This window comes from Pseudomonas donghuensis (genome assembly GCF_000696345.2).
GTDB lineage: Bacteria > Pseudomonadota > Gammaproteobacteria > Pseudomonadales > Pseudomonadaceae > Aquipseudomonas > Aquipseudomonas donghuensis.
Genome location: NZ_CP071706.1, coordinates 3,502,257 through 3,725,842, shown reverse-complemented (window position 1 = coordinate 3,725,842; position 223,586 = coordinate 3,502,257). Strand labels below are relative to the sequence as shown.

At 62.8% G+C, this 223,586-nt stretch carries 221 protein-coding genes, 3 tRNA genes and 10 pseudogenes (2 of these 234 cut by a window edge); 109 read left to right on the top strand and 125 right to left on the bottom strand.

Annotation, left to right across the window (positions count from 1 at the left end):
- Positions 1-572, bottom strand: partial view of a hypothetical protein gene (locus tag BV82_RS17350; RefSeq protein WP_200874280.1) — the 5' end (the start) only. It extends 769 nt beyond the left edge of the window; 572 of the gene's 1,341 nt are visible here — the first part of the coding sequence; its start codon is at positions 570-572; its stop codon lies off the left edge, out of view.
- A 112-nt stretch (positions 573-684) separates the two neighbouring features.
- On the opposite strand from BV82_RS17350, the gene BV82_RS17345 reads away from it, so the two are divergent.
- From BV82_RS17345 to BV82_RS17330, 4 genes are all read left to right on the top strand, one after another.
- Positions 685-1,950 (top strand): phospholipase D-like domain-containing protein, encoded by a 1,266-nt coding sequence (locus BV82_RS17345; RefSeq protein WP_036996246.1) that lies wholly within the window; start codon positions 685-687, stop codon positions 1,948-1,950.
- A gap of 187 nt (positions 1,951-2,137) precedes the next feature.
- Complete coding sequence (locus BV82_RS17340) at positions 2,138-3,046, top strand: hypothetical protein (protein ID WP_010222393.1); 909 nt, start codon at positions 2,138-2,140, stop codon at positions 3,044-3,046.
- On the top strand, positions 3,043-3,465 hold the full coding sequence (locus BV82_RS17335; RefSeq protein ID WP_010222392.1) for a hypothetical protein: 423 nt from the start codon (positions 3,043-3,045) through the stop codon (positions 3,463-3,465). Before BV82_RS17340 ends, BV82_RS17335 begins: the two co-directional genes overlap by 4 nt.
- Before the next feature lie 52 nt (positions 3,466-3,517).
- Positions 3,518-3,961, top strand: a complete 444-nt coding sequence (locus BV82_RS17330) for a hypothetical protein (protein WP_145997609.1) — start codon at positions 3,518-3,520, stop codon at positions 3,959-3,961.
- A 206-nt stretch (positions 3,962-4,167) separates the two neighbouring features.
- Here the strand turns inward: BV82_RS17330 and BV82_RS17325 are convergent, their stop codons facing one another.
- On the bottom strand, positions 4,168-5,505 hold the full coding sequence (locus tag BV82_RS17325; protein WP_010222389.1) for a ferredoxin reductase family protein: 1,338 nt from the start codon (positions 5,503-5,505) through the stop codon (positions 4,168-4,170).
- A 242-nt stretch (positions 5,506-5,747) separates the two neighbouring features.
- Here BV82_RS17325 and BV82_RS17320 point away from each other — a divergent pair, with 242 nt between their 5' ends.
- The gene (locus BV82_RS17320; protein ID WP_162835464.1) at positions 5,748-6,080 is read left to right on the top strand and encodes a YdcA family protein; all 333 of its coding nucleotides are present in this window, start codon (positions 5,748-5,750) and stop codon (positions 6,078-6,080) included.
- A 498-nt stretch (positions 6,081-6,578) separates the two neighbouring features.
- Here the strand turns inward: BV82_RS17320 and BV82_RS17315 are convergent, their stop codons facing one another.
- Positions 6,579-8,000, bottom strand: a complete 1,422-nt coding sequence (locus tag BV82_RS17315; protein ID WP_036996245.1) for an aminotransferase-like domain-containing protein — start codon at positions 7,998-8,000, stop codon at positions 6,579-6,581.
- Positions 8,001-8,446: 446 nt separating this feature from the next.
- Between BV82_RS17315 and BV82_RS17310 the strand changes: the two genes are divergently transcribed.
- Complete coding sequence (locus tag BV82_RS17310; protein ID WP_026001269.1) at positions 8,447-9,865, top strand: amino acid permease; 1,419 nt, start codon at positions 8,447-8,449, stop codon at positions 9,863-9,865.
- A gap of 137 nt (positions 9,866-10,002) precedes the next feature.
- On the opposite strand, the gene BV82_RS17305 is transcribed toward BV82_RS17310, so the two are convergent.
- The 4 genes from BV82_RS17305 to BV82_RS17290 all read right to left on the bottom strand — a co-directional run bounded on the left by BV82_RS17305 (position 10,003) and on the right by BV82_RS17290 (position 15,156).
- Positions 10,003-10,617 carry an START domain-containing protein gene (locus tag BV82_RS17305; protein WP_036996244.1) on the bottom strand — a complete coding sequence of 205 codons (615 nt, stop codon included), beginning with the start codon at positions 10,615-10,617 and terminating at the stop codon, positions 10,003-10,005.
- A gap of 48 nt (positions 10,618-10,665) precedes the next feature.
- Complete coding sequence (locus tag BV82_RS17300) at positions 10,666-12,027, bottom strand: LLM class flavin-dependent oxidoreductase (RefSeq protein ID WP_036996242.1); 1,362 nt, start codon at positions 12,025-12,027, stop codon at positions 10,666-10,668.
- Between the two features lie 9 nt (positions 12,028-12,036).
- Positions 12,037-13,017 carry an aliphatic sulfonate ABC transporter substrate-binding protein gene (locus BV82_RS17295; protein WP_036996241.1) on the bottom strand — a complete coding sequence of 327 codons (981 nt, stop codon included), beginning with the start codon at positions 13,015-13,017 and terminating at the stop codon, positions 12,037-12,039.
- A gap of 195 nt (positions 13,018-13,212) precedes the next feature.
- Positions 13,213-15,156 carry an autotransporter outer membrane beta-barrel domain-containing protein gene (locus tag BV82_RS17290; protein ID WP_036996240.1) on the bottom strand — a complete coding sequence of 648 codons (1,944 nt, stop codon included), beginning with the start codon at positions 15,154-15,156 and terminating at the stop codon, positions 13,213-13,215.
- A 105-nt stretch (positions 15,157-15,261) separates the two neighbouring features.
- Between BV82_RS17290 and BV82_RS17285 the strand changes: the two genes are divergently transcribed.
- The 4 genes from BV82_RS17285 to BV82_RS17270 all read left to right on the top strand — a co-directional run bounded on the left by BV82_RS17285 (position 15,262) and on the right by BV82_RS17270 (position 19,286).
- A complete protein-coding gene (locus tag BV82_RS17285) occupies positions 15,262-15,705 on the top strand; it encodes a GNAT family N-acetyltransferase (protein WP_036996239.1) in 444 nt (147 codons plus the stop codon).
- Between the two features lie 219 nt (positions 15,706-15,924).
- Positions 15,925-16,536 carry an SCO family protein gene (locus BV82_RS17280; RefSeq protein WP_036996237.1) on the top strand — a complete coding sequence of 204 codons (612 nt, stop codon included), beginning with the start codon at positions 15,925-15,927 and terminating at the stop codon, positions 16,534-16,536.
- The gene (locus BV82_RS17275) at positions 16,536-17,009 is read left to right on the top strand and encodes a copper chaperone PCu(A)C (protein WP_036996236.1); all 474 of its coding nucleotides are present in this window, start codon (positions 16,536-16,538) and stop codon (positions 17,007-17,009) included. The genes BV82_RS17280 and BV82_RS17275 overlap by 1 nt, the downstream gene beginning before the upstream one ends.
- 162 nt (positions 17,010-17,171) lie before the next feature.
- Entirely contained in the window at positions 17,172-19,286 is a 2,115-nt protein-coding gene (locus tag BV82_RS17270) for a TonB-dependent receptor (protein WP_036996235.1), read from the top strand.
- A 43-nt stretch (positions 19,287-19,329) separates the two neighbouring features.
- Here the strand turns inward: BV82_RS17270 and BV82_RS17265 are convergent, their stop codons facing one another.
- The 7 genes from BV82_RS17265 to BV82_RS17235 all read right to left on the bottom strand — a co-directional run bounded on the left by BV82_RS17265 (position 19,330) and on the right by BV82_RS17235 (position 24,945).
- Positions 19,330-19,857 carry a cytochrome b/b6 domain-containing protein gene (locus tag BV82_RS17265; RefSeq protein WP_036996234.1) on the bottom strand — a complete coding sequence of 176 codons (528 nt, stop codon included), beginning with the start codon at positions 19,855-19,857 and terminating at the stop codon, positions 19,330-19,332.
- A 1-nt stretch (position 19,858) separates the two neighbouring features.
- Positions 19,859-20,122, bottom strand: a complete 264-nt coding sequence (locus BV82_RS17260; RefSeq protein WP_036996232.1) for a PepSY domain-containing protein — start codon at positions 20,120-20,122, stop codon at positions 19,859-19,861.
- Positions 20,123-20,163: 41 nt separating this feature from the next.
- A complete protein-coding gene (glcF, locus tag BV82_RS17255; protein ID WP_036996231.1) occupies positions 20,164-21,399 on the bottom strand; it encodes a glycolate oxidase subunit GlcF in 1,236 nt (411 codons plus the stop codon).
- 3 nt (positions 21,400-21,402) lie between these two features.
- On the bottom strand, positions 21,403-22,458 hold the full coding sequence (glcE, locus tag BV82_RS17250) for a glycolate oxidase subunit GlcE (RefSeq protein ID WP_036996230.1): 1,056 nt from the start codon (positions 22,456-22,458) through the stop codon (positions 21,403-21,405).
- Entirely contained in the window at positions 22,458-23,957 is a 1,500-nt protein-coding gene (glcD, locus tag BV82_RS17245) for a glycolate oxidase subunit GlcD (RefSeq protein WP_036996229.1), read from the bottom strand. Before glcD ends, glcE begins: the two co-directional genes overlap by 1 nt.
- 125 nt (positions 23,958-24,082) lie before the next feature.
- The gene (locus BV82_RS17240) at positions 24,083-24,307 is read right to left on the bottom strand and encodes a hypothetical protein (RefSeq protein WP_010222367.1); all 225 of its coding nucleotides are present in this window, start codon (positions 24,305-24,307) and stop codon (positions 24,083-24,085) included.
- 62 nt (positions 24,308-24,369) lie between these two features.
- Positions 24,370-24,945: an NADAR family protein gene (locus BV82_RS17235; RefSeq protein ID WP_036996228.1), complete on the bottom strand. Its 576-nt coding sequence runs from the start codon at positions 24,943-24,945 to the stop codon at positions 24,370-24,372.
- 223 nt (positions 24,946-25,168) lie between these two features.
- Between BV82_RS17235 and BV82_RS17230 the strand changes: the two genes are divergently transcribed.
- Positions 25,169-26,350: a sugar transporter gene (locus BV82_RS17230; protein WP_036996227.1), complete on the top strand. Its 1,182-nt coding sequence runs from the start codon at positions 25,169-25,171 to the stop codon at positions 26,348-26,350.
- Between the two features lie 142 nt (positions 26,351-26,492).
- On the opposite strand, the gene BV82_RS17225 is transcribed toward BV82_RS17230, so the two are convergent.
- The 4 genes from BV82_RS17225 to BV82_RS17210 all read right to left on the bottom strand — a co-directional run bounded on the left by BV82_RS17225 (position 26,493) and on the right by BV82_RS17210 (position 29,317).
- A complete protein-coding gene (locus BV82_RS17225; protein ID WP_010222364.1) occupies positions 26,493-26,828 on the bottom strand; it encodes a hypothetical protein in 336 nt (111 codons plus the stop codon).
- A 1-nt stretch (position 26,829) separates the two neighbouring features.
- A complete protein-coding gene (locus BV82_RS17220; RefSeq protein WP_010222363.1) occupies positions 26,830-27,090 on the bottom strand; it encodes a YceK/YidQ family lipoprotein in 261 nt (86 codons plus the stop codon).
- A gap of 76 nt (positions 27,091-27,166) precedes the next feature.
- Positions 27,167-28,690 (bottom strand): FAD-dependent oxidoreductase, encoded by a 1,524-nt coding sequence (locus tag BV82_RS17215; protein ID WP_036996221.1) that lies wholly within the window; start codon positions 28,688-28,690, stop codon positions 27,167-27,169.
- 12 nt (positions 28,691-28,702) lie between these two features.
- Positions 28,703-29,317, bottom strand: coding sequence for a LysE family translocator (locus BV82_RS17210; protein ID WP_036996220.1), 615 nt, complete (start codon positions 29,315-29,317; stop codon positions 28,703-28,705).
- 180 nt (positions 29,318-29,497) lie between these two features.
- Here BV82_RS17210 and BV82_RS17205 point away from each other — a divergent pair, with 180 nt between their 5' ends.
- Both BV82_RS17205 and BV82_RS17200 read left to right on the top strand, forming a co-directional pair.
- Positions 29,498-30,166 carry a hypothetical protein gene (locus BV82_RS17205; protein WP_010222360.1) on the top strand — a complete coding sequence of 223 codons (669 nt, stop codon included), beginning with the start codon at positions 29,498-29,500 and terminating at the stop codon, positions 30,164-30,166.
- Positions 30,159-30,809, top strand: coding sequence for an RES family NAD+ phosphorylase (locus BV82_RS17200; RefSeq protein ID WP_010222359.1), 651 nt, complete (start codon positions 30,159-30,161; stop codon positions 30,807-30,809). The genes BV82_RS17205 and BV82_RS17200 overlap by 8 nt, the downstream gene beginning before the upstream one ends.
- Here BV82_RS17200 and BV82_RS17195 read toward each other — a convergent pair whose 3' ends face one another.
- From BV82_RS17195 to fdnG, 5 genes are all read right to left on the bottom strand, one after another.
- Positions 30,810-31,037, bottom strand: a complete 228-nt coding sequence (locus tag BV82_RS17195) for a hypothetical protein (protein WP_010222358.1) — start codon at positions 31,035-31,037, stop codon at positions 30,810-30,812. It lies immediately after the preceding gene.
- A gap of 121 nt (positions 31,038-31,158) precedes the next feature.
- Positions 31,159-32,070 carry a formate dehydrogenase accessory protein FdhE gene (gene fdhE / locus BV82_RS17190; RefSeq protein WP_010222357.1) on the bottom strand — a complete coding sequence of 304 codons (912 nt, stop codon included), beginning with the start codon at positions 32,068-32,070 and terminating at the stop codon, positions 31,159-31,161.
- Positions 32,067-32,714 (bottom strand): formate dehydrogenase subunit gamma, encoded by a 648-nt coding sequence (locus BV82_RS17185; RefSeq protein ID WP_010222356.1) that lies wholly within the window; start codon positions 32,712-32,714, stop codon positions 32,067-32,069. The genes fdhE and BV82_RS17185 overlap by 4 nt, the downstream gene beginning before the upstream one ends.
- Positions 32,711-33,601 (bottom strand): formate dehydrogenase subunit beta, encoded by an 891-nt coding sequence (gene fdxH, locus BV82_RS17180; protein WP_269467564.1) that lies wholly within the window; start codon positions 33,599-33,601, stop codon positions 32,711-32,713. Before fdxH ends, BV82_RS17185 begins: the two co-directional genes overlap by 4 nt.
- 17 nt (positions 33,602-33,618) lie before the next feature.
- Positions 33,619-36,669, bottom strand: a complete 3,051-nt coding sequence (gene fdnG, locus BV82_RS17175; protein ID WP_081839691.1) for a formate dehydrogenase-N subunit alpha — start codon at positions 36,667-36,669, stop codon at positions 33,619-33,621.
- A gap of 497 nt (positions 36,670-37,166) precedes the next feature.
- Here fdnG and BV82_RS17170 point away from each other — a divergent pair, with 497 nt between their 5' ends.
- Genes BV82_RS17170 through BV82_RS17130 form a run of 9 tightly spaced genes read left to right on the top strand, consistent with a single transcriptional unit; the run spans position 37,167 to position 49,868 of the window.
- Positions 37,167-39,254 (top strand): TonB-dependent receptor family protein, encoded by a 2,088-nt coding sequence (locus BV82_RS17170; RefSeq protein WP_036996224.1) that lies wholly within the window; start codon positions 37,167-37,169, stop codon positions 39,252-39,254.
- A gap of 44 nt (positions 39,255-39,298) precedes the next feature.
- A complete protein-coding gene (locus BV82_RS17165) occupies positions 39,299-41,014 on the top strand; it encodes an ABC transporter substrate-binding protein (protein ID WP_036996218.1) in 1,716 nt (571 codons plus the stop codon).
- Positions 41,011-41,943, top strand: coding sequence for an ABC transporter permease (locus BV82_RS17160; RefSeq protein ID WP_010222351.1), 933 nt, complete (start codon positions 41,011-41,013; stop codon positions 41,941-41,943). Before BV82_RS17165 ends, BV82_RS17160 begins: the two co-directional genes overlap by 4 nt.
- 22 nt (positions 41,944-41,965) lie before the next feature.
- Complete coding sequence (locus BV82_RS17155) at positions 41,966-43,249, top strand: acyl-CoA dehydrogenase family protein (protein ID WP_036996217.1); 1,284 nt, start codon at positions 41,966-41,968, stop codon at positions 43,247-43,249.
- Positions 43,250-43,269: 20 nt separating this feature from the next.
- Positions 43,270-44,613 (top strand): LLM class flavin-dependent oxidoreductase, encoded by a 1,344-nt coding sequence (locus BV82_RS17150; RefSeq protein ID WP_036996216.1) that lies wholly within the window; start codon positions 43,270-43,272, stop codon positions 44,611-44,613.
- Positions 44,614-44,673: 60 nt separating this feature from the next.
- Entirely contained in the window at positions 44,674-45,564 is an 891-nt protein-coding gene (locus BV82_RS17145) for an ABC transporter permease (RefSeq protein WP_103143299.1), read from the top strand.
- Positions 45,561-47,222, top strand: a complete 1,662-nt coding sequence (locus tag BV82_RS17140) for a dipeptide ABC transporter ATP-binding protein (RefSeq protein ID WP_036996214.1) — start codon at positions 45,561-45,563, stop codon at positions 47,220-47,222. The genes BV82_RS17145 and BV82_RS17140 overlap by 4 nt, the downstream gene beginning before the upstream one ends.
- 26 nt (positions 47,223-47,248) lie before the next feature.
- Positions 47,249-48,457, top strand: coding sequence for an acyl-CoA dehydrogenase family protein (locus tag BV82_RS17135; protein WP_010222346.1), 1,209 nt, complete (start codon positions 47,249-47,251; stop codon positions 48,455-48,457).
- 1 nt (position 48,458) lies between these two features.
- Entirely contained in the window at positions 48,459-49,868 is a 1,410-nt protein-coding gene (locus BV82_RS17130; protein ID WP_051636793.1) for an MFS transporter, read from the top strand.
- A gap of 370 nt (positions 49,869-50,238) precedes the next feature.
- Here the strand turns inward: BV82_RS17130 and BV82_RS17125 are convergent, their stop codons facing one another.
- Positions 50,239-51,339 (bottom strand): sigma-54 interaction domain-containing protein, encoded by a 1,101-nt coding sequence (locus BV82_RS17125; protein WP_010227094.1) that lies wholly within the window; start codon positions 51,337-51,339, stop codon positions 50,239-50,241.
- A gap of 10 nt (positions 51,340-51,349) precedes the next feature.
- The gene (locus tag BV82_RS17120; RefSeq protein ID WP_010227093.1) at positions 51,350-52,525 is read right to left on the bottom strand and encodes an acyl-CoA dehydrogenase family protein; all 1,176 of its coding nucleotides are present in this window, start codon (positions 52,523-52,525) and stop codon (positions 51,350-51,352) included.
- A gap of 214 nt (positions 52,526-52,739) precedes the next feature.
- Here BV82_RS17120 and BV82_RS17115 point away from each other — a divergent pair, with 214 nt between their 5' ends.
- Complete coding sequence (locus tag BV82_RS17115; protein ID WP_010227092.1) at positions 52,740-52,955, top strand: TOBE domain-containing protein; 216 nt, start codon at positions 52,740-52,742, stop codon at positions 52,953-52,955.
- Here the strand turns inward: BV82_RS17115 and BV82_RS17110 are convergent.
- The 3 genes and pseudogenes from BV82_RS17110 to BV82_RS17105 form a co-directional block, all read right to left on the bottom strand.
- Positions 52,950-53,171, bottom strand: a pseudogene (locus BV82_RS17110) (helix-turn-helix transcriptional regulator); the annotation flags it as partial. The gene BV82_RS17115 and the pseudogene BV82_RS17110 sit on opposite strands and share 6 nt — an antisense overlap.
- A 100-nt stretch (positions 53,172-53,271) precedes the next feature.
- Positions 53,272-53,491 (bottom strand): annotated as a pseudogene (locus tag BV82_RS26755) (hypothetical protein); the annotation flags it as partial.
- A 37-nt stretch (positions 53,492-53,528) separates the two neighbouring features.
- Complete coding sequence (locus BV82_RS17105; RefSeq protein ID WP_010227090.1) at positions 53,529-54,950, bottom strand: purine-cytosine permease family protein; 1,422 nt, start codon at positions 54,948-54,950, stop codon at positions 53,529-53,531.
- 212 nt (positions 54,951-55,162) lie between these two features.
- Here BV82_RS17105 and BV82_RS17100 point away from each other — a divergent pair, with 212 nt between their 5' ends.
- From BV82_RS17100 to BV82_RS17080, 5 genes are all read left to right on the top strand, one after another.
- Entirely contained in the window at positions 55,163-56,050 is an 888-nt protein-coding gene (locus tag BV82_RS17100; protein WP_036996208.1) for an EamA family transporter, read from the top strand.
- A 134-nt stretch (positions 56,051-56,184) separates the two neighbouring features.
- Positions 56,185-56,670 carry a DUF2165 family protein gene (locus BV82_RS17095; protein ID WP_036996206.1) on the top strand — a complete coding sequence of 162 codons (486 nt, stop codon included), beginning with the start codon at positions 56,185-56,187 and terminating at the stop codon, positions 56,668-56,670.
- A gap of 24 nt (positions 56,671-56,694) precedes the next feature.
- A complete protein-coding gene (locus BV82_RS17090; RefSeq protein ID WP_036996204.1) occupies positions 56,695-57,792 on the top strand; it encodes an efflux RND transporter periplasmic adaptor subunit in 1,098 nt (365 codons plus the stop codon).
- A gap of 22 nt (positions 57,793-57,814) precedes the next feature.
- Positions 57,815-60,898, top strand: coding sequence for a MexW/MexI family multidrug efflux RND transporter permease subunit (locus BV82_RS17085; protein WP_036996202.1), 3,084 nt, complete (start codon positions 57,815-57,817; stop codon positions 60,896-60,898).
- Positions 60,895-62,304, top strand: a complete 1,410-nt coding sequence (locus BV82_RS17080; protein WP_010227081.1) for an efflux transporter outer membrane subunit — start codon at positions 60,895-60,897, stop codon at positions 62,302-62,304. The genes BV82_RS17085 and BV82_RS17080 overlap by 4 nt, the downstream gene beginning before the upstream one ends.
- Before the next feature lie 830 nt (positions 62,305-63,134).
- Here the strand turns inward: BV82_RS17080 and BV82_RS17075 are convergent.
- Positions 63,135-63,872 carry a nitroreductase family protein gene (locus tag BV82_RS17075; protein ID WP_010226769.1) on the bottom strand — a complete coding sequence of 246 codons (738 nt, stop codon included), beginning with the start codon at positions 63,870-63,872 and terminating at the stop codon, positions 63,135-63,137.
- Positions 63,873-63,902: 30 nt separating this feature from the next.
- Entirely contained in the window at positions 63,903-64,562 is a 660-nt protein-coding gene (locus tag BV82_RS17070; protein ID WP_036996200.1) for a helix-turn-helix transcriptional regulator, read from the bottom strand.
- Positions 64,563-64,871: 309 nt separating this feature from the next.
- Here BV82_RS17070 and BV82_RS17065 point away from each other — a divergent pair, with 309 nt between their 5' ends.
- The 6 genes from BV82_RS17065 to BV82_RS17040 all read left to right on the top strand — a co-directional run bounded on the left by BV82_RS17065 (position 64,872) and on the right by BV82_RS17040 (position 70,922).
- Positions 64,872-65,915 carry a methyltransferase gene (locus BV82_RS17065; RefSeq protein WP_010226773.1) on the top strand — a complete coding sequence of 348 codons (1,044 nt, stop codon included), beginning with the start codon at positions 64,872-64,874 and terminating at the stop codon, positions 65,913-65,915.
- Positions 65,915-66,805 (top strand): VOC family protein, encoded by an 891-nt coding sequence (locus BV82_RS17060; protein WP_010226775.1) that lies wholly within the window; start codon positions 65,915-65,917, stop codon positions 66,803-66,805. The genes BV82_RS17065 and BV82_RS17060 overlap by 1 nt, the downstream gene beginning before the upstream one ends.
- Before the next feature lie 81 nt (positions 66,806-66,886).
- Positions 66,887-67,897 carry a formylglycine-generating enzyme family protein gene (locus BV82_RS17055; RefSeq protein ID WP_051636792.1) on the top strand — a complete coding sequence of 337 codons (1,011 nt, stop codon included), beginning with the start codon at positions 66,887-66,889 and terminating at the stop codon, positions 67,895-67,897.
- A gap of 29 nt (positions 67,898-67,926) precedes the next feature.
- On the top strand, positions 67,927-68,523 hold the full coding sequence (gene ribA, locus BV82_RS17050) for a GTP cyclohydrolase II RibA (RefSeq protein WP_010226778.1): 597 nt from the start codon (positions 67,927-67,929) through the stop codon (positions 68,521-68,523).
- 29 nt (positions 68,524-68,552) lie between these two features.
- Entirely contained in the window at positions 68,553-70,244 is a 1,692-nt protein-coding gene (locus BV82_RS17045) for a WD40 repeat domain-containing protein (protein WP_036996197.1), read from the top strand.
- Positions 70,245-70,262: 18 nt separating this feature from the next.
- Positions 70,263-70,922 (top strand): SAM-dependent methyltransferase, encoded by a 660-nt coding sequence (locus BV82_RS17040; protein WP_010226782.1) that lies wholly within the window; start codon positions 70,263-70,265, stop codon positions 70,920-70,922.
- Positions 70,923-70,970: 48 nt separating this feature from the next.
- On the opposite strand, the gene BV82_RS17035 is transcribed toward BV82_RS17040, so the two are convergent.
- Together BV82_RS17035 and BV82_RS17030 are read right to left on the bottom strand one after the other, a co-directional pair.
- The gene (locus tag BV82_RS17035; protein WP_036996196.1) at positions 70,971-71,699 is read right to left on the bottom strand and encodes a class I SAM-dependent methyltransferase; all 729 of its coding nucleotides are present in this window, start codon (positions 71,697-71,699) and stop codon (positions 70,971-70,973) included.
- Positions 71,700-71,733: 34 nt separating this feature from the next.
- On the bottom strand, positions 71,734-73,161 hold the full coding sequence (locus tag BV82_RS17030; protein WP_036996194.1) for an MFS transporter: 1,428 nt from the start codon (positions 73,159-73,161) through the stop codon (positions 71,734-71,736).
- A gap of 186 nt (positions 73,162-73,347) precedes the next feature.
- Here BV82_RS17030 and BV82_RS17025 point away from each other — a divergent pair, with 186 nt between their 5' ends.
- From BV82_RS17025 to BV82_RS17015, 3 genes are all read left to right on the top strand, one after another.
- Positions 73,348-73,668 (top strand): YbjQ family protein, encoded by a 321-nt coding sequence (locus tag BV82_RS17025; RefSeq protein WP_010226788.1) that lies wholly within the window; start codon positions 73,348-73,350, stop codon positions 73,666-73,668.
- Between the two features lie 175 nt (positions 73,669-73,843).
- Positions 73,844-74,029 (top strand): hypothetical protein, encoded by a 186-nt coding sequence (locus BV82_RS17020; protein ID WP_010226790.1) that lies wholly within the window; start codon positions 73,844-73,846, stop codon positions 74,027-74,029.
- Between the two features lie 138 nt (positions 74,030-74,167).
- Positions 74,168-74,470, top strand: a complete 303-nt coding sequence (locus BV82_RS17015) for a hypothetical protein (RefSeq protein WP_010226792.1) — start codon at positions 74,168-74,170, stop codon at positions 74,468-74,470.
- On the opposite strand, the gene BV82_RS17010 is transcribed toward BV82_RS17015, so the two are convergent.
- Positions 74,461-74,883: a group II truncated hemoglobin gene (locus BV82_RS17010; RefSeq protein WP_036996192.1), complete on the bottom strand. Its 423-nt coding sequence runs from the start codon at positions 74,881-74,883 to the stop codon at positions 74,461-74,463. The genes BV82_RS17015 and BV82_RS17010 overlap by 10 nt on opposite strands.
- Positions 74,884-75,318: 435 nt before the next feature.
- On the opposite strand from BV82_RS17010, the gene BV82_RS17005 reads away from it, so the two are divergent.
- Positions 75,319-75,468 (top strand): hypothetical protein, encoded by a 150-nt coding sequence (locus BV82_RS17005; RefSeq protein ID WP_158491194.1) that lies wholly within the window; start codon positions 75,319-75,321, stop codon positions 75,466-75,468.
- Positions 75,469-75,839: 371 nt separating this feature from the next.
- Here the strand turns inward: BV82_RS17005 and BV82_RS17000 are convergent, their stop codons facing one another.
- Positions 75,840-76,172, bottom strand: a complete 333-nt coding sequence (locus BV82_RS17000; RefSeq protein WP_010226796.1) for a hypothetical protein — start codon at positions 76,170-76,172, stop codon at positions 75,840-75,842.
- A gap of 362 nt (positions 76,173-76,534) precedes the next feature.
- On the opposite strand from BV82_RS17000, the gene BV82_RS16995 reads away from it, so the two are divergent.
- The gene (locus BV82_RS16995) at positions 76,535-78,025 is read left to right on the top strand and encodes a DASS family sodium-coupled anion symporter (RefSeq protein ID WP_026001537.1); all 1,491 of its coding nucleotides are present in this window, start codon (positions 76,535-76,537) and stop codon (positions 78,023-78,025) included.
- A 122-nt stretch (positions 78,026-78,147) separates the two neighbouring features.
- Here the strand turns inward: BV82_RS16995 and BV82_RS16990 are convergent, their stop codons facing one another.
- The 8 genes from BV82_RS16990 to BV82_RS16955 all read right to left on the bottom strand — a co-directional run bounded on the left by BV82_RS16990 (position 78,148) and on the right by BV82_RS16955 (position 87,191).
- Complete coding sequence (locus BV82_RS16990) at positions 78,148-78,693, bottom strand: cupin domain-containing protein (protein WP_010226800.1); 546 nt, start codon at positions 78,691-78,693, stop codon at positions 78,148-78,150.
- 72 nt (positions 78,694-78,765) lie between these two features.
- A complete protein-coding gene (locus BV82_RS16985; RefSeq protein WP_051636791.1) occupies positions 78,766-79,974 on the bottom strand; it encodes an MFS transporter in 1,209 nt (402 codons plus the stop codon).
- A gap of 94 nt (positions 79,975-80,068) precedes the next feature.
- The gene (locus BV82_RS16980; RefSeq protein WP_051636790.1) at positions 80,069-82,570 is read right to left on the bottom strand and encodes a TonB-dependent siderophore receptor; all 2,502 of its coding nucleotides are present in this window, start codon (positions 82,568-82,570) and stop codon (positions 80,069-80,071) included.
- Between the two features lie 85 nt (positions 82,571-82,655).
- Entirely contained in the window at positions 82,656-83,609 is a 954-nt protein-coding gene (locus BV82_RS16975) for a FecR domain-containing protein (RefSeq protein WP_036996183.1), read from the bottom strand.
- Positions 83,606-84,136: a sigma-70 family RNA polymerase sigma factor gene (locus BV82_RS16970; protein ID WP_010226805.1), complete on the bottom strand. Its 531-nt coding sequence runs from the start codon at positions 84,134-84,136 to the stop codon at positions 83,606-83,608. Before BV82_RS16970 ends, BV82_RS16975 begins: the two co-directional genes overlap by 4 nt.
- Positions 84,137-84,224: 88 nt before the next feature.
- Entirely contained in the window at positions 84,225-85,478 is a 1,254-nt protein-coding gene (locus tag BV82_RS16965; protein WP_010226806.1) for an OprD family porin, read from the bottom strand.
- 133 nt (positions 85,479-85,611) lie between these two features.
- Positions 85,612-86,142, bottom strand: coding sequence for a cytochrome b (locus BV82_RS16960; protein ID WP_010226807.1), 531 nt, complete (start codon positions 86,140-86,142; stop codon positions 85,612-85,614).
- Positions 86,139-87,191 carry a catalase family peroxidase gene (locus BV82_RS16955; protein ID WP_026001541.1) on the bottom strand — a complete coding sequence of 351 codons (1,053 nt, stop codon included), beginning with the start codon at positions 87,189-87,191 and terminating at the stop codon, positions 86,139-86,141. Before BV82_RS16955 ends, BV82_RS16960 begins: the two co-directional genes overlap by 4 nt.
- 125 nt (positions 87,192-87,316) lie before the next feature.
- Here BV82_RS16955 and BV82_RS16950 point away from each other — a divergent pair, with 125 nt between their 5' ends.
- From BV82_RS16950 to BV82_RS16925, 6 genes are all read left to right on the top strand, one after another.
- Positions 87,317-87,826: a sigma-70 family RNA polymerase sigma factor gene (locus tag BV82_RS16950; protein ID WP_036996182.1), complete on the top strand. Its 510-nt coding sequence runs from the start codon at positions 87,317-87,319 to the stop codon at positions 87,824-87,826.
- Entirely contained in the window at positions 87,823-88,572 is a 750-nt protein-coding gene (locus BV82_RS16945) for an anti-sigma factor family protein (RefSeq protein WP_010226811.1), read from the top strand. Before BV82_RS16950 ends, BV82_RS16945 begins: the two co-directional genes overlap by 4 nt.
- 75 nt (positions 88,573-88,647) lie before the next feature.
- Positions 88,648-88,983, top strand: a complete 336-nt coding sequence (locus BV82_RS16940) for a DUF2790 domain-containing protein (RefSeq protein ID WP_036996181.1) — start codon at positions 88,648-88,650, stop codon at positions 88,981-88,983.
- Between the two features lie 238 nt (positions 88,984-89,221).
- On the top strand, positions 89,222-89,731 hold the full coding sequence (locus BV82_RS16935) for a sigma-70 family RNA polymerase sigma factor (RefSeq protein ID WP_010226815.1): 510 nt from the start codon (positions 89,222-89,224) through the stop codon (positions 89,729-89,731).
- Positions 89,728-90,675 carry a FecR domain-containing protein gene (locus BV82_RS16930; RefSeq protein ID WP_036996180.1) on the top strand — a complete coding sequence of 316 codons (948 nt, stop codon included), beginning with the start codon at positions 89,728-89,730 and terminating at the stop codon, positions 90,673-90,675. Before BV82_RS16935 ends, BV82_RS16930 begins: the two co-directional genes overlap by 4 nt.
- Before the next feature lie 81 nt (positions 90,676-90,756).
- Positions 90,757-91,008: a hypothetical protein gene (locus BV82_RS16925; RefSeq protein WP_010226819.1), complete on the top strand. Its 252-nt coding sequence runs from the start codon at positions 90,757-90,759 to the stop codon at positions 91,006-91,008.
- Positions 91,009-91,028: 20 nt separating this feature from the next.
- On the opposite strand, the gene BV82_RS16920 is transcribed toward BV82_RS16925, so the two are convergent.
- Entirely contained in the window at positions 91,029-92,318 is a 1,290-nt protein-coding gene (locus BV82_RS16920) for an ATP-binding protein (protein WP_036996185.1), read from the bottom strand.
- Positions 92,319-92,332: 14 nt separating this feature from the next.
- Positions 92,333-93,067, bottom strand: coding sequence for a response regulator (locus BV82_RS16915; protein WP_010226824.1), 735 nt, complete (start codon positions 93,065-93,067; stop codon positions 92,333-92,335).
- Between the two features lie 216 nt (positions 93,068-93,283).
- Between BV82_RS16915 and BV82_RS16910 the strand changes: the two genes are divergently transcribed.
- The gene (locus BV82_RS16910; protein ID WP_010226826.1) at positions 93,284-93,547 is read left to right on the top strand and encodes a DUF2790 domain-containing protein; all 264 of its coding nucleotides are present in this window, start codon (positions 93,284-93,286) and stop codon (positions 93,545-93,547) included.
- 153 nt (positions 93,548-93,700) lie between these two features.
- Positions 93,701-94,165: pseudogene (locus tag BV82_RS16905) on the top strand (thioredoxin family protein); the annotation flags it as partial.
- 112 nt (positions 94,166-94,277) lie between these two features.
- On the opposite strand, the gene pdxR reads toward BV82_RS16905, so the two are convergent.
- Positions 94,278-95,786: a MocR-like pyridoxine biosynthesis transcription factor PdxR gene (gene pdxR, locus BV82_RS16900; RefSeq protein WP_036996179.1), complete on the bottom strand. Its 1,509-nt coding sequence runs from the start codon at positions 95,784-95,786 to the stop codon at positions 94,278-94,280.
- 99 nt (positions 95,787-95,885) lie between these two features.
- Here pdxR and BV82_RS16895 point away from each other — a divergent pair, with 99 nt between their 5' ends.
- Together BV82_RS16895 and BV82_RS16890 are read left to right on the top strand one after the other, a co-directional pair.
- Complete coding sequence (locus BV82_RS16895) at positions 95,886-97,091, top strand: benzoate/H(+) symporter BenE family transporter (protein WP_036996177.1); 1,206 nt, start codon at positions 95,886-95,888, stop codon at positions 97,089-97,091.
- A gap of 52 nt (positions 97,092-97,143) precedes the next feature.
- Positions 97,144-97,614 (top strand): hypothetical protein, encoded by a 471-nt coding sequence (locus tag BV82_RS16890; RefSeq protein ID WP_036996175.1) that lies wholly within the window; start codon positions 97,144-97,146, stop codon positions 97,612-97,614.
- A 121-nt stretch (positions 97,615-97,735) separates the two neighbouring features.
- On the opposite strand, the gene BV82_RS16885 is transcribed toward BV82_RS16890, so the two are convergent.
- Positions 97,736-98,191: an Lrp/AsnC family transcriptional regulator gene (locus BV82_RS16885; RefSeq protein ID WP_036996173.1), complete on the bottom strand. Its 456-nt coding sequence runs from the start codon at positions 98,189-98,191 to the stop codon at positions 97,736-97,738.
- Positions 98,192-98,289: 98 nt separating this feature from the next.
- On the opposite strand from BV82_RS16885, the gene rarD reads away from it, so the two are divergent.
- Positions 98,290-99,219: an EamA family transporter RarD gene (gene rarD / locus BV82_RS16880; RefSeq protein ID WP_036996172.1), complete on the top strand. Its 930-nt coding sequence runs from the start codon at positions 98,290-98,292 to the stop codon at positions 99,217-99,219.
- Here the strand turns inward: rarD and BV82_RS16875 are convergent.
- Positions 99,183-100,190 (bottom strand): GlxA family transcriptional regulator, encoded by a 1,008-nt coding sequence (locus BV82_RS16875; protein ID WP_036996171.1) that lies wholly within the window; start codon positions 100,188-100,190, stop codon positions 99,183-99,185. The two genes, rarD and BV82_RS16875, sit on opposite strands and share 37 nt — an antisense overlap.
- An 81-nt stretch (positions 100,191-100,271) precedes the next feature.
- Positions 100,272-101,321 (bottom strand): MBL fold metallo-hydrolase, encoded by a 1,050-nt coding sequence (locus BV82_RS16870; RefSeq protein ID WP_036996170.1) that lies wholly within the window; start codon positions 101,319-101,321, stop codon positions 100,272-100,274.
- A 225-nt stretch (positions 101,322-101,546) separates the two neighbouring features.
- Between BV82_RS16870 and BV82_RS16865 the strand changes: the two genes are divergently transcribed.
- The 5 genes and pseudogenes from BV82_RS16865 to BV82_RS16845 form a co-directional block, all read left to right on the top strand.
- The gene (locus tag BV82_RS16865; protein ID WP_010226842.1) at positions 101,547-101,807 is read left to right on the top strand and encodes a GNAT family N-acetyltransferase; all 261 of its coding nucleotides are present in this window, start codon (positions 101,547-101,549) and stop codon (positions 101,805-101,807) included.
- Positions 101,804-102,364 carry a hypothetical protein gene (locus tag BV82_RS16860; RefSeq protein ID WP_036996167.1) on the top strand — a complete coding sequence of 187 codons (561 nt, stop codon included), beginning with the start codon at positions 101,804-101,806 and terminating at the stop codon, positions 102,362-102,364. The genes BV82_RS16865 and BV82_RS16860 overlap by 4 nt, the downstream gene beginning before the upstream one ends.
- A 1,165-nt stretch (positions 102,365-103,529) precedes the next feature.
- Positions 103,530-104,189, top strand: coding sequence for an HD domain-containing protein (locus BV82_RS16855; protein WP_036996166.1), 660 nt, complete (start codon positions 103,530-103,532; stop codon positions 104,187-104,189).
- A 60-nt stretch (positions 104,190-104,249) separates the two neighbouring features.
- Entirely contained in the window at positions 104,250-104,561 is a 312-nt protein-coding gene (locus tag BV82_RS16850; protein ID WP_010224063.1) for an NIPSNAP family protein, read from the top strand.
- Positions 104,561-105,457 (top strand): annotated as a pseudogene (locus tag BV82_RS16845) (LysR family transcriptional regulator); the annotation flags it as partial. The gene BV82_RS16850 and the pseudogene BV82_RS16845, both read left to right, overlap by 1 nt.
- Here BV82_RS16845 and BV82_RS26750 read toward each other — a convergent pair.
- Both BV82_RS26750 and BV82_RS16840 read right to left on the bottom strand, forming a co-directional pair.
- Positions 105,408-105,521, bottom strand: a pseudogene (locus BV82_RS26750) (hypothetical protein); the annotation flags it as partial. The pseudogenes BV82_RS16845 and BV82_RS26750 overlap by 50 nt on opposite strands.
- A gap of 62 nt (positions 105,522-105,583) precedes the next feature.
- Positions 105,584-106,036, bottom strand: a complete 453-nt coding sequence (locus BV82_RS16840; RefSeq protein WP_010224061.1) for an Lrp/AsnC family transcriptional regulator — start codon at positions 106,034-106,036, stop codon at positions 105,584-105,586.
- A 154-nt stretch (positions 106,037-106,190) separates the two neighbouring features.
- Between BV82_RS16840 and BV82_RS16835 the strand changes: the two genes are divergently transcribed.
- The 5 genes from BV82_RS16835 (at position 106,191) to BV82_RS16815 (ending at position 110,435) form a co-directional block, all read left to right on the top strand.
- A complete protein-coding gene (locus BV82_RS16835; protein ID WP_036996163.1) occupies positions 106,191-106,823 on the top strand; it encodes a LysE family translocator in 633 nt (210 codons plus the stop codon).
- Positions 106,824-106,928: 105 nt separating this feature from the next.
- Positions 106,929-108,026 carry a carboxynorspermidine decarboxylase gene (gene nspC / locus BV82_RS16830; RefSeq protein WP_010224056.1) on the top strand — a complete coding sequence of 366 codons (1,098 nt, stop codon included), beginning with the start codon at positions 106,929-106,931 and terminating at the stop codon, positions 108,024-108,026.
- Between the two features lie 27 nt (positions 108,027-108,053).
- Positions 108,054-109,289, top strand: coding sequence for a saccharopine dehydrogenase family protein (locus BV82_RS16825; protein ID WP_036996162.1), 1,236 nt, complete (start codon positions 108,054-108,056; stop codon positions 109,287-109,289).
- A 271-nt stretch (positions 109,290-109,560) separates the two neighbouring features.
- Positions 109,561-109,635, top strand: a tRNA-Gln gene (locus tag BV82_RS16820).
- A 167-nt stretch (positions 109,636-109,802) separates the two neighbouring features.
- Complete coding sequence (locus BV82_RS16815; RefSeq protein ID WP_036996159.1) at positions 109,803-110,435, top strand: LysE family translocator; 633 nt, start codon at positions 109,803-109,805, stop codon at positions 110,433-110,435.
- A 9-nt stretch (positions 110,436-110,444) separates the two neighbouring features.
- On the opposite strand, the gene BV82_RS16810 is transcribed toward BV82_RS16815, so the two are convergent.
- The 10 genes and pseudogenes from BV82_RS16810 to BV82_RS16765 all read right to left on the bottom strand — a co-directional run bounded on the left by BV82_RS16810 (position 110,445) and on the right by BV82_RS16765 (position 118,919).
- Complete coding sequence (locus BV82_RS16810; RefSeq protein WP_036996157.1) at positions 110,445-110,876, bottom strand: MAPEG family protein; 432 nt, start codon at positions 110,874-110,876, stop codon at positions 110,445-110,447.
- Positions 110,877-110,987: 111 nt separating this feature from the next.
- On the bottom strand, positions 110,988-113,405 hold the full coding sequence (locus BV82_RS16805) for a glucose/quinate/shikimate family membrane-bound PQQ-dependent dehydrogenase (protein ID WP_036996156.1): 2,418 nt from the start codon (positions 113,403-113,405) through the stop codon (positions 110,988-110,990).
- Between the two features lie 149 nt (positions 113,406-113,554).
- Positions 113,555-114,187, bottom strand: a pseudogene (locus BV82_RS16800) (MFS transporter); the annotation flags it as partial.
- A gap of 70 nt (positions 114,188-114,257) precedes the next feature.
- On the bottom strand, positions 114,258-114,590 hold the full coding sequence (locus BV82_RS16795) for a hypothetical protein (RefSeq protein ID WP_010224044.1): 333 nt from the start codon (positions 114,588-114,590) through the stop codon (positions 114,258-114,260).
- A 356-nt stretch (positions 114,591-114,946) separates the two neighbouring features.
- Complete coding sequence (locus BV82_RS16790; protein ID WP_010224043.1) at positions 114,947-115,345, bottom strand: hypothetical protein; 399 nt, start codon at positions 115,343-115,345, stop codon at positions 114,947-114,949.
- Positions 115,342-116,391 carry a hypothetical protein gene (locus tag BV82_RS16785; protein WP_010224042.1) on the bottom strand — a complete coding sequence of 350 codons (1,050 nt, stop codon included), beginning with the start codon at positions 116,389-116,391 and terminating at the stop codon, positions 115,342-115,344. Before BV82_RS16785 ends, BV82_RS16790 begins: the two co-directional genes overlap by 4 nt.
- Before the next feature lie 141 nt (positions 116,392-116,532).
- Positions 116,533-116,820, bottom strand: a complete 288-nt coding sequence (locus BV82_RS16780) for a barstar family protein (protein WP_010224041.1) — start codon at positions 116,818-116,820, stop codon at positions 116,533-116,535.
- On the bottom strand, positions 116,817-117,230 hold the full coding sequence (locus BV82_RS16775) for a hypothetical protein (protein ID WP_036996155.1): 414 nt from the start codon (positions 117,228-117,230) through the stop codon (positions 116,817-116,819). Before BV82_RS16775 ends, BV82_RS16780 begins: the two co-directional genes overlap by 4 nt.
- 274 nt (positions 117,231-117,504) lie before the next feature.
- Positions 117,505-117,903 (bottom strand): hypothetical protein, encoded by a 399-nt coding sequence (locus tag BV82_RS16770; protein WP_010224038.1) that lies wholly within the window; start codon positions 117,901-117,903, stop codon positions 117,505-117,507.
- Between the two features lie 2 nt (positions 117,904-117,905).
- Complete coding sequence (locus BV82_RS16765) at positions 117,906-118,919, bottom strand: hypothetical protein (RefSeq protein WP_244993523.1); 1,014 nt, start codon at positions 118,917-118,919, stop codon at positions 117,906-117,908.
- A gap of 597 nt (positions 118,920-119,516) precedes the next feature.
- On the opposite strand from BV82_RS16765, the gene BV82_RS16760 reads away from it, so the two are divergent.
- From BV82_RS16760 to BV82_RS16740, 5 genes are all read left to right on the top strand, one after another.
- Positions 119,517-120,116, top strand: a complete 600-nt coding sequence (locus BV82_RS16760) for a DUF1842 domain-containing protein (protein WP_036996153.1) — start codon at positions 119,517-119,519, stop codon at positions 120,114-120,116.
- Between the two features lie 19 nt (positions 120,117-120,135).
- Positions 120,136-120,615: a DUF1842 domain-containing protein gene (locus BV82_RS16755; RefSeq protein WP_010224032.1), complete on the top strand. Its 480-nt coding sequence runs from the start codon at positions 120,136-120,138 to the stop codon at positions 120,613-120,615.
- 114 nt (positions 120,616-120,729) lie between these two features.
- A complete protein-coding gene (gene dapF, locus BV82_RS16750; protein WP_010224030.1) occupies positions 120,730-121,560 on the top strand; it encodes a diaminopimelate epimerase in 831 nt (276 codons plus the stop codon).
- Between the two features lie 121 nt (positions 121,561-121,681).
- The gene (locus BV82_RS16745; RefSeq protein WP_036996152.1) at positions 121,682-123,886 is read left to right on the top strand and encodes an OsmC domain/YcaO domain-containing protein; all 2,205 of its coding nucleotides are present in this window, start codon (positions 121,682-121,684) and stop codon (positions 123,884-123,886) included.
- Between the two features lie 167 nt (positions 123,887-124,053).
- Entirely contained in the window at positions 124,054-124,866 is an 813-nt protein-coding gene (locus tag BV82_RS16740; protein ID WP_010224026.1) for a class I SAM-dependent methyltransferase, read from the top strand.
- A gap of 230 nt (positions 124,867-125,096) precedes the next feature.
- Here BV82_RS16740 and BV82_RS16735 read toward each other — a convergent pair whose 3' ends face one another.
- Positions 125,097-126,035, bottom strand: coding sequence for a WD40 repeat domain-containing protein (locus BV82_RS16735; RefSeq protein ID WP_036996151.1), 939 nt, complete (start codon positions 126,033-126,035; stop codon positions 125,097-125,099).
- Between the two features lie 296 nt (positions 126,036-126,331).
- On the opposite strand from BV82_RS16735, the gene BV82_RS16730 reads away from it, so the two are divergent.
- On the top strand, positions 126,332-127,027 hold the full coding sequence (locus BV82_RS16730; protein WP_036996147.1) for a tRNA (adenine(22)-N(1))-methyltransferase: 696 nt from the start codon (positions 126,332-126,334) through the stop codon (positions 127,025-127,027).
- Here BV82_RS16730 and BV82_RS16725 read toward each other — a convergent pair.
- The 4 genes from BV82_RS16725 to BV82_RS16710 all read right to left on the bottom strand — a co-directional run bounded on the left by BV82_RS16725 (position 127,008) and on the right by BV82_RS16710 (position 130,355).
- A complete protein-coding gene (locus BV82_RS16725) occupies positions 127,008-128,597 on the bottom strand; it encodes a hypothetical protein (protein ID WP_036996128.1) in 1,590 nt (529 codons plus the stop codon). The two genes, BV82_RS16730 and BV82_RS16725, sit on opposite strands and share 20 nt — an antisense overlap.
- A gap of 163 nt (positions 128,598-128,760) precedes the next feature.
- The gene (locus BV82_RS16720) at positions 128,761-128,919 is read right to left on the bottom strand and encodes a DUF2986 domain-containing protein (protein WP_081492815.1); all 159 of its coding nucleotides are present in this window, start codon (positions 128,917-128,919) and stop codon (positions 128,761-128,763) included.
- 4 nt (positions 128,920-128,923) lie between these two features.
- The gene (locus tag BV82_RS16715; protein WP_036996126.1) at positions 128,924-129,814 is read right to left on the bottom strand and encodes a GGDEF domain-containing protein; all 891 of its coding nucleotides are present in this window, start codon (positions 129,812-129,814) and stop codon (positions 128,924-128,926) included.
- Between the two features lie 142 nt (positions 129,815-129,956).
- Entirely contained in the window at positions 129,957-130,355 is a 399-nt protein-coding gene (locus BV82_RS16710) for a hypothetical protein (protein ID WP_081839685.1), read from the bottom strand.
- A gap of 187 nt (positions 130,356-130,542) precedes the next feature.
- Between BV82_RS16710 and BV82_RS16705 the strand changes: the two genes are divergently transcribed.
- The 4 genes from BV82_RS16705 (at position 130,543) to BV82_RS16690 (ending at position 132,699) form a co-directional block, all read left to right on the top strand.
- Positions 130,543-130,980 carry an NUDIX hydrolase gene (locus BV82_RS16705; protein WP_010224017.1) on the top strand — a complete coding sequence of 146 codons (438 nt, stop codon included), beginning with the start codon at positions 130,543-130,545 and terminating at the stop codon, positions 130,978-130,980.
- A 57-nt stretch (positions 130,981-131,037) separates the two neighbouring features.
- On the top strand, positions 131,038-131,517 hold the full coding sequence (locus BV82_RS16700) for an isochorismatase family protein (protein ID WP_010224015.1): 480 nt from the start codon (positions 131,038-131,040) through the stop codon (positions 131,515-131,517).
- A gap of 187 nt (positions 131,518-131,704) precedes the next feature.
- Positions 131,705-132,118, top strand: a complete 414-nt coding sequence (locus BV82_RS16695; protein ID WP_051636787.1) for a hypothetical protein — start codon at positions 131,705-131,707, stop codon at positions 132,116-132,118.
- An 80-nt stretch (positions 132,119-132,198) separates the two neighbouring features.
- Positions 132,199-132,699 (top strand): DUF3916 domain-containing protein, encoded by a 501-nt coding sequence (locus BV82_RS16690; RefSeq protein ID WP_081839684.1) that lies wholly within the window; start codon positions 132,199-132,201, stop codon positions 132,697-132,699.
- Positions 132,700-132,954: 255 nt separating this feature from the next.
- On the opposite strand, the gene BV82_RS26455 is transcribed toward BV82_RS16690, so the two are convergent.
- Positions 132,955-133,197 carry a cupin domain-containing protein gene (locus BV82_RS26455; protein ID WP_420831645.1) on the bottom strand — a complete coding sequence of 81 codons (243 nt, stop codon included), beginning with the start codon at positions 133,195-133,197 and terminating at the stop codon, positions 132,955-132,957.
- Between the two features lie 211 nt (positions 133,198-133,408).
- On the opposite strand from BV82_RS26455, the gene BV82_RS16685 reads away from it, so the two are divergent.
- The gene (locus tag BV82_RS16685) at positions 133,409-133,699 is read left to right on the top strand and encodes a hypothetical protein (protein WP_036996122.1); all 291 of its coding nucleotides are present in this window, start codon (positions 133,409-133,411) and stop codon (positions 133,697-133,699) included.
- Positions 133,700-133,758: 59 nt separating this feature from the next.
- Here the strand turns inward: BV82_RS16685 and BV82_RS16680 are convergent, their stop codons facing one another.
- The 3 genes from BV82_RS16680 to BV82_RS16670 form a co-directional block, all read right to left on the bottom strand.
- Positions 133,759-134,085 carry a low molecular weight protein tyrosine phosphatase family protein gene (locus BV82_RS16680; RefSeq protein ID WP_010224011.1) on the bottom strand — a complete coding sequence of 109 codons (327 nt, stop codon included), beginning with the start codon at positions 134,083-134,085 and terminating at the stop codon, positions 133,759-133,761.
- Positions 134,082-134,276: a hypothetical protein gene (locus BV82_RS16675; protein ID WP_010224009.1), complete on the bottom strand. Its 195-nt coding sequence runs from the start codon at positions 134,274-134,276 to the stop codon at positions 134,082-134,084. Before BV82_RS16675 ends, BV82_RS16680 begins: the two co-directional genes overlap by 4 nt.
- Positions 134,277-134,773: 497 nt before the next feature.
- Entirely contained in the window at positions 134,774-135,643 is an 870-nt protein-coding gene (locus BV82_RS16670; RefSeq protein WP_036994743.1) for an AraC family transcriptional regulator, read from the bottom strand.
- Positions 135,644-136,102: 459 nt separating this feature from the next.
- On the opposite strand from BV82_RS16670, the gene BV82_RS16665 reads away from it, so the two are divergent.
- The gene (locus BV82_RS16665; protein ID WP_036994745.1) at positions 136,103-138,322 is read left to right on the top strand and encodes a TonB-dependent receptor; all 2,220 of its coding nucleotides are present in this window, start codon (positions 136,103-136,105) and stop codon (positions 138,320-138,322) included.
- A 148-nt stretch (positions 138,323-138,470) separates the two neighbouring features.
- Here BV82_RS16665 and BV82_RS16660 read toward each other — a convergent pair whose 3' ends face one another.
- Positions 138,471-139,958, bottom strand: coding sequence for an aldehyde dehydrogenase family protein (locus tag BV82_RS16660; protein WP_036994746.1), 1,488 nt, complete (start codon positions 139,956-139,958; stop codon positions 138,471-138,473).
- A gap of 159 nt (positions 139,959-140,117) precedes the next feature.
- On the opposite strand from BV82_RS16660, the gene BV82_RS16655 reads away from it, so the two are divergent.
- The 5 genes from BV82_RS16655 to BV82_RS16635 all read left to right on the top strand — a co-directional run bounded on the left by BV82_RS16655 (position 140,118) and on the right by BV82_RS16635 (position 147,177).
- Complete coding sequence (locus tag BV82_RS16655) at positions 140,118-141,062, top strand: LysR family transcriptional regulator (protein WP_036994747.1); 945 nt, start codon at positions 140,118-140,120, stop codon at positions 141,060-141,062.
- 84 nt (positions 141,063-141,146) lie between these two features.
- On the top strand, positions 141,147-142,559 hold the full coding sequence (locus BV82_RS16650) for a DOPA decarboxylase (protein WP_036994749.1): 1,413 nt from the start codon (positions 141,147-141,149) through the stop codon (positions 142,557-142,559).
- Positions 142,560-142,802: 243 nt separating this feature from the next.
- Entirely contained in the window at positions 142,803-143,972 is a 1,170-nt protein-coding gene (locus tag BV82_RS16645) for a p-hydroxyphenylacetate 3-hydroxylase oxygenase component (protein ID WP_010224001.1), read from the top strand.
- Between the two features lie 58 nt (positions 143,973-144,030).
- On the top strand, positions 144,031-144,978 hold the full coding sequence (locus tag BV82_RS16640) for a p-hydroxyphenylacetate 3-hydroxylase reductase component (protein WP_010223999.1): 948 nt from the start codon (positions 144,031-144,033) through the stop codon (positions 144,976-144,978).
- 105 nt (positions 144,979-145,083) lie between these two features.
- On the top strand, positions 145,084-147,177 hold the full coding sequence (locus BV82_RS16635; RefSeq protein ID WP_010223997.1) for a TonB-dependent siderophore receptor: 2,094 nt from the start codon (positions 145,084-145,086) through the stop codon (positions 147,175-147,177).
- A gap of 12 nt (positions 147,178-147,189) precedes the next feature.
- Here the strand turns inward: BV82_RS16635 and BV82_RS16630 are convergent, their stop codons facing one another.
- Entirely contained in the window at positions 147,190-147,567 is a 378-nt protein-coding gene (locus tag BV82_RS16630; RefSeq protein ID WP_036994751.1) for a GFA family protein, read from the bottom strand.
- A gap of 13 nt (positions 147,568-147,580) precedes the next feature.
- On the bottom strand, positions 147,581-147,973 hold the full coding sequence (locus tag BV82_RS16625; RefSeq protein ID WP_036994752.1) for a VOC family protein: 393 nt from the start codon (positions 147,971-147,973) through the stop codon (positions 147,581-147,583).
- A 98-nt stretch (positions 147,974-148,071) separates the two neighbouring features.
- Between BV82_RS16625 and BV82_RS16620 the strand changes: the two genes are divergently transcribed.
- A complete protein-coding gene (locus BV82_RS16620) occupies positions 148,072-148,896 on the top strand; it encodes a class I SAM-dependent methyltransferase (RefSeq protein WP_036994753.1) in 825 nt (274 codons plus the stop codon).
- A 156-nt stretch (positions 148,897-149,052) separates the two neighbouring features.
- On the opposite strand, the gene BV82_RS16615 is transcribed toward BV82_RS16620, so the two are convergent.
- A complete protein-coding gene (locus BV82_RS16615; RefSeq protein WP_036994754.1) occupies positions 149,053-150,993 on the bottom strand; it encodes a DNA topoisomerase III in 1,941 nt (646 codons plus the stop codon).
- Between the two features lie 250 nt (positions 150,994-151,243).
- On the opposite strand from BV82_RS16615, the gene BV82_RS16610 reads away from it, so the two are divergent.
- Positions 151,244-153,094: a polyurethane esterase gene (locus tag BV82_RS16610; RefSeq protein ID WP_036994755.1), complete on the top strand. Its 1,851-nt coding sequence runs from the start codon at positions 151,244-151,246 to the stop codon at positions 153,092-153,094.
- Between the two features lie 25 nt (positions 153,095-153,119).
- Here the strand turns inward: BV82_RS16610 and BV82_RS16605 are convergent, their stop codons facing one another.
- The 3 genes from BV82_RS16605 to alkB all read right to left on the bottom strand — a co-directional run bounded on the left by BV82_RS16605 (position 153,120) and on the right by alkB (position 155,738).
- Positions 153,120-153,701, bottom strand: a complete 582-nt coding sequence (locus tag BV82_RS16605) for a class I SAM-dependent methyltransferase (protein ID WP_036994757.1) — start codon at positions 153,699-153,701, stop codon at positions 153,120-153,122.
- Positions 153,698-154,975, bottom strand: a complete 1,278-nt coding sequence (locus BV82_RS16600; RefSeq protein ID WP_036994758.1) for a bifunctional O-acetylhomoserine aminocarboxypropyltransferase/cysteine synthase — start codon at positions 154,973-154,975, stop codon at positions 153,698-153,700. Before BV82_RS16600 ends, BV82_RS16605 begins: the two co-directional genes overlap by 4 nt.
- Before the next feature lie 106 nt (positions 154,976-155,081).
- Entirely contained in the window at positions 155,082-155,738 is a 657-nt protein-coding gene (gene alkB / locus BV82_RS16595) for a DNA oxidative demethylase AlkB (RefSeq protein WP_010223981.1), read from the bottom strand.
- 308 nt (positions 155,739-156,046) lie between these two features.
- On the opposite strand from alkB, the gene BV82_RS16590 reads away from it, so the two are divergent.
- From BV82_RS16590 to BV82_RS26450, 3 genes and pseudogenes are all read left to right on the top strand, one after another.
- Positions 156,047-156,120, top strand: a tRNA-Cys gene (locus BV82_RS16590).
- Between the two features lie 611 nt (positions 156,121-156,731).
- Positions 156,732-157,580 carry a tail fiber protein gene (locus BV82_RS16585; protein WP_051636744.1) on the top strand — a complete coding sequence of 283 codons (849 nt, stop codon included), beginning with the start codon at positions 156,732-156,734 and terminating at the stop codon, positions 157,578-157,580.
- A gap of 266 nt (positions 157,581-157,846) precedes the next feature.
- Positions 157,847-157,996: pseudogene (locus BV82_RS26450) on the top strand (lysis protein); the annotation flags it as partial.
- 66 nt (positions 157,997-158,062) lie between these two features.
- Here the strand turns inward: BV82_RS26450 and BV82_RS16580 are convergent.
- From BV82_RS16580 to BV82_RS16555, 6 genes and pseudogenes are all read right to left on the bottom strand, one after another.
- Positions 158,063-160,513, bottom strand: a complete 2,451-nt coding sequence (locus tag BV82_RS16580) for a PEP-utilizing enzyme (protein WP_036994760.1) — start codon at positions 160,511-160,513, stop codon at positions 158,063-158,065.
- Positions 160,514-160,522: 9 nt separating this feature from the next.
- Positions 160,523-161,965 (bottom strand): TIGR01777 family oxidoreductase, encoded by a 1,443-nt coding sequence (locus BV82_RS16575; RefSeq protein ID WP_036994761.1) that lies wholly within the window; start codon positions 161,963-161,965, stop codon positions 160,523-160,525.
- Positions 161,958-162,443, bottom strand: a complete 486-nt coding sequence (locus BV82_RS16570) for a hypothetical protein (protein ID WP_036994763.1) — start codon at positions 162,441-162,443, stop codon at positions 161,958-161,960. Before BV82_RS16570 ends, BV82_RS16575 begins: the two co-directional genes overlap by 8 nt.
- Positions 162,444-162,621: 178 nt before the next feature.
- Positions 162,622-162,825: pseudogene (locus BV82_RS16565) on the bottom strand (GNAT family N-acetyltransferase); the annotation flags it as partial.
- Positions 162,826-163,132: 307 nt separating this feature from the next.
- On the bottom strand, positions 163,133-164,173 hold the full coding sequence (locus BV82_RS16560; protein ID WP_081839642.1) for a fimbrial protein: 1,041 nt from the start codon (positions 164,171-164,173) through the stop codon (positions 163,133-163,135).
- Between the two features lie 160 nt (positions 164,174-164,333).
- A complete protein-coding gene (locus BV82_RS16555) occupies positions 164,334-164,471 on the bottom strand; it encodes a hypothetical protein (protein WP_215444968.1) in 138 nt (45 codons plus the stop codon).
- A 455-nt stretch (positions 164,472-164,926) separates the two neighbouring features.
- On the opposite strand from BV82_RS16555, the gene BV82_RS16550 reads away from it, so the two are divergent.
- Entirely contained in the window at positions 164,927-165,583 is a 657-nt protein-coding gene (locus tag BV82_RS16550; RefSeq protein ID WP_010223969.1) for a Bax inhibitor-1 family protein, read from the top strand.
- 178 nt (positions 165,584-165,761) lie between these two features.
- Positions 165,762-166,208, top strand: a pseudogene (locus tag BV82_RS16545) (IS5 family transposase); the annotation flags it as partial.
- Positions 166,209-166,232: 24 nt separating this feature from the next.
- On the opposite strand, the gene BV82_RS16540 reads toward BV82_RS16545, so the two are convergent.
- From BV82_RS16540 to rimI, 3 genes are all read right to left on the bottom strand, one after another.
- Positions 166,233-166,658: a hypothetical protein gene (locus BV82_RS16540; protein WP_145959316.1), complete on the bottom strand. Its 426-nt coding sequence runs from the start codon at positions 166,656-166,658 to the stop codon at positions 166,233-166,235.
- A 356-nt stretch (positions 166,659-167,014) separates the two neighbouring features.
- Complete coding sequence (locus BV82_RS16535) at positions 167,015-167,374, bottom strand: DUF2388 domain-containing protein (RefSeq protein ID WP_010223966.1); 360 nt, start codon at positions 167,372-167,374, stop codon at positions 167,015-167,017.
- 231 nt (positions 167,375-167,605) lie between these two features.
- Positions 167,606-168,715, bottom strand: a complete 1,110-nt coding sequence (rimI, locus tag BV82_RS16530) for a ribosomal protein S18-alanine N-acetyltransferase (protein WP_036994767.1) — start codon at positions 168,713-168,715, stop codon at positions 167,606-167,608.
- 92 nt (positions 168,716-168,807) lie between these two features.
- Between rimI and BV82_RS16525 the strand changes: the two genes are divergently transcribed.
- From BV82_RS16525 to BV82_RS16515, 3 genes are all read left to right on the top strand, one after another.
- A complete protein-coding gene (locus BV82_RS16525; protein WP_010223964.1) occupies positions 168,808-170,394 on the top strand; it encodes a RimK family protein in 1,587 nt (528 codons plus the stop codon).
- Between the two features lie 29 nt (positions 170,395-170,423).
- Positions 170,424-171,434, top strand: a complete 1,011-nt coding sequence (locus BV82_RS16520) for a magnesium transporter CorA family protein (protein ID WP_036994769.1) — start codon at positions 170,424-170,426, stop codon at positions 171,432-171,434.
- Positions 171,435-171,775: 341 nt separating this feature from the next.
- Positions 171,776-172,246 carry a GNAT family N-acetyltransferase gene (locus tag BV82_RS16515; RefSeq protein ID WP_036994771.1) on the top strand — a complete coding sequence of 157 codons (471 nt, stop codon included), beginning with the start codon at positions 171,776-171,778 and terminating at the stop codon, positions 172,244-172,246.
- A gap of 205 nt (positions 172,247-172,451) precedes the next feature.
- On the opposite strand, the gene BV82_RS16510 is transcribed toward BV82_RS16515, so the two are convergent.
- Positions 172,452-173,270 (bottom strand): helix-turn-helix domain-containing protein, encoded by an 819-nt coding sequence (locus BV82_RS16510; protein ID WP_036994804.1) that lies wholly within the window; start codon positions 173,268-173,270, stop codon positions 172,452-172,454.
- A gap of 108 nt (positions 173,271-173,378) precedes the next feature.
- Here BV82_RS16510 and BV82_RS16505 point away from each other — a divergent pair, with 108 nt between their 5' ends.
- Positions 173,379-173,690, top strand: coding sequence for a hypothetical protein (locus BV82_RS16505; protein WP_010223958.1), 312 nt, complete (start codon positions 173,379-173,381; stop codon positions 173,688-173,690).
- 56 nt (positions 173,691-173,746) lie between these two features.
- Here BV82_RS16505 and BV82_RS16500 read toward each other — a convergent pair whose 3' ends face one another.
- Positions 173,747-174,067 carry a YceK/YidQ family lipoprotein gene (locus BV82_RS16500; RefSeq protein WP_010223956.1) on the bottom strand — a complete coding sequence of 107 codons (321 nt, stop codon included), beginning with the start codon at positions 174,065-174,067 and terminating at the stop codon, positions 173,747-173,749.
- A gap of 415 nt (positions 174,068-174,482) precedes the next feature.
- Between BV82_RS16500 and BV82_RS16495 the strand changes: the two genes are divergently transcribed.
- From BV82_RS16495 to BV82_RS16470, 6 genes are all read left to right on the top strand, one after another.
- Positions 174,483-174,887 (top strand): hypothetical protein, encoded by a 405-nt coding sequence (locus BV82_RS16495; RefSeq protein ID WP_010223954.1) that lies wholly within the window; start codon positions 174,483-174,485, stop codon positions 174,885-174,887.
- Positions 174,888-175,046: 159 nt separating this feature from the next.
- A complete protein-coding gene (locus tag BV82_RS16490) occupies positions 175,047-175,241 on the top strand; it encodes a hypothetical protein (RefSeq protein ID WP_036994773.1) in 195 nt (64 codons plus the stop codon).
- 35 nt (positions 175,242-175,276) lie between these two features.
- Positions 175,277-175,717 carry a GNAT family N-acetyltransferase gene (locus BV82_RS16485; protein WP_036994775.1) on the top strand — a complete coding sequence of 147 codons (441 nt, stop codon included), beginning with the start codon at positions 175,277-175,279 and terminating at the stop codon, positions 175,715-175,717.
- Between the two features lie 56 nt (positions 175,718-175,773).
- The gene (locus BV82_RS16480; protein ID WP_010223950.1) at positions 175,774-176,130 is read left to right on the top strand and encodes an I78 family peptidase inhibitor; all 357 of its coding nucleotides are present in this window, start codon (positions 175,774-175,776) and stop codon (positions 176,128-176,130) included.
- Between the two features lie 214 nt (positions 176,131-176,344).
- Positions 176,345-177,925: a sensor domain-containing diguanylate cyclase gene (locus tag BV82_RS16475; protein WP_036994777.1), complete on the top strand. Its 1,581-nt coding sequence runs from the start codon at positions 176,345-176,347 to the stop codon at positions 177,923-177,925.
- Between the two features lie 125 nt (positions 177,926-178,050).
- Positions 178,051-178,335, top strand: a complete 285-nt coding sequence (locus tag BV82_RS16470; protein ID WP_010223948.1) for a hypothetical protein — start codon at positions 178,051-178,053, stop codon at positions 178,333-178,335.
- Positions 178,336-178,407: 72 nt separating this feature from the next.
- Here the strand turns inward: BV82_RS16470 and BV82_RS16465 are convergent, their stop codons facing one another.
- Positions 178,408-179,073 (bottom strand): SOS response-associated peptidase family protein, encoded by a 666-nt coding sequence (locus tag BV82_RS16465; protein WP_036994779.1) that lies wholly within the window; start codon positions 179,071-179,073, stop codon positions 178,408-178,410.
- A gap of 273 nt (positions 179,074-179,346) precedes the next feature.
- Between BV82_RS16465 and BV82_RS16460 the strand changes: the two genes are divergently transcribed.
- The gene (locus BV82_RS16460; protein WP_010223945.1) at positions 179,347-179,802 is read left to right on the top strand and encodes an anti-virulence regulator CigR family protein; all 456 of its coding nucleotides are present in this window, start codon (positions 179,347-179,349) and stop codon (positions 179,800-179,802) included.
- A gap of 70 nt (positions 179,803-179,872) precedes the next feature.
- On the top strand, positions 179,873-180,082 hold the full coding sequence (locus tag BV82_RS16455; protein WP_010223944.1) for a hypothetical protein: 210 nt from the start codon (positions 179,873-179,875) through the stop codon (positions 180,080-180,082).
- Between the two features lie 38 nt (positions 180,083-180,120).
- Here the strand turns inward: BV82_RS16455 and BV82_RS16450 are convergent, their stop codons facing one another.
- From BV82_RS16450 to BV82_RS16440, 3 genes are all read right to left on the bottom strand, one after another.
- Positions 180,121-180,534, bottom strand: a complete 414-nt coding sequence (locus BV82_RS16450) for a DoxX family protein (RefSeq protein ID WP_010223942.1) — start codon at positions 180,532-180,534, stop codon at positions 180,121-180,123.
- 144 nt (positions 180,535-180,678) lie between these two features.
- A tRNA-Leu gene (locus tag BV82_RS16445) sits at positions 180,679-180,763 on the bottom strand.
- Between the two features lie 205 nt (positions 180,764-180,968).
- A complete protein-coding gene (locus BV82_RS16440; protein ID WP_036994782.1) occupies positions 180,969-181,163 on the bottom strand; it encodes a hypothetical protein in 195 nt (64 codons plus the stop codon).
- A 331-nt stretch (positions 181,164-181,494) separates the two neighbouring features.
- Here BV82_RS16440 and BV82_RS16435 point away from each other — a divergent pair, with 331 nt between their 5' ends.
- From BV82_RS16435 to BV82_RS16425, 3 genes are read left to right on the top strand one after another with little or no spacing between them, the layout of a single operon-like run.
- A complete protein-coding gene (locus BV82_RS16435; protein WP_010223939.1) occupies positions 181,495-182,658 on the top strand; it encodes a two-component system sensor histidine kinase NtrB in 1,164 nt (387 codons plus the stop codon).
- Position 182,659: 1 nt separating this feature from the next.
- Entirely contained in the window at positions 182,660-184,105 is a 1,446-nt protein-coding gene (locus tag BV82_RS16430; RefSeq protein WP_036994806.1) for an ATPase domain-containing protein, read from the top strand.
- Positions 184,106-184,124: 19 nt separating this feature from the next.
- Positions 184,125-184,496 carry a response regulator gene (locus tag BV82_RS16425; RefSeq protein ID WP_010223937.1) on the top strand — a complete coding sequence of 124 codons (372 nt, stop codon included), beginning with the start codon at positions 184,125-184,127 and terminating at the stop codon, positions 184,494-184,496.
- Positions 184,497-184,572: 76 nt separating this feature from the next.
- Here the strand turns inward: BV82_RS16425 and csrA are convergent, their stop codons facing one another.
- The 7 genes from csrA to BV82_RS16390 form a co-directional block, all read right to left on the bottom strand.
- Positions 184,573-184,770 (bottom strand): carbon storage regulator CsrA, encoded by a 198-nt coding sequence (gene csrA, locus BV82_RS16420; RefSeq protein WP_010223936.1) that lies wholly within the window; start codon positions 184,768-184,770, stop codon positions 184,573-184,575.
- Positions 184,771-185,137: 367 nt separating this feature from the next.
- Positions 185,138-186,226, bottom strand: coding sequence for a molybdenum ABC transporter ATP-binding protein (modC, locus tag BV82_RS16415; protein WP_036994784.1), 1,089 nt, complete (start codon positions 186,224-186,226; stop codon positions 185,138-185,140).
- A 2-nt stretch (positions 186,227-186,228) separates the two neighbouring features.
- Complete coding sequence (gene modB, locus BV82_RS16410; RefSeq protein ID WP_010223932.1) at positions 186,229-186,909, bottom strand: molybdate ABC transporter permease subunit; 681 nt, start codon at positions 186,907-186,909, stop codon at positions 186,229-186,231.
- On the bottom strand, positions 186,909-187,667 hold the full coding sequence (gene modA / locus BV82_RS16405) for a molybdate ABC transporter substrate-binding protein (RefSeq protein ID WP_010223930.1): 759 nt from the start codon (positions 187,665-187,667) through the stop codon (positions 186,909-186,911). The genes modB and modA overlap by 1 nt, the downstream gene beginning before the upstream one ends.
- A gap of 81 nt (positions 187,668-187,748) precedes the next feature.
- On the bottom strand, positions 187,749-188,822 hold the full coding sequence (locus BV82_RS16400; protein WP_010223928.1) for an NAD(P)H-dependent flavin oxidoreductase: 1,074 nt from the start codon (positions 188,820-188,822) through the stop codon (positions 187,749-187,751).
- Between the two features lie 28 nt (positions 188,823-188,850).
- Positions 188,851-189,021, bottom strand: a complete 171-nt coding sequence (locus BV82_RS16395) for a hypothetical protein (RefSeq protein ID WP_010223926.1) — start codon at positions 189,019-189,021, stop codon at positions 188,851-188,853.
- Between the two features lie 4 nt (positions 189,022-189,025).
- Entirely contained in the window at positions 189,026-189,328 is a 303-nt protein-coding gene (locus BV82_RS16390; RefSeq protein WP_028941873.1) for a DUF1883 domain-containing protein, read from the bottom strand.
- 159 nt (positions 189,329-189,487) lie between these two features.
- On the opposite strand from BV82_RS16390, the gene BV82_RS16385 reads away from it, so the two are divergent.
- From BV82_RS16385 to ahpF, 7 genes are all read left to right on the top strand, one after another.
- Positions 189,488-189,838, top strand: a complete 351-nt coding sequence (locus tag BV82_RS16385) for a hypothetical protein (RefSeq protein WP_010223918.1) — start codon at positions 189,488-189,490, stop codon at positions 189,836-189,838.
- A gap of 133 nt (positions 189,839-189,971) precedes the next feature.
- Complete coding sequence (locus BV82_RS16380) at positions 189,972-190,622, top strand: c-type cytochrome (protein WP_010223916.1); 651 nt, start codon at positions 189,972-189,974, stop codon at positions 190,620-190,622.
- Positions 190,619-191,521, top strand: a complete 903-nt coding sequence (locus tag BV82_RS16375; RefSeq protein ID WP_036994785.1) for a c-type cytochrome — start codon at positions 190,619-190,621, stop codon at positions 191,519-191,521. The genes BV82_RS16380 and BV82_RS16375 overlap by 4 nt, the downstream gene beginning before the upstream one ends.
- A gap of 189 nt (positions 191,522-191,710) precedes the next feature.
- A complete protein-coding gene (gene galU / locus BV82_RS16370; protein ID WP_010223914.1) occupies positions 191,711-192,550 on the top strand; it encodes a UTP--glucose-1-phosphate uridylyltransferase GalU in 840 nt (279 codons plus the stop codon).
- An 89-nt stretch (positions 192,551-192,639) separates the two neighbouring features.
- Positions 192,640-193,995: a glutathione-disulfide reductase gene (gene gorA, locus BV82_RS16365; RefSeq protein WP_036994786.1), complete on the top strand. Its 1,356-nt coding sequence runs from the start codon at positions 192,640-192,642 to the stop codon at positions 193,993-193,995.
- 239 nt (positions 193,996-194,234) lie between these two features.
- Positions 194,235-194,798 carry an alkyl hydroperoxide reductase subunit C gene (gene ahpC / locus BV82_RS16360; protein ID WP_010223911.1) on the top strand — a complete coding sequence of 188 codons (564 nt, stop codon included), beginning with the start codon at positions 194,235-194,237 and terminating at the stop codon, positions 194,796-194,798.
- 121 nt (positions 194,799-194,919) lie between these two features.
- Positions 194,920-196,482 carry an alkyl hydroperoxide reductase subunit F gene (ahpF, locus tag BV82_RS16355; protein WP_036994787.1) on the top strand — a complete coding sequence of 521 codons (1,563 nt, stop codon included), beginning with the start codon at positions 194,920-194,922 and terminating at the stop codon, positions 196,480-196,482.
- A gap of 102 nt (positions 196,483-196,584) precedes the next feature.
- Here ahpF and BV82_RS16350 read toward each other — a convergent pair whose 3' ends face one another.
- Genes BV82_RS16350 through BV82_RS16335 form a run of 4 tightly spaced genes read right to left on the bottom strand, consistent with a single transcriptional unit; the run spans position 196,585 to position 200,511 of the window.
- The gene (locus tag BV82_RS16350) at positions 196,585-197,733 is read right to left on the bottom strand and encodes an ABC transporter ATP-binding protein (RefSeq protein ID WP_036994789.1); all 1,149 of its coding nucleotides are present in this window, start codon (positions 197,731-197,733) and stop codon (positions 196,585-196,587) included.
- A 19-nt stretch (positions 197,734-197,752) separates the two neighbouring features.
- Positions 197,753-198,562 (bottom strand): ABC transporter permease, encoded by an 810-nt coding sequence (locus BV82_RS16345; RefSeq protein ID WP_010223904.1) that lies wholly within the window; start codon positions 198,560-198,562, stop codon positions 197,753-197,755.
- 6 nt (positions 198,563-198,568) lie between these two features.
- Complete coding sequence (locus BV82_RS16340) at positions 198,569-199,489, bottom strand: ABC transporter permease (protein ID WP_036994790.1); 921 nt, start codon at positions 199,487-199,489, stop codon at positions 198,569-198,571.
- Positions 199,486-200,511, bottom strand: coding sequence for an ABC transporter substrate-binding protein (locus BV82_RS16335; protein ID WP_010223900.1), 1,026 nt, complete (start codon positions 200,509-200,511; stop codon positions 199,486-199,488). Before BV82_RS16335 ends, BV82_RS16340 begins: the two co-directional genes overlap by 4 nt.
- A gap of 239 nt (positions 200,512-200,750) precedes the next feature.
- On the opposite strand from BV82_RS16335, the gene BV82_RS16330 reads away from it, so the two are divergent.
- Positions 200,751-200,939 (top strand): hypothetical protein, encoded by a 189-nt coding sequence (locus tag BV82_RS16330; RefSeq protein WP_010223898.1) that lies wholly within the window; start codon positions 200,751-200,753, stop codon positions 200,937-200,939.
- Positions 200,940-201,076: 137 nt separating this feature from the next.
- Here BV82_RS16330 and ribB read toward each other — a convergent pair.
- Positions 201,077-201,909 (bottom strand): annotated as a pseudogene (gene ribB, locus BV82_RS16325) (3,4-dihydroxy-2-butanone-4-phosphate synthase).
- Positions 201,910-201,983: 74 nt separating this feature from the next.
- Between ribB and BV82_RS16320 the strand changes: the two are divergent.
- Both BV82_RS16320 and BV82_RS16315 read left to right on the top strand, forming a co-directional pair.
- A complete protein-coding gene (locus BV82_RS16320) occupies positions 201,984-202,271 on the top strand; it encodes a DUF1330 domain-containing protein (protein ID WP_010223892.1) in 288 nt (95 codons plus the stop codon).
- A gap of 145 nt (positions 202,272-202,416) precedes the next feature.
- On the top strand, positions 202,417-203,424 hold the full coding sequence (locus BV82_RS16315) for an Ldh family oxidoreductase (protein WP_010223890.1): 1,008 nt from the start codon (positions 202,417-202,419) through the stop codon (positions 203,422-203,424).
- Positions 203,425-203,453: 29 nt separating this feature from the next.
- On the opposite strand, the gene BV82_RS16310 is transcribed toward BV82_RS16315, so the two are convergent.
- The 22 genes from BV82_RS16310 to BV82_RS16205 form a co-directional block, all read right to left on the bottom strand.
- Complete coding sequence (locus tag BV82_RS16310; RefSeq protein WP_036994792.1) at positions 203,454-205,034, bottom strand: aldehyde dehydrogenase (NADP(+)); 1,581 nt, start codon at positions 205,032-205,034, stop codon at positions 203,454-203,456.
- A 25-nt stretch (positions 205,035-205,059) separates the two neighbouring features.
- Positions 205,060-206,442 carry a fosfomycin efflux MFS transporter AbaF gene (gene abaF, locus BV82_RS16305; protein WP_036994793.1) on the bottom strand — a complete coding sequence of 461 codons (1,383 nt, stop codon included), beginning with the start codon at positions 206,440-206,442 and terminating at the stop codon, positions 205,060-205,062.
- A 69-nt stretch (positions 206,443-206,511) separates the two neighbouring features.
- Positions 206,512-207,429 carry a dihydrodipicolinate synthase family protein gene (locus BV82_RS16300; protein WP_036994794.1) on the bottom strand — a complete coding sequence of 306 codons (918 nt, stop codon included), beginning with the start codon at positions 207,427-207,429 and terminating at the stop codon, positions 206,512-206,514.
- Between the two features lie 124 nt (positions 207,430-207,553).
- A complete protein-coding gene (locus BV82_RS16295) occupies positions 207,554-208,582 on the bottom strand; it encodes a trans-3-hydroxy-L-proline dehydratase (RefSeq protein ID WP_010223886.1) in 1,029 nt (342 codons plus the stop codon).
- Between the two features lie 96 nt (positions 208,583-208,678).
- Entirely contained in the window at positions 208,679-209,401 is a 723-nt protein-coding gene (locus tag BV82_RS16290; protein WP_010223885.1) for an amino acid ABC transporter ATP-binding protein, read from the bottom strand.
- Positions 209,394-210,044, bottom strand: coding sequence for an amino acid ABC transporter permease (locus BV82_RS16285; RefSeq protein WP_010223884.1), 651 nt, complete (start codon positions 210,042-210,044; stop codon positions 209,394-209,396). Before BV82_RS16285 ends, BV82_RS16290 begins: the two co-directional genes overlap by 8 nt.
- A 10-nt stretch (positions 210,045-210,054) precedes the next feature.
- Positions 210,055-210,720, bottom strand: coding sequence for an amino acid ABC transporter permease (locus tag BV82_RS16280; protein WP_010223883.1), 666 nt, complete (start codon positions 210,718-210,720; stop codon positions 210,055-210,057).
- Positions 210,713-212,494 (bottom strand): cis-3-hydroxy-L-proline dehydratase, encoded by a 1,782-nt coding sequence (gene lhpI, locus BV82_RS16275; protein WP_036994795.1) that lies wholly within the window; start codon positions 212,492-212,494, stop codon positions 210,713-210,715. Before lhpI ends, BV82_RS16280 begins: the two co-directional genes overlap by 8 nt.
- Before the next feature lie 10 nt (positions 212,495-212,504).
- A complete protein-coding gene (locus BV82_RS16270) occupies positions 212,505-213,323 on the bottom strand; it encodes an ABC transporter substrate-binding protein (RefSeq protein WP_010223880.1) in 819 nt (272 codons plus the stop codon).
- Positions 213,324-213,565: 242 nt separating this feature from the next.
- Positions 213,566-214,315 carry an AraC family transcriptional regulator gene (locus BV82_RS16265; RefSeq protein ID WP_036994797.1) on the bottom strand — a complete coding sequence of 250 codons (750 nt, stop codon included), beginning with the start codon at positions 214,313-214,315 and terminating at the stop codon, positions 213,566-213,568.
- A 56-nt stretch (positions 214,316-214,371) separates the two neighbouring features.
- Positions 214,372-215,628, bottom strand: a complete 1,257-nt coding sequence (locus BV82_RS16260; RefSeq protein ID WP_215444967.1) for an NAD(P)/FAD-dependent oxidoreductase — start codon at positions 215,626-215,628, stop codon at positions 214,372-214,374.
- Positions 215,625-215,861 carry a (2Fe-2S)-binding protein gene (locus BV82_RS16255; protein WP_010223875.1) on the bottom strand — a complete coding sequence of 79 codons (237 nt, stop codon included), beginning with the start codon at positions 215,859-215,861 and terminating at the stop codon, positions 215,625-215,627. Before BV82_RS16255 ends, BV82_RS16260 begins: the two co-directional genes overlap by 4 nt.
- The gene (locus BV82_RS16250) at positions 215,854-216,969 is read right to left on the bottom strand and encodes an NAD(P)/FAD-dependent oxidoreductase (RefSeq protein ID WP_036994808.1); all 1,116 of its coding nucleotides are present in this window, start codon (positions 216,967-216,969) and stop codon (positions 215,854-215,856) included. The genes BV82_RS16255 and BV82_RS16250 overlap by 8 nt, the downstream gene beginning before the upstream one ends.
- Positions 216,966-217,898: a 4-hydroxyproline epimerase gene (locus tag BV82_RS16245; protein WP_010223871.1), complete on the bottom strand. Its 933-nt coding sequence runs from the start codon at positions 217,896-217,898 to the stop codon at positions 216,966-216,968. Before BV82_RS16245 ends, BV82_RS16250 begins: the two co-directional genes overlap by 4 nt.
- Positions 217,899-218,144: 246 nt before the next feature.
- On the bottom strand, positions 218,145-218,816 hold the full coding sequence (locus BV82_RS16240; protein WP_010223870.1) for a GntR family transcriptional regulator: 672 nt from the start codon (positions 218,814-218,816) through the stop codon (positions 218,145-218,147).
- Between the two features lie 93 nt (positions 218,817-218,909).
- Positions 218,910-219,473 (bottom strand): NUDIX hydrolase, encoded by a 564-nt coding sequence (locus tag BV82_RS16235; RefSeq protein WP_010223868.1) that lies wholly within the window; start codon positions 219,471-219,473, stop codon positions 218,910-218,912.
- A gap of 2 nt (positions 219,474-219,475) precedes the next feature.
- Positions 219,476-220,228: a GntR family transcriptional regulator gene (locus BV82_RS16230; RefSeq protein ID WP_036994810.1), complete on the bottom strand. Its 753-nt coding sequence runs from the start codon at positions 220,226-220,228 to the stop codon at positions 219,476-219,478.
- A gap of 44 nt (positions 220,229-220,272) precedes the next feature.
- The gene (locus BV82_RS16225; RefSeq protein WP_036994812.1) at positions 220,273-220,662 is read right to left on the bottom strand and encodes a carboxymuconolactone decarboxylase family protein; all 390 of its coding nucleotides are present in this window, start codon (positions 220,660-220,662) and stop codon (positions 220,273-220,275) included.
- 18 nt (positions 220,663-220,680) lie between these two features.
- Positions 220,681-221,166 carry a flavin reductase family protein gene (locus BV82_RS16220; protein WP_036994813.1) on the bottom strand — a complete coding sequence of 162 codons (486 nt, stop codon included), beginning with the start codon at positions 221,164-221,166 and terminating at the stop codon, positions 220,681-220,683.
- A gap of 12 nt (positions 221,167-221,178) precedes the next feature.
- A complete protein-coding gene (locus tag BV82_RS16215) occupies positions 221,179-222,660 on the bottom strand; it encodes an aldehyde dehydrogenase (protein ID WP_036994814.1) in 1,482 nt (493 codons plus the stop codon).
- Complete coding sequence (locus BV82_RS16210) at positions 222,657-223,490, bottom strand: alpha/beta fold hydrolase (protein ID WP_036994816.1); 834 nt, start codon at positions 223,488-223,490, stop codon at positions 222,657-222,659. Before BV82_RS16210 ends, BV82_RS16215 begins: the two co-directional genes overlap by 4 nt.
- Positions 223,491-223,516: 26 nt before the next feature.
- A protein-coding gene (locus tag BV82_RS16205) for an amino acid synthesis family protein (RefSeq protein ID WP_010223857.1) crosses the window boundary here: on the bottom strand, positions 223,517-223,586 show its final stretch. The gene runs 521 nt beyond the window's last position; only the last 70 of its 591 coding nucleotides appear in the window; the start codon falls outside the window, past its right edge; it ends in the stop codon at positions 223,517-223,519.

Below are 223,586 nucleotides of genomic sequence, written 5' to 3'. Positions count from 1 at the left end.
TGGGTAAGTTTGGGGTTCGCCTGCTGGCAGAACTTCACCACTGCCCAACCCAGCGCGGCTGCAACGCGGCTGTCGTAGATCACCAGTTGCTTGCAGATCAGCGAGTAGACCTTGGTCATGCCGGCATTGAAGCGCAGCTCGGGGTCAACCAGTACCGAGTGATTCAATTCACCGCTGTCGATCGCGTCGCGGGTGCTGATCAGTAGGTTGGCCAGGCCGTCGCAGTTGTTGGTCAGCCAGCTGACGTTACCGTTCTGTACGCCACCCCAGATCATCACATCGATGGCTGCGCGGCTGGCGGCCTGGTCTTCGGGCGCGGGCGCGAGGGCGCGTTGCAGTTGCTGCTGGAGCGCCGCCAGCGCGCGGGTGTTGCTGGTGATGTTGCTGCCCTTGTCGACGTCCAGGTGCTCTATTGCCGGGTGCGGCCAGTGGTATTTTTCATACGCATTGAACAGGCTGCTGCAGTGCCAGGGCTTGTCACTCATGCGGTTCTGGTACTGATGGGCGAAGGTGGCGCTGTCCAGGTTGGCGCTCATCCATGCAATGAAGGCATTGAGCAGGGGCTGGGCCATGGCGGTTTCCTTGTAGGGCGGCTTGGGCGTGCTGGGGGCGGGATTTTGGGCTAATCGTCAAGTAGTGGCAATGTAGTACTATCGGCAAAGGTTCGAACAAGGATGCCGACGATTGAAGTTCACTAGCAATATCGTGCCGCTGATAAAAACGCAGCTGCAAAACGACAAGGTAGATCTGAAGATTTTCTCGCCCTATCTGACCGGTTCGGCAGCGCTGGAGATTGCCCAACTGGGTAAAAGTGCCAAGGTCTATACGCTGGTCAATGTGCAGGTGCTTGCGTCGGGTGCCTCCAGTTACAGTGCCATCAAAGCCCTCCTGAAGAAAAAGATCCCGGTTTACTACCTGCCCAATCTTCACGCGAAGATGGTCGTCGCCAAGGACCGCTTTGTGACCTTGGGCAGCCAGAATTTTACCGAGCGGGGTGCGAGTGCGAATTTTGAAGCCAACGTTCGCGTTCGCGGGGTCAGCAAGGGCGTTGAGGCGCTGGTGGCGAAGATGGAGCGTAAGGCCACCTTGTTGACACCGGGCTTTCTGGAGTCGGTTAACAATGCTGCGCAGGCGCTGGCTGGCAAATATGATGCGTTGCGCAAGCAGGCCGAAGAACTGGATCGCGACTTGATTGCTGCCGAGAAATCGCGCGCAAGTGCGCAACGCGGCGAGCGGGCAATCGATGCCGAGGTTCGCTCGGAGTTGGCCAAGCGGCCGCAGTCCAATCCCAGAAAGTGCACCATCGTTTCTCGCTACGATGAAAAAAACGCCAAGCTTCAACATTCGTTAAAAGGCGAAGAGCTGTTGACCTGGTCCGTCGGCAAGGCACCCCACGAGTTCAAGCCTCAGCACCGCTATTTGTGCATATCCGGTGCCGGGAAGCTCGGCTGGGTCAGGGTGAACAGAACGGTGTACTCGTTCATCGAAAACCAGATCGATATGGAACGAGGCGAAATCAGAGGCCAGGTGCACTGGGAGGTTGGCGTTGATGCAACCGAGCAGGCGTGCAAGGCGAGGAGGGGCGGGTACAACTTGCGCGTGGCGGTTGCTGACCACCAGGGTAAGGAGCTGTGCCATGTGTTCATGCGCTACAACACCGAAGACCTTGATATCGATCCTGCCGTCTTGCTCAGAAGCACAGGCACGCCCAAAGCGCCGATTGCCGAGCGACGCAAGGCAGCCGAATGGATCAACGCCAATACCGAGAGCTTCAAGGAAGATATCAAGCGGATTATCACGACACCGTTCAAGTTCCAGGAAAAACTGACCGGCGATCGAGCGGACAAGTTCTTCGGCGGTGATGGAACTTCGCACCTGCTCTGCCTGGTCGAACTGAGCTCAAACGTAGCGTTGCGGGTGATTGACCCGGTGGAAACAACGGCGGGGTAATACGTCTACAAGAGCCTCAATGGTTTCTTCCTACAAGGCATTGTTTTTATTCTTGTTTTGAGTGTGTAGGACGACATACCCGGCAAAAATACGCTTCTGAAACGTTGATTTTTAGCTGCTAAAACTAGGCCGCTCAAGCGCCTGCAACCTTCGGGTTTGCGGGCGCTTTCACGTTTCAGGAGACCCCATGAACGACTCAAGGATGAGCGGGCTTGGCGCGAGCCCGTCGCAGTACTTTGCGCGCCAGCGGATTGAAAGCCTGGTCAATGTGCCGAGGTTGTTCGCAGCGATTGACGCCGACCCCGGGATTGTCGGGGCAGGGGTGGTGTACATCGATGCGGACTACAACGTGGTGACGTTGCGGGCGTTTCGGCCGATTTGTAGTGTGTTGACTAAGCGGGTGGTGCTGCGGGAGGTGAAAAGGTATTTAGCTCCTGCGCAGTACTTGGAGCAGATCAGCAGCGATCCACGAGAGTCTCAAGTTTTCGAGAGGCTATTGGGTACTGCCGCAACCTGCGTGAGTACATACATCGGTTGGCGGGTGCTGTACAACGGTTCCATTGCTGTTGCTTTCGGAGGGCCGGTTGGCGTGGCGATTTCGGTTGTGAGCACAGCGGCCGCTTTGGCAGGAATTGGGCTATGTGTTATTGGGGGGATTAGAACCACCATTGAAGCTGCCAAGCCTGAGCTGAATGATTTCCTAGACGATATGGTCGCCATGCGTTTAATTGAGTCGTCGCTTGAAACCATTTCGTTAATGGGGTTGGCAACTTCTTCTATGAGCATTTTTCGGCTTTTGCAGGTTCGTAAGATGGCTACGGGTAGAGGTTGGTTCGATCTGTTCAGAGAACTGAGTCGTCAACAGCGAAAGAGTTTGACGGCAGAATTGCTATCGATAAAACACCCTTCGTTAACTGCTAAGCAGATCAGGTTGCAGCAGCGATTAGGCAATCTACCTAAGCGATATACACCGACACAGATCAAGCATTCCACCACCACTTTGATTAAGGATGCATTGGGTGTGGCATTGGGGATCGGTAGCAGCGCTAACGTCCAGACAATTGTCTTGGGGCTTTATGAGGAAGTAGACGAATGATGCTCGTTCCTGCAGTCGTCGAACGGATGAAGCGATATTTTTCGTGCTTTGCAAACGGATTCTTTCTTGCACTGTTTTCGATGATTTTTGCGTCGGTGCATGTTCTAGGTGTTTATCTGCATGACGTTGAACAGGTAATGCTGGCGGTACTTGGGGCTTCGTTTGTATTGTTCCTAGCGCACATCTTGTTACTGAGAGGTTTTGTCAACGCTGTCTGGACCACAGTTGCGCTTGTCGTGACTAGCCTTCTGGCAACGTTTGCTACATACGGGGCATCGACTAACCGTGTGTTTTTCGCAGTGTCGTTGATCACCGCATTGTTTGCCCTGCTCACGATCAACAGCCGCCGTTACCGGATGATGTGCAAACGTCTGGTGGTGATACGTAAGCAACGTAAAAAGTGGAGAGTCCGAAGATGAAGGTTCTACTCGCTTCATCGGTTTCGGCTCGTATACTCCAAGGGCATGTTAAATGAATCCCTTCTTCCGCGTTCGTACCTTTACACGACGCTATTTCCCGCGACTGATAGCCGTAATCTTGCTGACCACCGCTTCCTTTTCGTTTGCCACTTTGAGTGTAATGTATAGTTTTTTCCATAATCACCCCTATGAAAATGAATACGCTGTCGGCTCGGTAGTGACTGCCGCATTTTTGCTTTCCTTTGGCAGCTACATCCTTATCCGGGGGCGGGTATGGGGAGTCTGGGTGATCGTCGGGCTTCTATTGGCTTGTCTTCTCGCCGTGATTTCAACTGTCGAGAGAACGCCTCATAAGCTGTTTTCCGTCTTTTCTCTATTGGTTCCGCTGTCGGCGCTGCTCGTGATCAACAGCCGAAGATTTCGCCAGATGTGCAAACGTGTGGTGGTCATACGCAAGATGCGGAATCGATGTGTGGCGGGCGGTGGTAACGAATGAATGACGCGGCAAGTTTTGCTGGCCGCATCGCGGGGCAAGCCCGCTCCCACACGGTTCGGCGATGCTGCTGCCGACGCTGACCGGTACGCGGGTGTACATCGGTATCAGCGAGGTGACCTTCCGCCGGGTGGTGTTGACCCTGTCCGGGGTGGCGATGCTGGTGGCGGCAGCAGCCCGGGCTGCTGGCGCGCCACTTGCTCTGATCGTCAGCGCATCTGGAACAGCTCTTGATGGAAGTCGTTCGGCTTCAGCCCATGGGCCACCAGGTCTTCGCGCAGGGACTGCCCCAGGTCCGCTGGCCCGCAGTACCAGATACTCGCTTCCTGCCAATCGGCAATTTCCTTGCGCAGGCGTTCGCCGCTCAGCCGGCCATCCTGGCCAGACACCAATAGATGCAAGCGCACGCCCGCAGCCGCCACGTCGGCCCGCAAGTTATCAATGACGTCGGGCGAATACACGCTGCAGGGATGGAACAGGTCAATACGGTGTTGCCGGTCAGGCTCCAGCGCCAGCTGCTTTAACCGGGCCACAAAGGGCGTGATGCCAATGCCGGCACCGATCCAGATCTGCCGCGGCTTTTGGTCTTCGAAGGTGAAGCAACCGTAAGGGCCTTCTATCGTCACTCGGTCGCCTTCTTTCAGGCGCGTTGGCAGTCGGCGGGTGTGATCGCCCAGCCCTTTGGTGATAAAGCGCAGCTGCGCGGCCTGCGGTTCCCAGGCAGAGGCGATGGTGTAAGGGTGCGGCCCCTCGGACTCCGATGAGGTCACGAAGGCGAACTGTCCGGCCTGGTGCCCGGGCCAGCCCCCTTGCAGGGCGATATGGGTTTCCAGCAGGTTCGCCTCTGGGTAGTGGATCAGGGTCCGGATTTGGCCCTGGACCTTGCGCTGCTTGCCGATGCGCTTGAACAACGCCTGCAACGCCGCCAGCGTGCCGCCGATCAGCAGCAGGGCGGTAACGATGCCGATAGGTTGCAGCCAGTACTCGAACTTGAGCAGCACCACGGTGTGGAACACCAGCACCAGATAGAGTGCCGCCAGAACAGTGTGGGTCTTGGCAAACCAGTGGTACGGGAAACGCTTGATCAGGGCCAGTATGATCAGCACCCCGATGACGTAGAACGTCCATTCCCCAAGGGTTTCGGCCAGGCCGCGCTGGCTGCGCAGCGCCTGCTCGATTGCGCCCAGTTCTGGCGCCACACCGCCGCCCTTGGCCGGCTTGGTCAGCCAGCCCCAGCCGACGGCCCACTTGGTGCCCTTGGCCCAGACCCAGTGCACGCTACCGAACACCAGGGCGCTGATGCCGAGCCATTTGTGCAGGCGATACATCTTGTCCAGCCCGCCAAGCAGGGGCTCCGGACGGCGCGGGCGCACGGCGAGCATTATTGCCACGCTCATGGCCGCTATCGCGATCACGCCGGTGTATTGCACCAGTACAGTACGCAGCGAGAAATAGCTCAGTGGGGTCGGCAGGAAGGTATCTGCCAGCGCCCATAGCACGGTTAACCCTATGAACAACGACCACAACGCTATCTTGATGCGCTTCAACTTGGCTCTCCACTGTGAATCCTGGAGACATTCTCAGCCTTCAGCGGGCAGGGTAGGGATGAACGTTCTGGTTAACCGGTTAAATGTTGATGCAGATCAACTGGTTGGGGAGTTAACGACAGGCTTGGTCAAGAACGTTACTCATTACGCCCTCGGCGAAGGTGCAGGGCACCCGTCGCCGGTGCTTTGCTGCGCCAAGGCAAGACTGATAGCATTCGGCCACTTTCTGCGGAGGCGGTGCTGTGGCGCGTTCTATTTCCGGGCGGTTGGGATTGGCCCTGGTACTGGTGTTGGCGGCGTCCACAGCGTTGGCGGCCAATACGCCGTGCTCCGGGCGCAAGGGTGGGATTGCCGGCTGTGATGGCGACCTGTTTTTGTGCAATGACGGGTCGATCAGTGGTTCGAAGAAGAGCTGTACCGCGTACATGGGCGGCAGCGCCGCGCGGCCTTCGCTGCAGCCGCTGCGCGGGGCGAGCGAGGGCTGTGGTTGTGGCTCCGGGTTGTTTTGTACCGGGCCGCGGGGTGGGGTTTATTGCCTGACGCCCAGTGGCAAAAAGAGTTATCGGCGGCGGTGAGGGTGGTTGCATAGGTCGGGATTTTGGCTGGCTGTACCGGCCTCATCGCGGGTCAAGCCCGCTCCCACAGGTCGTATGCCAATCTTGGAAGTTGTGGGAGCGGGATTCAGGCAACGCTGAATGCGCTGGCTGTACTGGCCTCATCGCTGGCAAGCCAGCTCCCACAGGTCATGCATCAACCGAGAGGGCGCCGTCGTACTTGTGGGAGCTGGACTTGCCAGCGATCGAGCGCGCAGCGGTCGTAATTCAGGCGGCGCCGAATGTGCTGGCTGAACTGGCCCAGCTCCCACAGGTCATTCGTCAACCGTGAGGGCGCCGTCGTACTTGTGGGAGCTGGACTTGCCAGCGATCGAGCGCGCAGCGGTCGTAACTCAGGCGGCGCCGAATGTGCTGGCTGTACTGGCCCAGCTCCCACAGGTCATTCGTCAACCGTGAGGGCGCTGGCGTACTGGTGGGAGCTGGACTTGCCAGCGATCGAGCGCAAAGCGGTCGCAGGCGCTATTGCCCCCGCCGCCCATGCTTGACCAGCAACTTCTCCAGCTTCTCCCACAACGCCGCCTCGGTACTGAACGCGACGTTGAAGCGCATCCACCCGGTCGCCTGTGAGTCGACCATGAACAACTGCCCTGGGCCGAGCATGATGCCTTGCGCCAGCGCGTCATCGACCAGCGCCGCGCTGTCGGCGATGGCCGGGTGGCGGGTCCACAGGTACATGCCTTCGTCGCCTTCGATAAAACGCTCGAAACCCAGCCGGGTGAGGTGTTCGCTGACCTGCTGCTGCGCCTCGGCCAGGCGCTGGCGCAGGCGCTTGAGGTGCTTGCGCCAGCGTCCGTCGGTGATGGCGGCGTACACCACCCGTTCCATCACCTGCGAGGTGGTCAGGCCGGAGCGCATTTTCAGTTGCAGCAGTTGCTGCATCAATGCCGGGTTGGCCAGCATGAAGCCGACCCGCACGTTCGGCGAGATGCTCTTCGAGTAGCTGCCGACGTACACCACCTGCTGCAAATGATCGAGGCTGGTCAGGCACGGCAGCGGCTCGTTGATCATGTCGGCGTAGAGGTTGTTCTCCACCAGGCGAAAGCCGTGGCGCGCCGCCAGTTGCAGCAGGCGGTGCAGTTGCGCCAGCGGCGTGCGCGAGGCGGTCGGGCTGTGCAGGTGCGGCTGGGTGAAGAACACCGTCGGGCGGTGGTGTTCGAGCAGGCGCTCCAGGTGGTCGAGGTCGTAGCCATTCGGGGTGCGCGGCACGCCCAGCAAGGTGGCGCCCTGAAAGCGCAGGATGCTCATCAGGTTGGGGTAGCCGGGGTCGTCCACCAGCACCACGTCGCCGGGGCGCACCAGGGTACGCACGGCCAGGTCCAGGGCCTGGCTGGCGCCGTGGGTGAGCATCAGCTGGTTGGGGTTGGCGACGATGCGCAGGTCCTGCTGCAGGTTCTGCGCGGTCAGGGTGCGCAGCTCCAGCAGGCCCATGGGGTCGCCGTAACCGCTCAGTTCCAGCACGCTGCTGGCGACCTGGCGCATGCCCCGGCGCAGGCCGTCTTCGAACATCCAGTCGTTGGGCAACCAGCCGCAACCGGGCTTGAACTCAAGCTGACGGCTTTCGAAGATCTGCTGCAGGTACCACTCGGAGTTGAATTCCGGCTTGCCCGGCGCCGGTTCCTTGGTCTGGTTTTCGATCAGCCCCACGGCCGCACGGTTGACAAAGAACCCGGCATTGCCACGGCTGACCAGCAAACCCTGGGCGACCAGGCGGTCGTAGGCCTCGACCACGGTGAAGGTGCTGACCGAGTAGGTGGCGGCGAAGGCGCGGATCGACGGTACCTTGGCGCCGGGTTTGAGGGTCTGGTTCTCGATCAACTCACGCAGCCCGTTGATGATCTGGTTGACCAGCGGGGGCGATGCGTCGGCTCGTAATTCAAGCATGGGGAAGCTGTGCCTTCAGGTGTGCGTAACGCCGGGCGCCTGCAGGAAATCGCGGTGTACTGCATCGGCGGCCTGTACAGTGCAGTGGATTTTTCATCGCGCTGTGCATGGCTCTATGTGTCGGACATTTTTACATTAGGGGTCTGTTATCGCTAGCTAAAGCACGTTGAAGCAGTATGAATAATCACAATGACACTGATGCTTTCACCCTTGGGCGCCGCCCAACCGCTCCTTGCGCACAGATGGCACTGATCCGCCATCGCGCCATTGCACCGTTCAATCCGACCAGAGGCACTCCGCTGGCCCCGTGAGCACCGTCGCCGACCCGGTCAACTGGGCCGGGCGATGTCGGCTGCCCGCACTTTCACACGTTTGAATGGGTGAGACCGCTGTAGCAGGCGGTCCCACGAGTTTCCTTGCATAAAAAGAACACGAGGTAGCTACTGATGGACGCAACATCCACTTCCACTTCCACTGCGAAGGTGGAGCACGAGAGCAAGCTCAGCGCTTCGCTCAAGTCTCGCCACCTGACCATGATGTCGATCGCCGGGGTCATCGGCGGCGCATTGTTCGTCGGCTCCGGCAGTGTGATTCACAGCGCCGGCCCCGCGGCCATTCTGGCCTACCTGGCTGGCGGCATCCTAGTGGTGCTGATCATGCGCATGCTCGGTGAAATGGCGACTTCGTCGCCCGACACCGGCTCGTTCTCCACCTATGCCGAGCGCGCCATCGGCCGCTGGGCGGGTTTCACCATCGGCTGGTTGTACTGGTGGTTCTGGGTCATTTTGATGGCCTGGGAAGCCTACGTCGCCGGCAAGATCCTGCACGGCTGGTTCCCCTCGGTCAGCGTCAACGTCTTCGTCCTGGCCACCACCCTGGTGCTGATCAGCGTCAACTTCTTCAACGTCAAGCACTACGGCGAGTTCGAGTTCTGGTTCGCCTTGATAAAGGTCGTGGCGATCATCTGTTTCCTTGTGGTGTGCGGGTTGGCGGTGGTCAACCTCTGGCCCACAGGCGAGGTCCATGGCCTGAGCAACCTCACCGCGCAAGGTTTCATGCCCAATGGCATTGAGACGGTGGTCGTCGCCATGCTCGGGGTGATGTTCGCCTTCCTCGGCGCGGAAATCGTCACCATCGCTGCCGCCGAGTCGAAGAACCCGTCCGAGCAGATCGTCAAGGCGACCAACTCGGTGGTCTGGCGGGTGTGCCTGTTTTACGTCGGCTCGATCTTCCTGATCGTCGCCCTGGTGCCGTGGAATGACCCGCTGATGGGCACCTCGGGCTATGGCTCGTACCGCCGGACCCTGGAGCTGCTGGGCATCCCGGGTGCCGAGTTGGTGATGAACTTCGTGGTCCTGACCTCGGTGAGCAGCTGCCTGATCTCCGCGCACTACACCGCGTCGCGCATGCTGTTCTCGCTGTCGACCCGTGGCGATGCGCCGTCGTTCTTCAAGATCACCCGTGCCGGTACCGGCGTGCCGGTGTTCTCGATCATCGGTTCCTGCTCGGTGGCGGTGTTCGTGGCGCTGATCAACTTCAGCGAAACCCTGCGCCCGAAAGACGTGCTCGATGTGCTGATGAACACCACCGGCATGATTGCCTTGCTGGTGTACCTGGTGATCGCCTTCTCGCAACTGAAGATGCGCCGCAAGCTGGAAGCCGAAGGCAAGCCGATCCGCCTGAAAATGTGGCTGTTCCCGTGGCTGACCTACCTGGTGATCGTGTTCATCATCGGCTGCCTGGTGACCATGGCGTTTGTGCCGGACTACCAGGTGCTGGTGTTCTCCACCGGTGCGGCGGCGATTGTCGTGGCCTTGATGGGCGCGGTGTTGCACGTGCGGGCGGCGAAAAAAGCCCTGTCCTGAAGCATCTGATCACAGGTCAAGCCCGCTCCTACAAAACCTGTGGGAGCAGGCTTGACCCGCGATGAGGCCCGCAAACAACCCGCAAAATCTCCCCGGTCCTGTCCGCGCAGGGCCTGGTGCGCCCCCTGCAGGCCTGCTCAGGGCGTTGCGCCGCCCTGGCGCTCGGCCACTGCACGCAAGGTGCGCAAGGTGATGGTCGGCGCATCGAGGACGAACTGGTTGGCCAGCCACGAGGGGATGTCCCCGGCCGGATCGGCCTGCAGTTCATAGGTCACTTCGGTGAGGTGTTCGCCTTTGGGCACCAGGGTCCAGAGCCCCTTGAGCTGGCGCACGCGGATCTGCCCCGGCACATGCTTGACCATGCCGGGCACCGCCTTGAGGTGACGCACCAGGCTACCGTCGTCGCGGCGCTCGCTGTGCACCAGGATCACCATGTCGCGGGTGCTGGCCGGCCAGGGCAGGGCGGTGGTCAGGTAGACCCAGGTGCGGTCGCCCTCGACCTTGAGCAGGCGCATGTCAGCGCAGCCATACAGCCATTTGCAGGCGACCCGCAGGTTTTCCTGCAAGTCGCTCAGGGTGCGCACGCTGGCTTTGATCAGGGCAACGCCGCGAAACTGCTGGTATTGCGAACCTGGCACCTCGCTGAGGTAGACCTTGATACCGTCTTCGTCCTGGGCCAGATGCCAGCGTTCAGCGGCACCGGCCCAGGTGCTGAGGGTCAGCAGCAGGCACAGAACAAGGCGACGGCTCATGAACAGGCTCCAGCGGCTGGGCGACTGTTCAGAGCATAGTGCCTGGCATCAAATCCGGACGAGCCGGCCTTTGTGCTCAGGCGCCAAGCGGTCACCGCGGCCAAACAGCTTGTGGCGCAAGGTGCCGTCCTCATACGCGGTGCGGTAGCGGCCACGGCGCTGCAGCTCGGGCACCACCTGCTCGACCACCGCTTGCAGGTCGTCCGGTACCACTGCATAGGTGAGGTTGAAACCGTCGATACCGGTGCTGTCGAGCCAGTCTTCCAACTGGTCGGCAATGTGCGCGGGCGAGCCGAGCAAGACCGGGCCGCGGCCGCCGAGGCTGACGAACTCGGCGGCTTCGCGCACGGTCCAGCGCCGCTTCGGGTCGGCCTTGGTGAACACCGCCAGGGCGGTGCGGCCGGCGTCGTTGTCGATGTACTCGATCAACGAATCGGGGTCGACGCCTGCGAAATCGATGCCGGTCCAGCCCGACAGCAGGGTCAGCGCCGCCTCGACGTCCACGTACTGGCGGTACTCCTGCAGTTTGGCTTCGGCAGCCTGGCGATCTTCGCCAACAATCAACAGGGCCTGGGCGTAGATCAGCACGTCCTGTTCAGGCCGCCCGGCTTCACGGCTGGCCTTGCGAATCGCCTCGACGTAGCCGCGCAGCGCCGTTTGCGTGGGGGCGCTGATGAATACGCATTCGGCATGATCGGCGGCAAAGCGCAGGCCCCGTGGCGAAGCGCCGGCCTGGAACAGTACCGGCGTGCGCTGCGGCGAGGGCTGGCTGAGGTGAATGCCGGGCACCTGGAAGTGCTCGCCCTGGTGGTTGATCGGGTGCACCCGGGCCGGGTCGAGGAACTGGCCGCTGGCGCGATCCTGCACCAGCGCATCGTCGTCCCAGCTTTTTTCCCAGAGCTTGTACAGCACCTGCAGGTATTCTTCGGCCAGCTCATAGCGCTCGTCGTGGCCCAGTTGCCGGGCCAGGCCGAGGTTGCGCGCGGCGCTGTCGAGGTAGCCGGTGACGATGTTCCAGCCCACCCGGCCGGCGCTCAGGTGATCGAGCGTGGACATGCGCCGGGCGAAGGGATAGGGGTGCTCGTAGCTCAGTGAAAAGGTCACGCCAAAACCCAGGTGCTCGGTGACCCCGGCCATGGCCGGGACGATCAGCAGCGGGTCGTTGACCGGCACCTGCACGCCGCCGCGCAGGGCACCGTCGGCGCTGCCCTGGTACACGTCATAGATGCCCAGCACATCGGCGATGAACAGCGCATCGAACAGCCCGCGTTCGAGCAGGCGGGCAAGGTCGGTCCAGTAGTCCAGGCGATTGAAATCGACGCTGGTGTTGCGCGGATGGCGCCACAGCCCGGGGGACTGGTGGGTGGCGGCGTTCATGCTGAAGGCGTTGAAGCGGATGGTCTTGGACATGGGCTGTACTCAGGGCAGGACCGACACCGGGTAGACCGCGTCGGCCACCTTCAGCGGCTTGGGGATCAGGCCCAGGCCCTGGAAGGTGTCGGCAAGCTTCTGCTGCTCGGCGGTGATCTGCGCGTCGATGGCCACGGCGTTGTAGTTGCGCCGCTCGCTGGCCACCTGCAGCACGTCGGCGCCGATACCCAGTTGCGGCGCCAGCAGGGCGGCGACTTCGTCGGGCTGCTGGTTGGCCCAGCTGCTGACCTTGGCCAGCTCGCTGAAGAAGGTTTTCAGCAGTGCGCGGTTGTTGTCGGCAAAGGCCGCCGACGACAGGTAGAAGGTGCGGTTGTTGGACAGCCCGCTGCCGTCACGCAGGTTCTTCAGGCCCGGTTGTTTTTCCGCGGCGGCGAGGAAGGGGTCCCACAGGGTCACGGCCTGGACGCTACCCGACTGCAGTGCGGCCACGGCGTCGGCGGCGTTGTTGACGTAGGCCGGGGTGATGTCCTTGTAGCTCAGGCCGGCGTCCTGCAGGGCCACGGCCAGCAGGTACTGGGCGTTCCAGCCGCGGCCGGTGGCCACGCGCTGGCCCTTGAGGGCGGCGACGCTGGCGATCTTGTCCTGCTCGCGCACCACCAGGCCGATGCCTTTGGGGTAGGGCTGTTCGGCGGCCAGGTAGACCACCGGTTTGCCGGCGGCCTGGGCGAACACCGAGGGCGCGTCGGCGGCGTGGCCAAGGTCGATGGCGCCGGTGCTCAAGGCTTCGAGCAGTTGTGGGCCGGCGGCAAATTCGTACCAGCTGACGCTCACCCCTTGCGGTGCCAGGGCTTTTTCCAGGGCGCCGCTGCCTTTGAGAATGTTGATGCTGTTGAACTTCTGGTAGCCGATGCGCAGGGTCTTGCTCGGTTCGGCATGGGCCAGCGAGCCGGGCAGTAGCAGCGCGGCAAAGGTGGCAAACAGGCCGCCGGCGAGCAGGCGGCGCAGGGGGGAATGGGGCGTGTGCGACATGGGCGGACTCCTGGGATTCAAGGGCAAGGCATGCCCGAAAATATAAGGAGCCCGCGCAGGCCCTTCAATTTGTTTATTCCAAATTGTTAGATTGTTTTGTTATTTTTATATCCTTTTGTTGTGGAGGCGGGCTTGCCCCGCGGTTGCGATGTGACTGACAGACCGCTACCGCGGGGCAAGCCCGCTCCTAAAGGGTTAAAACTGCCATTGCACGCCCAGCGAGTAGCCGGCCTGATTACCCTCGCTATGGGCAAAGCGGCTGTTCACTTCGGCAAACACGCCCAACTGCTCGGTGAACATCAACTGCGCACCCAATTGCGCACGGCCAAAGTCCTTGTCGACGCTGCCCATGTCGGCCACCCGCACGCGGCCGTCGGCATGGCTGGTCAGGTCGATTTCATCCAGGCGGCCATCGGCCAGTTCGCGCACCCAGCGCACGCTGGCGTAGGGTTGCAGGGCCATGTTCGCGCCCAGGCCGACGCTGCCATGCAGGCGCCAGCCGAGGCTGGCTTCGAGGGCGTCGTAGTTCTGCTGCTCGTAGCCCAGGGCGGTGCGCAGGTTGTCGTCTTCGCTGAAGTCGTCGATGCGGTAATGCATGTAGTCCAGGCCGGCGACCGGGCCGGTTTTCAAGGCGCCGAAGCTGAAGTCGTAGCCGCCGTCCAGCCGTGCGCCCCAGAACCACGCCGAGGTGTCGCCGCTCAGGCGCTGGTCGAGCAACACCGGGCCATTGTTGGCCTGGATGTACACCGAACGCTTGCTATCGAAGCGGGTGTGCCCGGCGCTCAGCTCGCCGGCCAGCCATTGCGGGCCGCCGTCGTTGAGCAGGGCGAACAGCCCGGCTTGCCAGGCATCGCCTTCGATGCGTCCGCCATGCTCGAGCGAATCGCGGCTGCGCTGAAAGCTCAGGCTGGCACCGACGGTCAGGGCTTCGTTGAGGCGGTAGTCAGCGACGCCATAGACCCCCGCCCGTTTCGACTCCGGGTTGCCCGGCGCATCGAAGCCGCTGTCGGGCGAGACTTCGCCTTCGACACCCACTTCACCGTCAACACTGCCGACCGCCCGTGACGCATCCAGCAGGCTCAGCCATCGGCGGTCATGCAGGCGGGTCAGGGCCTGGTGCTGGCGTTGCAGCTGGTCTTCCATCTGCCGCGCCATGGCCCCGCCGGAAGCCGTGGAGGCGAGCAGGTCGGCGTTGGTCAGTTCCAGCACCAGGCGGGTCAGCAGCCGCGAGAAGTCGCGCAGGCGCTGGTCAATGCGCTCCTGGCCGAAAGCATGGGTCAGCACCTGCTGGTTGTCCTCGGCCGGGTCGTGCCAGGTCGAGCCGCCGGGGATCGCCGGGTTGCCGGTCTGCTCGTAGCCGTCCAGCTCACCCAGCTCCCAGTTGGTCGCCTCGATGAACAGCACCGGTACGTTGAGGCCCTTGAAGCTTTCGCCGTCGCTGCAGCAGCCGGTGCCGGCCGGGTACTCGGGGTTGAGGCCAGGGTTGGTGAACAGCGGGATGTTCATCTCCTGGGCGATGCGCAGCAACTGGTCGCGGTAGGCACCCAGGGCCGGGTTGGCGACGCTGTTGCTGGCGGCGTGGGCGTACATCTTGTCGCCGGTGATCAGGCTGTCGAGGTTGATCATGCCCAGCAGGTTGGCGCGCTGGCTGTCGCTCAATGACGCGACATAGGCACGCGAACCGCGCAGGCCTTCTTCCTCGGCACCAAAACCGACCACTTCCAGGCCGTTCTCCAGGGCCACGCCGCCGAGGTTGCGGGCGATTTCGGTGAGCACCGCGGCGCCCGAGGCATTGTCGTCCAGGCCTTGCAGGGTGGGGCGGCCGAAATAGGTGTCGTAGTGGGCGCCGAGCACCACGTAAGTGCTGTTCTGGCCCGGGGCCGAAGCGATGACGTTCTGCGAGCTGCGGTTGCCGGCCCAGGTGAAGTCCTGGCGGCGGGTCTGGTAGCCGAAGCCCAGTTGCGATTGCATCAGTGCGGTAGCACCTTCGAAACTGGCGGTACCACGGTAACGCCCGGGGTAGTCGTTGATCAGACGGTCCAGGGTCTGCCCGGCAAACTCCCCATACTCATAGGCGCTGGCGCCTGACGACAACATTGCGCAACCCAGGCTTACAGCGACTGCTAACGGTTTGAACACGGCACTTTTCCTTATGTGTCGTTACGAAAGGCGCATCATAGGATGCGTCGCCTCGCAGTAAGCAGGATGTGTACCGTTTTGTGACTGATGTAGGAAATTAGCAGCATGAAGGTTCAGATAAAGCCCGCACTTGAGAGTGAAAAAGCCCACTTTGAGGCGATGCTTCCGGGGTATTTGCGCGAACTCGGAGTTGAAGGGGAATACCCTTATTTACCGCTCTACTGGCAGGAGCCACGGCGTTTTGCCTACCTGCTGCTGGTTGAGGGCGACATCGCAGGGTTCGCCCTGGTTCGCCAGCAGCAAGAGCTCACGGAGTACGAATTGGCCGAGTTCTATGTCGCCAGTGACTATCGCTTGGCGGGGGTTGGCCATGCCGCCGCGCAGGCGTTGTTCGCGTTGCACAGCGGCCGATGGGAGCTATCGGTCTTGGCGGATAACCTCGCCGGCCTGCGCTTCTGGCCAAAGGTTCTGCCGGCGGGGGCACAGGTGCAAACCATTGAAACGCCCGAAGGGGTGCGATACCTCCAGTTCGAGTTTGTCAGTGTCTAGCTGCCCAGCGTTGCCAGTAACACGGCGATCGCCACCTGGCAGGCGTTGCCGAGTGTTCTTGCCACTGCCTGCGACAACAGGCCGCACCCCGTAAATACTGGGATACAGACGTACGGGGCGCTGCGCGCTGGAACCTGCGTCCACCGCCATGACAAAATGCGAAGGTTTCTCGACATGCCCTCTATCCAGGGGCTGGCACCTTCCCAAAAGGATGGTTACATGACTGATTTACTGACCCGGCGCCAGGTTGTTGCCGGGATCAGCCTGCTGGGCCTCGGCGCCCTTGCAGGTTGCGACCCCCGTTCCGGTGGCGCGCTGGACTTCAAATACGGCAAGGACATGAGCAACAAGATCCTCGGCCGTTCGTTCAAGCTCAAGGATACCCAAGGCAACGTCCGTACCCTGTCGAGTTTCTGGGGTTCGATGCCGATGGTGTTCTTCGGGTTCACCCAGTGCCCGGCGGTGTGCCCGACCACCCTGGCGCGCGCAGCGCAGATCAAGAAGCTGATGGGCCGTGACGCAGGCTTCTTGCAGGTGGTGTTCATCAGCCTCGACCCCGAGCGCGATACCCCCGAAGTGCTCGACGCCTACGTCAAGGCCTTCGATCCGTCGTTCGTGGCGCTGTCCGGCACCCTCGAAGAAACCGCGGCGGCAGCCCGGGAGTTCGGTGTGTTCTATGAGAAGGTGCCAGCCGGCGATACCTATACCATCTCGCACACCTCGACCAGCTACGTCTTCGATTCCCGTGGCCAGTTGCGCCTGGGGCTGTCCCATTCGCTCAATGCAAAAGAGTGCGCAGAAGACCTGCTCACTGTCATGGAGGTGTGTTAATGCTTCGCAACCCTGTCAAACGTTCCCTGGCCGCGTTGGCCCTGATTGGCCTGGCCTTGCCGGCCGTGGCGCAAACCACCGTCAGCGACGCCTGGGCACGCGCCACCGTGGCGCACCAGCAGTCCAGCGGTGCCTTCATGACCCTCACCGCCAGCACCGACAGCAAGCTGATCAGCGTGGCCTCGCCGGTGGCCAAGATCGTGCAGGTGCACCAGATGACCATGGACAACGACGTGATGAAGATGGGCGAGGTCGACAGCGTCGCGCTGCCGGCCGGCAAGGCGGTGACCCTGGACCCCAACGGCTATCACGTGATGCTCATGCAACTGAACCAGCAGCTCAAGGAAGGCGAGCAGGTACCGCTGACCCTGGTGGTCGAGGATGCCAAGGGCGTCAAGCAGACCATTGAAGTCAAGGCGCCGGTGCGGGCGCTGAATGCTGAAGCCATGTCGGGCCACCAGCACATGCATTGATCGCCGCCACGCGGTCGACAACAAGCCAGGCTGCAGTCAAGGACGGCAGCCTGGCTTTTTTGTGCGTGGCGTCAAAATATTTAAAACGTAATAGTATTTAGTTCTCAATTACAAATCGTTACCATTTGCGCTTCTTTACAATCCTTACAAAAAAAGGAACGCATGGTGGCTCTTTCGCGCATTCACCCGGCCTCTCTCTCCGTGCTCAGCGTGCTGGTCGCTCCAGCGCTGCACGCCGAACCCCTAGCTATTCCGGCAACCTCGGTCAACAGCAACTATGAAGAACAGAGCTACAAGGCCAGCGAAAGCCGGAGTGCTCTGAAAATCGACGCGCCGCTGCGTGACATCCCGCAAACCGTCAACGTCGTGCCAGCGAGCGTGATCAAGGATCAGGGCGCGCAATCGATGGAGGACGTGCTCAAGAACGTGCCGGGGATTGGCTTGTCCAACGGCGACGGCCAGCGCGACCAGGTGACGATTCGCGGTTTCAGTGCCATTGGCGACATGTATGTCGATGGCATGCGTGACGACGCCCTGTATTACCGCGATCTGTCCAATGTCGAGCGGGTCGAGGTGGTCAAGGGCCCGGCGGCCGTGCTCTATGGCCGCGGCTCCTCCGGCGGCCTGATCAACAGCGTGAGCAAGAAACCCACCTTCAGCCCGGTGCAGGAAGTGGGCGTCAGCTTCGACAGCGAGGGCAAGCGCCGTACCCAGTTCGATACCGGCTGGGCCGACCAGCAGCAGGGTGATAAGGCCTTTCGTCTGACCGGCGCCCTGGAAGACAGCGACACCTTCCGTGACGATGGCTACATCGACCGCAAGGCCCTGGCACCCTCGGCCTATTTCAAGCTGTCCGATGACCTGGAACTGAACCTGGGCGCGACCTACCTGTACGACAAGCGCCTGATCGACTTCGGCATTCCGGCCTTGGGCAACCGCCCGGTCGATGTCGACCGCGACAAGCGCTTCGGCGCCGCCGACCCGGATGACGATTACGCCCGCAGCGAGGTGTTTTCCTTCAGCGCCGGTGTCGACTACCGGATCAATGACAACTTCACCTTGAGCAATACCAGCCGTTACTACCACTACGACCTGGACCGCAACAACACCTTGGCGGACTCCAGTCCGACCCGCTTCGTCACCGCCGCCAATGGTGAACTGCTGGTCAAGCTCAACCGCGGCAACGTGCAACGCAGCGAAGACGGCTGGTTCAACCAGACCGAGCTCAAGCAGCAGGCGCTGCTGGCCGGCATGAACCACAACCTGTTGTACGGTGTGGAGCTCGGCCGGCAGGTCAAGGACCAGAGCGTGTTCAGCCAGAATAACGTGGCCCAGGTGCCGGTGTTCCGTGACGGCCTGGTCGATGTGCCGTTCCAGGCCAACCGCCAGACCGCCAAGGGCACCACCACCCAGGACATCGCAGGTTTCTACGTACAGGACCTGATTGAGCTGGCGCCGCAGTGGAAGGCCCTGCTCGGGGTGCGTTACGACGTGTTTGACCAGGAGTACGCCGACGACCTGAGCGGCACCGAGCTGTCGCGCACCGACACCACCTGGAGCCCGCGCATCGGCCTGGTCTACCAGCCGGACGCGATCCAGTCCTACTACGTGTCGGTCAGCCGCTCCTACCAGCCGTCGTCGGAGGTCTTCGCCCTCAGTGCCGGCAACCAGGGCCTGGAACCGGAAGAGACCACCAACTACGAAATCGGCGCCAAGTGGGACTTGCTCGACAGCCGCCTGGCGGTGACCGCGGCCTTGTTCCGCCTGGAACGTACCAACATGAAAACCACCAACCCGGCCAACCCGGCGCAGTTGGTGCTGGCCGGTGAGCAGCGTACCGACGGTTTCGAAGCGACCGTGAGCGGGCAACTGACGGACAAGTGGCAAGTCTATGGCGGCTTTGCCTTCCTCGATGCCGAAATCATCAAGTCCACCAACCGCACCAATGGCGTGGCCAACGAAGGCCAGACCCCGACCCTGACCCCGCGCACCAGCGCCAACCTGTGGCTGGTTCGCTCGTTGACCGAGCACTGGCGTGTGGGCATGGGCGCCAACTATGTGGATGAGCGTTACACCGCGCTGGACAACGTCGTGGTGATGCCGTCCTACACCACCGTGGACGCTGCACTGCTGTACAACCAGCCGAAGTGGGACATGGCCTTGCGCCTGCGTAACGTTTTTGACCGCGACTACTACGCCTCGGCCCACGGCTCGGTGGACCTGATCACCCCAGGGGCGCCTCGGACCCTGGAGCTGAGCACCAACTACCGCTTCTGATACCCGTGCCGGGGCAACGCAGCAGCGGCTGCGTTGCCCCGTTTCAACGCTGGCGCCGCCGGCCGGTGAGCATCGACAGCGGCAGGTTCTCCTTCAGCCGCCAGCTCTCGAACAGCGCCGCGGCAATGTGCAGGCACACCAGCGCCAGCAGGGTGTCGGCCATCAACTCATGGATATCCCGCAGGCCGTCTTCACCCCAGAAGTAATAGATCTCTTCCATCATGAAGCCGCTGACTCCAAGGCCGGCCATCAGCAGCAACATCAGTACCATCACCAGGGCGCCCAACGGCGAATGCCCGAGGCGGTGGTAGTTTGCGCCGCGGTACAACGCCTGCAGATGCCACTTCAATCGCGTTGGCGTCGGCCAGAAGTCCGCCCAGCGCGCCGCCGGGCTGCCGACAAAGCCCCATACGCTACGCAGCAGCACGATCGCCAGGCCGTAATAGCCCAGCCAGCGGTGCCAGCCATCGCCTTCTTCGGTGAAAAAATAACCGCCGATAAACACCAGCACCAACGACCAGTGGCACACGCGCACCACCGGGTCCCAAAGGCGCAGGTTATCGCCGCTCACCTCAGTCGATCTCTTCTTTCACTTTTTTGCCGGTCACCGGATCGAAGTAGATCTCGACCTTCTTGCCTTCTTTGTTCTTGCCATAGATCTCGTAGCAGTTGCCGTCGGTGACCTTGAATTTCTTGATCTCATAGCCCTGTTTTTTCAGTTCTTCCTGGAAGTTGTTCTGGTCCTGCCATTGCACCTTGTCGGCGGTGCTGCATTCGGTCTTGGCCAGAACGGCGGGGCTTACGACGAGCAATGAGACCAGTAGAAGCTGACGCATGACGAGTCCTCGGGTTGTCGAAAGGGGCTGCCCGATTGAGCTTATGCCAGGGTTGGCGACTTCGCTAGCGCCTCGTCCAGCAGCTCGATCCAGTGCCGCACCGGCGTGCGTCCGGCGCCGTCGAGGTGGGTCTGGCAGCCGATATTGGCGGTGACGATCAGGTCCGGCTGGCCGCTTTCCAGGGCATCGAGCCTGTTGTCGCGCAGTTGCCTGGCCAACGCCGGCTGGGTCAGCGAATAGGTGCCGGCCGAGCCGCAGCACAGGTGGCCGTCGGGCACGTTGCTGAGGGTAAAGCCCAGGCGTGAGAGCAGGGCCTCGACGCTGCCGCCAAGCTTCTGCGCATGCTGCAAGGTGCACGGGCAGTGCACCGCCAGCACCAGACCGCTGTGGCAGGCCAACGGCTCCAGGGGTTCGGCGCCGATGACCTCGACCAGGTCCCTGGCCAGTTCGCTGACCCGCCGGGCTTTGCCGGCGTACTGCGCATCGCCCTGCAACAGCGTGGCGTACTCCTTGACGAAGGCCCCGCAGCCGCTGGCCGTCTGCACGATGGCTTCGGCACCGGCCTCGATCGCCGGCCACCAGGCATCGATGTTGCGGCGGGCGCGCTCAAGGCCGCTGGCTTGTGCATCCAGGTGATAGTCGACAGCACCGCAGCAGCCGGCTAGCGGCGCCGGGGTGACGCTGATGCCCAGGCGATCGAGCACCCGTGCGGTGGCGGCGTTGGTGTTGGGCGACAGGCTCGGCTGCACGCAGCCTTCGAGCAGCAGTACGCGCCGGGCATGGCGGGGCTGTGGACGGAGTTGCGCGGGGGGCACCGAGCGCGGCAGCTTGGCCTTGAGCGGCGCCGGCAGCAGGCTCTCGATGCTGCGCCCCAGCTGCACCAGGCGCTTGAAGGCCTGCGGGTGGCTGGCCAAGCTGCGCAGCCCGCGGCGCAAGGCGCGTTGCAGGGGCGGGCGAGGCACGGCCTGATCGACCACGGCGCGGCCGATATCCAGCAGGTTGTGGTAATCGACCCCGGACGGGCAGGTGGTTTCGCAGTTGCGGCACGACAGGCAACGGTCCAGGTGCAGTTGGGTCTTGGCGCTGGCGGGGTGGCCTTCCAGCACCTGCTTGATCAGGTAGATCCGCCCGCGCGGGCCATCGAGCTCGTCGCCCAGCAATTGATAGGTCGGGCAGGTGGCATTGCAGAAGCCGCAGTGCACGCAGGTGCGCAGGATGCTCTCGGCTTCTTCGGCACGGGCCAGGCGTTTGGCGGCATCGCTCAAAGTGGTTTGCATGGTTCAGACCTGTGCGTACATCCGCCCGGGGTTGAAGATCCCTTGCGGGTCGAGGCGCTGTTTGAGTTGCTGGTGGTAGCGCAGCAAGGCGCCAGGCAGTGGCTGGAACGGGCTGTCGCTGGCGCTGTAGCAAGTGGCATGGCCGCCCAGGCGGCTGACAGCGGCGCGAATGGTCTCGGCCCGGGCCTCGGATTTGAGCCAGCGCTGGGCACCGGCCCAGTCCAGCAGTTGCGCGCCAGGCAGCTCCAGCGCCGGGCTGTTGTTGGGTAGCGACAAACGCCACAGCGGGCGCGGGTCGGCGAAAAAAGCCAGGCGGCGGTTGTTCAGGTCCTGCCACCAGCTGGCCTGGAAGTGCTCGCCGCCAAGCCGCTCGCGGGCGGCCTTGACCGAGCCTTCGCCGCCCTCGAGGCGCAGGCGCAACACCGTGCCGTCATGGCAGGCGGCGCTGATCGGGATCGGTTGCTGGCCCCATTGTGCCAGTTTCAGCAGGGCCTGTTGCGGGTCGAGGTGCAGGGCGATGTGCGCTTCGCAGCGCGGTTTGGGCAGCACTTTCAGCGACACTTCGGTGATCAGCCCCAGGCAGCCGAAACTGCCGGCCATCAAGCGCGACAGGTCGTAACCGGCGACGTTCTTCATCACCTCGCCGCCAAAGCGCAGGTGCACGCCCAGGCCGCTGATCACCCGGGTACCGAGCACATAATCGCGCACCGAGCCCGCCCACGGCCGGCGTGGCCCGGACAACCCGGCGGCGACCATGCCGCCGAGGGTGGCACCGTCGTCGCTGTGCGGCGGCTCGCATGCCAGCATCTGCCCGGCGGCTTCCAGCGCCGCCGACAGCTCACCCAGGGGCGTACCGGCGCGGGCGGTGATCACCAGCTCGGTCGGGTCGTAGTTGACGATGCCGCGGTGGTCGCGGGTATCGAGCGTAACGCCTGCAACCGGGCGGCCGAGAAAGGCCTTGCTGGCGCCGCCACGGATCTGCAACGGCGTGCCTGTGGCGCGGGCCTGGTTGACCTGCTCCAGCAGTGCCTGGCTGGCATCGTTGTTGTGGGCCGGCATCAGAACCGCTCCAGGTCGGGGAAGGGCAACTGGCCGGCGTGCACGTGCAGAGCGCCGAACTCGGCGCAGCGGTGCAGGGTGGGGATGTTCTTGCCGGGGTTGAGCAGGCCATGGGGGTCGAAGGCCGCCTTGACCGCATGGAACAGGGTCAGCTCGTCGCTGCTGAACTGCGCGCACATCTGGTTGATCTTCTCGCGGCCCACGCCATGTTCGCCGGTGATGCTGCCGCCGACGCTCACGCACAGTTCGAGGATCTCCCCGCCAAAGGCTTCGGCCCGCTCCAGCTCGCCCGGCTGGTTGGCGTCGAACAGGATCAGCGGGTGCATGTTGCCGTCGCCGACATGAAAGACGTTGGCCACCCGCAGGTCGTACTTGTGCGCAAGCGCAGCGATGCACTGCAGTACATGGGGCAGCTCGCGGCGCGGGATGGTACCGTCCATGCAGTAGTAATCGGCCGAAATCCGCCCCACCGCCGGGAAGGCGTTCTTGCGCCCGGCCCAGAATTTCACCCGCTCCACTTCGTCACGGGCCTGGCGCACCTCGGTGGCGCCGGCCTGCTCCAGCAGGGTACGCACGCGGTCGCAGTCGTCGTGCACATCGGCTTCGACGCCATCGAGTTCGCACAGCAAAATCGCTTCGGCCGCCACCGGGTAGCCGGCGTGAATGAAGTCTTCGGCGGCGCGGATGGCCAGGTTGTCCATCATCTCCAGGCCACCGGGAATGATCCCGGCGGCGATGATGTCGCCAACCGCACGGCCGGCCTTGGCCACCGAGTCGAAGGCTGCCAGCAGTACCTTGGCCACCTGCGGCTTGGGCAGCAGCTTGACCGTCACTTCGGTGATGATCCCGAGCATGCCTTCGGAGCCGGTGAACAGCGCCAGCAGGTCAAACCCGGGGGCGTCGAGGCTGTCGGCGCCGAGGGTCAGGCATTCGCCTTCGACGGTGAGGATCTCGACCTTGAGCAGGTTGTGCACGGTCAGGCCGTACTTCAGGCAATGCACGCCACCGGCATTCTCGGCGACGTTGCCGCCGATCGAGCAGGCAATCTGTGACGACGGGTCGGGCGCGTAGTACAGGCCAAAGGGCGCGGCGGCCTGGGAAATCGCCAGGTTGCGCACCCCGGGCTGCACCCGCGCGGTACGGGCGGCCGGGTCGATGGCGAGGATCTTGTTGAAGCGCGCCATCACCAGCAGCACGCCTTTTGCCAGCGGCAAGGCGCCGCCCGACAGGCCGGTGCCGGCACCGCGCGCGACCACCGGCACCTTGCGCTCGAAACACAGTTTGAGGACGCCCTGGACCTGCGCGAGGGTATGCGGCAGTACCACCAGCATCGGCGTGCAGCGGTAGGCCGAGAGGCCATCGCATTCGTAGGGCTTGAGGTCTTCCTCGGCGTGGAGGATATCGAGGTCGGGCAGTTGTGCCTGCAAGGCCTGCAGCAGCGCCGGTTTGTCGACTGCGGGCAGGGCACCATCGACGCGTTCGTCGTAAAGGATATTCATTGACGGCTAATCACCGGTATCTGCCCGAACCTGCGGGAAATCGAAGACGGGAGCCGCGCCGGGCACAGGCGACCCTGGGTCTTGAAAGGATGACGCGCCTGCTGCCCGCCACTAGCCACTGCGGGCTAGCGGAAACGGGGCAGTGGGCGTTCAACGCTCAGCGAGGTGAGGGTTTTTCTGACCAGCTGATCGTCGGCTTCGACGGCCTTGAGGGTGTCGCGGATCTTGCCGGCCACAGGCACATCACCCTGGCGGTCGATCCAGTCGGCAATCTCCTTGCACGCCGAAGCGAGCCGGGCCTGGCGCTGGTTGATCAGGTTAAGGGCGGTGGTGATCTCTTTATCGGACATGAGGGAATCCTCCATCTGCGCGAATAAAGTGTAGCAGCGCAGAAAAATCCTGCGCTGGGACCTCAGCCGGCCAGGCGCTCGCGCACGCGCATCAGCGCATAGCCGAGCAGGTTCAGGCCTTGCCACTGGCGTGGGTCAGTCGCTTGCGGCGCCTTGGCGTCCAGGCCGATGCCCCAGATGCGGTCCACGGGGCTGGCCTCGACCAGCACCTGGCCGTCGGTGGACAGCAGAAACGTGCGCAGCCCCGGGTGCTGTTCGAACTTGAGCAGGTTGGCCTGCTCGACGATCGCCGAACGCTCGGCAACCCAGGCTGCCTCGTCGTACCCGGCAACTTCACGGCCGAGCTTCTTGGCCTCAGCGGGCGTGCGCGCGGCGAGGATTTTCTCCAGGGTGGCCTGGTCGTCGAACAGCCGCGCCTTGCCGGCCATCATGTAGTGCTCGGCGCTGGGGTAGTGCAGGCGCTGTTCCTTGAACCCGGCCTCGAACCACTGGCTGAAGCAGCTTTTGTCCGGCTTGCCCTCGACTTTTTGCCGGTGGCCCCAGAAGTACAGGTACTGCGGCGCAAGCCCCTGGTCGATAGCGGCGATCAGGCTGGCGTTGTCGAGGATGTTGGCCAGCGCGGCGGGCGTTGAAGTCATACGGAGTCTTCCATGAACGAATCGGGCCATGGTACTCCAGGCCTGCGCGGTTGTGACAGCCTCGGTGCTGACGTACTATCCTTGCCAGCAAGCGATACCCCGCATACTTACAAATCTTTCCTCAGCGCACACGCTTCACTCAGGCCCGACCGGCATGAGTGTCTGGCGCTGGGCGCGTTTTCGTTCCCGGCAACCGCAAACGACTCGGAGCAAGGCTTTACTCATGAATACATCCGTGGATGCGCGAACCGGCAGTTGGCTGAGTGTCATCGCCCTGGCCCTGGCGGCCTTCATTTTCAACACCACCGAATTCGTCCCGGTGGCGCTGCTCAGCGACATCGGCCGCAGCTTCGAGATGTCCACCGCCCAGGTCGGGCTGATGCTGACCATCTACGCCTGGGTGGTGGCCCTGGCCTCGCTGCCGATGATGCTGCTGACGCGCAACATCGAGCGGCGCACGTTGCTGATCATCGTCTTTGCCCTGTTCATCCTCAGCCACTTGCTCTCGGGGGTGGCGCAGAGCTTTGCCATGCTGCTGGTCAGCCGTATCGGCATCGCCCTGGCCCATGCGGTGTTCTGGGCCATTACCGCTTCGCTGGCAGTGCGTGTGGCGCCGCCGGGGCAACAGGCCAAGGCCCTGGGCTTGCTGGCCACCGGCACCACCCTGGCGATGGTCATGGGGATTCCACTGGGGCGGGTGGTCGGCGAGGCGCTGGGCTGGCGCACCACCTTCCTGGCGATTGCCGGGGTGGCGCTGGCGACCTTGCTGTGCCTGGTCAAATCCTTGCCGTTGCTGCCCAGCCAGAACTCCGGCTCGCTGCGCAGCGTGCCGGTGCTGTTCAAGCGCCCGGCGCTGGTCACCGTGTATGTGCTGGTGGCGCTGGTGATTGCCGCGCAGTTCACCGCTTACAGCTACATCGAGCCGTTCGCGTTGAATGTGGCGCAGATCGGCGCAGAACTGACCACCGTGCTGCTGTTGCTGTTCGGCGGCGCCGGGGTGTTTGGGTCGGTGCTGTTCAGCCACTACAGCGAGCGCTTCCCGCAGGGCTTTCTGCTCGGTGCGATCGCCATGCTGGCGACCTGTCTGCTGCTGTTGTTGCCGTTGTCTGGCGATTTCAGCCTGCTGGGCACCTTGAGCGTGTTCTGGGGTGTTGCGATCATGTGCTTCAGCCTGGCGTTGCAGTCTAAAGTACTGATCCTCGCCTCGGACGCCACCGACGTGGCCATGGCCATGTTCTCCGGCATCTACAACATCGGCATTGGCGCCGGGGCCTTGATCGGCAGCCTGGTCAGCGTGCACATGGGCCTGGGCAACATCGGTTTTGTCGGGGGCGCGCTGGCCCTGGCAGGGTTGCTGTTGTGCGTGGTGACGACTTACCGTTTTGCCCGGGCTGAGGTGGCGTGATCACGCGCGCAGCGGTCGCAATGCAGACAAAACCTGATGTGCTGGCTGTACTGGCCTCATCGCGGGTCAAGCCCGCTCCCACAGGTCCGGCGTACGCAGATCCATTGTGGGAGCGGGCTTGACCCGCGATGAGGCCCTGCGATCAATCGCGAATCTTCAGCAGCCCATCGCACTTCAGGCAACGCACCTTCTTCAGCTTGTGCACTTCGCTAAAGCCGACCCGGCGTGACAGCGCGGTCCCGGCCTCGTCCTTGTACAGGTGCAGCATCGCCGCGTTGCACAGCGGGCAGCGCACCAGCATCGCCAGCGGGAAGCTCAGCAAGCACAGGCCGAGAATCACCAGAATGCAGGTCGCGGTAATGCTCTTCGGCATCCAGTCGAACACCGTCAGCGCCATCAGGGGCGCGCCGATATAGATGCTGAGATCATTGATGTAGATGTTCAGAAACGCCACGTGGCGGTAGTCGAGTTGCGGCATGTCAGTTCATCGCATCATGGGGCAGCAGGACGGTGTCGACCGCCATGTCCACCGGCAAGGTGACAATGGCAACCACCGGGCAGACGACGGTTACCCAGCAGAGCACAGTGGCGTAGGCGTCGTAGCCGGTCTGATTGTGCGAGGTCAGTAGCTCGACGTTGGTCTGGGTGCCTTTGTAGTAATCGTGGTTGTTGTAGCCACTGATGCCACGGGCGAGAAAGGTGCCGCAACTGGCCAGGGTCAGGGTCGAGGCCAGGAGCAAAAACGTGAAGATTCTAATGGTGCCATTCCTTAGCAGGTAGAGACGCGAGACAAGCGCGCATTCTCGCACATCACCACTAGTATCCGCGCAACCCGCGCGCGGCGAAGTAATCTTCCAGCACCTCTGGCCCGGCACCGACCTGGGCCAGTGCCACATAGCTGTCCGGACGTATCAGGTACACGCCTTCTTGCTGCAACCCGGCCACTTCATGAGCCTCGCGCCACTCGAACACCTCCAGCGGCATGCCGCGCTCGCTGCACCAGGCCACCAGGCTGCCGTTGGCGGCGCCATACACCTGTACCTGCCAGCACATCCGCGCCAGCCCGGCAAAGTTGTCGTGCCTGCCGTCGCTGACCCAGGGCATGCGTTCGCCGCCATGCACCTGACCGGCGCTGCCGACGCTCAAGGGCATGTCGCGATAGTTCAGGGTGATCTGCGACACCGTACGGAACAAAAATGCCCGCGCCGCCTTGAACGCCGCCACCCGCGGCAGCAGCAACGGCGCCAGGCGCGTACGCAGCAGGGCGGCCAGGCGGCCGTCGGCGGTGATGAAGTTGAACACCTGGTCGGTGGTCGACACCAGCCGCCGGGCGAAGGCGCTGCGCTCGATTTCATAGGTGCCGAGCAGGGCGTCGTTGGCGGTGCCTTGCAACACGGCTGCCAGCTTCCAGGCCAGGTTGATGGCATCGCCGATACCGGTGTTCATGCCCTGGCCACCGGCCGGACTGTGCACGTGGGCCGCGTCACCGAGCAGGAAGGCGCGCTCGCGGCCAAACTGCTCGGCCACCCGGTGGTGCACGCGGTAGGTGGAGAACCAGTTGACCTGATGAATCTCGACCTTCAGGTGCTCCATGGCCCGCTTGCTGACGTCTTCGAAGCGCAGGTCCCGTGGGTGTTCGGCGCGCTCGTCGCGCACCGTGCCGATCAGCCGCGCGCGGCCATTGCCAGCCAGTGGGAACACGGCGAGAAAATCTGCCTCGTCCAGGTCCACATGCAGCTCGCCATTGAAGGCCGGCCCCGCGCCGTCGACGTCGGCAACATAAAATACTTGCTGGTAGGTGCCGCCGGGAAAGCCGATGCCCAGCACCTTGCGCACCGTCGAGCGGGCACCGTCGCAACCGGCCAGGTAGTCGGCGTGGCAAACGTGCTCCTCACCCTCGGCATTGCGTAGCCGGGCAGTGACGCCGTCGCTGTCCTGGCTGAAACCGAGCAGTTCGGTTTGCCGTTCGACTTCCACCGCAAAGCGCTGCAAGCGTTCGATCAGCAGCCGTTCATGCTGGTCCTGCGGGTAGATGTGCAGGAACGGGTAGGGCGTAAGGTCGGCGCCAATGGCACTGAACGGCAAGCGTGCGGCGGCTTCGCCCTTGACCCACAGGTTGGCCGCCGGCACCTGGTGCCCCTGCTCGATGATCGCCTCGGTCAGGTCCAGCTGGCGATACAGCTCCAGGGTCCGGGCCTGTACCGCCAAGGCCCGGGAAGTGGTGCCGGGGGCGGCGGTCTTGTCGATGATCCGTACCTTGATGCCCAGCTTGCTCAGCCACAGCGCCAGCACCAACCCGGTGGGGCCGGCGCCGATAATCAGTACGTCACAGCGGTTCATCGCAGGCGCTCCTCAGCGCTGAGTGAACGCCAGGTTCAGGCCCAGGCCGGCAAAAGAGGCAGCAAAACTGCGGCGCAGCCAGTTCTGCACCCGCGGCGATTCAATCACCGCGCGGCGAAACAGGTTGGCCAGCAGACCGTACAACACAAACACCACGAAGGTCATGAGCATGAACACCGCGCTCAGGCTGAGCATCTGCCCGGTCACCGAGCCCCCCTCGGCACGGATGAACTGTGGCAGGAAGGCGAGGAAGAAAATCGTCAGTTTCGGGTTGAGGATGTTCAACAGGCAGGCCCGCAGGATCAGGCTGCCAGCGCTGCCGACGGCGGTGTTACGGTCGACTGCAAAGGCCGAGCGGTCGCGCCAGGTGGCGTAGGCCAGGTACAACAGGTAGGCGACACCCGCGAACTTCAGGCCCTGGAAGGCCAGGGCGCTGGTGTGCAGGATGGCCGACAGGCCAAGGATCGAGGCCAGCAGGTGCGGGATAATCCCCGCCGTGCAGCCCAGCGCTGTATAGAGGCTGGCGCGCTTGCCGGCCACCAGGGCAGTGGAGAGGGTCAGGATCACGCCGCTGCCGGGAATCAGCACGACGATCAATGAAGTAATGAGAAAATCCAGGCTCGGCATTGCGACAGGCTCCATCTTGTCAGGGTTGGTTGAAGACCTGTTTACAGGCGTCCACTGCTTAGTTCAAGTGTAAAGCCGCCGGCAGGATTTGCTCGCCGGTCGTCGGCGCCTGGCTGGTGAGCCTGGGTTATCTGGATTATCCTTGATTAAAGGTATTCGATCTCATCATCAGGAGGTTCCATGAGCCGTGCTACGGATCAGCGTCCGGCGGTTAGCGCCCTGGCCGGGTCCCCCAAAGCCCTGCGCAAGCGCCTGAGCCACCAGCAAGCCGAGCAGGTGGTGGCCGTGGCCCTGGCCGATGCCAGCCCGGGGGAGGCCGATGCCATTGCCGCCACCTTCGCCAGCGTTGCCGAATTGGTCAAAAGCCTGATGGGCCGGCAACAGCAGCACACCCTCGAATCCATCGTCGAAGCCCTGGTACCCAAGGCGCCGCCAACGCCCAATGCGCTCAAAGAGGCGGCGATGCTGGCCCAGGCGCGCACCGCAGTGCTGGAGAGCGGCGATTGGCTGACCGCCGCGCAGATCGCCGGGCTGGCTGGCTTCAGCCTGAGCAACCCCAGCGCCCAGCCGAACAAGTGGAAGCGCGAAGGGGCGATCTTCGCCCTGCGCCACCATGGCGTGGATTATTTCCCGGCCTATGGCCTGGACGCCGCTTACCGGCCGCTCAAGGCCATGGCCCCGGTGCTTGCACGTTTTGCCCAGGCCAAGGACAGCTGGGGCCTGGCGTATTGGTTCATGTCGGCCAACAGCTTTCTCGGTGGCAAGCGCCCGCTCGATGTCATCAGCCGTGCCCCGGAGCAGGTGCTGGCCGCCGCCGACGACGAGCTGCAGGGCGTCGCCCATGGGTGATACACCGGCACCTGCCGGTGTATTGCAACTGTCGACCCTGACCTGGGCCCAGGGTACGCCGATCCATCGGCTGCACCTGGAGAGTTACGGCCCCGGCCAGTTCAACCCCGGGCTCAAGGGCAATGCCCGTTTCAGCCCGATCCGGGACGCCCGTGGCCAGCCGATCCCGACCTTGTACGGTGGCACCAGCTTCGACTGTGCGGCAATGGAAACGGTGTTCCACGACGTGCCCTTTGCCGCCGGGCTCAAGACCTTTGACAAGGGCAAGTTGCAGGGGCAGCTGCATTCGGTGCTGCGCAGCGCGCAGGACCTGCTGCTGGTGGACCTGGGCAGCAAGGCCCTGCGCAAGCTCGGGGTGCCGCGCAACCAGTTGATCGATACCGAGAAGGACCAGTACCCGCAGACCCGCTTGTGGGCCGAGGCGATTCACCGGCAGAGCCCTGAGGTGCAGGGCCTGTGCTGGACCTCACGGCAGGATGACAGTGCGCGGGCGATGATGCTGTTTGGCGATCGGCTGGCGGGCAAAATGCTCAAGCCCCAGGGCCAATCGCGCAGCGTGCTGCAGGACAGCGGGGCTTACGCCGAGCTGTTGCACCTGGCCGAGCAGATCGGTGTGCTGCTGGTCGCCGGGCGCATGGGTTGATTACTCGGCTTTGCCGCGCACGATGCGTCCGCCCTTGATCTCGTCGGCGTAGGCCTTGAGCTTGTCGGAGTCTTTGTACAGGCGGTTCATCAGGTGCAGCACGGCAACCACGTCAACGCCGTCGATTCGCTCGGCCAGTTTGCTGATTTCACCGGCGGTGCGTTCCAGGTTGCTGGCGACGGTTTTAAGGTCGCGCTTGAGTTCGGCGGAGGATTTCTTGATGCCCATGGGGAGTCTCTTGGTGGGGTCGTGCTTGTGAGAGGGCTGCTGTGCAGCCCATCGCCGGCAAGCCAGCTCCCACAGGGGCCGGTGTATGCACTCTGTGGGAGCTGGCTTGCCAGCGATGCTGTCAGCCGGGAAACAAGAACGGGCTGACACCACTGCGCCCATACCCCTCACGCTCCACTTCGGCGTCCAGCGCCAGGGAGGCCAGGTCATCGGCCAGCACTTCCTGGTCGCGGTCCTTTTCCGGGTACAACACTTTCAGGTAGCTGTGACAGTCGTTGCAGCTCTCGGCCTTGATCGGCGCATCCTGCCGTTCCAGCGACCAATAGTCCAGGGCGCCGGTGGCTTCGCAGTTGCTGCATTTTACCCGAACCATGTGCCAGCGGCTTTCGCACAGGCTGCAATGCAGGTAGCGCAGCCCGGCCTGGGCGCCGGTCATGATCACGCTGGCCACCGGCGCGCTGGCGCATACCGGGCAATGCTGGCGCTGCTCGCCCAGGGAGGCCTTGGCCGAGGCCGGCAGGGCATTGGCCAACTGGGTGAAGTACAGCGACAGTGCGCTCCAGAGGAACAGCGCCTGGCCGCTGTCGACCTGGTCGTAGTCACCGGCGAGCAAGGCGCTGGCGAGGTCTTCCAGTTGCGCTGCCGAGTAGCCGCGCAAGCGCTCCAGGGTACCGCGAACCGTCGGGTTGGCATCGCTGTAGAGCGCATCGATCAAAGCACTGAGCAACTGCTGCCAGTAGGCGTCGCGTGGGTACTCGCGGCTCGCCAGCGGCGCCCGGCCATTGGCCAGGCGCGCAGCCAGCCCGGATGCCAGCGCTTCAGGCAACGGCAGCGTTTCAAGCAGCTGTTGCTGAGCCTCGGCGATGCCGGCACAAAAGCCCAGGTAATCGCCCATGGCATGGCCGTCGGCCAACTGGCGCAGGCGCGCCGCGCGTTGGCGGTAGCGGTCCTTGAGCGACGGCAGCAGCACCGCGACGATCTCGTTGACGCCACCGCTGGGCGTCTGCACCGGGGTCATCTGGATGCTGTTCATTTCTCGCTCCCAGCCTTGCTCTGCTTGCCGCTCAGTTGACGGTACCAGCGGTCATGGTGGGTCTTGGCCCAACTGCGGCTGACGTAGCCGGTGACCATGCCACGGATCGAGCCCTTGACCCAGAATGCAAGATAAGCGTGACCGATGATCAGCAGAATCAGGCTGATGCCGGCCAGCGCATGCACCAGCAGGCCGATGCGGATGGTCGGGATGCTGAACAGCGGGGCGAAGTACGGCCGCCAGATCACCACGCCGCTGAGCAGCAGCAGGCTGATCAGGCCCATGATTCCCCAGAACAGGATCTTCTGCCCGGCGTTGTACTTGCCGATGTTCAGCACCGGCTCATGCTTGCCGGCCAGTACCTGCTTGAGGTTCTTGAACCACTGCAGGTCTTCGCGCTCCGGCAGGTTGTAGCGCACGAAGCGCACGAACAGGAACATCAGCAGCAAGAACACCAGCACACCGAAAAACGGGTGAAGGATGCGCGCCAGCTGCGGGGTGCCGAATACCGCATTGAGGCCGTTGAGCGACGGGAAGAACCACGACAGCCCCGACAGCGCCACGGCGAAGAAGCAGATCACCATGAACCAGTGGCTGGCGCGCTCGATGAAGCGCGTACGCAGGATCAGTTTGTCCTTGTTCATGCGTGGGTATCCTCTTCGATCTTCTGGTCCTGTTCGTCGACTTCATTGGGGCCGACGCCGATGTAGTGGAACAGGGTGCCGGCCAAGGTGGCGAAGAACGCCGCCGCGGCCACCGGTTTCATCCAGCCTTTCCAGCCCTGGATGGCATTGCTGATGCGCGGGTCGGTGGGCAGCTTGTGGTACAGCTGCGGTTTGTCGGCATGCTGCAGCACGTACACCACGTGGGTGCCGCCGACGCCCTGCGGGTCATAGATGCCGGCACCGGCAAAGCCGCGGCCCTGCAGCTCGGTGACCCGCTCGCTGGCCTGGTGCAGCATGTCCTGTTTGCTGCCGAAGTTGATCGCGCCGGTCGGGCAGGTCTTGACGCAGGCAGGCTCCTGGCCGACCGAGACGCGGTCGACGCACAGCGTGCACTTGTAGGCCTTGTTGTCTTTCTGGCTGATGCGCGGCACATCGAACGGGCAGCCGGCGATGCAGTAGCCACAGCCGATGCAGTGCTCGGACTGGAAATCAACGATGCCGTTGGCGTACTGGATGATCGCCCCCGGTTGCGGGCAGGCTTTCAGGCAGCCGGGGTCGGCGCAGTGCATGCAGCCGTCCTTGCGGATCAGCCACTCGAGCTTGCCGCTTTCGTCTTCGACTTCATCGAAGCGCATCAGCGTCCAGGTTTCGGCGGACAGGTCGGCCGGGTTGTCGTATACGCCAACGTTGTGGCCGACCTCATCGCGCAGGTCGTTCCATTCGTTGCACGCCACCTGGCAAGCCTTGCAGCCGATGCAGATGCTCACGTCGATCAGCTTGGCCACTTCGGCCTGGTGATCGCGGGTGTGCGGCGCCGGGGTCAGCACATTGGTGGCCGAGCGGCGGACGATGTCTTGGGATTGCATGGACATGGTATTCGCCCTCAGACCTTTTCAATGTTCACGAGAAACGCCTTGTACTCCGGCGTATGGGTGTTCGACTCGCCGATGCCCGGGGTCAGGGTGTTGGCCAGAAAGCCCTTGCGCGTGCTGCCTTCGTAACCCCAGTGGCAGGGGATGCCGATGGTGTCGACATCCTGGCCGTCGACCGCCAGGCGGCGGATGCGCTTGGTCACCACGGCCTTGGCCTTGATGTAGCCACGCTTGGTGCTGACCTTGACCAGGTCACCCTGGACGATGCCTTTGTCGGCGGCCAGCTTCTCGCCGATCTCGATGAACTGCTCGGGCTGGACGATGGCGTTCAGCCGCGCGTGCTTGGTCCAGTGGCGGAACAACTCGGTGATCGAGTAGGTGGTCGCCACGTAGGGAAACTCTTCGCGCTTGCCCATGCGCTGGCGATCGCTTTCATACAGCCGCGCGGTCGGGCTGTAGGTCACGTTCGGGTGCAGCGGGTTGCTCGCCAGCGGGCTTTCGGTCGGTTCGTAGTGCTCGGGGAACGGCCCGTCGTTCATGGCGCCGACTGAGAACAGCCGGCCCAGGCCTTCAGGCAGCATGATGAACGGGTTGACCTTGCCCCCAGGGGCGGCGGTGACGGCAAAGTCGGGCACGTCGACACCGCTCCAGCGCACGCCGTCCCAGCCGATCAGCTTGCGTTTCGGGTCCCACGGCTTGCCCTGCGGGTCGGCCGAGGCGCGGTTGTAAAGAATGCGCCGGTTCTGCGGCCAGGCCCAGGCCCAGCCCGGGGTGCAACCCAGGCCGCTGTCGGCGTTGTCGCGACGGGCCATCTGGTTGCCTTGTTCGGTCCAGGAGCCGGCGAAGATCCAGTTGAAGCACTGGGTGCTGCCGTCGTCGCGCAGTTGCGAGAAGTCGCTGAGCAACTGGCCCTTGCGCAGGATCAGGTTGCCTTGCTCGTCGTGCAGATCGGCGAGGGCGCGGCCGTTGGATTCCTTGGCCACTTCTTCGGGCTTGGGGTCCAGCGGGTCGGCGTAGTTCCAGGCCATGTTGAGGATCGGTGCCGGGTTGGCGCCGCCTTCCTTTTCGTACAGCTCGCGGATCTTCAGGAACAGGTGGCCGAGGATCTTGCCGTCGTGCCAGGCCTCCCCGGGTGGCGCAGCGCCCGCCCAGTGCCATTGCAGCCAGCGTCCGGAGTTGACGATCGAGCCGTCTTCTTCGGCAAAGCACGAGGAGGGCAGGCGGAACACTTCGGTCTGGATCGCGGCGCTATCGACGTCATGCTGCTCGCCGTGGTTCTGCCAGAAGCTCGAGGTCTCGGTGGCCAGCGGGTCGATGATCACCAGGAACTTGAGCTTGGCCAGCGCCGCCTGGGCCTTGTTCTTGTCGGGGAACGCCGCCACCGGGTTGAAGCCCTGGGCGATGTAGCCGTTGACCTTGCCCTCGTACATGCGGTTGCTGAAGTTGAGCACGTCGTAGCTGTCGTCCCACTTGGGCAGCCAGTCGTAGCCCCAGTCGTTGTCCTTGGTGGCCTTGTCGCCCCAGAGGCTTTTCATCAGGCTGACGAAGAACTTCGGCGTGTGCTTGTAGTAGTTGACCTGGTCCTCCAGCAGCGCTGTCGGCGTCGTCTGCTTGAGGTAGGTGGCAAGCGTAGTCTGCTCGTCGGACGGCAGGTTCATGTAGCCGGGCAGGCGCAGCGACAGCAGGCCCAGGTCGGTGTAGCCCTGGATGTTGGAGTGGCCGCGCAGGGCGTTGACCCCGCCACCGGCCATGCCGATGTTGCCCAGCAGCAGCTGGATCATGCCCGAGCCACGGATCATCTGCGCGCCGTTGGTGTGGTGGGTCCAGCCCAGGGCGTAGAGGAAGGTCGCGGTCTTGTCCGGGGCAGAGGTTTCGCCAAGGATCGCGCAGATATTGAGGAAGTCGTCCTTGGGCGTACCGCAGACGTTGGTGACCATCTCCGGGGTGTAGCGGCTGACGTGGGCCTTGAGCAGGTTCCACACGCAGCGTGGGTGCTGCAGGGTCAGGTCGCGCTTGGCGTAGCCTTTTTCGTCGAGCTCGTAGGTCCAGGAACTGCGGTCGTAGCTGCGTTTTTTCGTGTCATAGCCACTGAACAGGCCGTCGTCGAAGTGGTAGTCCGCGCGCACGATCAGGCTGGCGTTGGTGTAGTGGCGCACGTACTCGTGCTGGATCTTGTCGTGGCTGATCAGGTAGTTGACCACGCCCATCAGGAAGGTCACGTCGGAGCCTGCGCGGATCGGCGAGTAGATGTCGGCCACCGCGGCGCTGCGGTTGAAGCGCGGGTCGACGACAATGACCTTGGCGCCGTTGCGGATCTTCGCCTCGATCACCCACTTGAAGCCCACCGGGTGCGCCTCGGCCGGGTTGCCGCCCATGATCAGCACGACGTTGGCGTTCTTGATGTCGACCCAGTTGTTGGTCATGGCGCCACGGCCGAAGGTCGGCGCCAGGGCCGAAACGGTCGGCGCGTGGCAGACCCGGGCCTGGCTGTCGGTGCCGAGGATGCCCAGGGCGCGGGTGAAGCGCTGGTCCAGCGAGCCGGTTTCGCTGCTGGCCGCCGACGAGCAGAGCATGCCGGTGCTGAGCCAGCGGTTGACCGTGGTGCCCTTGGCGTTCTTCTCGATGAAGTTGGCGTCGCGGTCGTCCTTCATCAGCCGGGCGATGCGCTCGATGGCGTGATCCCAGCTGATGCGCTGCCATTTGTCCGAGCCCGGCGCGCGGTATTCGGGGTAGAGCAGGCGCTGTTCGCTGTGCACGTAGTCGACCAGGCCGGCGCCCTTGGGGCACAGCGAGCCACGGCTGACCGGGTGATCAGGGTCGCCTTCGATATGGAAGATGCGCGCCTTGGCGTTCTTGGCACCGTCGCCAAGGCTGTACATGAGAATCCCGCAACCGACCGAGCAATAGGTGCAGTTGTTGCGGGTTTCCTTGGCGCGCAGCAGCTTGTACTGGCGCGACTGGGTCGCCTGGGCCACGCCCGGGGCAAAGCCCAGGCTCGCACAGGTGGCGGTGGCGACGCCGGCGGTACAGAGCTTGAAAAACTGTCGTCTGCCAAGTCCCATGGGTATCTCCTCATTCTTATCGGCTGCACAAAGCTGCGGGCATAGGCATGCCCGGCAACAAGGCGTCGCAAGCGCGGTTGGCTGGGGTAAAAAGCACGGTGTGTCGCAAGTCCCTGTCTGTTGCAGGGTTTTGAGCGGACGTATGCGCGCTAGTGTATTCCCGTACGGAATGTGGGACTAATCGACCTTGTTGATAGGTCTATCGACGGGATCTATCAAGGCTTGGAGCATGATCAAGTGTTCGCCAGGCAACAGCAGTTGCACAGATACCCGAAATTCGAACAATTGTTTAAACCGCAGGAGCCGCTCAAGCGCAGGGATTACAAGGGTTTTACCGGTTGGCACGGTCGCTGCAACAGCTCCCTTCGAGATTGACTATACCAATAGAAACTCGCCTATTTTTTAATCAGGTGGGGAGCAATACCTTGAATTTCGTGCCTCGGGCAACATCCGTTTTATTCAATTCTTCGACCAAAGTAGTAGGCAAGGACTGGACACTGGCCAGCGTCGGCGCCGCACTGTTGAGCCTGGCGCCGCTGGCCCAGGCCGAAGATGCCACACAGACCGAAAAACGCCTGGAGACGGTCACCGTCCAGGCGGCCAAAGCCACCCCGGTGCAAGCGGCGCAGGCGCAACTGGACGAGATCCCCGGCGGTACCGGGCTGGTTCAGCAGGCCGAGGTGGAGAAGGGCCGTTCGGCCACCCTGGAAGACACCCTGGCCTATCAACCGGGGGTGTATGCCCAGGCCGCCGGTGGCAACGATGCGATCAAGATTTCCATCCGTGGTTCGGGTGCCAACACCTCGCCGGGCTATTTCCGCGAAGGCACCAAGTTCCTCTTCGACGGCCTGGCCCTGACCGGCGCCGGCGGCACGCCTTATGAGTTGCTCGACACCCAGGGCTTGAGCTACACCGAAGTGCTGCGCGGCGCCAACGCTTTCGAGTACGGCGCCTTGTCGCTGGGCGGCGCGATCAACTTCGTCACCCACTCTGGCCTCACTGCGCCAGGCAACCGCATCAAGGTCGAAGGCGGCAGTTTCGGCTGGCAGAAGCAGACCCTCAGCACCGGTGGCGTGGCCGGCAACGCCGACTACTTCATCAGCGTCGACAATTCCAAGCGCGACGGTTACCAGGACTTCACCTTCACCAAGGCCAAGGGCGTGGTGACCAACTTCGGCTACCGCTTCAACCCCAAGCTGGAAACCCGCCTGTACATCCGCTACCGCGAGGAGTACCACGAGAACGCCGGGGCCCTGACCCTGGCGCAGCTGAAAAAGAATTCCTCGCAGACCAACCCCAGCACCCGCGCCACCCGTGGCGACTCGACCAAGGAAGGCTCGACCTGGGTCGGCAGCAAAACCACCTACACCTTCGACGACGACTCGACCCTGGTGGCCGGGCTGGTCTATCACAACTACCCGCAGATCCTCAGCAAGAAGAGCACGGTCAACCCCAACTACTGGGACTGGCGCGACATCAACTACTCGCTCAAGTACACCCGCAGCGACCAGCTGTTCGGCCTGCCGAGCACCACCAGCGTCGGCTGGAGCAGCACCCAGCACATCCGCTCCGGGGTGCGCACCTACAGCGGTGACAAGGACCTGGGCAGGTTGCAGAAGCAGGTCGAGTACGACGGCTCGTTCGACCATGTGTTGTCGCTGGGCAACGACCTCGGACTGACCGACAACCTGTACCTGTCCACGGGCCTCTCGGCCATCGAGGTCAAGCGCAACGTCGATGTCAACTTCAGCGACCGGCCCAACACCAGCGGCATCCCCAGCCACTACCGTTATGAGGAGTGGAAACTGGCGCCACGGGTCGGCCTGCGTTATTACCTGACCCCGGACGTGCAGGTGTTCGGCAACGTCAGCCGCTCCATCGACCCGCCCAGCTCCTGGTCCAGTTCCGGCTCGGGGGTGACCACCAACTTCGCCAAGACCCTGGTGCCACAAAGCGCCAACACCGTTGAGCTGGGTATTCGCGGGCGCTCGGAGATCTTCGACGGCAGCCTGACCCTGTACAAATCCTGGATCAAGGACGAACTGCTCAACGTCGAAATCCTCCCGGCCACCAACACTGCGGCCGCCGTGGTCTCGACCTCCAACGCCAGCCCGACCATCCACCAGGGCATCGAGGCGGGGCTGACCACCAAGCTCTGGCAGCGCGATAACGGCGATGTGCTGAGCTGGCGCCAGGCCTACACCCTCAACGACTTCCACTACCGCAACGACCCGCTGTTCGCCAAGAACGAGCTGCCGGGCCTGCCCAAGCACATCTACCAGGGCGAGCTGTTCTACCAGTACGCCAATGGCTTTTACGCCGGGGTCAATGTGCGCTCGGCATCGAGCACGGCGGTGGACTACGCCAACAGCTTCTACGCCCCGTCCTACACCCTGTGGGGCGCACGCCTGGGCTACGACGCGCCGAACAAGACCTGGCAGGTGTACCTGGACCTGAAGAACCTCACCGACAAGGACTACGTCACCGCCCTGGTGCCCAGCTACGACGCCAAGGGCCAGGACACCGCTTCGCTGTATCCGGGTGATGGCTTCGGCGCCTACACCGGGATTGCCTACAACTTCTGAGCCAGGGGCGGGTGCCGTTCTTGCGGCACCTGCAGGAGAACCGCATGAGAGTAATCGCAAGGCTGGGTGGCCCCGCCGTGCTCGGCGCGCTGCTGGCCCTGGGCGCCTGCAAGCCGGTGGAGCCGGCGCCGGGGCAGGGCAGCGGCGGCATCGACGGCACGCTGCACAACGGCACCCTGAGCTATGCCGCGCAAGACTATTACGAGGCCGCCCCGGGCAAGCCCGGTGGCACCCTGCGGGTGTCGACGGCATCCGACACCACGACCCTCGACGTGCATTCGATTTCCCACGGCAATGTGCAGTGGCTGGGGCGCATCCTGTTTGATTGCCTGCTGTACCAGGACGAGCAGGGCAATATCTCGCCGTGGCTGGCCAAGTCCTGGGAGATCTCCGACGACGGCAAGACCTACACCTTTCATCTGCGCGATGACGTGACCTTCAGCGATGGCGAAAAATTCAACGCCCGCGCCCTGCAGGTCAACCTTGAACACATGCGCGACCCGGCGACCAAGTCGCCGCTGGCTGCCGCCTATATCGCCCCCTACGTGGATGGGCGCATCGTCGATGAGTACACCTTCGAAGCGCACCTGCGCGAGCCTTATTCGCCGTTTCTCGATGTGCTGGCGCAATCCTGGCTGAGCATGATCTCGCCACGGCAGATCCTCGAAGCGCCGAAGACCATCGCCGAACACCCGATCGGCTCCGGGCCCTTCGTGCTGGAAAGCTACACCCGCGACCAGGGCGCCAACTTCGTCAAGCGCAAGGGCTACAACTGGGCTCCCGCAGTGACCCGGCACCAGGGCGAGGCCTACCTCGACCGCCTGGAACTGAGCATCGTCCCCGAACCGATGATCCGCTTCAGTACCCTGGAAGCCGGCCAGTCGGACTTTACCGTCGATGCCCCGACCCAGAACGCCCGGGCCATTCGCGCCAACCCGGATTTGCAGATGCGCAGCCGTATCCGCAAGGCCAACCCGTTTCGCAGCCTGACCTTCAACGTCGAGCGCTTCCCCTTCGATGACGTCCAGGTGCGCCGCGCCGTGGCCAAGGCCATCGACCGCGACGGCCTGGCCTGGATCACCGGTTTTGGCGAGTACCTGGCCAAGGGTGATTTTCTCGCCGCCAACACCCGCTACTACGACCCGGCATTCAAGGACGTGCTGGCCTATGACGTGGCTGAAGCCAACCGCATTCTCGACCAGGCCGGCTGGAGCGAGCGCGACGGCCAGGGCTACCGGGTCAAGCACGGCCAGCGCCTGGCCGCGCATTTGCTGACCTACGAAACCGCCGCCTACCCCAGCAGCATCGCCGTGGCCATCCAGGCCGACCTGAAGAAGATCGGCCTGCAGATCGACATCGACCTGCTGCCCCTGGCCCAGGTCACCCAGCGCCGGTACGCCAGCGACTTCCAGCTGATTGGCGGCGGCTACTGGCACACCAACACCCCCGATGGCCTGTACATCCTCTACCACAGCCAGGCGATCAGCACTGCCAAGCTGATCGGCCAGAACGCCGGGCGTTTTCGCGATGCCGAGCTCGACCGGGTGCTCAGCGCCGCACGCCAGACCACCGACCCGGTCGAGCTGAGCGACCTCTACCGCATCGCCCAGCAGCGCCTGGCGCAGACCATCCCGGCGGTGCCGGTGTTCGAAAGCCATGTGCTGCTGACCTACCGCAAGCAGGTCAAGGGCCTGATTTTCGACACCTCGCACAACACCCCGTTGTTCACCAGCGTGTGGCTCGACCCGGAGGGCAAATGACTACTTTGCAGCGATTGGCCTGGCGCCTGCTGGCCGGCATCGGCGTGCTCTGGGGCGCGGCGACCCTGACGTTCCTGGCCATCAACCTCAGTGCCGGCGACCCGGCCCTGGCAATTCTCGGCGGCCCCGACGCCATGCCCAGCGCCGAGCTGATCGCCCAGGTGCGCGCCGAGTACGGCCTCGATCAACCGTTGTGGGTGCAGTACGGCCAGTACCTGGCGCGCCTGGCCCAGGGCGACCTCGGTGAGTCGTACCGCCTGCGCATTCCGGTGCTGCAGGTGATCGGCAGCCAGTTGGGCGCCACGCTGCAGCTGTCGCTGGCCGCAGCCTTGCTGTCGATCCTCCTCGCGGTGAGCTGCGCGGTGCTCACCGCCAACCGCCCGCGCTGGGTGCGCGCGCTGGTGTCCGGCAGCGAACTGGTGCTGTCGTCGGCGCCATCGTTCGTGATCGGCATCGTGCTGTTGCTGCTGTTCTCGTTCGGCTGGCACCTGCTGCCACCGTCCGGCTCCAACAGCTGGCAGGCGCTGATCTTGCCGAGCCTGGCCCTGGCCCTGCCGGTTGCCGCGGTGCTGACCCAGGTACTGCGCCAGGAACTCGAGGACATCCTCGAACAGCCCTTTATCGCCATGGCCCGGGCGCGCGGCATGTCCGAGACGGGCGTGCGCCTCAAGCACGCCTTGCGCCATGCCCTGGTGCCGCTGGTGACGCTCTCCGGTTTTGTCTTTGCCAGCCTGCTGGGCGGTGCGGTGATCATCGAAATGCTGTTCGCCCGCCAGGGCATCGGCCGGCTGATGCTCGATGCCGCCATCACCAAGGACATGCCGTTGCTGTTGGGGATCACCCTGCTGGCGGCGGCGATTTATGGGGTCGTCAACGTTCTCGTCGACCTGATCAACCACTGGGTCGACCCGCGCAGCAAAAGCGTATGAACCCGCATTTCAAGGACCAGCCATGAGTGCCCATGAGTTGCCAACACCCCTGGCCGCGAACCCCGCAAGCCAGGACTATGCCCACCTGCAGGCGCGTTTTGCCGCGGTTTTTGCCCGCATCGCCGAAGGCGCGGTAGACCGCGAGCAGCAGCGCACACTGGCCCATGAGCCGGTGGCCTGGCTGCGCGAGGCGGGCTTCGGCGCCCTGCGCGTGCCCCAGGCGTTGAACGGCGCGCAGGTCAGCCTGCCGGTGCTGTTTCGTCTGTTGATCGAGCTCGCCGAGGCCGATTCCAACCTGCCGCAGATCTTCCGCGCCCACTTCGGTTTTGTCGAAGGCCGGTTGGCCAGCGCTGACGTCGCTTCGCAACGCCACTGGCTGACCAAGGTGGCGGCGGGGCAGTTGTGGGGCGCGGCCATGGCCGAACGTACCGACACCACCGGCAATTCGGTGCGGCTCACGGCTGCCGACCCGCAGGCGCCGCACGCTGGCTGGTTGCTAGAAGGCGAGAAGTACTACTGCACCGGCGCCATCTATGCCGACTGGGTGGCGGCGGTGGCCATGCTCGACGAGGATTTTGTCAGCGTAGTGGTTTCGACCACGGCGCCGGGGGTCAGCCTTGAGGATGACTGGGACGGTTTCGGCCAGCGCCTGAGCGGCAGCGGCACCACCCGCTTTGCCGCGGTCGCGGTGCCGCCGGCGCAGGTGTTGCGCCGCTTCAAGCCCGGCGAGCTGCGCGCTGAGTCCTACTTGTCAGCCTTTTACCAGCTGTACCACCTGGCGACCCTGGCCGGTATTGCCCGTGCGGTGCAGCGGGATGCCGTCGACTTCGTCCAGGGCCGCACCCGCGCCTTTGGCGTGCCTGGCCAGTCCAGCCCCAAGGACGACCCGCTGGTGCAGCGGGTGATCGGCCGCCTGTCGAGCCTGGCCTATGCCGCCCAAGCCCTGGTGCTGGATGTCGCCCAGGTGCTGCAGACGGTGCACGAAGCCGAGCTCGACGGCACGGTCGGCGAAGACCACTACGTCGAGGCCGATATCCGCACCTACCAGGCCCAGCAGGTGGTGCTGGAGCAGGTGCTCGAAGCCACCACCTTGCTGTTTGAAGTCGGCGGCGCCTCGGCCACCAGCCAGGCCCGGCGCCTCGACCGGCATTGGCGCAACGCCCGCACCCTGGCCTCGCACAACCCGGCGATCTACCGCGAGCGGGCGCTGGGCAACTACTACCTCAATGGCGTCAGCCCAGGTGCCGCCTGGCGCCAGTTGCACGAACAGGACAACGCCGCCCGCGACGAAGCCAGCGCGGTTTGACCCCCACTCAAGGAATTGCCATGAGCCAGCCCGCACAACACATGAGCATCGGCATGAACATCCTCGGTTTCGGCGCCCACGCCGGCGCCTGGCGCCAGGCCGAGGTGCCGGCCAATGCCTACCTCGACCAGCAGTACTACAGCAACATCGCGCGCATCGCCGAACGCGGTAAGCTCGATGCGATTTTCCTCGCCGACGGCCCGGCGCTGCTGGGCGATATTGCCGAGCACCCGGCCGGGCGCCTGGAGCCGACCGTGCTGCTCACCGCCGTGGCCCTGGCCACCCGCCACATCGGCGTGATCGCCACCGCCTCGAGCACTTACAACGACCCCTATAACCTGGCCCGGCGTTTCAGCTCGCTGGACCATATCAGCGGCGGCCGCGCGGCCTGGAACGTGGTCACCAATGCCGGCGACGCGGCGGCGCAGAACTTCGGCCTGGCCGGCGCGCCGCGCCATGTTGACCGTTACGCCCGTGCCGATGAGTTCATCGACGTCACCCTCAAGTTGTGGGACAGCTGGGAAGATGACGCGGTGATTGGCGACGCCCGCCGTGGGCGCTTTGCCGACCCGGCCAAGGTGCATGCGATCAACTTTGTCGGCGAGCACTTTTCGGTCAAGGGCCCGCTGAACCTGCCGCGCTCGCCCCAGGGCCGGCCGGTGCTGGTCCAGGCCGGGTCCTCCGAAGGTGGCAAGGCCCTCGGCTCGCGCTATGCCGATGCGATCTTCACCACCCAGACCACCCTGGTCGACGGCCAGGCCTTTTACCAGGAAATGAAGCAGCGCGCCCGCCAGTGGGGGCGCAACCCCGAGCACCTGAAAATCATGCCGGGGTTGTCGACGGTGATTGGCAGCAGCGAGGCCGAGGCCCAGGCGCGCTTCGACGAACTCAATGCCTGGTACGGCGAAGAGGGGCTGATCAATCAGGTGGCGGCGCGGGTGGGTCTTGCGGTCAGCGAGCTGGAACTGGATGCGCCCTTGCCCTGGGAGCGGATCGGCCCGGTGGCGGAATTCGAGCGCGGCTCCCACGGTTTTCTCGAAGCCCAGTTGAACCTGGCGCGGCGCGAGCACCTGACCCTTCGTGAGCTGTCGCGGCGCATCCTGGTCGGCCACCGGCTGATCGTCGGCACCCCGGAACAGGTCGCCGACACCCTCGAACACTGGTTTCGCGCCGGTGCCGCCGACGGCTTCAACATCATGCCGGACATGTTCCCCTCGGGTGTCGAGGTGTTCGTCGACGAAGTGGTGCCGCTGCTGCAAAAGCGCGGGGTGTTCCGCCACGAATACCAGGGCAGCACCCTGCGCGACCACCTCGGCCTGCCGTACCCAGCCGGCCAGTACCAGCGCGCCGCCGAAGCGGTGTGAGCCTGGCCACCGGCAGAGCCGCAATCCTGCCCTTTAACGTTCAGCCCAAGGAGGTGCCCGATGGCGCCAATCAATTCAACGGCGGCGGTGCTGCCGGCCAACGGCCTGATCCAGGCCCAGGCGCGCTTCGTCAGGCCTCGACAGTTGGCCCTGCGCCCGGGGCTGGTACTGGCCGCGCTGTTTGTCGCGCTGCTGGTGCTGGCGGCGCTGCAGCCAGGTTGGCTGGTGTCCGCCGACCCGCTCGAGGCCAGCGCCCGCCAGGCATTCCAGCCACCGAGCAGCCTGCACTGGCTGGGCACTGACGAGAACGGCCGCGACATCCTCGCGCGGCTGGTGCATGCCGTGCGCCCGTCGCTGGTGCTGGGCCTGAGCGCCACGGCCCTGGGGTTGTTGCTCGGCACCGTGCTGGGCTTGCTGGCCGGGCTCGGGCCCCGGCTGGTCGACGGCGTGGTGATGCGCCTGGTCGATGTGCTGCTGGCCTTTCCCGACCTGCTGCTGGCACTGGTGATCATCACCTTTTTTGGCCAGGGCGCGCTCAACACCATCATCGCCGTGGGTATCGCCAGCGTGCCGCGTTATGCGCGCCTGGTGCGTGCGCAAACCCCGGTGGTGCGCAATGCCGGCTATGTCGAGGCGGCCACCACCCTCGGCCTGCCTCGGCGTCAGGTGATCTGGCGGCATGTGCTGCCCAATGCGATCAAGCCGATTTTGATACTCGCCACCATCGGCATCGGCAGCACCATCGTCGCCGGGGCCGCCTTGAGTTTTCTCGGCTTTGGCGCGCCACCGCCAGAGCCGGAGTGGGGCGGCATGCTCGCCATCGGCCGCAACTACCTGGCCAACGCCTGGTGGCTGGTGGCCTGGCCGGCACTGGCCATCACCCTCACCGTAGTCTCGATCACCGCCATCGGCCGCGAACTGCTGCGCCGCAACGAAGGTAAACGCCTATGAATGCTGTTATCCAACACCCCGCGCCGCTGATCGAGGTCTGCGACCTGCAGGTGCGCTTCGGCCAGGGCGTGCCGGTGCTCAAGGGCATCAGCTTCAGCCTGCAGCAGGGCGAATGCCTGGCGCTGGTGGGCGAGTCCGGCTCGGGCAAGAGCGTCACTTCGCGCACCCTGGCCGGGCTCACCGGTGCCCATGCGCAGCTGCAGGCCAGCCGCCTGGCCTTCGCCGGGCAGGACCTGCGCCAGTTCGACGAGCGTGCCTGGCGCCGGGTGCGCGGTGCGCAGATCGGGTTTGTCATGCAGGACGCCCTGGGTTCGCTCGACCCCCTGCGCCCGGTCGGCAAGGAGATTGCCGAACCCTTGCAGTTGCACAGCGACCTGAACCGCGCACAGCGCCAGGCGCGCGTGCTTGAACTGCTGCGCGCGGTCGGCGTGCCGGAGCCTGAGCTGCGCGCCCGCCAATACCCCTGGCAGCTTTCCGGCGGCTTGCGTCAACGTGCCTTGATCGCCTCGGCCATCGCCTGCAACCCGCGCCTGCTGATTGCCGATGAGCCGACCACGGCGCTGGACGCCACGGTCCAGGCCCAGGTCTTGAGCCTGCTCGAATCCCTGCGTGGCGACAGTACCGCGATGCTGATCGTCAGCCATGACCTGGCGGTGGTCTCGCGCCTGGCCAACCGGGTGGCGGTGATGCACAACGGCGTAATCGTCGAGCAGGGCAGTGTCGAGGCGGTGCTGCAAGACCCGCAGCACCCCTATACCCAGTACCTGCTCAAGGCTGGCGCCGCCGTGCATTTTCGCCGGCCGCAGGCGCCGGCGTTGGCGGCGGTCGCACCCGCGGTGGTGGAACGCAGCGCGCCGCTGTTGCAGGTGCAGCAGGTGAGCAAGGCCTTCAAGGGCCCGGACGGCACCTGGCGCACCGTGGTCGACCAGGTTTCGCTGCAACTGCACAAGGGCCGCACCTTGGGCATCGTCGGCGAGTCAGGCTCGGGCAAGACCACCCTCACCAGGATGATTCTCGGCCTGGAAACCCCCGACAGCGGCGAGATCCAGATCAAGGGCCGGCCCTGGTTGCGCCTCGATGACCAGGAGAAACGCCAGCTGCGCCGCAGCATCCAGGTGGTGTTCCAGGACCCGCTGAGCTCCTTCGACCCGCGCTACACCGTGCAGCGCGTGCTGTTCGAGGCGCTGCAAGTGGCCGGGCACCTGCGCGCGCAGTGGCGCCAGCAGGCCGTCGAGCTGCTGACCCTGGTGCGCCTCGACCCCAGCCTGCTGGAGCGCCGCCCGATCAAGCTGTCTGGCGGCCAACGGCAACGCATCGCCATCGCCCGCGCCCTGGCCGCGCAGCCGCAGATTTTGGTGTGCGACGAGCCGGTGTCGGCGTTGGATGTGTCGGTGCAGGCGCAGATTCTCGAGCTGCTCGACGACCTCAAGCAGCGCTTGGGCCTGGCCTGCCTGTTCATCTCCCACGACCTGGGGGTGATCAACCATGTCAGCGACCAGGTGCTGGTGATGAAAGATGGCGTGGCGGTGGAAAGCGGCGCCGTGCGCGATGTCTTCGACCGTCCGCAACACCCCTATACCCGTGCCTTGCTCGATGCCATCCCGCACCTGGAAAGCGGCCGTCGAGTCAGTTTCGAATTTCTCCGCCTGGCGATCTGATCGCCTGATCCGCACAAGGAAAGTCCATGCCTGGTTTATCCGCAGTACCCCGTGTTGAGCAGCGCAACCTCGACGACCTCAAGGGCAATACCGAAAACCTCTTGGCGCTGATTGCCGCCGGCGCCGCGCAACGTGAACGCGAGCGCCAGCTGCCCTATGAAGCGGTCCGCCAGATTGCCCAGGCCGGGCTCTACACCTGCCGTATTCCGCAGGCGTACGGCGGCCCGGGTGGCAGTGTCAGCGATGTGATCGGCCTGCTGCTGCGCATCGCTTCGGTGGACTCCAACGTTGCCCAGGCGTTGCGTCCGGGCTTCGGCTTTGTCGAGGGCTTGTTGTCTTCGACCGCCGACGGTGCCGAAGCCGAGCGCCAGCGCTGGTTCGCCCGCTACCTGCAAGGCGCGGTGCTGGGCAATGCCGGTTGGGAAGTGGGTGGCGCCAATGGCGCGATCAGCGCGCGCATCGTGCGCGAGGGTGAGCATTACCGCGCCAGCGGCAGCAAGTACTACAGCACCGGCGCCCTGTACGCCGACTGGGTCAGCGCCGTGGCCCTGGATGAAAACGATCAGCCGGTGTCGTTCGTGCTGCCGCGCGAGCGCCAGGGCCTGGAATTGCTCGACGATTTCGACGCCATGGGCCAGCGCCTGACGGCCAGCGGCACCACGCGCCTGAACGATGTGCTGGTGTACGCCGACGAGATTCGCACGCGCACCGTGGAGGAGGGCAAGCGCACCATCGTCACGCCGTTCTTGCAGTTGTTTCTGGCCACGGTGCAGGCTGGCATCGCCCGCAATGCCCTGGACGATGCCAGCCGCTTTGCCCGTGAGCACGCGCGGCCGATCAAGCACAGCAGCGCCACGCGCTCGGTGGATGACCCGTACGTGCAGCTCAGCGTTGGTGAAATCGCTGCCCGCGCCTTTACCGCCGAGGCCGTGGTGCTGCGCGCTGCGGCGTCGATCGACCGCGCCTGGGCCGCCGGCCTTGACCCGCAACAGGTCGACCAGGCCGCCATCGACGTTGCCCAGGCCCAGTACATTGCTGCCGAATCGGCGCTCAAGGCCGCCGAATTGCTGTTTGACGTCGGCGGCGCCTCGACCACCGGCCGCAGCCACAACCTCGACCGCCACTGGCGCAACGCGCGCACGGTCGCCAACCATAACCCTCGGCACTGGAAGGCCGCGGCGGTCGGCGCCTGGCAGCTGACCGGCACACCGCCACCGACCTCGGGGTTGTTCTGAATTGGGCAGCGTGCAGGCGCCTTTGCTGAACCTCAGCACCTGGCAATCACGGCGAGTACCGATAATCATCGGCTGTGCGCTGCTGATGGAGCTGATCGACTCCACCGTGGTGATGACCGCCTTGCCGCAGATGGCCAGCGAATTCGGCGCGCCGAGCGTGCGCATGAACCTGGTGGTGTCGCTGTACCTGCTCGCCGCCGCCTTGGCCGTGCCGGTCAGCGGCTGGGCGGCGGACCGCTATGGGCCACGGCGGCTGTTCGTCCTGGCCATCGTTCTGTTCACCCTGTCGTCGCTGGCCTGCGCCCTGGCCGGTTCGTTGCTGCAGCTATGCCTGGCACGCCTGTGCCAGGGCGCGGCGGGGGCGATGATGGTGCCGGTGGGGTTGATGATCCTGCTGCGCTGGTCGCCGCGCGAGCAACTGCTGGGCAATATGTCCTACCTGACCATCCCACCGCTGGTGGGGCCGATGCTCGGGCCGCCCCTGGGCGGTTTGCTGGTGACCCTGCTGTCGTGGCAATGGATCTTTCTGGTCAACCTGCCCATCGGCGTGCTCGGGGTTTACCTGGTGCTGCGGCATATTCCCGATTACCCCGGCGACAGCCGGCAACGCCTGGACCTGCGTGGCTTGCTGCTGGCCAGTGTGGCCCTGGCGTCCCTGGTGTTCGGCTTCGAAGCCTTGGGCCATGGCTTGCTGGCGCGGCATTGGGTGCTGCTGTTGCTGCTCGGGCTGTTGGCGGCGCTGCTGTATGTGCGCCATGCGCGCCACTGCGCCCAGCCGCTGCTGGACTTTGCGCCGTTGCGCGTGCGCAGCTTTGCCTTGAGTTTCTGGGGCGGCAACCTGTTTCGCCTGGGCACGGCGGCGCAGCCGTTCTTGATGGTGCTGTTGTTCCAGCTGTGTTTTGGCCTGAGCCCCTTGCATGCCGGCTTGCTGACCTTTACCGGTGGCGTCGGCGCCTTTGTGGTCAAGCTGCTGGCGGTGCGCATCGTGCGCCGCTTTGGCTTTCGCCGCACCTTGAGCGTCAATGCGTTGTTTACCGGCGTGAGCCTGGGCGCCTGCGCCAGTTTCAACCTCGACACGCCGTACTGGCTGGTGGTCTTGATCCTGTTCGCCAGCGGCCTGATCCGCTCCTTGCGGTTCAGCGCCATGGGCGGCTTGACCTATGCCGATGTCCCTGCCGAGCTGCACAGCCGGGCCAGCAGTTTGTCGGCGGCGACGGTGCAGTTGGCCATGAGTGTGTCGGTAGGCGTGGCGGCCTCGCTGCTGAGCGTGCTGATGAGCGTGAAGGGCGAGCAGCAGGTGGCGGTGGCGGATATTGCCCTGGTGATTGGCGTGTGTGCGCTGGCGTGCATGGCCTCGGCGCTGGTGTTTCGCAAACTGGCGCCGGATGCGGGAAGTGAGATCTACCGCTGACCTTTTTTCGCCTGGACTGCGACCGCTGCGCGCTCGATCGCCGGCAAGCCCGGCTCCCACAGGATTGGCTGTGGTCATGAAATAGGTGCAGTACCTGTGGGAGCTGGCTTGCCAGCGATGGGGCCAGTCCCGCCAGCACATCATGCGGCGTCTGGATTACGACCGCTGCGCGCTCGATCGCCGGCAAGTCCGGCTCCCACAGGATTGGCTGTGGTCATGAAATAGGTGCAGTACCTGTGGGAGCTGGCTTGCCAGCGATGGGGCCAGTGCAGCCAATACATCAGGTGGTGTCTGGATTGCGAGCGCTTCGCACTCGATCGCGGGTCGAGCCCGCTCCCACAGGATTGGTGCAGGACCCGCGATGAGGCCATTAGATGGACAGGTTCAGTACCCGCTCGCCCTGGGTACTCCCCGCAGGCTGCCTGCGGTTCACCGCCAGCTCGCCCATCTTGATCAGGCGCGTGCGGGTGACATTGCGGCTCAAACCCAACAAGTTCGCCGTATGCACCTGGTTGTAATGACTGAACCGATACGCCGCGCGCAACAGCGCATCCTCGACCTTCTCGTGCAAGGCCCCCGCGGGCTGCTCGAACAGCTTCTGGAACGCCCGCTGCAGCAGCCCTTCAGCCGAATCATCGGGGCCAGGGCTGTCGTCGGCGCGCTCGATGCGCATGTTCGACAGGCGCAGGTCGTCCTGGCGGATCACCCCGTCGCGGCAGATCAGCAAGGTGTGATGGATGACGTTTTCCAGTTCGCGGATATTGCCCGGCCAACCGTAACTGCACAGCTTGGCTTCGGCCTCGCTGCTAAGGCTGACGTCGCCATAGCCCAGGCGCTGGCTGTAGGCCTGGATGAAGTGGCGGGTCAGCGGCAGGATGTCACCCGGGCGCTCGCGCAGTGGCACCAGTTCCAGGCTGACCACGTCGAGGCGGTAGTACAGGTCTTCGCGAAAGTGCCCGGCGTTGATGGCTTTTTCCAACTGCACGTTGGTTGCCGCCAGCACCCGTACATCGATGGGAATGCTCTTGCGCGAGCCCAGGCGCACCACTTCACGTTCCTGCAACACGCGCAGCAGCTTGACCTGGATCGGCATCGGCAAGTCGCCGATCTCATCCAGGAACAAGGTGCCGCCATTGGCCTCTTCGAACCAGCCGGCCTTGGAACCGAGGGCGCCGGTGAACGCGCCTTTTTCGTGGCCGAACAGCTCGGCCTCGACCAGCGATTCGGAAAACGCCCCGCAGTTGACCGCGACGAAAGGCTTGTCGCGCCGCCCGCTCAAGTTGTGGATGTGCCGGGCCACCAGCTCTTTGCCGGTGCCGGTCTCGCCGATGATCAGCACGCTGGCTTCACTTGGCGCGACCCGTTGCAGGTGCGCCAGCAAGGCCCGCGACTTGGGGTCTTCGAACACCTGCGCCGTGGCGCGAATCGAGGTGGCCAGGGCCGGGGAGGGCGGTAGGGTCAACAATTGCATGGCGGTCACACTATGAGTAGAAGGTCGGAGTCGGCAATTGCCCGCGCAGGGCCCATTCACCGAGTTCGTGCAGCTTGTAGTCGAGCGGGTCGTGCAGGCTTTGCGTGCGCAGGTTGCGCCAGTGCCGGTCGAGGCCCACCGAGGCCTGGGTGGCACGGGCGCCGGTAACCTCGAAGACCTTGCTGCAGATCTCCAGGCCATCCCGGCTGGCGGCGACCTTGGCGGTGGCGATGGTCACCGCCAGGCGCCCGCGCTGTTCGGCACTCAGCGCCGCGCCCTTGGCCCAGGCCTGGTCCAGCGCCTGGGCGGCCTGCTCGACCAACAGGCGTGCACCCTGCAGGCGCACCCAGAAGTCACCGAAATGGTTGAGTACATAAGGGTCGGCGCTGCTCTGTTCGGCCGCTGACTTGAACCACGGCCGCGATTCGCGCAGGGCGTAATGCCGGGCCTCCTCGAAGGCGCCTTCGGCGATGCCGAGGAAGATCGTGGCGAAATGCAGTTGGGCAATCAGCGGCCGCAGGCAGGCGAACGGTGTGCTCAAGGGGCCGGGGTTGAGCAGCAGGTCGCTTTCTTCCACCCGTACCCGTTCGAAGGTGGCGCTGCCGCTGTCGGTCTGGCGCTGGCCCATGTTGTGCCAGTCGTTGTGCAAGGTGATGCCGGTGCGGCCACTGGGAATCGCGGCGATCAACAGCTTGCCGCCGGCGTTCTCGTCGATTGCCGAGGCGATGAGCATCTCTGAATCGCTGGCGCCGGAGCAGAAGCTTTTTTTGCCGGAGAATTCACGAAAACTACCGCGGTCCTTGACCACCGTGCGGGTGTCCAGGGGGTTGAGGGCATTGCCCCAGAACCAGCTTTTGCGCGCGGTCAGTTCGAACCAGGGCTGCCACTGCGCCGGGGTGGCGAACAGGCGCACGGTGGCGAGCATCAGGTGATGAAAGCCGAACACATGGGCCAGCGAGCTGTCGACCCGGGCGAACTCACGTACCACCTCGAAGGTTTGCGACCAACTGGCGCCCAGGCCGCCGAAGTCGCGGGGGATACTCAAGGCCAGCAGGCCGCTGCTGCGGATGGCATCGCGTTCGGCCTTGGGCGTACCGCCTAGGCGGTCGCGCTCGACCGCGGTGCGGGCGAACTCATTGGTCAGTTCCCGCGCGATTTGCAGAGGGGTCGATGGCGTGCTGTGCAAAGGTTGCGCTCACTTGCTCTATGAGGGTGGCACTGATGCTAAGGGATCTAAAAAACTGAAAATAAATAACTTATAGGACTTTCGATATGTCGATTTACATATCTCTTTTAGTTCTATATTTGTACGTATTTATTCTTTTTAATTTTATCTGCTCGGGCGCACTCTGCACCTCAAGCACTGCGCGGCAGTGCACCCCAGGACGAGGAAGCAGCGCATGACCATCAAGGCGATCAACGTACGCAATCAGTTCAAAGGCACGGTCAAGGAGATCATCGAAGGCCCGGTGGTATCGGAAATCGATGTGCAGACCTCTGCAGGCATCGTCACCTCGGTGATCACCACCCGCTCGGTGCACGAGCTGGAACTGCGGGTCGGCAGCGAAGTGATTGCCTTCGTCAAATCCACCGAGGTATCGATCGCCAAGCTATGAGGCCTTGCCCGCCAGCTGAAAGCGACACACCTGACCACCACGCAGCATGCATTCCAGGTGCTGCACATCCCCGCCACCCAGGCTGCCGATCAGCGCCAGGTCGAGCTCACAGACTTCAGGGTGAGCCTCGGCCAGCTGATGGAACACGCAGTTGTGGGCGATGATCTGCGCCGGGCCCCCGGAGCGGAAAAATACCTGGGATTCGTAGCCGACTTCCTTCATCTCATCGATGCTCATGTCCGTAGCCCGATAGAGCAGGGCGGTGAGCAACGCCTGTTGGGTGTGGCCAAGGCCTTCGAACATCAGTCGACCTCGCTCAGAACTTGTCCGGGAACTGCTTGACCAGCGCCGCCGTCAAGGCATCGGCAAGGCTGAGGATATGCTCGCGCATGTGCTGCCAGCAGGGTATTGAGTGTCGCTTCTGGCAGGTAGGGGTTGGCACTGGCAAGGAACTTGGCCAGGGCCTTGGCGTTGTTGCTCAGATCGGTTACAGCATACAAATATGTTGTTATTGCCCGGGCTGCCGAATGGTCGCTGCCCGCCGACGGGCGGTGGGCAGCGGTTCAGGCCGGCTCAGCTTTTGGCCGCTTCCGGCAGGATCATGTGGCTAGGCGCTTGCGCCGCCTTGCCGCGTGCCACGCAGTAATACAGCACGCTCGGCACCACCAGGCCGATGATCCACGACAGGTCGACACCGCCCAAGTGGGCAACCATCGGGCCGGTGTAGAGCTTGGTGGAAATGAACGGCATCTGCACCAGCACGCCGACGGTGTAGACGATGATGCCCGGCAGGTTCCAGCGCCCGTAGCGGCCGTTGGGGTCGGCCAGCGCCGGCACGTCGTAGCGTTCCTTGGTGATGAAGTAGTAGTCCACCAGGTTGACCGCGCTCCAGGGGACGAAGAAGGTCAGCAGGAACAGGATGAACGACTTGAACGCCGCCAGGAACGAATGCTGGCCGAGCAGGGCGATCAGGGTCGAGGCACCGACAATGGCCAGGACGAAGAACAGGCGCTGGCGGCGCGTCACTTCGATGTGCCCGCGAAAGCCACTGATGATGGTGGCGATGCACATGAAGCTGCCGTAGGAGTTGAGGGTGGAGATGGTCACCTTGCCGAAGGCGATGCTGAAGTACAGCAGCGCGGCGGTCGCGCCGGTACCGCCCAGGCCGACGATGTAGGCCACTTCACGGCCGGAGAACTGGCCGTTGGCAATGGCCGCAGCGAACACCCCGAGCACCATCGATGCCTGGGCGCCGACCACCGAACCCAGGCCTGCGGCGAGGAAGGTCTTGAACGATGAGGTGTTGCTCGGCAGGTAGCGCGAGTAGTCGGCGACATACGGGCCGAAGGAGATCTGCCAGGACGCCGACAGCGACACCGCGAGCAGGAACGAGGCCCAGGTGAAGTGGCGGTTTTCCAGGAGCTGGCCGATGTCGCTGATGACCATGATGCGGCTGAACAGGTAGACGAAGGCGATGATCCCCAACACGCTGGCGACCCGGCCGATCCAGTGGATCATACGGTAGCCGAACACCGTGGCGAGGACGATGACCCCGGCGAAGATCAGGATGCCGGCACTGTCGCTGACGCTGAGCAACTGGCCGATGGCCTGGCCCGAGAGCACGGTGCCGGTGGCGGTGAAGCCCAGGTACATCAGGCACACCAGGGCAATCGGGATGGCCGCGCCATACACGCCGAACTGCACGCGGCTGGAGATCATCTGCGGCAGGCCGAGTTTCGGCCCCTGGGCGGCGTGCAGGGCCATGACCGCGCCGCCGACCAGTTGGCCGAGCAGCAGGCCGATCAGCGACCAGAACACATCGCCGCCGAGCACCACGGCCAGGGCCCCGGTGACGATTGCGGTGATCTGCAGGTTGGCGCCCAGCCACAGGGTGAACTGGCTGTACAGGCGTCCGTGTCGTTCGTTTTCCGGGATGTAGTCGATCGAGCGGCGCTCGATCAGGGGCTTGCTGCGCGAGGCATTGGCCTGGGTCATTGCTCGGGATCTCCGCCTATTGTTGTGTTGTCGCGGTCGGGTCGCCAGTCGATCGCAAGTGGGCGACTGAAACAGATATGAGCATGTATATACAAATACGGTCAAGTGAAGGTGTCGGCTTTGATGCACCCATCCGTCGCGATAGGTGGGTGCGATGATTTCGGGCATAAGGTTATGCTGTTGCGAAATATTACAAAGCCGGTGAGGGAACAATGCCATTAAAGGACTTGCTGTTGGCGCTGGTGGTGATCGTCGCCTGGGGCGTCAACTTCGTGGTCATCAAGGTTGGCCTCGATGGCCTGCCGCCGATGTTGCTGGGGGCCTTGCGCTTTGCCCTGGTGGCGTTTCCGGCGGTGCTGCTGGTCAAGCGCCCGCAATTGCCCTGGCGCTGGCTGATCGCCTATGGCGCGACCATTTCCCTGGGCCAGTTCGCCTTTCTGTTCGAGGCCATGGGTAACGGCATGCCGCCGGGCCTGGCGTCGCTGGTGCTGCAATCCCAGGCGTTCTTCACCCTGTTTTTTGCCGCGATCTTTCTCGGCGAGCGGCTGCGCGCGGCCAGCGTGCTGGGCTTGCTGGTGGCCGCCGGCGGCCTGACCCTGATCGGCAGCGAGAACGGCGCCAGCGTGCCGTTTTTCGCCTTGCTGCTGACCCTGTGCGCCGCGTCGATGTGGGCCATGGGCAATATCATCACCCGGCGTTTCGGCAACATCGATCTGGTGGCTCTGGTGATTTGGGGTGGGCTGGTGCCGCCGCTGCCGTTCCTGGCCCTGTCCTGGTGGCTGGAAGGTCCCGAGCTGATTGAACGCTCGCTGCGCGGCATTGGCTGGAGCTCGATTTTGTCGCTGGCGTACCTGGCTTTTGTAGCCACCATGCTGGGCTACAGCCTGTGGAGCCACCTGCTGTCGCGTTACCCGGCGGGCAAGGTGGCGCCGTTCTCGCTGCTGGTGCCGGTGGTGGGCCTGAGTTCCTCGGCGCTGCTGCTGGATGAGCGCCTGACACCGCTGCAAGGCTGGGGTGCGTTACTGGTGATGGCCGGGCTGTTGGTCAACGTTTTCGGCCCGCGCTTGCGCCAGCGAATGCTGGCCCGGTTGGCCGATTAGGGCAAAGCATGACCGCCGACAATGTTTGCTCGGCGCAGGGTGGTTAGCGTCTTGTGGGTTGTGCATTGGAAGGCACGGCTCTAATATCCAAGTGTTTTCTTGTGTTATTGCGCTCAACCACCACGGACGTACAAATGGATTTGCATACTTCCCTCTGGCTGTTCCAGGCCGTTCAGGCCATTGGCCTGAGCCTCTGGCTCTGCATCGCGGTACTCAACAACCTGCAGGCGTTTCGCGCCTCTCTCGGTGCGGTCGGCGCGACCATGGCGATGGCGCCGCTGCGCCAGGCACCGACCATCGACTTCCCGCTGTTGTCCCGGGCCCTGCATTCCACGGCTGCACATCGAATCGCCCTGGTGGTCGTGCTGGTGCTACAGGTCGCGGCGGCAGCCACTGCCCTGATCGGCAGCTACGCCCTGCTGATCGGCGCGGGGCTTGAGGCGGCGCGGCCCTGGCTGAACCTGGCGCTGAGCGCGTTTCTCGGTTTTACCTTCGCCATGCTGCTAGGCGGCCTGTGGTTCGGTTACTGGATTCGCCAGGAGGGGTTGCAACTGACCCATCTGGTACTGGTGCTCTGGGCCTTGCTGGCCTTCGTGGTGTTCAACGTGCAGTGGGCCTGAGGCCAGCCTCACAGGGAGTGGTGGATGAACAGCAAGAATCTCGCGCTTGGTACGCTGCTGGCGGGTGCCGCCCTGGCGGTGCTGGTGGTCTGGCAACAGGCGCACACCGCACAGGCCTCGGCACCGGCGCCGCGGACGCTGGTCAAGGTGGCACTGGGCACCGTGCAGCGCGGTCCGGCCAATGGTTTTTTCGCCGGGGTCGGCGAGCTTGAGGCGGCGCGCCAGGTGCTGGTCTCGGCCGAAATCGGCGGGCGGGTGACACGCATCAACTTCGTCTCCGGGCAGAAGGTGCGCCGTGGCGACGTACTGCTGACCCTCAACGATGCCCCCGAGCAGGCCGCGCGCATTCGCCTGCAGGCGCAACTGCACAACGCCCGGATCAACCACCGCCGGGTGCGCGACCTGGTCGCGGAAAACGCCGCCACCCAGGAGCAGCTCGACAACGCCCTGGCCGCACGCGACATGGCCAGCGGCGAGCTGGCGCACACTGAGGCGGTGATCGCGCAGAAGACCATCCGCGCGCCGTTCGACGGCGTGCTGGGCATTCGCAAGGTCAACCAGGGGCAGTACCTGAATGTCGGCGATGCGATCGTCAGCCTGATCGACACCCGCACCCTGTATGTGAACTTCTCCCTCGACGAGCAACTGAGTATCCACCTCGCACCCGGGCAGCCGGTCGACGTGCTGCTCGATGCCTATCCCGAGCGAACCTTTGCGGCGCGCATCAGTGCCATCGACCCACTGATCGACCGTTCGCGCACGGTACAGGTGCAGGCGACCCTGGACAACGCCGATGCGCTGCTCAAGGCCGGCATGTATGCCAGCGTCAAGGTTGCCGACCCGCAGGTGGCCGAGGTGCTCAGCCTGCCGGAAACCGCGGTGACCTATACCGCCTACGGCGACACGGTGTTTCTTGCCCGCCATGACGAGCAGCAGCAGGCGCTGGTGGTGCAGCGGGTGCCGGTGAAGATCGGCGAACGCCAGGATGGCCGGGTGATCATCCTTGAAGGGCTGCGGGAGGCCGACCAGGTGGTGACCTCCGGGCAGCTCAAGCTCAGTGACGGGGTCGCGGTCGAAGCCACCGAAGACACCCTGCAAGCCCCGGCGCTGTCCGGCTCCTGACCGATTGTCCAGAGACCCTTAGATGAAATTCACCGATCTGTTCGTGCGTCGGCCGGTGCTGGCGCTGGTGGTCAGCATCCTCATTCTGCTGCTGGGCATCCTCTCCCTGCGCCAGCTGCCGATCCGCCAGTACCCGATGCTGGAGAGCTCGACCATCACCGTCACCACCGAATACCCCGGCGCCTCGGCCGAGCTGATGCAGGGCTTCGTCACCCAGCCGATTGCCCAGGCGGTGTCGTCGGTCGAGGGCATCGATTACCTGTCGTCGTCCTCGGTGCAGGGCCGCAGCCTGGTCACTGTGCGCATGGAGCTCAACCGCGACTCCACCCAGGCGCTGACCGAGGTCATGGCCAAGGTCAACCAGGTGCGTTTTCGCCTGCCCGAGCAAGCCTATGACCCGGTGATCGAACGCTCGTCCGGCGAGTCGACGGCGGTGGCCTATATCGGCTTTGCCAGCAACAGCCTGTCGACCCCGGCGATGACTGACTACCTGGCGCGGGTGGTCGAGCCGATCCTGACCACCATCGACGGTGTGGCCAAGGTCCAGGTATTTGGCGGCCAGACCCTGTCGATGCGCCTGTGGATCGACCCGGCGCGCCTGGCCGCGCGCGGCCTGACTGCCGCGGATGTCGCCGAGGCGGTCAGGCGCAACAACTACCAGGCGGCGCCCGGCAAGGTCAAAGGCCAGTTCGTGGTCTCCAATATCCGCGTCAATACCGACTTGACCAGCGTCGGCGAATTTCGCGAGCTGGTGATCCGCAACGACGGCAATGGCCTGGTGCGCATCAAGGATGTCGGCACTGTCGAGCTGGGCGCCGCCTCGGTGGAAACCAGCGCCTCCATGGACGGCGTGCGCGCCGTGCACCTGGGCCTGTTCCCGACCCCCGGCGGCAACCCGCTGGTGATCGTCGACGGCATCCGCAAGGTGCTGCCGGACATCCGCAAGACGCTGCCGCCGGACGTCAAGGCCGAGCTTGCGTTCGAGACCGCGCGCTTCATCCAGGCCTCCATCGACGAAGTGAGCAAGACCTTGCTCGAAGCGCTGCTGATCGTGGTCATCGTCATCTACCTGTGCCTGGGGTCGCTGCGCACCGTGCTGATCCCGGTGGTAACCATTCCGTTGTCGATGCTCGGTGCGGCGGCGCTGATGCTGATGTTCGGCTTCAGCCTCAACCTGTTGACCTTGCTGGCCATGGTCCTCGCCGTCGGCCTGGTGGTGGACGATGCCATCGTCGTGGTCGAGAACGTCCACCGTCATATCGAAGAGGGCAAGACCCCGGTGGCCGCGGCCCTGGTGGGGGCGCGGGAAGTGGCCGGGCCGGTGATCGCCATGACCATCACCCTGGCTGCGGTGTATGCACCGATCGGCATGATGGGCGGCTTGACCGGTGCGTTGTTTCGCGAGTTCGCCCTGACCCTGGCCGGAGCGGTGGTGGTGTCCGGTGTGGTGGCCTTGACCCTGTCGCCGGTGATGAGCTCGTTCCTGTTGCAGGCCAAGCAATCCGAAGGGCGCATGGCCCATGCCGCCAACCGTTTTTTCGACGCCCTGGCCAGACGCTACAGCCGGGCGCTGGAATTCTCCCTGGCGCGGCGCTGGCTGAGCGCCGGGTTTGCCTTGCTGGTGCTGCTCAGTTTGCCCTGGCTGTACGGCCTGCCTCAGCGCGAGCTGGCGCCGACCGAAGACCAGGCCGGGCTGCTGACCGCGATCAAGGCACCGCAGCACGCCAACCTCGAATACGTCGAGCGCTTCGCCGACAAGCTCGACCAGGTCTACAAGCGTCTGCCAGAAACGGTCAGCACCTGGATCATCAACGGCAGCGACGGCCTCGCCTCGGGCATCGGCGGTATCAACCTGTCGCTGTGGGACGAGCGCGAGCGTACCGCCTCGCAGATTCAGGTCGACCTGCAGGCGGCGGTCAACGATGTCGAAGGCACCAGTATCTTCGCCTTCCAGTTGCCGGCCTTGCCGGGTTCCACCGGCGGCTTGCCGGTGCAACTGGTGCTGCGCAGCTCCCAGGACTACCAGGTGCTGTACCAGACCATGCAGGAGATCAAGCAAAAGGCCCGGGACAGCGGCTTGTTCGCCGTGGTCGACAGCGACCTGGACTACAACAACCCGGTGGTTCAGGTGCGCGTCGATCGGGCCAAGGCCAACAGCCTGGGCATTCGCATGCAGGACATCGGCGAGTCGTTGGCGGTGCTGGTGGGCGAGAACTACTTGAACCGCTTCGGCCTCGAAGGGCGTTCCTACGATGTCATCGCCCAGAGCCCGCGTAGCCAGCGCCTGACCGCGCAAACCCTGACCCGCCAGTACGTGCGCAGCGAAGACGGCACGTTGGTGCCATTGTCGACCGTGGTGCAGGTGTCCGAGCAGGTCGAGCCGAACAAGCTGACCCAGTTCAACCAGCAGAACGCCGCCACCTTCCAGGGCATCCCGGCGGTCGGAGTGACCCTGGGTGATGCGGTGGCATTTCTCGATCAGGTGGCAGCGTCGCTGCCGGCCGGCTTCAGCTACGACTGGCAATCGGATGCACGCCAGTACACCCAGGAGGGCAGTGCGCTGATGCTGGCGTTCCTGGCCGCGGTGATCGTCATCTACCTGGTGCTGGCGGCGCAGTATGAGAGCCTGGTCGACCCGCTGATCATTCTGATCACCGTGCCGCTGTCGATCAGTGGTGCGTTGATCCCGCTGGCGCTGGGCTATGCGACGGTGAACATCTACACCCAGATCGGCCTGGTGACCTTGATCGGCCTGATCAGCAAGCACGGTATCCTCATGGTCGAATTCGCCAACACCCTGCAGGAACACGAGCAGCTCGACCGCGCGGCGGCGATCAGCAAGGCGGCGCAGATTCGCCTGCGGCCGATCCTGATGACCACCGCGGCCATGGTGGTCGGCCTGATCCCTTTGCTGTTCGCCTCCGGTGCCGGTGCCAACAGCCGCTTTGGCCTGGGGTTGGTGATTGTCTGCGGGATGTTGATCGGCACCTTGTTCACCCTGTTCGTGCTGCCCACGGTGTACAGCCTGCTGGCGCGCAAACACGCAATCGCCGCGAGTACACCGCGTGCGGTGTCCCTGGCTGATGCGCTGAGGAGCGAAGGATGAACAGAGTGAACCTGGCCCTGGCCTGTGTGATTTCGAGCCTGGCCCTGGCGGGCTGCAAGGTCGGCCCCGACTATGCAAAGGCAACCCCTGCGCCCATCCCCTTGAGCACGCCGCAACAGCAGCAGTTCGCCCAGCAGGCGCAACTGCCGGCGCAGTGGTGGTCGTTCTTCGAGGACCCGCAGCTGAACCGCCTGGTCGACACCGCGCTCCAGCACAACCACGATATCCGCCAGGCCCAGGCCAACCTGCTGGCGGCGCGGGCGCTGTTCGATGACCGGCGCCTGGACCAGTACCCGGGCGTTACCGCACGCAGCGGCTTCAGCCAGAGCCTTGAGCAGCAGCAACCGGCCGATGGCAGCGACCCGCAGCGCATGTTCTCGCGCAGTTATCGCGCAGGGTTTGACGTGCAGTGGGAGATCGACCTGTTCGGCCGCTTGCAACGCCTGACCGCCGCTGCCGAGGCGCGCTCGGAGGCGGCGCGCGCCGACCTTGAACAGATGCGCCTGAGCATCGCCGCCGAAGTCGCCCGCGCCTACTACCAGCAGCAGGGTTTGCACCGCAGCCTGGAAGTGGCGCAGGCCCAGGTCGAGGCCTGGCGCGAAACCCTGAAACTCACCAGTGCCCAGGTGCGTGCCGGCAGCGGTCAGTACGAGGACGAGCAGAACGCCCATGCCAATCTGCTGCTCAGCGAAGCGGCGGTGCCGCCATTGCAGGCATCGATCCAGGAGGCCGGGTACCGCCTCGATGTGCTCACCGGGCGCGCACCGGGCCTTGCCGAGGCGTCAGGGCAAGCACGCTTTCTGCCACCGCTGGCGCGACAACTGCCCTTGGGCGATGTCAACGCGCTGATCAACAACCGCCCGGATGTTGCCAGTGCCGAGCGGCAACTGGCAGCCAGCAGCGAAGACGTTGGCGTGGCCACCGCCGAGCTGTACCCGCGCCTGGACCTGGGCGGGTTTATCGGCTTCTTCGCCTTGCGCAGTGGCGACCTGGGCAGTGCCGCGCGCGCTTATGAGCTGGCGCCGACAGTCACCTGGCCGGCGTTGCGCCTGGGTAACGCCAAGGCTCGCTTGCGTGCTGCGCAGGCGCAGGCGCAAGGGGCGCAGGCGCGCTATGAGCAGTCACTGTTGCTGGCCCGCGAAGAAGTGGAAAACGCCGTCACGCGCCTGGCGCGCAACCAGACCCGCCTTGGTGCGTTGATGCAATCGGCGGCGCATGGCGCCGATGCCATCGACATCGCCTCCAAGCGCTATCGGCGAGGGGCGGGTACCTACATGGCGGTGCTGGAAAACCAGCGCGCGTTCTTCTTGATCAAGCGTGAAGTGGCAGAGGCAGAGACCGCTTCGTACCTGAATGCGATTGCGCTGTACAAGGCGCTGGGCTGGGGGAGTGGCGCGGTGCAGTGATCGGCTCATCGCGGGTCCGGCGTACAGCGATCGATTGTGGGAGCTGGCTTGCCAGCGATGAGGCCGGTCCAGTCAGTACTTCAGTGTTGCCTGACTTGCGACCGCTGCGCGCTCGATCGCCGGCAAGACCGGCTCCCACAGGTCCGGGGTAAAGAGGTCCATTGTGGGAGCTGGCTTGCCAGCGATGAGGCCGGTCCGGTCAGCACAACAGTGTTGCCTGACTTGCGACCGCTGCGCGCTCGATCGCCGGCAAGTCCGGCTCCCACAGGTTTGGCGTACAGAGGTCCATTGTGGGAGCTGGCTTGCCAGCGATGAGGCCGGTCCAGCCAGCACTTCAGTGTTGCCTGAATTGCGACCGCTGCGCGCTCGATCGCCGGCAAGTCCGGCTCCCACGGGTTCGGCGTACAGCGATCCATTGTGGGAGCTGGCTTGCCAGCGATGAGGCCGGTCCGGTCAGTACTTCAGTGTTGCCTGACTTGCGACCGCTTCGCGCTCGATCGCCGGCAAGTCCGGCTCCCACAGGTTTGGCGTACAGCGATCCATTGTGGGAGCTGGCTTGCCAGCGATGAGGCCGGTCCAGTCAGCACTTCAGTGTTGCCTGAATTGCGACCGCTGCGCGCTCGATCGCCGGCAAGTCCGGCTCCCACAGGTTTGGCGTACAGCGATCCATTGTGGGAGCTGGCTTGCCAGCGATGAGGTCGGTCCAGTCAGCACATCAGTGTTGCCTGGATTACGATCGCTGCGCGCTCGATCGCCGGCAAGTCCGGCTCCCACAGGTCCGGGGTAAAGAGGTTCTTTGTGGGAGCGGGCTTGACCCGCGATGGGGTCGTTCAGTCTGCCGCCAACCCATTGGCCAGCAACTGCGCCTTGAGCTGCGGCCGGTAATTGCGCGCATAACAGCGGCCGATAGTGCTCGACCAGTTCTGCCCCTCGACTCGCCCGGCGAGCTGCCAGTGTTCCATCAGGGCCGCATCGTAAGCCTCGATTGCCGCCGGCAATGCCTGGGCGTCATAGCGCTCGTCATGACGAAACGAAGCCAACGGCAAGCGCGGTTTTTGCAGCGCCGGCTGCTGCACGTAACCCAGCGCAACCCCGCACAGGGCAAAGGACTTTTCCGGCAGGCCAAGCAGCTCGATCATGCCGCTGGCATTGGCGCGAATGCCGCCCACCGGCACCACGCCCAAGCCCAGTGAACGCGCAGCCGTCATCAGCGTCGAGAGGATGATGCCGCCATCGGTGCAAGCGGCAACCATGCCTTCCAGGTGCTGGTGAATGCACTGCTGGTCACCGCTCAGGCGCGCCGCCAGTGCGGTCTTGTAGAAGTCCACCACCAGGGTGATGAACACCGGTGCCGCGGCAATCCACGGTTGCCCGCCGGCGAGCTCGGCGATCTGGCGGCGGCGCTCGGCATCGCGCACCACCACGGTGGAAATGTGCTGGGCGTTGAACGAGCTCGGTGCCTGGTGGGCGGCCTGGAGGATGGCGTCGAGCAGGCTGTCGCTGATCGGCCGGTCCTGGAAACTGCGCTCGCTGCGATGGCTGGCGAGCAGCTCGATGGTCGGGTTCATGCTGGCCTCATTCCTTAAGGACTTATGAATTCACTGCGCGGGCGCCGTCCTCGGCAAGACCCGGTACACGCAGCGTCGGTCACCTGATATCAGATGTTCACAGCGCTCGACAAGCGCCTGTTCACCCAGCACCGACTGGAAGATCTGCAGCTCCGAGCGACAAAACCCCTGGCATCGTGACGCCGCGGCACAGATCGGGCAGTGGTTTTCGATGATCAGCCAGCCGTTGTCGCTTGCGACCATTTCAGCCATGTAGCCAGCCCGTTCGCGCAGCTGCACCAGGGTCCGCACCTTGTCTTCGAGTGTTTCGGCCGGGCTGCAGGCCTGCAGGTATTCGCTGCGGTTGGCGTTTTCCATGCGGGTGATGAGTTGATCGACCCCCTCATGGCCGAACACCTGCTCGACCGTCTCGATCAGCTGCAGGGTCAGCACGCTGTGGGCGTCGGGGAAGCGCCGCTGTGCAGCGTCGGTCAGGGTCCACTTCTGCGAAGGGCGGCCAGCGCCTTTGGCCGGGGCGCTGATGCCGATGATCAGCTCGGCGGCCTGCAGCTTCTGGATCTGCTGGCGCGCGGCTTCGAAGGTGATCTCCAGCAGGCTGGCAAGGTCGGTGGTTTTCAGCGCGCCACGGGTCTTGAGTAAAAACAGGATACGGTCGGCGGTGGAGTTGGCGTCGGCGGCAGGTGCAATCATCGTGTGCAGATAACCATGCGAATAGGCGTTAACGGTCGACCTGTGGCGCCATCCATTGCGCAGGTAACGAGCTCGATCATAGCCCGTTTTAGCACTGCACCGATTATTTGTAAAAGGTATTAGCTACAAAGTTTAAAGCTCAAAAAAATATAAAAGTTCGAATTTGTGTTTTCCCCGGCAGCGACTAGCCTGAGATCTTAGTCTGCGTCCGTGGCAGCAGTGAGCACCGCCAATGGCCAGAACTTGCCGTGCAGGCAGGCCGTGGGCTTGGAGCATTTAGGGAATGAAACTCAACAGGGAAGTGAGTGTATGAATGCGCAAAAACCGGTGACCATCTATGAGCACGCCGAAGAGGCCAATACCCTCGACGGAGTGTTCGACCTAGTGAAACTCTCCGACCAGTATCGCCAGTCGGCCATCCTCCACGCGGCAGTCGCGCACAAGGTCTTCGACCATACCCGCCAGCCGGTCAAGGCCGAGGTGGTCAGCCTGGCGCTGGGCTGGGTGGCCAACAAAGGCAAGATCTTCCTCAATGCCCTGGTTGCCATGGGCCTGCTGCAAAAAACCGACAAAGGCTTTGTCAACCAGCCGTTGAGCGAGCGCTTCCTGGTCAGCAGCAGCGGCGAATTCATCGGCCCGATCATTGCCCACCAGCGCCTGCAATGGCAGAACTGGCCGCGCCTGGGGGAAATTCTCAGCACCACCCAATCGCTGGATTTCCAGCAGGAAAACCGCTTCAAGCATGACCTCGCTGCCCGTGATGCCTTCAACGATGCCATGGTCCGCTTCAGTCAGCCAATGGTCGATGTGCTGCGTGAGCTGTCAGTCTTTGACCAGGCGAACAAGGTCATCGACCTGGCCGGCGGCCATGGCACCTACATCGCCGAGATCGCCCGTCGCCACCCGCAGGTCAGCGGTGAGATCTGGGACCTGGACGCCACCCGCCAGGCCGCCCAGAGCACCATCGGCAAGTATCAGCTTGAGCAGCGCCTGAGCTTCAAGGAGCGCAACCTGCTCGACCTTGCGCGTTATCAGGACGCGCGCGCCGATGTGGTGATGCTCAACGACTGCCTGCATTACTTCACCCGCGAGCAGACCACTGCGCTGATCAAGGGTGCCAGTCAGTTGCTGGAAAACAACGGCGCCTTGCTGATCCTCAGCATGACCCTGGACGAAGACGAGATCCACCCGGTGCTGTCGGCGGATTTCTCCCTGCACATGATGGTCAACACGGTGAATGGCGAACTGCACCCGACCCGCTGGCTGGCAAAACAGATGCAGGACCAGGGCCTGAGCGTCGACCAGGAGCCGATTGGCCGCTATACCCTGCTGGTCGGACGGAGGGCCAACTGATGCTCAAGTTCATCGTTCTGCACTCGGCCAACCCGGACGGCCGTACCTTGACCCTGATCGGTGAGCTGGGCCAGGTGGCCAGCGCCGCCGGTTTCGAACTGCACGCCACGGCGCAACTGGCTCGCCAAGGCGAGGCCGATGGCCTGATCGTGCTGCTGGCTGGCGAACAGGAGGCGGCATTGGGCGCACAGCTCAAGGCGGCCGAGGCCCTCTACCGCAATACGGCGGTGACCCTGGTACGCCTGGCCGACGGCCAGGGCAGGGTGCCTGGCGCAGACGCCATCAATCACCAGTTGTTGCAGGCTGCGGTGTGCTTCGTCTATCCCTATGGCCTGACCCAACTGGATAAGCCGCTGGCCAGCGAAGCGTTGAAAAGCTGGCTTGCGGGGTATGCCAAGTTCACCGCCGCGGTAAAGATGTGGCGTGCCCTGGAAGGGGTATCGCTCGATGCTGCGGCGCTGGCCCGCCAGCAGCCGCAGCTCAATCACATCAACATCCTGGCTCGCGACCTGCAGGTGTCTCAGGCCTTCTACCGCGACATCTTCGGCGCACGCTACTGCTACAACCTTGGCCCGCGCAAAGTGGTGATGGAACTCAACGGCTTTGACTTCTTCATCGAGCAGAGCGCCGAGTTCAACTACCCGCCGGGTTATCACATCGGCATTCGCGCCTTGCCCGAAGACGTCAAGCGCATCGCCGAGCGGGTCACGGCCAATGGTTCGATCAAGCTGGTCAAAGGCAATGGCCCGGCGCCGGGCTATCACCATGGCCCGGACAACGTACGCAGCGCCGTGTACTTCGAAGACCCCGATGGCCTGGTGGTCGAAGTCTATAGCGCCGAAATCGAGATGATCGAAACCAACCGCCGACTGCTGCTCGACCAGCTCTGAGGCTAGCCCTGGGTACTGCGTTGTGGGCCGAACCAGGTTCGGCCCCGGCGTGGGCGTCGTTACTCAATACAAGGTGCAAGGATGAATAGTCTCAAGGATCGGCATTGGCCGCGGCTTCCCAGCCCGCTGCCCAAAGATGTCACTGACCGGGTGCTGATGGGCTACCCCGAGCATTACCGTGAATACCCGCTGGTGGAACAGGTGGGCATGGCCATCCGGGCGCTGCTCGATAGCCCGGTCGAGCAGTTGCTGGCCCAGCTGCAAAGCGCAGATACGCCGTTGTACCAGCGCATTGGTGCAGGTGAAGTGCTGGGGTTGCGCGGTGACCCGCGCATTGATGTATTCAACCCGCAGATGATCGATATTCCGGGCGCTACCGTGCAGATCGGCCTTGCGCCAGAGCGGGTGGGTGAAGTCCTCGATGCGTTCGACGGGCTAGGCCTGGACCGCAGCTGGATCGAGAAGGAAACCCCGCTGCACAGCGTTCAGCTGGACCGCTATCGCATCGCCCGCTTTGCCGTGACCAACAGCGAGTACCGGGCGTTTTTGCTCGACACCGGCCACCCCTCGCTGCCCAGTAGCTGGGCCTTTGGCCGCTACCCGCAGCAGCGCGCCAACCACCCGGTGTACAGCGTCAGCGACAGCGACGCCGATGCCTATGCGCAGTGGTTGAGCCAGCGCACCGGCCGGCGCTTCAGCCTGCCGACCGAAGCCCAGTGGGAGCATGCCGCAGCCGGGCCCCAGCGCCTGCAGTTTCCCTGGGGCGAACACTTTCACGCCGAATATGCCAACACCATCGAACTGGGTTACCTGGACAGCACCCCGGTGGGGGTGTTCCCCGAGGGCGCCTCGATGTTCGGCGTGCTGGACATGGCCGGCAATGTCGAGGAGTACGTCGCCGATGACTATCGGCCTTACCCCGGCGGCCCGCAGATCAACGACGACCTGGTGCTGGATGTCGGTCGTCACCGAATCGCCCGTGGTGGCAGCTTCACGCGCTTTCGCGACCTGGCGCGCAACCCTCGGCGACATGGGCGCTACCCACGACCGATCTATGTCATGGGCTTTCGCCTGGTAGAAAACAACAACTGAGTTATCTGTCAATCGTGCGAGGTTTGATCATGAACAACGACGTTTCGCTGCACACCAAGGTGCCGATCTCGATCCTCGGTGGTTCGGTCGACGCTCATTTCTTCGGCTTCAAGGGCTTCGACAAGCACAACGAACATTTTGCCGTCGGCATCAACCTGGACAAGGCCCAGGTGCCGCTGGTGCGGGTGCATTCCGAATGCATCACCGGCGATGTGTTCGGCTCCCAGCGCTGCGATTGCGGCCCGCAATTGCAGGAGGCGCTGAACACCTTGAACGTGCAGGGCGGTTACCTGATCTACCTGCGCCAGGAGGGGCGCGGCATCGGCCTGTATTCCAAGTTCGAGACCTACCTGCTGCAGGACCGCGGCCTGGACACCTACGAAGCCAACCTTGAGCTCAACCATCCCGCCGATTCGCGCAGCTTCGCCCCAGCGGCGCAGATGCTCAAGGCGTTGAATGTGCACCGCTGCCGGCTGCTGACCAACAATCCGGACAAGGTCCAGCAGTTGCGCGAAGGTGGCATCGAGGTCATCGACCAGGTGCCGACCGGGGTGTTCCTGACCCGGCACAACCGTAACTACCTGCTGTCGAAAGTGGCCAAGTCCAGCCACTCGATCAAGCTCTGATTGTTCTCTGAAGAAAAAAGGATTTTTCGATGAAACACATTGGCCCCATCAGCGGCATCGCCGCCCATGCAGCAGAGTTCGTCGCCACCGCAGGCTACGACAACCAGGTCATTTTGTGGAATGCCCGCACCGGTTTGCCCATTCACCGTGTGCACCACGATCATCTGGCCAATCAATGCGCTTTCAGTGCCGACGGCAAGCACCTGGTCAGCGCCAGCAGCGATTACACCGCGCGTATCTGGGAAGTCCCGAGCATGCGCCTCAAGGCGGTGCTGTCCGGCCACCAGGACGACGTCGAGATGGCGGTGTTCTCGCCCGACGGCACGTTGGTCGCCACCTGCTCGCGTGACCACGTGCTGCGCATTTTCGATGTGCACGGCAACCTCAAGGGCAGTTTCCACGGCCACCAGGCCGACGTGATTTCGGTGGTCTGGTCGCCGGACGGCAAACGCCTGATTTCCAGCAGCGACGACGGCACCGTGCGCCAATGGGACACCGCCAGCTTCAGCCAGTGCGATGAAGTGGACATCGGCGGCGTCGAGACCGACACCATCGCCATCACCCGTTCCGGTGTGGTGTTCGCCGGCGACGATGAAGGGCGCATCTCGATCATCGGCCAGGGCCAGGTGCGCAGCGTTGCCGCCCACGACGCCGGGATCAAGCGCATTGTCTGGAACGACGACAAGCAACTGCTGGTGACCCTCAGCTACGACCGCTCGGCGATCCTCTGGCGCTTCGATGCCCAGCACAACCTCAGCAAGCTGCGCAGCACCGCATTGCCGAGTATCATCTGGCCGCGCAGCTGCGCCTTTGTCGGTGAAGAAGAACTGGTGTTCGCCACCTTCGGCTCGCGCTATGCCACCTGGAACTACGAGCGCGACCAGTGGAGTGTCGAGGGTATCCAACCTGCGGTCAGCATCAACGCCGTGGTCAGTGCCCAGGGCCAGCAGTACAGCATCGGCGATGCCGGCTTGCTGTTTCGCGACAACAAACCGGTGACCGGGGTCGGCAGCCTGTGCAACTTCCTCCAGCCGTTCGGGCCGTTGCTGCTGACCGGCGGGCAGATGGGCCAGGTGTTCGATGCGCTTACCGGGCACCTGCTGTACCAGCACCGCTCACCGTTGAACTGCGGCACCACCTTTACCAAGGACGGCGTGCTTCACGCCCTGATCGGCACCTACACCGGCGAAGGCCTGGTGTTCATCCTTGACGGTCGTGACGGCATTAAGCTAGTGGCCTCGATCGCCATGCACGAAAACGCCATCAAAGGCGTTGCCGCCAACGACCGCTACCTGTTCAGCGTTTGTGCCTCGGCCGATGCCGCGCTGCACCGTATCGACGATTTCAGCTGCGCCCGCCATATCGACAACGCCCATTCGCGCATCTCCAATGGTTGCTGCCAGATCGCGGGCGGCTTCGCCAGTATCGGCCGCGACCTCAAGTTGCGCCTGTGGCTGGAGAGCGGTGACGAGGTGTACGACTCGCCGCACCAGCATTCGATCAAGTGCATCGGCGCTTCGGCCGACGGCGCGATCATCGCCACCGCCGCCTACAACGGCACGGTGGCCCTGTTCGACCTGGCCACACGCAGCTGGCAGCCGCTGCAACGGCCCACCGCCAGCGGCATTTCCTGCATCACCCACAGCGGTCAGCAGCATGATTTTCTGGCCAGCTCCTATGACGGCAACATCTATGGCATCGCCGCCCGGCGTGCTTCCTGAGTGCGAGGAGATCGGTCAATGAGCAAGCAGGCAGTGGATTTCATGGAGCTTTCGGCGTACCGCAAGGCGCTCGATACCTCGTTTGTGCACCGCTATAGCCATGGTGAAGACGAGTGGTCGTGGGACATCGGCATGGCCCGGGCGGCGCGGATATTCCTCGCGGCGCTGGGTGACAGGCCCGACCAGCGCATCCTCGATGTCGGCGTCGGGCGAGGCCGCGATGCGTCGGAGTTGATTCAGGCCGGGCACCGGGTTACCGGCCTGGACATCGTCGAGAACTCCAGCTGGCCGCTGTTGCGCAAGCGTTGGGGCGAACGCCTGGAGTTGCTCAACAGCGCCCTGCAGGACTGGCAGCCGGTGGACGGCCGGCAGTTCGACGCGGTGCTCGACAACGGTTGCTTCCACCATCAGCACCCCGATGAGTGGGATGCGTACCTGGCGCACATGCGCAGCCACGTGCGCCAGGGCGGCCTGATTGCGCTCAATGTGTTTGGCGTGGACAGCAGCAACCCGGTACCGGGCTGGCGCGAGATGGACAACCAGCGCCAGGGTTACTTCTTCACCGAGCAGGGCATTCGCGACACCCTTGAAAGCTACGGCTTGACCTGGCAGGAGCTGGTGGTGATCGAACGCCAGCATGGCGACGCCATGTACCTGCTGGCGCTGGTACGCAACTGAGTGGGAGCACGGCCGGGGCCTGAGTGTTTCAGGTCCCGGCCGTTTTACTTACTTCCTGCAGATCAGACCGATCTGCAGGCTGTTGCTTTCGAACGCGTCCCAGTAGCCCGGCTCCCGGGCCGCCCGGCGTTGCTTGCTGATCAACGGCGCAATCCACAGGCAGTCGCGCAAGCCTGCGGCTTTTGCCGCGTCTTCATACACCTCTTTACGCCAACGGTAGTAAGTGAAGTCGGCCGGCGGCGTGGACATGAACTGGGCTTTGCAGCGGTAGCCGCCGTTGACGGCGCTTTCTTCCAGTACGCTGATGCCGTAGCGGGTGAAGTTGCCCTTGGCCAGGTCAAAGGCCGGGTTGGCGGTGTAGGCCACCAACTGGCCGCCGGGCTTGAGGTTCTGCGCCGCGGTGCTGAACATCCGCCCCAGTTCCTCGACGCTGCTGGCGTAGTTGAACAACCAGGCCGCGGTGACCTTGTCGTAGCTGCCGATGCGCCCCATTTGCGCCACGTCCCGTACTTCATAGGCGATACCGTCGTTGGCCTGGCGGGCCTGGTAGATCATGCTCGGCGAAATATCCACGCCGCGCACCTGAGCCGCGCCCCAGTCCTTGAGCTGGCGGCTGAAAAAACCGTGGCCACAGGCCAGGTCGAGAATCTCCAGGCGCTGCACGTTGCCGACCATGTAGCGGAAGGTATCGACTTCGACACCGCGCTGGCTGGCATGGCTGGTGAAGTCCTCGAACTGTTCACTGATGCGCTCGTACACCTGTTTGGCTTCTTTCATCGCTGCTCCTTGCATGGCAGGGGGACTCAACTCTTCAGGCCAGGGCCTGGGCCGGGCTACGGGTAAGGCGCCAGGTCAGCCGCAGGGCCAGCACCGGCGCCAGGGCAAACACGCCGAACAGCCAGGCCGAGGCCTGCTGCGCACCGGCGACGCCACCGGGCTCGACCAGCCCGGCGCTGTTGCTGACCAGCCCGGCCAGTGCGGCGGCCAGGGCAGTGGCGTACAGCTGTACGGTGGTGATCGAGGCCGAGGCGAGGTTCTCTTCGCCCGGGCGGGCGGCGCTGAGTATCCGGGTCAACAGGTGTGGCCAGCCCAGGCCGATCCCCAGGCCAACCCCGGCCAGGGCCAGGCAATACACAACCAGGCCCTGGGTCTGCGCCAGCCACCGCTGTTGCGGGGTCATCAGCGCCAGTGCCAGCAGGGCAACGAGAATAACCGCCGGGCCGAAGCGGATCATGCGTTCGGCGCCAGCGCCTGTTCGGCTGGCGCTGAACAACGCGGCAACGGTCCAGCCACCGGCCATGGCGGCGGTCATGTAGCCAGCTGCCAGCGGGCTCAGGCCGTGAATCTGCTGAAGGAAATAAGGAACGAAAATCTCCGTGGTGATCGCCGCGATCAGCAGGCACATGACCGCGTACAACCCACCCAGCGGTGTGCCCAGGGCGTAGGCGCCGGTGGGCAGCAGGCGTCGGCCGGGCTGGTGGTCCAGGCGTGCGATCAGCACGGCGATGGCCAGCCCCGCGCCGATACCGATCAGGTTCCAGAGCAGTTGCGTCGACAGGCTGGCGGCGGAAATCGCCAGCACCGACGCCACCAGGCAGGCGATCAGGCCATAGGGTGGACGGGATTGCGAACGGGCGGCGACCTGGTTGCGCAACTGGCTGATGACGATCAGCGCCAGCAGCGCCGCTACCGGCAACAGCGACCAGAACGCCCAGCGCCAATGACCGCCCTGGGCGAAGATGCCACCGACCGCCGGGCCGCACAGGGTCGCCACGCCCCACATGCCGGACACCAGGGCCATGGCCCGCGGCCACAAGCGTTCATCGAACACCAGGCGGATCAAGGCATAGCTCAGGGCAAACAAGATACCGCCGCCCAGGCCCTGGACACTGCGGCCGATCAGCAGCACCGGCATGCTTGGCGCTGCGGCGCAGATCACCGAGCCCAGGGCGAACACCGCCAACGCCAGGAGAAAGGCGGCGCGCGCACCCAGGCGTTCGATCAATTGCGCCGACAAGGTCGAGCCGATGATCGAGGTGGCGACGAACAGGGTGGTGCTCCAGGCATAAAACGCCAGGCCGCCGATGTCGGCAATCACGGTCGGCAGGATGGTGGTGACGATGTAGACGTTGATCGCGTGCAAGGCCACACCCCCGGCCAGGGCGATCGAGCGCAGGGCATTGCGCCCGTGCAGCAGTTCGGCCCATGAAGCGGGGGCAGGGGTGTGGGCGGTACTCATGTGCGGCTCCTTCGCAGGCGGGGCGTTCAGTGGCTGAAAGTCTAGGTGCAGTCGTTCTATTACACAATTTATAACTTGTATAAATAGCCAGCGCGCCAGGCACCGGTTTTGCTACCATCGCGTTTTTTTTACCGCCCGCGCACTGAAGCGCCGGGCGGCTGACAGGCAAGGCCGAAGGAGAGCAGCATGATCATCACCACCACAGGTACCATCGAAGGCCGGGAAATCGCCGCCTATCTGGATGTGGTCAGCGCCGAGTCGGTCCAGGGCATCAACGTGGTTCGCGATATTTTCGCCAGCTTTCGCGACTTTTTCGGTGGCCGTTCGCAAACCCTGGAGAGTGCCCTGAAAGAAGCACGCATCCAGGCCACCGACGAAATCCGCAGCCGCGCGCGCAGCCTGCAGGCCGATGCGGTGGTGGGCCTGGATTACGAAATCAGCATGCCGTCGGCACGCGGTGGCATGGTTGTGGTGTTTGTCACCGGCACCGCCGTAAAGCTCAAGTAAGCCTCTAAGTCACCCGAGGGGTGCGACAAAATAGCCCGGCCATTGGTCGGGCTTTTTTGTCTTCGCCCGTGTGGTCCGTAAATGACCGGCTAGTCTCAGAATCACCAGGGTCAGTGCTTTTCTGGGCAATCATCTGCTTGCCGGTACTGATCCGCTGTCGGAGGGAGACTGGGGCATGGTTGACTTATTCAATGAGGACAACGGCGACGCTTTTCCAATCAACAATCTAATCCGTTGCGGGCAGAGCGGCTATCGGCTGGGCTTTACCAACATGACGCAGGAAGACGCACAGGTGCGCCTGAACACGCTGCCGCGTAGCAAGAAGGGCAAATTCACCCCGCGCTTGCCCGCGAAGAAGTGATCGAATCGACCACCACCCCGCCCAACGGCGGGGTTTTTTTTGCATTGTTTGACCTCGCGCAAAGGTTGTGCGGCTCGTACTCGCCTGATTTCGGGTTGTGTGCCTTACTACTGCCGCCATCAATACAGGAGCCACTCGATGCGTATCAGGGAAGAAACTTACTGGAGCTGGGCCGACGCGCAACTGCATAGCCGCAGCCATGACGAACAGCTCAGTGACGGGACCAGTATCGACGTGCAGGTGAGGTTGTCGCGTACCGGTGCCACGCAATTGTTCCTCGGTATCTATACGTGCCAGGGCAATGCCCTGGTCGAGGAGTATTACGACAACCGTCCCGGCGAAACCATGACCCGCGCCATGGTCTGGGGTGTCGACCGGGCCCGGGCACTGGCTACCGGGGCGTTGCCGCTGGAGACGGTGGCGCTGCGCCTTCAGGCCTGAGGATGGCGGGCGCGGCTGGCCTGGACGATGCGCTGGGCCGGCACGCGCAGTTGGCGCAGCAGGTAGTCGGCAAATTCGTCGGGGTAATCCTGCAGTGCAATTGCCTGCTCCATGCAGCTCAACCAGATAGCGCTGTGGTGTTCATCGATCGGCCATTGGGCATGGAAGGCCGGGATGGCGATCGGGCCATAGCGTTCGCTGAACAGCCGCGGGCCACCGAGCCAGCCGCTGAGAAAGCAGGCCAGCTTGTCGCGTGAGGCATCGAGGTTGTCGGGGTGCATCTGGCGCACGGCCAGTGCCTCGGGGTTCTCATCCATCAACCGGTAGAACTCATCGACCAGGCGGCGCAGGCCGTCGATGCCACCGGCGGCTTGGTAGGACGCATCACCGGTTCCGAAAGCAGGGTGGGTCATAAGTGGGCTCTTCAGGTAAAAGCGCCATTCTAGCCAAGTCCCGGGGCGAATAAAAAATGCTGTTCATGGAGTCTTGGGGGCTATGGTCCTTGGGTTGGGTTGGGTTGGGTTGGGTTGGGTTGGGTTGGGTTGGGATGTTCAGGCTGCGAGCTTATCCGTTCGCTGTGGCGCCGCTGCTGGCCCCTTCCGCCTTTACGGCGGCCTACTTTTCTCTTGGGAAAAGGTAGGCAAAACCGCTTGCTCCTGCATACGGCCCTACGCTGCGCTTCGGGTCCCCTCGCTACGGCGCCCTCCGGGGCATCGCGGCCTACGACTTGCTGCGCCAAGTCTACGTCTCGCGTCTTCGGCTAACGCCGAAGGTGCTGCGCACTGCCCCTACAGGCACCTTCGCTCGGCCTCCTGAAGTCGCTTTTGGCGGCGCCTGGAATTACGTGCATGAACATCAAAATCAAGACCAAGCAAGTCGGTGCTCGCTTTGCCAGCGAGCTTGCCCCGCTCTGGCGTCAGCCTGGCTGCGCCAACATCTGCTTTCGCAGATACGCCCGTGCAGGCGCCGCCCGTAACTTCGCGACTTCAGGAGGCTGAGCGTAGGTGTCTGGAGGGGGCTGGTGCGCAGCACCCTTCGGCGTCAGCCGAAGTCGCGAGACGTAGACTTGGCGTAGCAAGTCGTAGGCCGCGGAGCCCCTGGAAGACACCGAAGCGAAGGGACCCGAAGCGCAGCGTAGGGCCGTATGCAGGAGCGAGCGGTTTTGCCTACTTTTCCCAAGAGAAAAGTAGGCCGCCGTAAAGGCGGAAGGGGCCAGCAGCGGCGCCACAGCGAACGGATAAGCTCGCAGCCTCAACATCCCAAGCCAAGGACCATAGCCCCCGGGACTCCATGAATAACCATAAAAAAAGCCCAATCCGCAGGGATTGGGCTCAAGCGTGGCTGGGGCTGTGCCGCACCCCAGCGACCCTTAGCAGAGGCGGTCGATTACCGCGACGCCCGGTTTGTTCTGCAGCGCAGCCCACTCGCTTTGCAGGGTCTGCAGAACCCGTCCGACATACTGGGTGTCGGCGGCGGCCTTCTTGCCAACGTAGCCCTGGCCGCGACGGTACATCTTCAGGCGAGCCCGCATGTTCGGGTTGCATTGCTCGAACTGCGCTTCGTCGCTCAGGGTATCCAGGCTGTCCAGGCGAACTTCGCCCGATTCGCAAACCCAGAGGATATGGCTGTCGAGGGTGTCCTTGCGCGCGGCGAACAGCCGGGCCAGTTCTTCAACAGTCGGTTGATTGTTCAGATTCATCATAAAGCCCCCTTGACCATTCGTTGTTTGTTCGCACTTGGCGCATAACATGTAGCGTTAAATGAAAGCTGCTACAGCAGCGTCACAACTGGGGGCTTCTACACGCTGCCTTTTGGGCAGTACCCATCCGCACACAGCTCATGGATCTGTCGAGCTGCCTGGAACACCCTTGCCAGTACCCCCGATCGGGGAGACGGCCTCATCATGCAAGGGGCGATGAACGGCGTCAACAGGTTTTGTAGTGATTTTTTCCACGCACTACATATTGTCCGACAATGCCTCGAATTCAGGGCATTGATACGCATCAGTCCGCGTTGAGGTGACTTGCAGGATCATGCCTGGACATGTTTTGCAGGGAGTCACCCATGAATTCAGCGGCCAATGCGCCTGTCTCTCCAACTGCCGGAACCCGCGTGCCTATTGGCCTGTTGGTCGGTATCGCGGCCCTTGCCGGGGTGCTGTTGCTGCCGATGCCCGCCGACTTGCCGGTGGCCGGCCACCGGGTGCTGGCAATCCTGGCCTTTGCCGTGGTGGTGTGGATCAGCGAAGCGGTGTCGTACGAAGCCAGTGCGATCATGATCACCTCGCTGATGGCGTTTTTGCTCGGCACTGCGCCGACGGTCGCCGACCCTTCGGTAATCTACGGCTCCTCGGCGGCAATCACCCTGGCCCTGACCGGGTTCTCCAACAGTGCCCTGGCCCTGGTGGTCGGGGCCTTGTTCATCGCCGCGGCCATGACCCACACCGGCCTTGACCGGCGCATCGCCCTGGTGACGCTCTCGAGCATCGGCGTCAGCACCCGGCGCATCCTCATCGGGGCGGTGGCGGTTACCGTGCTGCTCAGCCTGGTGGTGCCCAGCGCCACGGCGCGCAGTGCCTGCGTGGTGCCGATCATGATGGGGGTGATTGCCGCGTTCGGCGTGGATAAACGCTCCAACATCGCGGCCGGGATCATGATCATCGTCGCCCAGGGCACCAGCATCTGGAACATCGGTATCCAGACCGCTGCGGCGCAGAACCTGCTGACCGTCGGCTTCATGGACAAGATGCTCGGGGCGCGGGTGTCGTGGATCGACTGGCTGATTGCCGGTGCGCCGTGGGCGCTGATCATGTCGGTGGTGCTGATTGTCCTGGTACTGAAAATGCTGCCGCCCGAGAGCGAAGCGATACCCGGCGGCAAGGCGGCGGTGAACAAGACCTTGGCCGAGCTCGGGCCGATGACCGCTGCGCAGAAACGCCTGCTTGGCGTGTCACTGCTGTTGCTGCTGGCCTGGGCCACCGAGGGCAAGCTGCATCACTTCGATACCACCTCGACCACCTATGCCGGGTTGGTGATCCTGCTGCTGCCACGGCTCGGGGTCATGACCTGGAAAGACGTGCAGGCGCGCATTCCCTGGGGCACGGTGATTGTCTTTGGTGTCGGCATCAGCCTGGGCACTACCTTGCTCACCACCCAGGCCGGGCAATGGCTGGGCGCGCAGGTGGTGGCCCATACCGGGCTGGATCAACTGGGGACGCTGGGGGTGTTCTCGATTCTGGCGGCCTTCCTGATTCTGATCCACCTGGGCTTTGCCAGCGCCACCGCGCTGACCTCGGCACTGCTGCCGATCCTGATCGCCGTGCTGCAGACCCTGCCGGGTGACTTCAGCCGCCTGGGCATGACCATGGCCCTGGGCTTTGTGGTCAGCTACGGGTTTATCCTGCCGATCAACGCACCGCAGAACATGGTCTGCCTGGGCACCGAAACTTTCACCGCCAAGCAGTTTGCCCGGGTGGGGATCCTGGTGACCTTGATCGGCTATGGGCTGATGCTGGTGTTTGCCGCTACCTGGTGGCAGTGGTTGGGCTGGATGTAAAGGGCCAAGATTGCGACCGCTTCGCGCTCGATCGCTGGCAAGCCAGCTCCCACAGTTCCGGTGTACACAAATCTACTGTGGGAGCCGGCTTGCCGGCGATGGGTTGGCAGCAGCCCCCGAATCTAGAAATTCGCCGGCGTGTTGGCGCTGATGATCTCGGCCTCGTCCTGGCCGATGTTCTTGAAGCTGTGGGGCAGGGTGGTGGGGAAGTAGTAGCCGTCGCCCGAGTTGAGGATGCTGACCTGGCCATCGACCCGCAACTCGATGGTGCCTCGGGTCACCAGGCCGCATTCTTCGCCTTCGGCATGCACGATCGGCTCACCGGAATCGGCGCCTGGCGCGTACAGCTCGCGCAACATGCGCATCTGCCGGCCCTCGACACTGGCACCCACCAGCAACATGCGCAGGCCGCTGTTGCCCAGGTCTGGCTGCTCGGTGGAGCGGAACACAAAGCGCTCCTCGCGGATCGGCTCGTCGAAACTGAAGAACTCCGCCAACGACATCGGAATGCCTTCAAGCAGCTTTTTCAGGGAACTGACCGACGGGCTGACGCGATTCTGCTCGATCTGCGAGATCGTCGAGTTGGTCAGGCCACTGCGTCGAGCCAGCTCCCGCTGGGAGAGTTTGTTGCGTTCACGCACCAGTTTGAGTCGTGTCCCCGTGTCCATAGCCGCCTTATGTGTCAAAAATTTTGGGCGAGGCATTAAAGCACATTCGGCCAGGCTTTAGCGGCCCACCTGTTAGGCGGGCTTTTTCGGCTGCGGCCACAGGCCTACCAACAACAGTAACGCAGCGACAATCAGGTATGGCAGGCGCGGATCAACGGCATAGATCAGGGTCCCGGCCAGCGGCCCGATGACCACGCCCAGCCCCTGCACCGCGCCGATGGAACCGGCCGTGGCGCCTTGCTCGCTGGCGTCCATGGCATTGGCCGCCAGCGCCGAAAACGCCGGGAACACCCAACCCATGCCACAGGCCGAAACAAAGAAACACGCCCACAGCCCCACGGCACTGCTGGCCAGGGCGCTGGCGGCAAAACCCACGGCGGCGATGCTGGCGCCGACGCGGATCATCCGCAATGGTGGCCACTCGAGCTTGCGCACCAGGATCTGCGAGAGGATCAGCGCCACGCCGACCATGGTCAGGGCAACCCCGGCGGTTTGCGCGGCATCGGCCGGGGCCATGCCCAGGCGGTCTAGGGCGAAGAAACCGACGGTGATCTGCGCCACCGACACGCTGAGCATTGCCACGAAGGCCACCAGCAAGGGCCGGCGCAGGCGCGGGTCGGCCAGGCGTACCGGGCGTGGCGGTTGCTTGATGTGCAACTCCTGACGCTTGAGCTTGAGCAGCAGCACCAGGAACGCCAGCATCGGTAGCACCGCCATCCCATAGAACGGCAGGCCCAGGCTGTAGCGGGCCAGGACCGCTGCCAGCGCCGGGCCGATCACCAGGCCGAAGGCGTTGGCCGCACCCAGCGAAGCCATTGCCCGAGCGCGGTGCTGAGGTTCGATGTTATCGGCAATCAGCGCTGCGCCAGCAACCGGCAGAGCGGCGTAGAAGGCGCCGATCAAGCCGCGGCCAAGCACCAGCCCGGCAAAGGCCAATGCGGCGCTGGGCAGCAGGTGCAAAGCAGTGTCGATGAACAAACACAACGCCCAGTAGGCGGCGGTGAAGCCTGCGGTGCCGAGCAGCAACACCTTGCGCCGCCCCAGGCGATCACTGGCGCGGCCCCAGGGGCGGGCCAGAAGCATCCAGATCACTCCGGCAACCGTGACTGCAATACCTGCCTGCCAAGTGGCCAGGCCCAGGGTGCGGGCAATCGGGCCGATCAAGGAAACGAAGGCCATCAGCGCCATGGTGCAGGCCATGTTGGCCGCCAGTAGCGGGCGCAGGTCGAAAGAGGAGCGCTCGGCTGAAGCGAGCACGGCAGGGTCCGTTGCAGTGGTCATGGGCTATCCAGGGCAGGTGAGGGCAAGGCGGTCGACGACCGGCACAAGATGATAACGATTATCATCGGCTGGCGTCGACCGCAAATCACCGGCGTCAGAAATCGCCTTTGAGGGTCACCATGAAATTGCGCGGCTCACCATAGAAGTTACCCCAGGCCAGGGCGCCGACGCTGGAGTAGTAGTGCTTGTCGAACAGGTTGTTGCCGTTGACGGCAATGCTCCAGTTGTCGTCCAGCTGGTAGCCCAGGCGCGCGTTCCAGATCGCGTAGCCGGGCTGTACGGTTTTCGCCGCGCGGTCCTGGTAGTGGTTGTCGCTTTGCGCGTTGACCCCGCCGCCCAGGCTCCAGCGTTGCAGCGGCCCGTCCAGTTGGTAGTCGGCCCAGACCCGCAGCAGATGGCGCGGCACGTAGCTGGCGGTAAAGGTCGCGTCTTGGCTGGTGCTGTTGGTCTTGAGGTACTCAAGCTCGGTGTAGGTGTAACCGGCCAGTACCTGCAGGCGCTCGGCCAGCTCGCCGCTGAGTTCGGCTTCAAAGCCCTGGGCGCGGACCTTGCCCTTGTCGCTGTAGCAGTAACCGTCGGAGGAACCGGCGCACACCGAATCGTAATCGGCTTCGGCGCGGTGCGCCTCGATGGTGCGGAACAGGTTGAACGCCGCGTTCAGGCCGCCATCGAGCCATTCGCCCTTGATCCCCAGCTCATAGTTGGCGCCGGTCTTGGGTTGCAACGGGCTGCCCTGGGTATCGGTGTAGGTGCCCTGGGGCTGGAAGATGTCGGCGTAGCTGCCGTACACCGACCAGGTGTCGTCCAGGTCGTAGATCAGCGCGGCAAACGGCGTGACCTGGCCGTTTTCCTGGCTGCGGTCATGCTGCCAGTAGTCCCAGGCCTGGGTGTAGGAATCGCGCTGGCTGCGGTACCAGCTGACCCGGCTGCCAAGCACCAGGGTCAGGGGCTCGGCCAGTTTCAGGCGCAAGGTGGCATAGGTGCCCATCTGCCGCGTGTCGGTTTCCACCGGCAGCGGGCCGCCGCGGTAGGAGGCGGTCTGGTACAGGCTGTCCGGCGGCTTGGGAATGTCGCGGTTGGGGGCGAAGGGGTCCATGGTCACGCCGAGCAACTGGGTCATGTTGATCAGCGCGTAGCTGTCGCTGCCCTTGGCCCGGCTGGCGTTGGCGCCGATGATCAGTTCATGCTCCAGGCCCCAGGCGTTGAACTTGCCGTCCAGGTAGGCGTCCATGCCGTAGTCGTGCTGGTCGTAGTCGAACACGCCGGAGTACAGCTGGTTGTTGGCCGAGCTGCTACCGACCGGTACGCTGCCCAGAGTCATCGCGTACTGCATGTCCTGGGTGTTGTGGCTGTGCATGGCGGCGACCTTCAACCGCCACTGGTCGTTGAAGTGATGGGTGAGGTCGGCGAACAGGTTGACCCGCTGGCTTTCCCAACTGTTCCAGGTCGCGCCCAGGCAGGTGGAGCGCGACAGCTTCAGGTCCGCACCATTGCTGTAGCGCGGCAGGCCCTGCCAGCAAGGGGTGGCGTTGAGCTTCTCGTAGGCGGCGCCGATGCCGAGGGTGGTGGCGTCGTTGAAGTCGTAGTCCAGGGCGCCGTAGACCACCTGGTCGTCGCGCTTGCCCATGTCGTAGAAATACTGGCGGTCCTGCCCGGCAACCACCAGCCGGCCACGCAGGCTGCCGGATTCGTTCAGCGGGCCACCGGTATCGAGCTGGGCACGGTAGTTGTCCCAGGAGCCGGCCGAAAGGCTGACGCTGGTGGCGGCCTTTTCCTGGCCGCGCTTGCGGATGAAGTTGACCCCGCCGGCAGAGCTGCCAGAGCCCTTGAGCATGCCGGCGGCGCCGCGCAGCACTTCGACACGATCGTAATAGGCCATATCGCTGGCAAAGCTGTTGGCCTGTACGTAGTTGCCACCCAGGTCCAGCGGCACGCCATCGTACTGGTACTGGCCGGCGAGCATGAAACCGCGCGAGTAGAAGTATTTGCCGCCCATGGGCGAGTCATGCACGGTGATCCCTGGCGTCTTCTCCATCACCTGTTCGAGGGTGGTGAGGTTTTGGTCATCCATCATTTTGCGGGTGATCACCGTCACCGACTGCGGCGTTTCGCGCAGTGAATGCTCGCCCTTGGCAAAGCTGACCTGACGCACGGTGAGGCTGTCGGTGGTTTCCATGTGGGTGTTCAAGGTGCTGGCGCCAATGGTGGTGGCGCCCAGTTCCAGCGCGCCATCACTGGCCGGCAGCGGGCGGATCGAGTAGCTGCCGTCGGCCTGGCGGTAAGCCTGCAGGCCACTGCCAGCGAGGATCCGGCTCAGGCCTTCGAGTACCCCGTAACGCCCCTGCAGGCCCGGGCTCTGCTGGCTGCTGGTCAGGTGCGCGTCGTACGACAGGTTGACCCCGGCCGCCGCCGCAAAGCTGCCCAGCACCTGGCTCAAGGAGCCCGCGTCAATGGCAAACACCTGGCCGTTACTGGCGCTGTCGGTCTCTGCTGCCTGGGCAACGTCGAGGGGCAATAGGGGCATGACCAGAGCGGCGACAAGCAGGTGTCGGCCAATCAGCTGGGGGAGGAGGGCACGGGGGAAGCGGGGTTGCATGGAAATCCTCTTCGTTCGCAAATGAGATTATTTCCTACAGAGGCGGACGAACGAAAAAAAACAGGCACCCCTTGCTGAAAGAATTTCAACTCAGGCCAACGCTGACCCAGAAGCGGTTGTACCGGCGTACCTGAAGCTTGAACGACGTGGCCAGGGCCGACAGCGCCGCATCGCTGTTGGTGAGGGAGAAGGTCCCTGAGACGCGTAGCCCGTTAAGCTCACTGGCGTAGGACAGCAGCCCAGGGCGGTAGCGGCCGAGTTCTTCGAGTACATCGCCCAGGCGCCAGTCCTCGACGATCAGGTGCCCGCTGGTCCAGGCCGCTTCGCTGCTGGCGACGGCCTGCGTGGCGTGGACCGCATGGCTGTCGAACTGGCAACGCTGGCCAGCGTCCAGGCGACGAGCCGGCGCCTGATGCGGGTTGATGCGCACCGCCTGCTCGAACACCTCGACCTGGCTGGCGGCTTCGCGCTGAACGACGCTGAAGCGCGTGCCCAGGGCTTCGACCAGGCCTTGGGCGGTTTCCACGCGCAAGGGGCGTTGCCGGCTGTCCTTGCCGCTAGTCAGAAAAACCCGCCCGTGACGCAGGCGAATCAGTCGTTGCTGAGCATCGAAGCGGATGTCCACGGCGCTGGCGGTATCGAGCACCAACTGGCTGCCGTCGGCGAGGGTCAGGTGACGAATTTCACCGGTGGCACTGTGCACATCCGCCAGCCAGTGCTGCGCCGGCTGGCTGCGATAGCTGGTCCAGCCGCCAAGACCAAGGCCGCTGGCCAGCAGCAGGCCCTTGAGCACGCTGCGCCGGGGCAGGCCTTCGGCTTCGCTACGCTGCAAGGTATCGAAGGCGAGGCCGCCTGGCACACTGGCCAGGCGCCCCTGCAACTGCTCGACCCGCGCCCAGGCCCAGCGATGCTCGGCAGCGCTGGCCAGCCATACCTGCCAGGCCTGGTGCAGTTCGGCCGGGGCATCGCCGGCGGTCAGTTGCACATGCCAGCGGGCGGCGGACTTCAGGGCTTGGCGCTGGCGCTCGCGGTCAGTCATGGCTGAGCATCGTAAGCGAGCAGCAGGCAGCGCTCGGTGGTCTTGATCAGGTACTTTTTCACCGTGGTCAGTGACACACCCAGGGCCTCGGCAATTTCCACGTAGGTCATGCCCAGCCAGTTGGCCATCAGAAACGCCTTGCGTGCCTTGGCGCCGCAGCCCGCCAACAGTTGGTCGATTTCACGCAGGGTCTCCAGAATCAGCACCTGCTCTTCGCTGGAGATCTGTTCGGCTTGCGGTTGCGCTGCCAAGGCTTCCAGGTAAGCGCGCTCCAGTTGCTGACGACGGAAATGATCGATCATCACCCGCCGCGCCACCGTCGCCAGGTAGTTGCGCGGCTCACGCAGCAGGCGCACCAGCTCCAGCGCCTCGGAGGAGGCGAGGATGCGTACGAAGGTGTCCTGCATCAGGTCCGCCGCCCGTTGCGGACAGCTCAGGCGCCGGCGCAGCCAGTGTTGCAACCACAGGTGATGGTGCTGATAGAGCTGGCCGAGTTCGGCATTGGGCGGTGACGGCGGTGCGCTCATCCTGGCTGCATCCCGGAAAAATAATGCAGATGATAAGCATTCCCAAAAAACTAATAAAGCGTTGTTTTCACACGGCCGCCACCTTTGCTTACCAGAGCGCCAGGGTGTAGCCGACAATCAGCCGGTTCTCGTCGATGTCCGTGGTCAGGCCGCCACTGGAACGGAAGGTGGCGTTGCGCAGCCGCACGCTGACATTCTTCAGCGGCCCGCTTTGCACCACGTAGGCAATGTCGGTATCGCGTTCCCATTCCTTACCGCCGCTGACACTGGCGGTTTCGATATGGCTGCCATTCACGTAGCGGGTCATGAAGCTCAAGCCCGGCAGGCCGAGGGCGGCGAAGTTGTAGTCGTAACGCGCCTGCCAGGCATCGGTTTCAGCCTTGGTGAAGACGTTCACGGTGACCAGGTTGACCGAGTAGGGGTCCAGGCCCGGGTAGGCAAAATCGCCATCGCCTGAGAGGTTCTGGTAACCGAGGCCGAACTTGTGTGCGCCCACGCCCAGGGTCAGCATGCCGTTGAAGAAGCGGTTGTCGATCTTGCCGCCGTCGACCCGCGAGGCCGCGCGCAGGTTGTGGCTGCCCTGTTCGCGGGTGTCGAAGTAACGCAGATCGCTGCGCAGGTTGATGCCTTCTGCCAGGGGCAGGTCGTGGACCAGCCCGGCGTAGTGCTGGCGGTAGATATCCTGCATCTGCGCGTAGTAATAGCTGACGGCCAGGCGCGGGTTGATCGCGTAGGTGCCGCCGGCCAGGTCCAGGTGATTGCTCTCGACCCCGGCGTAGCTCATCTCGTCGTTGCTCGAGGAGTCGCGCAGGTTTTGTTTTTCCAGGCGGCCGAGGTTCAGGGTCAGGCCGTCGATGTCCTGGGAGGTCAGCAGGCCGCCGCTGTAGGTCGAAGGCAGCAGGCGCACGTCGTTGATCGCCGCCACCGGCAGCATCGGTTGCAGGGTGCCGAGCTTGAGGGTGGTTTTGCTGACCCGCAGCTTGGCGGTCAGGCCCAGTTCGCTGTAGTCGTCCACCGGCTCCTGGCTGGCGCCGAAGGGCAGCAGGCCGGTACCGCGCCGGTCGCGGCTGGCGTCGAGCTTGACCCCCAGCTCGCCCAGGGCATCGAGGCCAAAGCCTACGGTGCCTTCGGTAAAGCCCGACTCCATTTTCAGGATGAAGCCCTGAGCCCATTCCCGCGCCTGGCTCTGCGGCGCGCCGCTTTGGCGAAAGTCACGGCTGAAGTAGAAGTTGCGCGCCTCAAGGCTGGCCTTGCTGTCCTTGATGAACTCGGCCTGGGCGATGTAGGGGGTGAATGCGGCGCACAGGCCGGCACTCACCGTCAGCGAACGGGGCAGAAGCATTGGGGGCTACCTTTCTTGTTGTTGTGTGTGGCGGGTGCCAGGTGTCTCTGCCTATATTGTTAACATATTATCTTTATTTTTGAATAGACCTATTGCTGGTATAAACGGCCTGGAACGGAAATTAATTAAGATATTAATCCTTTGGCAGTGGCCCCGGCCACATGCTGCGCAGCACGGCGTCACGGCGTACCAGCCCGTGCACCAGCGCCGCACCCAGGTGCACCAGCACGCTGGCAAACAGCACATAGGCCAGCCAGCCGTGGGCCTGGCGCAGCAGGGCATACAGTTGCAGGTCGTGGGGCACCAGCGCCGGCAGTTGCAGCGGCAGCGGATAGCCGCCGGCAGACTGCATGCCCCAGCCCAGCAGCGGCATCGCGAGCATCAGCCCGTACAACAACAGGTGCGAAGCTTTCGCCGCCCAGCGCTGCAGTGGCGGCAAGTCGTCGGGTAGCGGCGGGTGCGGCAGGCTCAGGCGTACGCCAATGCGCACGATCACCAGCAGCAACAGGGCCAGGCCAATGGCCTTGTGCAGGCTGATCAGCCAGGTATGGCGCGGCGACAGGTCGCTGACCATGCTCACGCCAACAAACAGCATGGCCAGGATCAGCAGCGCCATCAGCCAGTGCAGGACGCGGGCCAGGGGGTGGAAGGCAACAGGTTTCATCGGCGAGCTCCCAGCTGCGCGGCTTCACGGCTGCGGCGGTTGAAGGATTCCGAGTAGGCCGCCGAGCGCGCCGCGAGGATCGGGTCGGCCGAAGGCTGGATGCCGCTCGGCAGAATCAGCGGGTCGAAGTTCAGGTCGCGACAGGCGCCTTGTTCCGCGGCATCGACCTGGTCGATCACCAGGGTGCCGGCGTTTACCGTGGGCCGCTGCGCAGGCCAGGGCTGGCTCGGGTCATCGACGGCATCGCCGGCTGCGGCCAGCGTCAATTGCAGGGTCCAGCGCAGCGGGCCCTGGTTCAGGCGCTGGCGTAGGTCGTGTTGCAGGTAGTCGTTGTCGTCGACCTGAGCCGGCAGGGCGGCGAACGGGGTTTGCGGCAACAGGCTCCAGCGCACGTAGCGGGCCTTGCCAGCGGCATCGATCAGGGCAAAAGCGTTGATGCTGTTGTAGCTGGAGCTGGCGAAACTGTCCGAGGCTTTGTAGTCCTTGGCCCATTGGCGAAAGGCGGCGCTCTCCGGGTGGGCGGCAAAAAATGCCTGCAGGCGCGCCGGGTCCGGTTTGCCGGAGGCCGGGTCGGGGGTCATGGCCAGCACTTGCTGGTAGAAGGCCTCGGGCGTGCCCACCGCCAGCACCGGCGGCGTGTTCATGCCGGTGCGCCACTGCTGGCCATCGTCGCTGCGCAGTTGTAGCGCCAGGCTGCGGGTCGGCACGCTGGCATCAGGGCTGTGGGGGTTGGCGCCGCCGATGGCGAAGCGGCCGATTACCGGCACCCTGGCCTGGCTGAACACCCTCGCAGTGGACAGCTTCGCCGCAGCGCCGCTGCTCTGAAAGTAGCCACTGACGCACAGGCCCTTGGCGTGATTCTTACGGTAACCGGGGTAGTGCCCGGCCTGGGCTTCGAAGGTGTCGATAATGCGCTTCGGGGTCAGGCGCTCGGCGCCGATCCAGCCGGCGGCATAGGCAAAACCTGCGGCCAGGGCCGTCAGCCCGAAGCCGATGGCAGCCAGGCGCAAGGCGCGCGGGCGACCGTGTAACGGAGTGCTCATGGCGATGATCCGGGTCAGTGAATGAGCCGGTACGACGCGTGGCGCAGAATTTTATTCCAGCATCAGGGAATAATTCTTCACCGCCAGCGTCTGCTTCGTACACTGATCGCCTACAGGCCAAGACTGCGGCAATGAACGAACTAGACGACGAGCAATTACGCCAGATGCTTGAGCGCCTGCGTCGCTTCGCCCTGTGGCTGACCCGCGAGGCCAGCAGCGCCGACGACCTGGTCCAGGCCACGGTCGAGCGCGCCTTGAGCCGCCGTGGTCAACAACGCGAAGACGCCAGCCTGCGCGCCTGGCTGTTCTCGATCCTGTACCGGCAGTTTATCGACGGCAAACGCCGCGAACGCCGCCAGGCACGTTGGCTGGCCTGGTTCGGCCGCAGCGAGGAGGCGGGCAGCAACACCGAAGATATCGTCGTTGCCCAGTTGGGCCTGGCAGCGTTCGCGCAACTGCCCACCGAGCAGCGTGCCTTGCTGTTGCTGGTCAGCGTTGAAGGCCTGAGCTACAAGGAGGCTGCCCTGGCCCTGGATGTGCCGATTGGCACGGTAATGTCACGCTTGTCGCGCGCCCGCGCGGCCATGCGCGAACTGGCCGAGGGCGACACACCGCCCCCGGCGCTGCGGAGGTTGAAATGAGCTTGATCCCGTCCGAACACGAACTGCACGCTTATGTCGACGAGCGCCTGGACAGCGAGCGGCGGCGGGCGGTGGAGCTGTACCTGGCGGCCAACCCCGAGCAGGCGGCGCGGGTCGAAGCCTGGCGCAACGATGCCCGCCAGCTGCGCGCGGCGCTGTCCGGCTTTGCCGCGCAAGCACCCAACCCGCGCCTGGACCCGGCCAACGTGCGCCGTGAGTTGCGCCGCCGGCGGCAACGGCGCTGGGCCAGTGCTGCGGTACTGCTGCTGACCCTGGGCATCGGCGGCCTGGGCGGCTGGCAGGTGCGCGAGGCGAGCCTGCTGGCCAGCAACCCGCCGATGGCCGATGCCGTGCAGGCCCATCGGCTGTTCGCCGATGCCAAGGCCCTCGACCTCAGCGCCCAGGACCCGGCGCGCCTGCAGGCCTGGCTGGGCCAGCACTTTGCCCATGTCGGCACTTTACCGGACCTCTCGGCCTACGGTTTTACCCCGCTAGGTGCGCGGCTGCTGAGCAACGAGCAGGGGCCGGCGGCGCTGTTGTTGTTTGAAGACGCCCGGGGCCAGCGGGTCAGCCTGTTCCTGCGCTCGCCGGGTGAGCACTATGCGCGCATGCCCAGTGGTGAGCGAACCGACGGCCAGCTGCAGGCCCGCTACTGGTCGCGAGGGGACTACAACTACGCCCTGGTCAGCGCCGCATCCGACCGCCGAGGCGAGCAATTGCGTCAGGCGCTTGGTATCACTTTGTAGCTGAAATGCCATTAGGGGCGTAAGCTCAAAGCCGTTGTTACTGTCGTCATTTAACTTTATTCGAGGTATCCGCCAATGAAGCGCACGCAAGGTTTGGTATTGGCCGCAGTGGTTCTGCTGGCCGGCCAAAGCGCGCTGGCTTCGGCACCAGAGGTAAAGGATGCGCGTCTGGTTGCCCATGAGCAGGCAGTGCAGGCCTATGCAGCAAGAACCGGCAAGACCGTCCCCGCGATCCAGGATTTTGCCTACGGCAAATCTGTGGATGTCGCCCGTCTGATCGAGCAAACACCCATGGCCCGCGGCTGCGAAGCGGCGCCAATGCTGATGACCTTTGAAGACTCCAGCGGCCAGCTGGTTACCCTGCGGTATCGGCTCGAAGGCCAGTGTCCGCGCTTTCAGTCAACGCGATAACGCGCCCCGGCAGCGGCGAGGGATCGTCGCTGCGCCACGCCAGGTGAAGGCCCAACCGCGGACTGGTGTCTTGCAAGCGGCAAAAGCACACACCCACTGCGCGGGGTATCGGCCCCCACAGTGCGGGAGGTGCGCCAGCGCTGGCAGATGATAAAAGCCGTGTAATAGCGCTTGGATTGCGCCAGGGTATTAATTAGAATCAATCTCATTTGAGTCTGATCCATCCAGGTGCGTAGACATGAGCGAAGCGGCGAGCCCAACCGAGCAGACCCTGCATGGCCTCTATCGGGAGCATCGCAGCTGGCTTGAACGCTGGTTGTATCAGCGCTTGGGCAACCGCTGGGATGCCGCCGACCTCAGCCAGGACACCTTCCTGCGGGTGCTGGCCAGCCCCCAGGTGCTTAGCGAACTGCGTGAGCCGCGGGCCTACCTGCTGACCGTCGGCAAGCGCTTGCTGGTCAACTTCCACAAACGCCGCAGCCTGGAACAGGCCTACCTCGAGGCCCTGGCCAACCTGCCCGAAGCGCAGATGCCGTCACCGGAACAACGCTGGTTGCTGCTGGAAACCTTGCAGGCCCTGGACGAACTGCTCGATGGCTTGCCACCAGCAGTGCGTCGGGCGTTTCTCTGGTCGCAGCTCGAAGGCCTGAACTACGCACAGATTGCCGAGCGTCTGGCTGTCAGTGAGCGTACGGTCAAACGCTACATGGCCCAGGCCTATGAGCATTGCCTGTTGGTTGATCTATGAACCGCACCTTCAGCCGCGAATCCCGGCAACTGGCCCGCACGGCGGCGCGCTGGCTGGCCTTGCTCGATTCCGGGCGCGCCAGCGCCGACGACTTGCAGCGCTTGCAGTACTGGCGCGCGGCAAGCCCGCAGCACGAGCAGATCTGGCAGCGTGCCGAAGGCTTGCGCCAACGCTTTCAGGAGGTGCCGCCAAGCTTGGCCATGGCCAGCCTGGATCGCCCCGAACCGAACCGTCGTACCTTGCTCAAGCGCGGCCTGATGGTAGCCGTGTTGCTGCCTGCTGGCTGGCTGCTCAGCCAGCAGACGCCGCTGCAGGCCTTGCGCGCCGACCTGCGTACCGCAGTGGGTGAACGCCGTGGCGTGCGCCTGGCCGATGGCAGCCTGCTGCAATTGAACACCGCCACAGCCGTCGACCTTGACCTTGTTCACCAGCGCTTGACCCTGGTCGAGGGTGAGATCGCCCTGAACGTCAGTCGCGCCCAAGCCCTGCACGTCGAGCTGGGCATGGCCCGGGTGAGCGTTGGCCAGGCCCAGGTGTGCCTGCGCCGCGATGCCGAACAGTGTCGCATCGCCGTGCTGCATGGCTCGGTGCAGGTGCGGCCGCGCCACGGTGCGGCGCTGGCCTTGCAGGCCGGCGATCAACTGACCATCAGCGCCGACGGCAGTGGCGCCATGGACCGTTTCGATCCCCATCAACCGGACTGGCGCGACGGTGTGCTGAGCGTCAACGACCAGCCGCTGGGGCAATTTTTGCGTGAGCTGTCGCGTTATCGGCCGGGTTGGTTGCGCTGGGAGCCGGCGCTGGAGTCGCTCAAGGTTACGGGGACCTTCCGCCTGGATGACACCGACCGGGTGTTGACCTTGCTGGCTGCCAGCCTGCCGCTGGCGGTGCAGGCACGCAGCCGCTACTGGATCACCCTGGTGCCGCGGCAGAAAGCGGCATGAACGAGGCCTGGTATTTTTGCCAGTAGCGCACCCGCTTGCAGAGGGTGATGATGCCGGTTCAAGGGCTGGAGCCATGCGGACATGGACGACGACAACAAAGAGCGTCTTCGCCTGTATCAACCTGGAGACACCGTGGTGCTGTATGGCTGTTTTGCCGCCGAGTACGGGGTCATGGACAGCCAGTCAGGCGAAGTACGCCGCATCGACTGGGGCGCGCACCAATTGCAGCTGTACTTCGCCTGCGATGATGAATGCCGCTGCATTCCATTCGCCAGCATCACTGCGGTGCTGGTACCCGGCCACTGCCGCGCCGCAGTAGCTGATCAAGGCTGAGCGTGGCCGCGCCAGCGGCTTCAGGGCAGTTCGATCTGCGCGCACAGCCCACCGCTGGCCCGGTTGCTCAAGGTCAGGGAGCCGCCGATGGCCTGGGTGAGCTGCGCGGCGATAGCCAGGCCCAGGCCGGTGCCGCCGGTGCTGCGGTTGCGCGAGTTCTCCACGCGATAGAAGGGCTGCAATACCGCGTCGAGCTCTTCGGCGGGAATCCCCGGGCCCTGGTCGAGCACGCGAATCACCGTGCTGTGGTTGGCGCCGCTGTGCACCTCAAGCTGCGCCGCGCCGGCGAACTTCAGGGCGTTGTCGATCAGGTTCACCAGCACCCGGCGCAAGGCTTGCGGGCGGGTCTCGATCAGCGCGCCGTTCTTGCCGTGCAGCTCGACCGGCTGGCCGCTGTCCTGGTAGTCGAACACCAGGCTGTCGAGAAAGGCATCGAGGTTGACCCGGCACGGCACCTCGCTGTTGCCATCGATGCTGCGGGCATAGGCCACGCCTTCGCGCACCAGGTGTTCCATGGCCTCCAGGTCGCTCCAGAATTTGTCTTTGTCGAGGCCATTGTCCATGGCTTCGACCCGCAGCTTCATGCGCGTGATCGGCGTCTGCAGGTCATGGGAGATCGCCGCCAGCAGTTGCATGCGCTCTTTCAGGTAGGCGCCGATGCGCGCCTGCAAGGTATTGAAGGCCACTGCGGCATACACCACTTCCCGTGGGCCACTTTCGTCCAGCTGTGGCCCCGGGGCGTTGGGGTCGAGCTGGTCGACTGCTTCGGCCAGGCGGGTCAGCGGGCGGATCGCGGTTTTCACCGCCAGCCAGGTGCACAGCAACAGCACCGCCAGCTGGATCAGCAGGACCACGGGCAGCCAGCTCGACATCGGCACCGGCGCCGGGGTGACGTCGACAGTCAGCGGCTTGCCATCGGCCAGGCGCAGGCGCACCTGGAAGTGCGGTGTGGGCCCGGGGATGTTCTGGTAGTCCAGCGCGTACTGGCCGCCCAGGGCCTTGCCGATGGACAGCGCGGCCATGGGCGCATCGTCCATGCTCAGGCGCTGGCCGGGCTCGCCGCTATCAAGGCGGTAGCGGTAGGTGCGCCGCTCCAGGCGCGGCAGCCAGGCGGCGCGTTCAGCGGCCGGCAGGCGGTCGAGAATGGCCACGGAGGTGGCGACGTCCTGCTCCAGGTTGCCGAGCATCATCGAGCGCGAGCTCTGGTAGCGCTCGTAGAACTGGAAGCTGAACGACAGCCCATAAGCCAGCACCAGGCCGGTGAAGAAGATCAGCGCCAGGCGCGAGGCGAGGGTGCGCGGCCAGCGCAACAGGCTGGTCATGTTCAGGCCTCGACCCGTTGTACCGGCAAGGAGAACACATAGCCCTCGCTGCGTACCGTCTTGATGTAGGCCGGCTCGCGGGCGTCATCCTGCAGGCGCTGGCGCAGGCGGCTGACCAACAGGTCGATGGAGCGGTCGAAGATATCCGCTTCGCGGCCTTGCGTGAGGTTGAGCAGTTGCTCGCGGCTGAGCACCCGTTGCGGATGATCGAGGAACACCCGCAGCAGGCGATACTCGGCGCCGCTCAGGGCCACCAGGGTGCCGTCGGTGTCGAGCAGGTGACGCGCGGTGGTGTCCAGGCGCCAGTGGCCGAAGCCGATCAGGCGGCTGCTTTCGCTGACGGTCAGGTTCGGTGGCAGCATGCGCGTGCGGCGCAGTACGGCGTTGATTCGGGCCAGCAGTTCGCGAGCCGAAAAGGGTTTGCTCAGGTAATCGTCGGCGCCCATTTCCAGGCCGATGATGCGGTCGGTTTCGTCGTTGCGGGCGGTCAGCATCAGCACGGGCGTGGCCTTGTGCTTGCCGGCGCGCAGTTCGCGGCACAACTGCAGGCCGTCGTCACCGGGCATCATGATGTCGAGCACGATCAGGTCGACCACATTGGACTCGAGGAAGGCGCGCATCTGCCGGCCATCGGCGGCGATGGTGGTGCGCAGCCCGTTCTTTTTCAGGTAGTTGCCCACCAGCTCCCTGATCTCGCGATCATCGTCGACGATCAGGATGTGATCGACATGCTCCATCGTCCGGCTCCCGTCATGGTGGTGGCGGCAAGTGTACCGAGGCCGGTGTCGCTTGCCTGCCGGGGTTTGTATTGCAGTGTATCTGCTGTGGCCATAGATACCTGGGGAGGCAAAGCGGGCTGATCCGGACACATCGGCGATACCTGGCGGGCCTGCAATAGACAGCAACGGGGTGGAACCCTTCACCGCCTTGCAACCTGCTTCGGGAGTACCGCCATGAACATCAAGCCCCTTGCCACTGCCAGCCTGGTGACCCTGCTGAGCTTCGGCACCATTGCCGCCCAGGCCAACGACAACGTGCCGGTGCAGCCCTATCGCTATGGCCAGCAACTGGATGTGCACAAGGTCCTGGCCTTGCACGAAGACAGTCGCATCGGCTGCGGCGTGGTCAATGCGCAAATGGACTACCTTGATTCCCAGGGCAAGGAGCACCGCCTGCAGTACCAGAAATTTGCCAGCGACTGCCATGAAGGCGGTTAAGCCATCGACCAGGGAGGTTCGTCCATGAACATCAACGTTAACGCTACCCGCCGCCGGGCCTTGGGCCTGGCCGCCTTGCTGGCCGTGCTGCTGGCGGCCGCAGGCCTGGGCAACCGCCTTTTCGCTGGCACGCCTGCAAGCCTTGAAGTACTGGGGCCGATGCCGGAGCTGGCGGGTGCCGTGCAGTGGCTCAACTCGCCGCCGCTTGACCGCGAAGCGCTCAAGGGCAAGGTGGTGCTGGTGGACTTCTGGACCTACGAGTGCATCAACTGCCGACGCAGCCTGCCGCACGTCAACACCTGGGCCAAGCGCTACGCTGAGCGGGGCCTGGTGGTGATCGGCGTGCACACCCCGGAATACGCCGAAGAACGGGTGGTCGACAATGTGCGCGAGCAAGTGGCCAAGCTGGGCATCGATTACCCGGTGGCCATCGACAACGACTATGCGATCTGGAACGCCTTCGGCAACCAGTTCTGGCCGGCGCACTACATCGTCGACGGCAACGGCCAGGTGCGCTATGTGCACTTTGGCGAGGGCGCCTACGACACCCAGGAGCAGGTGATCCAGCAATTGCTCGAGGAGCGACCTGTGGGAGCGGCGGTGCGGCGTCCCGACTAGACCCGCGATCGAGCGCGAAGCGTTCGTAAACCAGGCGCCGCCTGATGTGCTGGTTGTACTGGCCTCATCGCGGGTCAAGCCCGCTCCCACAGATAGTTGCTACCACTATTTTTCACTGACGCGATGGTTGTTTCAGGGCCTTGGCCAGCTGCCGGATCGCCGTTTCGATTTCACTGGCCGTCAGTGATGAATAGCCCAGCAACCAGCCCTGCTGTTTGTGTTCACCGGCATACAAGCGGCTGAGCCCGGGCAGCTGCACACCGGCACGGGCGGCCAGGCGTTGGGTCTGTGGTTCTGACCAGCCCGGCTCGAGCACACAGGGAATCTGCAGGCCACCCGGCGGGCGCATGGCGGTGACGATGCCCGCCAGGTGCTTGCCAATGGCCTCGAGCAGGCACGCCCGGCGTCCGGCGTAGAGTTTGCGCATGGCTCGCACATGGGCGTTGTAGTGGCCGTCGTCCATGAAGCGCGCCAGGGTCAGTTGCAGCACCTGCGGCGTATGCCCGTCGATGATGCTGCGTGCCGCGCTGAAGGGCGCCACCAGCTCCGTCGGCAGCACCATGTAGCCGATGCGCAGGCCGGGGTAGAGGGTCTTGCTGAAGGTGCCGATGTAGAGGGTGCGCTGGTGGCTGTCCAGGCCCTGCACGCAGGTGGTCGGCAGGCCGTCGTAATGGAATTCGCTGTCGTAGTCGTCCTCGATGATCCACGTGCCGTTTTCCGCTGCCCAGTTGATCAGTTCAAGGCGGCGCTCCAGGCTCAGGGTCGCGCCCGTGGGGTACTGATGCGAAGGGGTGAGGTAGACGCAGCGGGCGCCGCTGCGGTCGGCACGCAGCAGGTCGGTACGGATGCCCTGGGCGTCGACGTCGATGGGTACGATCCGCGCTTGCGCCGCTTCAAAGGCTTTTTTCGCGCCAAAGTAGCCGGGGTTCTCCAGCAGGATCGGCTTGCCGGCGTCCACCAGCATCTGTGCGCAAAGGAACAGCGCCTGGCGGGTACTGCTGAGCACCAGCACCTGCTCGGGTGCCACTTTGGCGCCACGCTCCAGATTCAGGTAGGTGGCGATGGCCTTGCGCAGGGCCTCGCAGCCCTGTGGGTCACCATGTAGCAGGACGTTGTCGCGATGGTCTTTCACGGCTTGGCGTTGCAGGCGCTCCCAGACATCCATCGGGAACGAGCGGGTTTCCGGCAGGCCGGTGGCAAAGGCCTTGATTGCCTGTTGATCGCTGACGCCACCGTTGTCGAAGAGGGTTTGGCCACGCTGGCTCAGGCCCTGGCCAGGCAGCCGGTTACTGGTTTTTTGTGCCTGGGCCTTGATGCGCCGTTGCGTGCCGCCGTGCAGTTGCGCGCCGAGGTTGTGCGACACATAGCTCCCCGAACCCTCGCGGCGCAGGATGTAGCCATCGCGCTGCAATTGCACATAAGCGTTCTCGACGGTGTCGCGGGCCACCCCCAGTGACGTGGCCAGGGTCCGCGTCGCCGGCAGTTTCATGCCGCCGGCCAGTGCGCCTTCAAGGATTAGTGCACGCAAGGCGCGCTGGATACGCTGGTGCAGGTCCAGCGGCGCGAACTGCGCGTCGTTGACACGCATCTTCAGGGTTTCAAGCTCGAACGTGGTTGTCATGTGGTCTGCTGTAAGTGAAAAAACTGGCCTGAATGGGCAGGCCAGTCTATTCGTACACTCGGTCGCTCGTCACTGCCTACCTGCAAGGAACCACCTGCTATGCCTGATTCAGCGATACGCGCCAGCGACCTCATCCATCCGATCATTGCCGGCCTTATCTCGGTGATCGTCAACTATGGCGGGACGTTCATCCTGGTGTTCCAGGCGGCCCAGGTTGCCGGTTTGAGCCCCGCACTCACGGCTTCCTGGGTGTGGTCGGTATCCATCGGCGTTGGCGTTACCGGGCTGTTGCTCAGCTGGGTGATGCGTCAGCCGATCATCACCGCCTGGTCCACCCCGGCGGCGGCCTTTCTGGTCGTAGCCTTGGCCAGTACGCCTTATGCCGAGGCGGTAGGCGCTTACCTGGTCTCGGCGGCCGCGTTCGTGCTGCTGGGCTTATCGGGCTGTTTCGACAAGCTCATCCGTCTGATTCCAGCGGGCATTGCGGCGGGGCTGCTGGCCGGGATCCTGCTGCAATTCGGCATCGGTGCCTTTGCCGGGCTGAGCGTCGACCCGCTGCTGGCCGCGCTGCTGATCGTTGCCTATCTGCTCTTCAAGAGCTTCAGTGCGCGCTATGCGGTGGTGGGCATTTTGCTGCTGGGGCTGGGCTTTTTGCTGATGCGCGGGCAACTGGACTTGTCGGGGCTGCGCCTGCAATTGGCGGCGCCGGTCTTCACCGCACCTGTGTTTTCGCTCAATGCCGTGCTCAGCGTGGCCCTGCCGTTGTTCCTGATTACCCTGACCGGCCAGTACATGCCCGGCATGCTGGTGCTGCGCAATGACGGCTTCAAGGCCAGTGCCAACCCCATCGTCACCCTTACCGGACTGGGCTCGCTGTTGATGGCGCCGTTCGGCGCCCACGCCTTCAACATCGCTGCAATCACCGCGGCGATCTGCACTGGCAAGGAGGCCCACGAAGAGCCCGGCAAGCGCTGGATCGCCGGGGTGGCAGCAGGCGTGTTGTACCTTGTTGTCGGTGTCTTCGGGGTAACCCTGGCCGCGCTGTTCATGGCCTTTCCGGCCACTTTCATCAGCACCCTGGCGGGGTTGGCGCTGCTGGGCAGCATTGGCGGCAGCCTGGCCAATGCCATGGCCGATGCGCAAACCCGCGAAGCGTCGCTGATCACTTTTCTGGCGGCGGCCGCCAATATCAATGTGCTCGGGATTGGTGGGGCGTTCTGGGGATTGCTGATTGGGCTTGGGGCTTATGCCGTGCTCAATGGCCGCTTGCCGCGCCGGGATGTTCTCCCGCAAAGGGTACTTTAGCCCTGGTATCCACGCTAGGATCAGCAGTCCTGCACTGACAACGAGGTCACCTGTGAAATATGCCATTGCCCTGCTACTGAGCCTGACGCCGCTATTGGCCAGTGCCGCCGACGTCGGCGAGCGCCTGGCGCCGTTTACCTTGCTTGACCAGCACGACCAGGCCTACAGCCTCAACGCGCAGACCCGCGTGCTGCTGGTGGCGCGCAACATGGACGCGGCCAAGCTGGTCAAGGCCGCGCTGGGCGAGCAGCCCAAGGGCTACCTGGAGGCGCGCGATGCGGTGTTCGTCGCCGATATCCAGCGCATGCCGGCGCTGATCAGCAAGCTGTTCGCGATCCCGGCCATGCGCGATTACAACTACCGGGTGGTGCTGGACCGCGACGGCAAGGTCGTCGCGCAGTATCCGGGGGCTGAGGACAAGGTGCTGTGGCTTCAGTTGGAGCAGGGCAAGGTGGTGGCGCAGAAGGAATATGCCAGTGCCGAGGCGTTGGCGGCGGCACTAAAGGCTTTACCGCCGCAATAATGGCGGGGCTGCTTTGCAACCCATCGCCGTCAAGGCCAGCTCCCACAGTGGATTTGCATGCACCGGAACCCTGTGGGCGCTGGCTTGCCAGCGATGAGGCCGGTGCCGGCAGGCGCACAGCCTAGAGCGGCACCTGCAACGTCGTCTTGACCCGGTCCAGCACCACAACGGTCCGAAACCACTTCACGTTGGGGTTATCGTGAAACAGCCGCTGGGCGATGTCCTGGAACACGGTCATGCTCGCCACCGTCAGTACCAGCAAGAAGTCGGCATCGCCAGTGACGTAATAGCACTGCTGAATCTCCGGCCCTGAGAAGGCACGCTTCATCGCGTCCAGGTCCGCCGACTGGGTGCGGTCGGCATGCACCTCGACCATCAGGGTAATCACCTGACCGACTTTGTCCGGGTTGATGACCGCAGCGTTGGCCTGAATTACCCCGGACTTTTTCAAACGCTGAATACGCCGCTGCACCGAGGCCGTGGATAAATGTACCTGTTCGGCCAGCTCGCGCAGGGGCTGGCTGTTGTCCCGCTGCAAGGCAGCGAGCAGGGCAAGGTCGAATTCGTCCAGGTCCATGCAAAAATTTCTCATCTTGAGCGGTGAAAACGAGGGCACTTATCAGTGCCTGCGGAATAAATTATCACCCTCTGCTGACCCTGATTAAGGTATTTGCAATGACCGCGCATAACTCCACATTGGGCGTAGCGCTCAATGTCCTCGCCTCGGTGCTGTTCGCGGTGATGTACGCCTACACCAGCCTGCTCGCGCCCCTGGATGGCGCCGAAATCTATGGCTGGCGGATCCTGCTGACCGTGCCGTGCCTGACCCTGATGGTGGTCGCCAGCGGGCACTGGCCGCAAGTGCGGCGGATTTTTCAGCGGCTGTTCGAGGAGCGCGGGTTCTGGGCGATTCGCCTGGTTTCGGCGGCCTTGCTCGGCGTGCAGCTGTGGCTGTTCATGTGGGCACCGATCAATGGCTATGGCCTGGACGTGTCGCTGGGCTACTTCCTCATGCCGCTGGTCATGGTGATTGTCGGCCGCCTGGCGTTCAAGGATTCGATCAGCCGCCTGCAACTGCTGGCGTGTGCGTTGGCGGCGCTGGGCATCATCAACCAGATCGCCATCGCCAAGGCGATCTCCTGGCCGGTGCTGGTGGTGAGCCTGTGCTACCCGCTGTACTTCTGGCTGCGCCGGGTGACCGACAGCAACAACATGGGCGGGCTGTGGTTCGACATGAGCTTGAGCCTGCCGGTGAGCCTGTACTTCGTGCTCAAGGGTGGCGTGGTGCTCGGCCTTGCCGGGCTGGCCTCGAACCTGCCCTGGCTGGTGCTCGGCCTGGGCGCGATCAGTGCGGCGGCGCTGGGCTTGCAGGCGCTGTCGGCGCCGCGCCTGAACCTGACTCTGTTCGGCCTGCTGATCTATGTCGAGCCGGTGTTGCTGGTGGTCGCCGCGGTGCTGTTGGGCGACAGCATCGCCCCGGCGCAGTGGCCGACCTACCTGGCGATCTGGCTGGCGGTGCTGGTGCTGGTGGTGGAGGGCGGCTTGAGCCTGGGCGGCAACCGCCGCACTTACTCGCCGAGGCGCTGCTCGCGTGAAGGCGGGTAGCCAAAATAGGCGCAGTAGCACTTGCTGAAGTGCGAGACCGAAACAAAGCCGCAGGCAATCGCTACGTCCATCAGCGGCAGGTCGGAATACTGCAGCAGGCGCCGGCTCTTGGTGATGCGCAGCTCCATGTAGTAGCGGCTTGGCGAGGTGCCGAGCTGGGCCTGGAACAGGCGGTCGATTTGCCGGCGCGAACGGCCGCTGTAGGCGGCCAGCTGATCGAGGCTGAGGGTTTCTTCCAGGTTGCTTTCCATCAGCTCGACGATAGTGCGCAGGGGTGCGCTCATGGTTTTTTTCTGGCTGCTGTCGACCCGGCGAAAGCGCGCACTGGAAAACGCCAGGATTTCCTCGACACCCTCGGCCAGCGCTTCACCGTGTTGCCACTTGAGCAACGCCAGCATCATCTCCAGAGCGCCGTTGGGGCTGGCGGCGGTCAGGCGCTCGCGGTCGAGCACAAAGCTTGCCGGGGTGATGGTGCACTGCGGGCTGCGCTCGGCCAGGCTCGCCCGTTGTTCGGGGTGGATGGTGCAGTTGTAGCCTTCGAGCACGCCGGCGCGGCCAAGAAACCAGGCACCGTTCCACAACCCGCCGAGGGCCAGGTGGTGAGCGGCGGCATCGGTCAGCAGCTTGTCCAGCTGCGGGTACTTGAGCGGGGTACGCAAGCCGCCGCAGACGATCAGCATGTCGAGGTTGTCCAGGGCCGCGCGGTCGAGGTGCGCGGCATAGATCTCCAGGCCCAGGTCACTGGTCACCCGTTCGCTGTCCAGGGAAAACGGCGTGCTCAAATACAGATGGCTCTTGAGCAGGTTGGCCGTCACCAGCACATCCATGGCCACGGTAAAGCTGGCCATGGAGAAGTTCTCCAGCAGCAGGAAGCCCACCTGATAGGCTGGGGTAGAGGCCGCCTCGGGGTGTTTGAGATTAAGCATGTTGCTGGTGCTGGATTTCTTGCTGAACTGGCGTGGGGTGGGCAAGGTCGACTCCGCGAGGCATGGCGTGGCGTGGCCGAGTGTGCGTTCACAGGTTGCGAAACACAATATGGTGCGCACAGGGCGCTACTCGTGCGGTGGTAGCGGTACCTGGGAGAATGGCTCGGGTATGACCGGTGTGTAGTGAGGCATCTGCTTGAGCAACCCCTTGTAGCCTTGCAAGGGGATGGTCCGTGCTGGTTTTTTCGGGTCGCTGGCGAAGAAGTTTTCCCAATGCCCCAGCACCAGGGTACGCGGCTGGGTGATGCGCAGCAGGGCGGCAGGGTAGTTGTGCACCTGGTCCCAACTGGCGGCGCAGAGAATCTCGACATCGATGCGTTTGCCGTCGGCGATCAGCGGCGGGAAGCCCAGAGGCGGGGTGGCGGCGCTGTCCTGGTAATGGATGCGATACACCGGCTTGCCGTTTTCGTCGAGCAGGTCGATCAGCCAGGCCAGGGTTACCTCACCGAGCCGCCAGCCAAACAGGCTTTGGGGGAGCGTGCCGAGAGGGTGATCGTATTGTCCCTGAATGAAGTTGATGCCAAAGGCATGCCCGGCATGTTCGCTGTGGATCGGCATGGCGCGAATCATCCCGGGCGTTGGCCCTTGGGGCCGGGTGCCATCCTTGGCTGACTGGCCGTTGGAGTAGAACCAGGTGCCGCGACGGCTGGGCTGGTAGGGGTTGGCAATCTCGTCTGCTACCAGCACCTTGATTCGGCGGGCATCAACCTTGCCGGCATGAAGGATATGACCGACGGTTTGCGAGCCGTAGACCGTCGCCTTGGGGGTATGGATGTGCATGACCCTGGGGACATCGAGCAAATGGTCGTAGTGGGCATGCCCGACCAGGAGCATTTTCACGTCGCGGGCGCTTGGCATCAACGCGTCGATGCGTTGCGGGTTGGCCTTGACCCGTAACGGCGGCAGGCCACGGATACCCAGGCCGCCGGGGTTGGAAAACGACGGCGCGAGCAACACGCCTTCGCCTTTCCAGTGGACCAGCCAGCCACCGACGCCCAGGTAGTGCAGCGTGGGTTCAGGTAGCGATTGCTGGTTGCTCACGATCAAATGCCGGGAGCCCGGCAGGTAAGTGCAGGCCGAGATCATCAGGGGCAGGGCGAGCAGCAGCCAGCGCATGAGGTCACCTCGCAAGCGTGATGAAGGGCACACCCACAGTTCAGTCGAGCACTTGGCAAATTGCCATTGCCGGGTGATGTGGCGGATGAACGGCAGGGTGGGTACATTTGATGTTTTATCGGCAGCAAGCGCCGGGCGGTTCGCAACCCCGCGCTTGCTTGCCCGCGAACTTTCTCGTCAGGACCCCGGCCCTGACTGCCATCCTCAGTGACCCCGAAGTCATGGGTGGAGCAGGCCAGCCTGGGTTATCGTCTGGCCACGCGCTTTTGGCGTCAGGGGCTCGCTAGCGAAGCGGTGCGGGGCGTGCTGGAGTATGTATTCAGCCAGCAACAGCAGCCTGCCGTCATTGCAATCATCGAGTCTGCAAACGTCGCCTCCTTGCGTGTGGCGCAAAAAGCCGGTTTCAATACCTTCGATACCGTGCAGTTCCACGGGCGGCCCGTACGTGTGTACCGGCTGACGCATCAGGACTGGAAGGCGCCATGACCAGCAGACACCTCGACCCGTTGCGCCAGGCCATCCGCCAACGGCCGGTCTCGCCACCTCCAGCACCCTGGAAGCGGACAGGCCAGTTCACCGTCGCCGGCCTGCTGGAAATCGGTTTTGACCGAGACAGCGAGCGGCTGTTGGTGGCTTCAAGCTCCGGCCGCAGTGTGATCGACTGTCGCACCGGCGAGAAGATCGCTCGCGACCGTACTGACAACCTGGGCAGCGACCATTACCTGGAAACCCGCGGTATTGGCCCGCTGCACGACCGGGTGATCCGCATGGCCGGCATTCAGGGCGGTGGCCTGCCGATCAGCACCAGCGATGGCTGGGTGGTGGAGAACATCACCCTGGCCTGGCCCGAGCAGTACCTGCTGCTGGTCGAACCGGGGTCCTGGCTGCATGGCGCGCGTTACAACCGGCCCTGGCAGTTTCATACCCTGGCGATCGAGACCGACGTACGCGCGTTCGGGTTCTCCTATACCGGCATGAGCCTGGTGCTTGCCACCAGTGGCGAGCTGGTGATTTATGGGCGCTCCGCAACCCTTCGCGGATAAATCCGCACACAAGCTTGGCGCAGAACCTGTAGACGCGGGCTTGACCCGCGATACAGGTGTTGCCTGGATTGCGACCGCTACGCGCTCGATCGCGGGCAAGACCCGCTCCCACAAGTCCGGCGTACACAGATCCACTGTGGGAGCTGGCTTGCCAGCGATGAGGCCGGTACAGCCAGCACATCAGGTGGTGCCTGGATTACGACTGCTGCGCGCTCGATCGCTGGCAAGGCCAGCGCCCACAAGTCCGGCGTACACAGATCCACTGTGGGAGCTGGCTTGCCAGCGATGAGGCCAGTACAGCCAGCACATCAGATGGTGTCTGGATTACGACCGCTACGCGCTCGATCGCTGGCAAGGCCAGCTCCCACAAGTCCGGCGTACACAGATCCACTGTGGGAGCTGGCTTGCCAGCGATGGGGCCGGTCCAGCCAGCACATCAGTGTTGCCTGAATTACGACCGCTACGCGCTCGATCGCTGGCAAGGCCAGCTCCCACAAGTCCGGCGTACACAGATCCACTGTGGGAGCTGGCTTGCCAGCGATGGGGCCGGTACAGCCAGCACATCAGGTGGTGCCTGGATTACGACCGCTGCGCGCTCGATCGCTGGCAAGGCCAGCTCCCACAAGTCCGGCGTACACAGATCCACTGTGGGAGCTGGCTTGCCAGCGATGGGGCCGGTACAGCCAGCACATCAGGTGGTGCCTGGATTACGACCGCTGCGCGCTCGATCGCTGGCAAGGCCAGCTCCCACAAGTCCGGCGTACACAGATCCACTGTGGGAGCTGGCTTGCCAGCGATGAGGCCGGTACAGCCAGCACATCAGGTGGTGCCTGGATTACGACCGCTGCGCGCTCGATCGCTGGCAAGGCCAGCTCCCACAAGTCCGGCGTACACAGATCCACTGTGGGAGCTGGCTTGCCAGCGATGGGGCCGGTCCAGCCAGCACATCAGTGTTGCCTGAATTACGACCGCTACGCGCTCGATCGCTGGCAAGGCCAGCTCCCACAAGTCCGGCGTACGCAGATCCACTGTGGGAGCTGGCTTGCCAGCGATGGGGCCGGTACAGTCTGCACATCTGGGATGGCCTGGATGACGAGCGCGAAGCGGTCGCAATCCAGGCGATGCTGGCGTATTTTCGATTGCCCAGTCCAAGAATCCGCTCATGATGCCCGCCCAACCGTTCCACCCCTGCCAGGCCCTCGCCGACCTTTTGTTGCCGCACTTGCCTGCGGACAACGGCGATGGCTCCCACGACCTGGCCCACATCCACCGGGTCTGGACCAACGCCCGAACCCTCCAGGCCAAGGAGGGCGGCGACCTGCAGATCCTGTTGGCCGCCGCCTTGCTGCACGATTGCGTTGCGGTCGAAAAAAATTCTCCGCTACGCGCCAAGGCGTCGACGCTGTCCGCAGACAGGGCTACAACGCTGTTGGCCGAACTCGGCTGGCCTGCCGAGCGCATCAGCGCCGTGGCCCACGCCATCGCCACCCACAGTTTTTCTGCCGGCTTGCAGCCTGAAACCCTTGAGGCAAAAATTCTTCAGGACAGCGACCGCCTGGACGCCATCGGCATGGTCGGCGTGGCCCGTTGTTTTTACGTCGGCGGGCGCATGGGCTCTGCGCTATACGACTTCAACAACCCCACCGCGGCAGGGCGTGATTACCAGGATCGCCAGTTCAGCCTCGAACATTTCCATACCAAGCTGCTGAAACTGGCCTCGGGTTTTCAGACCGGGGAGGGCGCACGCCTGGCCGCCGAGCGGCATCGGCGCCTGGAGCTGTTCGTTGAAGGCTTCATGGACGAGATTGCCGGCCCTCAAGAGTGATGCGGGCAGCGGTGGATTCGTGCATTCTCGGCTGCCGAACAATCTGAGCGAGAGCCACCGATGATCACCTGCTACCTGCGCTACGTCCTCGACCCCTACAAACTCGCCGAGTTCGAGCATTACGGCAAACTCTGGATACCGCTGGTGGAGCGCTTCGGCGGCCAGCACCACGGCTACTTCCTGCCCTCCGAAGGCGCCAACAATATCGCCCTGGCGATGTTCAGCTTTCCAAGCCTTGCCGAGTACGAACGCTACCGCCAGGACTCGATGAACGACCCTGAGTGCCTGGCCGCCTTCCAGTACGCCCAGGACACCCGGTGCATCATTAGCTATGAGCGCTCGTTTTTCCGTCCGGTATTCGGTCAGGACTGATGAGCACGCTTTTTGATCTTGAGCTGTTCGTGCGCGTGGCCGACGAGGGCAGTTTGTCTGCTGCCGCGCGCAGCCTGGACATCACCCCGGCGGCCGCCAGCCTTGCGCTCAAGCGTCTGGAAACGCGCCTGCAGGTCCGCCTGTTTGCCCGTTCCACCCGCCAGCAACGGCTGACCGACGAAGGCCGTCGTTACCTCGACAGCGTGCGCCTTGCCCTCGGGGCCCTGGCTGAGGGAGAGCAGGCCCTGCGCGAACAGTCCCTGGCGATGGGCGGCCTGTTGCAACTGGCGGCACCGTCGGATTTTGGTCGCAGTGTGCTGCTGGCTTGGCTGGACGAGTTCAAGCGCGAGTTCCCGCGGGTGCAGCTGCAGTTGCTGCTCAATGACCAGGCCAGTGACCTGTACCGCGAACCGGTCGACGTCGCCTTGCGCTTTGGCGTGCCTGCCGACTCCGACATGGTCGCCTTGCCGATTCTGCTCGATCACCACCGTGTTGCCTGTGCCAGCCCCGAGTATCTGGCCCGCCATGGCACACCTTCGACGCCCCAGGACCTGACCCGCCATCAGTGCGTGATCTATCAGCGCAACGGGCGACCTTACGACCTGTGGCGTTTTGCGCGCGGCAGTGAAGTGAGCGAAGTACGGGTGCAGGGCGAGTATCGCTGCGACGACGGTGAGGTCGCCCGGCGCTGGGCCCTGGCCGGGCATGGTGTGGCGTACAAGGCCTGGCTGGACGTGGCCGCGGACGTCGAAGCCGGGCGCCTGCTGCCGCTGCTGGGCGAGTGGCAGGGCGAGCACGTTCCGGTGTACCTGATGTGCCCGCATCGGGCGCAGGTGACCGAGCGGGTCAAAGCGCTGCAGGCCTTTTTGCAAACACATTCAGCCAGGCTGAAGCGACCAGCAGCAACGCCAACAGTTGATTGAAGCGCCGCAATCGCGCACTACCGACGCCCAACAGGGCGTGGGCATGCACGACCCTAACCCGTTTGCGCGACGGGGGTTTAGAGCAATTGTGCGCTCGGCTCACATCGGCAACGGGCGGTTGTCGATAACCCGCTTCATCACCAGGGTCGAGGTCAGGCGCTGGACATTGGGCAGTGCCGACAGCTGCTCATCGTACAGCTGCTGAAAGGCGGGAAGGTCGCGGCTGACCACCTGCAGCAGGTAGTCCGGATCACCAAACAGCCGCTGCGCCTCGACGATCTGGGGTATCTCCTGCAGCGCCGCTTCAAAGGCGCTCACCGCCTGGCGATCACCTTCGCGCAAGGTCACGAACACCATCGCCGAGAAGTTCAGCCCCAGGGCTCCCGGTGCCAGTTGCGCGCGGTAGCCCTGGATCACCCCGGATTGCTCCAGGGCACGCAGCCGACGGTGGCAGGGCGACAGGCTCAAACCCACCCGGTCGGCCAGTTCGGTCACCGACAGGCGTCCGTCGTTTTGCAGTTCAGCAAGAATCTTGCGGTCAATCCTGTCCATTGAGAAGAACCTTTCTCCAGGGGCGGTCAAGGCTGGAATATTCGAAAGATAATCCTACCAGCTTTTCTCTAATCTCCCTCCGAACTCCACATCCGGACTGAGAGAGCACGATGCAGACAACAAACTTCCAGGCGCAGCCCCAGGCGGTGCAGCCATGACCTTGAACATGCTGGCCGCTTTCTGGGCGGTATCCTTGTTGTTCGTGATCACCCCGGGCGTGGACTGGGCTTATGCCATTTCTGCCGGTATGCGCGGCCGGGTGGTGGTGCCTGCCGTGACCGGGCTGTTGCTCGGGCACCTGGCGGCAATCCTGGTGGTCGCCGCCGGGGTTGGCGGGCTGGTGGCGAGCAACCCCATGGCCCTGACGCTGCTGACGGTGGCGGGTTCGGCTTACCTGCTGTGGCTGGGCGTGAACATGCTCATCCATCCTTCGGTACCACAAGCCGGGCAGGCACAGGCGTCGGCCTCCTGGGCACGCTGGACACTCAAAGGCGCTTGCGTCAGCGGTTTGAACCCCAAGGTGTTTCTGCTGTTTCTGGCCTTGTTGCCACAATTCACCGACGCCATGGCCGCTTGGCCTGTGCCGGTACAGGTCATCACCCTGGGCCTGGTCCATGCCTTCAGTTGCGCGGTGGTCTATCTGCTGGTGGGCTTTGGCTCGCAGGCGGTGCTGCAGGCACGGCCCACGGCGGCGAAAGTGGTCAGCCGGGTGTCGGGGCTGGCGATGATCCTGATTGCCGCGGTTTTGCTCGTCGAACAGTGGCTCGGCCACCTGCGAATGCTCTGAATTTGACCGCTGATCAAGGGAAAAGCGCTTTTGCTCTTTCGACTTGGGACAAGGGAAGGCACAATGCGTGTCCTTTTTTTGGCCGGCCTGGCCGGGGGCCTCGAAATGATCAAAACGCCGTACTACCTCATCGATAAAACCAAGCTGCTGCGCAACATGGAAAAAATCGCCTACGTGCGCGAGCAGTCCGGGGCCAAGGCCCTGCTGGCACTCAAGTGCTTCGCCACCTGGTCGGTGTTCGACCTGATGCAGCAGTACATGGACGGCACTACTTCGTCGTCGCTGTACGAGCTCAAGCTCGGCCGCCAGAAGTTCGCCGGCGAGACCCACGCCTACAGTGTGGCCTGGGCCGATGATGAAATCGAAGAGATGCTCGACAACTGCGACAAGATCATCTTCAACTCCATCGGCCAGCTGCAACGCTTTGCCGATGCCTCTGAAGGCAAGGTCCGCGGCCTGCGCGTCAACCCGCAGGTGAGCAGCTCCGACTACCTGCTGGCCGACCCGGCGCGCCCGTTCAGCCGCCTGGGCGAGTGGGACCCGGTGAAGGTCGAAGAAGTCATCGAGAAGATCTCCGGCTTCATGTTCCACAACAACTGCGAGAACAGCGACTTCGACCTGTTCGACCAGATGCTCGGGACCATCGAAGAGCGCTTCGGCCACCTGCTGTACAAGGTCGAGTGGGTCAGCCTCGGCGGCGGCATCCACTTCACCGGGGAAGGCTATGCACTCGACGCCTTCTGCGCGCGCCTGAAAGCGTTCTCCGAGAAGTACGGCGTGCAGGTTTACCTGGAGCCGGGCGAAGCGGCGATCACCCAGAGCGCCTCGCTGGAAGTGACCGTGCTCGACACCCTCTACAATGGCAAGCACCTGGCCGTGGTCGACAGCTCGATCGAAGCGCACATGCTCGACCTGCTGATCTACCGCCTGAACGCCAAGCTGGCGCCAAGCGAGGGCGAACACACCTACATGGTATGCGGCAAATCCTGCCTTGCCGGGGACATTTTCGGCGAATACCAATTCGATCGTCCGCTGGCCATCGGCGATCGGCTGTCGTTTGTTGACGCAGCGGGTTACACCATGGTCAAGAAAAACTGGTTCAACGGCTTGAAAATGCCGTCCATCGTAGTGAAACAACTCGACGGTAGTGTCGAGCTGGTTCGTGAATTCGGGTTCGAAGACTACTTGTCCAGCCTGTCGTAAGCTGGCAGTAAAGGAGAGAAAGAGAAATTGAAGAAGAACGTTCTTATCATTGGTGCAGGAGGTGTCGCCAAGGTGGTGGCCCACAAGTGCGCGCAGCACAACGACGAACTCGGTCGTATTGCTATCGCGTCGCGCAACATCTCCAAATGCCAGGCCATCATCGACAGCGTCAAGGCCAAGGGTAGCCTCAAGCAACCTGCAGAGATCAAGGCCTTCTCGTTGAATGCGCTGGACGTCGAAGCGACCAAAGCGCTGATCCGCGAAACCGAATCGCAAATCGTCATCAACGTCGGTTCCGCTTTCCTCAACATGTCGGTGCTACGTGCCTGCATCGATACCGGCGTGGCCTACCTGGACACCGCCATTCACGAAGAACCGGGCAAGATCTGCGAGACGCCGCCCTGGTATGGCAACTACGAGTGGAAACACCTCGAGGAATGCCAACAAAAGAACGTTACCGCCATTCTTGGCGTGGGCTTCGATCCGGGCGTGGTCAACGCCTATGCGGCCCTGGCCAAGCAACAGTATTTCGACAGCATTGATTCGATCGACATTCTCGACGTCAATGCCGGATCCCATGGCAAGTACTTTGCCACCAACTTCGACCCGGAAATCAACTTCCGCGAGTTCACCGGGCAGGTGTGGAGCTGGCAGAACAGCCAGTGGACCAGCAACACCATGTTCGAAGTCAAGCGCACCGACGACCTGCCGGTAGTCGGTTCGCAGAACCTGTACCTGACCGGCCATGACGAAGTGCACTCGCTGTCGAAGAACCTCGACGTGCCGAACGTGCGTTTCTGGATGAGCTTCGGCGAGCACTACATCAACGTCTTCACCGTGCTGAAGAACCTTGGCCTGCTTTCCGAGCAACCGGTCAAGACCGCCGAAGGCCTGGAAGTGGTGCCGCTTAAAGTGGTCAAGGCCGTGCTGCCCGATCCTGCCTCGCTGGCGCCGGGTTACACCGGCAAGACCTGCATCGGCGACCTGGTCAAAGGCACCAAGGACGGCCAGCCGCGCGAAGTGTTCATCTACAACGTAGCTGATCACGAGGAGGCCTACGCCGAAACCGATAGCCAGGGCATTTCCTACACCGCAGGCGTGCCGCCAGTCGCCGCAGCGCTGCTGGTTGCCCGTGGCGAGTGGGACGTGCAGCGCATGGTCAACGTCGAGGAGCTGCCTGCCGAGCCGTTCCTCAAGGCGCTGGACGTGATGGGCTTGCCGACTCGGGTTAAAGACGAGAACGGCGACCGTCCGTGGAACTGAGTTCCACGCGGCGGTAAAACACCGGCTGCGCCAGGTTGTGCGCAGCTGGTGAACGGTCGAGGCGCCGATCTGGCGCCTCGATTCAGAGTAAGTGGCTGTTTTAACAACAATTTGTGTAGTCAGGGGCTTCCCATGCACAACAAAGTTTGATAAATTGCCGACCATTCTTGCAACGGCCCTCACGGGGCTGGCAGCGTAGGCCCGCAACGTCTCAGGTTGCACCACGTTGCATCATCGCAAGCGAGTGCCAGGCACTCATCGCTACAGCTACAGGGGCGTCGCCAAGCGGTAAGGCAGCAGGTTTTGATCCTGCCATGCGTTGGTTCGAATCCAGCCGCCCCTGCCATTTTCTCGTTGTACCTTCCCTCTTTTTAAGTCCCTGCACATCAGGTGTTGCCTGAGTTGCGAGCGCCTTGCGCTCGATCGCTGGCAAGCCAGCTCCCACAGTGATTGCCACGCCAGTGCACCTCCTGTCATTGTTGCACCTGTTCCCCTTTGGCAAGGACTGCCCACATGGCACTGCACCTCTGGCTCACCTTTTCCCTGGCATACCTGCTGACCTCCCTGATCCCCGGCCCCAACGTACTGCTGACTGTGCGCAATGCCTTGCGCCATGGCCCGGCAGGCATGGGCGTGACCTTGTTCGGCAACCTGCTGGCGCAACTGCTGGTCATCAGTGCGGTGGCCTGGGGCGTGGGGGCGATGTTGCTGGCGTTGCCGACGGCGTTCCTGGCCTTGAAAGTGGTAGGCGCGGGGTACCTGATCTACCTCGGTGCACACCAGCTGTTTGCGCGCAAATCGGTTTCGACTGCTGCCGCCGAAGTCGCCGTGCCAGCAGCACAATCGAAATGGCGGATCGGTACTGAAGCCTTCCTGGTCTCGGCCAGCAACCCGAAAACCCTGATCTTCTTCTGCGCCTTCCTGCCGCAGTTCCTCGACCATGCCCGGCCGATCGCCGAGCAGTTCACGGTCATGTACCTGACCAGCACCGTCATCGTTTGCGGCGTGCATTCGTTCTACAGCTTCAGTGCCATGCACTTTCGCAAACACGTGAACGCCTCGCGCGTGGTTGCCGCACTCAAGCGTGCAACGGGCGCCTTGTTCATCGGCCTGGGGGGGCGCTTGTTGAGTGCCAAGGCGGTATAAGGCAGCGGACTAGAAATGTCGCACGGCGCCCATGCTGACCATCGCCGCCAACCCCAGCAGGCAGGTGATTGCCACGGCATAGGCGATCGTGCGCCACGGTTGCCAGCGTGCCAGGAAGGTCAGGGTGTGCACCATGCGTGCGACGGTAAACAGCACCATCAGCCCGGCCGTGAGCATGAACGGCGGGTTGAATACCAGGCACAACGCGCCCAACACAAAAAACAGCGGGATGTTCTCCAGGTCATTGGCCCAGGCCTGGGCCGCGCGGAGGACTTGCGGCAACTCCTCGGGGCTCGCCGGGCGGCCGACAAAACCAGCATCTTCGGGGTGCTTGAAGGTCAGGCGGCTGATGCGATAGAAGCCCTGATAGCAAGAGATCGCCAGCATCTTCACAAACAGCGCGACCACGCAAAGGGCGTAGATGCAGAGGAGCGAGTTCATCTTCATTCCTTGAAAACAGGGGGCGCGATCATCGCCCAGATTACGCTGGTGCGTATATGCAAAAATGCCCGCTCCAGGTAGGAGCGGGCTTGTCCCGCGATTGGGGGCGATTTACGGCAAGGCGTATGCCACCACATAGTCGCCACGATCAGTCGACTGGCGCGCACCACCGGCAGTGATCACCACATACTGCTTGCCGGTTTTCGGCGACACATAGGTCATCGGGCCACCCTGGCTGCCTACTGGCAGGCGGGCTTTCCAGATTTCTTCACCATTGGCGCTGTTGAAGGCGCGCAGGTAGAAGTCCTGGGTGCCGGCAATGAACACCAGGCCGCCCTGGGTCGACAGGGTGCCGCCGAGGGTCGGCAGGCCAACCTTGATCGGCAGGTGCATGCGGATACCCAGTGGGCCGGTGTCTTCAACGGTGCCGACCGGCACTTGCCAGGCCACCTTCTGGGTCTTCATGTCGATGGCGGTGAGGGTGCCGAACGGCGGCGCCTGGCACGGAATGCCAGCCACCGACAGGAAGCGGTTCTTGTTCACCGCATAGGGCGTGCCCTTGAGCGGGACCGCGCCCATGCCGGTGTTCAGCGCTTCCCCACCGGAGGCGGCCTGGGCCTTGTTCTGCGACGGGATCATCTGAATCCACAGGCCCAGGCGCATGTCGTTGACGAAGATAAAACCATGCACCGGGTCGGTGGAGATACTGCCCCAGTTCATGCCGCCCAGCGAGCCCGGGAAGCTCAGCGCCAGGTCGGTGCCGGGCGCTGTGTAAAGGCCGTCATAGCGCATCTTCTTGAAGTCGATGCGGCACAATAGCTGGTCATACGGGGTGGCGCCCCACATGTCCGACTCGGTCAGTTGCTGGGCACCGATCTGCGGCATGCCCACCGATTTTGGCTGGGTTGGCGAGTACGGCTCGTTGGGGATGTTGCCCGGCTTGACCGGGGTTTCCAGTACCTCGGTCAGCGGCTTGCCGGTGGCACGGTCGAGCACGTAGATCTGCCCGGCCTTGGTACCGATGACCACGGCCGGCACCGACTGGCCATCGGCCTTGGTGAAGTCGATCAGGCTCGGCTGCATCGGCAGGTCGAAGTCCCAGAGGTCATTGTGCACGGTCTGGTACACCCACTTCTCTGCGCCGCTGGTTGCGTCCAGGGCCAGCACCGAAGCGCCGTACTTGTGGTTCAGCTCGGTACGCTCGACGCCGTAGAGGTCGGTGGACGAGCTGCCCATCGGCAGGAACACGGTGTTCATCGCCGGGTCGTAGGACATCGGCGCCCAGCTGTTGGGGGTACTGCGCACGTAGGTGCTGTCGCCAGTCGGGGCATTGCGGTCTTCAGGATTGCCCGGGTCGAAGGCCCAGCGCATCTGCCCGCTGATGACGTCAAAGCCACGGATCACGCCACCTGGCATGTCGGTCTGGACGTTGTCGGCAACCCGACCACCGACCACCACCGTGGTGCCGGCCATCAGCGGCGCCGAGGAGAGCTGGTAGAAGGCGTCCGGGACATTGCCCAGGCCGGCCTTGAGGTCAACCTGGCCGTTGCTGCCAAAGCCCTGGCAGAACTCACCGGTATCGGCGTCGACTGCGATCAGGCGGGCGTCGATGGTGTTGGTCAGCAAGCGGCGCTGGCAGTTGGCACCGGCCGGCACGCTGGCGGCGATGATTGGCGAGCTGTTTGCCTGGGTCGGCTGGGCGATCGGTGCGCTGGCATCGAAGTAGGCCATGCCGCGGCAACGCTGCCAGACTGCCGACTTGGCGTTGATCTCGTTCTTCCACAGCGCTTTGCCGGTGTCGGCATCGAGGGCGATCAGGTTGTTGTGCGGGGTGCAGATGAACACCTTGTTGCCGACCTGCAGCGGCGTCAGCTGGTCCTCGGCGCCGTTGCCGTCGCTGATGGCCACGTCACCGGTGTGGTAGGTCCAGGCCACTTTCAGTTTGTCGACGTTGGCGCGGTTGATCTGGTCGAGTGCGGCGAAACGGCTGCCGCCTTCGGTATTGCCGTAGTGAGCCCAGTCCTTCTGCGCCTTGGCCGGGTCGACCGCGGTCAGGCCCGGGCCGTCACCGCTTGGGGCAACGCTTGGGTGGGCGACGAACATATTGCCGGCCGCCACCGCCAGGGCAATTGCCAGCACAGCGGCCAAGCCGTAGGCGCCACGGCCAGGCGTAGCGCCAGCAGCATGCTTGAGCAGCGGATAGACCAGCGCCACCGCCAGCCCCATCGCGCTGAACATGAACAGGCGCGAGAACAGCGGCCAGAACACCAGGCCGACATCGGCCACGGCCCAGATCGCGGTACCGACCAGGAAGGCGGCGAACAGCCAGGCGCCGGCCAGTTTTCGGCGGGCGATCAGCAGGCCGGAAATGGCCATCAGCAAACCGCCGACCAGGAAGTACCAGGAACCACCCAGGCTGACCAGCTTCACGCCACCGGCGGCGAGCGCAAGGCCGAGCAGGGCGATGATCACCCCCAGGCCAACCAGGATGAATGTTGAGGCGCCAGATACGCGCGGTGTCTGTGTCATATCGAAGAAAACTCGAAGGGGGGGAGTGGTCGAATTTTATACCCTTAGCAAGCTAATTAACAAGTTAGTACATAATTCGCTCGGGTTGGCACTGTGCCGGGAAACAGCTGAAACGCCCTCTCCCACAGGGGAGAGGGTGGGTATCAGACTTAGGTATGAGTGATGTCGCGGTCCTTGGTTTCCGGCAGGAAGAAGGTGCCAAGGATCGCCGTCATCACCGCGATGACGATCGGGTACCATAGCCCGTAGTAGATATCGCCGGTGGCGGCGACCATGGCGAAGGCCACGGTCGGCAGGAAGCCGCCGAACCAGCCGTAGACCATGGTCACGCAGATCACCAGGATGGTCAGCAGCAAGACTATCGGGTAGTTGGTCTTGGCCGGGTCGGCTTTTTCCGGGTAGCCAGCGTCCTTGAGGGCGGTGCCCGGGGTGGCGATGAAGGCGTCGTTCTGGGCTTTGAAGTCGGCGGCCGGCATGCCGGTGCCTTCAAAGCTCTGGATCACCGTGTCGCCGATGCGGATCTGCGCGACGGTGCCGGGATCAGCGTTCTCGTTGCTGTAGGGGATGGCTTTTTTCGCCAGCACGCTCTTGGCCAGGTCGCACGAACTGGTGAATTTGGCCTTGCCCTCGGCCTTCATCTTCTGGAACACCGGCGATTCGCTCAGTTGCAGGCGGATGTACACCGAGACGATCAGCAGCAGGATCGACAGCAGGATCGACAGCAGGAACGGAATCCGCCAGCCCCAGGCCTCGGTGCCGAGGATAGTGCGGCAGGCGAGGATGCCGCCATGAGTCTTCTCCATCTTGTGCTTGTAGGCCGGAGTTCCCACTATCCTTAATCGGCAAAGCCACTCACTCAACGATCATCCGGCGCCTGAGGGTTGGCGGCAATCTATCCATCTTGTCTGCATCGAGGTGGCCCCTGCGTACATGAAGCTGTGGCCAGATCACCACGCCGCAGGCCGACCATACCAAGTAACAACGCGACTTGAAGCTTGCAGTGCCCCATAGGTTCTTCTGGCGCTCGAACCAGGGGTTGCCTTGAATTGCCTCAATCAAAAGGTCGAAATCACGGCTCAAGGCGACGCAGGCATTCATCGCCATTGCAGATAACATCAACAGAAAAGGCGTTAATAAGAAAACCAGTTGCACGCCGGGCATCCGGGTTCGAGGATCTTCCAGCATGGTCGTTTCCTGTGGGAGCCGGTCTTGCCGGCGATGAGGCCAGTCCAACCAGCACATCAGACGCTGACTGGATTACGACCGCTACGCGCTCGATCGCAGGCAAGCCAGCTCCCACGGGTCCGGCGTACTGATCCACTGTAGGAGCGGGCTTGACCCGCGATTGGGCCAGTCCAGTCAGCACATTAGGTGTTGCCTGAATTACGTCCAGGTCGGGTTACTGCGAAATCGAACAGCCGATGCGCACAGAACTCACCCAACACAACGGTTACTTCCAGGGCGAGATCATCGGCTCATTCCGCTCAAGGTTTGAGTCAGGATCGTCCTTCGATGGCCTTGCGGATGAGTGTTGGTTAGGGCTAAAACATGCCCAGTTTTATCAGGCCTATACCAACCATCAGCCAGGCGAATCCTACAATTGTCAACCAGGACGAAATGTACATTCGGCGTTTTAGGTAAGGTGGGAAATCTGCTACTTCCGCTGGGTCCAATACGCCTTTACGGATACCAAGGCGCGGTCTAAGCATTGCGCCGCAGACACTACCCACGACAAGCGTGCGTGACCTTACGCTGGTGATTCCCCACAAGTTGACTTGCTGATGAAGCCAGGGGCTATTTTCAAGGGCCTTGAGCATGACCTTGAAATGTCGGCTACAAGCGAGATGGACGCCAATGCCTAAGCCAGACAAACAAAATACGAAGGGGGCCAACCCCAAAGCAATTTGAGCCTCCAGCGGCCAGGCTTTCAGGTCCATCATAGACGAGCCTCGTAGATCATCTCTCCCATTCGTTCTCCAAACAGACCGCCTCCATAACCGCCTATGAGTGAGCCTGTACCAACAATAACTATGACGCAAACGGCGGCTCCCAACGGCCCGAAAGCAACGCAAACGGAAAGCGCTGCTTGTGTTCCGAAGTAAGCACCAACTGCTCCACCAGCAAGCCCCCCGGCGAAACTACCCGTCGCGGTAAACCTGACTTTTCTGCACTCATCCGTCTCCCCAACCCGACAAGCATCCCGGACCGTCAACCACGACGCCGTCCCTCCCAACCCAATCCCGACATACCCGCCATACTTGAGATACTTGGCCGTCTTCGCCACCTGGTCCAGATGCGTCGCATACCCCGGAATCTGCCCAGCCCCGCCAGCCCGGCTCCAGTGGTGCACCAGGCTGCGAGTCGAAATCCCCAGGTTCTTGCGCAAGCTGTCGTAGCTCCCCAGGTTCATCTGCTTGTTCAGGAAAGCACTCTTGAGCTGCGCATCAAGCTGCAAGTACAGCCGCCGGCGGGCATTGAAGAAGTCCGGGCTGTTCAACCTGCCGCTGCGGCTGAACTCGCGCTGATGCAATTGCTCAATACTGCGCAAGGTCGCTTCGACCTGGCGCAAGCCCTTTTCCAGCATGTCCTTGCCAACGCCCATGGCCTGGCTCGCGCCTGCGGACAGCCCGGCAATCTCGGCCTGATGGCGCATCATGAAATTGGCTTCCTCAGCACTCAGTGCAGCCAGGCTTTCGCGCACCTGCGCCGCAGCCGTCATCAGCTCGGCCTCCTCACGGGTGCAGGCACTGGTGATGTCCGGGTCACCAACGACAAAGATTTCCCCCGCCTTGAAGCCACTGGCAAAGGTCGGGTTGAGCCGCTGTAGTCGAGCGATCAGTTGAGGCCCTTGTTGTGCCGTCAGCAAGGCCAGCACCTGGGCACCGGTCATGCTGTGCGGCACGATGTAGAAGCCAGGCTGCAAAGTACCGCTGGTGGCGGTCATCGCAGGCGGAGGGGGAAAAACGGCAGATGGCGTCCTTGTCATGCGCAGGTTCCTTGGGCAAAGAGGCCCGGAACCTAGCACTGGCATTCACGGCTTAACGCACCGCTGGACGGAATGGGAAGCGTCCCACAGTAAAATCGGATTCATCGCCCTGTGGAGCTGGCTTGCCGGCGATGGCCTGGTTCACTCGAACAGCACTTCAGCCGCCATTTGCGGATACTCGGCCTGCAGAGTGGCCAGGCATTTTTGCATCAGCTCGGCGTCCCTCGGCAACTGCCTGGAAAAAGTGTCCCAGCCACTGAGCTTCAACTGTCGAGGCATCTGCACAAGCCCGGTAATCGCATCCCAGAAGGCATCCCAGTTACAGCCATACCAATCGGGAAAGCCGAGGGCGTCCCTCAACAGGCAATGCAGCTCCTTGGCGCTTGTCACCTTGCTCAGATCAATCCCTACAACCTGCAGGCGACTCAATTGAAATGCCCCAGATAGGTGAGTATGGCTGTGCTTTGCGGTTGCCGTGGATGCGATCCACCCGGCGAACGCCGATCCCCATAGATCGCGTTGTCGCCGACGATGATGAAGTGACTGAAACCGTCCAGAGACCGGGAACACAGCAGCGCTTTCTGCGCCTCGTTGGCCACCAGGCTCTGCACATACTCCAGCGATTCATCCAGCTCGACAAAGTCCGAATCCATGAAGAATTCAAGCTCCTGGGCCAGACGCCAGGTGGGATTGCGTGCCTCCCACGCCTGGTACTCGTCTGCGCTTGCCTCGGCCGACGGCTCGGGTCGCCACTGCTCGAAGGCGAACAGCTGAGCATGGGCTTCGCTCTCGAAGGTGGCGGCGAAGAGGTGGAAGGGGTAGTAGGTTGGATCATCCATAATCGGCCTTGCTGAGTGTCCTGAACGGGGCTGCAGGTTACCAGTGATCAAGGGTTAATTTTTGCCGAGTTCGCAGGTGTAGATTGGTCCGGGACCTCCCAGGGATTACGACCGCTATGCGCTCGATCGCAGGCAAGCCTGCTCCCACAGGTCCGGCGTACACAGATCCACTGTAGGAGCGGGCTTGACCCGCGATGGGGCCAGTCCAGCCAGCACGTCAGTTGTCGCCTGGATTACGTCCTTTGCGTGCTTGATTGACTGCTGCACGGTGGTTTCAATACTTGCTCGCCTGCACCAGCCCAGCGCCAATCATTAACCAGACAAAGCCAATGACTGTCAGCCAGACTGACCAAAGCATTCGGCGTTTGAGGGGGAGGGGGAAGCGGCGGAATTCTTCAGCATCAAGCAATCCTCTTCGTATATGCAGATGCGGACAGATCAATACTCCCGCCGCTGAGTAAACCAAATTCCAACGCGACGTAAAGCTGGATGTTCCCTGCGAGCGCTTCTGCGACTCAAACCAGGGGTTGCTCTGAATTGCCGAAATAAGCACAAGGAAATCGCGGCTACAAGCGATATACGCACTCATCATCAACCCGGTCAAACCGACCAGAAAAGGGGAGAGGCCGAAGATAATTTTGATTCCTAATGGCCAACTGTCGATACTGATCATTCCTACGCCTCATAGATCAAGTCACCCACCCACTCCCCGAATGCTCCGCCCGCGATACCCCCGACAAGCGACCCACCCCCGACCAGAACAATCCCACAAACCGGTACACCTAATCCGCCACTCGCTACGGCAAACACACCACATAGAGCAGTAGCGGCAACGAATCCGGCTTTGGCACCGTACGTTCCACCGATAAGCCCCCCGGCAAAGCTACCCGTCGCGGTAAACCGGATCCTTTTGCATTCATCCGTCTCCCCAACCCGACATGCATCCCGCACCGTCAACCACGACGCCGTCCCACCCAACCCGATCCCGACGTACCCTCCATACTTAAGATACTTCGCCGTCTTCGCCACCTGGTCCAAATGCATAGCGTACCCGGGAATCTGCCCGGCCCCGCCGGCCCGGTTCCAGTGGTGCACCAGGCTACGCGTCGAAATGCCCAGGCCCTTGCGCAAGCTGTCGTAGCTCCCCAGGTTCAGCTGCTTGTTCAGGAAGGCACTCTTGAGCTGCGCATCAAGCTGCAAGTGCAGCCGTCGGCGGGCGTTGAAGAAGTCTGCGCTGTTCAACTTGCCGCTGCGGCTGAATTCGCGTTGATGCAATTGCTCGATACTGCGCAACGTTGCTTCGACCTGGCGCAGGCCCTTTTCCAGCATGTCCTTGCCGCCCCCCATGGCCTGGCTCGCACCCGCGGACAGCCCGGCAATCTCGGCCTGATGGCGCATCATGAAATTGGCCTCTTCAGCACTGAGTGCAGCCAGGCTTTCGCGCACCTGCGCCGCAGCCGTCATCAGATCGGCCTCTTCACGCGTGCAGGCATTGCCAATGTCCGGGTCAGCAATGACGAAGATTTCCCCCGCCTTGAAGCCACTGGCAAAGGTCGGGTTAAGTCGCTGTAATCGAGCGATCAACTGAGGCCCCTGTTCTGCCGTCAGCAGGGCCAGCACCTGGGCACCGGTCATGCTGCGCGGCACGATGTAGAAGCCTGGCTGCAACGTGCCGCTTGCGGCGGTCATCGCAGGAGGTCGGGGGAAAACGGGGGATGGCGTCCTTGTCATGCGCAGGTTCCTTGGGCAATGAAGCCCGGAACCTAGCACTGGTGTTTACGGCTTAACGCACCGCTGGACGGAATCGGAATCGTCCCACGGCAAAATCGGGTTGATCCAATACGCCTAGAATGTCTGGCCAAGAACCCTTTGGGTGCTGGCGTGCCAGCGATGGCCACGTTCACTCGAACACCAATCAGCAGCCAGCTGCGGATACTCAACCTGCAGTTTGCGTTTTTCAGGGGCCCGCTCAACCACCCGTCGGGCATAACGCACTTTTGCCACTACCCCCTGGCCAGTCCGGTTTTCCCTGCTTAACTGATCAGGGCTGCCAGGCAGGCAGCTATGCGCCCAGGGAGGGTTCCATACCCGTTGCACCTCGGCAAACCGTGCCTATTTGGGCATGGCTGTGCCGGACCGCAGCGTCTTCTGCGCAGGCAATCTGCGCGTGACGCCATCGTGGAGGTCGCAACGCCGTTCGCCTGCATCCAACTGCGCGCCAAGGAAGTCGCCCGCCAGAAACAGCCCACGCGCTTGTTTCCACTCATTGATTGCAATGGAGGCACCATGACTGACTCAGTACAAGCACCCGTGATAGGACTGTTCCCACTGTCCTATGTTATCGGCACCGAAGCGCCCGGCGCTCAGCGCCTGGTTCTCGACCTGCTGGTGCACCCGGCCGATCGCACCCTGCGCGGCACCGCTCAGATTACCCAGTCCAGCAATCCGCCGCTGGACCTGCACCTGGATGTGTGGGGTACCTACAGCTACCAGCTGTTCCTGCCGCCGAGCCCGAGCAGCATCCTCATCACCCTGCAGGGCAACCATGGCGGCCCTACTGCCAACTCGCCGGTTATCTTCAGCCTGCACCTGGCGGTCGGCACGGACTGGCAAAAAGGCCAGGCCGGCTACCGTTACCTGAACAGCCAGGGGCAATGGATTGTGGTCGAGGCGCCGGCACACCGGGAAGACACCCGCATCAAGGCCTTCGGTGACCTCGATATCCCAACGCTGTTGCACGCCGCCACCCTGGAGGCGGCGATTGCCACTGGCGATCTCGCCCACCTCAAGGCCCTGGCCGCCGGTGATGCGGGCGCTGCCCTGAACACCGCCATTGATTCGACCAAGAGCGCTTCCGGCAAAGCTGGCAAATCCAGCCGCGCCTGAACAGACAAGGAGTCGCACCATGCCTGCAATTGGACTGTTCCATACCCGCCTCAACGTCCGCACCGGTCTGCTCGGTGCGCCGGTCCTGACCCTCGATCTGCTGGTCAACACCGTGCAGAAGAAGATCACCGGCGTGGCCAGCATCTTCGCGGCCACTTACCCTCCGCTGAACTTCCACGCCGACGTGTGGGGGGACTATTCCGACCTCAAGCTTGGCCTCAAAGGTGAGGGCCATATCGTCCTCAACCTGACCGGCAGCCCGAGCGGCCCGTTCAGCACCCTGGAGCAGACCTTCCATCTGCACGGGATTCTCAGTGCCAACTGGGCTCGCGGTACCGCCAGCTATCGCTACCTGCCGCTGGATGGCAGGCCATGGCAGGTGGTGCCGCATGCCAGCGTGCGCCAGGCGCCGACTGAAACTCACCAGGCCCAGAAGGACGTCAGCGAACATAGCCGCAATCGCTTGCAGGCGGCGATTGATCAGCTGAAAAGCGCTTAAACACGTGTGGGAGGAGGGCAGCCCGGGGTGACCGGGCTGTCTTGCCTACCCTTGCAAAGGCTGTAGGAATTAGGCTAGATCGAGGCATAGGTGTCTCGTTGCCAGGGTCGATCCATGCCGCTGATTTTTCACAAGATGCACGCCAATGGCGACGACTTCGTTATCGTCGATGCGCGCAACGCCTCCAACCCCATCACCAGCACGCTCGCTCGGCGGCTGGGTGATCGCGTCAGCGGCATCGGCTTCAATCAACTTGCAGTGGTGCTTGATTGCCAAGAAGCTGATGCGCGACTGATGTTCTGGAATGCCGATGGCTCCACGCTGGACGTTTGCGGCAGCGCAACGCGGGGTGCTGCGCACAGGCTGATGAGCGAAGCGAACACCCGTTCGATAACGCTGCACACCAACCGTGGCTTACTGACGTGCGAACGAACAGCAACCGGCGCCATTTCAGTCAGTATGGGAGTGCCGTTGTTCGGCTCGGCGGATGTTCCGCTGGCTACGCACCTGGATACGGCTGTGTTGCCGCTGGCTGGTGGGCCTATCGCCTGCAGTATGGGCAACCCCCACTGCACCTATTTTGTCGATGATCTGGCGGCTGTTGATGTAGCGGCCATTGGGCCGACCATTGAAACCCACCCGCTGTTCCCCCTCCGGACCAACGTGCATTTCGTTCAGGTCATCGACCGAAGCCACATCCGCTTGCGCATCTGGGAGCGCTGGGGCGGCATTCCATTGGGCTCGGGGTCGTGTTCCTGTGGTGCGGTGGTCAACGGTATCCGTCGCGGCCTGCTCGACCCTTGCGTTGAGGTGGCGTGCGATGGCGGGACGGTGACCGTGCAATGGGATGGCGTGGGCCCGGTGTTTCTCACCGGTCCGGTGGCGTTGAGCTATTCGGGCGAAGTTGTCGATGACCTGTTACAGCCAGGCTCCGGCGGCGAATAACACGCCAGCGCACGGCGTAACGCCTGGCGGGTTTGCCCGAGTATTTGCGCCCGGCACAAGACTTCCCGGCGAAAACCCGGATAATGGCCGCCAAATCGTTTTGCTCGTATGGTATTCCCGCATGGAAATCAAGGTTAACTTTCTCGACAACCTTCGACTTGAAGCCAAGTTCGATGACTTCACGGTGGTGGCCGATCAACCGATCCGCTACAAGGGCGATGGCTCGGCACCGGGGCCGTTCGATTACTTTCTGGCTTCGTCGGCCCTGTGCGCGGCGTACTTCGTAAAGCTGTACTGCCAGACCCGCGATATTCCCACCGATAATATCCGCCTGTCGCAAAACAACATTGTCGATCCGGAAAACCGCTACAAGCAGATCTTCAAGATCCAGGTCGAGCTGCCGGCCGATATCAGCGAGAAGGACCGCCAGGGCATCCTGCGCTCGATCGACCGTTGCACGGTGAAAAAAGTGGTGCAGACCGGCCCCGAGTTTGTCATCGAAGAGGTAGAAAACCTCGATGCCAACGCCCAGGCCTTGCTGATGCTCGACCCGGCCTCGGACACCAGCACCTATATCGTCGGCAAGGACCTGCCGCTGGAGCAGACCATTGCCAACATGTCGGGGATTCTCGCCGGCCTGGGCATGAAGATCGAGATCGCCTCGTGGCGCAACATCGTGCCCAATGTCTGGTCGCTGCACATTCGCGATGCGCAGTCGCCGATGTGCTTCACCAATGGCAAGGGCGCAACCAAAGAGGGCGCGCTGGCCTCGGCGCTGGGCGAGTTCATCGAGCGGCTCAACTGCAACTTCTTCTACAACGATCAGTTCTGGGGCGAAGACATCGCCAACGCCGACTTCGTCCATTACCCGGACGAGCGCTGGTTCAAGCCCGGGCGTAAAGATGCGCTGCCGGTGGAGATTCTCGACGAGTACTGCCGCGAGATTTACAACCCCGATGGCGAGCTGCTTGGCTCGCACCTGTACGACACCAACTCCGGCAACATCGAGCGTGGTATCTGCTCGCTGCCGTTCGTGCGCCAGTCCGACGGTGAGGTGGTGTATTTCCCCTCCAACCTGATCGAGAACCTGTACCTGAGCAACGGCATGAGCGCCGGTAACACCCTGGCTGAAGCCCAGGTGCAATGCCTGTCGGAGATCTTCGAACGGGCGGTCAAGCGTGAAATCCTCGAAGGCGAGCTGGCATTGCCGGATGTGCCACAGGACGTACTGGCCAAGTACCCGGGAATTCTTGCCGGCATACAGGGCCTGGAAGAGCAGGGCTTCCCGGTGCTGGTCAAGGATGCATCGCTGGGCGGTGCCTTCCCGGTGATGTGCGTGACCTTGATGAACCCGCGCACCGGCGGCGTGTTTGCCTCGTTCGGCGCGCACCCAAGCTTTGAAGTGGCGCTGGAACGCAGCCTGACCGAATTGCTCCAGGGCCGCAGTTTCGAAGGCCTGAACGACCTGCCGCAACCGACTTTCGAAAGCCATGCGGTGACCGAGCCAAACAACTTTGTCGAACACTTCATCGACTCCAGCGGTGTGGTGTCGTGGCGCTTCTTCAGTGCCAAGGCAGACTTCGAATTCGTCGAGTGGGACTTCGCGGCCGAGGGTGAAAACGCCAACGTCGAAGAAGCCGCGGCGCTGTTCGGCATTCTCGAAGACATGGGCAAAGAAGTGTACATGGCGGTGTACGAGCACCTGGGCGCCACCGCTTGCCGCATCCTGGTGCCGGACTATTCGGAAATCTATCCGGTCGACGACCTGATCTGGGACAACACCAACAAGGCGCTGTTTTTCCGCGAAGACATCCTCAACCTGCACCGCCTGGATGATGAGCAGCTGCACGCGTTGGTCGAGCGTCTGGAAGAAAGCGAGCTGGATGATTACACCGACATCACCACCTTGATCGGCGTCGAGTTTGACGACAACACCGTCTGGGGGCAGTTGACCATCCTCGAGTTGAAGCTGCTGATCCACCTCGCGCTGCAGCAGTTTGAGCCGGCAAAAGAGCTGGTCGAAACCTTCCTGCAGTACAACGACAACACCGTTGAGCGCGGCCTGTTCTATCAGGCGCTGAATGTGGTGCTTGAGGTGGCGCTGGATGACGAGCTGGAACTGGCCGATTACGAAGTCAACTTCCGCCGCATGTTCGGCAACCCGCGCATGGACGCGGTGCTTGGCTCGGTGGATGGCAGTGTGCGCTTCCATGGCCTGACGCCGACCAGCCTGAAACTCGAAGGGCTTGATCGCCACCTGCGCCTGATCGACAGCTATAAGAAGTTGCACGCGGCCCGGGCCAAGGTAGCGAACCTGTCCCGTTAAATCGCGCTAACAAAAAAAAGCACCTTCGGGTGCTTTTTTTGTGTTTATTCGCCCGGGTTATAGCCATGTAGCCAACGGTTCTTGCCACCGAAACAGCAGCCCTTGCCGGATGAAGGGGTTAGCGTTTAGCTGAACGCTCGTGTGTACAACCTCATCAGGTGCAGACCATGAGCACACCCCTGGATTTGAATGCATTGAAGGCACGCCAGCAGGCGGCGTGGGCCAGTGGCGATTACGCGGTGATCGGTACGACCTTGCAACTGGTTGGCGAATGTTTGGCTGAGGCCTGCGACTTGCGCTGGGATGAAAAGGTCCTGGATGTTGCGGCCGGCAACGGTAATGCCACCCTGGCCGCCGCACGCCGTGGTTGCCAGGTGACCTCCACCGATTACGTACCCGAGTTGCTCAAACGAGGTGAGGAGCGCGCCCGGGCTGAGCGGTTGAACGTAACCTTTCAAGTCGCCGATGTCGAAGCCTTGCCGTTCCAGGACGGCACCTTCGATGCCGTGTTGTCGACCTTCGGTGTGATGTTCGCCCCCGACCAGGCACAAGCGGCGAAGGAGCTGGGCCGCGTGTGCCGTTCGGGTGGGCGCATTGGCCTGGCCAACTGGACCCCGCAAGGGTTTGTCGGGCAGATGTTCAAGACCCTCGGCCGCCACGTGCCGCCGCCTGTCGGCGCGCAACCGCCGTCACGCTGGGGTGATGAAGAGCAATTGCACAACCTGTTCGGCGATAACATAGGTGCGATCAAAGTCAGCCGCCAGCATTTCAATTTTCGCTATCGCTCGCCAGCGCATTTCATCGAGGTGTTCAGGACCTGGTACGGGCCGGTGCACAAGGCATTTGCGTCGTTGGAAGGTGACCAGGCCAGCGCGCTGGAGCGCGATCTGACGCAGTTGCTCAATGATAACAATGTGGCGGGGGACGCGTCGCTGGTGGTGCCCAGCGAGTACCTGGAGATCGTCATCACTCGCCGTTGAAGTACCTGCATCATCAACGTTGTGAGCGCCGGTATGTCGAGTGCCCGCTATGCCGTACGAGGTTTGTAGTCGCAATGGATCTACAGGCTCTCAGTCTCATTTCGGTGGATGTCAAAGCCGCATTGTTTTAATGCGTCTTTGACCCTATCGACAACATCGAGGTACTTCGCTGCGCGCACGAGCTATCCCGCGGCTTTCTCCCTTTGGCAGTACAAGCATGGCGTGCATTCTCACCTGTGGCTATCAGCGGCTAGGGTGCTGTTCAGATCAAGCACATCGACGACATCACCGGTGAAGAAATCCACGACCTCCAGACGATGGGTCAACAGCCGATCGCCAAACCAGTCGGCAGCGAGCCGGCCGGGTGGGCCCTTCTGGCGTACCACCGTGGTCTCGGTCTGGCCGCTGGCCGTTGCGATAATGACGTCTTCGCCCCAATTGGAGCGTTGTGTTGCCGGGATCGGCATGCACAGGTGGCTACCGGATTCATTGAACAGGATGTTACCGGCACCTATCTGGCCGTATTCGCCCATGTCCCTGGCCCAGCGCGTCGCGCCAGTGCGATCGCAGCACAGCAGGCGGTTGTTTTCGCCGGTGGCGAACAGGTACTGACCATCACGGGAAAAACGCAGGCTTTTGACTTTGGCCTCCAGCGCCAGGCTGATCTTGTTGATCTCGCCACTGGCGCAGTCAACCGTCAGCACACTGTTGCGGGCACGCTCATCGGGTGCCCAGAGTTTGCCTTGCTCAGGGTCGATACAGCCGAACCTGGCATCGACATCACGGGCGATAGGCTCGCTGCACTCACCGCTGTCCAGGTCGATGATCACAGGGCGCTTTCTATCGTTGCCGACGCTGACCAGCGCGTACTGGCCACTGGGGTCCAGACGTGACCAGTACGACAGATACCTGTCGGTCTCATGCAACTGCGTGCAACCCTGAAGAAAGCTCAGGCGCGAACGGCTGGCGCCACGCACCACCTGCCAGTCGCAACCTCGCAGGGCCATGCGCCGACCATCGCGGGAGATGTCGCAGACACTATCATCGGCCTGGGGGCCGGCTGGCCGGGTCAATGCGCCGGTGTCCGGATCGTACTGGGTCAGGCAGGTGGGCCGAATGCTGTCGCTTTTGTCGAAGAACACCAGGCGGCGGGGTACATCAATGTACATTGCAACTCCGGAAAACCAGTGGGCAAGGTGGCGCAGGATAAAGGCTGGATAGGGTGGCTGGAAACCAGTTCTGCCTGGATTACGACCGCTGCGCGCTCGATCGCTGGCAAAGCCAGCTCCCACAGGGTGGGGTGTTTACAGGTCCATTGTGGGAGCCGGCCTTGTCGGCGATGAGGCCAGTGCAGCCAGCAGATCAAACGTTGCCCGGTCGCATAAAGTTGAAATACCCCGCATTGCCCGCCAGAATCGCGCCCCGGCCAGAGGTGCCGGATGTTGCGGGTGAAAAGGGGCTGCAGTTGAACGAACAGACATTGTCCATGCGCCTGGAGCGCGTCGCGGCGCAGGTGCCAGCGGGTGCGCGGCTGGCCGATATTGGCTCGGATCACGCCTACCTGCCGGTGGCGTTGCTGCGCCGTGGCGCGATTGCGGCGGCGGTGGCTGGCGAGGTGGCCTTGACGCCATTCAGCGCGGCCCAACGCACCGTGCGCGACAACGGCCTGGAGCAGCAGGTCAGCGTGCGCCTGGCCAACGGCCTGGCGGCGATCGAGCCGGCTGATGGCATCAGCGCGATCAGCATCTGCGGTATGGGCGGCGAGACCATTCGCGACATCCTCGACAGTGGCAAGGCGCACTTGAACGGGCAGGAACGGCTGATCCTGCAACCCAACGGCGGCGAGCAGCCTGTGCGCCTGTGGCTGATGGAAAACGGCTACCGGATACTCTGCGAAGAAATACTGCGGGAAAACCGCTTCGACTACGAAATCATCGTTGCCGAGCGCGCAGGCCCTGTGACCTACAGCGCCGAACAGCTGTACTTCGGCCCGCTGCAGATGCAGGCCCGCAGCCCGGCGTTCCTGGCCAAGTGGCAGAGCATCCTGCGGCGCAAGCAGCAGACCCTGGCCAACTTCGCCCGGGCGCGGCACGCCGTGCCCGAGGCGAAGGTTCAGCAAGTCGCCCGGCAGGCCCGGTGGATTACCGAGCTGCTGGCGTAAGCCTTTGTATATCCGTTGGGTCGGCCTGCAATTGCCACTGGCTGCGTAGCGACTGCAACTGCGCCTCCAGGATCGACACGCCGCGCTCGCGCTGGGCGATGCGCTCGCGCTCGAACAGGTCGTTGAGCAGGCCGACCAGGTTGCGCGACTCGGTGGCCGAGGTCGGTGTATTCACGTCGTTTTCCACCTGGCCATTGGCGTAGGTGCGCACCCGTTCATTGCGGCTGGCCTGCTGGGTGACGCTGGCCTCTACCAGGCGACTTTTGTCGTAGACCAGGCGGGTACTGCTGCTCGATTGATCGTTGATCTCGTGGTAGCGGTAGTTCTGCGACGCCGGGTCAAGGCTCAGCCCCACCTGGGGGTTGAAGTCTGCATGATAGGCAGCCGTCAGCCGTGCCTGCTGATCCTGTTGCACCGTGCGACCCAACTGGGCCGTGCCGCGGACCGTGGTCGACTGGGAGACCTGATAGTCGAAGTGGTCGGTTTCTGTCGGCCGCATCGGGTTGATCTGCTGGACTGACTGGCTGATCGAGGCGCTGAAGTCGGCCAGGCCGCTGAGCAGGGCAGTGTCTTTGGCCGCCAGCAGCGGGATACGGCCGCTCGACGGTTTGCCTGTGTCGTCGGCACTGTTGAGCTGGACGAAAGCGTCCTTGAACAGGCTCACCAGGCCCTCGTCGCCGTTGCCCCGGCTTTGCGCCGCGTCGAACTGCTTCAGGTAATGACTGATCGCCGCCTGACGCTGGGTGCTGGTGCCCAGCAACGATGTGTCGCGGGTATCGAGGTTCAGTTTCACGTTACCGTCAGGCCCTTGCAGGCTGAGGGTGCGTGCGCTGTCGTTCAGGCTCAGGTCAAAGCTCAGCGGCTCGCCGCTGGGTGTCTCAAGCCTGGCGTTCATCTGCAGCGAGCGGAACAGCGCCGGGTCGAGCGTGGCCAGTTTGCCCAATTGCAGGCGCGGGGGCTGTGCGCTCAGGCCATTGATGGTCGCCTGGAAACTATCGGACAGCGCCGCCAGGCCCTCGAGCTCATCGCTGCTGAGTTGGCCGCCCTGCACCTCGGCGCTCACCGCCAGGCCTTGCTCATTGCTGGCCAGGGACAGGGTGACAGTGGCTCCGGAGGCGGTAGTCAGGCTCAGGCTCACGCCATTGGCCGGGTGTTGGCGCAGGTTATCGCCTTGAAGCTTGAGGACTTCGGCGCTTGGCTGGGCCCCGTCGGCGAAGGCGAATACCGATTGCGTAAAGGACTGCCCGCCGTTGGCCACCAGTTGATTCAGCACGGCAGCGCCAAGCCCGTGCAAGCGCGAGCCGATAGCGGAAGACTGGACGCCGCCGAGCAGGTTCATGCTGAGCTTGTTCAGGCTGTCGTGTTCCAGCACGTAGCGCTTCGGTACGGCAACTGCCCCGCGGGACGAATAGGTGCCTGCGTCGTCGCCACGGGGGCTCTGGCCCAGGCTGACGGTAGTACTCGGGGTGGCCGCGACCTGCTCGGTGCGGGTATTGGCGGTGCTGGCCGGTGTCGGCTGGGGGGCTGTGTATGCAGGGGCAATACGCAATCCTGCGATGATTGGGCTCATGGTCGGTACCCGTAGTTTCCATACTAGTTAAAGGGGTATCGGCGGCGTTTTGCCGAGCTTGAGCATCAGGACTGCGATGCTGGTTGCGCGGCACGGTAGGTGGTGATCAGGCCGGGCGCACCACGCTGAGCTTCGTATGGGGGGCTATCCAGTTGGCGGCGATTCATTCGCCCTGAGTGACGGCGTCGTGACTGGGTTCAGCGGCCAGTTTCAAACGGTCAGCTTTACTGATGTATTTAGGCTTGCTCTTCGGTGCCAGTTTGGCACTGGCCTTTTTGGCATGAGCCTTCAACAGCTGCTTTATCTTCTTTTGACGATTCACGTTGTTACTCGGCTGGTAAATGCTTGAATGATATCAGCTGCGCGCCACGTTGTTTTTTGACCCGGTACATATCGCCATCCGCATGGCTGAGCAACGTGTCGGCATCCTCTGCGTCCTTGGGGTAAAAGGCCACGCCGACACTACAGGAGGGCATTTTGATCCCGCCAAATTCAGCGCCGAGCGGCTCGGCCATGGCCGCGAGAATCTGCTCCACCTTCGCGTAAACGGCATCGTGTGACTGGATACCCGGCAGCAGCACGGTGAATTCATCACCCCCCATCCGGGCTACCGTGTCGGTTTCACGTACGCAGCGTTCCAGGCGCCGGGCAATCGTGCAGAGAATCCGATCACCCATTGCATGCCCATGGACATCATTAATACCCTTGAAGTCATTGATATCCAGAAACAGCAGCGCCAGGGTGCTCTGGTGGTGCTGCGCCGCTCGAAGGGCCGACTCCATTCGTTGATTGAACAGCGAGCGGTTGGTCAGTGCTGTCAATGGATCATGATGGGCCAGGAAGCGTAACTCATCCTCGGCCTGCCTGAGGGCCGTGACGTCCCGCGCCACACCGATTCGTGCACCCACCTCCTCGGACCAGAAGGCCGCCCACAGGATATGCACGACACCGCCATCCTTGCGGATGTAACGGTTGCGAAAGTCAACGTGGGAGTGGCCATTCATGACCCGGACAATGGAGGCCCGGGTGACCGCCAGGTCGTCAGGATGGATGTAGTCGGTGATCGGGGTACCGGTCAGCTCGTCGGCACCGTAGCCGAGCAGTGCCTCGCAAGCATCACTGACAAATACAATCTGGTTGTCCCTGTCGACCACGAAGACCGTGTCCAGCATCAGATGGATCAGTTTGGGGTAGAGCGCTTGGAGGTCTATGGGCATAGGCTGGGACGTCCGGTTCAGGTCGCCTGATCATAACGCTATCGCGCGGGGCCAATACAGTGTGGACCGGAGCAACGTAATCTGCCGCGGTCCGGCCAATGGCTGACGGTTATGGGGGACGCGATCGACCCGTCTTTACACCTTAGCGGCGATAGTAGCGGCGATCGTCCTCATAACGGTAACGCATGGCCCGATCATGGTGGCGTTCCCAGTAACGATGGCGCTCGGCTTCGCGCCGGGCTTGCTCGCGACGCCATTGTTCCCTGCGCCAGTTGTCTCGGCGCCAATCGTCTCGACGATCATGCCAACGGTCGTCATGCCGGTAGTGGTCATCATGGGCAAGCAACGGCCCAGGCTGGTTTTCGGCCATGCTGGCGATAGTCGGCCACGGGTTGCCGGCCGCCAGGGCCGGCGCCTGGACAACCGGCGTTGGAGCGGCGACAGCAGGGGTTGAGGTCTTCATCTGTGTTGCTGATGCCGAGCCCACTGCCGCGAGTGCGAACAGGGCAACGAGCACCATCCGTGGGGCTTGGAATTTCATGAGCGATGACAACCTCTGAAGGACGATTGAACGTATCCACATAGACCGATAAAAAGGGAAAAGTTCTAAGCCGCCGCTGCTTAATTCGGCGTGGGCTTGGCCCCGCGAATCTATATGACCGCCATCGCGAGGCAGGCCTGCGCCTGGCGTATGATGCTCAACCGTCTTTGCCGATAAGGAAATCGCCATGCTCCCTGACAAGGCCTGCGCAGTGGTTTTTTCATCCACGCCGCACCCCAGGCTCCTGTTGTTTCGTCATCCGCTGGCCGGAGTGCAACTGGTGAAGGGCAGCATTGAAACCGGCGAAACACCTGCCCAGGCAGCGCTGCGAGAACTGGCGGAAGAGTCTGGCATCAGTGCCGCCACCATCGTGGACGACCTGGGGTGTTGGGATGCCGAGCACCTTGGCCAGACCTGGTCGTTTCAATTGTGCCGGGCGAGCGGACCGCTGCCTGAGCAGTGGTCTCATCAGACGCTCGACGATCATGGCCACGTGTTCACATTCTTCTGGGCTGGGCTTGAGCATTTACCCCTTGCCGACTGCCACCCTGTGTTTCAACGAGCGCTGCGGTTTGTCTGCGCGACCTTGAAAACGCGTGGTCATTGGCCAGGCAAACAGGGCTAAATAATCCGCCGCAGGGCGATATACTCCGGGCCATTGGTTGATGCCCGAGAGAAGCTTATGCGCCAGGTTTTGCTTATCGTTGATGTCCAGTCCACGTTCAGTCCACCCGAGTGGCTGGTCGATGGGGTGCGGGCGTTGTCAGAGCGGATTGTCACGATTGCCTCGGTCGAGCTGCATGATGAGCAGGTAACCCCGTTTGCACAACAACTCGGTTGGCATCCTGCGGCCGAAGACGAGAGCCTGGTCGAAGCCGACAAAGTGTTTGTAAAGCACGGCTACGGGCAGACCGCAGAAACCATCGAGTACATCAAGCAGCTCGGTGTGGAGCGCGTGCTGGTTTGTGGTCTGCAGACCGAAACCTGCGTGCTCGCCGCCGGGTTTGCACTGTTCGATGCAGGGTTGATGCCGACGCTGGTGACCGACCTGACCGTTGGCTCATCCCTGGACAGGTCAGGTCGGTTGGGCATCGATCTGTGGAAGCATCATTTCCGCCAGGTGACCACCAGGGCAGAGGTGCTTGCTGAGCTTGATGCGTGAGTTCTTACAGGGTGGCAGGAGCGCCTGGGTCGATCCATGTGCTCATCACGACACGCCTGCTTCAGGCCAGTACGCAGCGGTTTTGAGCTTTAGCGGGAGCGCGCGCAAGTGTGAGCCCAACGCCCATCGTTGACCGTTCGCTTATGAGTCACGCACTACCCATTTCCTTATACAAGAAGGGTTCAAGGTGAGTCTTGATCTGTATCTAGAGGCGGATAAAGCGCTTACGATGTTCACACTGAGACAAGCCATGGAGCATGCTGGCGCGTTCCAGATCAACATGGCGGAGTGCGGTTTGGACGCAGCCTTTAGCTCGGGGGTGAGATTGACTGGCGATGGCGCAGTTACCGATCCCGCGATTTACGCTGAGGATACCAAGGGTATCGACTTTCAAGTCGCTATGCGCTGTAGCATCAGAATCAAAGGTCCCGAACCAGATGGTCAGTCGGCTATGCAGGACCTGAACAAAATAGCCGAATCCATTGCTCAGACGTGTGCGTCGCTGTTCCTGATAACCTTTCAGTTCGAAGAAACGTTGTACTGGCGGGACGCAACGGGGCTGCATAGCGCCTTACGCGAGGACGCCACCCGCCATGACTAGTCCGCCTCTCGGTTATTCTTGTCGGCCGTGAATGTTTTAACAACGAATGTTATGAGCACCACCCACTCCAGGACATAGTCATGCGACAAATCACTGTTGGAACCAAGCCAGTCAGAGGCTCGATACGACGTCTGCGCGCACTTGAGCGATGGGCTTTGGGTTTTCATGGCAGCTGTTATCCTCAATCCGAACACAAGGAAGCCTATAAAAACTGGAAAATCCCGGTTCATTCAGGTCTGGTGCAAGGCCCACGTGCCAGGGTTGAAAACCAGGCCTTCTGCATACAGCAGTTGCTTGAAGCGGCCAATCACCTGTCCAAAGCGGCTGACCGCTCAGTTGGGTATTATCGAGTGGCTTGTCTGTTGGTCTGGCCTTGGGTTCATCAGAGTGAGGTGACAGTATTTTACGATCGGGATTACTACCTCGGCTTTCTGGGACAGGCCAATACACTTGAGTCTGATCTGCTTAGTCAAACTCTGGCATTACACTTGCCAGGGAACTTCATCGAGCATGGACATGATGTCACTCAACCAGAAGACGAGGTCGAGGTTCAGTGGTGGTGTATAGGTGAGCCGGCATGACCGGCATCCTCCTTGGTACGCACGTCATCATGTGGGCTTCGATCCAGGGTGGAAGTGGCTAGACCAGCTATCTGTCGCTGTCCGGCCAGTGGCTGGCTGTTATGGGGAGAACTAGCGACCCGGATCAGGCGTTGAGGTGCCGCAGTTTCACGTAATGTAAAAGTTCTAAAGCCGCTGCTTAACGAGCCAACGGCCACTCGGTCAGCGGTAGGCGCGGGCTTGCCCGGCGCCCAGGCACGGTGGAGCGCCCGGTGTTCAGATCCAGACGTCATTGCTGGCCGTGCGCTCGCCACCTTCATGGCCTGTATTCAGAATGCCCCGTGGCTCGATCATCAACAGCTTGGCTTCACCCTCCGCAGCCGTTCTGTGCTCCAAGCCGCAGGGGACGACATACAGTTCCCCTGGGCCCACGTACACGCTTCCTTGCGGCATGCACGCGCCCGGGCTGAGCGTTGCGTACGACCCAGTCGCAGGCCTGGGGCAGGGTGAGTGCCACATTCGAGAAGGTACCGATGCAAACGTCTGTCGTCATTGCGTTACCTTGGGTTTGAGCGTCTGCTTTCGGCCAGAAGCTGCCGGTGGTCGTTGCATTTCGCTTGTCGTCGGCGTGTGGCTAAGCTTAATAAACCGGGGCGAATTGAAACCTGGCTGAAAGCGGCCATCGGTGGACCTGGATTAGCATCAAGGCGGCGCCCCAAAGGAGACGAACATGTATGCGGTTATCAGAACCTATCTAGGTACTGGAGCAAAGCAGCTTTTCGAGCTTTTAGAAGTGCGCAAAGCCGACGTCGAAGCAGCCTTGCGGACAGTGCCTGGGCTGGTCAGCTACACGCTGCTGAATACGGGTGATGGCGGTACGTCGATAACTGTCTGCACGGACAAGACCGGCAGCGATGCGAGCTTGAAAGTCGCCCGTGACTGGATTCAGAAAAATGCTTCGAGTATCCACGCGCAGCCGCCGATCGTAACGGAAGGTCCGGTCATTGTGCAGATCAAATAGCGCGTTCTTGCGCTTGATCTGGCGACACTATCGCTGTCGCAGGCTTTGCGTGTCTGTTTCTACAGCGCCAGGCAGGACGCGACCGCATCTTCGAGCATGGCCACCAACTCAGGGTCCATGAAGCGAAAATCATCCGGTATATCCAGGGTATACAGCCGCTTGTGCTCAAGCAGCCGCGCGTAGTGCGCCTGCAGGCGATTCTGGTGTTTGCGTTCCATGACAAAAATCACATCGGCCCAGCGAATATCCGCCGGGCCGATGGGTTTACGTGCATTCGGGCTGGTGCCCGCCGACCGGGCATCGAAGCCGGGGCGGCGGCGCCAGAGCGCTTCTGCGGTAGGGCTGCGCCATTGATTACGGCTGCAGACGAACAGGAGGTTAGTCACTCTTGATCCAACAGTTGGCGGGTGGAGCGGATGGGATAGCTCATGCCGAGTTGGCGTGCCCTTATCAGCTTGTCGGCACGGGTGTACAGCAGCTTCCAGTTCTTTTCGGGCTTGAACTCCAGCGGATGCACCGCTTTGGTTTTGCCACTTTTACGGGCCTGTGAGCGTCTCCAGGCGCGGGTTCTTTCCATGATCTTGTCCTCGTGAGTACCGGGTTCAGCAGCCGCGGTAATACGAGTTGGCGCTATAGTAAGCGCGAATCGGGATTGTGGCTAGAGGCCGGTCCAGCCAGCACATCAGGTGGTGCCTGGATTACGACCGCTTCGCGCTCGATCGCTGGCAAGGCCAGCTCCCACAGGTCCGGTGTACACACATCCACTGTGGGAGCTGGCTTGCCAGCGATGAGGCCGGTACAGCCAGCACATCAGGTGGTGTCTGGATTACGACCGCTGCGCGCTCGATCGCTGGCAAGGCCAGCTCCCACAAGTCCGGCATACACAGATCCACTGTGGGAGCTGGCTTGCCAGCGATGAGGCCGGTACAGCCAGCACATCAGGTGGTGTCTGGATTGCGACCGCTTCGCGCTCGATCGCTGGCAAGGCCAGCTCCCACAGGTCCGGTGTACACAGATCCACTGTGGGAGCCGGACTTGCCGGCGATGGGCTACGCAGTAGCCCCAAGCCGCCGACTACCGCAACGGCACATAAATATCCGTCTGCCACTGCTCCTGCGGCGTTTGCGGATAAGCACTCAGGTAATGAAAAAACAGCGGCTGATCGCGCAACTCTTCACCACTGTCCGGCAACCAGTCGCGATAAAGCGGATAGATGGATTCACCAATATGGTCCGGCGAACCCTCATGCCGCACTACCGCATAACGCCCGCCAGCAATCACCCGTTCGTGCACGCCGAGTTCATTTGCCGCCACCGCCTCATCAATCTCACCACAAATGGCGAAACGAAAATCCTCCGCCGGCGTGGTATCGGGGTTGCCATAGGGGATGCCAAAGCTGCGGCTCGACGCCACCGGCGACTGCCCGCTCGCCATGCGCCAGGCAATGAACTGGCGCACGCTCTCGTCGACCTGCGCGGCCGGCCCGCAGTGCTCCAGCGCTGCGACCCGGGTTTGAACAAATTCCACAATACGAACCTGCATGATGACGCTCCTGGAAAAGTGAGGGATAGCGAACACCGCATTCCAGGCCTGCCAGTTCGGCTGGCGGCGAAAGGCGCTAGGCGACATGCCCAGCGCCCGCCGAAACGCCCGGCTGAACGCCTCGGGGCTTTCGAAACCTGCCGCCAGGGCAGCCTCCAGCACCGAGTGATCGGCATTGGCCGCCAAACGATGCGCCGCCTGGCGCAAGCGCATCAACTGCACATAGCGCGAGACCGGCACCCCGACGTACGCCGTGAACTGGCGATGAAAGTGAAACACCGAAAAGTTCGCCACCTGGCTCAGGGTTTTTACCGACAGATCACCTTCGAGGTTGGCGTCGATGTAGGCGAGCACAGCGCTGAAGCGCTGGGTGTAGGCGGCGTTGGGCGGCAAGTCGGGCACGGCTGGAGGCTCTTGGAAGTACGGTCGGCATAGAATCGACTATACCCGCGTAGCTGTGCCTAGCCGTGTTTGCTCTAGGTGTGTTTTTCACGGGGATGAGCATTCGCTCGATGGGCCGCGTCGGCGGCCCGGGCGTAGCCCTCGGCGTTTACTTGGCCGAGGCTTGGTCCACCCTGCACGCCTTAGAGTACTCGGGCTACCAAACCCGGCCGCTGGATTTACAGCGACAGGGGGAGGGGCGCGAGGTTGCAGAATGGATTGAAGGGAAGATTGGAGCGCGCTCGTAGTTAAAGGTTTGGCCCCTGCTGATGCTCACGCAAACAGTGCTGGCCAGCTGCTCATCAGGCAACATCTCATCAATCGCAAACAGACAAAACCGATACAAATCAACCCACTACCCACCTGGCACAACCATTGCGAAGGCCCTCGTCTCTTCCCCCTCGTGGAACATCGACGTTCATGACCGCTCCCTTCGCCCGCGTGCCCCTGTTACTGGCCATCGCCGCCGCCTTACCCACGCTACCGAGCTTCGCCGCCGAGCCAAGCCCCGAAGCGCTGCCCACTGTCACGGTTACTGCGCAAAAGCGCGAAGAGTCGGTGCAGGATGTGCCCTCAGCCATCTCCGTGGTCAGCGCCAAGCAGATCGCCGACAGCGGTGGTGGCTTCAGTGCCGGCAAGGCGCTGCAGAATGTGCCCAACTCCATCGCCCCGGAGTTCGCCGGGCACCAGCGGCCGCGCTGGTACATTCGTGGCATGGGCTCGGGGGACATGGCGTCGACCACGGTTTACCCGGTAGGCATCTACACCGATGACGTGTATATCGACCCGCATGTGGCTACCGGTTTTCCGCTCTATGACATGGAGCGCGTCGAGGTGCTGCGCGGGCCGCAGGGCACGCTGTGGGGCAAGAACACCACTGGCGGGGCGATCAACTTCGTTTCGCGCAAGCCGGATTTCGAGAAAGCCAACGGTTACTTCAAACTCGACCTGGGCAACTACAATTCGCGCCTGTACGAAGGCGCCTATGGCGATACGCTGATCGACAACAAGCTGGCCGCACGGGTGGCGTTTGTCGACCAGAGCGCCGATGGCCAACTGGAGAACCAGGTCGATGGCCATACCGTTGGCGACATCCACGATCAGGCCCTGCGCCTGCAATTGCTGGCGCAGATCAACGACGACCTGCAGGCCACCCTGCAATTGCATGGCCGCGACTACAAGGGGCAGGGCATCGCCACCCGCGCCTGGGGTTCGGGGCCGGGTGGCAGCACGCTGTTTGGCCCGGCGCCGAAGCCGGATACCGACGAGGCCGCGTTCACTGGCAAGGCCGAAGACCGCATCGAGCACAACGGTGTGCAGCTGGCGCTGAAGTGGGATCTGGGCGACCTGCAACTGGACTCGATCACCGCCTTCGACGATATCCACGAAAAAGCCGAAAGCCCGAACATGAGCCTTTACGAGTTCGGCCGTGGCTTTAACGATGACCGCTGGAAGCAGGTGTCCCAGGAGCTGCGCTTGTCTTCGGCGAAAAACCAGCCGGTCAGCTGGATCGTCGGCACGCATGTGTTCCATGAACAACTCGACAGCCGCAACGACAACGGCCTGTTGCCCAAGCCCTACAACCAGGCCTTGGGCGTGGCTGACTACGGTCGTACCGATATCGACCAAAGCACCGACAGCTTCGCGATTTTCGGCAGCAGCACCTGGCAGGCCACCGACAACCTGAGCCTCACCGCCGGCCTGCGCTGGACCCGCGAAACCAAGGACATCGACCTGCACCGCGTAGCCGCGCCGGATGCCGATGCGGTCAGCTACAGCAGCGAGCGCGACTGGTGGAAACACTACACCGGCGACCTGGTGACCCGCGTCGAACAGGACGAAAAACGCACCTGGAACAAGCTCACCTACGACTTCACCCCCGAGTACCAGCTCAACGACAACGCGCGGGTGTACTTTCGCTATGCCAAGGGGTTTCGTTCAGGTGGTTTCAGCGGCGGTGCGCAGGTGCAGGCCGAGGCCTCGGTGGTGGCGCCGGAGAACGTCGATGCCTACGAACTGGGGGTCAAGAGCGAGTGGTTCGACGAGCGCCTGATCGCCAATGCCAACGTGTTTTACTACGACTACTCGGACATTCAGGTCAACGCCGTGTCGGTGCGCGACGGCCAGGTGGTGTCGCTGCTGACCAACAGTGGCCAAGGGGTGATTCGCGGCGCCGAGTTCGAGCTGCAGGCGTTGCCGTTCAGCAACCTGGAACTGCATGGCTCGTTGGGCTTGCTGCATACCGAGCTGCAGGATTTCGAGTCCGGCGGGGTGGATTATTCGGGTAACCGCATTGCCCGCTCGCCGTCGCGGACCCTGGCCGTGGGCGGCAGTTACCGGATACCGCTGGAGAATGGCGATGAAGTGCGGTTGGGCACGGATTGGCGCTATCAGAGTCGGATCTTCTTCCTGCCGACGGCGCAGCAGGATCACAGCGTTTCCCAGGGCGGCTATACCTTGGGCAATGCCAGTGCCACCTATCACCTGGGCGGGCGCTATGACCTGGATCTGACGGCGTATGTGAACAACCTGACCGACAAGCAGTACAAGACCGACAGCGTGCCGTTGCCGTTCGATATTGCCTGGGACGCGCGGGGCGATCGGCGTACGTTCGGGGTGAGTGCGACGACCCGCTTTTAGCCGTCAGTGCCGGGCCGGCCGCGGGCCTAAAGCGCTTGGGGGGGGCAGTAGGTTTTTGGGCAAGGCTTTGCCTTGCATCGCTGACAAGCCAGCTCCCACAGGTATTGCGGACCTTGTGGGAGCTGGCTTGCCAGCGGTGCTTTTGGGGTCAGTAGCGAATCATCACCGACTTGAGCTCGGTGTAATCCTCGATAAACGCCCCGCCAAATTCACGGCCAATTCCCGAAGCCTTCACCCCGCCAAACGGCACCGCCGGGTCGAGCAGGGTATGCATGTTCACCCACACCGTACCGGCCTGCACCTGCGGGACCAGGCGCAAGGCCTTGCTCAAGTCGTTGGTCCACACACTGGCACTCAGGCCATAGGGGCTGTCATTCATCAGGGCGATCAGTTGCTCTTCATCGTCGTAAGGCAAAAAGGTCGCCACCGGCCCGAAGGTCTCTTCAGTGAGCAGGCTGTCGTTCAGCGAATGGGCCAGGATCACCGTCGGTTCCACATAGCATCCCGGCCCTTCGATCAGGCGCCCGCCATGAATGATCTGGCTGTTCTCGCGGCGCGCCTTGGCAAACAGCGCACCGAGTTTGGCCTGGTGCTGCTTGTTGCTCACCGGGCCGAATTCACTGGTTTCATCCAGCGGTGAGCCGATCTTCAACGTTGCCAGGCGCTCGCTCAAAGCACCGGTCACCGCCTCGATCTGCGAACGATGCACATAGAAGCGCTCGGCTGCGGCGCAGATCTGCCCGGCATGCAAAAAGCCCGCTTCGATGATGCCGTCCACCGCTTTGTTCAACGGCACATCACGCAGGAACCCGGCCGCATTCTTGCCGCCCAGCTCCAGGGTGGTGCGGGTCAGGTTGGCGGCCATGGCACTCTGGCCAACAGCAAGGCCGGTGGGCACGGAGCCGGTGAACGAGACCTTGTCGGTGCCCGGGTGCTCGATCAGCGCCTTGCCGGCCAGGCCGGCGCCGGTCACCACGTTCAGTGCGCCAGCGGGCAGGCCTGCGTCAATGGCCAGCTCGGCGATGCGCAGGATGGTCAGCGGGGTGAACTCGCTGGGCTTGATGATGATGCTGCAACCGGTAACCAAGGCCGAGCCGAGTTTCCACAGGGCGATCATGGTCGAGAAGTTCCAGGGCACGATGCCGACCACCACCCCCACCGGTTCGCGCAGGGTGAAGGCGGTGTAGCGTTCGCCGTTGAACGAGGGCAGCGATGGGGTGAGGGTCTGGCCGCTGAGCTTGGTGGCCCAGCCGGCGTAGTAACGCAAAAAATGTGCGGCCTGGTCGACCTCGAAGTTGCGCGCAAGCGTGATCAGCTTGCCCGACTGGCAGGTCTCCAGCTGCGCCAACTCCTCACGGTGCTGTTCGATCAGATCGGCGAGTTTCAGCAGCACGCTGGCCCGTACGGCCGGGGCGGTTTGCGACCATTGCGCAAAGCCTCGGCGCGAAGAGGCGACGGCGGCGTCGACCGTGCGCACGCAGGCTTCGGCCACGCGGCTGATGACCTGGTCGTTGGCCGGGTCAATCACCTCAAGGAGCCGGGCATGGTCCGCAGGCTGTTGGCGACCGTCGATAAAACTGCTGTGCTCGCGTTGCAGAAACGTGCGCACCTGGGGCAAAAGGCTGATGTTGCTCATGGGACGAACCTCAAGGGAAAGCAAGGCCCCGACCCTAGCGCAGCATACCGGCGCCGGCTTGACTGAGCCTGCCGCCGGCCATGCACCGGCCTGCCAGGCGCTTTGTAATCTGCAGGTTTTGCCCGTAGGCTGCGGCATCCGCCTGTGCAGGAGCGCCCCTTGAATCCGATCTTCGCTTCCCTGAGCATCGCCCACCTGCGGGCGCTGCAAAGCATGCTGCAGCTGAAAAACCTCAGCCGTGCCGCCGAACGCCTGGGCAGCAGCCAGTCGGTGCTCAGCCGTCAGCTGGCGCATATGCGCGAGGCGTTCGACGACCCGCTGCTGGTGCGTCAGGGCCGCGGCTATGTGTTGAGCGAACGCGGCGAAAGCCTGCTGGTGCCGCTGGGCCAGGTGCTGGCCGAGCTTGAGACCTTGCGCCAACCGCAGGCCTTCGATCCCAAACGCTGCGAGCGGCGCTTTTGCCTGGCGGCCTCGGACTACATCGCCGAGCACATGCTGCCGCTGCTGGTCAGCACCCTGGAGCGCGAAGCGCCGGGGGTGTCGATCGAGTACCGCACCTGGCAACCGGGGCAGTATGAACTGCTCGCCAGTGGCGAAGTCGACCTGGCCACCACGCTGTTCGACGACGCCCCGGCCAACCTGCACGGGCGCATGCTCGGTGAAGACCGCGCGGTATGCCTGATGCATCGCGAACACCCGTTGGCGAGCAAAGCCGAACTGACCCAGGACGATTACCGCGCCTGGAACCATGTGCGTATTTCCGGTGGTGGCGACAAGGACAGCTTTATCGACCGCCACCTGCGCGAGCAGGGCCTGAGCCGGCGCGTCAGCCTGCAGGTGCCGTTCTACTCGGCGGCGGTGCAGGTGGTCGGCAGCAGCCAGGCGCTGGTCACCGTGCCCGAGCACATCGCCCGTCAGCTCAGCCGCCTGCATCCGCTGACCTGGCGGCCACTGGCCTTTGTCGAGCACAGCCAGCGCTACTGGGTGGTCTGGCACCAGCGCCTGCACGCCTCGGCCGAGCACCGCTGGTTGCGCAACCTGGTGTTCGAGCAGTGGCAGCAGTCGCAGTTCGGCGTGCACGGCGGCCATGCGCATTCGCCATAGCAGCTATGCGCCGGGCGGCGTTTTTTGTCGGTGGGCCAGGGCCTAGACTCAGGCCCACTTACCGACAACAACAGGAGCCGCTGCATGAGCCCGGAAGCATTTCGCAAACATGGCCACCAACTGATCGACCTGATCGCCGACTACCGCCAGGGTGTCGGCGAACTGCCGGTGATGGCCCAGGTCGAGCCCGGCTACCTCAAGGCGGCCTTGCCCAGCTCGGCGCCGGTTCAGGGCGAGCCGTTCGAGAACATTCTCAAGGACGTAGACCAGTTAGTGATGCCCGGCCTGTCGCACTGGCAGCACCCGGACTTTTTCGGCTACTTCCCCTCCAACGGCAGCTTGTCGTCGGTGCTTGGCGATTTTCTCAGCACCGGCCTTGGCGTGCTCGGCCTGTCGTGGCAATCGAGCCCGGCCCTGAGCGAGCTGGAAGAAACCACCGTGGACTGGCTGCGGCAGATGGTCGGTTTGTCGGCGCAGTGGAGCGGGGTGATTCAGGACACTGCGTCCACCAGCACCCTGGTCGCCTTGATCAGCGCCCGCGAGCGCAGCAGCGACTACGCCCTGGCCAAGGGCGGCCTGCAGGGGCAGGGCAAGCCGCTGATGATCTACACCAGCGCCCAGGCCCACAGCTCGGTGGACAAGGCCGCGCTGCTGGCAGGCTTTGGCAAGGACAACATTCGCTACATCGAAACCGACGACCACTTTGCCATGCGCCCGCAAGCCCTGGCCGCGGCCATCGAAGAGGACCTGGCGAACGGTTTGCAACCTTGCGCGGTAGTGGCAACCACCGGCACCACGACGACCACCGCCATCGACCCGCTGCAACCGGTCGGCGAGATCGCGCGCAAGTTCGGCCTATGGCTGCACGTGGACTCGGCCATGGCCGGCTCGGCGATGATCCTGCCGGAATGCCGCTGGATGTGGGACGGTATCGAGCAGGCCGATTCGATTGTGGTCAATGCGCACAAATGGCTGGGGGTGGCTTTCGATTGCTCGCTGTACTTCGTGCGTGATCCGCAGCACCTGATCCGGGTCATGAGCACCAACCCCAGCTACCTGCAGTCGGCGGTCGACAGCAAGGTCAAGAACCTGCGCGACTGGGGCATTCCGTTGGGGCGGCGGTTCCGTGCCTTGAAGCTGTGGTTCATGTTGCGCAGCGAGGGTATCGAGAGCCTGCAGCAGCGCTTGCGCCGCGACCTGGACAACGCCCAGTGGCTGGCCGAACAGGTGCGCAATGCGCAGGGCTGGGAATTGCTGGCGCCGGTGCAGTTGCAGACCCTGTGTATTCGCCATCGGGGCGACGGCCTGGAGGGGGAGGCGCTGGATGCGCATACCCGCCGTTGGGCTGATCGGCTCAATGCTTCGGGGGTGGCCTATGTCACCCCGGCAACCCTGAACGGCCGCTGGATGGTGCGGGTGTCGGTGGGGGCGTTGCCGACCGAGCGTGAGCATGTGGCTGAGCTTTGGCGGAATCTGCAGCAGGTGGTTCAAGGGTAACCTTCAGGGCCCAATCGCTGGCAAGCCAGCTCCCACTGGGGCCGGTGCATGCTGACCCTGTGGGAGCTGGCTTGTCAGCGATGAGGCCCTTGAACCCACAAAAAAACGCTATGAAAAGTACAATCTTGCCTATGGAAGTTGCATTTTCCCCCTGAGCCAAGCCTCCCATACTGGCCCCTGCATCCGCCGCCACCTGCCACTTCGCAGGCCTCGGTGGACATCCAATAATAAGCAGGGCCCCTCATGAAAAAGCCAAATCCGCTGCTCGAAGACCTTCGTTCGATTTTGCCCACCATCGCCGCCAATGCCGCCCGTGCCGAGCAAGACCGCAAGGTCCCGGACGAAAACATCGCCCTGCTCAAAAGCATCGGCCTGCACCGTGCCTTCCTGCCCAAGCCGTACGGCGGCCTGGAAATCTCCCTGCCGCAGTTCGCCGACTGCATCGCCTTGCTTGCCGGCGCGTGCGCCAGCACCGCCTGGGCCATGAGCCTGTTGTGCACCCACAGTCATCAGTTGGCAATGTTCCCGGCCAAGCTGCAGGAAGAAATCTGGGGCGATAACCCCGACGCCACCGCCAGTAGCAGTATCGCTCCGTTCGGCAAGGTCGAAGAGGTCGAAGGCGGCTTGCTGTTCAGCGGCGAGATGGGCTGGAGCAGTGGCAGTGACCATGCCGAGTGGGCGATTGTCGGTTGCCGCCGGGCCAATGCCGAAGGCACCCAGGATTACTGCTTCGCCGTGCTGCCACGCAGTGACTACGAAATCCGTGACGACTGGTTCGCCGCCGGCATGAAAGGCAGCGGCACCAAGACCCTGGTGATCGACAAGGTGTTCGTCCCCGAGCACCGCATCCAGAAAGCCAAGGACATGATGGAAGGCAAGTCCGCAGGCTTTGGCCTGTACCCGGACAGCAAGGTGTTCTACTCGCCATACCGGCCGTACTTTGCCAGTGGCTTCTCGACCGTCAGCCTCGGTATTGCCGAGCGCATGCTCGAAGCCTTCCGCGAAAAGACCAAGAACCGTGTGCGTGCCTATACCGGGGTCAATGTTGGCGCCGCCACACCCGCGCTGATGCGCCTGGCCGAGTCCACCCATCAGGTTGCCGCCGCTCGCGCATTTCTGGAAAAAACCTGGCAGGAACACGCCGAGCACAGCGAACGTCACCAGTACCCGACGCGCGAGACCCTGGCGTTCTGGCGCACCAATCAGGGCTATGCGGTGAAGATGTGCATTCAGGCGGTCGATCGTCTGTTCGAAGCTGCTGGCGGTACCGCGTGGTTCGACAGCAACGAGATGCAGCGGTTGTGGCGCGACGCGCACATGACCGGCGCCCATGCCTACACCGACTACGACGTTTGCGCGCAGATTCTCGGCCGCGAGCTGATGGGCCTGGAGCCTGACCCGAGCATGGTCTGAAGGGCCTCGCCAATAACAACAATGACGGCTGCCGCTCAAGGCAGCCGGGGAGTCTTGCATGTCTAGCGCAACCGCAACCGCCTTCGACAGCCGTGCCTTTCGCCGCGCCCTGGGCAACTTCGCCACCGGCGTCACCGTGGTCACCGCCGCCGACCCTCGGGGCAACCTGGTCGGCGTCACCGCCAATAGCTTCAACTCGGTGTCCCTCGACCCGCCACTGATCCTCTGGAGCCTGGATAAACGCTCCAGCAGCCTGGCGGTGTTCGAGGCGGCCAGCCATTTTGCGGTGAACATCCTCGCCGCCGACCAGATCGATCTGTCCAATAACTTCGCCAAGCCCAAGGATGATCGCTTCGCCGGCATCAGTTACCAAGCAGGCGAGGGCGGCGCGCCGATCCTGGCCGATTGCTCGGCATGCTTTGAGTGTGAAACCCACCAGATCCTCGATGGCGGCGATCACTGGATCATGCTCGGCAAGGTGGTGGCCTTCGATGATTGCGGGCGCTCGCCCTTGCTCTATCACCAGGGCGCCTACTCCATGGTGCTGCCGCACACCCGCATGACCCGCCGTGAAGAAGGCCAGCCACCGAGCAGCCACTTCCAGGGCCGCTTGAGCCACAACCTGTATTACCTGATGACCCAGGCTCTGCGTGCCTACCAGAGCAGCTACCAGCCACGGCAATTGTCCAGCGGCCTGCGCACCAGCGAGGCGCGGATGCTCATGGTGCTGGAGAATGACGCCGGGCTGAACCTGGCCGACCTGCAGCGTGAAGTGGCAATGCCGGCGCGGGAAATCGACGAGGCAGTGGCCAACCTCAAGCGCAAGGGCCTGGTCTGCGACAGTCAGGCGGCCGGGCATGTGCGCCTGACCAGCGCTGGCATCGACCAGACCGAAGGCTTGTGGAGCATTGCCCGCGAGCAGCAGGACAAGGTGTTCGGGACGTTCAGCGAGGAGCAGATTGCGACCTTCAAGACCGTGCTGCAGGCGGTGATTCGCAGCTGTTGAGGTTTGATCGCGGGGCAAGCCCGCTCCTGCAGGAGCGCTTGCGTCGCGATGCTTTTATATTTCTCCTTAAGTTGTTATGTTATTACATGATTTTAAGGAGCCCCCATGAACTACCCCGTAGGAAGGTTGTCCCTAGGCCTGTCCGCCTCGCTGCTCGCCCTGCCAGCCGTTGCCGCCGACGCCGTAGTACTCGATGCCCTCAACGTCAACGAGCGCCATTACGAAGAAACCGCGACCGGCCCGGTGCAAGGCTATCGCGCAAGCCGCTCGAGCACCGCGACCAAAACTGACACTGACATCCGCGACACCCCGCAAAGCATCGCCGTGGTGCCCAGTCAGGTGCTCGAGGACCTCAACAGCACGCGCATCGACCGCGCCCTGGACTTTGCCGGCGGGGTCAGCCGGCAGAACAACTTCGGTGGCTTGACCTTCCTCAACTACAGCGTGCGCGGCTTCACCACCGGCGAGCTGTACAAGAACGGCTTTGCCGTCAACCGCGGCAGCTACAGTGCCCCCGACACCTCGAACATCGAACGCATCGAAGTGCTCAAGGGCCCGGCGGCAAGCCTGTACGGGCGCGGCGACCCAGGTGGTTTGGTGAACATCGTCACCAAGCGTCCGCAGGCCGAGGCCTTCACCCGCTTCAAGGCCAGCGCCGGCAGTTGGGACCGCTACCGCAGCAGCCTGGACGTGAACACGCCATTGAGCGAGGACGGCAGGGTGCTGTCGCGGGTGAACATGGCGGTGGAGGATAACGGCAGCTTTCGCGATTATGTCGGCAGCGAGCGGCGCATCGTCAGCCCGTCGCTGAGCTGGCAATTGAGCCCCGAGACCCTGCTGTCGATCGATACCGAGTTCTCGCGCACCGAGTCGGTGTTCGACCGTGGTATCCCGGCGGTCAACAATGAGCTGGGCTCGGTCAGCCGTTCGACCTTTCTCGGTGAGCCCAATGACGGGCGCATCCGCAATGACAACCAAACCCTCGACCTGACCCTGGAGCACAGCCTCAGCGACAGCTGGACACTGCGCCTGGCCAACCATTACACCCAGGGCCGGCTCAAGGGCAACAGCTCGGAGCCGTCGCGGGTGGTCGGCAGCACCATCAGCCGCTTCTACCGCGAGCGCGATTTCGAGTGGAACGACAACATCACCCAGGCCGAACTGCATGGCCAGTTCCAGTTCGCCGGCTGGGAGCACCAGAGCCTGATCGGCCTGGAGTACGAGAACTACCGCAACAGCCAGAAGTACCCGCAGAGCGCCACCTCGCTCGGCTATGGCCTGGACATCTACAACCCGGTGTACGGCCAGGCGAAACCGCCGCTGATCAACCCCAATGACTTCTTCGAGCACACTGAAAGCTACGCGCTCAATTTGCAGGACCAGATTGCCTTTACCGAGCGTTTGCGCGGCCTGCTGGGCGTGCGCCTGGAGCACATCGAGCAGACCGCGCAGAACCGCACTACGCAGGTCAGCAACCGCCAGGAAAAGGACGTTGCCACGCCGCGTGTGGGCTTGCTGTACCAGCTCACACCTGAAGTCGGTGTGTTCGCCAATGCCTCGACTTCGTTCAAGCCCAACAGCATCGGCACCCAGGGCCAGATCTACAAGCCGGAGAAGGGTCTGGGCTATGAAACCGGGCTCAAGCTCGACCTGTTCGACAGCCGTCTGGGGGCAACCATCGCGCTGTTCCAGATCGACAAGGAAAACGTCATCACCACCGATGCCTTCGGTGACAGCATCGCCGCCGGCAAGGCGCGCAGCCAGGGTGTCGACCTGCAGTTCAGTGGCCAGCTCAGCGACGCGGTGCGGGTGATCGGTGCCTATGCCTATATCGATGCCGAAGTGACCAAGGGCGATGCCGCCTTGCCCAAGGGCAGCGACCTGCTGGGCATCCCCCGGCACAGCGGTAGCCTGATGGCGGTGTATGAGTTCCAGAGCGGGCCCTTGCTCGGTTCGGACATTGGCGCTGCGGCCAACTATGTCGGCGAGCGCTCCGGCCAGGCCGGCAGCAGCTTTCGCCTGCCGAGCTACAGCACTGTCGACCTGCTGGCCCACTACAAGGTCAGCGAACAGGCCACGGTGGGCCTGAACCTGAACAACCTGTTCGATCGCAAGTACTACGAGCGCGGCTACAACGCGGCGTGGAACCTGCCTGGGGAGCCGCGCAATCTGATGGTCAGCCTGAGCCTGGCGCTGTAAATCGGCAGTGCGTTATTGCACGCACCACCAGCGCGGCAACTGGTCGTTGAATGAATGCGCGGTCGGCGCCAGGGCCTGATGCTGGTTGCTGTCGAAGCTACCCAGCAGCAGGGCTACTGTAGGCTCATCATCGATGGCACCCAGCGAGCTGCCGCAGGTGGGGCAGAAGGCGCGGCGGGAATAGTCCGAGGAGCGAAAGGTGGCCGGAGCGCCTGCCGGGCCGATCCAGCGAACCTGCTCGCGGGCAAATTCTACCCAGGTGGCTGTCAGCGCGCCGGTATGGCGCTGGCACCATTTGCACGAGCAGCAGTGGGGGTTCAGTACCGGTCCTGTGGCTTCAAAGCGGATCGCCCCGCACAGGCAGCCACCGCTGTAGGTTTCAACGTCCATGGTTATCTCCGGGCTAGTTGCCAACCGGCGTGCACAGCTCCACCAGGGTGCCATCGGGGCAGCGCACATACGACAGTGTTTGCCCCCAGGGTTTGGCTTCGGGGGTTTTCAGCTCGATGGCGCCGGCAGCCACGGCGCGGGCATGGGCGCTAGCGACATCGTCGGTGACCAGGGTGATTTCCATGCCCAGCGGTTTTGCCGATTCGCTGGCTGCCAGCACACCGCCCGGAAAGTGGCTGTTGCCCAGGGCCAATGAGGCGAAGGCGAGGGTGGTGGCGCCGGTGTCCAGCTCGCCATAGTCGCCGGACTCATGGAGAAAGCGCCGGCCCAGGCCGAAGGCCTGTTCGAAGAATGCCAGCGAGGCGGCGACATCCGGGACGTAGACGATGGTGTATCCGAGTTTCATCAATGCTTCCTTGATTGAAGAGGGCGTGGGCGGTTTATACAGCACTTGCCGGCGGCTTGGGTACGTCGCTAAGGTTGTGGCTGCAAAGGAGAGCCCTGATGACCGACCCGATCGAACTCAACCGCCGCAACTGGGATGAGCGTGCGCCATTGCACGCGGCATCCAAAGATTATGAAGTAGACACATTCGTCGCCGACCCTGCGCACCTGTCTGAGGTGGTGCGTTTCGACTTGCCGCGCCTGGGCGATATCCGTGGCCTGCGGGCGGTGCATTTGCAGTGTCATATCGGAACCGACACGTTGTCGCTATCGCGTTTGGGGGCCGAGGTCAGCGGGCTGGATTTTTCTGCGCAGTCCTTGGCTCAGGCGCGGGCCTTGGCTGAACGCTGTGGGGCCATGATCGACTATGTCGAGTCGGATGTGTACGCCGCCGACCAGGTGCTGGCGCCGGCGTCGTTCGACCTGGTGTACACCGGCATCGGCGCGTTGATCTGGTTGCCGAGCATCGAGCGTTGGGCGCGTACCGTGGCGGCGCTGCTCAAGCCGGGTGGACGGCTGTTCCTGCGTGAAGGTCACCCGATGCTGCTGGCGGTGAACGAAGATCATCAGGACCAGTTGGTGATCGAGTACCCGTACTTCGAGCGCGAGGCGCCGACGGTGTGGGACAGCGGCCAGACGTATGTCGAGACCGACAGGTTGCTTGAGCAAACGGTTACCCATGAGTGGAACCACGGCTTGGGCGAGATCATCAGTGCCTTGCTCAAGCATGGGCTGCAGCTCACCGCGCTGGTGGAGCATGACAGCATTCCCTGGGAGGCGCTGCCGGGGCAGATGAGCCAAGACGGGGCAGGTGAGTGGTCGCTGAACAAGGATCGCTGGCGCTTGCCGCTGAGTTACACCTTGCAGGCGGTCAAGCGGGGCTAACGGCTGCGGACCTTGAGGGCCTCATCGCCGGCAAGACTGGCTCCCACAATGGCTTGGTAGACGCCGATCATGTGGGAGCAGGTGTTTGTTGTGGGAGTGGCCTTGTGTACGCCGGACCTGTGGGCGCTGGCCTTGCCAGCGATGAGGCCGGCAGCCTCACTGCGCTGCCGCCTTCGGCTTGCGCGTTCGCTTGCCCGCCGCCGCGCTGCTTTTGCGTTTTTTCTTCCACGGCGCAGCACCACGCCCGGCCGGGGTGGCCGGGCCGCTGATGGTCAGGCGCATGCCGGCGCAGCGCTCGACCTGCTTGCTCATCCACGCCGACTGCTTGGCGACGAAGTCCTCCAGGCTCATCTCGCCGCTTTGCACCATGTCCAGCGCCTGTTCCCAGATCGCCGTGGTGCCCGGGTCGGCAATCGCCCGCGGCACCGCGTCGATCAGGCTGAAGGCCGCCGGGGTGGCACTCAGGGCCTTGCCGTTCTTGACCAGGTAACCGCGATCGAGCAGGCCCTGGATAATCCCGGCACGGGTGGCTTCGGTGCCGATGCCGGTGGTGTCCTTGAGCTTTTGCTTGAGGCGCGGGTCGTCCACCAGCTTGGCGACGTTTTTCATCGCCTTGATCAGGTCACCTTCGGTAAACGGCTTGGGCGGCTGGGTCCACAAGTCTTTGAGGTTGACCCCGGCCACGGCACAATCCTGCCCTTCACGCAGCAGCGGCAGCACCTGAGCCACCGGCGCCTCGCGGCCTTTGCCAGGCGTCAGGGCCTCAGGCAGGGCGCGGCGCCAGCCTGGCTCGACAATCTGCTTGCCCACCGCACGTAATGCCTGGCCTGCGCAATCGAACTCGGCCTGGGTGCGATCGTACTCGTGGTTGGGCAGGAACTGCGCCAGGTAGCGGGCACGGATCAGCGTATAGACTGCCTTGTGCCTGGCCGGCAAACGCGACGGGTCGCTGGCCGCCGCAGTGGGAATGATGCCGTGGTGGGCGCTGACTTTGGCGTCGTTCCAGGCCCGTGAACGGCGTTGCGCTTGCAGGTACGGTTGCAAGGGCGCAAGGCTGGCATCGGCACGCTGCAAGGCGGCCAGAATGGCCGCTGCCTCGCTGTGCTGGCTCAATGGCAGGTAACCGCAGTCGCTGCGCGGGTAGGTGATCAGCTTGTGGGTTTCGTACAGTGCCTGGGCGATGTCCAGGGTCTCCTGGGCGCCGAGGCCGAGTTTTTTCGAGCACAGCTCCTGCAGGGTGCCGAGGTCGAAGGGCAGCGGCGCCGCTTCGCGAACCCGTTCGGTGGCGACGTTCATTACCCGGGCACTGCTGGCCGCACCGATGGCCGCAGCGGCCTGCTGGGCCAGGGCCTGGTTCAGGCAGCGGGCCTGGTCGTCGCAGGCGTCCTCCGGTGCCCGCCACTGTGCAGTGAACTGCTCGCCAGCGCTGCGTAGCTGCACGTCGATGGCCCAGTAGGCCACCGGCACGAAGTCGGCAATACTGCGGTCGCGATCGACCACCAGACGCAATGTCGGCGTTTGTACCCGGCCTACCGGCAATACACCCTGGTAACCGGACTGACGGCCGAGCAGGGTGAACAGCCGGCTCATGTTCATGCCGATCAGCCAGTCGGCTCGCGAGCGCCCCAGGGCCGAATGGTAAAGGCTGAAGGTTTCGCTACCGGGCTTGAGCGTCGCCAGGGCCTTGCGGATGGACGCGTCGTCGAGCGCCGACAGCCATAGCCGGCTGATCGGCCCCCGGTAGCGGCAATGCTCGACCAGCTCACGGGCGATCATCTCGCCTTCGCGGTCGGCGTCGGTGGCGATCACCAGTTCGCGGGCCTCGCCGAGCAGGCGTTTAACCGCCTTGAACTGGCTGGCGGTCTTGGGCTTGACCAGCATTTTCCACTTCTCGGGCACGATCGGCAGGTCGGCCAACACCCAGCGCTTGTAGCGCGCGTCGTAGCTGTCGGGTGGAGCGGTTTCCAGCAGGTGGCCGATGCACCAGGTGACCGTGACATCGGTGCCGACCCAGCAGCCGTCGCCGCGGCGGTTGGCGCCGAGCACCTTGGCGATGTCTTTGGCCTGGGAAGGCTTTTCGCAGAGAAACAGGCGCATGCCGTTCGATCTATGGCTGGTGAAGGCCATAGGATGCGCAGGATTGATAGGCGTGGCAAGCTTTATCTGTATGGATATACAGCCTGGTGTTGCCGCCCTGGTAACGAAAACTCCTCGCATTTGGCCAGCTTGCCCTCGACGTGACCGTGGACGGGAGAATTGCCCTTGTGGCAGCGTTTGACCTGCCCTCGGGTGTGTCAATGGACGATGTCGCCAGGGCTTTCTGCCAACTGCACAAGGATGTACCCCCATGCCTGTTTTCGATTATCGCAACCTCGACAGCGCCGCTTCCAAGGCGCTGTACAGCGACGCCATGGCCTTGACCCTCTATGCCTATCACGGCCTCGACAACGGTTTTGCCGTTGGTTACCAGCAGAACGGCTTTGGTCTGGGCTTGCCCGCCACCTTGGTCAAGGCACTGATTGGCGGCACCGACAGCCAGGGCGCGATCCCGGGCATCCCCTGGAACCCCGACTCCGAAGCCCAGGCCCTGGCCGCTGTAAAGGCCGCGGGCTGGACGCCGATCAGCGCCAAGCAACTGGGCTATGAGGGCAGCACGGATTTTCGCGGAACCTTCCACGGCGAAACCGCCGGCTACACCAGTGCCCAGGTCGAGATCCTCGGCAAGTATGACGCCGCCGGCCAGTTAAGCGGGCTGGGCATTGCCTTTCGCGGTACCAGCGGGCCACGGGAAAACCTGGTGGGCGATACCATCGCCGATGCCATCAACGACCTGATGGCCGCCATTGGCCCGGACGGCTACGCAAAAAATTACGCCGCCAATGCCTTTGGCCGGTTGTTCGACGATGTCGCCGCCTTTGCCAAGGCCAATGGCCTCAAAGGCACCGATATCACCGTCAGTGGCCACAGCCTTGGCGGCCTGGGCGTCAACAGCCTGGCTGAGCTCAGTCACGACAAGTGGGGGGGCTTTTATGAGGATGCCCGTTACGTAGCCTTTGCCTCACCGACCCAGGCCAGTGACAGCGGCAAGGTGCTGAATATCGGCTACGAGAACGACCCGGTGTTCCGCGCCCTCAATGGCTCGAGTTTCGACTGGGCAACCGTCGGCGTGCACGACGGCGCCAAGCCTTCGAGCACCGACAACATCGTCAACTTCAATGACCATTACGCCTCCGATGCCTGGAACCTGCTGCCGTATTCGATCGGCAATATCGCCACCTGGTTGGCGCATTTACCTACGGCGTACGGTGACGGCCTGGGCCGGGTGCTGGATTCGAAGTTCTACGCCTGGACGGCCAAGGACTCGACCATCGTCGTCAGCAACCTCTCCGACGTTACCCGTGGCTCGACCTGGGTCGAGGACCTGAACCGCAATGCCGAGACGCACACGGGCAGTACCTTCATCATCGGCTCCGAAGCCGGCGACCTGATTCATGGCGGGCGTGGCAATGACTACCTGGAAGGGCGCGGCGGCAATGACACCTTCCGTGACGACGGCGGCTACAACCTGATCGACGGCGGCGCCGGGCACGACACCCTGAAACTCGGCCAGGCCCTTGGCAGTTTCGATATCGCCCGCGATGGCAACGGCACCCTGTACCTGCGCGACGCAGCGGGCGGCATCAGCCTGGTCAACCAGGTCGAGACGCTGGTCAGCAAGGAGTCGAGCCTGGTGCTCTTCAGCAAGGAGGTCAGCCACCAGATCGACCCGCAGGGTGTGCTCAGCAGTGGCAAGCTGCACGCCTATGCTACGAGCCAGAACGGCACGGCGGCTAATGACAGCCTGACCGCGAGCGCCCAGGGTGACTGGTTGTTTGGCCTGGATGGCAATGACCACTTGCAGGGCGGGCGTGGCAACGATGTGTTCGTCGGCGGCGCTGGTAACGATGTGCTGGTTTCAGGCGGCGGTCAGGATACCTTCCTGTTCAGCGGCCACTTTGGCCAGGATCAGGTTCAAGGCTTTACCAGTGATGACCGTCTGCTGTTCATCGGCGTTGATGGCGGCACCGCGCAACCGGACTTTCGCCAGCACCTGAGCCAGGAGGGTAACGATACCGTACTGCGTTTTGGCGCTGACAGCGTGACCCTGGTGGGGGTGTCGGCAGATAGCCTGAGCGCGGCGCAGATCGTCATCGCCTGAGTGAACTGCTGCTGGCCGGCAAGCCTTAAGCGGTCTTGCGGGCCAGCACCGAGTAGGTGTGCCAGTGTTTGCTGCGGCCCAGCAACGTCTTGCCGGGCTGGTTGTGCTCATAAAGATCGAGCAACTCGAAGCTGTCGAACAGTTGCTCGGTCTGGGCACGGTCATGCACGCTCAGGTCGCGACGTTCAAGCTGTACCCAGGAGTCCATTGGCCCCATGAAGTGCCCGCAGAATATCCCGCCCGGGCGTAACGCCTGAACGATTCGGCGCCAGGCCTCTGCGAAGTGTTCCGGCCGACAGAAAAACAGGCAGGAACTGGCGGTGATCAACGCCGCCTGGGGGTAGTCGAAAGTTTCAAAGCTGCTGCAGGCGGTAAACAGTTGCGGCTTATCGGCCAAGTCGCGCACGTACTCCAGGGCCTCGGGGTTGTTGTCGTAGGCATGCACGACAAACCCGCGCTCCAGCAAGAACCGCGTGTTGCGGCCCGCGCCGCAACCGACATCCACGGCAATGTTGCCTGCATCGATGGCGACCAGCTCAACTGCCTGACGCAGGTGCGGGTACACCGCAGCCTCGCGTGAGGCTGCGTAGTAGTCGGACTGGATCATCCGCGACTGGCCTCCAGGGCCTGGCTCAGGTCGGCAATGATGTCATCGCTGTGCTCAATGCCGATCGACAGGCGCACCATGTCCCGTGGCACGCCGGCGCGCTCCAGTTCTTCGTCGTTGAGCTGGCGGTGGGTGGTGGAGGCGGGGTGGCAGGCCAGCGACTTGGCGTCGCCGATATTCACCAGGCGCACCACCAACTGCAGTGCATCGATAAAGCGCGCGCCGGCCTCCTGGCCGCCCTTGATCCCGAACGACAGGATCGAGGCCGGCTTGCCTTCGGTGTAGCGCCGGGCCAGTTCATGCTCGGGGTGATCAGGCAGGCCGGCGTACTTCACCCAGGCGACTTGCTCATGGTTCTGCAGGTAGTGGGCGACCTTGAGTGCGTTCTCGGTGTGACGCTCCATGCGCAGGGCCAATGTTTCCAGGCCTTGCAGGATCAGGAAGGCGTTGAATGGCGACAGCGCCGCGCCAGTATTGCGCAGCGGCACCACCCGGCAGCGGCCGATAAAGGCGGCCGGGCCAAAGGCTTCGGTGTAGGTCACACCATGGTACGACGGGTCGGGGGTGTTGAGCAGGGCGAAGCGCTCTTTGTTTTCGGCCCAGGGGAACTTGCCCGAGTCGATGACAATGCCGCCGATGCTGGTGCCGTGGCCGCCGATGTACTTGGTCAGCGAGTGCACGACGATATCGGCGCCGTGTTCGAACGGGCGGCAGAGAATCGGCGTGGCCACGGTATTGTCGACGATCAGCGGTACGCCATGGCGATGCGCGGCATCGGCCAGGGCTTGCAGGTCGACGATATTGCCCGCCGGGTTGCCGATCGACTCGCAGAACACTGCTTTGGTGCGGCTGTCGATCAGCGCTTCGAGGGCGGCGATGTCGTCATGGGCGGCAAAGCGGGTCTGGATACCAAAGCGTGGCAGGGTATGGGCCAGCAGGTTGTAGGTGCCGCCGTAGAGCTTGGCCACCGAGACGATATTGTCGCCGGCTTCGGCCACGGTCTGGATCGCGTAGGTGATCGCGGCCATGCCCGAGGCCACGGCCAGGGCACCGACGCCGCCTTCCAGCGCCGCCATGCGTTGCTCGAGCACATCATTGGTGGGGTTCATGATCCGGCTATAGATGTTGCCGGCGACTTTCAGGTCGAACAGGTCGGCACCGTGCTGGGTGTCGTCGAAGGCAAAAGAGGTGGTCTGGTAGATCGGTACCGCGACGGCCTTGGTGGTCGGGTCGGGGCTGAAGCCCGCGTGGATGGCCAGGGTTTCCAGCTTCATGCAATCGTTCCTTGAAAGTCGGGGGGGAAGGGGCTAGAGCATGGAGCGCGGAGCGAGTGACGGTCAAGGTCCGTGGGAGCAGGCTGGCCCCGCGATAGCGTTCTGCCTAGCCCGCCTTGCGCAAGGTCAGGTTGATGCGCCGGCTGCCCAGCACGGGATGGTTGCCCGGTTTGAGAGGCAGCACCCCATGAAAGCGCAGGCGGTCCTCACCGCCCCAGACCATCACATCGCCATGGCGCAGGCCGATGCGTTGGCTGGGCGCGTTGCGGCTGTGGCCACCGAACTGAAACACAGCCGGCAAACCCAGCGAAACCGAGACGATCGGTTGGCTGTAATCGTGTTCATCGCGGTCTTGATGCAGGCTCAAGCGATTGCCCGGCTGATAACAGTTGACCAGGCAAGCGTCCGGCTGGAAGTCGGCAAAGCCTGCGGCCGAAGCGGCGAGGGCGGCCAGTTCGCTGAATACGGTTGGCAATGCCGGCCAGGGTTGCTGGCTGAGTGGGTCGACCGGGCTGTAGCGATAACCGCGCCTATCACTGATCCAGCCCAGTGTCCCGCAGTTGGTCAAACCCACGGCCATGTTCAGGCCACCGGGAGTGACCATATGCCGCAAAGGCGCGCAGGCGATGATCTGGCGCAGCTCAGGTAGCAGGGCGTCGACCCAGGCCAGGGCAAGCCCGGGCAACACTACCGCCTGCTTGCCGATCCACTGTGGCTCGGCGGGGTTGGCGGGGTTGAACAGGTCCAGTTCGGTTTGCATCATAAGCGGCGATTCAGGCAGCGGGCTGGGTGCAGAGACTGTATAGTAACGCGCTTTGGCACCTGTGCCGTCCCCCTGTTTGTTGCGCGCAAAGCCCGCACTTCAGGGTGCCCAGGGCCCCTCGAAGAAAAAAATAAACTTTTTGAATTCAAGGGGTTGCCAGAGCGGGGGAATGAGTACATAATTGCGTCCATCGAAAACGAGGCACTTAAAAAGCCTAGCGTTTTCAAGGAGATAGCGGTTTTAGTAAGTTGTTTCCTTAAAGAGTTGTATATGTTTGAGATCGCAGTTTCAGGGTCTCGGGCATTTGAGGCCGAGTAGCAAAGTGGTTATGCTCCGGATTGCAAATCCGTCTACGCCGGTTCGATTCCGACCTCGGCCTCCATTATTGAAAGCCCCGCAGATTAACGTCTGCGGGGTTTTTCTTTGTGGGTCGGAAAAGGTTGGAGTTCCGATACTTCAGGCATTGAGTTCCGAAATTTCACCCTTTGCAGGGCTTGGCGATGGCCCCGACGCGACGGTAAGCGCGCTCGGTGATTCCCTCTTTCGAGTGTCCGAGCAGCACGCTCGCATCGCTCAGGTCGTTGATCCTCAGATGCCGCTTTCGGTCGGATGTCCCTGAACTGGAACTGGGCTATTCGATTGGTAAGGTCAGGCTTCTTCTCCAGCTCTGCTTTCAACCTCGTGGCCTCGCGTGCGTCCGCCCACCGGTTGCGCAACATTGGCCAGCTCATCCGCTTGCCATGCTCGTTGACGATGAAAAGCGGGCTGGTGCGTCGCATGATGCGCTGCTGCCTACATCGTTTGCCGCGACCGGCGCCCAGTGGGCTGAGCAAACCATCAAAGGAGCGAGTGATGAAGATTTCAAGATGGATTTAGCTTGCCCAATATACTGTATGTATATACAGTGTATTGAGATTGCAGGCCGTCTGGTCGAGGTGCCGACCGACGCAGCCACTTTTGAATTTTTTCGTGTCAACTCACAAGGAAAGTCAGATGACAACTACCTACACCGCTTCAAACTCCCTGCCCTTTGCAGCGCTGCCCACCACCAACGGCGTGGTTCAGTATTTTCGCGCCACGATGACCAACCCGGCCGATGCTACCTATGCCCCTGATGGGCTCGCAGCGGCTCCGATTTATGGCTTGGGTGGGCAACTGCTGCAGGGTGACGAGATCGTTGCTGGCGGCAATGTCACGCTGGTCTCGCATATTGGCCCTATGCTCAACGGCGGCGCTTTGTGTTGGGTGTTGATCAGTAGCGACGGCGGTGCACAGCAGGTCGCCAATGCAACACGTAGCCAGCACGCGGTAACCTTGGGTCAGATCTCCATCGCTTCGGGAGCTGCGCCGGGTGATGTGAAATTTTCGGCTGCCAATTCCGTTCCTGCGGGTTGGCTCAAAGCAGATGGCGCTGAGGTTTCACGTAGCACGTTTTCTGCGCTCTTTGCGGCAATTGGAACGACCTATGGTGCTGGGGACGGTTCGACCACATTCGTATTGCCTGACTTGCGAGGCGAGTTCATCCGCGGCTTTGATGACGGCAGGGGGATAGATGCTGGGCGTGCATTTGGATCGTCGCAAAAGGGCACCCTGCACCCCTACGATACCACTGACAATAAAGCCAACGGCATCTGGAGTGCTTCAACCACACAAAACTCTGGTGCAGCATCGCAAGTAGCGATGGGTGTAGACCCGTACTCGACCACTGATTACCCGACTGTTACCGTCGGTGGAGTCGATGCGACAGTCAATTATGCATTACCGGGTCTCGCCGGCGACCGCGGTTACTCAGGCGTCGCTCGGCCACGCAATATCGCGCTACTTGCACTGATCAAGTATTGAGTTTCTTGCTTTTAAAACTCTCATATCTCCGGCGGTGTACTCCCACTATGCCGCCCTTGTGCTCTCCGACCTGCTCGCACGAGAGAACTGGCGAAAGCGTATGACCGAGCCCGAATAGCAGGCCTGGCGTTCGAGGCGTCCTATACTGCTCTGGTCAAATAACCGGAGCAGCAGCGTGAAGAGGACTCTGGCGGGAATTATCGAGGCTGTCACCGAGTACTAGCTCCGATCGCTTGGTGGACCGGCGCGCTCACTCCATTGAATAGTCCGACACCTGCGGCGTGGTTCATGGCGCCGCGCGAGGCGAACTTGCCCCTGCGGCTGCTCAACGAAATGCCGCCATCGCCGATGCCGGCGACCAAGGCTTAATTACCTTGCGGGCGTGCCAGGCCCACGTCCGAAACGTCGGGCGGTGAGCGGTAAAACAAACAAGCGCAGATGGCTGCTTTCAATGGCTGGGGGGCCACAATTCTTAAACTGCATCACGACTGGCTATCAGGGTGCGACAATCGCAACTCCCCGTCGCAATAAACCACCTCGCGGCCCAGCCATCCATTATCTACCTGCGGCAGCACCGCCGATGGTTTGCGCAACTCGCGCAGCAGGGTTGAACCGTGGGACAACCGCCCACCCATTCGTGCGATCACCGCGCTAGCCTGCTGATATTGGGCATGCCGCCCCGGGTCGAGGCTGTCCTCAAAAAGGATATCCTGGCCGAGAATGCCCCGCACGTAGCCGGGATAGATCATGAAGCCGGCAGCCTGCTCAAGGCCCTCGCGGCCATCTTGCCAGAAGCTGCCCGCGCGGTTGCGCACTTCAGGGTGTGGTGCGAACCAGCGTGCACGCTCGGCTCTTGGCATCGCGTGGTGCACCCGGAAGAAGATACGCATCAGGTTGTCCCGGTACCATTCGCGCACCTGCAGGTAGTACCCCCGAAGCCCCGGAAAGCCAAGGCGGTGGGCCATCGCGATGGGCCTGGGCCAGAGTGGCAGCGGTTGCAGGGGCAGTTCGGCATGGCTGGGGCGTGGGGTACCTGGGTCGGTTTCCCAAGGCAGGCGATGCGGGCTGAAGCCCAGGTCGTCATAGGCGGTTGGCGGGCGACCGAACAGGGCGCCGCCGCTACTGGCCAGTGCGGTGGCGATGCACAGGTTGCCCTGCACGACGAAGACATAGAAGCGGCTGAACCAATCTGCCAATTGCTGGCCATTGGCGCCGTCGGCCTTGAGCTGCGTCAGTTCATCATCAAAGCGGCGCAGCCCCGACTCCAGGGTATGCAGGTGCCCTCGGGCTATGCGCTGCATGCGCCAGAACAGCGGCAGCGAGCGTAGTAGCCGCAGCGGTCGCCAAGGCAGAACCGGGGTGGCGCCACCTACTTCGCCTGCATAGCTTGCGGCCGATACGCCCCAGTCTGCCAGGCGGGCCAGGAACAAGTCGTTGTTGATGTAGGAGGCGCCAGCGAATACAGCGGTAAAGGGTTCGTTGTCTTCCAGAATGCGGCAGTCCCAACGTGCCATGATCGCCGGGATACTTGCGGCTGCGCGGCGCTGGGCATATTCGACAAAGCAGCTGGGCTGTGGCGGCAGGATCTCGGCAATGTTCGCCGCGGTCAGGTGGCGTCGCCAGCCATGCTCGCTGATCGGTCGATACTGCAGCAGCCAGAGCTGTTGGCCGTCCCAGGCCCATTCGACATCGCCGGGCACATAATGGAACACCTTGAGCACCCCTTGCAGGAAGCCCCATAGCGCGGTTGCGTCGAGCCCGTGCAGGTTCCGAAACTGCCCACTTTCCCACGCTGAACCCAGGCGCGAAAGGGTTGCCCGCTCTGGCGTGGCCTGGCCATCGGCGAGCGATTCCAGATGCCCCTCGACCCACTCCAGTTCCACCGCAAGATGGCGAACAAAAGCGATACCCGAGAGCTTGGGAGTAATGAAGCGCTGCACCACGACCTCTTCGACACCCGCAACGCGCAGCTGCTTTACCCGGGCTGCAACGTCGCTAGCCGTTACCCGCAGGTACGTGGTGCTCAGGCCGGCATTGGCCGCATCGGCCTGGTCTTCGCCATAGCTGGAGGAGCGTACGGCCCAAGTCATGTGCGCAGTGCCGGCGAGCAACTGCGCCAGGCGGGGGTCGCTCTCATGCTCAATGGTCAACGCCTGGGGGACTGGTTGTCCGGCAAGCTCGGCCAGGCGCAAGCGACCGCCCTTGGTGTGGGCGACGAAGCCTTGCGCCCCTGATTCCAACCAGGTCGCGAATGCGCTGGGTGCGTCGATCCAGGGATAGTGCCCCCAGCCTGGTTGCAGGCTGATGCGCAGGTCGGCGCGGGCCAGGATTGCTGACCAGGCTGCTGCCTGGGCAATGCCGAGCATCTGGTCCTGATCGCCCCAGACCAGCTCGATGGGGTCGGTGATCCACTCCAGCAGCGTCAGGGCTGTGTCGGCGCGCAGTTGGTCCCAATAGGGCATGAAGGCCCTGCATCGGGTATAGCCGGCGCCCATACGGCGGTATTGCGCAGCGCTCCAGCGGTGTTGGGAAAACTTGCGGGCGAACCATTGTGGCTTGTGGCCGAGCAGCCAGTGGATGGTCTTGCGCAGCGGCAGGGGCGACATGAGGGCCGGCAGACGACGCTGCCAGAGAAACGCCCCGACCGGCGCCAGCAGCACGCTGCGGGCAAAGTGCCCCGGGCGGCGCTGCAAAGCATGCAGCACGATAAGCGCATTCACCCCCACGGCCATGATTTCCTGGCCAGGCTCGGTCATCTCCAGCAGTGCCTGAGCATAGCCTGACAGGTCCGTGCAGGGCGGCTGTGGGTTATCACCAAAACCAGGCAGCTCCAGGGCCTGTACCCGGTAATGGCGAAAATGCGCGAGCGCATCGTCCCACCAGTCGGCGGCACTGCCATTGCCAGCCAACAGGTACATCAAGGGCTTGTTCATTGATGCTCCTCAGGCCAGGTCGCGCAGCGCGCTGTCCAGGGTTGGGTACTGGAAGCGGTGGCCGGCTTGTTGCAGCCGGGTCGGCTGCACGCGCTGGCCGTCGAAGAACAGCTCGGCCATCTCGCCGGCGATCAGGCGTACCGGCGCTGCCGGAACATGTAGCCATACCGGACGCTTGAGCAGCGTACCGGCGGCCGCGACGAACTCGGCTTGGCTGACGGGCTCGGGGGCGACCAGGTTGTATGTGCCGTTCATCGAGGTGTCGTCCATGGCCCGTGCCATCACCTGCAGCACATCGTCGCGGTGCACCCAGCTCATGATCTGCCGACCATCGCCCATGCGCCCGCCAAAGCCCAGGCGCAACGGCATCAGCAGCGCAGGTAGTGCTCCACCGGGGCCGAACACCACACCCAGGCGCAGTACAACCTGGCGTACCCCCAGTTCGGTAGCGGGCCTGGCCGCGGCCTCCCAGTGGGCGCAGAGCTTGGCCATGAAGCCTTCACCCTTGCTGGCGTTTTCGTCCAGCTGTTCACTGCCATCGCGCACGCCGTAGTAGCCGATGGCTGAGGCCTGGATCCATAGCGCCGGTTTGTGGGTGGCATGTCTCATCCAGCCCAGCAGCGCCTCGGTGGTGGCGACCCGGCTGGCGAGCAATTGGGCCTGGCGCCGCGGTGACCAGCGCGGCCCGGCGACCGGCGCGCCGGCCAGGTTGATCACTACATCGAATCGTTCGCCATGGCCGAGCTTGCCCAGTTCGCGCATGCACCGGGCCCGGCCATCGAACAGGTAGGCTGCGCGCAGCGGATCTCGGGCCAGCACGGTGACGGTGTGACCGGCATCAAGCAGTTGGTTGACCAGCGCTTCGCCAATGAAACCGGTGCCGCCGGTGACCAGCACCTGCTTGTAGGCTGCCCCTGCAAAGAGGTTGGGCGGTAGGCCCTTGCGTTGCATGCGCAGCGCCGCCAGGCCATCGCGGACACCCGAAGCCGTGACGCCAACGGCAAACAGCGTCAGTACCCAGCCTTGCCAGCCGAGATCGATTGCCACCAAGCCGCTGGGCAGGTGCGACCACTCCAGTAACTGCATGCCATACAGGGCGAAAAAGGCACCGGCGTTGATTGCCAGTACCGTATGCATGATGCGCTCGATCGCCGGTAGCTTGCGGCTACGGTCCTCGACCACGAAATCCCATAAGGTTAAGCCGATTTCCAGGGTAAACAGCACCGCAACGACAATGGCCCATCCCCCCTGAAAGGCAACGTGCGCAATGCCCAGGAACAGGACCCCGTAGAAGCACGAGCGTACTGCGTGGATCGCCAACTCCAGGCGTGCACTATGGCGCTGGGGCAGGGCCACGGTCAGTTCATGATGGTAGAGAGTGTCGAGCGCCCCAAGAAACCCTTGGAACAGCAGCAAGATAATGGCCCAGTGCAGTGTAGGCAGTTCAGCCACGTTCAAGTCCTTTTACAGTGAAAACAGAGCGGTCATGGCGATACAGCCAGAGCAGTGGTGGAATCAGGACCAGGAGGGCCACACCGTCGACAACCAGATGCGACCAGATACCCACCTGTAGCGAAATCAGGGCATCCTGAGGTGCCCAAAGCACAATGCCGGCAATCAGCCAGGCCCAGGCCTGGTGGCTGCGAAGGCGATCACCCAGGTGGATGAGGCCGAGCATGTACAGCGAGTAGCTTTGCAGGGTGGCGCCGAACAGGGCCAGCCACCAGACCTGTTGGTTGCGTGCCGGTACGGGTGCAGCCTGGCCCCAGAAGGCCTGCTCGATACTCAGTTGATAGTCGTTCAGCAGCAGGCTGTGGCCAGCCCACGTCAGCCCGACACCTACCAGCAAATGCGCCAGGGCGGCAGCCTGGAGCCAGCGCACCCAGAAGCGGCGCCGACTGGTTAGGGATGAAGAGTGTGAAGATGGCATTCCGTGTCCTGTCGATTTCCTTGACGGTGAGCAGTGTACCGGAGGTTGCAGGTCAACCGAGGATGTTCAGCCCATCGCTGATCCTGCAGCGACCGGTTGAATCCACAACCCAAAGCTGCCGGTCAGCATTTGGCTGAAATTGGCCGATTGTGGTCTGCTATGAAGCCGCTATCGGGCCAAGATCAATGAGCAGCCAATGATATGAGACCTTGCCGTACAGGCCGCCTATATCTTCGTTACTGTCAGGGTCCCGTAGCAACAGGGCCAATGTTTCATGGGCGTCGTCCCCACCGTTGGCCAGATTATGGGCCAGTAATGGAGACAAAATGCCTAACCGGTCTGCTTCAGTTGCATTTTCCGAACGCTGGATCTCTACAGACATGTCGCTCTCCCTGAGCGGTGAGTAGCGAAGCTCGAATCGCCGCTGGCCTATACTGCTTTGACCAAATGACCGGAGCGGCAGAATGTGAAGAAGACCCTGGCCGGAGTTATCGAGGCGGGCGAGCCGCTGATACAATAGGCCATCGATGCGCAGCGACGTTACCACGCTGCTCAGGGTGCCGGTCAGTCAGCAAAGAAAGTCGAGCGCCTGGGGCTGGAGGCTGAGTCGCAGTACCAGGCTGTTACCGAATACCAGCTACGATCGCTTGGAGGTCCTGCAGCATCCTGCACGTCTGGTGACCGAGGGTTCATAGATAGCTCATAACGAATGACACCTCGCTGTTGGCCGTTCCAGGTCTTACCCCTAAATCATTCTTGCCTCCGCTGCTTGCTGGAAGTGTTCGATAATATCGTACGCTCAGTGGTATCCGGAAACTCCCGCCTGTAGAGGTGTAGTCGCTGAATACGTAATCTTTGTTAAGTTCTAGAGGAGTTTGATTGCTGTCCAGTATTTGTAATGCAATACCTTGTGCAGTAGAGCTCTTGTTGAGCTCTATGATTCCCAGGGCGGCATTCCAGGCTGGGGTGGTTGGATTCGGCGCTAAGGTGTACATGACCTTTTTTATCCCGCTTGGACAGTTGTTAAGCAGGATGTTGAAGGACGTTGCTTTTGAGGTATCACCGATTTCGGAGAAAATACCAAGATCGTATTGCCCCATTTCGACTTTAACGTCTGGAGTTTCACAGGATTGAGCTATGAATTTCAACTCGTTGCTGATTTTCAAGCTGATTGGATAAATTGAGCCTGCTTTTAAACTTCCGATTTCTCCTGCAGAAATCGTAGTGTTGTTTTTGACTGTTCCTGTTTTCAGCAGGCGAAGCGCATGTGTCGTATTAGCGAATCCATAGGTTTCGCCGCCATTAAGTACTGACGCTCCTCCGTCGCCGGATACTGGAGTGCCATTATATATCCACTGCCATGAGATGCCCGTGTCACCGATCGGAAAGGTTTTGCTCGTGGGGGAGTCTGTGCCTAGTTTGTTTTTTACACCCCACCTTGTATCCGTAGTGCACGTGAACGACGGCCCTGTAGCGTTGGCACTCCCTGACTCATAAAGGACAGTGTTGTCTGGAGTGTCTCGCGGGAAAGGCAAAGTTGAGGGTACGCTTACCGTTAGGGTGGCTTCGCTGTGCCCTGTGACAAGGCTGCAAGCCGCCATCGCATTAAAGCTAATACTTTGAAATATAAGTGCTTGCAATAAGCGGTTTAGCCTGACGGGATTTCCATTTTTAAAGGGATGGTTTGAATTTTGAGATTTTTGTAAATTAAAATTCTTATTGAGCGTCATTGGTTGTATGACCTCTCAATAAATTCCCAGTGATAATCAGGGTTTTCGGCTTTTAATTTGTTGTAGTAGTGCTCGTTAGAATAGTTTTGTTTTATGTCATGCTGCGAAGCAGTAGTGCATCCAGAGAGTGCAGTAAAAACACTTGCGGCAATACTTATTTTTAGCTTATAATTGCTTGATTGCTTGCTTGCTTGCTTGCTTGCTTGCTTGCTTGCTTGCTTGCTTGCTTGCTTGCTTGCTTGCTTGCTTGCTTGCTTGCTTGCTTGCTTGGCGTTAATTCCGAATTGTGTAAGTTCATTGCTAATTCGTACTAATTCAAAATGGATTGGTGAAACTACCTACGCCACCTCGAATTCGAAATCAGACGATTCTCATTTTTGCCACAAGCGCTAGGCCTTGGGCGGCATTCCTCTCCTGGTTGGCGAGCAACCATCTAGCTACTAGGCTCTGTACGAAATCCCCAGAAACCCAATCGTCACCTCACCCCTCAAACGCTGAAATTTTGCGGCCTAAGCCGAAGTGCCATTTCTTAGTCCATTTTGCAGATGATTACGGTTACCATCACGCTTGCTGTCAGAGCGTACCTGGCATCGTAATATCACCACGCTCCGAGCCATCGAACTCGCGCTTGCGCTGGCGGCTCCTGCGTGGGGCATCGATCTCGAGTAACAGTAGCGGCTCAGCCAGGTGGCATTGAACGCACGTCATTCCGGGCAGCATTCACAGAGACAGTATCCAGGGAGCATAACGGACATGCTGGAAAACCAAACTTTCAACCGGGTCGGAACCAACCATCAGATTTCGGCCAACGCCTACAATCTCATCCTCGGTGCAGTGCTGCTGTGGGGCTTTGCCGTCAACTGGTACCTGGTAACCACTGTGCCGGCCGACGTTATTCAGGCTATCCCCATGCTGCTCTTCATGGCCGGTTACATGATCACTACGCTGACGGGTGTCGCCATCATATTCAAGTCTGAGAAACCGCTGTACAGCTTTCTCGGCTACAACCTGATCGTGGTTCCGATAGGCTTGCTGCTTGTCATTGTCCTCCCGGACTATTCGCATCAAAACATTATTAAAGCCGTGCAAACGACCGCCTTGCTGACCGTGGGCATGATGCTGCTGGGTACCGCGTTTCCCGCCTTCTTCAAACGCATCGAAGCGTCGCTGTTTATCGCCCTGGTGGTTGCGATAGTCGTCGAGTTGGGGCAAGCCTGGTTGTTCGGCACCCGTCTGGCGGCGATGGATTGGATCGTTGCAGCGATCTTCTGTGGGTATATCGGGGTGGACTGGGGACGTGCGAACCAGATCGAGCGTACCGTGGACAATGCGATCGACAGTGCCGCATCGCTGTATCTGGACATCATCAATCTGTTCCTGCGGATCTTGCGGATCATGTCCAAGAAGTGAGTTGCGCAGCTGCTACGGCACAAAATCCCAGCCTTTGAAACCGCTGTCGCCGCACCTGAACACTGATATTCGGTAGAGTTTGCGCCCATCGAAGGCAGGAGGCCACGATGGTCAGCGGTACGAAATCCCCGATGCAGCCTGGGAGCTGGTTGCTGATCTCTTTGAACAGCCCCGGCGCAAGATTCATATGCTTTGCGACGCCAATGGCGTACCGCTGCGCTTTCTGCTTTCGGGCGGACAGGCCAGTGACATCTCGTACGCTCAGCCCCTGTTCGATGAAGCCTATGTCCCCAGTTTGTGCGGTCGCCCTCGCAAACGCTGTCGCTGGCTTTTGGCTGACAAGGGCTACGATGCCGAAGCCCTGCGACGCTACGGTGACCGTTACCGGATGCAACCGGTAATCCCTCGGCGATCGATGAAACGCAAACCCAAGCCCGGCTTGCCTCGCTTGTTTGATCGGCCGAAATATCGACAACGCAACATCATCGAGCGCATGTTCGGCTGGCTGAAAGAGAACCGACGGATCGTCACACGCTTCGACAAGCTCGCGAAAAGCTACGCAGCGATGGTCTCGTTAGCTTGTGCCATGCGGTGTTTGCGACATTACTTTTCGTACAGTGCCTAGGGACCAAATGGAAGGCCCGTGCGGTCATAGAGATCGCGGGTGCCTCCTGCTATTCATCATCAGCATTACATGGGAAACCACAGCGACGGTGAGCCACATGAAGACAAAGAGTCGAGCTTTACGGGTTTCCTTGGCAGAGGCCCACTCCTCGCATTCGTTGCCTGAGAGGCACATGGGAGAACAGAGGTCCACGCCTTCCACTTTGCAATGCAGAATGCTGCTACCGACGAACGACAGTTCGATCTCTTTGCCTTGGGCTTTTCTAAACAGGTCCGACGGACGGAGCAGTTTGGAGTCGAGCTGTTTAAGTCGTCCCGAGTCCAGGTCCCGGAGGGTGATCTTGGGATGATTACCAGTCGTTTGATGGACCGCCACTCCTCGCATGACTTCAATGTCGGCCCCACGATATCCATAGGACCTGCTGATGACGACCATGAGCACGACTAGCATGATCCCTCCCAGAACAACGGAGGCTGATCTTAGTTGCTTCCAAGTCTCATTTGACGGCCTCCGCATGTCCTTCCCTCTTCGTGCCCAGAGAGAGTATAGGTATGGATGATCCAGTACTGCGGGGCGACGTCGCTACTCTGCCTCCCTCCCTGCCTTGGACCTGGCACACGCCAACTTAAGCTTTTCATGCACATTGCGCAGCCTGCCTGCAACGTCACTGCCACTGCCCCAATCAAGACTCGCCTATGATCCCTCCTTTAAAATGGGTGACTGTAGCGAGGACCTGGCCGGGCAGCCAAATGCAAAAAGCCCAGCGTGGGGCCGGGCTCGTCACCAGTGGTCGAAACGCTTTTATGCTAGCGAAATTCGTAAATCAAAACGGCTTGAGCTAGCTCGATGTCGCTGGCTGTGCCCACTTGATTCTGAGTACGCAACACCTCGAATGCTGCCTCCAGGCTCGCGCCTCGGATATACCCATCACTCGCGACAAAAGCTGCAGCATCATTGCGAGCGGCAAGAATTTTCTGGTCCCCCCCCTTGTGACTACCCTGGGTGCTTTCGTCGATCTCTTGAGTAAGCGTAAAGGGGGAAAAAGTCACAACAAAAGTCGCTGAAACAACCGCCCCCATGCCTGACACTCTGACGCCACCATCACCAGCGATTACGGGAAAACTGCACGGAAAACCGAGCATAAATACAACAATCAGCTTGCGCAAAAATCCACTCCATGGGTGAGAAGCATCCTTCAGAGATTGAATCTACTGTCTTCCTGTCCGGGCATCCAGTGTGGAGGGGAAGCCAGTCACTGAGCTGGTCGCTGGTGTAGTGGCTTTGTGCCTCCAGCGAGCTGCCCCAGTTTTGAACATCCGCAGGCATTTGCGCAAGCCATTGCGCGGATAATTGATCCTGCTTTTCTCGGGAATTCAAGCGGCTGCTAGCCTGTTCGATCACACTCCACCGGCCGGGCGGGGATAAAGCACGACTGCCGCGCGCAACTTATTACCGCCGAAAAGACTCATGCGCTGAAACTCTTGGTGGGTTACCGGGAGGTGCTGGCAATCCAGGGCGTGGCGATGCCGGCTATGGTCGATATCCGGATCATGCAGGTAAACAAAGTCTTCGTCGCATCCTGTCACCAGCACCCAGTGTGGTGCTTTGCTGCGGGTCATGCGAAAGCAACTGATCAGCACCAGCGGCTGACCGCCCGCCGCCAATAGACCCGCGATGTCGATTTTCTTGCTCTGTACCTGCACCACGTCGCTACTCTGAAGCGCTGTGCAGAGTTCCTCATGCACCAGGCGGATCACTGCTTTTTTGTTCTCACTGCGTACGCCATTGAGGAACAGCGGGCCGTCGACACTCACCTGCAAAGTCACCCGAAAATTCCTGCGCCAGGCCGCCAATGCGAGCCCCTGGGGGCTGCAGCCACCATGCCCCGAGGTCATGAACACCGTGGTTGCTTCGCGCCACAGCTGAACCTCTTCACGTCTGTCCAGCGCCCGCCCGGGTTGCAGTGCGGCCATGGCCATCAACAGGCATGCCGGGCCACAGGTGAAGTCGGTGGTCTGCTGATAGTAAGGCACCCGCCGCGCATTGCCGGAAGGCTGTTCAATGATGCGTTTCTCATAGCGCAGGGCGTCAGCATGATCCTGGTAGTAGTCGTTGATCACCGCGAAGCGTCGATAGCCTACGCCTTCATAAAGGCTGATCGCCGTCTTGTTGTCGTGACGGACCTCAAGACGCACGTAGGCACAGTCGAAACTGCGCGCGTTTTGCTCCGCTTCAGCCAGCAACCGTTTACCCAGCCCTTGACCGCGAGCGGCGGGCGAAATGGCGATGGAGTAGAGGCGCGCCAGGGATGTTCCACGATGAAACAACAGCAAGGCGTAACCCATCAACTGCCCCTCGGCCTGAGCGACGATCAGGCTGGCGTGTGCACGGCTGATCATCCATTGAAAGCTTCGAGGCGATAGCCGGTCATGCTCGAAACACTGGTTCTCCAACGACAGTAACGAGGGCAGGTCTTGGGCACAGGCGGTGCGAAATATAAATTCCATATAGATCACCGTAAAACTTTCGTAAGGGAGCGAGACTTTTTTAATTTTCCATGCTTAATAGATAAGCACTTGGTCTTCGTTAGGCACTTGAAATGACAATAGCACCGTCAGGTTTGCGCGCAGTATTGGGTAAACGTGTTGAGTCGGCAATAGTCAGTCAACCGCGTGGCGCAATTGAAAGCAAGAGTTCAAGTCAACTTGTTATTATTGTTGAGCGTAAGGAAGACTGGAGTAAGTACTTTCCCAGTGAAGACCTGGTGAGCGCCCAGGAATACCTGGAACGGCCGCGGGATCGCGAGCCAAGCAAGCGCGTGCAGGTCATTAACCTATGCCGCAGTTACAAGTACCTTGGGCATGGTTATTACTGTTCGCTTTTGGCCGAGGCAAGAGGTCACACAGTAATACCGTCGGTCAAGACCATCAGTGAGCTCACCCGCAAGTCGCTCTATGGCTTGGCCCTGGACGACGTGGAAAAGACCCTGGAGAAAAATTTAAATAATAATGTATATGCCAGCGCTGAAGGCTTTACCTTGAGTCTTTACTTTGGCTGGACACACCTGGAACCGTTGCAGTCCATTGCCCGTCAGCTGTTTGAGGCGTTTCCCTGTCCGATATTACTGGTCGAATTCCGCAAGGCGAATGGCTGGCATATCGCTGGAGTAAAAGCCGGGTCAATGCACAAGCTGCGTGAAGATCAGGAAGATCAGTTTGCCAATGCACTGGATGGGTTCAGTCGTAAAATCTGGCGTGTCCCCCGGTCCAGGCGCATGGCGCGCTACGATCTGGCCATCTTGCATGACCCCGACGAAACATTACCGCCCTCGAATGCCAAGGCGCTGGAAAGTTTCGTGCGGGTAGGCCGCGGCATGGGCATCGATGTCGAGATGATCGAGAAGAAAGACTACTCGCGCTTGGCCGAATATGATGCACTGCTGATTCGTGAAACCACCAGCGTCGACAATCATACCTACCGCTTCGCTAAAAAAGCCGAGAGCGAAGGGCTGGTGGTGATGGACGATCCAACCTCGATCCTGCGGTGCACCAACAAGGTCTACCTGACTGACCTGTTGCGCAGCAACAAACTGGCTATGCCGGCCAGCGAGATTCTCTACAAGGACAACCTCCAGGAACTGCAGCACGTGGGGGAGCGCCTGGGTTTCCCGCTGGTCGTGAAAATCCCCGATGGCTGCTTTTCCCGTGGCGTAATCAAAGTGGAGAACCAGGATCAGCTGCTGCGGGCTACGGCTGAACTCTTCGAGCACTCGGTGCTGCTCCTGGCTCAGGAGTACCTCTATACCGAGTACGACTGGCGCATCGGTATTCTCAATCGTAAGCCGATCTTTGCCTGCCAGTACTTCATGTCGAAAGGCCATTGGCAGATCTTCAACCACAAGGCCAATGGCGCCGACGTTATTGGTGAATGCCGCACGTTGCCCGTCCACGAAGTACCTCGAGCAGTGGTAGAGCTGGCGGTAAAAACCGCCGGCCTGATTGGCGACGGTTTGTATGGTGTCGACCTCAAGCAAGCGGGAGACAAAGTGGTGGTCATCGAAGTGAACGATAACCCCAATCTGGACGCTGGCATCGAGGACGCTTATTTGCAGGACGACCTGTACACCCTGGTGCTGGAAGAGTTCGTGCGCCGGTTGGAACACAAGCGCCGCGGCCAGGTCTGGTAGAGGCGCGGCATCGATCCGGGAGTGCCGCGATGATTAAAAGCTTCCTGCTCGCCCAAGGGGCGCTGCATCCGAGTGAAGGCCTCGACAGCCCGGTACTGTTGTTCGTCGATCCGGACCCTGCCGAGCGCGAACTGCTCAAGCACCGCTTGCGCATTGATGAGCACGCGCTGGCGTCAGCGCTTGACCCTGATGAGGTCTCACGCATCGAGTTCCACCCAGACAGCCTGTTCCTGATCTGGAAACGTCCTGAGAACTACTCAGGCGGCGACAGTTTCTCCTTTGAAGTGTCCTCCTTCGGTCTTTTGTTGCACGCCGAGCGCCTGGTGCTGATCGCGCCGGACGACTCGCAGTTGCAAGGCCTGGGTACCCGCCATGACTTGCAGACACCGCTGGATGTGTTGTTGGACATGCTGTTCAGTAATATCCATCACTACCTTGGGCACTTGAAGGTGATCAAGCGGGTTGCCCGCGAGCTGCAGCAGCGCTTCAACAGCTCGATGCACAACAACCACCTGATACAGATGTTCAACCTCAGTGAAAGCCTGATCTATTACATCAACGCCATCCACAGCAATGGCACGGTGCTTTCGCGTCTTCGCAATCATGCGCAGAAAAACCACTTTGACGCGCCGCTCATCGAGTTGATCGACGACCTGATCATCGAGAATACCCAGTGCTACAAACAGGCAGAGATCTACTCCACGGTGTTTGCCGGGCTGATGGATGCACGTGGCAACCTGGCCAACAACACCATGAACGAAATGCTGCGCAAGCTGACCTTGATCAACGTGGTGTTTCTGCCCTTGAACCTGATCGCCAGCATCGGCGGCATGTCCGAATTCAGCATGATGACCAGTGGTGTCCCGTGGTGGCTTGCTTATCCGGCACTGGTCCTGGCGATGCTGTTGTTGGGCGGGGTGATGGTCTTGTTTCTCAAGCGTCTGGCCCGGGATTTTCGTGGGGGAAGTCGAGCAGGGGTGGTGGCTACTGCCTCGCGTCCGGGCGGCGCAAAGCGATTGTTTACACGTGTGTTCTCGTGATCGGAGCAGCGATCTGCCAAGGAGATGTAGATGAACAATACCGTTGTTGGTTTGCTGGTGGTAAGCGCAATTCTGCTGGTGGGCGCTGTGGGCTTCTATCTGGATTTCATCAGGAACAAAGACAAGCCCAGTTGATGTTCGCAGGTTAAGCAGAACTCTGGAGATTAAGCAAATGGTCTGGCCGCAGATCAAAAACTGGATGGGCTACCTCGGCCATTGGCACGCTATAAATCAGTTACCAAGCGTGTTGATACCACGTGGGGGCGGCGCCGTACCGGATAGAAACGGAGCGGGGCATCTACATTTCTAGTTATCGTTTCTACCGTCATTAAGGATTGAGCATGACAGCAGGACAACAGGTTTTATCGGTTCGCCCAGTAGAGCAAAAGGACTTCGACACGTGGTGCGAATACTGGGCTAAGTATCAAGCGTTCTACCAGGTGGATGTGGGCATGGAGACGACCAAGACCACCTGGGCGCGTTTCTTCGACAGCACCGAACCTGTGCATTGTGCAGTCGCCTCAGATGGCGAGCACCTCTACGGTTTCGTTAACTTCGTTTTTCACCGATCCACCTGGGGCCGCAACGACTTCTGCTACCTGGAGGATCTATACGTATGCCCAAGCGTACGCGGCCAGATGATCGGTAAGACGCTCATCGAATATGTGCAAGGGCAAGCGCGGGGAAAAAACTGTGACCGGCTTTACTGGCACACCCAGGAGACCAATCAAACCGCCCAAAGGCTATACGACTGGATTGCCGAAAAGCCTGGCGTTATCGAATACCGAATGCCGTTGGATGCAACTGCGTAAACGCTGGATTAGCGATCGAGAATGAGGATTTCTGACTGAACGCCAAGAGGGCCGCTGATGACTTTCCGTGTGTCGCGTCATAAACGAAGGCCTCTTGGTTGAATCACCCATCAGTGTTGGCGTGGGTGACGTTGCGGTCGCGGTTGTGCACCGCTTTGAAGTTCACGCCTTGCGTAGGGACGATAATGTTGTGCCCTTGTGCCACTTATGCTTGAACCGCTAGCCACTGTTCATAGGCCGCCGCCATCGTTTTCCAGGTCTGCGTGTCGGCGGGAATCAGGTGCTCAATACGCAACGATGCCACAGTTATGTCCAGCGGCATGCCGAAGGTTGTAAAGGTTGAAAGGAACGCCAGCTCCCCCTGTTTTGAATGCACGCGAGTAAGCACTACAGGGGAGAGCGCCGCATCTGCAGGAAGGCTGGCAGGGGCGGGAATACTGCTTAGCAGATGAGACAGATCAGCGTTGCTTGCAGCCTCCCTCGTCGCTCGCTGCCAGGCGATTGCCCTGATCTCTTCGGCATTGATCAGGTAATCACCCAAGCCCCCCGGGCACAGTAGCGTCGTCAGCAGATTGAGGCCTGAGCGATGTCCTTGCGCAAGACCGACCATGTCAAACAGCAATCCTGTGCTGACATTGGCGGCCGTAATGTCCCAGTTGCTGGCAATGACAATGGCTGGAGCCGGATTGTTGGCCTGCAGAATATGATTGACCGCTGCATACACCATCTCCATTTCCGGTGCGTTTAGCGGCGATGCGGTGTAGCGAGGTGCGTACCCCGCCGCGAGGAATACGTCGTTACTTTGCTCCAGCGGAACGTCAAGCGCAGAGAGCACTGCGTGCAAGGTGCTGGGGCTCGCGTTGGCACGTCCTGTTTCTATGCAGCTAAGGTGGCGTTGGGAAATTCCGGTAATGAGCGATAGGTCTAACTGGCTCAATCCCGCGTGTTGCCGGAACCGGCGCAGATAGGCTCCGGCTTCTGTACCGGCAGCGGCGGCTCTGCGATGGAAGTGATGGTTACTCATGCTTCTACCTTGGCTGTCCATGTGGGAGACGTCCATGACCTGTCAGGTCATTGAGTGGCGAGGAACCCTATCACTACTGTACCGGGGTGACTCACCAAGGAGAAAAACGTGAGAGCTCGCTATCTTGCACTGCCCCCACTGATGGCCTTCACGCTATATACCGGCTGGACGCTGCTGATTACAGAGCAATCGCTCCTCGCTTTTGGTCTTGAGCTGATGTCCCGGCCTGACACCGCGCAAGTGGTTGTCGACCTCTACTTGATGGCCGCGCTGGCCTGCATGTGGATGGTAACGGACACCCGCGCACGAGGAGGCGCTCTGATTGGGGTGCTGCCTTACATGCTGATCACGCTGGTCTTCGTTTCAATCGGTCCTCTGCTGTACCTCGTAATCAGGGGGGCAGAGAGAAAGAAGGGATGACGATGCGCCGCCACCTGGCGAACAGAACCACCACCTGGCCATCAGTGCTTGAAGCCTCAATACTCCAGTCGCCGTACTGGGGTATTTCCATGTTTGAACTGCCGGTAGCCGGTATAGGGAAGCATGACGGTGTCGGCGATACCCGATGCGGCCATATCCAGAAGGATCGGCGCTGGCGCCCAGTGAGCAGTCGATCTGGCCGGTCCGTTAAGGTTGCAAAACTGATAGGCAACGCCACTGTAGGCGCGCGGTATCGAATGGCAGTTGGTTTCCCATTTGGCCAGATCATCTACTGCGCGTGATTCGTCCGTCACGGTTCTGACCGTTGCGCATCCGCACAGTGTCACCAGCAGCAGACCTGCAATCCCTAGCTTCATAACGGCTCACTCCTTTGACAAATCAATCCTGGCGGGCCTGGGATGAATGCCTATCGAAGCCAGGTCCGGGTTTGGTCGTGTTGCAACATCAGCTCCCGTCGTCCGCAGGGTAGCAACATTCCCGGCAGCCCGAGGCGTGGAGCGCAGGTGGCCAACGTTCACCTGATAGATGTGAATACTAAATGAATTCCAGGCCCTGGCAGTTCATTTATATCGTGATGACGGGATCACTTCGCAAGGTTCTGGAGGTCCTTCGATGAAGCAGCTAGAGTTAGGCGCTGTACTGCGGCTGCGAACTCACCGGGCAGGACTGAAATACACCGCGTGCGCCTTGCGGCGCCAGCATTCCTGCGAACTGCCGCTGGCCCTTCGAGAATCGGCCCGGTAACGAGAAACACGGACAAGGAGGTTTGTGATGATGGCCAAGCTGCTGGTAACGATCGGGATCGTCTTCTACGCCGTTGTGGTGCCTATTCTCGAGATCAACCAGACCCATGTGTTCAACCCGGCGTGGGAACCCCATGCACGGCTCCATGAGACCTGGCAATTGTTCACCAATACCGCGCTTGGCGCCTATAGCGTCTGGCTGGTGTGGATCAAGGACAATCTCAGGTTGGCTAGCCTGCTGACCCTTTTCGTCACCGGTGGTTTCCTGATGGCTTACTGGCTGCGGGAGGGCTACGGTGGGTCAATGGTGCTCACGGACGGTTCAGAGAAGATGATCCTGGGGATTAACCTTGGCCTTTTCGCCTACAGCCTGGCTATCGTGCTGGCGGCGCTGGCGGTGTTCCTCGAGCAGCGCAAACACACGCAAGGCTAGCGGCTGATTATCGCTGTAGCGGTAGCGATGTGGCTGCACAGCGCGAAATGACAGGCGGTATTACGAAACATTCTCAAATCTATCGTTCTCCTGTAATCTCGCCGCCGCTCAGGTGACGACCCGGTCGAACACCTGTTTTCAGTGGACGTGGGGGCGGGGATGGAGACGAAGAAAGGGATGGCGGCGATTCTTGAGTGGCGGGCCCGCTTCCTGGGAGAAGGTGTGCTGCAGGAGGCCGAATACGACCAGGCCTTGATGGCCGCGCAGCAGCTTGAGCAGTCCGGTCTGGTCAGCCCGGCGGAGTGGGTGGCCATGGTCCGCCAGGCGAATGCGGCATTGTTGGACCAGAGGTAGGTCCGCCGCGGTATTGACTCAAGGCAGGAGGCCGAATGAGCGCAACGCACGACGATACAATCATCCGCAGGGCCATGCCCGAAGACGTGGGCGCCATGCTCGCATTCGATGCCTACGCCAGTGTCAACACCGGGCGCGGGCGGTTTCTTGGCGAAGCCGTCGACAAGCAGCAATGCCTGGTTGCCGTGCACGCTGGGGCGGTGATTGGCTACGTCGTGCTCACCTACAGCTTTTTCGATTACGGTTTTATCAACCTGGTCGTCGTTGCCCCTGAATATCAACGTCAGGGCATGGCAGGTCGGCTACTGCTCGCCGCCGAGGCGACCTGCAAGACAGCAAAGCTGTTCATCTCGACCAACCAGTCCAACCTTCCTTCGCGCAAGCTCATCCTCAAGGCCGGTTTCGAGCCGAGCGGCGTCATCGACAACCTCGATGAGCATGACCCGGAGCTTGTCTACTTCAAACGCACCCGCTGATCGATCGGGAACTCGCGTGGGGGTGTTCGGTCTGAGCAGCCTTTGAAGGCTTTTTTATGGACAAAAGTGCAGCGCGGGGTGTGCTTGACCTGCTCCCGAACATTATTCTCGGGCTCTCCCTGGCCCTGGTCGGCTGGTTGTTGTTCAGCGTGGTGATCGTCGAGCTCGCAGAGACCATCAGCGAAGATTCCAGTGCGTATTTCAGCGATGAGCAGGCGTGCACGGCAGAGTCGGTTGAGGTCTTGTTTGGCCAGGAAGTGGGCAAGGACGTACTGCTGCTTGCCAAAGTGTTATCGGGCGTCAGTTCGGTGCGTGTGTTGTCGATGCCGGGTCGCGACCTGAGCTTCGTGCCTGATCGGCTGAATCTGGAAGTGAATGAGCAGAAGCGGATTGTCGGGGCCTTCTGCGGCTAGCGCCTGTACTACCCATCTGCGTTGCCGGATACCATGCCCCTGGTTCATCGCATTGATCAGCCATTGTTGAGCATAGCGCCCGACGTAGCGTGCTTTTTTGCACGCCAGCGCTAGGTGGGTGGGCCTGGGTGGTCTATGTTAAACGCCAAGTGCTATCAGACAGTCGGGAGGTGGTTTATCACTGTGGTTGGAGTTTTATGGAACAGGGACCTGTATGCCCTCCTGCGATGACTTGAACGGGCACGATGCGGAGTCATTCTCGCCACGTGAAGGGCGTTCGGCGCCGCTGTTTCGCTTGATTCTGAGTTTCCTGCTGCTGGTCGTGCTGCTGTTCGTCGGCATCGAAGGCTGGCGGATCTGGCGCGATTACCGGCACGCCTTCGCCAGTGCTCATGACTCGGTGACCAACCTTGCCAGTGCCACTGCCCAGCATGCCGAAGACGCGATTCGTCAGGTCGATGTGGTAACCGCGATGCTTGGGGAGCGGCTGGAGGGCGACGGGTTTGCGCGGATGAACATTGCACGGCTGCACAAGCTGCTCAAGCAGCAGGCAACACTGATGCCGCAGCTTCACGGCTTGTTCGTGTATGGCTCGGACGGCCGCTGGATCGTTACCGACAAGAGCGGCACTCCGACCAACGCCAATAACGCCGACCGCGATTATTTCGAGTATCACCGCACCCATGAAGATCGCGGCGTGTATATCGGCGCGGTGGTGAAAAGCCGCTCCACCGGCGATCTGATCATTCCTGTTTCCAGGCGCTTGAACAACCCCGACGGGTCGTTTTTCGGGGTGTTGCTCGGCACCGTCAAGGTCGACTATTTCGTCGAGTTCTACGGGGCGTTCAAGATCGATGACCGCGGGGCGCTGGTACTGGCCAAACGGGACGGGACCATCCTGGTCCGCCGGCCTTTTGTCGAGCGGGTGATTGGCGGCAGCCTGGCCAGTAGCGAGATTTTCCAGGACTATCTTCCGCAATCCCCCGAAGGTGTCGTCGAAACCACGGCAGTGGTCGACGGCACGCAGCGCCTGTACGCCTACAAGGCGCTGGACGCTTATCCGCTGGTGGTGGAAGCCGGGCTGTCGAGGGCTTCGATCATCGACCCTTGGCGTGAAGACCTGATCAAAACCGCCATGGTGTTGCTGTTGTTGCTGGTGGGTTTGAGCAGCTTCGGCGCCTTGGTGCTCAGGCAATTGCGCGAACGCATGGTGATGGAGACCGCGCTTCGCCGTGCGCACCAGACCGTCCGCGACCTGGCCTTGAGCGATAGCCTGACCGGCCTGGGCAACCGGCGTCGGCTGGACACCGCCTTGGCTGAAGAAATTCGCCGGGCCAAGCGCCAGGGCTATCCATTGGCACTGGTGATGATGGATCTGGATTACTTCAAGCGCTACAACGACAACTATGGGCATCCGGCCGGTGACGACTGTTTGCGGGCAGTAGGCGCCGCCATTCAGAGCAGCCTCAAGCGCCCTGGCGACCTGGCCGTGCGCTACGGCGGGGAGGAGTTCACCCTGCTGCTGCCCAACACCGATGCCGCAGGTGCCAGCCGGATTGTCGAGGGCATCCTCGAAGCCATTCGCTCACTGGCTATCGAGCATGTGAAAAGCCCGTCAGGGCGGGTCACGGCCAGTGCCGGCATTGCCCTGGGTTACCCGGTCAGCGAGCCGCTCACGGCGCACGTGCTGATGGGCGCTGCCGATTCGGCGCTTTACCAGGCCAAGGACAAGGGGCGTAACGGCTGGTGCCTGGTCGACGGTCTGGCCGCAGGGCGGGCGAGTAACCGGACCTAGCCATCCGCCGCCCGAACGGCGCACAGTGAACACCTCGAATGTGATGCCGGCCACCGTCAGGCAATGCATGATAAACGTTGCGCGCATCGGTAAAATGGCCGACCCGCACATGCAAAGGACTGATCATGGACGACCCCTTTTTGCCCCAACGCTTGTTTGCACTGGCTGCCCTTGTTGTCGCGGCGATAGGCGGCTGCGTTTTCGTATTTATCCTGTTAAGCCCTGAAGGGCCTTTCCCGGGCCTTGGTAGCGCCCTCGCGCTATTCACGCTGGGGGTAACCAATGGCTTATGCCTGCCGTTGGTGGGCACTTATTGGTGGCTCGCCGGAAAACCCGCAGGCGCGGCTACATTACTGATTTTGCAGGTAATAGGATTGATTGCCTTCATCGGATGGTTTGCCGCGGCTTGATAGCGACTGCGCTATTACCCGGTCGCTTGCCGCCGCCGTCATCGGGCGCTACGAACGCCCTGTCATCAGCCGCTACCCTGGGAGGCGAGCGATCAATTCGGCGCCCTGATTACGCACATTACCGACGGCGGAGCTGACCGGGTACCACTCGAACAGCGTGGCCGGCTCGCTCAGGTGCAAGGCGATCTGTTCGGCGTGCTCACCGGCAGTGGCCGGGTCCAGCCATTGTCGGGCGAAAGCCGGCGCCAGCACGACCGGCCGGCGGTCATGCACGTCGAGCAGGCCGCCTTCACTGTCCGCCGTGAGCATCACAAACCCCGCGTGCTCGCCGCTGAACTGGGCGATCGCGGCGCACAGGGCAGGGCGCTGATCGGCGCGGCGGATCAGATAAGGCTGTTTTTTCGCGCGGCCTTCATCGACCCATTCGAACCAGCTGTCAATCGGCACGATGGCCCGGTGTGGCCAGATGGCGCGAAAGAACGCGCCATGGGCGACCTTCTCCACTCGCGCGTTGATGGGCGTGGCGTGGTCCTTGGACCAGTGCGGCCGCCAGCCCCAGGGCAGCAGGTCCGCGTGCAGGCTGGCGGCCGCGATATGCAGCAGTGCCACCGGTGTGCTCGGTGCCAGATTGAAGTGCCCAAGCGGTTGATCACCGACGTTGTTGACCAGAGCACCCGGCATGCTCAGGGCGTCGACGAAATCGTGGATGCCACGGTACTGGGACAACCTGCCGCACATGCTGCGATGCTCCGCGAGGTGCCTATCGGTTGAGGATAGACCCGATCGCTGGGCAAGCCTGCGACAGTCATGTCAGCGCCCAGACCGCCAGCGATACAACCAAGGCCAACAAGGTACCCAGCCAGGCGCTGACTTCGAAGGTCGAGCGTCGCGCGCTGGCGTGCACTTCGCGCAGGAATTGCGCCTGGGTTGGCGCCGTTACCCTGGCATGGAACCTTGTGCCTGTACAACGTCTAAGCTGCTGTGGGATGTCCCATTATCGAGCGCATCGTTATGTCCAGATCACGCCTGCTGGTTGTCGCCGTCACTTCGCTGAGCCTGATGCTCGGCTCGCTTGGCGCTGTTGCCGATCCGGGCAATGGCAAAGGCAATCCGGTGCATGGCCAAGGCCAGGGCAAACAGGGTGGCCAGGGTGCCGGCCAGAAAGGCGGCAAGGGTGCCGAGCAATGGAGCCACGGCCCAACTATCGATCGCACCAGCGTTATCAACGTGCTGCATGGCTATCCTGATTACTGGAGCCGCGGCGCCGACCTGCCCCCGGGTGTGCGCAAGAATCTGGCGCGGGGCAAACCCTTGCCACCGGGCATTGCGAAAAAACTCGATGACCGCCTGCTCGGCAGACTACCGCACTATGATGGTTACGAATGGCGCCAGGCCGGCACCGACCTGATCCTGGTGGCGATCGCCACCGGCATCATTTACGAAGTGCTGACTCACGTGCTCGATTGAAACCGCAGTTGACGGCGTGGGCCAGTGCGCTTATACAGGCGCCCCCCACACCGGCAAGACAGGCCCTGCAATGAACGACGACGAACTGGACATTCACGAACCTGAACATGATCACTTGCTGGATCATGAGTTCGCCGAAGACGATTACCCGTTCCAGGACGAGGTCAACCCGTTGTTCGATCCGCAAGATGACGACGAGGACGAGGAGGGGCCTGGTGCTGGCGCGGGGGACGATGATGCCTTCTGGGATGAAGGCGTAGACACCCTCGACGACCTCTAGGCGCCAGCAACAGCGCTGGCACCTGGAGGGGGGCGCGGTTAACGGCCATCCACCGAGAAGCGCCCGGCACCGGTGACCGACAGCAACAGCAGGCCGCCGACGATACTCATGTTCTTGAAAAACTGCACGGTGTTGGCCGCTTTGGCTGGGTCGACCATGTTCCAGAACGGATGGCCGATGACTGCGGTACCGATCACGAACAGGGCGAACAGGAAGGCCAGCGGTCGGGTGTAGAAGCCCAGGATGAGAATGATGGCGACAAAAAACTCCATGACTACCGCCACCGCAGCCGCGACTGCTGGCAGCGGAGCCCCCAGGGATGCCAGGTAGTCGACCGTGCCGTCGAAGCCGGTGAGCTTGCTCCAGCCAGACATCACGAACAGGATCATCAGCAGTATCCGCGCCAGCAGGATGATAACGTCGCGCTGGTTGTCGAACAGGGTATAGCGCATGGCGGCCTTCCTTTGTTGTTGGGCAATTTTACCTTAGCAGTTGCCGCAAGGATTTGCGGCGCGCCGGCGCAAAAAGGGCATAAGGCTGTAATTGGATAAACGCCAGACAGCAAAAAGGCGCCGATAAGGCGCCTTTTCAGAAGATGGTGCGAGTGGCGGGACTCGAACCCGCAAGGCTCACGCCGGCAGATTTTAAGTCTGCTGTGTATACCAATTCCACCACACTCGCATTGCCTTGAGGAAAATGCTTTTGCTCCCTCAATCAAGCGAGCTTTATAACCCATCGTTATATTCGAGTCAACCGCGCGCAAGGCTCTGGGCGGCGCCTGTGCTGAGCGCCAGAGCACTTGCCCTGGACCTGGGCCAGGACCACCCGGTGGCGTTTCCAGACTGTTTCGCCGCCAGCTGGGGCAGACGCCACGCAGCCTGTGTGGTCAGTAGCTGATCGTATCGGCGACGCTGCGCAAGTCAGCCACCGACGTCTGCAGGCCAGCGATCCTGCCCAGTACTGCGGCGGCGTCGGCCTGGTGCATGGAGTGCTGCAAGTGCAACACGTGCCCGCGCAAGTCGTGCGACACTCGCTCAAGGTCGGCGGCGGTGTGTTGCAGGTCATCGTGGATGGCTTTCATTCGTAGGTCTGCGGCCACGCGTCGTTCCCTCGAGGTAGGTGGCAGATAGCAAATTCGGGGCGACTATAGAGCAATTGGCTCCTTGCTGTCATTGGGCCACTGTTGCTTTCATGTTTGATCAACTCAAGGCAGGCACACCTGTCCACGCAGGCGCCTCGCACTGCTGAAACGTCCGTCGGCAACCCCTGGGTCAGGTGGTATTGGCCTGTGCCGTTTGCCAAGGTCTGGCAGTGGGCGAAGAATCCGACTAAGTTTTAGACCAGCGAAGGGAATCGCGTGCAGCGTATGCTGTCATATCCAGACAAGCCATCTGCGGTTTCGTGGGGCAGCCATGGTCTCATCCGACTCCGATCTGCATGCCAATCGCTTCGAGCAACTGGTGCAAACCGTCGCTGATTACGCCATCTACATGCTCGACCTCGAAGGTCATGTGATGTCATGGAACGCCGGTGCCCAACGGATCAAGGGCTACTGTGCCGATGAAGTGATCGGTAAGCATTTCTCGATATTCTTCACCCCGCAGGATTGTGCCGACGGCAAGCCGGCCTGGCTGCTCGATCGCGCCTTGAGTACCGGTGGCGCCCAGGATGAAGGTTGGCGCCTGCGCAAGGACGGCTCGCTGTTCTGGGCGCTGGTGGTGCTGGACGTGATCAGGGCGCCCGATGGCAAAGTGGTGGGGCTGGCGAAAATTACCCGCGACATCACCGAGCGGCGCGAGGCCGCGCTGCAACTCGATGAGGTGCGCGCGCAGCTGTGTCAGTCGCAGAAGCTCGAAGCCCTCGGCCAACTGACCGGGGGCATGGCGCATGATTTCAACAACCTGCTGACCATCATCATCGGTTCGGCCCGGCTGGCGCTCGTTAGCCGGGATCCACAACGTACCCAGCGCCTGCTCGGGCATATCCTCGATGCCGGCGAACGCGGCAGCCAGATGACCCAGCAACTGCTCAGTTTTGCCCGCTACAAGGCGCTGAAGTCTGGCCGGGTCAAGGTGTCGGCGCTGATTGAGTCGACACGCTCGCTGCTCGGGCAGGCCTTGCCCAATGCCGTGGCGCTTCAGGTAAAGCTTGCCGAGGACCTGTGGGATGTCGAAGTCGATGCCGGGCAGTTGCAGATGGTTTTGCTCAATCTGATCTTCAATGCCCGCGATGCCATCGACGGCGAGGGCGTGATCAGCGTGCACGCACGAAACTGTGAGCTGGATGGCCAACAGGACGGTCTGGCCGGGTGCTTTGTTTGCATCAGCGTGCGCGATACCGGCCGAGGAATCGACAGCCAGGTGCTGCCGCGCATCTTCGAGCCGTTCTTCACCACCAAGAGTCTTGGCAAGGGCACAGGCCTGGGCCTGAGCCAGGTCTATGGTTTCGCCAAACAGAGCAATGGCACGGTCAGCGTCAGTACTGAAGCGGGCAAGGGCACTTGCATGAGTGTCTATCTGCCGGTGTACTGCGCCGCCATTGGCCTCGCCCCTACACCAGAGTACGGAGGTGCATAGCATCGTGGAGCAACTCAACCGCCTTGCCACCGGCATCCCCGGGCTCGATGAACTGCTCAAGGGCGGGCTGGTGGTGGGTGCCTCCTATATCGTTCAAGGGCGGCCCGGTTCGGGCAAGACCATCCTGGCCAACCAGCTGGCCTTCAACCATGTCGCGCAAGGCGGCCGCGTACTGGTGGCGACGCTGTTGAGTGAATCCCATGAGCGTCTGTTCCAGTACCTGGCGACGTTGAGCTTTTTCGATCCGGCGAAAATCGGTGCGCAATTGCAGTTCGTCAGTGCCTTCGACACCCTGGAGCAAGAGGGGCTGGACGAAGTGGTGAAACTGCTGCGCGGTGAAATCAGCCGCCACCAGGCCAGCTTGCTGATCGTCGATGGCTTGCTCAATGCCCGCTCACGGGCGGAAACCCCGCTGGACAGCAAAAAATTCATTGCCGAGTTGCATGGCCATGCCGCGTTCGCCGGCTGCACCGTGCTGTTTCTGACCAGCTCGCAGCTGGATGACGGAAGCCCGGAACACACCATGGTCGATGGTGTTATCGAGCTGGGAGACGCGTTGCTCGGCAGCCGTTCGCTGCGCCGCATCCAGTTGCGCAAGACCCGCGGCAGCGGTGCGTTGTCGGGCATTCACGAGTGTGAGATCACCGAGGATGGCCTGCAGGTGTACCCGCGCCTGGAGTCGCTGTACAGCCACCCGAGTGGCCAGGGCAGTGGCGAGCTGACCCGCGTCGCCAGCGGCATACCGATGTTCGATCGCTTGCTCGGCGGGGGGCTGCCCGCGGCATCGGTCACCCTGGTCATGGGGCCCTCGGGTATCGGCAAGACCTCGATGGGGGCGAGTTTTCTGGCTGCAGCCACCACCGAAGCGCCCGGGCTGCATTTCGGTTTTTATGAAACGCCTCAGCGCCTGCGCCTGAAAGCCAGCGCCCTGGGGCATGATTTCAGCGCCATGGAACTTAGCGGCGCACTGCACATTGCCTGGCAACCGACCACCGAAGGCTTGCTCGATGAGGTTGGCATGCGCCTGTTGCGCCTGGTCGAGCAGCACAACATCAAGCGTGTACTGATCGATAGCCTGGGCGCTTTTACCCGGCTGGCAAGCAACCCGAGCCGCCTCAACGAGTTCTTCCGCGCCCTGACCGGTGAGTTGCGCGCCCGTGACGTCAGCGTCCTGGCTACCTGGGAAATGCGTGACATCTTTGGCTCGGAAATCAACGCGCCGGCGCCCGACCTGTCGAGCATCGTCGACAACCTGCTGCTGATGCGCTTTGTCGAAGTGGACGCCGAGCTCAAGCGTTTGCTGTCGGTCCTCAAGGTGCGCGACAGCTATTACGACCCGGCGCTGCTGGAGCTGGTCATCAGCGACCAGGGTATCGATCTGAAGAAGGCATTTGCCCAGGTCTCGGGGGCGATGTCCGGCACGCCTTCACCGGTGTCGGGATCATGAAGAGGCGGGTGGTAACACCATGAGTACCATTCTGGTCGTCGATGACGAGTACCTGATCGCCGATATCCTCAGGTACGCCCTTGAGGACAGAGGTTTCGACGTGGAACTGGCCAGCAATGGGCAGAAGGCCCTGGACGTATTGAAAGGCAAGCGGGTGGAGTTGGTGATCACCGATTACATGATGCCGGTGATGGATGGCGGGGCATTGGCCGTCAGCATTCGTGCAGAGCCGCTGCTACAGGGCTTGCCGATCATACTGATGAGCGGGGCACAAGCTCACATGGGGCGGGATAATTCCGGGCTGTTTGCTGCCGTGTTCGACAAACCCTTCGACATCGTTCAACTGATGGCCAAAGTGAAGGAACTGGTCGACGCGCCCGAGGCATCTTGAGACCTGGTGAGGCAGCCGCAGGGCCGTCAGTACAGGATCAAGCGCATCCGTGCGGCTTGAGTCAGCTGGGGGCTACTTAGTGCTCGTCGCCTCCTTTCTCCGGTGCCGGGCTACCGGCCTGAATGCGTTTGAAAATCTCCTCGCGGTGCACCTGTACATCTTTTGGTGCATCGATACCGATCCTCACTTGCATCCCTTTGACGCCCAGAATGGTGACTTTGATGTCATCGTTGATGACGATGCTTTCGCCAACCTTGCGGGTGAGTATCAGCATGTATATCTCCTTGGTAACGTAAGTTGCCTTGCAGGCGGGGCCCGCAGAAGCCGGGATCACACAGGGGGTGAGTCCCTCTTTCCCTTCATTAAAGACGCTTTCGGCGGATATTAATTCCCCCGAACACAGATTCTGTAGTGAGTCTTTAGTCGCAGGTGCCGATTGGCTGGATGAGCGCTCCCGAACAGCGAGTGCTGCCCGTACCCGCAAGCATAGGGGGGTTGAACGAATATGGGAAATTTCTCTGCATGATACCCAAGGTGGGTTTCGCTGAATGGCTTTTCAAGGGGCGGCCAGGTTTTGCATGAACAGCGCCGACGCCACTTCCTCGCAGCCGCTGATGGGGCTTGCCCAATTGTCTGCAGGGTTAGCCCAGCAGTGCCACCGACTTGATCTGTGCCCACAGCGCTTGCCCGGCGTGCAGCTTGAGCTGGTCGGCGGAGTAACGGGTGATGCGCGCCAGCAGGGGGGTGCCGACCGCGTCCAGGCTGACCAGCACATGGGCGCTGTTGTCGGCCGGGCGATGGCCGCTGACGGTCACCGGCAGGCGATTGAGAATGCTCGAGTGCTGGTCGGCGCCCAGGCTCAGGCTGACATCGCGCGCCTGCACTTTCAGGCGCAAGGGCATGCCGACGGCCAGCGGCTCGTGGGCCACGCGCAGCTGCAGGTCGCTGTGTGGCAGTTGCAGGCTGAGCAACTGGTAGTCGCTGTTGTAGGCACTGACCTGGCCTTCGATGATCACCCCGGCGTCATCGCCCTGGGCCAGCGGCAGGTCAAGGCGGGCGAGGGTGGCGGCAATCGGCCCGCTGGCCTGGACCTGGCCCTGTTCCAGCAGGACCAGGTAATCGGCCAGGCGTGCGACTTCATCCTGGGCATGGCTGACGTAGATCAGCGGGATGTCCAGTTCGCTGTGCAGGCGCTCAAGGTAAGGCAGGATCTCGCGCTTGCGTGGGCCGTCCAGGGCTGCCAGCGGCTCGTCCATCAGCAGCAGTTGCGGGCTGCTCAGCAGCGCCCGGGCAATGCCCACGCGCTGGGCTTCGCCGCCGGACAGCGTCGCCGGCTTACGTTCAAGCAGGTGTTCGATGCCCAGCAGCGCGCAGGCCTGCTCGAGGCTGACCTTGCGCTGCTGGGCGGGGATGCGCTTGTAGCCGAAGGTCAGGTTGGCGCGTACCGACAGGTGGGCGAACAGACTGGCCTCCTGGAAGACATAACCGATCGGGCGTTGATGCGGGGCGACGAAATGCTCGCGGCGCGAGTCCTGCCAGATCTCGCCGTTGACCTCGATGTAGGCTTCGGGGGCCCGCTCCAGCCCGGCCAGGCAGCGCAGGCAGGTGGTCTTGCCCGAGCCTGAATGGCCGAACAGCGCACTGATGCCGCGCCCGGGCAGTTGCAGGTCGACATCCAGGCTGAAGTCGTCGCGGGCAAGCTTCAATCGGGCATGAATCATAGCCGCCATGCTCAGCTCCAGGCCGATTTGCCCCGGCGGCTGGAGTACAGCGCCAGCAGCACGAGGAAAGAGAACACCAGCATGGCCCCGGCCAGCCAGTGGGCTTGCAGGTACTCCATGGCTTCGACGTGGTCGAAGATCTGTACCGAGACCACCCGGGTCTTGTCGGGGATGTTGCCGCCAATCATCAGTACCACACCGAACTCGCCGACGGTATGGGCAAAGCCGAGGATACTGGCAGTGATGAAGCCTGGGCGCGCCAGTGGCAGCACCACGTGGACGAAACAGTCCCAGGGGCTGGCGCGCAGGGTGGCGGCCACCTCCAGCGGCCGTTCACCGATAGCGCTGAAAGCGTTCTGCAGCGGCTGCACCACGAACGGCATGGAATAGACTACCGAGCCGATCACCAGACCGCTGAAGCTGAACACCACGGTGCCCAGGCCCAGCGCCTCGGTGGTCTGGCCGATCCAGCCGTTGGGCCCCAGGGCCAGCAACAGATAGAAGCCGATCACCGTCGGCGGCAGCACCAGCGGCAGGGCTACCACCGCGCCCACCGGCCCGCGCAGCCACGAACGGGTGCGTGCCAGCCACCAGGCGACGGGGGTGCCGACCAGCAACAAGATCAACGTGGTCAGGCTGGCCAGCTTGAAGGTCAGCCAGATAGCGCCGAGGTCGCTGGCATCCAGGGGCATCAGATTTGGTAACCGTAGGCTTTGATCACGGCAGCCGCTTTTGGTCCCTTGAGGTATTCAACCAGGGCTTTGGCAGCGGCGCTGTCCTTGCCTTTGTTGAGGATTACCGCGTCCTGCTTGATCGGCTCATGCAGGTTGGACGGCACGATCCAGGCCGAGCCGCTGCTGACCTTGCCGTCCTTGTAGATCTGCGACAGGGCGACGAAGCCCAGTTCGGCGTTGCCGGTGGAGACGAACTGGAAGGCCTGGGTGATGTTCTGGCCTTCGACGATCTTGGCCCTGGTGGCCTCGCTCAGCTGCAGTTTGTCCAGCACCTGGGTCGCTGCCAGGCCGTACGGCGCGGCTTTCGGGTTGGCGATCGACAGGTGCTTGAACTGGTTTTTCTTCAGCACGTCGCCCTTGCCATCGACATAGTCGTCCTTGGCCGACCACAGCGCCAGGGTGCCGATGGCGTAGGTGAAGCGCGAGCCCTTGACGGTATTGCCTTCTTTCTCGAGTTTTTCCGGGGTGCTGTCGTCGGCGGCGAGGAACACGTCGAACGGCGCGCCGTTCTTGATCTGTGCATAGAACTGGCCGGTGGCGCCATAGGCGGCAACCAGCTTGTGGCCGGTGTCTTTCTCGAAATCCTTGGCGATCGCCTGGATGGGTGCGGTGAAGTTGGCGGCGACGGCCACCTGTACCTCATCGGCCCAGGCGCTGTTGAAGGTCATGAAGGTGGCCAGGGCGGCCAGGGCAAAACGTGGTGCGCACTTACTCATGAAAAACAGCTCCACAGGCTGAGGGGTATTCGTTATATAGGTGAATATATAGCGAATACCCGACCAACGGGAAGTACTGCTTCAGCGTTTGAGCTGGGCGAGGGCTTTTTCAGCCAGGGTGCGCGTCAGTTCGTCAGCCGACAGCGCCTGGCCCAGACGCAGCGCCTGGCCCGACCAGAGGTTGCTGAAATCGCTGTTACCCTTTGGCTCGCTGATTGCCCGCAGCGGCATCAGCGCACCTCCAGCCAGCGGGAAGTGTGGCGCAAGCGCACTCATCGGCCCCAGCTCGCGCATGATTCGCGTGTTGATCCCGCGCGCCGGGCGCCCGGTGAACAGATTGGTCAGGGCCGTGTCGCTTTCCTTGGCGCTGTGCAGGGCCTGGCGATGGGCCGCCGAAACCTTGGCTTGCGGGCAGAACAGGTAGGCGGTGCCCAGTTGCACTGCCGAGGCGCCCAGGGCCAGGGCAGCAACGATGCCGCGATGATCGCCAATGCCGCCGGCGGCAATCACCGGCACCTTCACCGCATCGACAACCTGCGGCACCAGCGCCAGGGTACCGACCTGGGTATTGAGGTCGCGGCTGAGGAACATCCCGCGATGGCCGCCGGCCTCATAGCCCATGGCAATGATTGCGTCGCAGCCGTGATCTTCCAGCCACAGGGCCTCATCCACGGTGGTGGCGCTGGATAGCACCTTGGCGCCAGTGGCCTTGACCCGCTTGAGCAGGCAGGCTTCGGGCAGGCCGAAGTGAAAGCTGACCACCGCCGGCTTGAATTGCTCGACCAGTTGGCAGGTGGCGTCATCGAATGGCGCGCGATTGGACACTGGCGTTGGCGCATCGAAATCGGCGCCCAATTCCTCGTAATAAGGCTTGAGTGCCAGTTTCCAGGCCGCGTCGCGGGCAGGGTCCGGCTGCGCTGGCTGATGGCAGAAGAAGTTGACGTTGAGCGGGCCGTTGCTGCCCTCGCGGAAGGCTTCAAGCTCGGCGCGGATCTGTTCCAGGCTCAAGGTTGCACAAGGCAGCGAGCCCAGGCCGCCGGCATTGCTCACGGCGATGGCCATAGCCGAGCCGGTGGAGCCGGCCATTGGCGCCTGAAGGATCGGCAGTTCGATACCAAGCAGATCGAGGAGACGGGTGTCCGGCCATTGGCGCATGCCTGGGGTTCCTTGTGCTGAGGTGGTTTTACAGCGCTTTGCTCACCTTGATATCAGTGATCTTCTTGGCGTCTTCGCCGTGGAGCTGCTGCAGCGCTGCCTGCACATGTTCAGGTGCATCGCTGATCATCTGGGCGAAGTCGAAACGTTGCTCACCGTCGAGCTTGTACTTGATGACGTACTTGGTGGTCTGGGTCATGGGCTTATCTCAGCTTCGACGACGAACGGCGAATGATCTTGATGGTGTGGGTAAAGGTCGGCTTGGTCACGGCCGACAGGGCCCGTGGGCCGACGGTATCGATCGTGATGTTCCAGAAGCCGGTGCTGGGCACGGTGATCTTGGCCGGGAAGTCAACGAAGGCACCGCCGTGGTAGGTGTGGCGGCCGCCGTTCTTGAAGCTGCGGAAGTTGGCGTCGTTCATCAGGCGGATATTACAGCGCTGGGAGCAATGGATGACCACGATGTCATCCTCGTTGAGGTGCTCGCGCTGGTGTACGAATTTCATGTTGCACTCCGCATTGGATCTGTCAGCAAATCAAAACGATACCATGATGTCGGTTACACTGTTGGTCTTCATGCCAGACCCAGGATAAAACTGCCATTCAAGGGAGCAAAATGGTCTGCGCGTGGTCATAGTCTTTTTTCCGTGGTGGAGGTGTGTTTGATGAAGTGGGTCGTAGCAGCGTTGGCAGTGACGCTGGGTGGCTGTGTGAGTGTGTCCGAGCTTGAGCGCAGCCCGGAAACCCTCAATGTGATTTCTGGCAAGAAACCCCAGGAATATGCCGATTGCGTGCAACAGCAATTGAGCGAAACCCGCGGGCAACTGGTGGTGGAAGAGCGCCACGATGGTCTGCGCCTGGTCGTGCCGCAAAAAGTCGGCTCCGGCCCGGCTGCGTTGGTGGATATCGACAAGCGTGGCAGTGGCAGCAGCATCAAGTTGTATGAGCGGTTGAACAATTTCCCGCTGCGCCTGGGTGATGTGAAGACGGCAGCGACGCGCTGCATCTCCGGGTAAGACCTCGATCGAACTAACCGATTCAGCTGGCATCTAGCCATCTTTCTGCGTTGTAGCTCACGGCGTATAGGCCTACTATCCAAAGGCTTATACTTATTAAGCCTAAGCTTATAACAAGAAAATGGAGTCCGTGATGATCCCACTGGATCGCATCCTGATCAGCAGCCTGCTGCTGTTTTCTCTGCCTGCTGTACAAGCCGCCGACGGCCAAAAGATCTTTACCCAGGGCGGCCAGAACCCGGCCGCCATGGCCTGTCTGGGCTGCCATGGCCCGGACGCCAAGGGTATCGCGCCGGCGGGGTTCCCGCGCTTGGCCGGCCTGCCTGCGGCATACCTGAGCAAGCAGCTGCATGATTTTCAGAATGGCAGCCGCAAGCACCCGATCATGGAGCCGTTGGCCAAGGCCCTGAGCGCTGAGGAGATCCAGGCGGTCAGCGCAACCCTGGCGGCCATGCCCAGCGCACCGGCCGGCGACAGCCATCGCCAGCAAATGGCCGCCGATCCAGTCCAGAAGTTGGCGTTGTATGGCGACTGGAAACGCAAAATCCCCGGTTGTGTGCAGTGCCATGGGCCTGGAGGCGCGGGTGTTGGCGAGCATTTCCCACCCTTGGCCCATCAGCCGGCAAATTACCTGATTGCCCAGCTCAACGCCTGGCGCGACGGCAGCCGCAGCAACGACCCCAATCAGTTGATGGTCGGCGTGGCCAAGGCCATGACCGATGACGAAATCAAGGCTGTGGCCAACTATTTCGCCAACCCTGTCAGCCCGGAGGTCAAGCCATGAAACCGATGATTTTCGCCGCCTTGGCCCTGAGCCTTGGCACTGTTCACGCCGCCCCGATTGCCATGGAAGACCAGTCGCAGCTCAAGCCTGCGCCTGGCGCGCCAAGCTTCACCCCGCCTGCCGAGAGTGAGTTGCCTGACAATGCCTTCGGCAAGCTGGTCCGCAATGGCCATGCCTTGTTCGTCGATACCCGGCGGTTGATGCCGGACAATGTCGGCAACGGCCTTAACTGCAGCAACTGCCACCTCGACCAGGGCCGCCTGGGCAACTCGGCACCGCTGTGGGGCGCGTACCCGATGTACCCGGCCTATCGCAAGAAAAACGACAAGGTCAACACCTTCGCCGAGCGTATCCAGGGCTGTTTTCAATTCAGTATGAACGGCAAGCCACCAGCGGCTGACAGCCCACAGATGACGGCCTTGTCGGTGTATGCCTACTGGCTGGCGAGCAAAGCACCAATCGGCGTCGAAAGTGCTGGCCGTGGTTACCCGGACGTACCGCAATCGGCTGAAGGCTATGACTTCAAGCGTGGTGAGCAGGTGTACCAGGCCCAGTGTTCCATTTGCCACGGGGCCAACGGCGAAGGGCAGAAAGTGGCCAAGGACTACGTGATGCCGCCGTTATGGGGTAAAGACTCCTACAACTGGGGCGCCGGCATGCACCGGATCAATACCGCAGCCTCCTTCATCAAGCACAATATGCCGCTGGGTAAGCCCGGCAGCTTGAGCGACCAGCAGGCCTGGGATGTGGCGGCGTACATCAACCGCCACGAACGGCCGCAGGACCCGCGCCTGGTAGACGGCTCGATCGAGAAAACCCGGCTGAAGTTCCATGCCAATGATGGCGTGAACCTCTATGGGCAGAAGATCGACGGCGTGTTGGTCGGGCAGGGCATGTAGGTAGCACAAAGCCCCTGGTGATGTGCCGGTGGTCTTTCACCGGCGCAATATTTATGATCCTGGGGAACTATCTACCCCAGGATTTCTCTATCATGGCATCGGCCGCCAGGTGGTGGGGCATTGTAAGCTGACCGCCGCCTGATTAGACTGCGCCGAATTTCGTACGCAAAGCCCTTGTTAAGGACGTATATGATCAAGAAATGCTTGTTCCCGGCAGCCGGTTACGGCACTCGCTTCCTGCCTGCTACCAAAGCCATGCCCAAGGAAATGCTGCCGGTGGTGAACAAGCCACTGATCCAGTACGGCGTTGAAGAAGCGCTGGACGCTGGATTGAACGAGATTTCCATCGTTACCGGTCGCGGCAAACGCGCCCTGGAAGACCACTTCGACATCAGCTACGAGCTGGAAAACCAGATCAAGGGCACCGACAAGGAAAAATACCTGGTCGGCATCCGTCGTCTGCTCGACGAGTGCTCGTTCTCCTACACCCGCCAGACCGAAATGAAAGGCCTGGGCCACGCGATCCTCACCGGTCGCCCGCTGATCGGCGACGAGCCGTTCGCCGTGGTGCTGGCTGACGACCTGTGCGTCAACCTTGAAGGCGACGGCGTGCTCAAGCAGATGGTCAAGCTGTACAAACAGTACCGCTGCACCATTGTTGCCATCATGGAAGTCGACCCGCAGGAAACCAGCAAATACGGTGTGATCGCCGGTGACCTGATCGGCGACGACCTGTACCGTGTACGCAACATGGTCGAGAAGCCAAAGCCTGAAGATGCCCCGTCGAACCTGGCGATCATCGGCCGCTACATCATGACCCCGGACATTTTCAAACTGATCGAAGAAACCGAGCCGGGCAAGGGTGGTGAGATCCAGATCACCGACGCCCTGATGAAACAGGCCCAGGATGGTTGCGTTATTGCCTACAAGTTCAAGGGCAAGCGTTTCGACTGCGGTGGCGCCGAAGGTTACATCGAAGCGACCAATTTCTGCTTTGAGAACTTCTACAAGACCGGCAAAGCTTACTGAGTCTGGTCGCTAGCGGTTTGATAAAGCCACCTTCGGGTGGCTTTTTCTTGTAGCTTGTAGCTTGAGACTTGCAGCTTGAGAGCATCGAGATGACCTACGATTTTGATCTGTTCGTGATTGGTGCCGGGTCTGGCGGTGTGCGTGCTGCGCGCTTTGCCGCAGGCTTCGGTGCGAAAGTGGCGGTTGCCGAAAGCCGCTACCTGGGTGGCACCTGTGTCAACGTTGGCTGCGTGCCGAAAAAACTGCTGGTCTACGGCGCACACTTTGCCGACGATTTCGAGCAGGCCGCAGGCTTTGGCTGGTCGCTGGAAGATGCCCAGTTCGATTGGGGCCAGCTGATCGCCAACAAGAACCGCGAGATCGAGCGGCTCAACGGTATCTACCGCAACCTGCTGGTCAACAGCGGCGTGACCCTGCTCGAAGGCCACGCCAAGCTGACCGGCGCCCATGAGGTGGAAATCGATGGCCAGCGCTACAGCGCCGAGCACATCCTCATTGCCACCGGTGGCTGGCCGCAGATCCCGGACATCCCGGGCAAGGAACTGGCGATCAGCTCTAACGAGGCGTTCTACCTCAAGGACCTGCCCAAGCGCGTGCTGGTGGTCGGCGGCGGCTATATCGCCGTGGAATTTGCCGGAATCTTCCAGGGCCTGGGGGCCAAGACCTCGCTGTTGTACCGCGGCGACCTGTTCCTGCGCGGCTTCGACGGCGGGGTGCGCGAGCACCTGAAGGACGAGCTGCAAAAGCGCGGCATGGACCTGCAGTTCAACAGCGACATCCAGCGTATCGAGCGCCAGGACGACGGCAGCCTCAAGGCTACCCTCAAGGATGGCCGCGAACTGGTGGCCGACTGTGTGTTCTACGCCACCGGCCGGCGGCCGATGCTCGACAACCTGGGCCTGGAAAACACCGGCGTCGAACTCGACCCGCGTGGGTTTATCCGTGTCGATGACCTGTACCAGACCACCGCGCCGTCGATCCTGGCCATTGGCGATGTGATCGGCCGGGTGCAACTGACCCCGGTGGCCCTGGCCGAAGGCATGGCCGTGGCCCGGCGCCTGTTCAAGCCAGAGCAGTACCGCCCGGTGGATTACCAGAACATCCCCACCGCAGTGTTCAGCCAGCCGCCGATCGGCACCGTTGGCCTGACCGAAGAGCAGGCGCTGGAACAGGGCTACCAGGTGCAGATCTTCGAGAGCCGCTTCCGGCCGATGAAGCTGACCCTGACCGAGGTGCAGGAAAAGACCCTGATGAAGCTGGTGGTCGATGCCGACACCGACCGTGTGCTGGGTTGCCACATGGTCGGCCCGGACGCCGGCGAGATCATCCAGGGCCTGGGCATCGCCCTCAAGGCCGGGGCGACCAAGCAGCAGTTCGACGAGACCATTGGCGTGCACCCCACGGCGGCGGAAGAGTTCGTCACCTTGCGTACGCCTTCGCGTTAAGCGGCGTACGCTATCGCCGGCAAGGCCGGCTCCCACAGGTACAGGTACAACTGGCTTTGTGGGAGCTGGCTTGCCAGCGATAGGCTGCACAGCAGCCTCAGTATCATTCCCTTCTATTAATATCCCCGCCTTATAGCCAAAACCAATCACCAACATGAGCTTTGCCAATGAGCATTAATCCAATGCATTGGCTACGATTCTCCCATCAGTTTTTTCAACCCCCTGAAGGAGCGTCACTCATGCCTATCATCAACAGCCAGGTCAAACCGTTCAAAGCTACCGCTTACCACCAGGGCAAGTTCGTCGAAGTCTCGGATGCCGACCTGAAAGGCAAATGGTCCGTGGTGTTCTTCTACCCGGCCGACTTCACCTTCGTCTGCCCGACCGAGCTGGGCGACCTGGCCGACAACTACGCGCAGTTCAAAGACCTGGGCGTGGAAATCTACGGCGTGTCCACCGACACCCACTTCACCCACAAAGCCTGGCACGACACCTCGGACACCATCGGCAAGATCCAGTACCCGCTGATCGGTGACCCGACCCACGTCATCTCGCGCAACTTCGACGTGCTGATCGAAGAAGCCGGCATCGCTGACCGTGGCACCTTCGTGATCAACCCTGAAGGCCAGATCAAGATCGTCGAACTCAACGACGGTGGTGTAGGCCGTGACGCCAGCGAGCTGCTGCGCAAGGTCAAAGCTGCCCAGTACGTTGCCGCCCACCCAGGCGAAGTCTGCCCGGCCAAGTGGAAAGAAGGCGAAGCGACCCTGGCGCCATCGCTGGACCTGGTCGGCAAGATCTAAGACCGTGAGCCAGCCGAGGGCGGTGGTCTACCGCACCTGACGTTGTCACCGCCCCGCAAAACGCCCGGGCGCTTTCGCCCGGGCGTTGTTATTTCTACCGTTTGAAAAAGGAATCGCCCGTATGTTGGACGCCACGCTTAAAACTCAGTTGAAAGCCTACCTGGAGCGGGTCACTCAGCCGATCGAGATCGTCGCTTCCCTCGATGACGGCGCGAAGTCCCGCGAATTGCGCGACCTGCTGGTGGAAATCGCCGGCCTGTCGAACCTGATTACCCTGCGTGAAGATGGCAGCGACGCCCGTCGTCCGTCGTTCTCGCTGAACCGCCCGGGCGCTGACATCAGCCTGCGCTTTGCCGGCATCCCCATGGGCCACGAATTCACCTCGCTGGTGCTTGCCCTGTTGCAGGTCGGCGGTCATCCGTCCAAGGCCAGCGCCGAGGTGATCGAGCAGATCAGCGCGCTCAAGGGTGAATTCAACTTTGAAACCTACTTCTCGCTGTCGTGCCAGAACTGCCCGGACGTGGTCCAGGCGCTGAACCTGATGGCGGTGCTCAACCCCAATATTCGCCACGTCGCCATCGACGGTGCGCTGTTCCAGGCCGAAGTCGAGAGCCGTAAGGTCATGGCCGTGCCCAGCGTCTACCTCAACGGCGAAGTGTTCGGCCAGGGCCGCATGGGCCTGGAAGAGATCCTCGCCAAGCTCGACACCAGCGCCGGTGAGCGCCAGGCCGAGAAGATCAACGCCAAGGATGCCTTTGACGTGCTGGTCGTTGGGGGTGGCCCGGCCGGCGCCGCAGCGGCGATCTATGCCGCGCGCAAAGGCATCCGCACTGGCGTTGCCGCCGAGCGTTTCGGCGGCCAGGTGCTCGACACCATGGCCATCGAGAACTTCATCTCGGTGCAGGAAACCGAAGGGCCGAAGCTGGCCATGGCCCTTGAGGAACACGTCAAGCAGTACGACGTCGACATCATCAACCTGCAGCGCGGTGAAGCGCTGATCCCGGCCACCGACGGCGGCCTGCACGAAGTGCGCCTGGCCAGCGGTGCCTCGCTCAAGGCCAAGACCGTGATCCTCGCCACCGGTGCGCGCTGGCGCGAAATGAACGTGCCGGGCGAGCAGCAATACCGCAGCCGCGGCGTTGCCTATTGCCCGCACTGCGATGGCCCGCTGTTCAAGGGCAAGCGCGTGGCGGTGATCGGTGGCGGTAACTCGGGGGTGGAAGCGGCCATTGACCTGGCCGGTATCGTCGCCCAGGTGACCCTGATCGAGTTCGACAGCCAGTTGCGTGCCGACGCGGTGCTGCAGCGCAAGCTGCACAGCCTGCCGAACGTGAAGGTGATCACCAGTGCGCTGACCACCGAAGTGCTCGGTGATGGCGAGAAGGTCAACGGCCTGCGCTACAAGGACCGCAACAGCGATGAGCTGCATGACCTCGCGCTGGAGGGGATCTTCGTGCAGATCGGCTTGCTGCCCAACACCGACTGGCTCAAAGGCACGGTCGAGCTGACCCCGCGCGGCGAGATCATCGTCGATGCCCGCGGCCAGACCAACCTGCCGGGCGTGTTCGCGGCCGGTGACGTGACCACCGTGCCGTACAAGCAGATCGTGATTGCCGTGGGCGAGGGCGCCAAGGCTTCGTTGGCGGCCTTTGATCACCTGATCCGCACCTCGGCGCCAGCCTGATCGATTGTGGGGTCGCTTTGCGGCCCATCGCTGGCAAGGCCAGCTCCCACAGGTCATGCGTGTACACATCCACTGTGGGAGCCGGCCTTGCCGGCGATGGCTTCAATGTGCTCCGGCAGCCTTGTTCAGGTCACTTTCCGCCCACTGGGTATACACGCAAGCATCCGCCACCGCCCAGCGTACCTTCACCGTATCGCCCGGCTGCATCGGCATCCCCGCCGCTGACAAGGCCTTGACCGTCATCGCCGTACCGCCCGCGGTCACCACGCTGCAGGTCTGGCTCTCGCCTAGAAACAAGACTTCCCCGACCTTGGCCGTCACCTCGTTCCAGCCCGCCGGCAATGCCTCACGCGCCGCTTGCTCGACACTCAGGGCCAGGGCTTTTTCCGGGCGCACCATCAACAGCACCTCCTGCCCCTCGGCCAGCCCCGGGGTAAGACGCATCGCCAGCGGCTGCCCTTCGAAACTCGCCGCGCCGTTGCCATGGGCCTTGATCCGCAAGAAGTTGGAGTTGCCCAGAAACGAGGCGACAAAGGCATTCGGCGGATTCTGGTAGAGGTCGTAACCGCTGCCCAGGCCGACGATCTTGCCGTGGCTGAAAATGGCGATGCGCTGGGACAGGCGCATGGCTTCTTCCTGGTCGTGGGTGACGTAGACGATGGTGATGCCCAGGCGCCGGTGCAGTTGGCGCAGTTCATCTTGCAGGTCTTCACGCAGTTTTTTATCCAGCGCCCCCAGCGGTTCGTCCATCAGCAGGATGCGGGGTTCATAGACCAGCGCCCGGGCAATCGCCACCCGCTGTTGCTGGCCGCCGGACAACTGCGCCGGGTGACGGTGGGCGAAGCTGTCCAGTTGCACCAGCTTGAGCATGGCATCGACCTGCTTGTCGCGTTCGGCGGCGCTGCGTTTGCGGATGGCCAGGGGGAAGGCGATGTTGTCGCGCACCGACAGGTGCGGGAACAGCGAGTAACGCTGGAACACCATGCCGATATCGCGCTTGTGCGGCGGCACGTTGACCAGGGAGGCGCCATTGACCAGGATCTCGCCGCTGCTCGGCGTCTCGAAGCCGGCGAGCATCGACAGGGTGGTGCTCTTGCCTGAGCCGCTGGAGCCGAGGAAGGTGAGGAATTCACCGTCCTGGATGTCCAGGCTGATGTCGTCCACGGCGGCAAAATCGCCGTAGTGCTTGTTCAGGTTGCGCAGGCTGACCAGGGTCCTGGCCGGTTGCTTGTCGTTGAGGACTGCACTCATCTTGTTGTTCTCCAGGCGCTCAGGCGCTGACCGGGTTGCGCCGGCGCAGAGCGGCGGCAATCATCATCACCAGCACCGACAGGCCGATCAGCAGCGTCGAAGCGACGGCGATCACCGGGGTCAGGTCCTGGCGCAGGGTGGTCCACATTTTTACCGGCAGGGTCTGCAGGTTGGGGCTGGCCATCATCACGCTGAGCACCACCTCGTCCCACGACACCAGGAAGGCGAACAGCGCGCCGGCGATCATCCCCGGGCGAATCGCCGGGAAGGTCACCTTGACGATAGCCTGCAGGCGCGAGGCGCCGCAGATCACCGCGGCGTCTTCGATCGACTGGTCGAACAGCTTCAGCGAGTTGATGATCGAGATGATGGTAAAGGGCAGGGCGACGATCACGTGGCTGACCACGAAGGCAAACAGCGTGCCGGTGTAGCCGAGCTTGAGGAACAGCGCGTACACCGCCACGGCGATGATCACCAGCGGTACGATCATCGGCAGGGTGAACAGGCCGTAGAGCATCTCCCGGCCAGGGAAGCGCCCGCGCACCAGGGCAAAGGCGCTGGGCAGGCCCAGGGCCACGGCAAACACCGTGGTCAGCAGCGCGACCTTGAGGCTGGCCAGGGCCGCTTCCATCCACTCGGCGTTGGAGAAGAACTGCTCGTACCACTTCAGCGTCCAGCCCGGTGGCGGGAACACCAGCCACTGCGACGAGCCGAACGACAGCAGGACGATGAACACGATCGGCAGCAGCAACAACAGCGCGATCACCCCGGTGGTGGTGTACAGGCCGAAGCGCAGGCGCCGGCTCATGGCATTGGGCGTCAGGAGCATCTTGGCTTACCTCGCGTTACTGTTGCCGACCGGGGATTCCGGTTGCAGCTTCAGGTAGAAGTAGAACAGCACCAGGGTGATGGCGATCAGCAACGCGGCAGCGGCACTGGCCAGGCCCCAGTTGAGGAACGACTGCACCTGCTGGACGATGAACTCGGGCAGCATCATGTTCTGCGCGCCACCGAGCAGCGCCGGGGTCACGTAATAACCCAGGGACATGACGAACACCATCAAGGCCCCGGAAAACAGCCCGGAACGGCACAGCGGCAGGAACACCTTGAAGAAGTTGCTCCAGGGGCTGGCGCCACAGATGGAACCGGCCTGCAGCACCATCGGATCGATGGCCTGCATGGTCGCCTGCAGCGGCAGGACGATGAACGGGATCATGATGTAGCTCATGCCGATCACCACGCCGGTGAGGTTGTGCACCATCTCCAGCGGCGCATCGATGATGCCGAGGGCCATCAGTGCCTTGTTGATCACCCCCGAGGCCTGCAGCAGCACCAGCCAGGAGTAGGTGCGGGCGAGCAGGCTGGTCCACATCGACAGCAGCACGATGTTCAGCAGCCAGCGGCCCCAGCCGCGCGGCACCAGGGTGATCGCCCAGGCCAGGGGGAAGCCCAGCAGCACGCTGATCAGGGTCACCAGGCCGGCCACCGAGAAAGTGTTGAACAGCACCCGGGCATAGGCCGAGTTGGCGAACAATTGCTCGTAGTTGCCCAGGCCCGGGACGGGTTCGAGCACGCCACGCAGCAGCAGGCTGATCAGCGGTGCGAAAAAAAACAGGCCAAGGAACAGCAGGGCCGGCAGCAGGTTACGGCTGCCGCGCCAGCGTTCACGCAGGGGTGGCGTGTGCTTCATCGCTGCTCCCTTGGCGCCGGTCGCAGCGCCGGACGGGGCTTGCAGGGCATTGATGGCGACTTTCATTTGACCAGCCACTCATTCCAGCGGGTGGCGATGGCCGGGCCGTTCTTGGCCCAGTAAGCGAAATCGAGGGTCACCTGATCCTGAGCGTAGGCGGTCGGCAGGTTGGGTGCGAGCTCGGGCTTGAGCAGGCTGATGCTGTCGAGGTTGACCGGGGCATAGGCGGTGAGGTTGGCAAAGTCGGCCTGGCCCTGGGCGCCGCTGGCATTGGCCAGGAATTTCATCGCCGCATCCTTGTTTTTCGCGCCCTTGGGGATGACCAGAAAATCGGCCATGACCAGGTTCTGCTTCCAGCTCACCCCGACCGGTGCGCCATCTTGCTGCAGGGCGTAGACCCGGCCGTTCCAGAACTGGCCCAGGCTTGCCTCACCGGAAGCCAGCAGTTGCTGCGATTGCGCACCACCGCCCCACCAGACGATGTCTTTCTTGATGGTGTCGAGCTTCTTGAAGGCGCGGTCCAGGTCCAGCGGGTAGAGCTTGTCGGCAGTGACGCCGTCGGCCAGCAGGGCCAGTTCGAGCACGCCGGGGCTTGGCCACTTGTACAGGGCGCGTTTGCCGGGGTAGGTCTTGGTGTCGAACAGCGCAGTCCAATCTTGTGGCTTGTTGGCGCCGAGCTTGCCTTCGTTGTAGCCGAGGACGAAGGAGAAGAAGAACGATCCTACACCGTGATCGGAGACGAAACGCGGGTCGAGGCGATCACGCTTGATGGTGGTGAAGTCCAGCGGTTCGAGCAGACCTTCGCTTGCCGCACGCAGGGCGAAATCCGCTTCGACATCGACCACATCCCACTGCACGTTGCCACTTTCGACCATGGCCTTGAGCTTGCCATAGTCGGTGGGGCCGTCCTGGACCACGCGGATTTTGCTGCTGGCACTGAAGGGCTCGGCCCACGCCTGCTTCTGCGCATCCTGGGTGGTACCGCCCCAGCTGACGAAGTTCAGGCTGTTGGCGGCCAGGGCCCCCTGGCAGGTCAATGTCAGCAGGCTGGCAGCCAGCACTGCGCTTGCGCGTTTGGAGAACAGCATAGGTACGCCCTCGTTTCTTGTGTTTTGAGCGGGCTTTGTGTTGCCCGCCTTGTAGTGGGGAGCATCAACAGGTATTTCGGTCTACGGGATGTCATATTATGGTATTCCAAACTTTTGACAAGAGGCTGCAGGCTACCGGCTATCACCCGGCGCCGGTTCGCGGGCGCAGATGCCCGAGACAGAGCCTTCGCGGTCTACCGTCTATAGTGAAGTAATGTGTTTCAGCGAGAGCCATTGCCATGCAGTTGATCAGCCGCGAACCCTGGTGGCGCAATCCGCCCAAGCCCGGTCAGCATGAACAGGACCTGGAATGGGGCTATCTGGAGATCTACAAGGATGGCCGGACGGTGTTCGTCGAGCAGCGCCCTACTGACAAGGAGCTGGCCGAGCGTAAGAGTTGCCGCAATTTCCCCGAGGCGCAGGACTAGCCCGTAGGAGCTGGCTTGCCAGCGATGAGGCCAGCCCAGTCAATGCAGCAAGTGTTGGCTGGACTACGACCGCTTCGCGCTCGATCGCGGGCAAGCCCGCTCCCACAGGTTCGGTGGTGTTATCGGCATTGGTGCGGCTATGCGCTGAACGGGATGCTCTGCACCACTTCCAGGTCATAGCCGGTGAGGCCGGCGTATTTCAGTGGCGGGCCCAGGTGACGCAGCTTGCCCACGCCCAGGTCCTGGAGAATCTGCGCGCCGGTACCCACTTCTGAGTAGCTGCGCGATTGCCCGCGCGGGTAAGGGCGCGGTGGCTGGGTCAGGTGCGGTACCCGTTCAAGCAGGGCTTGCGAGGACTTATGGTTGGCGAGGATCACCAGTGGATCAGCTCGGCGATGGTGCCGATCTTGATGCCATGGCGGGCGGCGAAGACTTCCAGGTCCGGGCGCCGGGCCATGCTGCCGTCGTCATTGAGCACTTCGACGATGACCGAGGCGGGGCTGAAGCCGGCCAGGCGCGCCAGGTCGCAACCGGCTTCTGTGTGCCCGGCGCGGGTCAGCACGCCGCCTTCGTGGGCGCGTAAAGGGAAGATATGCCTCGGCTGCACCAGGTCCTCGGCGCGGGCACCGGGCGCCACGGCGGCCGCGACCGTACAGGCGCGGTCGGCGGCAGAGATGCCAGTGGTGACCCCACGCGCCGCCTCGATCGACACGGTAAAGGCGGTGCTGAAGGCGCTGCCATTGGCCGGCACCATCTGCTCAAGGCCCAGGCGCTGGCAGTGCTCGTCGGTCAGGGTCAGACAGATCAGGCCACGGGCTTCGCGAGCCATGAAGCTGATGGTCTGGGCGTCGCAGCGTTCAGCGGCGATCAGCAGGTCGCCTTCGTTCTCGCGGTCTTCGTCGTCCACCAGCAAGACCATCTTGCCCTGGCGGTAGTCCTCGAGGATGTCTTCGATGCTGTTGAAGGGCATTGCGGCGCACTCGCTATCTGAGGTAAATTTCATGGTATACCATAATACAGATAAACCTTGAGCGGGAGCGTGCGATGAAGGCTTACTGGATTGCCCATGTGGATGTGACCGACCCCGCGCAATATCAGCAATACACCCAGCGGGCGCCGGCGGCCTTTGCCGCGTTTGGCGGCACGTTGCTGGCGCGCGGTGGGCGCAGCGAGGCGCTGGAGGGCAGGACGACGCCGCAGCGCAGCGTGGTGATCGAGTTCGAATCCTATGAGCGGGCGCTGGCGTGTTATCGGTCGGATGAATATCAGCAGGCGTGCGCGTTCAGGCAGGGGGTGGCGAGGGCCGAGGTGATTATTGTCGAGGGGGTGTGAGGGCAGGGCAAAGCATCGCGGGGCAAGTCGAGTCGTCGCACCGCCGCGCCCACTGTGCCGAGTTCGTCATCGCATGGGGCTAAAGCGATCAAGTCGGCGCGCCTGGGCTTAGGGCAGGCTGATCAGTCAGCCCAAGGAGATGACCATGACCCGACTGACCCTGTCCGAAGCCCATTCACTTGCCTATTCAATCCTCTTGCACAATGGCTTTGGCGCCGACCACGCCCAGGCGGTGAGCGACACCATCGTCGCCGGCGAACGCGATGGCTGCGCATCCCATGGCCTGTACCGGGTACTGGGCTGCGTCAGTTCGCTCAAGGCCGGTAAGGTGGTCGCCGATGCACGCCCCGACGTCATTGACCAGGCGCCCTCGATCGTGCGCGTGGACGCCGGCGGCGGGTTTTCCCAACTGGCGTTCCAGGCCGGCTTGCCGGTGTTGCAAGCCAAGGCCCGCAGCAACGGCATCGCGGCCCTGGCGATTAACCGCTGTGTGCACTTTTCCGCGTTGTGGGTCGAGATCGAGCAACTGGCCGAGGCCGGCCTGGTCGCCCTGGCGTTCACCCCCAGCCATGCCTGGGTCGCACCTGCCGGTGGGCATCGGCCGGTGTTCGGCACCAATCCCATCGCCTTCGGCTGGCCGCGGGCGGGCAAGCCTCCTTACGTATTCGACTTCGCCACCAGCGCCATCGCCCGCGGTGACATCGAACTGCATCGGCGTGCGGGCCAGGCCATTCCCGTAGGCTGGGGTGTCGACGAGCACGGCCAGCCCAGCACCGACCCCAATGTGGTCCTGGACCGTGGCGCGATGCTGACCTTCGGCGGGCACAAGGGCTCGGCGCTGGCGGCGATGGTCGAGCTGATTGCCGGTCCCTTGATCGGTGACTTGACCAGTGCCGAATCCTTGGCCCATGCCGACGGCAGCAAAGCCTCGCCCTACCACGGCGAATTGCTGATCGCCCTGGACCCGCGCAGGTTCCTGGGCGATGCCGCCGATCAGCACCTGGCCCGCGCCGAAGCGGTATTCGAGAGCATTGAAGGGCAGGGCGCGCGGCTGCCGTCTGCGCGCCGTTATGCAGCACGCGCGCGCAGCCTGGTGGAGGGCGTGGAGATTCCGCAGGCCCTGTACAACGATCTCAGGGCGCTGCTGGCCTGAACCCCTGTAGGAGCGGCGGTGCGGCGACCCTACAAGGCGGCGCTGCTGCTCCGGCCGTCAACCAGGCGAGCGATGCCCAGCGGGTTGGCGTCCTGCAGTGCCGGTGGTAACAGCGCATCCGGGCAGTTCTGGTAACACACCGGGCGCAGGAAGCGCTCGATGGCCAGGCTGCCGACCGAGGTCCCGCGGGCATCCGAGGTGGCCGGGTACGGCCCGCCATGCACCATCGCATCACAGACTTCGACGCCGGTCGGGTAACCGTTGAACAGCACCCGGCCGACCTTCTGTTCCAGCAGCGGCAGCAGCTCGGCGTGGGCCTGCAGGTCCGCGGCTTCGGCGATCAGGGTGGCGGTGAGCTGACCGTGCAGGCCGTTCAAGGCCTGCTGCAGTTGGCCGCTGTCGGCCACCTCGACCAGCACGGTAGCCGGCCCGAAAACCTCTTCCTGCAACAGCGCATCGCCCTCGAACAACAGGCTCACATCCGCCTTGAACAGCTGCGGCTGCGCCTGGTTGCCCTGTTGCGCACGCCCCGCCAGGTGGCGGATACCCGGATGAGCGAGCAGCGCCTCGACGCCCTTGCGGTAACTGGCGAGGGTGCCGGCATTGAGCATGGTTTGTGCCGGTTGCTCGGTCAGTTGCGCCGTCAGTTGTTCGGTAAAGGCACTGAATGCCTGTGAGCGCAGGCCGATGACCAGCCCCGGATTGGTACAGAACTGTCCGCAGCCGAGCACCACCGAGGCGGCCAGCTCGCGGGCAATCTGCTCGCTACGCTGGGCCAGTGCCTGGGGCAGTACCAGCACCGGGTTGATGCTGCTCATTTCGGCGAATACCGGGATCGGTTGCGCCCGCGCCGCCGCCATGTCGCATAGCGCACGGCCGCCCTTGAGCGAGCCGGTAAAGCCCACGGCCTGGATGGCCGGGTGCTTGACCAGTGCTTCGCCGACGCCGGCGCCGTAGATCATGTTGAACACGCCCTTGGGCATGCCGGTGAGTTCGGCCGCGCGGATGATCGCGTCGGCGACCCGTTCGGCCGTGGCCATGTGGCCGCTGTGGGCCTTGAACACCACCGGGCAGCCGGCGGCCAGCGCGGCGGCCGTGTCGCCACCGGCTGTGGAAAAGGCCAGCGGAAAGTTGCTGGCGCCGAACACGGCGACCGGGCCGACGCCCAGGCGATACTGGCGCAGGTCGGCGCGTGGCAGCGGTTGGCGATCCGGTTGCGCGCGGTCGATCCGCGCGCCGAGAAAATCACCCCGGCGCAGCACCTGGGCGAACAGGCGCATCTGCGCACTGGTGCGCCCGCGCTCACCGAGGATCCGGGCAGCGGGCAGCGCCGTTTCGCGGGTCACCAGCGCGATGAAATCATCCCCCAGGGCTTCCAGTTGTGCGGCGATGGCCTCAAGAAACTGCGCTCGCCGCTCTGGTGACAGGCTGCGCAACACCGGGTAAGCGTGCGCCGCCGCCTTGGCGGCGGCATCCACTTCTTCGGCGGTTGCCTGGTGGAATTGATACGGCAAGGCCTCGCCGCTGACCGCGTCGTGGCTCTGCAGGGTGAGGGTGCCAGCGGCGCTGCGTGCACCGCCGATGTAATTGTGGCCAATGATATCCGGCATGGAACACTCCTGAAAAAGGGTGGGATCAGGCCAGCGAACTGCCCTGGCGAACAGGCGCAGCTTGCCCGGCAGCGATACGCGCGGCGGCTTCGGCGTCTACCTGGTGCAGCGACGTGCCGCGGGTCTCGCGGGTCAGGCCGACAGCGACGATCGAGATCAGCGCGGCGCCGACCAGGTACCAGGCGATCGGCGTCGAGCTGTGGAACTCATTGAGCAGGCTGATGGCGATCAGCGGCGCCAGAGAACCGGCAAAAATCGGTGCCACCTGGTAGCACAGCGACAGGGCGGTATAGCGCACATGGGTCGGGAACAGCTCGGCCATCAGGGCGGAGTAGGGCGCATAGGTCATCGACTCGATGGCCAGGCCCAGGGTGATCGCGGCCATGATCAGCCAGTTGTTGCCGGTGTCCATCATCGGAAAGCCGACGAAGCCCCAGAACGCCGTGAGCACCGCGCCGGTCAGGTACACCGGCTTGCGCCCGACCAGGTCGGACAGGTAACCCATCAGCGGGATCATGAAGAAGTGCAGCAGGTGCGCGCCGAACATCAGCAGGAGGATCTGCGAGGTGTCCTTGTGCACCACCAGCTTGAGGTAGGTGATGGAGAAGGTCACCACGGTGTAGTAGAGAATGTTCTCGGCAAAGCGCGCGCCGATCCCCACCAGCACCGCGCGCCAGTGATGGCGCAACACTTCGACCACGCCCAGTTGTTGCTCGGCTTTTTGCGCCTGGCGCGCCTGAGCCTCCTTGAAGATTGGCGCGTCGTCGACGCTGGTACGGATCCAGTAGCCGATCAGCACCACCACTGCCGAGAACCAGAAGGTCACACGCCAGCCCCAGGCCAGGAACTGCTCTTCCGACAGGTTGCTCGACAACAGCAGCAAGGCGACGGTCGCCACCAGGTTGCCGGCCGGCACCCCGGCCTGCGGCCAGCTGGCCCAGAAGCCACGGCGGTTGTCCGGGCAGTGCTCGGACACCAGCAGGATGGCACCCCCCCATTCGCCGCCGAAGGCGAAACCCTGGATCAGCCGCAGCAGCACCAGCAACACCGGCGCGGCATAACCGATACTGTCGAAGCCCGGCAGGCAGCCCATCAGGAAGGTGGTGATGCCGACCACCACCAGGCTCAGTTGCAGCAAGCGCTTGCGGCCGAACTTGTCACCGTAGTGACCAAACACCAGACCGCCCAGCGGGCGGGCGAGAAAGCCCACGGCATAGAGGGCGAAGGCGGCGATGATGCCGTCGACGGGGCTGTCGGTCTGGCGGAAGAACAGCTGGCCGAAGACCAGTGCCGAGGCGGTACCGTAGAGGAAAAATTCATACCATTCGGCGACGGTACCGGCCATGGCCGCGGCCACGACACGTTTCAATCCCGAAGGGGTGGTTGCGCTGGAAGGGTGACTGGACATGCTGGCGTTTCCTGTATGGGCGCAAAACAGGCAGGCCGGTCTCCACGACGGAGCCGGCCCGGCAATCACTCAGAGGCCGACGTCTGGCAGCTGCGGACGGTTGGCCAGGGCCTTGGCCATGATCTGCTCGACGTAGACGCGATCCGTTTCCGGCAGGGCCAGACGTGGCGGACGGGTCAGCGCACTGCCGCGACCGGCGATGGCTTCGCACAACTTGATGCACTGCACCAGGTCGGCGCGGGCGTCCAGGTGCAGGATCGGCATCAGCCATTCGTAGATCGGCATGGCCTCGGCGAAGCGACCGGCCTTGGCCAGGCGGAAGATCGTCTCGCCCTCTTTGGGGAACACGTTGGACATGCCCGAGACCCAGCCCTGGGCACCGACGGCGATGCTTTCCAGGACCACGTCGTCCAGGCCCGCGAACAGCACGAAGCGATCGCCCACTTCATTGCGCACGTCGATGAAGCGGCGGGTGTCGCCGGAGGAGTCCTTGAAGCACACCACGTTGTCGCAGTCGGCCAGGGAAATCAGGATGTCCGGGGTGACGTCGTTTTTGTAGATCGGCGGGTTGTTGTAGACCATCAGCGGCACGTCGGTGTGCTTGGCCACGTAACGGTAGTGCTCGGCGGTTTCGAAAGGCTTGGAGCCATAGACCAGCGCCGGCATCAGCATCACGCCGTCGACGCCGACCTGGCGCACCGCGTTGGCCACCTTGGCGGCCTGCACGCTGGTGAACTCGGCCACGCCGCAGATCACCGGAACCCGGCCGCGGGAGGCATCGACGGCGACCTCGGTGACGGCGATTTTCTCTTCGGCGCTCAGCGAGGTGTTCTCACCCACCGAACCACAGACCACCAGGCCCGAGACGCCGTCGCGGATCACGTTGGAAATCACCTCGTGGGTCTTTTCCAGGTTGATCGAGAAGTCGTCGTTGAATTGAGTGGTGACCGCAGGGAAGACGCCGCTCCAGTTTACGTACTTGCTCATGGTGTTCTCCGGTTGTTTATTGTATTTCGTATACGATATTTCAAGTGATTCGAGTGGACCAGCGTTTTTTCACGGCTGTGGCTGATCGGTTTTCAAGGGTGTTTCGAAATCAAGGGGTTAGGCTTCAGGCACCGGGCCAGGTGTCCGACAACCGGTAGCCTTGTGGCCAGGGATCGCTCGGATCGAGCAGCAACTGATGGGTGCCGGTGATCCAGGCACGGCCGGAAATGCACGGGTAGATGGCCGGGCGACCGGCGATTTCGGTCAGTGATTCGATACGGCAGTCGAACTGCGAACCGATGATCGAGCGGCCGATGAAACGCTCGCCGACCTTCATCAGGCCTTTGGCCTGCAGCACCGCCATGCGCGCCGAGCAGCCGGTGCCGCAGGGCGAGCGGTCGATCTTGCCGGGGCGGATGACCACGGCGTTGGCGCCGCTGGCGACGCCGTCCTGGTACTCGACGGGCGCGGCGATCTGGCAGAAGGAAATGTGCGCCCAGTCCGGGTTCAGCGGGTGGCTGAAACCCAGTTGTTCGTTGGCGGCGCGGGTGATCTTGAGGCCGATCTCGACGATGTCCTTGGCTTCGTCGGGGCGTATCGCAAAGCCCAGTTGCCGGGCATCGGCAATGACGAAGCTGTCGCCGCCATAGGCGGTGTCGACCTGCAGCGAACCGTGGCCTTCGACCTCGATCCAGGCGTCGAGACGGTCGGCGAAGGAGGGCACGTTCTTCACTTCCACCCGCTCTACCTTGCCGTCGCGGCATTGGGCGACGGCCTCGATCAGGCCGCCGGGGGCCTCGAGCACCAGGCGCGTTTCGGGCTCGGTCATTGGCAGGATGCCGCTGTCGAGCAGCACGGTGGACACGCACAGCGAGTTGGAACCGGACATCGGCGGGGTGTCGGCCGGCTCCATGATGATCCAGGCCATTTGCGCGCGCGGGTCCTTGGGCGGGACCAGCAGGTTGACGTGGCGGAACACGCCGCCGCGCGGCTCGTTGAGGACGAAGTTGCGCAGGGTCTGGTCTGCGGCGATCCAGCGCGATTGCTCCCAGACGGTGGCGCCGGGGGGCGGGGCGACGCCGCCAACGATGACGTCGCCGACTTCGCCTTCGGCGTGGCAGTTGACGATGTGGATGATCTTGGATGAACGCATTCACAGGACTCCTTGTGTTGTTAGGGCAGGCCTCATCGCGGGGCAAGCCCGCTCCTACAAAGATCCCTGTAGGAGCGGGCTTGCCCCGCGATGCTTCTATTTCACCGACTTCAAGAACGCCGCCGTCTCCGGCTGCAACGGGTTGCCGATCACCTGGTCCGGCGAGCCGATTTCGTGTACCAGGCCGTTACGGAAGAACGCCACCCGGTCCGACACATCCCGGGCAAAACGTATCTCGTGGGTCACCAGGACCATGGTCATGCCGTCCTCGGCCAGCATGCGCATGGTGTCGAGCACCTCACCCACCAGCTGCGGGTCGAGCGCCGAGGTGGCCTCGTCGAACAGCATGTAGTCCGGCGACATCGCCAGCGCCCGGGCAATCGCCATGCGCTGTTGCTGCCCGCCGGACAGTTTGCCGGGGAAGGTCTTGAGCTTGTCGCCCAGGCCCACGTGGGTCAGTTGTTTCACTGCCAGCGCCTCGGCGTCTTCCTTGTTCTTGCCGAGCACCTTGCGCGGTGCGAGCATGACGTTTTCCAGCACCGTCAGGTGCGGGAAGGCGTTCCACTGCTGGAACACGATGCCGATCTTCTGGCGCAGGCGGTTGAGGTCCGTGGCCCGGTGGTGGACCTCGACGCCGTCGACGCGGATGTTGCCTTTCTGGATCGGCTCCAGGCCGTTGATGCACATCAGCAAGGTCGACTTGCCCGAGCCCGAGCCGCCGATGATCGACACCACTTCGCCCTTGTCCACGGTCAGGCTCACGCCCTTGACCACTTCGAGGTCGCCGAAGGATTTATGTACGTTCTCGATCTCAATCATTTTCCTGCCACCTTCTTTCCAGACGGGCGCCCAGGCGGGCAACCACCAGGCTCATGACGTAGTAGATGAGGCCCGCGATGCACAGCACCAGCAGGGGTTCCTGAATCCGCGTAACGATGGTCTGCGAGGCGCGCAGCAGTTCGACGATGCCGATCCACATCACCAGCGCCGTGTCTTTCATCACCCCCAGGACCAGGTTCAGCCAGCCGGGAAACGCCACCCGGGTGGCCATCGGCAGGACGATCCAGCGCAGGTCCTGCAGGTAGCTCATGCCCAGCGAACGGCTGGCCCGGCGCACGCTCAGCGACACCGCCAGCACACCGCCACGGACGATCTCGGTGAAGTACGCGGCGGTGTAGACGCCGAGCACGATGCAGCCGACGCTGAAGGCGCTGATGTCGAGCCCGACGATGCTCTTGAACGAGTTGAACAACACGAACTGGATCAGCAGCGGCACGCTGCGAAACACATCCAGTACCCACGCCAGTGGCAGGCTGAGCCGTGGCCACAGGGCCCGGGCCAGGCCGAACAGCAGCCCGGCAAAGGTGCCCAGGAGGATGGCCCAGAAGGTCAGCTGCAAGGTGATGCGCGCCCCATCGAGCAGGAACACCAAGTCGTTCCAGGTAAAACCGGTGGAAAACATGCCGAGCTCCTCAGTAACGGAACAGCCGCCAGGCCATCAGCCGGGCCAGCGCGACGATCGCCTTGGCAATCACGTAGTACAGCGCCGCCGCCAGGGCGAAGTATTCGAAGGTGCGGAAGGTCTTGACGTTGTAGTCCTGGGTCACGCCGGTCAGGTCGTTGTTCAGGCCGACGATCACCCCCAGCGACGTCATCAACACCGCCCAGACCATCTGGTTGGTCAAGGGGTAGAACACCACCCGCAGCAGTTGCGGGATGACGATCATCCGGTAGGTCTGGAAGGCACTCATGCCCAGCGAGCGCGCCGCGCGCACCTGCGTGGTTGGCACGGCCTTGAGGCCGCCGCGAAAGTTCTCAGCCAGGTACCCCGCGTTGTTGAAGGTGATTCCCGCCAGCAGGGCGATCCAGGAACTGACGTGCAGGCCCAGGGAGCCGAGGCCGAAGTACAGGATGTAGATCTGGAACAGCGAGGGCGTGTTGCGCGCGATCGACACCCAGCCGTTGGCAAAGCCGCGCAGCAGCGGCTGCTTGCCTTCGCGCATCACGGTCAGGGCCAGGGCGATCAGCACCCCGAAGATCATCGACAGCGCGGCGGTCTCGAAGGTGACCCAGGCGCCGGCCAGCATGTCTGGCAATGCGCGCAGTGCCGAGCGCCACTGGAAGGTGTAGTCAAACATGCGCGGGGTCCTCCTTGCAGGCAGCCGGTTGCAGCCAGGCCGGCAAGCGGCCGCTGGCCTGGCCGCTGCAGGCCGACTCGACGCATTCGGCGAGGCTGGCGAAATGCACCGGGCGACCGGCCAGGCCCGGCCCGTAGTGGGCGTACTTGCCGGAGTTGGTCATCAGCGTGCGCGCCGCTGGCGGGATCACCGGTTCACCGAGCATGCACCAGCAGGTGTCGGTCACCAGCGTTACACCGAAGCGTTCAAGCCCGGCGATCAGCCCGGCGGCGCGGGCCTGTTCGAGCACCGCGCGGCCGCAGGTGATGGCCACGACCACGTCGGGGTGTTTGCGCAGGCCCCGGCACAGCTGCGCGAGTGCGGCGAATTCGCTGAAGGAGAAATGCGGGTTGCCCAGCGACACCACATCCACCCGCGCCTCGCGGGCGCTGTTGAGCGCGCGCCAGCTGTGCAGCAGGCCCTTCAGTTCAATACGCTCGCTGGGCAGGCTGGCGTCAGGTTCGAGTACCTGCGCCGGGTCCAGCGCTTCGGGGGTGACCCCGGCGATATGAAACAGCGGCGCCGCCGAGGTGGTGGCAAAGGCGGCGCCGAACGCCTTGAGGTCGTCCAGGCTCGGCTGCGCCTGCTCCAGCCCGCGCACCAGGGGAATCCGCGAGCCGGCCAGGGCGCCGATGTGGTAGCCGAGCAGCGGATAGAAGCTGTCGTCCAGCGCTGCCAGCGCCGGCACCTGCACAATCAGCCGGGCCTTGCGCTGGCTGTCCAGGTGACAACCGATGCGCGGTGCGCGACCGGTCAGGGCGATGCAGATATCGAGGTAGTCGGGGTACTTGAGGGTGCGCGCGCCGAGGACGCTGTTGGCGTAGACCACTGCATTGGATTCGGCCCAGACGATCTGTTCGCCCTGGGTCGGCGCGCTGTCCAGCAGGTAAGGCGCGCAGGTGAAACTCATCTGCGCGCCCATGGCCATGTAGGCATCGCCCAGGGCGCTGGCCGGCTCGCCCAGCGCCGGGTCGATGCCCAGCTCGCGCCAGCGGCGCTGGTCGACCGAGATGGCGTTGAGCGTGGTCGGCACCCGCACCTTCGCGCCCCAGCGCAGCAGTTGCTCGGCAAAACCGAGGTTGGCGGGGCCGGTGTAGATGCAGCCGTCGATATGGGCTTGGGTCACGTCCAGCAACTGCTCGGCGCCTTGCAGCTCGGCCATGCGCAGCACGATCTGCATCGCCATCTGCGCAGCCTTGCCGTGGCTGCCGTCGAGCAGCGCCTGGTCCTGTGCTTCCAGGCTAAGGCGGGTGGTGAAAGGCTGGCCGTCCTGGGCAGGCGGCACGGCCTGCCAGTGATCGCCTGGCGCCTGGGAATACAGGCTCAGGCGATCCCCTTCGACCCGCGCCCAGCCTTCACCGCGCAAGCCGGCGAAGGCCTCCTTGCCGATGCACAGCACCGGCAGGGAGCGCTGGAACAGGGTCTGCGCGACCAGCACGCCGAGGGTCAGGATCTCGTCGGCTTCGGCCAGCACCAGTGCCGCCGGTGCGTGGCCGTTGCTGATCAGCTCCATCATCACGCTGCTGCCGGTGCATGAGCCGCGCCCGCTGGGAATCGCCAGCACGCGCCCGGCGATGCGCTGGCCGCTGAGTGGATGATGACGGTCGATGACTTCGCCGCTGCAGGCGTCAACCCCGCCCCAGAAGCTCAACCCGGTATCGGCGAACAACAATGGGCCCTGGGCTGCGCCCTCGACCAGGCTGCGCCCGGTCAGGGCAATGGGTGTGCTGGTCATGCTGCCCACCTCAGTAGTAGACCTGTGGCACGGTCAGGTCGGTCGGGGCGATTTCAGTGCCCACCCACTTGGTGAACAGTTCCTTGTAGCGCCCGGTGCGCACCTGCTGGTTGACGAACAGGTCCAGGTAGCGCAGCAGGCCATACTCGTTGCGCTTGGCGCCCAGCGACACGTAATCGATCACGTAGGGGGCATTGCCGGCGACCTTGAGGTTCTTGTACTTGCCGGACTTGAGGGTGGCCGCGGCAACGGTGTTGGTGACCACGGTGGCATCGATGTGCCCCTGGGCGACGGCCAGCAGGGTGTCGTTCTGCGACTGGTAGGCGCGGAAGGTGCCGCTGCCCCAGCTTTTCACGTCTTTTTCCAGGGCGATGGCTTCGTAGGTGCCGCTGGTGTTGCCCAGCGCCTTGCCCTTGAGGTCATCGAAGCTGTTGATGCCGGTGTTGTCGCGGGTCAGCACCACCATCTGGAAGGCGAAGTAGGGCACGGTCAGGCCGACGGTCTTGGCCCGCTCGAGGGTGTCGGAGGTGGACGCCACGATCACGTCGGCGCGGCCGGAGACCAGCGCCGGGATACGGTCGGGGAAGGGCGTTTCGACCACTTCCGGTTCGACCCCCAGCACCTTGGCCAGGTCGCTGCAGTAGTCGACGTCGAAGCCGGCAGGTTTGTTGGCTTCGTCGCGAAAGCCCATCGGCGGGAAGTCCAGGGTCACGGCGCAACGTAGCTTGCCGGAGCCGATGATGTCGTCGAGCTTGTCGGCCTGGGCGTTGGCAATGCAGGCGGTACTGAGAACAGCGCTGAGGGCTACGGCAAATGTGCGGTTTTTCATAGGTGCCTCGTGGTCGGGTAAGTGCTGTTAGATATCGTATTGGTAATTTCGTATACGATATTTTCTAGTGCAATGGCCGTGCCTGTTTTGTTGTGGCTGTAGGAATAATCCTGCGGCCCGTGAGCTAGGGCGCCTGAAGCAAACGAGGGCGGGTGCGGGCGGTTTTAGCGCAGCCGGATGGGCGCAGCGCAGGTGTTACATATCGGAGCACTGCCTGTGCGCAGCGCCCGATAAAGGAACACTCAGCGCTGGTTGTCGCGGTACTGGCTGGGCGAAAGCCCGGTGAGGGCACGAAACTGTCGGCTGAAGGCGCTGTGGTCGGTATAACCGCAGCGCAGGGCGATGTCGGTGATCGGCAGGTCGGGGTCTTGCAGCAGGCGCGAGGCTTCCTCCAGCCGCGCCTTGTGGATCATCTGCCGCGGCGTGAGCTGGAAGATGCGCTTGCAGTGGCGCTCCAGTTGCGCCACCGACAGCCCGGCGATAGCGGTCAGTTCGGCGAGGCTGATCGGGCGGGTGAAGTGGGCGCGGATATGCGCGTCGACGGCGGCAAGCTTGTGGAACGCCGGGTGGTTCGACTGGGGCAATTGCAGGTCGCGGGAAATACCGGCGAGCCCGACAATAGTGCCCTCGGCATCCTTGAGCGGACGTTTGTGGGTCAGGCACCAGATCGGGTGATTACCGTAGTAAAGGTGCAGTTCGAGCTGGTCGGCCAGTTCCCGGCCACTGCTGAGCACGCGGCGGTCCTGCTCGGTGTAGAGCGGGCCGAAGCGGGCGGGGAATACGTGCTCGGCGGTGAGCCCGAGCAACTCTTCGCGGTGCTTGCGCCCGCAGCGCCGGGCCAGGGTCTGGTTGACGAAGGCGTAGCGCGCCTCGCGGTCCTTGATGAAGAACACCACATCGTTGAGCGTGTCGAGCAGCGGCGCGATGGGCTGCAGGCTGCTGAGCAGGGTCGGCAGGTCGCAGGGCGCGAAGTGGTTGAGCGTGGCGTGCATGGCGCTGACGTTCCGGGGGCGACCGTCGGGATCATAGAGCGCCCCCGGCGTTTATCTCAAGCGTCGCCGGTTTCCTCCAGGCACAGCAGGGTGTCGATGCGCGCCGGGCTGAACGGCGGGCGTGGCGCCGAGGGTTGCCAGCCGAACAGGTGCGCGGTGGCCGCACCGCACACCCGGCCTTGGCAGGCGCCCATGCCGCAACGGCTGGCAAGCTTGGCCTGGCGCCAGTCGCGATGCCCGACGAGGGCGGCATAGGGGACGTCTTCGCAGCGGCACACCAGGGTGTCGGCAGTGGCCAGCGACTTGAGTGCAGGGTCCAGGTCGAAGGCGTTGTTCAGCGCGCTGGCAAAACCGTGCCAGCGGGCGCGGCGGCGCCACAGCTGCTGCGCCGCCTGGCGATTGCCGGTGGCTGCACAGCCGGCAATCGCGCCTTCAACCAGAGCGCGCTCGCTGCCGCCGAAACCGGTGCATTCGCCCGCGGCATAGATGCCGGGTTGCGAGGTCGCCTGCCAGGCGTCGACGGCAATGGCCTGCTGTTCCACGGCGCAGCCCAGAGCCTCGGCGAGCTGGATGTTGGGGATCAGGCCGAAGCCGCAGGCCAGTCGGTCGCACGCCATTTCCACCACCTTGCCTTTGTGCTTCAGGCGCACGCCTTCGAGACGGTCGGTGCCCAGTGCGGCCAGTACATGGCTGGCGGTGCGGTACTGGCGGTCGAACAGGCTGATCGATTGCAACAGCTTGCGCGGCCAGCGTGGCAACTGTGCGGCGAAGCCTGCGACGGCAGCGCCCGAGGCCTGTTCGGCGATGCGCAGCACCCGGGCACCATTAGCCTTAGCGGTGGCGGCGCTGGCCAGCAGCAAGGGGCCGCTGCCGGCGATGACGATGCGCTGGTTGTGCACCGGTATCCCGCCCTTGATCAGTGCCTGCAAGCCACCGGCACCGGTCACGCCAGGGAGCGTCCAGCCGGGGAAGGGCAGTAGCAGCTCGCGGGCGCCGGTACAGAGGATCAGCCGGTCGTAGCGGATTTGCCAGCCACGTTCGGGGTCTTCCACCAGCAGGGTGTCCGGGCCGGGCTGGGCGATCACCCGTGTGCCGCTGTAGTACTGCACATTGGTACAGGCGAGTACCTGTTCGCGCAGTTGTCGGGCCTGGGCAGGCACCTTGGCCTGCGGCCCGTCGCGCCAGATCTGCCCGCCCGGCAGCGGGTTGTCGTCGAGCAGCACGATGCGCGTGGCCCGCGGCGCGGCGGCCAGTGCCGCGGCCAGTCCGGCGGGGCCGGCGCCGATGATCAGCAGGTTGGTGTGTTCGTTCATGCGCGGGTCTCCACCTGCATGCCGTCGCGGCACAGGGTCTGGCAGGCCAGGCGCTGGCGGCCGTCGATGCGCACCCGGCATTCCTGGCAAATGCCCATGCCGCACAGCGGTGCGCGGCGCTGGCCGCTGACCGAGGTGCGCGAGCAGCCATCGCCGCCCAGGGCCAGGGCGGCGGCCACGCTGGTGCCGTCGGCCACGCGCAGAGGGCGGCCATCGAGAGTCAGGTCAGGCATGGGTGAGTGCTCCCAGGAAGCGATCTGGCAGGTAGGGCCTGGCCGCCAGTGGCGGCGTTTCGTCGAACAGTTGCGCGCTCAGCAGGTCGGCGGTCGCCGGGGCAGTGGTGACCCCCAGCCCTTCGTGGCCGACCGCCAGCCACAGGCCGTCCTGGTGCGGATGGCGGCCCACCAGCGGCAGGCCGTCGGGGCTGGCGGCGCGAAAGCCGGTCCAGGCGCGGATGCCGTTCAGGTTCGCCAGGTCCGGCATGTACTCAGTGGCGCGCTTGAGCATGCGCGCGAGCATCCAGCCTTCCACGGCCGGGTCGGTGGTGCCGAACTGGCGCGAAGCGCCGATGAACAGCTGGCCGGTCGGGCGCGGCTGGATATTGCACGCGGTGGACGGGCCGCTGGCAGTGTGGGCGCTGGTCACGTAGCCCAGTTCCACCAGGGTGTGGGTGACGGTGCCGGGGTAGCGGTCGGTGATCAGCAGGTGGCCTTTCTTCGGTTCGATCGGCAGTTCCGGGCATAGGTCAACGGCCTGGATGCCGTTGGCCAGCACCACGGCCTCGGCGCTCAGCCACTGGCCGTTATCCAGGCGCACGCGGTTGCCTTGCAGCGCAGTGACCCGCGCCCGGCGCTGTTCGATACGTGGCGATTGCAGCATCCAGCGGGCGGTGGCCGGCGCGTAGAGGATGCCGTCGCCGTTGATCAGCAGACCCCCTTCGAGCCCTTCGCGCAGCGCTGGTTCGCGCTGGCGCAGGGCGTGCCCGGCGACCAGCTCGCAGGTCACCCCCTGTGCTTGCAGGACGTTGAATTTATGCTCGGCCACGGCCATCTCTTCGGCGTTAGCCGCCAGCCACAGGGTGCCGTTGCTGCGGTAGGCGCAGTCCGCGGGTAGCTGCGGGGCCAGTTCGCGCCAGCGTTGCAGCGAATGTTGGCTGAGTGCCAGCTCTGCGGGGTTGTCGTCGAGCACCAGCAGGTGGCCCATGCCGGCTGCCGTGGCGCCATGCAGCCCGGCGTCCAGCACCAGCACGCGCAAGCCACGCGCGGCCAGCGACTGCGCGCAGGCCGCGCCGATGATCCCGGCGCCGATCACGATCACATCGGCCACGGCAGCGCCGCTCACGGGCGAATGCCCCAGGCGAACGGGTCGTCTTCCTCGAGGATGAGCGTGGCTTCGGCGCTGATGTACGCGCGGCCGCGAATGGTCGGGATGATGCGCTCGCCGTCGGCCTCGAACGAGCCCTCGAAGGTGCTGCCGATCACGCTGGCCTGGTGCCAGGTCTGACCTGGCTGCAGCTTGCCGTCGGCGGCAAGGCAGGCGAGCTTGGCGCTGGTGCCGGTGCCGCAGGGCGAGCGGTCGTAGGCCTTGCCGGGGCAGAGCACGAAGTTGCGGCTGTCGGCGTCGGGGTCGTCGGCGAACAGTTCGATATGGTCGATCAGGCCACCGTCCTCGCCGCGGATGCCCTGATGCTCCAGCGCCTGTTGCACGGCGTAGGTGTAGGCCGTCAGTGCTTCGATGTTGTCGCCAGCGACCTTCTGGCCGTGGTCGGCGATCAGGAAGAACCAGTTGCCGCCCCAGGCCACATCGCCAACCACCCGGCCGAGGCCCGGCACCTCCAGCACCAGGTCCTTGCGGTAACGGTAGGCCGGCACGTTGCGCACGCTGACCGAGAGGTCCTCGTGCAGCGTCGCCTGAACGGTGCCGACCGGGGTTTCGATGCGGTGCACGCCCGGCCCGATCCGGCCAAGGTGCGCCAGCGATACCACCAGGCCGATGGTGCCGTGGCCGCACATGCCCAGGTAACCGCTGTTATTGAAGAAGATCACCCCGGCGCAGGCGCTCGGGTCCACCGGTTCGCACAGCAGCGCGCCGACCAGTACATCACTGCCGCGCGGCTCCAGCATGCAGGCAGTGCGCCATTGATCGTGTTCCTGGGCAAGGCGCTGGCGGCGCTGGGCCATGCTGGCGTTGCCAAGGTCGGGGAATCCGTCGGTGACCAGGCGGGTCGGTTCGCCGCCGGTATGGGAGTCGATCACGGTAATGCGTTTCATCGAAGGCCGCGTCCGTTCAGGGAAGTGAACGACAGAGTGGCCTGTCCCCCAGTGCGCAGGCTTGATGCCTTTACGTCGCGCCGATGACGAAATCGGCACAGCGCCGGAACCCTGGTGGGACCTGTAGGAGCGGGCTTGCCCCGCGATGAGGCCAGTACAGCCAGCACATCAGGTGGCGCCTGGATTGCGACCGCTTCGCGCTCGATCGCGGGGCAAGCCCGCTCCCACAGGTCCACCAGGTTGCCATTATTTGGTGGGCGGCAGGTGCTCGAAGAGGGTCTTGCAGACGCCGGCGATGTGTTCGTCGAGCAACCTGACGGCGAGTTCGACATCCTTGGCCCGGCAGGCGTCGAGGATGTCGCGGTGTTCGTGGTCGGCGCGTTCCTTGCCAGCCGACAGGCTCATCTGCATGCGCAGGTAACGCTCCAGCTTGTCGTTCACCGAGCGGATCATGTTGACCAGGAAGGGGCGCTGCGCCGGCTCGTACAGGCAGGCGTGCAGCTCCCAGTTAAGCTCGGCCCAGCGACCGACGTCGTTCTCGCCGACGAACTCCTGGCAGATGCGTTCGGCACGGGCGAAGGTTTCTTCGGTCATGTTCGGGATGGCCAGGCGCAGGGCTTTGTCTTCGAGCAGCATGCGCACTTCGAACATCTGCGCCAGCTCCGACTCGGACATGCGCGTGACCATCGCCCCGCGATTGCGCTGGAACATCACCAGCCCTTCGGCCTCCAGGCGCTTGAGCGCTTCGCGCACCGGGATCTTGCTGACGTTGAACTGACGGGCGATATCGTCCTGGCGGATCGGTTCGTCTTCGGCGAAGTGCCCGGCAATGATTGCATCGCGCAGGTGACGGGTGATGATTTCCGAGGTCGAAGGCGTGTTGCCCAGGTCCGGGGCGTTGAGGCGGGGTACGGTCACGGTGGCGTCGTCCGAAGTTATTTCTGGATATGGTATACGAAACTAGCCGGGTACGGCGCCACTCATGCCCGACGGACAGCGCTGGCGGCGGGCTTAACGAATGAAATGCACCTTGCCGGTGTCGTCATTGCCCATGTAGATCCCGTATACCCCGGCCTGGCGCTCCTCGATGTAGCGTTCGAGAATCTGCCGGATCGCCGGGTAGTAGATCTCGTCCCAGGGGATGTCTTCAGGGGCGAAGAAACGGTAGTCGAGGGTCTCCGGGCCGTACTGGCCGGTGATCTCCAGGGCGATGGCGCGAAAGATGATGTACACCTCGCTGATGGTCGGCACGCTGAAGATCGAGTAGGGCGAGATGATCTCGCCGCGTACGCCGCTTTCTTCCCAGAGCTCGCGCAGTGCCGCCTGCTCGGTGGTCTCACAGCTTTCCATGAAGCCTGCCGGCAACGTCCAGGTGCCCGGGCGCGGCGGGATCGCCCGTTGGCACAGCAGGTACTTGCCGTCCTGCTCGATGATGCAGCCGGCGATGATCTTCGGGTTCACATAGTGAACATAGCCACAGGCGCTGCACAGCAAGCGCTCGTGGGTATCGCCGCTGGGCCGTCCCTGGTGCAGCTCGGCAGTGCAATGCGGGCAGTAACGCGGGACGGCGGGCATGGTCAGCGGCCTATACGGGGTTCTTTGAGGGCAATGGGCGCGGCGATGTCGCGCACCTTGCTGTTGTCGTTCTGTTTCAAGCGCAGGTAGTCCAGCGCCACCTTGGCGGCGGCGCGCACGTGATCGACCGAGGCCTGGTGGGCGGCCAGCGGGTCGCCGCTCTTGATCGCCTCGACGATCTTTTCCATTTCCTGGTTGCTGGCGCCGCGGCGGTTTTCCTGGGACACCGAGGTCGCTCGCAGGTAGCTGATGCGTGCCTGCAACTGGCGCAGTTGGGTGGCGGCAACGTGGTTGCCCGAGCCTTCGAGCAGCACGTCGTAGAAGCCCTGCACCGAATCGATCACCTGTTGCAGCTCACCTTCCTGCAGGGACTTGCGGTTGACTTCCAGGGCCTTTTCCAGGGCGCGGATGTCCTTGGCCTTGGCGTTCAGGGTGAACAACTGAACGATCAGGCCTTCGAGCACGCAGCGCAGCTCATAGATGTCGCGAGCGTCTTCGAGGGTGATGATGGCTACCCGTGGGCCCTTGGCGTCGGCGAACTCCACCAGGCCTTCGGACTCCAGGTGGCGCAGCGCTTCACGCACCGATGTACGGCTGACGCCGAGGCGGTCACAGAGGTCGCGCTCGACCAGGCGGTCGCCCGGCAGCAACTGGAAGCTCATGATCGCCCCGCGCAGTTTGTCGAGGACGATTTCACGCAGGGTGACGGGGTTGCGGTTGACCTTGAAGCTGTCGTCGAGGGGCTGGCGTTTCATCATCGGTGCTCTGCAGAGGGCTGTCGCAGTTGAACAGCCCGTCGTTATCGGGTGGGCTCCGAGTCGGCCTCGGCGAAGGCTTCGCGGGCCAGCCGGAAACTGTCCACGGCTGCGGGCACACCGCAATAGATACCGACTTGAAGCAGGATTTCGCGTATTTGCTCACGACTCAGACCGTTACGCAAGGCACCGCGTATATGCAGCTTGAGTTCGTGTGGGCGGTTGAGCGCGGAAATCATCGCCAGGTTGATCATGCTGCGCTCCTTGAGCGACAAACCGTCGCGACCCCAGACATGCCCCCAACAGTATTCGGTGACCAGCTCTTGCAAGGGCCGGTTGAAGTCGTCGGCGTTCTCGATCGACTTGTTGACGTAGTCCTGGCCCAGCACCTGGGTGCGGATCTGCAGGCCTTTTTGGTACTTCTCGTTGTTCATCGCTGCGCTCCCAATCAATCAGGCCAGTGGCGGCAGGGCGCCGAGCTTGCCTTTGTGGTAGATCATCGGCGTTGCCGGTTGCTCGGGCAGGATCAGGTGCTGGACCGCGCCGACGATGATGGCGTGGTCGCCGCCGTCGTACTCGCGCCACAGTTCGCACTCGATGATCGCCGTGGCATTGGTCAGCAACGGGTTGCCCAGCGCGCTCAGGTGCCAGTCGATGCCCTTGGCCTTGTCTTTGCCCTTGCCGGCGAAAGCATAGGCTTCGGCGGTTTGCCCGGCGGCCAGCAGGTGAATGGCGAACTGCTTGCTGTCACGCAGGATCGGGTAGGTGTCGGAGGCGTAATTAGGGCAGAACAGCACCAGCGCCGGGTCGATCGACAGCGCGCTGAAGGCGCTGGCGGTGATGCCGACGATGCCGCCGTCGGCGTCCAGGGTGGTGACCACGGTGACGCCGGAGGGAAAGGAGCCCATCACGTCTTTGTAAATGCCGGGTTCGATCATGGACTGGCGCTCCTAACGCATGACAAAGGGGTCGGGCATGGGCGCGGTGGAGAGGTTGATCCACACCGTTTTCAGCTCGGTATACGCCAGCACCGAATCGATGCCGCTTTCACGGCCGTAGCCGCTGTTCTTGAAGCCGCCGATCGGCGCCATGGCCGACACTGCGCGGTAGGTATTGACCCAGATGATCCCCGACCGCACGTCTCGGGCCAGGCGATGGGCGCGGCCCAGGTCGCGGGTCCAGATACCGGCAGCGAGGCCGAACTGCGAGTCGTTGGCCATGGCCAGGGCCTGGGCTTCGGTCTTGAAGCGGATCACCGCCGCCACCGGGCCAAAGACTTCTTCCTGCATGATCTTCAACGAATGGCTGTCGCATTCGAACAGGGTCGGCTGGTAGTACCAGCCGTTGCCTTCGACCTCGGCACGCTGGCCGCCCAGGCGCAGGGTGGCGCCTTCGGCCTTGGCCGCGGCGACCAGGTTTTCGACCACGGCCAGTTGCTGGGCGGTGGCCATCGGGCCCATTTCGCTGTTTTCATCCTGCGGGTTGCCGATCTTGATGCGTTTGGCCCGTTCGATCAGGCGCTCGACGAATTCATCGAAGATCTCCTCCTGCACCAGCAGGCGCGAGCCGGCTACGCAGCTCTGCCCGGAGGCGGCGTAGATACCGGCTACCGCACCATTGACCGCGCTGTCCAGGTCGGCGTCGGCGAAGATGATGTTCGGCGACTTGCCGCCCAGCTCCAGCGACAGCTTGGCGAAGTTCTCGGCGCTGCTGCGCACCACATGGCGGGCGGTGGCGGCGCCGCCGGTGAAGGCGATCTTGCGCACCAGCGGGTGGCGGGTGAGGGCCGCGCCGGTGCTCGGGCCGTAGCCGGTGACAACGTTGACCACCCCCGGCGGGAAGCCGGCCTCAAGGGCCAGGCGCGCCAGTTCGAGGATGGTCGCCGAGGCGTGTTCGGACGGCTTGATGACAATGGTATTGCCAGCCGCCAGGGCCGGTGCGAGCTTGATCGCGGTCAGGTACAGCGGGCTGTTCCAGGGGATGATCGCTGCCACCACACCGATCGGTTCGTGCACGGTGTAGGCAAACAGGTCGGGCTTGTCCAGCGGCAGGGTGCCGCCTTCGAGCTTGTCGGCAAGGCCTGCGGTGTAGTGGAAGAACTCCGGCAGGTAGCCGACCTGGCCGCGGGTCTCGCGGATCAGCTTGCCGTTGTCATGGCTTTCCAGCTGGGCCAGGCGTTCCTTGTTGTCGCTGATCAGGTCGCCCAGGCGGCGCAACAGCTTGCCCCGGGCAGTGGCGGTGATGCCGCGCCAGGCGGGGCTTTCGAAGGCTTTTTGCGCGGCCTGTACCGCCAGCTCGACATCGGCTTCAGCGGCATCGGGCAGTTGCGCCCAGGCTTGCGCGGTGGACGGGTCGAGGCTGGCGAAGGTCTTGCCGCTGAGCGCATCGCGCCACTGGCCGTCGATGCACATCTGGAAAGGTACAAGTGTCATGCAACGATCCCCTTGGCTGAATCGGAGAGGGTTCGGGCGTGCCCGAGAAAGTCCAGGAGCATCTGGTTGACCAGGCGCGGCGACTCTACCGGCATCATATGCCGTTGCTCGGCCAGCACCATGCTCCGGGCACCGGGAATGCGCCGGGCCAGTTGCTCGGTCATGTCCGGGGTCGAGCCCAGGTCCCATTCGCCGGTGGCGATCAGGGTCGGCACCTGGATGCTGGCCAGGTCATCGGCGCGGTACATGTCCTGGGTGGCAAACAGTTCATAGGTGGTCAGGTAACCCTGCGGATCGTTGCTGGCCAGGGTCTGGCGAATAGCGGCGATCTGCGCTGGGTTGGCCGCCTGGTATTCGCGGCTGAACCAGCGTGCCAGGGCTGCTTCGGCATTGGCGTCGGGGCCGTGTTCGGCCGCCTGGGCAGTGCGTGCGATCACCCCGGCGCGCTGTTCGGCGCTGCGGTTGAACACGCTGTTGAGCACCACCAACGCGGCCAGGCGCTGTGGGTAATACAGGGCGAAGGCGCGGGCCACCAGGCCGCCCATGGAGAAGCCGATGATGGTCGCCTGAGGTACTTGCAGGTGCTCGAGCAGCTCGGCCAGTTGCGCGGCATAGCCGGGCAGGCCGGTGCCTGCGGCCGGGCGCGGGCTGTGGCCATGGCCAAGCATGTCGTAGGCGATTACCCGGTAGTCGCTGGCCAGGCCAACGATCTGCCCGCCCCACATTTCTTTGTTCAGGCCCACGCCGTGGATCAGGACCACGGGTTGGCCTTGGCCGGTCGCCAGGTAACTGGTGCCGGCCGGGGTGCGTTCAGCAGCAGGCTGAATCATCGGTCGCTCCTAGGGCGTCATTATTGTTATTGCGCTTTTTCAGCGGCCAGCTCTTCCAGGTCGATGTAGCGGTTGCCGATGCGCGGGTGCAGGCGG

Excerpts from the sequence above, each read along its gene's own strand:
- BV82_RS17340 (WP_010222393.1), top strand. The coding sequence starts at position 2,138 with ATGAACGACTCAAGGATGAGCGGGCTTGGCGCGAGCCCGTCGCAGTAC.
- lhpI (WP_036994795.1), bottom strand. The coding sequence starts at position 212,494 with ATGACCAGCACACCCATTGCCCTGACCGGGCGCAGCCTGGTCGAGGGC.
- BV82_RS16220 (WP_036994813.1), bottom strand. The coding sequence starts at position 221,166 with ATGATCGAACCCGGCATTTACAAAGACGTGATGGGCTCCTTTCCCTCC.
- BV82_RS16425 (WP_010223937.1), top strand. The coding sequence starts at position 184,125 with ATGAGTACCATTCTGGTCGTCGATGACGAGTACCTGATCGCCGATATC.
- BV82_RS16995 (WP_026001537.1), top strand. The coding sequence starts at position 76,535 with ATGAATTCAGCGGCCAATGCGCCTGTCTCTCCAACTGCCGGAACCCGC.
- BV82_RS17010 (WP_036996192.1), bottom strand. The coding sequence starts at position 74,883 with ATGACCCACCCTGCTTTCGGAACCGGTGATGCGTCCTACCAAGCCGCC.
- BV82_RS16285 (WP_010223884.1), bottom strand. The coding sequence starts at position 210,044 with ATGTTTTCCACCGGTTTTACCTGGAACGACTTGGTGTTCCTGCTCGAT.
- BV82_RS17195 (WP_010222358.1), bottom strand. The coding sequence starts at position 31,037 with ATGGGCATCAAGAAATCCTCCGCCGAACTCAAGCGCGACCTTAAAACC.
- BV82_RS16485 (WP_036994775.1), top strand. The coding sequence starts at position 175,277 with ATGAGCGCAACGCACGACGATACAATCATCCGCAGGGCCATGCCCGAA.
- BV82_RS16345 (WP_010223904.1), bottom strand. The coding sequence starts at position 198,562 with ATGCTCCTGACGCCCAATGCCATGAGCCGGCGCCTGCGCTTCGGCCTG.
- BV82_RS16705 (WP_010224017.1), top strand. The coding sequence starts at position 130,543 with ATGCTCCCTGACAAGGCCTGCGCAGTGGTTTTTTCATCCACGCCGCAC.
- BV82_RS16810 (WP_036996157.1), bottom strand. The coding sequence starts at position 110,876 with ATGAACTCGCTCCTCTGCATCTACGCCCTTTGCGTGGTCGCGCTGTTT.
- BV82_RS16600 (WP_036994758.1), bottom strand. The coding sequence starts at position 154,975 with ATGAAGCTGGAAACCCTGGCCATCCACGCGGGCTTCAGCCCCGACCCG.
- BV82_RS17205 (WP_010222360.1), top strand. The coding sequence starts at position 29,498 with ATGAGCCGTGCTACGGATCAGCGTCCGGCGGTTAGCGCCCTGGCCGGG.
- modA (WP_010223930.1), bottom strand. The coding sequence starts at position 187,667 with ATGAGTAAGTGCGCACCACGTTTTGCCCTGGCCGCCCTGGCCACCTTC.
- BV82_RS17075 (WP_010226769.1), bottom strand. The coding sequence starts at position 63,872 with ATGAACCCGACCATCGAGCTGCTCGCCAGCCATCGCAGCGAGCGCAGT.
- glcE (WP_036996230.1), bottom strand. The coding sequence starts at position 22,458 with ATGCCGGCCCACAACAACGATGCCAGCCAGGCACTGCTGGAGCAGGTC.
- BV82_RS16455 (WP_010223944.1), top strand. The coding sequence starts at position 179,873 with ATGAACGACGACGAACTGGACATTCACGAACCTGAACATGATCACTTG.
- BV82_RS16805 (WP_036996156.1), bottom strand. The coding sequence starts at position 113,405 with ATGACACAGACACCGCGCGTATCTGGCGCCTCAACATTCATCCTGGTT.
- BV82_RS16975 (WP_036996183.1), bottom strand. The coding sequence starts at position 83,609 with ATGACTGACCGCGAGCGCCAGCGCCAAGCCCTGAAGTCCGCCGCCCGC.
- BV82_RS16785 (WP_010224042.1), bottom strand. The coding sequence starts at position 116,391 with ATGACAAGGACGCCATCTGCCGTTTTTCCCCCTCCGCCTGCGATGACC.
- alkB (WP_010223981.1), bottom strand. The coding sequence starts at position 155,738 with ATGATGCAAACCGAACTGGACCTGTTCAACCCCGCCAACCCCGCCGAG.
- BV82_RS16685 (WP_036996122.1), top strand. The coding sequence starts at position 133,409 with ATGTATGCGGTTATCAGAACCTATCTAGGTACTGGAGCAAAGCAGCTT.
- BV82_RS16380 (WP_010223916.1), top strand. The coding sequence starts at position 189,972 with ATGATCCCACTGGATCGCATCCTGATCAGCAGCCTGCTGCTGTTTTCT.
- BV82_RS16510 (WP_036994804.1), bottom strand. The coding sequence starts at position 173,270 with ATGAGTAACCATCACTTCCATCGCAGAGCCGCCGCTGCCGGTACAGAA.
- BV82_RS16395 (WP_010223926.1), bottom strand. The coding sequence starts at position 189,021 with ATGACCCAGACCACCAAGTACGTCATCAAGTACAAGCTCGACGGTGAG.
- BV82_RS16450 (WP_010223942.1), bottom strand. The coding sequence starts at position 180,534 with ATGCGCTATACCCTGTTCGACAACCAGCGCGACGTTATCATCCTGCTG.
- BV82_RS16440 (WP_036994782.1), bottom strand. The coding sequence starts at position 181,163 with ATGAAAGCCATCCACGATGACCTGCAACACACCGCCGCCGACCTTGAG.
- BV82_RS16215 (WP_036994814.1), bottom strand. The coding sequence starts at position 222,660 with ATGACACTTGTACCTTTCCAGATGTGCATCGACGGCCAGTGGCGCGAT.
- fdhE (WP_010222357.1), bottom strand. The coding sequence starts at position 32,070 with ATGAACAGCATCCAGATGACCCCGGTGCAGACGCCCAGCGGTGGCGTC.
- BV82_RS16310 (WP_036994792.1), bottom strand. The coding sequence starts at position 205,034 with ATGCCGGATATCATTGGCCACAATTACATCGGCGGTGCACGCAGCGCC.
- BV82_RS17085 (WP_036996202.1), top strand. The coding sequence starts at position 57,815 with ATGAAATTCACCGATCTGTTCGTGCGTCGGCCGGTGCTGGCGCTGGTG.
- BV82_RS17060 (WP_010226775.1), top strand. The coding sequence starts at position 65,915 with ATGCTCAAGTTCATCGTTCTGCACTCGGCCAACCCGGACGGCCGTACC.
- BV82_RS16260 (WP_215444967.1), bottom strand. The coding sequence starts at position 215,628 with ATGAACGAACACACCAACCTGCTGATCATCGGCGCCGGCCCCGCCGGA.
- rimI (WP_036994767.1), bottom strand. The coding sequence starts at position 168,715 with ATGGAATTTATATTTCGCACCGCCTGTGCCCAAGACCTGCCCTCGTTA.
- BV82_RS16935 (WP_010226815.1), top strand. The coding sequence starts at position 89,222 with ATGAGCGAAGCGGCGAGCCCAACCGAGCAGACCCTGCATGGCCTCTAT.
- glcD (WP_036996229.1), bottom strand. The coding sequence starts at position 23,957 with ATGAATATCCTTTACGACGAACGCGTCGATGGTGCCCTGCCCGCAGTC.
- BV82_RS16400 (WP_010223928.1), bottom strand. The coding sequence starts at position 188,822 with ATGCGCCAATGGCCGGACACCCGTCTCCTCGATCTGCTTGGTATCGAA.
- BV82_RS16925 (WP_010226819.1), top strand. The coding sequence starts at position 90,757 with ATGGACGACGACAACAAAGAGCGTCTTCGCCTGTATCAACCTGGAGAC.
- rarD (WP_036996172.1), top strand. The coding sequence starts at position 98,290 with ATGACCGCGCATAACTCCACATTGGGCGTAGCGCTCAATGTCCTCGCC.
- glcF (WP_036996231.1), bottom strand. The coding sequence starts at position 21,399 with ATGCAAACCACTTTGAGCGATGCCGCCAAACGCCTGGCCCGTGCCGAA.
- BV82_RS16835 (WP_036996163.1), top strand. The coding sequence starts at position 106,191 with ATGACCTTGAACATGCTGGCCGCTTTCTGGGCGGTATCCTTGTTGTTC.
- BV82_RS17305 (WP_036996244.1), bottom strand. The coding sequence starts at position 10,617 with ATGAGCCGTCGCCTTGTTCTGTGCCTGCTGCTGACCCTCAGCACCTGG.
- BV82_RS16490 (WP_036994773.1), top strand. The coding sequence starts at position 175,047 with ATGGAGACGAAGAAAGGGATGGCGGCGATTCTTGAGTGGCGGGCCCGC.
- BV82_RS16230 (WP_036994810.1), bottom strand. The coding sequence starts at position 220,228 with ATGAAACGCCAGCCCCTCGACGACAGCTTCAAGGTCAACCGCAACCCC.
- BV82_RS16525 (WP_010223964.1), top strand. The coding sequence starts at position 168,808 with ATGACAATAGCACCGTCAGGTTTGCGCGCAGTATTGGGTAAACGTGTT.
- BV82_RS17240 (WP_010222367.1), bottom strand. The coding sequence starts at position 24,307 with ATGTCCGATAAAGAGATCACCACCGCCCTTAACCTGATCAACCAGCGC.
- BV82_RS16315 (WP_010223890.1), top strand. The coding sequence starts at position 202,417 with ATGACCCGACTGACCCTGTCCGAAGCCCATTCACTTGCCTATTCAATC.
- BV82_RS17145 (WP_103143299.1), top strand. The coding sequence starts at position 44,674 with ATGGCGCCAATCAATTCAACGGCGGCGGTGCTGCCGGCCAACGGCCTG.
- BV82_RS16625 (WP_036994752.1), bottom strand. The coding sequence starts at position 147,973 with ATGAAACTCGGATACACCATCGTCTACGTCCCGGATGTCGCCGCCTCG.
- ribA (WP_010226778.1), top strand. The coding sequence starts at position 67,927 with ATGAACAACGACGTTTCGCTGCACACCAAGGTGCCGATCTCGATCCTC.
- BV82_RS16290 (WP_010223885.1), bottom strand. The coding sequence starts at position 209,401 with ATGATTGAGATCGAGAACGTACATAAATCCTTCGGCGACCTCGAAGTG.
- BV82_RS17315 (WP_036996245.1), bottom strand. The coding sequence starts at position 8,000 with ATGCTTGAATTACGAGCCGACGCATCGCCCCCGCTGGTCAACCAGATC.
- fdnG (WP_081839691.1), bottom strand. The coding sequence starts at position 36,669 with ATGGGACTTGGCAGACGACAGTTTTTCAAGCTCTGTACCGCCGGCGTC.
- BV82_RS16945 (WP_010226811.1), top strand. The coding sequence starts at position 87,823 with ATGAGCTTGATCCCGTCCGAACACGAACTGCACGCTTATGTCGACGAG.
- BV82_RS16225 (WP_036994812.1), bottom strand. The coding sequence starts at position 220,662 with ATGAACAACGAGAAGTACCAAAAAGGCCTGCAGATCCGCACCCAGGTG.
- BV82_RS16570 (WP_036994763.1), bottom strand. The coding sequence starts at position 162,443 with ATGCCATCTTCACACTCTTCATCCCTAACCAGTCGGCGCCGCTTCTGG.
- BV82_RS17095 (WP_036996206.1), top strand. The coding sequence starts at position 56,185 with ATGGATTTGCATACTTCCCTCTGGCTGTTCCAGGCCGTTCAGGCCATT.
- fdxH (WP_269467564.1), bottom strand. The coding sequence starts at position 33,601 with ATGCAATCCCAAGACATCGTCCGCCGCTCGGCCACCAATGTGCTGACC.
- BV82_RS17025 (WP_010226788.1), top strand. The coding sequence starts at position 73,348 with ATGATCATCACCACCACAGGTACCATCGAAGGCCGGGAAATCGCCGCC.
- BV82_RS16245 (WP_010223871.1), bottom strand. The coding sequence starts at position 217,898 with ATGAAACGCATTACCGTGATCGACTCCCATACCGGCGGCGAACCGACC.
- BV82_RS16860 (WP_036996167.1), top strand. The coding sequence starts at position 101,804 with ATGACCAGCAGACACCTCGACCCGTTGCGCCAGGCCATCCGCCAACGG.
- BV82_RS16970 (WP_010226805.1), bottom strand. The coding sequence starts at position 84,136 with ATGAGCGCACCGCCGTCACCGCCCAATGCCGAACTCGGCCAGCTCTAT.
- BV82_RS16990 (WP_010226800.1), bottom strand. The coding sequence starts at position 78,693 with ATGGACACGGGGACACGACTCAAACTGGTGCGTGAACGCAACAAACTC.
- BV82_RS16500 (WP_010223956.1), bottom strand. The coding sequence starts at position 174,067 with ATGAAGCTAGGGATTGCAGGTCTGCTGCTGGTGACACTGTGCGGATGC.
- BV82_RS17015 (WP_010226792.1), top strand. The coding sequence starts at position 74,168 with ATGCGTATCAGGGAAGAAACTTACTGGAGCTGGGCCGACGCGCAACTG.
- BV82_RS16795 (WP_010224044.1), bottom strand. The coding sequence starts at position 114,590 with ATGCTGGAAGATCCTCGAACCCGGATGCCCGGCGTGCAACTGGTTTTC.
- ahpF (WP_036994787.1), top strand. The coding sequence starts at position 194,920 with ATGTTGGACGCCACGCTTAAAACTCAGTTGAAAGCCTACCTGGAGCGG.
- BV82_RS16480 (WP_010223950.1), top strand. The coding sequence starts at position 175,774 with ATGGACAAAAGTGCAGCGCGGGGTGTGCTTGACCTGCTCCCGAACATT.
- BV82_RS17040 (WP_010226782.1), top strand. The coding sequence starts at position 70,263 with ATGAGCAAGCAGGCAGTGGATTTCATGGAGCTTTCGGCGTACCGCAAG.
- BV82_RS17080 (WP_010227081.1), top strand. The coding sequence starts at position 60,895 with ATGAACAGAGTGAACCTGGCCCTGGCCTGTGTGATTTCGAGCCTGGCC.
- BV82_RS16960 (WP_010226807.1), bottom strand. The coding sequence starts at position 86,142 with ATGAAACCTGTTGCCTTCCACCCCCTGGCCCGCGTCCTGCACTGGCTG.
- BV82_RS16760 (WP_036996153.1), top strand. The coding sequence starts at position 119,517 with ATGACTGACTCAGTACAAGCACCCGTGATAGGACTGTTCCCACTGTCC.
- BV82_RS16765 (WP_244993523.1), bottom strand. The coding sequence starts at position 118,919 with ATGACCGCCGCAAGCGGCACGTTGCAGCCAGGCTTCTACATCGTGCCG.
- gorA (WP_036994786.1), top strand. The coding sequence starts at position 192,640 with ATGACCTACGATTTTGATCTGTTCGTGATTGGTGCCGGGTCTGGCGGT.
- BV82_RS16350 (WP_036994789.1), bottom strand. The coding sequence starts at position 197,733 with ATGAGTGCAGTCCTCAACGACAAGCAACCGGCCAGGACCCTGGTCAGC.
- BV82_RS16650 (WP_036994749.1), top strand. The coding sequence starts at position 141,147 with ATGAGCCCGGAAGCATTTCGCAAACATGGCCACCAACTGATCGACCTG.
- BV82_RS16965 (WP_010226806.1), bottom strand. The coding sequence starts at position 85,478 with ATGCTTCTGCCCCGTTCGCTGACGGTGAGTGCCGGCCTGTGCGCCGCA.
- BV82_RS16265 (WP_036994797.1), bottom strand. The coding sequence starts at position 214,315 with ATGCACGCCACGCTCAACCACTTCGCGCCCTGCGACCTGCCGACCCTG.
- BV82_RS16540 (WP_145959316.1), bottom strand. The coding sequence starts at position 166,658 with ATGCTAGTCGTGCTCATGGTCGTCATCAGCAGGTCCTATGGATATCGT.
- BV82_RS16980 (WP_051636790.1), bottom strand. The coding sequence starts at position 82,570 with ATGCAACCCCGCTTCCCCCGTGCCCTCCTCCCCCAGCTGATTGGCCGA.
- BV82_RS16610 (WP_036994755.1), top strand. The coding sequence starts at position 151,244 with ATGCCTGTTTTCGATTATCGCAACCTCGACAGCGCCGCTTCCAAGGCG.
- BV82_RS17055 (WP_051636792.1), top strand. The coding sequence starts at position 66,887 with ATGAATAGTCTCAAGGATCGGCATTGGCCGCGGCTTCCCAGCCCGCTG.
- BV82_RS17035 (WP_036996196.1), bottom strand. The coding sequence starts at position 71,699 with ATGAAAGAAGCCAAACAGGTGTACGAGCGCATCAGTGAACAGTTCGAG.
- BV82_RS16300 (WP_036994794.1), bottom strand. The coding sequence starts at position 207,429 with ATGAGCAAGTACGTAAACTGGAGCGGCGTCTTCCCTGCGGTCACCACT.
- BV82_RS16495 (WP_010223954.1), top strand. The coding sequence starts at position 174,483 with ATGATGGCCAAGCTGCTGGTAACGATCGGGATCGTCTTCTACGCCGTT.
- BV82_RS17185 (WP_010222356.1), bottom strand. The coding sequence starts at position 32,714 with ATGAACAAGGACAAACTGATCCTGCGTACGCGCTTCATCGAGCGCGCC.
- BV82_RS17260 (WP_036996232.1), bottom strand. The coding sequence starts at position 20,122 with ATGCGTCAGCTTCTACTGGTCTCATTGCTCGTCGTAAGCCCCGCCGTT.
- modC (WP_036994784.1), bottom strand. The coding sequence starts at position 186,226 with ATGGCGGCTATGATTCATGCCCGATTGAAGCTTGCCCGCGACGACTTC.
- BV82_RS17140 (WP_036996214.1), top strand. The coding sequence starts at position 45,561 with ATGAATGCTGTTATCCAACACCCCGCGCCGCTGATCGAGGTCTGCGAC.
- BV82_RS17150 (WP_036996216.1), top strand. The coding sequence starts at position 43,270 with ATGAGCCAGCCCGCACAACACATGAGCATCGGCATGAACATCCTCGGT.
- nspC (WP_010224056.1), top strand. The coding sequence starts at position 106,929 with ATGATCAAAACGCCGTACTACCTCATCGATAAAACCAAGCTGCTGCGC.
- BV82_RS16850 (WP_010224063.1), top strand. The coding sequence starts at position 104,250 with ATGATCACCTGCTACCTGCGCTACGTCCTCGACCCCTACAAACTCGCC.
- pdxR (WP_036996179.1), bottom strand. The coding sequence starts at position 95,786 with ATGACAACCACGTTCGAGCTTGAAACCCTGAAGATGCGTGTCAACGAC.
- BV82_RS17030 (WP_036996194.1), bottom strand. The coding sequence starts at position 73,161 with ATGAGTACCGCCCACACCCCTGCCCCCGCTTCATGGGCCGAACTGCTG.
- BV82_RS16910 (WP_010226826.1), top strand. The coding sequence starts at position 93,284 with ATGAACATCAAGCCCCTTGCCACTGCCAGCCTGGTGACCCTGCTGAGC.
- BV82_RS17295 (WP_036996241.1), bottom strand. The coding sequence starts at position 13,017 with ATGTCGCACACGCCCCATTCCCCCCTGCGCCGCCTGCTCGCCGGCGGC.
- BV82_RS17215 (WP_036996221.1), bottom strand. The coding sequence starts at position 28,690 with ATGAACCGCTGTGACGTACTGATTATCGGCGCCGGCCCCACCGGGTTG.
- BV82_RS17000 (WP_010226796.1), bottom strand. The coding sequence starts at position 76,172 with ATGATGAATCTGAACAATCAACCGACTGTTGAAGAACTGGCCCGGCTG.
- BV82_RS16605 (WP_036994757.1), bottom strand. The coding sequence starts at position 153,701 with ATGATCCAGTCCGACTACTACGCAGCCTCACGCGAGGCTGCGGTGTAC.
- BV82_RS16700 (WP_010224015.1), top strand. The coding sequence starts at position 131,038 with ATGCGCCAGGTTTTGCTTATCGTTGATGTCCAGTCCACGTTCAGTCCA.
- BV82_RS16735 (WP_036996151.1), bottom strand. The coding sequence starts at position 126,035 with ATGTACATTGATGTACCCCGCCGCCTGGTGTTCTTCGACAAAAGCGAC.
- BV82_RS17335 (WP_010222392.1), top strand. The coding sequence starts at position 3,043 with ATGATGCTCGTTCCTGCAGTCGTCGAACGGATGAAGCGATATTTTTCG.
- BV82_RS16645 (WP_010224001.1), top strand. The coding sequence starts at position 142,803 with ATGAAAAAGCCAAATCCGCTGCTCGAAGACCTTCGTTCGATTTTGCCC.
- BV82_RS17230 (WP_036996227.1), top strand. The coding sequence starts at position 25,169 with ATGAATACATCCGTGGATGCGCGAACCGGCAGTTGGCTGAGTGTCATC.
- BV82_RS17100 (WP_036996208.1), top strand. The coding sequence starts at position 55,163 with ATGCCATTAAAGGACTTGCTGTTGGCGCTGGTGGTGATCGTCGCCTGG.
- BV82_RS17280 (WP_036996237.1), top strand. The coding sequence starts at position 15,925 with ATGACTGATTTACTGACCCGGCGCCAGGTTGTTGCCGGGATCAGCCTG.
- BV82_RS16985 (WP_051636791.1), bottom strand. The coding sequence starts at position 79,974 with ATGACCACTGCAACGGACCCTGCCGTGCTCGCTTCAGCCGAGCGCTCC.
- BV82_RS16895 (WP_036996177.1), top strand. The coding sequence starts at position 95,886 with ATGCCTGATTCAGCGATACGCGCCAGCGACCTCATCCATCCGATCATT.
- BV82_RS17155 (WP_036996217.1), top strand. The coding sequence starts at position 41,966 with ATGAGTGCCCATGAGTTGCCAACACCCCTGGCCGCGAACCCCGCAAGC.
- BV82_RS17285 (WP_036996239.1), top strand. The coding sequence starts at position 15,262 with ATGAAGGTTCAGATAAAGCCCGCACTTGAGAGTGAAAAAGCCCACTTT.
- BV82_RS16460 (WP_010223945.1), top strand. The coding sequence starts at position 179,347 with ATGTCCAGATCACGCCTGCTGGTTGTCGCCGTCACTTCGCTGAGCCTG.
- BV82_RS16815 (WP_036996159.1), top strand. The coding sequence starts at position 109,803 with ATGGCACTGCACCTCTGGCTCACCTTTTCCCTGGCATACCTGCTGACC.
- BV82_RS16235 (WP_010223868.1), bottom strand. The coding sequence starts at position 219,473 with ATGCCCGCCGTCCCGCGTTACTGCCCGCATTGCACTGCCGAGCTGCAC.
- BV82_RS16255 (WP_010223875.1), bottom strand. The coding sequence starts at position 215,861 with ATGCCTGACCTGACTCTCGATGGCCGCCCTCTGCGCGTGGCCGACGGC.
- BV82_RS16665 (WP_036994745.1), top strand. The coding sequence starts at position 136,103 with ATGACCGCTCCCTTCGCCCGCGTGCCCCTGTTACTGGCCATCGCCGCC.
- BV82_RS16280 (WP_010223883.1), bottom strand. The coding sequence starts at position 210,720 with ATGTTTGACTACACCTTCCAGTGGCGCTCGGCACTGCGCGCATTGCCA.
- BV82_RS17225 (WP_010222364.1), bottom strand. The coding sequence starts at position 26,828 with ATGCCGCAACTCGACTACCGCCACGTGGCGTTTCTGAACATCTACATC.
- BV82_RS17310 (WP_026001269.1), top strand. The coding sequence starts at position 8,447 with ATGGACGCAACATCCACTTCCACTTCCACTGCGAAGGTGGAGCACGAG.
- BV82_RS16690 (WP_081839684.1), top strand. The coding sequence starts at position 132,199 with ATGCGACAAATCACTGTTGGAACCAAGCCAGTCAGAGGCTCGATACGA.
- BV82_RS16375 (WP_036994785.1), top strand. The coding sequence starts at position 190,619 with ATGAAACCGATGATTTTCGCCGCCTTGGCCCTGAGCCTTGGCACTGTT.
- BV82_RS17210 (WP_036996220.1), bottom strand. The coding sequence starts at position 29,317 with ATGCCGAGCCTGGATTTTCTCATTACTTCATTGATCGTCGTGCTGATT.
- ahpC (WP_010223911.1), top strand. The coding sequence starts at position 194,235 with ATGCCTATCATCAACAGCCAGGTCAAACCGTTCAAAGCTACCGCTTAC.
- BV82_RS17070 (WP_036996200.1), bottom strand. The coding sequence starts at position 64,562 with ATGATTGCACCTGCCGCCGACGCCAACTCCACCGCCGACCGTATCCTG.
- dapF (WP_010224030.1), top strand. The coding sequence starts at position 120,730 with ATGCCGCTGATTTTTCACAAGATGCACGCCAATGGCGACGACTTCGTT.
- BV82_RS16715 (WP_036996126.1), bottom strand. The coding sequence starts at position 129,814 with ATGCCCATAGACCTCCAAGCGCTCTACCCCAAACTGATCCATCTGATG.
- BV82_RS16940 (WP_036996181.1), top strand. The coding sequence starts at position 88,648 with ATGAAGCGCACGCAAGGTTTGGTATTGGCCGCAGTGGTTCTGCTGGCC.
- BV82_RS16950 (WP_036996182.1), top strand. The coding sequence starts at position 87,317 with ATGAACGAACTAGACGACGAGCAATTACGCCAGATGCTTGAGCGCCTG.
- BV82_RS16385 (WP_010223918.1), top strand. The coding sequence starts at position 189,488 with ATGAAGTGGGTCGTAGCAGCGTTGGCAGTGACGCTGGGTGGCTGTGTG.
- BV82_RS16885 (WP_036996173.1), bottom strand. The coding sequence starts at position 98,191 with ATGGACCTGGACGAATTCGACCTTGCCCTGCTCGCTGCCTTGCAGCGG.
- BV82_RS17005 (WP_158491194.1), top strand. The coding sequence starts at position 75,319 with ATGAACATCAAAATCAAGACCAAGCAAGTCGGTGCTCGCTTTGCCAGC.
- BV82_RS16340 (WP_036994790.1), bottom strand. The coding sequence starts at position 199,489 with ATGAAAGTCGCCATCAATGCCCTGCAAGCCCCGTCCGGCGCTGCGACC.
- BV82_RS16390 (WP_028941873.1), bottom strand. The coding sequence starts at position 189,328 with ATGAAATTCGTACACCAGCGCGAGCACCTCAACGAGGATGACATCGTG.
- BV82_RS16550 (WP_010223969.1), top strand. The coding sequence starts at position 164,927 with ATGCTGGAAAACCAAACTTTCAACCGGGTCGGAACCAACCATCAGATT.
- BV82_RS16520 (WP_036994769.1), top strand. The coding sequence starts at position 170,424 with ATGATTAAAAGCTTCCTGCTCGCCCAAGGGGCGCTGCATCCGAGTGAA.
- BV82_RS17105 (WP_010227090.1), bottom strand. The coding sequence starts at position 54,950 with ATGACCCAGGCCAATGCCTCGCGCAGCAAGCCCCTGATCGAGCGCCGC.
- BV82_RS16660 (WP_036994746.1), bottom strand. The coding sequence starts at position 139,958 with ATGAGCAACATCAGCCTTTTGCCCCAGGTGCGCACGTTTCTGCAACGC.
- BV82_RS16930 (WP_036996180.1), top strand. The coding sequence starts at position 89,728 with ATGAACCGCACCTTCAGCCGCGAATCCCGGCAACTGGCCCGCACGGCG.
- BV82_RS16870 (WP_036996170.1), bottom strand. The coding sequence starts at position 101,321 with ATGCGCTGGCTGCTGCTCGCCCTGCCCCTGATGATCTCGGCCTGCACT.
- BV82_RS16585 (WP_051636744.1), top strand. The coding sequence starts at position 156,732 with ATGACAACTACCTACACCGCTTCAAACTCCCTGCCCTTTGCAGCGCTG.
- BV82_RS17270 (WP_036996235.1), top strand. The coding sequence starts at position 17,172 with ATGGTGGCTCTTTCGCGCATTCACCCGGCCTCTCTCTCCGTGCTCAGC.
- BV82_RS16580 (WP_036994760.1), bottom strand. The coding sequence starts at position 160,513 with ATGAACAAGCCCTTGATGTACCTGTTGGCTGGCAATGGCAGTGCCGCC.
- BV82_RS17160 (WP_010222351.1), top strand. The coding sequence starts at position 41,011 with ATGACTACTTTGCAGCGATTGGCCTGGCGCCTGCTGGCCGGCATCGGC.
- BV82_RS16320 (WP_010223892.1), top strand. The coding sequence starts at position 201,984 with ATGAAGGCTTACTGGATTGCCCATGTGGATGTGACCGACCCCGCGCAA.
- BV82_RS16435 (WP_010223939.1), top strand. The coding sequence starts at position 181,495 with ATGGTCTCATCCGACTCCGATCTGCATGCCAATCGCTTCGAGCAACTG.
- BV82_RS17115 (WP_010227092.1), top strand. The coding sequence starts at position 52,740 with ATGACCATCAAGGCGATCAACGTACGCAATCAGTTCAAAGGCACGGTC.
- BV82_RS16915 (WP_010226824.1), bottom strand. The coding sequence starts at position 93,067 with ATGGAGCATGTCGATCACATCCTGATCGTCGACGATGATCGCGAGATC.
- BV82_RS16335 (WP_010223900.1), bottom strand. The coding sequence starts at position 200,511 with ATGCTGTTCTCCAAACGCGCAAGCGCAGTGCTGGCTGCCAGCCTGCTG.
- abaF (WP_036994793.1), bottom strand. The coding sequence starts at position 206,442 with ATGTCCAGTCACCCTTCCAGCGCAACCACCCCTTCGGGATTGAAACGT.
- BV82_RS16475 (WP_036994777.1), top strand. The coding sequence starts at position 176,345 with ATGCCCTCCTGCGATGACTTGAACGGGCACGATGCGGAGTCATTCTCG.
- BV82_RS17090 (WP_036996204.1), top strand. The coding sequence starts at position 56,695 with ATGAACAGCAAGAATCTCGCGCTTGGTACGCTGCTGGCGGGTGCCGCC.
- csrA (WP_010223936.1), bottom strand. The coding sequence starts at position 184,770 with ATGCTGATACTCACCCGCAAGGTTGGCGAAAGCATCGTCATCAACGAT.
- galU (WP_010223914.1), top strand. The coding sequence starts at position 191,711 with ATGATCAAGAAATGCTTGTTCCCGGCAGCCGGTTACGGCACTCGCTTC.
- BV82_RS16640 (WP_010223999.1), top strand. The coding sequence starts at position 144,031 with ATGTCTAGCGCAACCGCAACCGCCTTCGACAGCCGTGCCTTTCGCCGC.
- BV82_RS16775 (WP_036996155.1), bottom strand. The coding sequence starts at position 117,230 with ATGGATGATCCAACCTACTACCCCTTCCACCTCTTCGCCGCCACCTTC.
- BV82_RS16515 (WP_036994771.1), top strand. The coding sequence starts at position 171,776 with ATGACAGCAGGACAACAGGTTTTATCGGTTCGCCCAGTAGAGCAAAAG.
- BV82_RS16295 (WP_010223886.1), bottom strand. The coding sequence starts at position 208,582 with ATGCGTTCATCCAAGATCATCCACATCGTCAACTGCCACGCCGAAGGC.
- BV82_RS16270 (WP_010223880.1), bottom strand. The coding sequence starts at position 213,323 with ATGAAAAACCGCACATTTGCCGTAGCCCTCAGCGCTGTTCTCAGTACC.
- BV82_RS16840 (WP_010224061.1), bottom strand. The coding sequence starts at position 106,036 with ATGGACAGGATTGACCGCAAGATTCTTGCTGAACTGCAAAACGACGGA.
- BV82_RS16635 (WP_010223997.1), top strand. The coding sequence starts at position 145,084 with ATGAACTACCCCGTAGGAAGGTTGTCCCTAGGCCTGTCCGCCTCGCTG.
- BV82_RS16470 (WP_010223948.1), top strand. The coding sequence starts at position 178,051 with ATGGACGACCCCTTTTTGCCCCAACGCTTGTTTGCACTGGCTGCCCTT.
- BV82_RS16710 (WP_081839685.1), bottom strand. The coding sequence starts at position 130,355 with ATGAAATTCCAAGCCCCACGGATGGTGCTCGTTGCCCTGTTCGCACTC.
- BV82_RS17200 (WP_010222359.1), top strand. The coding sequence starts at position 30,159 with ATGGGTGATACACCGGCACCTGCCGGTGTATTGCAACTGTCGACCCTG.
- BV82_RS26455 (WP_420831645.1), bottom strand. The coding sequence starts at position 133,197 with ATGTGGCACTCACCCTGCCCCAGGCCTGCGACTGGGTCGTACGCAACG.
- BV82_RS16465 (WP_036994779.1), bottom strand. The coding sequence starts at position 179,073 with ATGTGCGGCAGGTTGTCCCAGTACCGTGGCATCCACGATTTCGTCGAC.
- BV82_RS17165 (WP_036996218.1), top strand. The coding sequence starts at position 39,299 with ATGAGAGTAATCGCAAGGCTGGGTGGCCCCGCCGTGCTCGGCGCGCTG.
- BV82_RS16755 (WP_010224032.1), top strand. The coding sequence starts at position 120,136 with ATGCCTGCAATTGGACTGTTCCATACCCGCCTCAACGTCCGCACCGGT.
- BV82_RS16740 (WP_010224026.1), top strand. The coding sequence starts at position 124,054 with ATGAGCACACCCCTGGATTTGAATGCATTGAAGGCACGCCAGCAGGCG.
- BV82_RS16330 (WP_010223898.1), top strand. The coding sequence starts at position 200,751 with ATGCAGTTGATCAGCCGCGAACCCTGGTGGCGCAATCCGCCCAAGCCC.
- BV82_RS16615 (WP_036994754.1), bottom strand. The coding sequence starts at position 150,993 with ATGCGCCTGTTTCTCTGCGAAAAGCCTTCCCAGGCCAAAGACATCGCC.
- BV82_RS16770 (WP_010224038.1), bottom strand. The coding sequence starts at position 117,903 with ATGATCAGTATCGACAGTTGGCCATTAGGAATCAAAATTATCTTCGGC.
- BV82_RS16620 (WP_036994753.1), top strand. The coding sequence starts at position 148,072 with ATGACCGACCCGATCGAACTCAACCGCCGCAACTGGGATGAGCGTGCG.
- BV82_RS16790 (WP_010224043.1), bottom strand. The coding sequence starts at position 115,345 with ATGATGGACCTGAAAGCCTGGCCGCTGGAGGCTCAAATTGCTTTGGGG.
- modB (WP_010223932.1), bottom strand. The coding sequence starts at position 186,909 with ATGCCCCTGGATGCCAGCGACCTCGGCGCTATCTGGCTGACCTTCAAG.
- BV82_RS17125 (WP_010227094.1), bottom strand. The coding sequence starts at position 51,339 with ATGCAATTGTTGACCCTACCGCCCTCCCCGGCCCTGGCCACCTCGATT.
- BV82_RS17275 (WP_036996236.1), top strand. The coding sequence starts at position 16,536 with ATGCTTCGCAACCCTGTCAAACGTTCCCTGGCCGCGTTGGCCCTGATT.
- BV82_RS17065 (WP_010226773.1), top strand. The coding sequence starts at position 64,872 with ATGAATGCGCAAAAACCGGTGACCATCTATGAGCACGCCGAAGAGGCC.
- BV82_RS16855 (WP_036996166.1), top strand. The coding sequence starts at position 103,530 with ATGCCCGCCCAACCGTTCCACCCCTGCCAGGCCCTCGCCGACCTTTTG.
- BV82_RS17045 (WP_036996197.1), top strand. The coding sequence starts at position 68,553 with ATGAAACACATTGGCCCCATCAGCGGCATCGCCGCCCATGCAGCAGAG.
- BV82_RS16210 (WP_036994816.1), bottom strand. The coding sequence starts at position 223,490 with ATGATTCAGCCTGCTGCTGAACGCACCCCGGCCGGCACCAGTTACCTG.
- BV82_RS16725 (WP_036996128.1), bottom strand. The coding sequence starts at position 128,597 with ATGAGCCCAATCATCGCAGGATTGCGTATTGCCCCTGCATACACAGCC.
- BV82_RS16630 (WP_036994751.1), bottom strand. The coding sequence starts at position 147,567 with ATGGACGTTGAAACCTACAGCGGTGGCTGCCTGTGCGGGGCGATCCGC.
- BV82_RS17330 (WP_145997609.1), top strand. The coding sequence starts at position 3,518 with ATGAATCCCTTCTTCCGCGTTCGTACCTTTACACGACGCTATTTCCCG.
- BV82_RS17235 (WP_036996228.1), bottom strand. The coding sequence starts at position 24,945 with ATGACTTCAACGCCCGCCGCGCTGGCCAACATCCTCGACAACGCCAGC.
- BV82_RS16675 (WP_010224009.1), bottom strand. The coding sequence starts at position 134,276 with ATGGAAAGAACCCGCGCCTGGAGACGCTCACAGGCCCGTAAAAGTGGC.
- BV82_RS16560 (WP_081839642.1), bottom strand. The coding sequence starts at position 164,173 with ATGACGCTCAATAAGAATTTTAATTTACAAAAATCTCAAAATTCAAAC.
- BV82_RS16555 (WP_215444968.1), bottom strand. The coding sequence starts at position 164,471 with ATGAACTTACACAATTCGGAATTAACGCCAAGCAAGCAAGCAAGCAAG.
- BV82_RS17300 (WP_036996242.1), bottom strand. The coding sequence starts at position 12,027 with ATGTCCAAGACCATCCGCTTCAACGCCTTCAGCATGAACGCCGCCACC.
- BV82_RS17135 (WP_010222346.1), top strand. The coding sequence starts at position 47,249 with ATGCCTGGTTTATCCGCAGTACCCCGTGTTGAGCAGCGCAACCTCGAC.
- BV82_RS16745 (WP_036996152.1), top strand. The coding sequence starts at position 121,682 with ATGGAAATCAAGGTTAACTTTCTCGACAACCTTCGACTTGAAGCCAAG.
- BV82_RS17020 (WP_010226790.1), top strand. The coding sequence starts at position 73,844 with ATGGTTGACTTATTCAATGAGGACAACGGCGACGCTTTTCCAATCAAC.